This window comes from Fibrobacter sp. UWT3, assembly GCF_900230125.1.
GTDB lineage: Bacteria > Fibrobacterota > Fibrobacteria > Fibrobacterales > Fibrobacteraceae > Fibrobacter.
In genome coordinates this window covers 634,386-865,071 of the sequence record NZ_OCSS01000001.1, presented here as the reverse complement: position 1 = coordinate 865,071, position 230,686 = coordinate 634,386, and the positions used below count along the sequence as shown (strand labels likewise).

At 54.0% G+C, this 230,686-nt stretch carries 192 protein-coding genes, 7 tRNA genes, 1 other RNA gene and 1 pseudogene (2 of these 201 only partly in view); 96 read left to right on the top strand and 105 right to left on the bottom strand.

Annotated elements, in window-relative coordinates:
- Window positions 1-1,986, bottom strand: the 5' portion of a protein-coding gene (locus CRO08_RS03605) for a TIGR02171 family protein (protein ID WP_097035084.1). The gene continues 876 nt to the left of window position 1, outside the view; 1,986 of the gene's 2,862 nt are visible here — the first part of the coding sequence; its start codon is at window positions 1,984-1,986; the stop codon falls past the left edge of the window.
- 119 nt (window positions 1,987-2,105) lie between these two features.
- Between CRO08_RS03605 and CRO08_RS03600 the strand changes: the two genes are divergently transcribed.
- The 5 genes from CRO08_RS03600 to CRO08_RS03580 all read left to right on the top strand — a co-directional run bounded on the left by CRO08_RS03600 (window position 2,106) and on the right by CRO08_RS03580 (window position 5,940).
- On the top strand, window positions 2,106-2,297 hold the full coding sequence (locus CRO08_RS03600; protein ID WP_072809959.1) for a TM2 domain-containing protein: 192 nt from the start codon (window positions 2,106-2,108) through the stop codon (window positions 2,295-2,297).
- Between the two features lie 72 nt (window positions 2,298-2,369).
- Entirely contained in the window at window positions 2,370-3,041 is a 672-nt protein-coding gene (locus CRO08_RS03595; RefSeq protein WP_097035083.1) for a non-canonical purine NTP pyrophosphatase, read from the top strand.
- A 44-nt stretch (window positions 3,042-3,085) separates the two neighbouring features.
- The gene (locus tag CRO08_RS03590; RefSeq protein ID WP_097035082.1) at window positions 3,086-4,051 is read left to right on the top strand and encodes a tRNA-dihydrouridine synthase family protein; all 966 of its coding nucleotides are present in this window, start codon (window positions 3,086-3,088) and stop codon (window positions 4,049-4,051) included.
- Window positions 4,048-4,992: an SPASM domain-containing protein gene (locus CRO08_RS03585; protein WP_097035081.1), complete on the top strand. Its 945-nt coding sequence runs from the start codon at window positions 4,048-4,050 to the stop codon at window positions 4,990-4,992. Before CRO08_RS03590 ends, CRO08_RS03585 begins: the two co-directional genes overlap by 4 nt.
- Window positions 4,993-5,037: 45 nt before the next feature.
- The gene (locus CRO08_RS03580; protein WP_097035080.1) at window positions 5,038-5,940 is read left to right on the top strand and encodes an arginase family protein; all 903 of its coding nucleotides are present in this window, start codon (window positions 5,038-5,040) and stop codon (window positions 5,938-5,940) included.
- Here the strand turns inward: CRO08_RS03580 and CRO08_RS16915 are convergent.
- Window positions 5,933-6,325 (bottom strand): ribonuclease domain-containing protein, encoded by a 393-nt coding sequence (locus tag CRO08_RS16915; RefSeq protein ID WP_176495049.1) that lies wholly within the window; start codon window positions 6,323-6,325, stop codon window positions 5,933-5,935. The genes CRO08_RS03580 and CRO08_RS16915 overlap by 8 nt on opposite strands.
- Window positions 6,326-6,684: 359 nt before the next feature.
- On the opposite strand from CRO08_RS16915, the gene hisC reads away from it, so the two are divergent.
- Both hisC and CRO08_RS03565 read left to right on the top strand, forming a co-directional pair.
- A complete protein-coding gene (gene hisC / locus CRO08_RS03570; RefSeq protein ID WP_097035078.1) occupies window positions 6,685-7,794 on the top strand; it encodes a histidinol-phosphate transaminase in 1,110 nt (369 codons plus the stop codon).
- A complete protein-coding gene (locus CRO08_RS03565) occupies window positions 7,758-8,531 on the top strand; it encodes a pseudouridine synthase (protein ID WP_097035077.1) in 774 nt (257 codons plus the stop codon). The genes hisC and CRO08_RS03565 overlap by 37 nt, the downstream gene beginning before the upstream one ends.
- Before the next feature lie 81 nt (window positions 8,532-8,612).
- Here CRO08_RS03565 and CRO08_RS03560 read toward each other — a convergent pair whose 3' ends face one another.
- Window positions 8,613-8,894, bottom strand: a complete 282-nt coding sequence (locus CRO08_RS03560; protein ID WP_141398219.1) for a hypothetical protein — start codon at window positions 8,892-8,894, stop codon at window positions 8,613-8,615.
- 100 nt (window positions 8,895-8,994) lie between these two features.
- Between CRO08_RS03560 and CRO08_RS03555 the strand changes: the two genes are divergently transcribed.
- Entirely contained in the window at window positions 8,995-10,197 is a 1,203-nt protein-coding gene (locus tag CRO08_RS03555; RefSeq protein ID WP_141398218.1) for a hypothetical protein, read from the top strand.
- Between the two features lie 27 nt (window positions 10,198-10,224).
- Here the strand turns inward: CRO08_RS03555 and CRO08_RS03550 are convergent, their stop codons facing one another.
- The 7 genes from CRO08_RS03550 to CRO08_RS03520 form a co-directional block, all read right to left on the bottom strand.
- Window positions 10,225-10,947: a hypothetical protein gene (locus CRO08_RS03550; RefSeq protein ID WP_141398217.1), complete on the bottom strand. Its 723-nt coding sequence runs from the start codon at window positions 10,945-10,947 to the stop codon at window positions 10,225-10,227.
- Window positions 10,935-11,462 carry a hypothetical protein gene (locus tag CRO08_RS03545; RefSeq protein WP_176495048.1) on the bottom strand — a complete coding sequence of 176 codons (528 nt, stop codon included), beginning with the start codon at window positions 11,460-11,462 and terminating at the stop codon, window positions 10,935-10,937. Before CRO08_RS03545 ends, CRO08_RS03550 begins: the two co-directional genes overlap by 13 nt.
- Before the next feature lie 54 nt (window positions 11,463-11,516).
- Entirely contained in the window at window positions 11,517-13,169 is a 1,653-nt protein-coding gene (locus tag CRO08_RS03540; protein WP_097035072.1) for a glycoside hydrolase family 9 protein, read from the bottom strand.
- A 90-nt stretch (window positions 13,170-13,259) separates the two neighbouring features.
- Window positions 13,260-13,760, bottom strand: coding sequence for a hypothetical protein (locus CRO08_RS03535; RefSeq protein ID WP_097035071.1), 501 nt, complete (start codon window positions 13,758-13,760; stop codon window positions 13,260-13,262).
- An 89-nt stretch (window positions 13,761-13,849) separates the two neighbouring features.
- Window positions 13,850-14,539 carry a cell division ATP-binding protein FtsE gene (locus CRO08_RS03530; RefSeq protein WP_097035070.1) on the bottom strand — a complete coding sequence of 230 codons (690 nt, stop codon included), beginning with the start codon at window positions 14,537-14,539 and terminating at the stop codon, window positions 13,850-13,852.
- Between the two features lie 33 nt (window positions 14,540-14,572).
- On the bottom strand, window positions 14,573-15,859 hold the full coding sequence (locus tag CRO08_RS03525; RefSeq protein ID WP_097035069.1) for a peptidylprolyl isomerase: 1,287 nt from the start codon (window positions 15,857-15,859) through the stop codon (window positions 14,573-14,575).
- Window positions 15,856-16,707 (bottom strand): hypothetical protein, encoded by an 852-nt coding sequence (locus CRO08_RS03520; RefSeq protein ID WP_097035068.1) that lies wholly within the window; start codon window positions 16,705-16,707, stop codon window positions 15,856-15,858. Before CRO08_RS03520 ends, CRO08_RS03525 begins: the two co-directional genes overlap by 4 nt.
- A 293-nt stretch (window positions 16,708-17,000) precedes the next feature.
- Between CRO08_RS03520 and CRO08_RS03510 the strand changes: the two genes are divergently transcribed.
- The 3 genes from CRO08_RS03510 to pheT all read left to right on the top strand — a co-directional run bounded on the left by CRO08_RS03510 (window position 17,001) and on the right by pheT (window position 23,860).
- Window positions 17,001-18,272: an IS256 family transposase gene (locus tag CRO08_RS03510; RefSeq protein ID WP_097034567.1), complete on the top strand. Its 1,272-nt coding sequence runs from the start codon at window positions 17,001-17,003 to the stop codon at window positions 18,270-18,272.
- Between the two features lie 77 nt (window positions 18,273-18,349).
- The gene (locus CRO08_RS03505; protein WP_097035066.1) at window positions 18,350-21,331 is read left to right on the top strand and encodes a TIGR02171 family protein; all 2,982 of its coding nucleotides are present in this window, start codon (window positions 18,350-18,352) and stop codon (window positions 21,329-21,331) included.
- Between the two features lie 93 nt (window positions 21,332-21,424).
- On the top strand, window positions 21,425-23,860 hold the full coding sequence (gene pheT / locus CRO08_RS03500; RefSeq protein WP_097035065.1) for a phenylalanine--tRNA ligase subunit beta: 2,436 nt from the start codon (window positions 21,425-21,427) through the stop codon (window positions 23,858-23,860).
- A 70-nt stretch (window positions 23,861-23,930) separates the two neighbouring features.
- On the opposite strand, the gene CRO08_RS03495 is transcribed toward pheT, so the two are convergent.
- Window positions 23,931-24,308 carry a hypothetical protein gene (locus tag CRO08_RS03495; RefSeq protein ID WP_072809923.1) on the bottom strand — a complete coding sequence of 126 codons (378 nt, stop codon included), beginning with the start codon at window positions 24,306-24,308 and terminating at the stop codon, window positions 23,931-23,933.
- Window positions 24,309-24,469: 161 nt separating this feature from the next.
- Here CRO08_RS03495 and dnaX point away from each other — a divergent pair, with 161 nt between their 5' ends.
- Window positions 24,470-26,185: a DNA polymerase III subunit gamma/tau gene (gene dnaX / locus CRO08_RS03490; protein ID WP_097035064.1), complete on the top strand. Its 1,716-nt coding sequence runs from the start codon at window positions 24,470-24,472 to the stop codon at window positions 26,183-26,185.
- 13 nt (window positions 26,186-26,198) lie between these two features.
- A complete protein-coding gene (locus CRO08_RS03485; protein ID WP_072809918.1) occupies window positions 26,199-26,507 on the top strand; it encodes a YbaB/EbfC family nucleoid-associated protein in 309 nt (102 codons plus the stop codon).
- A 2-nt stretch (window positions 26,508-26,509) separates the two neighbouring features.
- On the opposite strand, the gene CRO08_RS03480 is transcribed toward CRO08_RS03485, so the two are convergent.
- Complete coding sequence (locus tag CRO08_RS03480) at window positions 26,510-27,133, bottom strand: hypothetical protein (RefSeq protein ID WP_141398215.1); 624 nt, start codon at window positions 27,131-27,133, stop codon at window positions 26,510-26,512.
- Window positions 27,134-27,665: 532 nt separating this feature from the next.
- Between CRO08_RS03480 and CRO08_RS03475 the strand changes: the two genes are divergently transcribed.
- The 4 genes from CRO08_RS03475 (at window position 27,666) to CRO08_RS03460 (ending at window position 34,724) form a co-directional block, all read left to right on the top strand.
- Window positions 27,666-29,084 (top strand): TolC family protein, encoded by a 1,419-nt coding sequence (locus CRO08_RS03475; protein WP_097035062.1) that lies wholly within the window; start codon window positions 27,666-27,668, stop codon window positions 29,082-29,084.
- A 13-nt stretch (window positions 29,085-29,097) separates the two neighbouring features.
- Window positions 29,098-30,144 (top strand): efflux RND transporter periplasmic adaptor subunit, encoded by a 1,047-nt coding sequence (locus tag CRO08_RS03470; protein ID WP_097035061.1) that lies wholly within the window; start codon window positions 29,098-29,100, stop codon window positions 30,142-30,144.
- A gap of 14 nt (window positions 30,145-30,158) precedes the next feature.
- Window positions 30,159-33,308 carry an efflux RND transporter permease subunit gene (locus CRO08_RS03465; protein WP_097035060.1) on the top strand — a complete coding sequence of 1,050 codons (3,150 nt, stop codon included), beginning with the start codon at window positions 30,159-30,161 and terminating at the stop codon, window positions 33,306-33,308.
- Between the two features lie 189 nt (window positions 33,309-33,497).
- Window positions 33,498-34,724, top strand: coding sequence for a GspE/PulE family protein (locus CRO08_RS03460; protein WP_255252226.1), 1,227 nt, complete (start codon window positions 33,498-33,500; stop codon window positions 34,722-34,724).
- A gap of 7 nt (window positions 34,725-34,731) precedes the next feature.
- Here the strand turns inward: CRO08_RS03460 and mtgA are convergent, their stop codons facing one another.
- Window positions 34,732-35,475 carry a monofunctional biosynthetic peptidoglycan transglycosylase gene (gene mtgA, locus CRO08_RS03455; RefSeq protein ID WP_097035058.1) on the bottom strand — a complete coding sequence of 248 codons (744 nt, stop codon included), beginning with the start codon at window positions 35,473-35,475 and terminating at the stop codon, window positions 34,732-34,734.
- Between the two features lie 21 nt (window positions 35,476-35,496).
- Window positions 35,497-36,639 carry a toprim domain-containing protein gene (locus CRO08_RS03450; protein ID WP_097035057.1) on the bottom strand — a complete coding sequence of 381 codons (1,143 nt, stop codon included), beginning with the start codon at window positions 36,637-36,639 and terminating at the stop codon, window positions 35,497-35,499.
- A 31-nt stretch (window positions 36,640-36,670) separates the two neighbouring features.
- Between CRO08_RS03450 and murB the strand changes: the two genes are divergently transcribed.
- Both murB and CRO08_RS03440 read left to right on the top strand, forming a co-directional pair.
- Window positions 36,671-37,609 carry a UDP-N-acetylmuramate dehydrogenase gene (gene murB / locus CRO08_RS03445; RefSeq protein WP_097035056.1) on the top strand — a complete coding sequence of 313 codons (939 nt, stop codon included), beginning with the start codon at window positions 36,671-36,673 and terminating at the stop codon, window positions 37,607-37,609.
- A 122-nt stretch (window positions 37,610-37,731) separates the two neighbouring features.
- A tRNA-Ala gene (locus CRO08_RS03440) sits at window positions 37,732-37,804 on the top strand.
- Window positions 37,805-37,917: 113 nt separating this feature from the next.
- Here CRO08_RS03440 and CRO08_RS03435 read toward each other — a convergent pair.
- The 7 genes from CRO08_RS03435 to CRO08_RS03405 form a co-directional block, all read right to left on the bottom strand.
- On the bottom strand, window positions 37,918-39,171 hold the full coding sequence (locus CRO08_RS03435) for a hypothetical protein (RefSeq protein WP_141398214.1): 1,254 nt from the start codon (window positions 39,169-39,171) through the stop codon (window positions 37,918-37,920).
- A 23-nt stretch (window positions 39,172-39,194) separates the two neighbouring features.
- Window positions 39,195-39,635, bottom strand: a complete 441-nt coding sequence (locus tag CRO08_RS03430) for a hypothetical protein (protein ID WP_141398213.1) — start codon at window positions 39,633-39,635, stop codon at window positions 39,195-39,197.
- A gap of 169 nt (window positions 39,636-39,804) precedes the next feature.
- A complete protein-coding gene (locus tag CRO08_RS03425) occupies window positions 39,805-41,259 on the bottom strand; it encodes a sigma-54-dependent Fis family transcriptional regulator (protein WP_097035053.1) in 1,455 nt (484 codons plus the stop codon).
- Window positions 41,260-41,278: 19 nt separating this feature from the next.
- Window positions 41,279-42,454, bottom strand: coding sequence for a protein kinase (locus tag CRO08_RS03420; protein ID WP_097035052.1), 1,176 nt, complete (start codon window positions 42,452-42,454; stop codon window positions 41,279-41,281).
- Complete coding sequence (locus CRO08_RS03415; RefSeq protein WP_255252225.1) at window positions 42,451-43,158, bottom strand: tetratricopeptide repeat protein; 708 nt, start codon at window positions 43,156-43,158, stop codon at window positions 42,451-42,453. Before CRO08_RS03415 ends, CRO08_RS03420 begins: the two co-directional genes overlap by 4 nt.
- Before the next feature lie 297 nt (window positions 43,159-43,455).
- Window positions 43,456-43,893 carry a DUF3332 family protein gene (locus CRO08_RS03410; protein ID WP_072809886.1) on the bottom strand — a complete coding sequence of 146 codons (438 nt, stop codon included), beginning with the start codon at window positions 43,891-43,893 and terminating at the stop codon, window positions 43,456-43,458.
- Between the two features lie 83 nt (window positions 43,894-43,976).
- The gene (locus CRO08_RS03405) at window positions 43,977-44,354 is read right to left on the bottom strand and encodes a hypothetical protein (protein ID WP_141398212.1); all 378 of its coding nucleotides are present in this window, start codon (window positions 44,352-44,354) and stop codon (window positions 43,977-43,979) included.
- Between the two features lie 110 nt (window positions 44,355-44,464).
- Between CRO08_RS03405 and CRO08_RS03400 the strand changes: the two genes are divergently transcribed.
- Together CRO08_RS03400 and CRO08_RS03395 are read left to right on the top strand one after the other, a co-directional pair.
- Window positions 44,465-45,970 carry an extracellular solute-binding protein gene (locus tag CRO08_RS03400; RefSeq protein WP_097035049.1) on the top strand — a complete coding sequence of 502 codons (1,506 nt, stop codon included), beginning with the start codon at window positions 44,465-44,467 and terminating at the stop codon, window positions 45,968-45,970.
- Window positions 45,971-45,979: 9 nt separating this feature from the next.
- On the top strand, window positions 45,980-47,656 hold the full coding sequence (locus CRO08_RS03395) for a diguanylate cyclase (protein WP_097035048.1): 1,677 nt from the start codon (window positions 45,980-45,982) through the stop codon (window positions 47,654-47,656).
- 91 nt (window positions 47,657-47,747) lie between these two features.
- Here CRO08_RS03395 and CRO08_RS03390 read toward each other — a convergent pair.
- The 6 genes from CRO08_RS03390 to CRO08_RS03365 form a co-directional block, all read right to left on the bottom strand.
- Window positions 47,748-47,821 (bottom strand) — tRNA-Pro (locus CRO08_RS03390).
- Window positions 47,822-47,919: 98 nt separating this feature from the next.
- The gene (locus CRO08_RS03385; protein ID WP_097035047.1) at window positions 47,920-48,654 is read right to left on the bottom strand and encodes a hypothetical protein; all 735 of its coding nucleotides are present in this window, start codon (window positions 48,652-48,654) and stop codon (window positions 47,920-47,922) included.
- A gap of 71 nt (window positions 48,655-48,725) precedes the next feature.
- On the bottom strand, window positions 48,726-49,994 hold the full coding sequence (locus CRO08_RS03380; RefSeq protein WP_255252224.1) for a tyrosine-protein phosphatase: 1,269 nt from the start codon (window positions 49,992-49,994) through the stop codon (window positions 48,726-48,728).
- An 86-nt stretch (window positions 49,995-50,080) separates the two neighbouring features.
- Window positions 50,081-50,761: an HAD family hydrolase gene (locus CRO08_RS03375; protein ID WP_097035045.1), complete on the bottom strand. Its 681-nt coding sequence runs from the start codon at window positions 50,759-50,761 to the stop codon at window positions 50,081-50,083.
- A gap of 21 nt (window positions 50,762-50,782) precedes the next feature.
- The gene (locus CRO08_RS03370; protein ID WP_073056062.1) at window positions 50,783-50,977 is read right to left on the bottom strand and encodes a hypothetical protein; all 195 of its coding nucleotides are present in this window, start codon (window positions 50,975-50,977) and stop codon (window positions 50,783-50,785) included.
- A gap of 11 nt (window positions 50,978-50,988) precedes the next feature.
- On the bottom strand, window positions 50,989-52,584 hold the full coding sequence (locus CRO08_RS03365; protein ID WP_176495047.1) for a beta-galactosidase: 1,596 nt from the start codon (window positions 52,582-52,584) through the stop codon (window positions 50,989-50,991).
- A gap of 135 nt (window positions 52,585-52,719) precedes the next feature.
- Between CRO08_RS03365 and CRO08_RS03360 the strand changes: the two genes are divergently transcribed.
- Window positions 52,720-54,075, top strand: coding sequence for an ATP-binding protein (locus CRO08_RS03360; RefSeq protein ID WP_097035043.1), 1,356 nt, complete (start codon window positions 52,720-52,722; stop codon window positions 54,073-54,075).
- Window positions 54,076-54,497: 422 nt separating this feature from the next.
- Window positions 54,498-55,520 carry an ImmA/IrrE family metallo-endopeptidase gene (locus CRO08_RS03355; protein WP_097035042.1) on the top strand — a complete coding sequence of 341 codons (1,023 nt, stop codon included), beginning with the start codon at window positions 54,498-54,500 and terminating at the stop codon, window positions 55,518-55,520.
- A gap of 71 nt (window positions 55,521-55,591) precedes the next feature.
- Here the strand turns inward: CRO08_RS03355 and CRO08_RS03350 are convergent, their stop codons facing one another.
- Both CRO08_RS03350 and CRO08_RS03345 read right to left on the bottom strand, forming a co-directional pair.
- Complete coding sequence (locus tag CRO08_RS03350) at window positions 55,592-55,894, bottom strand: type II toxin-antitoxin system RelE/ParE family toxin (RefSeq protein WP_097035041.1); 303 nt, start codon at window positions 55,892-55,894, stop codon at window positions 55,592-55,594.
- Window positions 55,891-56,193 carry a type II toxin-antitoxin system RelB/DinJ family antitoxin gene (locus tag CRO08_RS03345; protein ID WP_097035040.1) on the bottom strand — a complete coding sequence of 101 codons (303 nt, stop codon included), beginning with the start codon at window positions 56,191-56,193 and terminating at the stop codon, window positions 55,891-55,893. The genes CRO08_RS03350 and CRO08_RS03345 overlap by 4 nt, the downstream gene beginning before the upstream one ends.
- A 46-nt stretch (window positions 56,194-56,239) precedes the next feature.
- Between CRO08_RS03345 and CRO08_RS03340 the strand changes: the two genes are divergently transcribed.
- The 12 genes from CRO08_RS03340 to argS all read left to right on the top strand — a co-directional run bounded on the left by CRO08_RS03340 (window position 56,240) and on the right by argS (window position 66,261).
- On the top strand, window positions 56,240-56,476 hold the full coding sequence (locus tag CRO08_RS03340; RefSeq protein WP_097035712.1) for a Txe/YoeB family addiction module toxin: 237 nt from the start codon (window positions 56,240-56,242) through the stop codon (window positions 56,474-56,476).
- A 644-nt stretch (window positions 56,477-57,120) separates the two neighbouring features.
- Window positions 57,121-57,924, top strand: coding sequence for a restriction endonuclease (locus CRO08_RS03335; RefSeq protein WP_097035711.1), 804 nt, complete (start codon window positions 57,121-57,123; stop codon window positions 57,922-57,924).
- On the top strand, window positions 57,921-58,949 hold the full coding sequence (locus tag CRO08_RS03330; protein ID WP_097035039.1) for a site-specific DNA-methyltransferase: 1,029 nt from the start codon (window positions 57,921-57,923) through the stop codon (window positions 58,947-58,949). The genes CRO08_RS03335 and CRO08_RS03330 overlap by 4 nt, the downstream gene beginning before the upstream one ends.
- Before the next feature lie 284 nt (window positions 58,950-59,233).
- Window positions 59,234-60,556, top strand: coding sequence for a tRNA (N6-isopentenyl adenosine(37)-C2)-methylthiotransferase MiaB (gene miaB, locus CRO08_RS03325; RefSeq protein WP_097035038.1), 1,323 nt, complete (start codon window positions 59,234-59,236; stop codon window positions 60,554-60,556).
- Window positions 60,557-60,659: 103 nt separating this feature from the next.
- Window positions 60,660-61,649, top strand: coding sequence for an SPOR domain-containing protein (locus CRO08_RS03320; RefSeq protein WP_176495046.1), 990 nt, complete (start codon window positions 60,660-60,662; stop codon window positions 61,647-61,649).
- 108 nt (window positions 61,650-61,757) lie between these two features.
- Window positions 61,758-61,840, top strand: a tRNA-Leu gene (locus CRO08_RS03315).
- Window positions 61,841-61,863: 23 nt separating this feature from the next.
- A complete protein-coding gene (locus CRO08_RS03310; RefSeq protein WP_097035036.1) occupies window positions 61,864-62,586 on the top strand; it encodes a hypothetical protein in 723 nt (240 codons plus the stop codon).
- Between the two features lie 7 nt (window positions 62,587-62,593).
- Window positions 62,594-62,941: an aspartate 1-decarboxylase gene (gene panD, locus CRO08_RS03305; protein ID WP_073113702.1), complete on the top strand. Its 348-nt coding sequence runs from the start codon at window positions 62,594-62,596 to the stop codon at window positions 62,939-62,941.
- A gap of 132 nt (window positions 62,942-63,073) precedes the next feature.
- On the top strand, window positions 63,074-63,664 hold the full coding sequence (locus CRO08_RS03300; RefSeq protein WP_097035035.1) for a hypothetical protein: 591 nt from the start codon (window positions 63,074-63,076) through the stop codon (window positions 63,662-63,664).
- Window positions 63,665-63,700: 36 nt separating this feature from the next.
- Window positions 63,701-64,141 (top strand): LytR C-terminal domain-containing protein, encoded by a 441-nt coding sequence (locus CRO08_RS03295; protein WP_254794593.1) that lies wholly within the window; start codon window positions 63,701-63,703, stop codon window positions 64,139-64,141.
- Complete coding sequence (gene rsfS, locus CRO08_RS03290) at window positions 64,131-64,547, top strand: ribosome silencing factor (RefSeq protein ID WP_072809845.1); 417 nt, start codon at window positions 64,131-64,133, stop codon at window positions 64,545-64,547. The genes CRO08_RS03295 and rsfS overlap by 11 nt, the downstream gene beginning before the upstream one ends.
- Window positions 64,534-66,261 (top strand): arginine--tRNA ligase, encoded by a 1,728-nt coding sequence (gene argS, locus CRO08_RS03285; protein ID WP_097035034.1) that lies wholly within the window; start codon window positions 64,534-64,536, stop codon window positions 66,259-66,261. Before rsfS ends, argS begins: the two co-directional genes overlap by 14 nt.
- A gap of 170 nt (window positions 66,262-66,431) precedes the next feature.
- Here the strand turns inward: argS and CRO08_RS03280 are convergent, their stop codons facing one another.
- Entirely contained in the window at window positions 66,432-67,544 is a 1,113-nt protein-coding gene (locus CRO08_RS03280; protein WP_097035033.1) for a fibrobacter succinogenes major paralogous domain-containing protein, read from the bottom strand.
- A 97-nt stretch (window positions 67,545-67,641) separates the two neighbouring features.
- On the opposite strand from CRO08_RS03280, the gene purU reads away from it, so the two are divergent.
- The 11 genes from purU (at window position 67,642) to fusA (ending at window position 78,931) form a co-directional block, all read left to right on the top strand.
- Window positions 67,642-68,487, top strand: a complete 846-nt coding sequence (purU, locus tag CRO08_RS03275) for a formyltetrahydrofolate deformylase (protein ID WP_072809838.1) — start codon at window positions 67,642-67,644, stop codon at window positions 68,485-68,487.
- A 22-nt stretch (window positions 68,488-68,509) separates the two neighbouring features.
- Window positions 68,510-69,049 carry a hypothetical protein gene (locus tag CRO08_RS03270; protein ID WP_097035032.1) on the top strand — a complete coding sequence of 180 codons (540 nt, stop codon included), beginning with the start codon at window positions 68,510-68,512 and terminating at the stop codon, window positions 69,047-69,049.
- Window positions 69,050-69,051: 2 nt separating this feature from the next.
- A complete protein-coding gene (gene pyrE, locus CRO08_RS03265) occupies window positions 69,052-69,723 on the top strand; it encodes an orotate phosphoribosyltransferase (protein ID WP_097035031.1) in 672 nt (223 codons plus the stop codon).
- A gap of 49 nt (window positions 69,724-69,772) precedes the next feature.
- Window positions 69,773-70,435, top strand: coding sequence for a hypothetical protein (locus CRO08_RS03260; RefSeq protein WP_097035030.1), 663 nt, complete (start codon window positions 69,773-69,775; stop codon window positions 70,433-70,435).
- On the top strand, window positions 70,432-71,697 hold the full coding sequence (locus CRO08_RS03255; protein WP_097035029.1) for a hypothetical protein: 1,266 nt from the start codon (window positions 70,432-70,434) through the stop codon (window positions 71,695-71,697). The genes CRO08_RS03260 and CRO08_RS03255 overlap by 4 nt, the downstream gene beginning before the upstream one ends.
- A 169-nt stretch (window positions 71,698-71,866) precedes the next feature.
- A complete protein-coding gene (locus CRO08_RS03250; RefSeq protein ID WP_097035028.1) occupies window positions 71,867-73,261 on the top strand; it encodes a DEAD/DEAH box helicase in 1,395 nt (464 codons plus the stop codon).
- 1 nt (window position 73,262) lies between these two features.
- Window positions 73,263-74,024 carry a type I methionyl aminopeptidase gene (map, locus tag CRO08_RS03245; protein ID WP_072809822.1) on the top strand — a complete coding sequence of 254 codons (762 nt, stop codon included), beginning with the start codon at window positions 73,263-73,265 and terminating at the stop codon, window positions 74,022-74,024.
- Complete coding sequence (locus CRO08_RS03240) at window positions 74,024-74,383, top strand: hypothetical protein (protein WP_072809819.1); 360 nt, start codon at window positions 74,024-74,026, stop codon at window positions 74,381-74,383. Before map ends, CRO08_RS03240 begins: the two co-directional genes overlap by 1 nt.
- Before the next feature lie 104 nt (window positions 74,384-74,487).
- On the top strand, window positions 74,488-75,162 hold the full coding sequence (locus CRO08_RS03235; RefSeq protein WP_097035027.1) for an EcsC family protein: 675 nt from the start codon (window positions 74,488-74,490) through the stop codon (window positions 75,160-75,162).
- A gap of 5 nt (window positions 75,163-75,167) precedes the next feature.
- Window positions 75,168-76,691, top strand: a complete 1,524-nt coding sequence (locus CRO08_RS03230) for a hypothetical protein (protein ID WP_097035026.1) — start codon at window positions 75,168-75,170, stop codon at window positions 76,689-76,691.
- Window positions 76,692-76,801: 110 nt separating this feature from the next.
- A complete protein-coding gene (fusA, locus tag CRO08_RS03225) occupies window positions 76,802-78,931 on the top strand; it encodes an elongation factor G (protein ID WP_097035025.1) in 2,130 nt (709 codons plus the stop codon).
- Between the two features lie 190 nt (window positions 78,932-79,121).
- Here fusA and CRO08_RS03220 read toward each other — a convergent pair whose 3' ends face one another.
- From CRO08_RS03220 to CRO08_RS03210, 3 genes are all read right to left on the bottom strand, one after another.
- A complete protein-coding gene (locus CRO08_RS03220; RefSeq protein WP_176495045.1) occupies window positions 79,122-79,886 on the bottom strand; it encodes a CAP domain-containing protein in 765 nt (254 codons plus the stop codon).
- A 26-nt stretch (window positions 79,887-79,912) separates the two neighbouring features.
- Window positions 79,913-80,914 (bottom strand): FISUMP domain-containing protein, encoded by a 1,002-nt coding sequence (locus tag CRO08_RS03215; protein WP_097035710.1) that lies wholly within the window; start codon window positions 80,912-80,914, stop codon window positions 79,913-79,915.
- Window positions 80,915-81,015: 101 nt separating this feature from the next.
- A complete protein-coding gene (locus tag CRO08_RS03210; RefSeq protein WP_073113687.1) occupies window positions 81,016-81,870 on the bottom strand; it encodes a phosphatase PAP2 family protein in 855 nt (284 codons plus the stop codon).
- A 72-nt stretch (window positions 81,871-81,942) separates the two neighbouring features.
- On the opposite strand from CRO08_RS03210, the gene CRO08_RS03205 reads away from it, so the two are divergent.
- The gene (locus tag CRO08_RS03205) at window positions 81,943-82,875 is read left to right on the top strand and encodes a metalloregulator ArsR/SmtB family transcription factor (protein WP_254794592.1); all 933 of its coding nucleotides are present in this window, start codon (window positions 81,943-81,945) and stop codon (window positions 82,873-82,875) included.
- A gap of 278 nt (window positions 82,876-83,153) precedes the next feature.
- On the top strand, window positions 83,154-85,769 hold the full coding sequence (locus CRO08_RS03200) for a hypothetical protein (RefSeq protein WP_097035022.1): 2,616 nt from the start codon (window positions 83,154-83,156) through the stop codon (window positions 85,767-85,769).
- An 11-nt stretch (window positions 85,770-85,780) separates the two neighbouring features.
- On the opposite strand, the gene CRO08_RS03195 is transcribed toward CRO08_RS03200, so the two are convergent.
- Window positions 85,781-86,578, bottom strand: a complete 798-nt coding sequence (locus CRO08_RS03195) for an HAD-IIA family hydrolase (protein ID WP_097035021.1) — start codon at window positions 86,576-86,578, stop codon at window positions 85,781-85,783.
- Window positions 86,579-86,627: 49 nt separating this feature from the next.
- Between CRO08_RS03195 and CRO08_RS03190 the strand changes: the two genes are divergently transcribed.
- Both CRO08_RS03190 and CRO08_RS03185 read left to right on the top strand, forming a co-directional pair.
- Window positions 86,628-87,329: a 16S rRNA (uracil(1498)-N(3))-methyltransferase gene (locus CRO08_RS03190; RefSeq protein ID WP_097035020.1), complete on the top strand. Its 702-nt coding sequence runs from the start codon at window positions 86,628-86,630 to the stop codon at window positions 87,327-87,329.
- Between the two features lie 158 nt (window positions 87,330-87,487).
- Window positions 87,488-88,030: an LPP20 family lipoprotein gene (locus tag CRO08_RS03185; RefSeq protein ID WP_097035019.1), complete on the top strand. Its 543-nt coding sequence runs from the start codon at window positions 87,488-87,490 to the stop codon at window positions 88,028-88,030.
- Between the two features lie 372 nt (window positions 88,031-88,402).
- Here CRO08_RS03185 and CRO08_RS03180 read toward each other — a convergent pair whose 3' ends face one another.
- The 4 genes from CRO08_RS03180 to CRO08_RS03165 are packed head-to-tail and all read right to left on the bottom strand — an operon-like array spanning window position 88,403 to window position 92,325.
- On the bottom strand, window positions 88,403-89,584 hold the full coding sequence (locus tag CRO08_RS03180) for a hypothetical protein (RefSeq protein ID WP_097035018.1): 1,182 nt from the start codon (window positions 89,582-89,584) through the stop codon (window positions 88,403-88,405).
- An 18-nt stretch (window positions 89,585-89,602) separates the two neighbouring features.
- Window positions 89,603-90,613 (bottom strand): hypothetical protein, encoded by a 1,011-nt coding sequence (locus CRO08_RS03175; protein WP_097035017.1) that lies wholly within the window; start codon window positions 90,611-90,613, stop codon window positions 89,603-89,605.
- 29 nt (window positions 90,614-90,642) lie between these two features.
- Window positions 90,643-92,055, bottom strand: coding sequence for a FecR domain-containing protein (locus tag CRO08_RS03170; RefSeq protein ID WP_097035016.1), 1,413 nt, complete (start codon window positions 92,053-92,055; stop codon window positions 90,643-90,645).
- A 12-nt stretch (window positions 92,056-92,067) separates the two neighbouring features.
- Window positions 92,068-92,325, bottom strand: a complete 258-nt coding sequence (locus CRO08_RS03165) for a hypothetical protein (RefSeq protein ID WP_097035015.1) — start codon at window positions 92,323-92,325, stop codon at window positions 92,068-92,070.
- 155 nt (window positions 92,326-92,480) lie between these two features.
- On the opposite strand from CRO08_RS03165, the gene metF reads away from it, so the two are divergent.
- Window positions 92,481-93,365, top strand: a complete 885-nt coding sequence (gene metF, locus CRO08_RS03160; RefSeq protein ID WP_097035014.1) for a methylenetetrahydrofolate reductase [NAD(P)H] — start codon at window positions 92,481-92,483, stop codon at window positions 93,363-93,365.
- Window positions 93,366-93,824: 459 nt separating this feature from the next.
- Here metF and CRO08_RS03155 read toward each other — a convergent pair whose 3' ends face one another.
- From CRO08_RS03155 to CRO08_RS03090, 14 genes are all read right to left on the bottom strand, one after another.
- The gene (locus CRO08_RS03155) at window positions 93,825-94,232 is read right to left on the bottom strand and encodes a hypothetical protein (RefSeq protein ID WP_141398211.1); all 408 of its coding nucleotides are present in this window, start codon (window positions 94,230-94,232) and stop codon (window positions 93,825-93,827) included.
- A gap of 129 nt (window positions 94,233-94,361) precedes the next feature.
- Window positions 94,362-94,952: an inorganic diphosphatase gene (locus CRO08_RS03150; RefSeq protein WP_097035012.1), complete on the bottom strand. Its 591-nt coding sequence runs from the start codon at window positions 94,950-94,952 to the stop codon at window positions 94,362-94,364.
- A gap of 96 nt (window positions 94,953-95,048) precedes the next feature.
- Window positions 95,049-95,633, bottom strand: a complete 585-nt coding sequence (locus CRO08_RS03145) for a TlpA disulfide reductase family protein (RefSeq protein ID WP_097035011.1) — start codon at window positions 95,631-95,633, stop codon at window positions 95,049-95,051.
- 10 nt (window positions 95,634-95,643) lie between these two features.
- Window positions 95,644-96,153: a hypothetical protein gene (locus CRO08_RS03140; protein WP_097035010.1), complete on the bottom strand. Its 510-nt coding sequence runs from the start codon at window positions 96,151-96,153 to the stop codon at window positions 95,644-95,646.
- Between the two features lie 46 nt (window positions 96,154-96,199).
- Window positions 96,200-98,812 carry a DNA mismatch repair protein MutS gene (gene mutS, locus CRO08_RS03135; protein ID WP_097035009.1) on the bottom strand — a complete coding sequence of 871 codons (2,613 nt, stop codon included), beginning with the start codon at window positions 98,810-98,812 and terminating at the stop codon, window positions 96,200-96,202.
- A complete protein-coding gene (scpB, locus tag CRO08_RS03130) occupies window positions 98,812-99,519 on the bottom strand; it encodes an SMC-Scp complex subunit ScpB (RefSeq protein WP_097035008.1) in 708 nt (235 codons plus the stop codon). The genes mutS and scpB overlap by 1 nt, the downstream gene beginning before the upstream one ends.
- A 539-nt stretch (window positions 99,520-100,058) precedes the next feature.
- Window positions 100,059-101,123, bottom strand: coding sequence for an FISUMP domain-containing protein (locus CRO08_RS03125; protein ID WP_097035007.1), 1,065 nt, complete (start codon window positions 101,121-101,123; stop codon window positions 100,059-100,061).
- Window positions 101,124-101,152: 29 nt separating this feature from the next.
- Window positions 101,153-101,869: a nucleotidyl transferase AbiEii/AbiGii toxin family protein gene (locus CRO08_RS03120; protein ID WP_176495044.1), complete on the bottom strand. Its 717-nt coding sequence runs from the start codon at window positions 101,867-101,869 to the stop codon at window positions 101,153-101,155.
- A 298-nt stretch (window positions 101,870-102,167) separates the two neighbouring features.
- Window positions 102,168-103,667 carry an MBOAT family protein gene (locus CRO08_RS03115; protein WP_255252223.1) on the bottom strand — a complete coding sequence of 500 codons (1,500 nt, stop codon included), beginning with the start codon at window positions 103,665-103,667 and terminating at the stop codon, window positions 102,168-102,170.
- Complete coding sequence (locus tag CRO08_RS03110) at window positions 103,660-104,061, bottom strand: hypothetical protein (RefSeq protein ID WP_097035004.1); 402 nt, start codon at window positions 104,059-104,061, stop codon at window positions 103,660-103,662. The genes CRO08_RS03115 and CRO08_RS03110 overlap by 8 nt, the downstream gene beginning before the upstream one ends.
- Window positions 104,062-104,175: 114 nt before the next feature.
- Window positions 104,176-104,248, bottom strand: a tRNA-Asn gene (locus tag CRO08_RS03105).
- A 67-nt stretch (window positions 104,249-104,315) separates the two neighbouring features.
- Window positions 104,316-105,149, bottom strand: a complete 834-nt coding sequence (locus tag CRO08_RS03100; RefSeq protein ID WP_097035003.1) for a deoxyribonuclease IV — start codon at window positions 105,147-105,149, stop codon at window positions 104,316-104,318.
- Window positions 105,150-105,215: 66 nt separating this feature from the next.
- Complete coding sequence (locus CRO08_RS03095) at window positions 105,216-113,843, bottom strand: cadherin repeat domain-containing protein (protein ID WP_176495043.1); 8,628 nt, start codon at window positions 113,841-113,843, stop codon at window positions 105,216-105,218.
- A gap of 1,254 nt (window positions 113,844-115,097) precedes the next feature.
- Window positions 115,098-120,449 carry a cadherin repeat domain-containing protein gene (locus tag CRO08_RS03090; RefSeq protein ID WP_176495042.1) on the bottom strand — a complete coding sequence of 1,784 codons (5,352 nt, stop codon included), beginning with the start codon at window positions 120,447-120,449 and terminating at the stop codon, window positions 115,098-115,100.
- A 261-nt stretch (window positions 120,450-120,710) separates the two neighbouring features.
- On the opposite strand from CRO08_RS03090, the gene CRO08_RS16910 reads away from it, so the two are divergent.
- The 3 genes from CRO08_RS16910 to CRO08_RS03080 all read left to right on the top strand — a co-directional run bounded on the left by CRO08_RS16910 (window position 120,711) and on the right by CRO08_RS03080 (window position 122,129).
- On the top strand, window positions 120,711-121,166 hold the full coding sequence (locus CRO08_RS16910; protein WP_176495041.1) for a hypothetical protein: 456 nt from the start codon (window positions 120,711-120,713) through the stop codon (window positions 121,164-121,166).
- A 148-nt stretch (window positions 121,167-121,314) separates the two neighbouring features.
- Window positions 121,315-121,411, top strand: an RNA gene (gene ffs / locus CRO08_RS03085) — signal recognition particle sRNA small type.
- A gap of 97 nt (window positions 121,412-121,508) precedes the next feature.
- A complete protein-coding gene (locus tag CRO08_RS03080) occupies window positions 121,509-122,129 on the top strand; it encodes a histidine phosphatase family protein (RefSeq protein ID WP_097035000.1) in 621 nt (206 codons plus the stop codon).
- Window positions 122,130-122,187: 58 nt separating this feature from the next.
- Here the strand turns inward: CRO08_RS03080 and CRO08_RS03075 are convergent, their stop codons facing one another.
- Window positions 122,188-123,264: a DUF5683 domain-containing protein gene (locus CRO08_RS03075; RefSeq protein ID WP_097034999.1), complete on the bottom strand. Its 1,077-nt coding sequence runs from the start codon at window positions 123,262-123,264 to the stop codon at window positions 122,188-122,190.
- A 191-nt stretch (window positions 123,265-123,455) separates the two neighbouring features.
- Here CRO08_RS03075 and CRO08_RS03070 point away from each other — a divergent pair, with 191 nt between their 5' ends.
- The 3 genes from CRO08_RS03070 (at window position 123,456) to CRO08_RS03060 (ending at window position 126,094) form a co-directional block, all read left to right on the top strand.
- Window positions 123,456-124,052 carry a CinA family protein gene (locus tag CRO08_RS03070; RefSeq protein WP_217990562.1) on the top strand — a complete coding sequence of 199 codons (597 nt, stop codon included), beginning with the start codon at window positions 123,456-123,458 and terminating at the stop codon, window positions 124,050-124,052.
- A gap of 41 nt (window positions 124,053-124,093) precedes the next feature.
- Entirely contained in the window at window positions 124,094-125,191 is a 1,098-nt protein-coding gene (recA, locus tag CRO08_RS03065; RefSeq protein WP_097034998.1) for a recombinase RecA, read from the top strand.
- Between the two features lie 180 nt (window positions 125,192-125,371).
- Window positions 125,372-126,094 (top strand): hypothetical protein, encoded by a 723-nt coding sequence (locus tag CRO08_RS03060; protein ID WP_072809746.1) that lies wholly within the window; start codon window positions 125,372-125,374, stop codon window positions 126,092-126,094.
- On the opposite strand, the gene CRO08_RS03055 is transcribed toward CRO08_RS03060, so the two are convergent.
- Entirely contained in the window at window positions 126,058-127,035 is a 978-nt protein-coding gene (locus CRO08_RS03055; RefSeq protein ID WP_097034997.1) for a hypothetical protein, read from the bottom strand. The two genes, CRO08_RS03060 and CRO08_RS03055, sit on opposite strands and share 37 nt — an antisense overlap.
- 83 nt (window positions 127,036-127,118) lie before the next feature.
- On the opposite strand from CRO08_RS03055, the gene CRO08_RS03050 reads away from it, so the two are divergent.
- From CRO08_RS03050 to CRO08_RS03030, 5 genes are all read left to right on the top strand, one after another.
- Window positions 127,119-127,562, top strand: coding sequence for a hypothetical protein (locus CRO08_RS03050; RefSeq protein ID WP_072809742.1), 444 nt, complete (start codon window positions 127,119-127,121; stop codon window positions 127,560-127,562).
- Between the two features lie 98 nt (window positions 127,563-127,660).
- On the top strand, window positions 127,661-128,422 hold the full coding sequence (gene tpiA, locus CRO08_RS03045; protein WP_097034996.1) for a triose-phosphate isomerase: 762 nt from the start codon (window positions 127,661-127,663) through the stop codon (window positions 128,420-128,422).
- Between the two features lie 27 nt (window positions 128,423-128,449).
- Complete coding sequence (secG, locus tag CRO08_RS03040) at window positions 128,450-128,863, top strand: preprotein translocase subunit SecG (protein WP_072809735.1); 414 nt, start codon at window positions 128,450-128,452, stop codon at window positions 128,861-128,863.
- A 251-nt stretch (window positions 128,864-129,114) separates the two neighbouring features.
- Window positions 129,115-130,476: a UDP-N-acetylmuramoyl-L-alanine--D-glutamate ligase gene (gene murD, locus CRO08_RS03035; RefSeq protein ID WP_097034995.1), complete on the top strand. Its 1,362-nt coding sequence runs from the start codon at window positions 129,115-129,117 to the stop codon at window positions 130,474-130,476.
- An 89-nt stretch (window positions 130,477-130,565) separates the two neighbouring features.
- Window positions 130,566-130,649 (top strand) — tRNA-Leu (locus CRO08_RS03030).
- Between the two features lie 52 nt (window positions 130,650-130,701).
- Here the strand turns inward: CRO08_RS03030 and CRO08_RS03025 are convergent.
- A complete protein-coding gene (locus CRO08_RS03025) occupies window positions 130,702-131,718 on the bottom strand; it encodes an acyltransferase family protein (RefSeq protein WP_176495040.1) in 1,017 nt (338 codons plus the stop codon).
- A gap of 211 nt (window positions 131,719-131,929) precedes the next feature.
- Between CRO08_RS03025 and CRO08_RS16905 the strand changes: the two genes are divergently transcribed.
- On the top strand, window positions 131,930-133,456 hold the full coding sequence (locus tag CRO08_RS16905; RefSeq protein ID WP_176495039.1) for a hypothetical protein: 1,527 nt from the start codon (window positions 131,930-131,932) through the stop codon (window positions 133,454-133,456).
- A gap of 99 nt (window positions 133,457-133,555) precedes the next feature.
- Window positions 133,556-134,692, top strand: coding sequence for a tRNA guanosine(34) transglycosylase Tgt (gene tgt, locus CRO08_RS03015; protein ID WP_097034993.1), 1,137 nt, complete (start codon window positions 133,556-133,558; stop codon window positions 134,690-134,692).
- Between the two features lie 1,385 nt (window positions 134,693-136,077).
- Here the strand turns inward: tgt and groL are convergent.
- The 4 genes from groL to CRO08_RS02995 form a co-directional block, all read right to left on the bottom strand.
- The gene (groL, locus tag CRO08_RS03010; RefSeq protein WP_097034992.1) at window positions 136,078-137,712 is read right to left on the bottom strand and encodes a chaperonin GroEL; all 1,635 of its coding nucleotides are present in this window, start codon (window positions 137,710-137,712) and stop codon (window positions 136,078-136,080) included.
- Between the two features lie 32 nt (window positions 137,713-137,744).
- The gene (gene groES, locus CRO08_RS03005) at window positions 137,745-138,026 is read right to left on the bottom strand and encodes a co-chaperone GroES (RefSeq protein ID WP_072809723.1); all 282 of its coding nucleotides are present in this window, start codon (window positions 138,024-138,026) and stop codon (window positions 137,745-137,747) included.
- Between the two features lie 222 nt (window positions 138,027-138,248).
- Window positions 138,249-138,590 (bottom strand): helix-turn-helix transcriptional regulator, encoded by a 342-nt coding sequence (locus tag CRO08_RS03000; protein ID WP_097034991.1) that lies wholly within the window; start codon window positions 138,588-138,590, stop codon window positions 138,249-138,251.
- 173 nt (window positions 138,591-138,763) lie between these two features.
- Window positions 138,764-139,978 carry a pyridoxal phosphate-dependent aminotransferase gene (locus CRO08_RS02995; protein WP_097034990.1) on the bottom strand — a complete coding sequence of 405 codons (1,215 nt, stop codon included), beginning with the start codon at window positions 139,976-139,978 and terminating at the stop codon, window positions 138,764-138,766.
- Between the two features lie 85 nt (window positions 139,979-140,063).
- On the opposite strand from CRO08_RS02995, the gene ffh reads away from it, so the two are divergent.
- Together ffh and CRO08_RS02985 are read left to right on the top strand one after the other, a co-directional pair.
- Window positions 140,064-141,422, top strand: coding sequence for a signal recognition particle protein (ffh, locus tag CRO08_RS02990; RefSeq protein ID WP_072809714.1), 1,359 nt, complete (start codon window positions 140,064-140,066; stop codon window positions 141,420-141,422).
- A gap of 189 nt (window positions 141,423-141,611) precedes the next feature.
- Window positions 141,612-143,111 (top strand): glutamine synthetase family protein, encoded by a 1,500-nt coding sequence (locus CRO08_RS02985; RefSeq protein ID WP_097034989.1) that lies wholly within the window; start codon window positions 141,612-141,614, stop codon window positions 143,109-143,111.
- Window positions 143,112-143,164: 53 nt separating this feature from the next.
- Here CRO08_RS02985 and priA read toward each other — a convergent pair whose 3' ends face one another.
- Window positions 143,165-145,240: a primosomal protein N' gene (gene priA / locus CRO08_RS02980; protein WP_097034988.1), complete on the bottom strand. Its 2,076-nt coding sequence runs from the start codon at window positions 145,238-145,240 to the stop codon at window positions 143,165-143,167.
- A gap of 147 nt (window positions 145,241-145,387) precedes the next feature.
- On the opposite strand from priA, the gene CRO08_RS02975 reads away from it, so the two are divergent.
- From CRO08_RS02975 to CRO08_RS02965, 3 genes are all read left to right on the top strand, one after another.
- Window positions 145,388-148,279 carry a DUF349 domain-containing protein gene (locus CRO08_RS02975; protein ID WP_097034987.1) on the top strand — a complete coding sequence of 964 codons (2,892 nt, stop codon included), beginning with the start codon at window positions 145,388-145,390 and terminating at the stop codon, window positions 148,277-148,279.
- Window positions 148,280-148,367: 88 nt separating this feature from the next.
- On the top strand, window positions 148,368-149,342 hold the full coding sequence (locus CRO08_RS02970) for an L-threonylcarbamoyladenylate synthase (RefSeq protein WP_097034986.1): 975 nt from the start codon (window positions 148,368-148,370) through the stop codon (window positions 149,340-149,342).
- A gap of 115 nt (window positions 149,343-149,457) precedes the next feature.
- Complete coding sequence (locus CRO08_RS02965; protein WP_097034985.1) at window positions 149,458-150,486, top strand: PD-(D/E)XK nuclease family transposase; 1,029 nt, start codon at window positions 149,458-149,460, stop codon at window positions 150,484-150,486.
- Window positions 150,487-150,519: 33 nt separating this feature from the next.
- Here the strand turns inward: CRO08_RS02965 and CRO08_RS02960 are convergent, their stop codons facing one another.
- Together CRO08_RS02960 and CRO08_RS02955 are read right to left on the bottom strand one after the other, a co-directional pair.
- Window positions 150,520-151,302 carry a M15 family metallopeptidase gene (locus CRO08_RS02960; protein ID WP_255252222.1) on the bottom strand — a complete coding sequence of 261 codons (783 nt, stop codon included), beginning with the start codon at window positions 151,300-151,302 and terminating at the stop codon, window positions 150,520-150,522.
- 5 nt (window positions 151,303-151,307) lie between these two features.
- Complete coding sequence (locus CRO08_RS02955) at window positions 151,308-153,656, bottom strand: hypothetical protein (RefSeq protein WP_097034984.1); 2,349 nt, start codon at window positions 153,654-153,656, stop codon at window positions 151,308-151,310.
- 81 nt (window positions 153,657-153,737) lie between these two features.
- Here CRO08_RS02955 and CRO08_RS02950 point away from each other — a divergent pair, with 81 nt between their 5' ends.
- From CRO08_RS02950 to nth, 6 genes are all read left to right on the top strand, one after another.
- Window positions 153,738-154,589: a nitrilase-related carbon-nitrogen hydrolase gene (locus CRO08_RS02950; protein WP_097034983.1), complete on the top strand. Its 852-nt coding sequence runs from the start codon at window positions 153,738-153,740 to the stop codon at window positions 154,587-154,589.
- A gap of 242 nt (window positions 154,590-154,831) precedes the next feature.
- A complete protein-coding gene (locus CRO08_RS16900) occupies window positions 154,832-154,972 on the top strand; it encodes a hypothetical protein (RefSeq protein ID WP_175547209.1) in 141 nt (46 codons plus the stop codon).
- 12 nt (window positions 154,973-154,984) lie between these two features.
- Entirely contained in the window at window positions 154,985-155,344 is a 360-nt protein-coding gene (locus CRO08_RS02945; RefSeq protein ID WP_141398208.1) for a hypothetical protein, read from the top strand.
- A gap of 264 nt (window positions 155,345-155,608) precedes the next feature.
- Entirely contained in the window at window positions 155,609-156,868 is a 1,260-nt protein-coding gene (locus CRO08_RS02940; RefSeq protein ID WP_176495038.1) for a phosphotransferase, read from the top strand.
- A 331-nt stretch (window positions 156,869-157,199) separates the two neighbouring features.
- Window positions 157,200-157,988 carry a serine O-acetyltransferase gene (gene cysE, locus CRO08_RS02930; protein ID WP_097034979.1) on the top strand — a complete coding sequence of 263 codons (789 nt, stop codon included), beginning with the start codon at window positions 157,200-157,202 and terminating at the stop codon, window positions 157,986-157,988.
- A 68-nt stretch (window positions 157,989-158,056) separates the two neighbouring features.
- Complete coding sequence (gene nth / locus CRO08_RS02925; RefSeq protein ID WP_097035708.1) at window positions 158,057-158,680, top strand: endonuclease III; 624 nt, start codon at window positions 158,057-158,059, stop codon at window positions 158,678-158,680.
- Between the two features lie 66 nt (window positions 158,681-158,746).
- On the opposite strand, the gene CRO08_RS02920 is transcribed toward nth, so the two are convergent.
- The 5 genes from CRO08_RS02920 to CRO08_RS02900 form a co-directional block, all read right to left on the bottom strand.
- The gene (locus CRO08_RS02920) at window positions 158,747-159,685 is read right to left on the bottom strand and encodes a UDP-glucuronic acid decarboxylase family protein (RefSeq protein WP_097034978.1); all 939 of its coding nucleotides are present in this window, start codon (window positions 159,683-159,685) and stop codon (window positions 158,747-158,749) included.
- A 41-nt stretch (window positions 159,686-159,726) separates the two neighbouring features.
- Window positions 159,727-160,572, bottom strand: a complete 846-nt coding sequence (locus CRO08_RS02915) for a type III pantothenate kinase (RefSeq protein WP_097034977.1) — start codon at window positions 160,570-160,572, stop codon at window positions 159,727-159,729.
- 15 nt (window positions 160,573-160,587) lie between these two features.
- The gene (gene nadC / locus CRO08_RS02910) at window positions 160,588-161,451 is read right to left on the bottom strand and encodes a carboxylating nicotinate-nucleotide diphosphorylase (RefSeq protein WP_097034976.1); all 864 of its coding nucleotides are present in this window, start codon (window positions 161,449-161,451) and stop codon (window positions 160,588-160,590) included.
- A gap of 64 nt (window positions 161,452-161,515) precedes the next feature.
- Complete coding sequence (locus CRO08_RS02905; protein ID WP_097034975.1) at window positions 161,516-162,967, bottom strand: sugar transferase; 1,452 nt, start codon at window positions 162,965-162,967, stop codon at window positions 161,516-161,518.
- Between the two features lie 41 nt (window positions 162,968-163,008).
- Complete coding sequence (locus CRO08_RS02900; protein ID WP_097034974.1) at window positions 163,009-164,298, bottom strand: homoserine dehydrogenase; 1,290 nt, start codon at window positions 164,296-164,298, stop codon at window positions 163,009-163,011.
- Between the two features lie 120 nt (window positions 164,299-164,418).
- Between CRO08_RS02900 and CRO08_RS02895 the strand changes: the two genes are divergently transcribed.
- Window positions 164,419-165,591 (top strand): sugar transferase, encoded by a 1,173-nt coding sequence (locus tag CRO08_RS02895; RefSeq protein WP_097034973.1) that lies wholly within the window; start codon window positions 164,419-164,421, stop codon window positions 165,589-165,591.
- A gap of 104 nt (window positions 165,592-165,695) precedes the next feature.
- Window positions 165,696-167,846: a glycosyl hydrolase gene (locus CRO08_RS02890; protein ID WP_097034972.1), complete on the top strand. Its 2,151-nt coding sequence runs from the start codon at window positions 165,696-165,698 to the stop codon at window positions 167,844-167,846.
- Window positions 167,847-168,129: 283 nt separating this feature from the next.
- Here the strand turns inward: CRO08_RS02890 and CRO08_RS02885 are convergent, their stop codons facing one another.
- From CRO08_RS02885 to CRO08_RS02865, 5 genes are all read right to left on the bottom strand, one after another.
- The gene (locus tag CRO08_RS02885) at window positions 168,130-168,768 is read right to left on the bottom strand and encodes a hypothetical protein (protein WP_097034971.1); all 639 of its coding nucleotides are present in this window, start codon (window positions 168,766-168,768) and stop codon (window positions 168,130-168,132) included.
- Window positions 168,769-168,850: 82 nt separating this feature from the next.
- Complete coding sequence (gene murI / locus CRO08_RS02880) at window positions 168,851-169,660, bottom strand: glutamate racemase (protein WP_097034970.1); 810 nt, start codon at window positions 169,658-169,660, stop codon at window positions 168,851-168,853.
- Window positions 169,657-171,816: a UvrD-helicase domain-containing protein gene (locus tag CRO08_RS02875; RefSeq protein WP_255252221.1), complete on the bottom strand. Its 2,160-nt coding sequence runs from the start codon at window positions 171,814-171,816 to the stop codon at window positions 169,657-169,659. The genes murI and CRO08_RS02875 overlap by 4 nt, the downstream gene beginning before the upstream one ends.
- A gap of 52 nt (window positions 171,817-171,868) precedes the next feature.
- Window positions 171,869-172,879, bottom strand: coding sequence for a lysylphosphatidylglycerol synthase transmembrane domain-containing protein (locus CRO08_RS02870; protein ID WP_097034969.1), 1,011 nt, complete (start codon window positions 172,877-172,879; stop codon window positions 171,869-171,871).
- Window positions 172,880-172,882: 3 nt separating this feature from the next.
- The gene (locus CRO08_RS02865; RefSeq protein ID WP_097034968.1) at window positions 172,883-173,662 is read right to left on the bottom strand and encodes a class I SAM-dependent methyltransferase; all 780 of its coding nucleotides are present in this window, start codon (window positions 173,660-173,662) and stop codon (window positions 172,883-172,885) included.
- 274 nt (window positions 173,663-173,936) lie between these two features.
- On the opposite strand from CRO08_RS02865, the gene CRO08_RS02860 reads away from it, so the two are divergent.
- Window positions 173,937-174,749, top strand: coding sequence for an RNA polymerase sigma factor RpoD/SigA (locus tag CRO08_RS02860; RefSeq protein ID WP_072813607.1), 813 nt, complete (start codon window positions 173,937-173,939; stop codon window positions 174,747-174,749).
- Window positions 174,750-175,171: 422 nt separating this feature from the next.
- Here the strand turns inward: CRO08_RS02860 and CRO08_RS02855 are convergent, their stop codons facing one another.
- Entirely contained in the window at window positions 175,172-176,467 is a 1,296-nt protein-coding gene (locus tag CRO08_RS02855; protein ID WP_097034967.1) for a hypothetical protein, read from the bottom strand.
- A 99-nt stretch (window positions 176,468-176,566) separates the two neighbouring features.
- On the opposite strand from CRO08_RS02855, the gene mutL reads away from it, so the two are divergent.
- The gene (mutL, locus tag CRO08_RS02850; protein WP_097034966.1) at window positions 176,567-178,438 is read left to right on the top strand and encodes a DNA mismatch repair endonuclease MutL; all 1,872 of its coding nucleotides are present in this window, start codon (window positions 176,567-176,569) and stop codon (window positions 178,436-178,438) included.
- Here mutL and CRO08_RS02845 read toward each other — a convergent pair.
- Together CRO08_RS02845 and CRO08_RS02840 are read right to left on the bottom strand one after the other, a co-directional pair.
- Window positions 178,391-179,608 carry a lipid-A-disaccharide synthase gene (locus CRO08_RS02845; RefSeq protein ID WP_097034965.1) on the bottom strand — a complete coding sequence of 406 codons (1,218 nt, stop codon included), beginning with the start codon at window positions 179,606-179,608 and terminating at the stop codon, window positions 178,391-178,393. The genes mutL and CRO08_RS02845 overlap by 48 nt on opposite strands.
- 1 nt (window position 179,609) lies before the next feature.
- Complete coding sequence (locus tag CRO08_RS02840; RefSeq protein ID WP_097034964.1) at window positions 179,610-183,503, bottom strand: DNA polymerase III subunit alpha; 3,894 nt, start codon at window positions 183,501-183,503, stop codon at window positions 179,610-179,612.
- A 42-nt stretch (window positions 183,504-183,545) separates the two neighbouring features.
- Between CRO08_RS02840 and gmd the strand changes: the two genes are divergently transcribed.
- A complete protein-coding gene (gene gmd / locus CRO08_RS02835) occupies window positions 183,546-184,565 on the top strand; it encodes a GDP-mannose 4,6-dehydratase (RefSeq protein WP_072813590.1) in 1,020 nt (339 codons plus the stop codon).
- Window positions 184,565-185,470, top strand: coding sequence for a GDP-mannose 4,6-dehydratase (locus CRO08_RS02830; protein ID WP_097034963.1), 906 nt, complete (start codon window positions 184,565-184,567; stop codon window positions 185,468-185,470). The genes gmd and CRO08_RS02830 overlap by 1 nt, the downstream gene beginning before the upstream one ends.
- Here the strand turns inward: CRO08_RS02830 and CRO08_RS02825 are convergent.
- Both CRO08_RS02825 and CRO08_RS02820 read right to left on the bottom strand, forming a co-directional pair.
- A complete protein-coding gene (locus tag CRO08_RS02825; protein ID WP_097035707.1) occupies window positions 185,439-186,413 on the bottom strand; it encodes a glycosyltransferase family 2 protein in 975 nt (324 codons plus the stop codon). The genes CRO08_RS02830 and CRO08_RS02825 overlap by 32 nt on opposite strands.
- Before the next feature lie 65 nt (window positions 186,414-186,478).
- On the bottom strand, window positions 186,479-188,419 hold the full coding sequence (locus tag CRO08_RS02820; protein ID WP_097035706.1) for a LamG-like jellyroll fold domain-containing protein: 1,941 nt from the start codon (window positions 188,417-188,419) through the stop codon (window positions 186,479-186,481).
- A gap of 63 nt (window positions 188,420-188,482) precedes the next feature.
- Here CRO08_RS02820 and CRO08_RS02815 point away from each other — a divergent pair, with 63 nt between their 5' ends.
- The 3 genes from CRO08_RS02815 to CRO08_RS02805 all read left to right on the top strand — a co-directional run bounded on the left by CRO08_RS02815 (window position 188,483) and on the right by CRO08_RS02805 (window position 192,876).
- Window positions 188,483-189,430 carry a lysylphosphatidylglycerol synthase transmembrane domain-containing protein gene (locus CRO08_RS02815; protein WP_369684788.1) on the top strand — a complete coding sequence of 316 codons (948 nt, stop codon included), beginning with the start codon at window positions 188,483-188,485 and terminating at the stop codon, window positions 189,428-189,430.
- Window positions 189,431-189,546: 116 nt separating this feature from the next.
- Window positions 189,547-191,445 (top strand): hypothetical protein, encoded by a 1,899-nt coding sequence (locus CRO08_RS02810; protein WP_097034962.1) that lies wholly within the window; start codon window positions 189,547-189,549, stop codon window positions 191,443-191,445.
- A gap of 114 nt (window positions 191,446-191,559) precedes the next feature.
- The gene (locus CRO08_RS02805) at window positions 191,560-192,876 is read left to right on the top strand and encodes a hypothetical protein (protein ID WP_097034961.1); all 1,317 of its coding nucleotides are present in this window, start codon (window positions 191,560-191,562) and stop codon (window positions 192,874-192,876) included.
- A gap of 94 nt (window positions 192,877-192,970) precedes the next feature.
- Here the strand turns inward: CRO08_RS02805 and CRO08_RS02800 are convergent, their stop codons facing one another.
- The 3 genes from CRO08_RS02800 to der form a co-directional block, all read right to left on the bottom strand.
- Window positions 192,971-194,002 carry an NAD(P)H-dependent glycerol-3-phosphate dehydrogenase gene (locus CRO08_RS02800; RefSeq protein ID WP_072813577.1) on the bottom strand — a complete coding sequence of 344 codons (1,032 nt, stop codon included), beginning with the start codon at window positions 194,000-194,002 and terminating at the stop codon, window positions 192,971-192,973.
- A 142-nt stretch (window positions 194,003-194,144) separates the two neighbouring features.
- Window positions 194,145-194,780, bottom strand: a complete 636-nt coding sequence (gene plsY, locus CRO08_RS02795) for a glycerol-3-phosphate 1-O-acyltransferase PlsY (RefSeq protein ID WP_176495037.1) — start codon at window positions 194,778-194,780, stop codon at window positions 194,145-194,147.
- Window positions 194,713-196,155 carry a ribosome biogenesis GTPase Der gene (gene der, locus CRO08_RS02790; protein ID WP_097034959.1) on the bottom strand — a complete coding sequence of 481 codons (1,443 nt, stop codon included), beginning with the start codon at window positions 196,153-196,155 and terminating at the stop codon, window positions 194,713-194,715. Before der ends, plsY begins: the two co-directional genes overlap by 68 nt.
- A 311-nt stretch (window positions 196,156-196,466) precedes the next feature.
- On the opposite strand from der, the gene CRO08_RS02785 reads away from it, so the two are divergent.
- Window positions 196,467-197,456 carry an ORF6N domain-containing protein gene (locus CRO08_RS02785; protein ID WP_097034958.1) on the top strand — a complete coding sequence of 330 codons (990 nt, stop codon included), beginning with the start codon at window positions 196,467-196,469 and terminating at the stop codon, window positions 197,454-197,456.
- On the top strand, window positions 197,440-197,739 hold the full coding sequence (locus tag CRO08_RS02780; RefSeq protein ID WP_097034957.1) for a PD-(D/E)XK nuclease domain-containing protein: 300 nt from the start codon (window positions 197,440-197,442) through the stop codon (window positions 197,737-197,739). Before CRO08_RS02785 ends, CRO08_RS02780 begins: the two co-directional genes overlap by 17 nt.
- A 7-nt stretch (window positions 197,740-197,746) precedes the next feature.
- Here CRO08_RS02780 and CRO08_RS02775 read toward each other — a convergent pair whose 3' ends face one another.
- From CRO08_RS02775 to CRO08_RS02755, 5 genes are all read right to left on the bottom strand, one after another.
- Window positions 197,747-198,571: a hypothetical protein gene (locus CRO08_RS02775; RefSeq protein WP_097034956.1), complete on the bottom strand. Its 825-nt coding sequence runs from the start codon at window positions 198,569-198,571 to the stop codon at window positions 197,747-197,749.
- Between the two features lie 15 nt (window positions 198,572-198,586).
- A complete protein-coding gene (locus tag CRO08_RS02770; RefSeq protein WP_097034955.1) occupies window positions 198,587-201,739 on the bottom strand; it encodes an FISUMP domain-containing protein in 3,153 nt (1,050 codons plus the stop codon).
- A 38-nt stretch (window positions 201,740-201,777) separates the two neighbouring features.
- Window positions 201,778-202,803: an FISUMP domain-containing protein gene (locus CRO08_RS02765; protein WP_097034954.1), complete on the bottom strand. Its 1,026-nt coding sequence runs from the start codon at window positions 202,801-202,803 to the stop codon at window positions 201,778-201,780.
- Between the two features lie 112 nt (window positions 202,804-202,915).
- Window positions 202,916-203,764, bottom strand: a complete 849-nt coding sequence (locus CRO08_RS02760; protein ID WP_176495013.1) for an IS3 family transposase — start codon at window positions 203,762-203,764, stop codon at window positions 202,916-202,918.
- Between the two features lie 17 nt (window positions 203,765-203,781).
- Window positions 203,782-204,111 (bottom strand): transposase, encoded by a 330-nt coding sequence (locus CRO08_RS02755; RefSeq protein WP_097034692.1) that lies wholly within the window; start codon window positions 204,109-204,111, stop codon window positions 203,782-203,784.
- Window positions 204,112-204,260: 149 nt separating this feature from the next.
- Between CRO08_RS02755 and CRO08_RS02750 the strand changes: the two genes are divergently transcribed.
- The gene (locus tag CRO08_RS02750; protein ID WP_097034953.1) at window positions 204,261-205,172 is read left to right on the top strand and encodes a porin family protein; all 912 of its coding nucleotides are present in this window, start codon (window positions 204,261-204,263) and stop codon (window positions 205,170-205,172) included.
- A 137-nt stretch (window positions 205,173-205,309) separates the two neighbouring features.
- Here the strand turns inward: CRO08_RS02750 and CRO08_RS02745 are convergent, their stop codons facing one another.
- From CRO08_RS02745 to CRO08_RS02700, 10 genes are all read right to left on the bottom strand, one after another.
- Window positions 205,310-206,617, bottom strand: coding sequence for a hypothetical protein (locus CRO08_RS02745; protein WP_097034952.1), 1,308 nt, complete (start codon window positions 206,615-206,617; stop codon window positions 205,310-205,312).
- Between the two features lie 118 nt (window positions 206,618-206,735).
- Window positions 206,736-207,524: an ABC transporter ATP-binding protein gene (locus CRO08_RS02740; protein ID WP_072812894.1), complete on the bottom strand. Its 789-nt coding sequence runs from the start codon at window positions 207,522-207,524 to the stop codon at window positions 206,736-206,738.
- Between the two features lie 15 nt (window positions 207,525-207,539).
- Entirely contained in the window at window positions 207,540-208,322 is a 783-nt protein-coding gene (locus tag CRO08_RS02735) for an ABC transporter permease (protein ID WP_072812891.1), read from the bottom strand.
- 2 nt (window positions 208,323-208,324) lie between these two features.
- Complete coding sequence (gene dnaB, locus CRO08_RS02730; RefSeq protein ID WP_072812888.1) at window positions 208,325-209,749, bottom strand: replicative DNA helicase; 1,425 nt, start codon at window positions 209,747-209,749, stop codon at window positions 208,325-208,327.
- A gap of 47 nt (window positions 209,750-209,796) precedes the next feature.
- A complete protein-coding gene (locus tag CRO08_RS02725; RefSeq protein ID WP_097034951.1) occupies window positions 209,797-210,732 on the bottom strand; it encodes a hypothetical protein in 936 nt (311 codons plus the stop codon).
- 6 nt (window positions 210,733-210,738) lie between these two features.
- On the bottom strand, window positions 210,739-212,190 hold the full coding sequence (locus CRO08_RS02720; RefSeq protein ID WP_097034950.1) for a phosphopantothenate--cysteine ligase family flavoprotein: 1,452 nt from the start codon (window positions 212,188-212,190) through the stop codon (window positions 210,739-210,741).
- A gap of 144 nt (window positions 212,191-212,334) precedes the next feature.
- Window positions 212,335-214,125, bottom strand: a complete 1,791-nt coding sequence (rpsA, locus tag CRO08_RS02715; protein ID WP_097034949.1) for a 30S ribosomal protein S1 — start codon at window positions 214,123-214,125, stop codon at window positions 212,335-212,337.
- A 36-nt stretch (window positions 214,126-214,161) separates the two neighbouring features.
- Window positions 214,162-214,830, bottom strand: a complete 669-nt coding sequence (cmk, locus tag CRO08_RS02710; protein ID WP_097034948.1) for a (d)CMP kinase — start codon at window positions 214,828-214,830, stop codon at window positions 214,162-214,164.
- A 29-nt stretch (window positions 214,831-214,859) separates the two neighbouring features.
- Window positions 214,860-215,300, bottom strand: coding sequence for a hypothetical protein (locus tag CRO08_RS02705; RefSeq protein ID WP_072812877.1), 441 nt, complete (start codon window positions 215,298-215,300; stop codon window positions 214,860-214,862).
- A gap of 58 nt (window positions 215,301-215,358) precedes the next feature.
- Complete coding sequence (locus CRO08_RS02700; RefSeq protein ID WP_097034947.1) at window positions 215,359-215,964, bottom strand: hypothetical protein; 606 nt, start codon at window positions 215,962-215,964, stop codon at window positions 215,359-215,361.
- Window positions 215,965-216,120: 156 nt separating this feature from the next.
- Between CRO08_RS02700 and CRO08_RS02695 the strand changes: the two genes are divergently transcribed.
- Window positions 216,121-217,293 (top strand): TraB/GumN family protein, encoded by a 1,173-nt coding sequence (locus CRO08_RS02695; RefSeq protein WP_097034946.1) that lies wholly within the window; start codon window positions 216,121-216,123, stop codon window positions 217,291-217,293.
- Window positions 217,294-217,494: 201 nt separating this feature from the next.
- Here the strand turns inward: CRO08_RS02695 and CRO08_RS02690 are convergent.
- A tRNA-Ser gene (locus CRO08_RS02690) sits at window positions 217,495-217,579 on the bottom strand.
- Between the two features lie 228 nt (window positions 217,580-217,807).
- Between CRO08_RS02690 and CRO08_RS02685 the strand changes: the two genes are divergently transcribed.
- Window positions 217,808-220,228: a DEAD/DEAH box helicase gene (locus CRO08_RS02685; RefSeq protein WP_255252220.1), complete on the top strand. Its 2,421-nt coding sequence runs from the start codon at window positions 217,808-217,810 to the stop codon at window positions 220,226-220,228.
- A gap of 33 nt (window positions 220,229-220,261) precedes the next feature.
- Window positions 220,262-221,533, top strand: coding sequence for a pitrilysin family protein (locus CRO08_RS02680; protein ID WP_097034945.1), 1,272 nt, complete (start codon window positions 220,262-220,264; stop codon window positions 221,531-221,533).
- A gap of 133 nt (window positions 221,534-221,666) precedes the next feature.
- Here CRO08_RS02680 and rplT read toward each other — a convergent pair whose 3' ends face one another.
- The 3 genes from rplT to infC are packed head-to-tail and all read right to left on the bottom strand — an operon-like array spanning window position 221,667 to window position 222,864.
- The gene (gene rplT / locus CRO08_RS02675; protein WP_072812868.1) at window positions 221,667-222,017 is read right to left on the bottom strand and encodes a 50S ribosomal protein L20; all 351 of its coding nucleotides are present in this window, start codon (window positions 222,015-222,017) and stop codon (window positions 221,667-221,669) included.
- Between the two features lie 11 nt (window positions 222,018-222,028).
- Window positions 222,029-222,226: a 50S ribosomal protein L35 gene (rpmI, locus tag CRO08_RS02670; protein WP_072812865.1), complete on the bottom strand. Its 198-nt coding sequence runs from the start codon at window positions 222,224-222,226 to the stop codon at window positions 222,029-222,031.
- Window positions 222,227-222,246: 20 nt separating this feature from the next.
- A complete protein-coding gene (gene infC / locus CRO08_RS02665) occupies window positions 222,247-222,864 on the bottom strand; it encodes a translation initiation factor IF-3 (RefSeq protein WP_254794707.1) in 618 nt (205 codons plus the stop codon).
- Window positions 222,865-222,985: 121 nt separating this feature from the next.
- On the opposite strand from infC, the gene CRO08_RS02660 reads away from it, so the two are divergent.
- Window positions 222,986-223,057: transfer RNA gene (locus CRO08_RS02660), tRNA-Gly, on the top strand.
- A 442-nt stretch (window positions 223,058-223,499) separates the two neighbouring features.
- On the opposite strand, the gene CRO08_RS16635 is transcribed toward CRO08_RS02660, so the two are convergent.
- Entirely contained in the window at window positions 223,500-223,622 is a 123-nt protein-coding gene (locus CRO08_RS16635) for an LEPR-XLL domain-containing protein (protein WP_139258938.1), read from the bottom strand.
- Window positions 223,623-223,737: 115 nt separating this feature from the next.
- Entirely contained in the window at window positions 223,738-224,805 is a 1,068-nt protein-coding gene (locus tag CRO08_RS02655) for an FISUMP domain-containing protein (RefSeq protein ID WP_097034944.1), read from the bottom strand.
- A gap of 75 nt (window positions 224,806-224,880) precedes the next feature.
- Between CRO08_RS02655 and CRO08_RS02650 the strand changes: the two genes are divergently transcribed.
- Entirely contained in the window at window positions 224,881-226,041 is a 1,161-nt protein-coding gene (locus CRO08_RS02650; RefSeq protein WP_097035703.1) for a class I SAM-dependent RNA methyltransferase, read from the top strand.
- 26 nt (window positions 226,042-226,067) lie between these two features.
- Here CRO08_RS02650 and CRO08_RS17550 read toward each other — a convergent pair.
- The 4 genes and pseudogenes from CRO08_RS17550 to CRO08_RS02630 form a co-directional block, all read right to left on the bottom strand.
- Window positions 226,068-226,184: pseudogene (locus CRO08_RS17550) on the bottom strand (topoisomerase DNA-binding C4 zinc finger domain-containing protein); the annotation flags it as partial.
- Window positions 226,185-226,349: 165 nt separating this feature from the next.
- A complete protein-coding gene (locus tag CRO08_RS02640; RefSeq protein ID WP_176495014.1) occupies window positions 226,350-227,198 on the bottom strand; it encodes an IS3 family transposase in 849 nt (282 codons plus the stop codon).
- A gap of 17 nt (window positions 227,199-227,215) precedes the next feature.
- Window positions 227,216-227,545, bottom strand: a complete 330-nt coding sequence (locus CRO08_RS02635; RefSeq protein ID WP_097034692.1) for a transposase — start codon at window positions 227,543-227,545, stop codon at window positions 227,216-227,218.
- A 55-nt stretch (window positions 227,546-227,600) separates the two neighbouring features.
- On the bottom strand, window positions 227,601-228,410 hold the full coding sequence (locus tag CRO08_RS02630; protein WP_097034942.1) for a nuclease-related domain-containing protein: 810 nt from the start codon (window positions 228,408-228,410) through the stop codon (window positions 227,601-227,603).
- Between the two features lie 191 nt (window positions 228,411-228,601).
- Between CRO08_RS02630 and CRO08_RS02625 the strand changes: the two genes are divergently transcribed.
- The 4 genes in view from CRO08_RS02625 to CRO08_RS02610 are tightly spaced (at most 30 nt apart) and all read left to right on the top strand, a layout consistent with a single transcriptional unit that may run on beyond the window.
- Window positions 228,602-228,880 (top strand): type II toxin-antitoxin system RelB/DinJ family antitoxin, encoded by a 279-nt coding sequence (locus CRO08_RS02625; protein WP_097034941.1) that lies wholly within the window; start codon window positions 228,602-228,604, stop codon window positions 228,878-228,880.
- The gene (locus CRO08_RS17545) at window positions 228,880-229,158 is read left to right on the top strand and encodes a type II toxin-antitoxin system YafQ family toxin (RefSeq protein ID WP_176495092.1); all 279 of its coding nucleotides are present in this window, start codon (window positions 228,880-228,882) and stop codon (window positions 229,156-229,158) included. The genes CRO08_RS02625 and CRO08_RS17545 overlap by 1 nt, the downstream gene beginning before the upstream one ends.
- Before the next feature lie 30 nt (window positions 229,159-229,188).
- Window positions 229,189-230,373, top strand: a complete 1,185-nt coding sequence (locus CRO08_RS02615) for an MFS transporter (protein WP_097034939.1) — start codon at window positions 229,189-229,191, stop codon at window positions 230,371-230,373.
- 22 nt (window positions 230,374-230,395) lie between these two features.
- Window positions 230,396-230,686 carry the beginning of an NUDIX hydrolase gene (locus CRO08_RS02610; RefSeq protein ID WP_097034938.1) on the top strand. It continues 342 nt past the right edge of the window, so 291 of the gene's 633 nt are visible here — the first part of the coding sequence; its start codon is at window positions 230,396-230,398; the stop codon falls past the right edge of the window.

Sequence of the window (230,686 nt, the reverse complement as noted above, 5' to 3'; positions counted from 1 at the left end):
GCCAGCGCTATCCGCCGAAACGGAATCCCTCTCCGCATCAGAACTCCCGTACACCCACATATTCGGATGCCAGAGTTCCATTCCCGAGGCAACCTCGAGCAAAGCAGAATCGGCAAGATTAAGGAGAGCAATCTTGGAATGAGCCCCTTCCCCGTTCACGAGCGTCACGACCGCCACGTCAGAGGAAAGCTTCGGCGAATTGTCCGAGCGGGCCACCCATTCTGCATGGTCAAAACTGGTCCCGGCCGGAGCGGGGATTCCCCGAACGAGCGTCCCCGTACTGTCTACGACAAGGAGCATCTCGTGCGTACCGTAATCAGTGCCAGCAAATTCCTTGCCCGTCTTCCCGCCAAAATCAAGGAATAGGGTGCGCTTGGAATTGTCCCGCGAAAGGCTCGCATTGCAGGCCTGTTCCCCGCCGTACCAGACAGTGTCGAGCGCATCGCCGGCATCCGCCGAGCCCGAAGGCACTACCCGCGCACGCAAAAGCCTCGCCCCGGTAACGGCCAGCCGCCCGTCCTTGCTCACGCCATCGTGGTAAGCGCCGTCAAAAAGTTTCTGTGGTGTGCCGAACCTATTGTTCGCAAACTTGACCTGCCACGTACTCTGCGACTTAAACGATGCATCATCCTTGTTGTTGCCCGCACTGGTCACGTAGACAATTACCGTGTCGCCGTTCTCGAGAACGCGCCAACGCGGGATTGCCGCAGATTCCGCGTTCAACTTCACGAGATTAGAACCCGACGGATTCAGGTGACGCACATACACCTGCGACTTCCCATCAATTCCTTCGAGCCCCGTACAGAACGCGACAAGTTTCCCGTTCGGGGAAATTTCCGGATGATAAACCGTCAGCGTATCCCGAATTTCAACCGCAGACGTGCCTCCTATAGCAAAATCGACGTAGGTCAGGTTTCCGGTAAGGTCGTTGCGGAAGGCCAGTTTCGCCTTGCTCGTGCCCAAAACCGTACCGAGCGTAGAAGCCTTCGTGAGCACGTTCACGCGGCTGCTGGTAAGGGAACCGTCTCCATTCACCCACAGCGCATCGGGAATCTTTCCGTACGCAACGCGAAAGCCCACGTAATCGGCCCGGGAACTGCCGGTAACCGTATAGATATCCCCGCGGTTATATATCTTCATGCCCTTCGGCTTGTCGTTATAACTGCCACCCTTCACCACCTTTTCGCCAATCGAACCGCCATCGGTACCCCCGACATAGTTGACCACCACAGAATCCACGAACGCGCCCATCCAGTCGTTCACCCATTCAAGCGCATTGCCTGCCATATCGCAAAAGGCGCTGTCCCGCGCAGCGGAATCCAGTTCGGATACTTCGTCCGCCGTACAAACCACATGCAGTCCGTGCCCAGAATTTTCAGCATTCCAGCCCTTTTCGGGATTCCACCTCCTGCCTGCCACGAGCACCCATTCCGCCTCGGTCGGCAGCCTGTATGCATCCAGTTCCGGATGGAACACGAGTCCTTCAAGACCGGTGCAGTTACCTTCTTCATTGAATGTCGCCGACTTGTAGGTGTAGGCTGTATCGTACTTTTCGAACTTGCTTCTTGCGTTCACATACAACACGGCATCGTAATACGTGATGTTTGTTACCGGATAGTTCAGCGAATCCAGCGTGAACTTTCTTTTCTGGTTCCACTTGGCAGGCACTTCCACCGAATCCATCATCATCTTGTATTCGCGACGGGTAATCTCGGCTTGCCCCATATAGAAATCATAGGTCAGTTCAACCTTCATGGAGGGGCGCTCCTTCGCCGGAGCAAGCGTATCGTTCGTGCCTAAAGCAATACGACCTTCACCGGGCTTTACAATGCGCATCCCGGAGAATTTTTTTGAAGTTGCACTCTGTTGCGGGCGGGTGATGCTATCCGCCCCATGGCTACGCCCCGAAGAATCACAAGAGCACAGGATAGCAAGAAGGCTACCCAGCACAAAAAGCACAATCTTGTGACCCAGAGAAAAAGTCATGAACAGCGAACACTCCTAAATACAGTCAAACCAACAGAAAGAATATAGCAACATAGAAACCGTATTTTTGCTAAATTTTTCCTGTCAGCAAACAAAACTTCAAGAAAAGAGGTACAACTATGCCCGCACAAGGTGAACACAACAAATGGATTGCCCTCGCCCTCTGCATTCTGCTCGGTTATCTGGGCCTGCACCGCTTTTACGAAGGCAAAATCTGGACCGGCATTCTCTGGCTCTGCACCGCAGGCCTCTGCGGGGTGGGCGTCGTCGTTGACGCCATCCTCATCGTCATGAAGCCGGAACACTACTAACTGGTCATTGGTCAATAGTCATTGGTTGCTAGTCATGAGCCAGTGACGAGCAATTAACTACGAACAATCTTTATGAAACACTTATTTGTTATCGCGACGGCGAGCGCCGGCAAGATTAGGGACTTTGCGCACATCCTCGGCACCGACCACTACGAATTCAAGACCCTGAAGGACATCGGATTCGACGAAGAAATCGTGGAAGACGGAAACTCGTTTGCCGAGAACGCCATCATCAAGTCGAACACCACGGCACGCTGGCTTGCAAAGCGCGGTATCGAAGCCACGGTACTTGCCGACGATTCCGGGCTCGAGGTTTTCGCGCTGAACGGGGAACCGGGAATCTACAGTGCACGCTACAGCGGCGACCACGGAAACGACGGCGCGAACAACGACAAACTGATGAAAAAACTTGAAGGCATCGAAGACCGCAGGGCACGCTACTTCTGCGCACTCTCGTACCAGACTGTAAAGCGGGTTGACGCCCCGATCTTAAACGGCGCAACATTAAACGGCGCCGGAACTCGGGTCGGCGACTTCGTCGTGAGCGAGCCGCAGATTTTCGAGGGCGAATGCCGCGGCAACATCAACTACGCTCCCGTAGGCGACATGGGATTCGGCTACGACCCGCTATTCGTCCCTGACGGCGAAACCCGCACCTTCGCGCAGATGGAACTCGAAGAGAAAAAGGCCATCAGCCACCGCGGAAACGCCATCCGCGCCCTGAAAAAAGCGCTCGGGAAATAAAGGCCTCGCCACCTTTTCAAAACGTTCGCAAGAATTGTGCCATAATGAGAGTCTTATTCGCACCGTTACAAGGTTACACAACGGGCATTTACCGTAAAGCCCATGCTGAAATCTTTGGCGGAGTCGATGCATATTACGCGCCCTTCCTGCGCATAGAAAACGGGAAGCCGCGCGAAAAGGACTTGCGGGATTTGGAAGTTTCCAACCCGCAGCATTCCAACCCAGAAAAGCCGGCATGCGCAATTACCGTGCCACAGATTATCGCGAACAGCGTAGATGAATTCAAGGTTCTCACCGAAGTCCTTTTGCAAAAGGGATTCACGCAAATCGACTTCAACATGGGTTGCCCATTCCCCATGCAGGTCAACCGCCATCGCGGTTCTGGTTTGCTAGGCGACACGCAAGCCGTCCAAGCAATTATGGGCGAAATCGCGCGGCAGTCTGCAACAGAGACCGCTAGATTTTCCGTCAAGATGCGACTCGGGCAAAGTTCCCCAGACGAGGCATTCGCGCTCCTCCCGATTTTAAACGATACTCCGCTCACGCAAATCACACTCCACCCGCGGCTCGGCAAACAGCAATACAAGGGCGCAATTGATATCAAGTCATTTGAGAAATTTTACAGCGAATGCCGCCACCCACTCGTCTACAACGGAGACATAACGAGCATTTCGCAAATCTGCGAAATGGAACGCCGCTATCCTAAGCTCGCAGGCATAATGATCGGCCGCGAATTACTTGCGCAGCCAAGCCTTGCGGCGGATTACAAAGCAGGGAATGCGGACATAACAAAAAAAGAATTTACAGACAAGCTTCTCCAAATGCACGAAATCATTTTCGAGAACGCTTGCAAAACATACCAAGGCGACAGCCAAATTCTTTCGCACATTCAAAGTTTCTGGGAATACATCGAGCCCAACATCCCCAAAAAAATCTTCAAGAAAATCAAGAAAGCCGGCAAACTCAACGAATACCAAGAAGCAATTATTGAGATGAGGGCCCTCTCGTGAAAAGCGTTTATATCGAGATAACGGACGCCTGCAACTTGCGTTGCAGTTTTTGCCCCAGCAGTGATTGCGGGCACGAGGCCGGCTCGGGCTCGTCGCACACGTTCATGCCGAGTGCACTCTTCAAGAAGTGTATCGCGGGAGCGGTAGAAGCGGGCATCGAGAACGTATATCTGCACGTTCTGGGCGAACCGACGCTACATCCCGGTTTTGCGCTCTTCCTCAAGGATATAAAGGCCGCGGGCCTTACCGCGACGCTCACCACGAACGGCACGACCATCAGGCGAGTCGCCCACCACATATTGAACTGCCCCGCCGTGCGCCAGGTAAACTTCTCGACGCACGCATATGCGGAACTCCCGCCAAGCGACGCCCGCGAGCACCTCGAAGACGTTCTCGACTTCTGCAGAATCGCGCTTATCGCAAGGCCCGACATGTACATCAATCTGCGGCTCTGGAACATCGGCGCCGCAACCGCCGGAGACTGGAACGAGTTCGCGATTTCTCGCATAAACGAGACATTCAACACGCAGGTCGCTCCGGGGAATTTCTGCAGCAGGCACAAGAGTTTCCCTATCGAGGGCTGGCTCTACCTGCACGAAGATTCAAGATTCGAGTGGCCCGCTCGTCATATCAAAAGCGAAAGAAGCGAGTGTCATCCTGAGCAGAGCACCGACAGGTGCGTCGTCGAAGGATCTACGAACAAACCGGTCGCAGGCACGTGCCACGCCCTCGACACGCACGTAGCAATACTCCACGACGGGCGCGTAGTCGCCTGCTGTCTCGATTACAGCGGGCAAATCACCCTCGGGAACATCGCCGACCAGGGCCTCGCCGAAATTCTCGGCTCGCCCCTCGCCCGCAAACTGCGCGAAGGGTTCGAAAAGCACGAATTGCGCCACCCATTCTGCCAAAAATGCACATTCTGCAAGCGCTTCAAGTAAGAAACACGCCACCAAAAATTTTCCCTTGTTTTGTATATTAGGGACATGCCGCAAACTAATCGCATCATCCAGGACTTCACCGGAGTCTACGCCGAGCAGCCCTTTATGCAGGGGTTGCGAAAAGACGCGGTTCAAAGTTCCGCAGGGCCGGACGCAAAAATCCGCTGGATAGACTGTTCCGATATTCCGGGCACCGACTGCTACTGCGACGACGAGGCAGTCGAAACCATCCGCAAGCGCATTGCAGACGCGGGCATTAAAGATGCGAGCGGCATTCACTTCTTCGACAACGGCAATTACCACTACATGAGCAAAATCTGGACCGACATGGTCCAGGAACCGTTTTCGCTTGTCGTTTTTGACCACCATCCCGACATGCAGGCCCCGCGATTCGGGAATATCCTCAGTTGCGGTGGCTGGGTCAAGAAGGTTCTAGACGAAAACCAGTTTATAAACAACGTTGTCATTATCGGGGTTGCCGACCACCTCGTAGACGAAATTCGCGCAGAACTTTCGCAGGCAGGTGATGCTAATATTTTAGACAAAGTAACATTTATCCGCGAAAGCGAAGTACGTGAAACCGGCACACCCTCGTCATTCTCGCGAACAACCACGTCATTCTCGCGAATGCGAGAATCTTTAAGATCCCCGACCGAGTCGGGGATGACAGAAGGCCGAATCTACATCTCCATCGACAAGGACGCCCTCTCCCCCACATACGCGGCCACGAACTGGGATCAGGGTTCGCTGGACGTAGCATCACTCAAAGAAATCATCGCCGGCCTCGCCACAAGCCACAAAATCATCGGTGTTGACATCTGCGGGGAACGCGCCCGTGACTTTGCTGGCGACGAGTACCACACCGTGCAAGAAGCGGACGCCCTGAACGACCGCATAAACCGCGAATTGTCGGATTTTTTAACTTCCCTCGCGTCGTCCCCTACTTAATTTCCAATTTATAGAAAGTATCGTAGTGGTCTGACGTGTAGTAGATTACGCAGTCCGGCTGATACACGAGCCGCTTGGTTCCGCGATTTGCACCGGAATAATCCACATCGGCTTCGTGGTAAGAACCTTCGGGCAACGTTTCGTGAAAGTTCTCCGGATTCGAGGCTAAATTGTCAAAGTTGTCGCCGCCAATCATCACGCCGATTGTGGTCCACGGGTTGAAATTCCACTTTTCAAAGGTGTTGCCCGTCTTGGATTCGTAAAGCTTTTTGCCTTCGTTCTTGCCGACATAGTTCGCGGGTAACTTGTCAAACTTGCACAGGTATGCCGCAACGGAATCCTTTGTCGTGTACAAGCCAGATTCTTCCACCGCTTCGTAAACCAAAGTTCGTAGAATACTATCTTGAACATGGTGAAGGCTGTCTATTACATCTTGTGAGGCACATGTGGGATTTCCGCATTCATCATTCGGACCATACGCCTCACACATAATGCTCACACGCTCATCGAGACACGTATTTTCTGACGATGATGTCGTCGTACATGCCGCAACGAAAACTGAGACGAAGCCGACCAGGAAAATCTTAAAAAATCCTTTCTTCATGCCAGAAATATACATTTTAAAAGGCAAATGCAAGTCAAACGGCAGGGCCGCCACCGTCAAAAGAACTATATTATGCAAAAACAGGAGATTCCCGCTCGGAGGCGGGAATGACAAATCACTATCAACTGGCAACAAAAAAAATGGACATTAACGAACTCGCACAAAAGCACATCTTGAACCAGCCGCTCTACGTGACCGGCAAGCCCATCGCCTATACCGCCCGCGAATTCGGCCTCGACCCGAAAGACATCGACAAGCTCGCGAGCAACGAGAACCCGTTCGGCCCGAGCCCGAAGGGCATGGCAGAAGCCCGCAAGGCCCTGGAAGAAGTGAACCTCTACCCGGATGGCGGTTCTTACGACCTCATCGGAAAGATTGCTGAGTTCCGCGGCGTGAAGCGCGAACAGATTGCCGTGGGTAACGGCAGCAACGAGCTCCTGGACATGATTGCCCAGGTATTCCTCGGCCCCGGTACCGAAGCCGTGATGGGCAAGCACTCTTTTGCCGTCTACAAGCTCGCCACCATGGCGATGAACGCGAAGATTATTGAAGTCGACATGCCGGCTCCGGCCTACAACTACGACCTCAAGGCCATGCGCGCCGCCGTGAACGAGAAGACCCGCATCGTGTTCCTCGCGAACCCGAACAACCCGACGGGCTCCGACCTCACCGCCAAGGAAATCATCGACTTCGCCGACAGCCTCCCCGAGACCTGCGTGCTCGTGATGGACGAAGCCTACACCGAATTTATCGAAGACACGCCGGAACTCGTTCCGGATTTCAACAGCCGCATCGCCGAAGGCAGGAACATCATCTGCTGCCGTACGTTCAGCAAGATCTACGGTCTCGCCGGGCTGCGCGTGGGCTACTGCATCACCCGCCCCGAAATCGTGAACCTCATCAACCGCGTGCGTGAACCGTTCAACGTGAACAGCATCGCCCAGGCCGCCGCCATCGGCGCCATCGACGACCAGGAATACGTGAACAAGGTCCGCGAACTCAACAAGAAGGGCCTCGACCAGCTCAAGGCCGGTTTCAAGGAACTGGGCCTCGCCTACGTGGACAGCCACGCGAACTTCATCGCCGTCAGCGGTTTCAAGGACCCGATGGACGCGTTCAAGTTCCTGCAGGCCAAAGGCACCATCATCCGCCCGCAGCCTGCAATGGGTGACGTGCTCCGCATTACTGTGGGTACCGAAGCGCAGAACAAGAAATGCCTCGACAACATCAAGGCATACTTGGGCAAGTAAAGGCTCACGGAGTCGCGCGAGTCATCTCCAAGCGCGGGTTCTGTAGCCGTAGCGTCGCAGAAAACCTGGTCCGCGAGGGCCGGGTTTCTTTGCGTGGTAAAATCGTATGCGACCCCGATACTCCCGCTTACAAGAATGACGAAATCGCAGTGGACGGGAAGCCCGTCGAGGCCGCCCAAAAGTTCTACTTCGCGATGAACAAACCCCGCGGCATCGTCACTACCGCAAGCGACGAAAAGGGCCGCAAAACTGTGATGGGCCTGTTCCGCGAGCAGTACGCCAAGCTGTTCCCCGGCAAGTCCGTACCGCACATATCGCCGGTGGGCCGCCTCGATACCGCGAGCGAAGGCCTGCTCCTGTTCACCAACGACACGCAATGGGCCGACGCATTGCTGGACCCGCGCGAACCTAGCAAGCACATCAAAATCTACCGCGTTCAGGTCGCGGGCAAGCCCTCCGCAGCCGACCTTGCGAAAATGGAAGCAGGATTCAACGTCCCGCCCCGCGTCTTCGGCGAGAGCGAGGAATTCATGCACGCCGAGCGCGCGGTTCTCCACAGCGAAGGCGAAAAGAACTGCTGGCTCGAAATTACGTTATCCGAAGGCAAGAACCGCGAAATCCGCCGCATGCTCGCCCACCTCGGCTACGAAGTCATGCGCCTCGTGCGCATCCAGTTCGACAAGTACACGCTCGGTGACCTGAAACCCGGCGAAATCCGCCCCCTGATTCTCCGCTAAAAATCAGATTCCTTACCTTTCAGCATTATTTTATCCTATATTTCCTTCTAGGAGAAAATCTATGGATTTCATCAAGCGGATTTATACAGCATCAATCGTCCTGTCCTTGGCCTTCTTCGCAGCCTGCGGGGATTCCGAATCAACCGACATCACCACCCCTAGCGACCCCTCAGGGACCGACATTGTGGATTCAAGCAGTTCCTCGTCCACCAACAGCACCTCGTCAAGTTCGGGCGCCCGCGACGTATCTTCGTCAAGTGCAAACAACAACGTTTCCTCATCAAGCACGGGCAATAACAACACATCCTCGTCAAGTTCAGGCAACAACAGTACAATTTCATCCAGTTCGGATATAAACTGCACATCTTCATCATCCAGCATCAACGGCAGTGAAATAGCCGAAGGATGCTTCGTAAGCCTAGATCCTGTAGACTGGCGTATCGTAGGTAAAGACACCGTATATATGCGTTACATTATTTCCTGCGACGGAGTCTCCTTGGGCTATATCTATAACGAAACCAATGAAAATCTTCCCATCGCAGCCGGTGGTCAAAAATGCACCTTGGACGACCACCTCGACGGCACTGTCGATGTTACCTGCGGCACAAACACCTATACAGCAAACAAGCCTAGCGACATGGGCGTAGGCCTTTTTTCTGCGCCCGAGCTCGTTTCTTGCAAGGGCACGGATTTATGGTGCTATAGCCCAATTATAGACGGAGCCGACAAGAGCCCCATCACTCAAATGACCTACAGAGAAAACGAAGGCTTTTTCTTCGCCAGCACGGGCACTCACGACCTGACAGACTGGAACGGAATTTGCATCACCTATACATCCGATACTGCAGCATATCTTATCATGGACCTTGGCGAAACAAAGAACCTGGAACTGAACAACAACCTGCCGCAAGTTACGCTCAAGAACAAGGCTCCGCTCCCCACAGAAAGGTGTTTCGGTTGGAAAGCATTCAAGCAGCCTCGCTGGGCTAGCCCCGCCATATCGGGAAATGACGCCGCCAAAACCATCGCCAGTTTCAAAATCGATCAACCATCAGAAAGCAATTTCAACCTCATCCGCATAAGAGCGTATCGGAATGAAGATCATTCCTTTGATCGGACCTGCGGTGATATGTGGTGTGCCGAATATGCAGAAGAAACGGTCATTACCGACTGCGGCAACGATCCTGTTGGAGTTTGGAAATCCACGACAGACGCCACCTCATCCGTGATTTGGCCCGCAAAACTCGGGCACGAGTTTAACCCTATATCTCTACTTCCGGTTATTGAAATTTATAACAGCGTAGCAGGGACTTTCAACTTAGGCAATGGGGAAAATCCATACGCAAAGGTTGGTTTCGACATGAGCTACAATTCCGATCAAAATTTCGACATCACCCAGTGGGGTGGATTCTGCATCACCTATAAATCCAGCCACGACTTCTTTGCAGAATTAACCCCGTCCAACGCCACCGAAGGCCAAAAGATTCCTAGAGTTCTAGTTCCCAGATCGTTGGAATACAAGACCATCGACTTGCCCTGGTCTTCGTTCAGCCCGTCAGACGCAAGTACCGTAAACCTTGTCAACTTCGTGTTCAGCGAGCCCGCCGGAGCTACAGGCTATTTTGCATTCTATACCGTAGGCAAGCCGGGAACCTGCACAAAATAAGGGCAATCAAGCCCCGTTAAAACAGCGCTACTTCCAGGCGGCAGTCAGCGAAATCCCTAGATGGAGGTTATTTATTTCTTCAACAGGGTCGCGTTTCGGGTTCTTCCCTATCCGGAAGTTCTCGTCGCCGTATTCGTAATTCGAGCCAGTCGCGTTTTCATATATTCCCATATTCAGGGTAAAGCCGATGAAGTAATGTTCCGACACCTTCCAGAGTTTGCCTACCTCGAACTTGCCGCCAACCTCAAAACCACAGTATGCCATTCCGTAGTCTTCCCATAGGTTGTCGGTAAACATGAACGAAAGTGTCGCCCCAATAAAAGTCCCATATAAAAATGAAGATTCTGTCTGGAAGGGGTACACCTTTAATCCAAAGCCAAAAATCGGGCGGACCATGACTTCGGTCCTATCGTATTCCTCCTTGTCGCGGGAATAGAACTTGTAGCGAGAATCGCCTATCGATACGGCAAGGCCCAAATCAAAAAGGAAAATAAACCGCTTGGCTAGAGAAAGCCCCGCCTGCACATCGAGTATCGGGCCACCCCCTTCAAACGAGTAAATGTCGTAAGTGAGGTCCCCGTCATAGACCATCTCGTCGCGGTCCTTGTCGTGATACCAGTGGGTAGAGGATTCCGTCTCGTAACTAGATTTCGTATAATGGCCACCCAGGGATACTTCGAAATACGGGAGTACCGAATCGTCCGAAATGGCAAGCGCCGCACAGGCCAAGCACGCTACTAATTGCACCATCCGTTGGAACATTTCAACCTCAGGGCTGCGTAATTCACGAACTTGCCACAGGATGTATCCTCCGGCGGCAGGAACTTATCGAACTCGTAATCTCCGGCGATACTGCGCTCGTCGAATTCCACAAAGCGAAAATTGAGGTCATCCGGTTTCCAGTATTCCGAATGGCTATCAATCTCGTACGTGGGCAGCGCAACAACCTTGTCGCCGCAATAGAAAGAAATATCGACAGAAACTTTATTCTCGCGGCCAAGCGAGAACAAACTATCGCAGAAAGACCTACAAGTAACCCCGATTGAAGAGTCCGACTCTATGGACGTATCCGCCCAGACGATATCTCCGGCCTGGTACGTAATCCGCAATTCCAGGGAATCTACCTTGTCGGGCTTATATGCAGCAATGTCGGTCGAGTATTCAGGGTCAGTTTCCCAATCCGGGTCACAAGCCATGCAACAGAATGCAAGCCACGCCAAAACAAGCGCGTAAAATATCGCAAATCTGGACCTGATAGACATCATCAAGTTCTAATATATAAACAAATTAAATGTTGTGCAACAGGCGCCGGTTAAAAATTAGCAGCAGAAACTGAGTGCAGCAACCAGCGGGGCATTCCAGTTGATGGCGGTCTCGTTACTCGCAAAGGAGCAGCGCTCATCCGTGTACGAGAATCCCGGCTGCGGGCCCGGATAATGCGGGAACCTGTGCATGTCCTGCCTGTCGGCATTGATACCCCCCACGACAAGGCCCGGAATCGGGGCCTCGATACCGTCGGAATGGCAAATGCGGTGGTGCGGGAACTTCGGGGAACTCCACGCGGCACCGGTCACAAAGCAGCGGTTCACCGGATTCTTTCCATAGACAAAGTCAATCATGCGCTTTGCGCAGTCCGCATAAGTAGCCGACGGGAACCATTCATCCACAAGGAACAATGTAAGGGCGTGATTCGCAATCTCGCCGTTCGAGCCCCATACGAACTTGCGGATAGAAAGCCCGTACGGATCCTCGCCCGCAAGTTTCACGATTTCATCGGCAACACCCTTAAGCGTATTGCGGGCACGCACCTGCAAATCCATATCCTGCGACTGCAGGGCAAGCGCTATCCAGCCCAGGTTCTGCGTATCGCGCCAGCTCATGCCCAGATCGGGCGGGCACTTTTCCATATCGCGGAGGAGCAGATCCTTAAGGTCTGCATCGGCGGCCTTCTGCCCTTCGCGGAACAGCGCCGCACGCGCCCAGAAGAACTCGTCATCGTAGCGCTCGTCACCGTAGCCGCCGCTACCCTCGGTATTGTGCGGGTAGGTCACCTCAGGGTTCTCGATGGCCCAGCGGTAAGCGCGGAGGGCTGCATCCAGGCATTTTTGCGCAAATGCCGGGTAGACTTTCGCAAACACGCGATGCGCCTGCGCGAGTGCGCCTGCAAAATTCAGTGTTGATGTGGTCGATTTCCCCAGAATCTGGCGCTTCTGCAGGGCATCGGACTGCGACGGCGAAACAAATCCATCCCAGCGCACCGGCGACACCTTGAAAAACACGCCGCCGTCTTCGTCCTGCATACGCAGGAAAAACTCGAGTTCAAACCGGATTTCCTCGAGCAGGTTCGAGCGGAACGACCCCACATCGAAAAAGTCCGCATTGCTAGAAACCATCGGGCGGTCATCCGCAAATTCCGCCGCCAGCAGGAGCGTCGCCAGCGATACGCCGCCATTCACTATATACTTGCCGTAGTCGCCAGCATCGTACCAGCCGCCATGCGCATTCCAGGTTCCCCCGCGCGCCATGCTCGGGTGAAACTCAATGCAGTCATCCAGGTGCGCGGCAGGCCTAGACCACTTTCCCGCACGATCCGGAGTCAACTCCACACCACAGCGCTGGAAATAGAACGACTTGAGCGTCAGCGAAAGTTGCTCCAGCGCGAGTCTGTCCGACACTTCAAAAAACTTTGATTCGGCAAGGATATTCCCCTTCGCATCCATCACGCAGATGTGGTACTTGCCCGGGGTATCAAGCAGCGAAAAGTCGCCTTCCCATACAAATTCGTCTGTATATGAACAGGCGCCCTTCTCGGCCATCGAGGCACCGAACACGCGTTCTCCCCTCTCGGTATATACCTCAAACCACGGCTGCATTCCCTTCAGGGGATTATCCGCCACATCGCATGCAAGCAGGAAAACCTTCGGCCCCTTGGGGGCATAGCCGACATGGTTATAGCGAATCGAGAATTCCATGCCCTAATTCTAGATTTTTAAGACCGTCAAGGCACGCCTTTTCGCACAATTCCCGTTTACAGGAATAAACGGCCCCGTATACAGTGGGACTCAAGGCATTCCAAAGGAGAAAAACAAGCCGAGATTCAGCATGGAGCCCCGTTTCGCATCGTACGTATTCGTGACCATATAGGAGTACGAAGCAGAAATCAAAGCAAAACCGGCATACACATTCAAACCCACATGCGGCCTGAAATAGAAATTCATATCCGGGCTAAACAGGAACCAGTCCGCCTTATACCCAGCCGCCACAGATACAGGCACAAACTTTTTCCACAGGAAAAACTCCAGAGTCGGGTTCAATGCCGTAAGCAAGCCGAATATAGAATTTGCCTCGTCAAAAAAAATAAACGGGAACGTCGCTATCGACACGAGGCTTGCAAGCCCTGTCACGCGGCTCGTGGAATCAGATTCATCGGAAACCATATGGATATTGAATGCATCGAAATTCAGACGTATCCTGTCCGTCAAGTCAGCACTCATGGAGACTACAAAACTAAAATCAGTCATGTCCAGGAACTGGCCTTCCCACACCGCGACATCGACACCCATACCGAAGCGCTTAATATGTCTGTCCCAATCGGAGTCAGCAAAAGAGAATGACGCCCAGAGCAGCAGGCAAATCAATAATCTGTGGAACACTAGATCAAGTCTCTATTCAGGAGTTCGCCGTGATCAAGCACCAAACGGCGGAAGGGGCTATTCAGGTAAAAGTCCGGGTTATGCGTCGCCATTACGACGGTCGTTCCGCGGGCATTGATTTCCTTGAAAATCTTGAACACCTCGTCAGCGTTTTTCGGGTCAAGGTTACCAGTCGGTTCGTCCGCAAGCAGCAAGTACGGGTTATGCACCATCGCGCGGGCAATAGCCACACGCTGCTGTTCACCACCGGAAAGCGTATAGGGCATCGCAAATCGTTTCTGGCTTATCCCCACCAGGGCAAGCGCGTCAAACACGGCCGCATTTATCTTGCTGCTCGGGGTCCCTACGATGCGCAGTGCCAGCGCCACGTTCTCAAAAACATTCCTGTCGGGCAACAGCTTGAAATCCTGGAAAATTATTCCCATCTTGCGGCGGAACGCCTGTATCCTGTTGTCCGGGGAACTCTTGCTGTCGTAAATGCAGTCGCTGGTGAACTTAACCATCACCTGGCCGCCACGCTCCGTGTCGGGGCGTTCATCCATATAAATTAACTTCAGCACGGTCGACTTACCCGCACCCGAATGCCCCGTCAGGAACACGAACTCACCCTTATTGATACGGAAGGTGACATTGTTCAGCGCCTTCCAGTTATCCTCGTAGGACTTTGTCACGTGGGTGAAGTGAATCATGATGGTCCGTGCTCCTCGCGATAAACCGGAGAACTATTCCGTCATGCGGATTTCGATGTGGACTTCCTCGCGCCACTTCTTGAGGAGGGCGTTCAGTTTCTCGTTTTCCAGGTGGTTTGCCGCCATAGCCTCAATCTTGCCGTAGTCTTCCTCGAGCGTAAGTTCGCGAATCTGGCGAGAATCGTCCAGGCGGAACAGGTGGTACGAACCGTCAATTTCCACAGGCTCTGAGACTTCGCCCACGTTCAGGTTAGAAACGGGGTCAACGTACGCGGGTTCCATCTCGTTCTTCTGGTACCAGCCCAGCAGGCCGCCTGCAAAGTTGCTCGACTTGTCGGTACTGAACTTCTTCGCAGCCGCAGAGAAATCGTCCTTCGTCTTGATGGAGGCACGGAGAGAATCCGCCAGTTGCAGCACGCGTGCATAATCCGCTGCCGTCGGAATCGTGCGGAGCAGAATGTGTGCAGAACGCACGCCGTCTTCCTTACGGCCAATCACACGGACAATGTGCCAGCCGCGGTCCGTCTTGACCGGAGTGGAGGAATACTGCCCATTCTTCAGCAGGTCGAGCGTGCGCTCAAAAGCCGGGTCCAAAAGTCCACGCCTGTAGTAACCGAGGTCACCTCCCTTTTCGGCAGAGGAATCCTGCGAATGGTTCTTCGCAAGCAGTTCGAATTTGATACCCAGGTTCAGGCTATCCACCAAGGCTTCGGCCAGGCGCTTCACGGAATCCACGATGGCGGAATCCGGTTCAATCTTCAACTGGATATGGCTCAGCTGCACGCAGTTGTACTGCCTCGGGAGCGAATCCTTGTACGTCTGGTAGAAAAAGTCCACTTCCTTCTTGGTCGGGCTTACCGCACCCACATGGCGCTGGCGCACGCGCTGCGTTTCCACATGGCTCCTGATTTGTTTCGCAAGCTGTTCGCGATACTGCGCCATGCTCACCCCAAGCTGGGAACGGATGGCCTTCTCGAGCGTCGCCATGTTCACGTTCTGGCTTGCCGCAAGCTGGCTCAGGTGTGCCGTCACGCGCTGGTCGATTTCCGCATCGCTCACCACGATGGAATCGCGGTCAATGCGACTCAGCAAAACCTTTTCTTCAATCAGCTTGTCGAGCACGTACTGCTTCTGCTGTTCCTCGGTCATCGCAGCGCCTTCGGGCGTTTCCTGGAAATGGTACAGGTTGTTCAGGAACTCCGAGCGCATAATCGGCTTCCCGTCAACAATCGCCGCAATCCCTTCCATGAGGACCGGGGCAGAAAAAGCCGACGCGACAAGCCCCGCAAGGGCGACAACAACTAGATAAAACTTCTTCATTCGCTTTCCTTTTCAGAGAACACGGTAGATTTCGAGAAAATCGGCCGCTTCATTTTCCATTCTTTCTTCAGGCGCTCCATGACCGTATTGCGGTGCTCGAGCCAAACCATGTTCGAAACATCCTCGGCAACGTCCTTGTAGGGCCTCACCTCCGCAGAATCGAGCCGTTCCGTAACAATCGCCATCTTCAGGGCGCCACCGCAGTAGCGCATTACCGAGAGCTTGCCTATCGGGAACGTCTCGATTTCCTTGATCATGCACGTATCCGGCGAGGCGGTCACTGTATCAAACTTCACGATTTCGCTTATCAGCGGGTTTTCCGCAGGTACCACGTTCAGGGCCCGCGACTTCATTTCCTTGTAGTACGCATCGGCATTCGCCCACGTCTTAAAGTAGAGAATCGCACCCGAGATGGAGGTCTTGCCACGCAGGTAGTTTTCGCGGTGCTCCTGATAGTAGTTCAGTTTCTCGGCATCGCCAATCAGCATGGTATCGGCAAACGTCTGCAGGTAGTAATCCACCACCAGCTTGCGCACGGTACTCTCAATTTGGCCCGAAAGCACGGAATCCGACATAATCCCGGCATCCATGGCCTCCTGGTAGGCAACCTCCTCGTCTATCCAGTGTTCGAGGAAGGCGAGCCGTGTGCGGTCATCCAGCGAGTTCCAGTTCGGGACCATGCTCAAGAGTTTGGACTGCGTCAGGTTCACCTTGCCCACGGAAACAACGACCGGGTCTTCCTTGCCAAAGGGCAAGTCGAACGGCAACTTGAACGGCAGGTCACAACCCGTCAAGGCAACAAGCGAACACAGGCTCAATGCAAACAATAAGCACTTCACAAATTTCATCGCGCTATAATTTAGAAAATTCACGCCCCGCATATTGCATCGTACACCTCCGTTTTTTCCCTTTTTATCAAAAAGAAAGCCTCATTTAAGCGGTTTTCGGCATTTAATCAGAGCGCGACCCAAATAACACGCCACAATTATACGTACGTTCCCAATTGTAAACAAAAAATGTATATTCAAACACAGAAGATGCCCCAAAGTTAGTTGAAATTTCTGCAACCAAAAAGAAAAAGGTGGTCTCCAACTTGTAAATTTGGTTCAGCAAAAAAACACCAAGCAAGAGGATAACCACCATGATGAAAAGTACAAAAAGAACCCCCAAACTGTCAATCGTCCGCCGCGAAGAAATCGACATTTCGACCAGTGTCGGGGTGGTTCTGGCCGACCTTGCCGAACAGGGGAAAAGCTGCCTTGACGCGCTGTCGAGGGAGATGGGCGCAAGGCTCGTGGAGGCGATACTCCTGGCCGAAAGGGAACAGCTCGGCGGTGCAGCATACCACCCCAGGAAGGGCTTCAAGAAGTGGTCCAGCCAGGGTGGTTCCGTGTACATCGCGGGTGGCAAGGCGAAGGTGCGCGTACCCAGGCTCAGGGACGAAAACGGCGAGGTCAAATCGCGTATCTACGCCCGTCTGAAAGACCCCGACGCGTTCTCCGAGCACCTGCTGCACGCATGCCTCTCAGGCCTGTCCGGGAGGCGTTACGAGGATGTGTTCTCGACTGCCGGGGAGGCGTTCGGCGTAAGCAAGTCGTCGGTGTCGCGCAAGGTCGTTGCCGCATGCACAAGGAAACTGAAGGAACTGAACGAGCGCAGGCTGGAGGACTTCGAGGCGGTTGCCGTCTTCATGGACGCAATGCATCGCTGCGGCGAGGTCGTGATGGCCGCCATAGGCGTTGACGCGGAAGGCTACAAGCGCGTGCTTGGCCTCTGGCAGGGCAGTTCGGAAAACACCGAAATGTGCCGTTCGTTCCTTTCCGACATGGAGAGCAGGGGCCTCGCCCTGCACCCCGACATCATCTTCGTGACCGACGGCGGGACGGGCCTCAACCGCGCCCTCAAGGACCGCTTCGGCAAGGACCTCAAGCACCAGCGCTGCGTGATCCACAAGAGGCGCAACGTCGAGTCCCATCTGCCCGAGATGTACCGGGCCGAGTTCGACAGGCGCTACAACAACGCCATCGGGATGGTGGGCTACGAGGACGCGAGAAGGGAACTTCTCAAGGTCCACGAGTGGCTCGAAGGCATAAACACGAGTGCCGCCAAATCGCTTTCCGAGGGCGGCGAGAGGCTGCTTACGGTCCACCGGCTGGGCATCCCCGCGCTCCTGCGCAAGTCGCTCATAACGACCAACATAATCGAGTCCACCTTCAACGGTCTCGACGCCATCGAGAAGAACGTGAAGCGCTACAGGGACATTGGAATGTTCAAACGCTGGATGGCCGCTGAGGTCCTCCACCGCGAAAAGAACTGGAGACGGTTGGACGGCTATGCGGAAATCCCCGAACTTGTCGAAAAACTTCGGGAAAAGAGCATGAAATTACTTGACAATGAAGCGCTAATAGCCTAGATTTACACCAGTTGGAGACCTGGATTTTCAACTAAAAAAGGGACAAATTCTCAAACACAAGAACAAGCTGGGATATCATGAAGTATCTATTGACAATACTTATATCACTATTCGTCATTTGCTGCAGCAATAGTGAACCAACCCATCCAGCCGAATTATCATCCACCATAGTGGATGAAGTTGGAAATGAAGATGTTTCACAAAAAGACTCTATACCCTCTGTCATTGAAATAAAAGGCATGATTCATCTCAATGGTGAAAGAATCACCATCGGCACGAACAACACGGGCTTTAAAACCAACGAACGCCCCGCCATGGAGGTGATCCTTGATTACAGTTTCTACATGGGAATCCATGAAGTAACATGCGGTGAATATGCCAAAGCCATCAAGAACACCGACCTCAAAGTCCCAGAAAAGTGCGACCAGGATAGCCTCCCCGTTACCGACATTACCTACTACGATGCGGTTCTATACGCAAACGCCAAAAGCAAGCTCGAAGGGTATGATACTGCCTACACCTATCGCAAGGCCGTATTCGATAGCGAAGGACACTGCACCTACCTGGAAGGCTTTTCGTTCCACGCCGACACAAAGGCTTTCAGGCTTCCGACCGAGGCGGAATGGGTCTACGCGGCAACCCGCGCTTGGGATACAAGTAAGAGTTGGAACAACGGCAATTCCGAATACAAACTCCACACCATTTGCAGCAAGGAGGCCGATTCTGCAGGATTCTGCGACATGGCCGGCAACGCCATGGAATGGGTGAACGACTGGATGGGGGCCTTCCACGACACAACCATTACCAACTACGTCGGCGCCCCCGACGGCGGCGACATGGAAGAGAGGGTTGTCAAAGGCGGATGTTACACCTCGTCGGAAATAGAAACCAACCCTTACAGACGCGGTGACGTCTATACGGTCACATCATCCACAAGAGCCGAATATGTCGGATTTAGACTCGCGTTCGGAAACATCCCCAACGCACTTTGGATGGGCGACAACGGGATTTCCCAGACAAGCATTATCACACCTCTCGCAGGGAACGAGACCGTCAAAGGCATCACCGGCTCCTACAACACAAAGTTAGCCTTCCGCAATGATGTTTCCGGGAACATCGCCATCATCGACTACCTGAACGGTGCAACCTCCGTCAAGGAAATCACCAAAGACATTGACGCCTACCATCCCGAAATATCGCCTGACGGGAAGTGGATAGCCTACTGCACCGGTTTTGAAGGCGTATCCGGCAAGTCGACGGTCTATGTCCAGAGCCTCGAAGAAAAATCGACCACTCCAATAAAGCTCGATGTCGAAAAGGCCGCCATACCACGCTGGAGAGTCCTCGAAACGGGCGACACAGTCATCATATTCGTCACCGATGCGGGCAACAACAAAGACGAAGCCTCTTTCAAGGCAACATCGACATGGCAGGTTTCCTTCTCCGGTGGAAAATTCGGCATATCTCAAAAACTGTTCGATGGAGCGTACCACGGCGGAATCAGTGAGGACAACTCACTCGCAGTCACAGGAGCAAGGCTTCTCCGCGCACATGTGGACGGACGCGACACCGTCTGGTACAACGGGGAACAGGCCTGCAACGTATCGCTCGCCATGGACAGAAGCAAGCGCACCGCTTTCCTTGACTTTAGCGGGAAAACCGGAAAGGACTTTGTCGGAAGCAACTACAGCACCCATCAGAGGATTCTAATCGCGGACAGCACCGGAAAACTCATACAGTCTATACAGGCTCCCTCCGGATACACATTTGACCATACGGAATGGACAACGGACAACACCAAGACAAACATTGTCGCCACCCTCACCAACATAAACGGAGCACACACCAAAATCGTTCTCGTCAATCCGCTCGACAGTAGCGTTACGGATCTTGCCGAAGGTGAAGAACTATGGCATCCAAACCTTTGGGTAAAAAAGAAGACGGTGAAGCGGAGCTCGAGCAGCAGCGCGATCAGCAGTAGCAGCAGTTCTTCCATTACTAGTAGCAGCGTCATTTTCAGCAGCAGTTCTTCTGAAATTCCAGTCAGCTCCGGTTCAAGCGACGAAATCAGCAGTTCTTCGGAGATTCTGATCAGTTCCAGTTCAGAAGATGTGATTAGTAGTTCAAGCGAACCCATGGTTCCACCAGAACCTGGCTTCGAGCTTGACCTTGATAGCGCGGGTATATATTACAATATGTCTGGAGGACATAATTATGCAGATGAGTGGCGTTATAAAATGGAATTCTTGTGGCAGTATAAAGATGAAGCAGATGTATTCATCTTGGGTTCATCACGTGCACTGAGGGGGATCAATCCTCTCCTTATCAGTCAACCATTATACGCCATTAATTTAGCAGTATCTGCAAATACAACGGGAGGTGATTACTTTCTTCTGACAAACTACTTACTGCCCCATATGAAAAGCATAAAAGTCATTATAACGTCAATTGATATAGACCGATGGTATATAACGGGGGCGGATATTTTTGAATTCAGATACAAATCCTACCCTGGATACGTTTATGACAGAAACCACAATTTTTGGAAAGACAGCTATCCTGAAGGGCTAGCAGAAGCAACATATGATTCTCCAGGGAGATCTGAAACCGCAGCAAGCCTCCGACCAACACGTGGTTTTTCAACAACATCCCCAATAACTTGGGGTGCCCCCGTCATTGCAGAAGACAGTTCATGGAAAAGCGCTCTGCCACAAAATTACGAAGCAAATTTCAACAATCTTGTTAAAACCATAAGTATTTGTCAGCAAAACGACATTATAATGATAGGCGTGATTACACCACAAAACCCACGTTATAAAGAAACCGGTTCACTAGGAAAATATGGCATTTTGAGAAGCGAGGCCCCAGCACTCATTCAACAAATAGCAGACCTTAGCACAGAATATCCCAATTTCATTTTATTGGACGAAAACAAAATGGGAGACCACGACTATGTAGACAATATGGCATATGACAGAGACCATCTAGCAGCACCAGGGGCAGCACAGCTAACAGCCCGAATAGACTCCCTCATTAAGACCTTGAATATTGAGCCGTAGATTCCATTTGAGCGAACAAAATGCTCAAATTTTTCTAAATTTTCCGCGGAATTTGAAAAATACGGCGCAAATACGCCCTAAAAGGATTGAAAGATGAAAGTTTCTTTGAATTGGCTCAGACGTCACGTTGATCTTCCGGAATCTGCGGAAGAAGTTGCAAAGGCGCTCACCTCTATTGGCCTCGAAGTCGAAGGCATGGAAGAACCGGGCAAGGTCTATGAAAAGCTCGTTGTAGCGAAGGTTCTTACCTGCGAAGCCCACCCGGACAGCGACCACCTGCACATCACCACCGTGAACGACGGCAAGGAAACTCTCCAGGTCGTGTGCGGCGCCCCGAACGTGGCCGCTGGCCAGACCGTGGTTCTCGCCCCGATTGGCGCAGAACTCCCGCTCCCCGACGGCGGCACCCTCAAGATGAAGAAGTCCAAGATCCGCGGCGTTGAAAGTTTCGGCATGATTTGCGCCGAAGACGAAATCGGCCTCAGCGACGACCACGCCGGCATCATGGTGCTGGATGACAGCATTCCGGCAGGTACCCCGTTCGTGAGCCTCGGCATGTACGACGTGTGCTACGAACTGAACGTGACCCCAAACCGCCCGGATGCACTCAGCCACCGTGGCGTGGCACGCGAACTCGCCGCGAAGTTCAACCGCCCGCTCAAGCCGCTCGCCTACGAACTCAAGGAAGATGCCGAACCGGCAAGTTCCGCCATCAGCCTCGAAGTCGTCCCCGGCTGCGGCTGCTCCCGCTACGTGGGCCGCGTCATCAAGGACGTGAAGGTCGAAAAGTCTCCGGCTTGGCTCGCCAAGCTTTTGCACGCCGTGGGCATGAACAGCATCAACAACGTCGTCGACATCACGAACTTTATTTTGATGGACGTGGGCCAGCCGCTCCACAGCTTTGACATGGACCAGCTCCACGGCAACAAGATCAAGGTGCGCCGCGCAGTGAAGGGCGAAAAGATCGAAACGATTGACCACACCGCTCACGAACTCGTCGAAAACGACCTCGTGATTTGCGACGGCGACCGTCCGGCCTGCGTTGCCGGCGTGATGGGCGGCGTGGAATCCGAAATCGTCGATGCTACCAAGAACGTGTTCCTCGAGAGCGCCTGGTTCAACCCGACAGTGGTCCGCAAGCAGGCCAAGCGCCTCTGCATCTCTACCGACTCCAGCTACCGCTTTGAACGCGAAATCGACTTCGCGACCCAGGACGAATACAGCAAGTACGCCTGCGCCCTCATCCAGGAAGTCGCGGGTGGCCGTATTCTCAAGGGCACTGTCGAATACACCGGCGACGACCACAAGAAAGAAAATAATGTCGTCACGCTCCGCATCGCACAGGCTGAGCGCGTTATCGGCATGAAGCTTGAAATGGCCCAGGTGGAAAAGTTCCTCACGGGCATCGCCCTCGAAGTCGTCTCCAAGACGGCAGATTCCATCACGTTCAAGATTCCGAGCTTCCGCCCGGACCTCGAACGCGAAGTGGACCTCATCGAAGAAGTCGCCCGCCTCGTCGGGTTCGACAACATCCCGTACACGCTGCCCTCCTTCAAGATGCAGCCGAACGAGCTCCCGCCGATTGAAGTTCTGAACAGGAAGATCCGCAAGACCCTCTCTGCGATGGGCCTACATGAATGCCTGAGCCTGCGCTTCACGAGCAAGGCCCGCACCGAGGCCCTCTTTGGCCCCGAAAGCGACGACCGCCGCAGCAAGCCCGCACTGCTCCTGAACCCGCTCTCCGAAGAACTCGGTGCAGTCCCGACGAGCCTCCTCCCCAACCTCCTCAAGAGCGTTGCCGAGAACGAGAAGAACCGCCCCGGTTCCGTGCGCCTGTTCGAAGTGGCCAAGGGCCAGTTCAAGCGCGACCGCAAGGACGTCCGCGATCCGGGCTTCGACGAATCGAACCTCGTCGCCCTCACGATTGCAGGCAATTTCGACGTGAACCCGCTCAACGACAAGCCCGCCCAGATTGACTTTGCCTCCTTCAAGGGATTCGTGCAGAGCTTCCTCAAGCGCGTGGGCCTCGTCGTGGAATTCCGCGTGCCTGCCAAGGCTGAAATCTTCCTGCACCCGGGCAAGCAGACCGAAATCCTCGCCGACGGCGTGGTGCTCGGCACCATGGGCGAACTCCACCCCTCCGTGATGGCCGCGAACGACATCAGCTACACCACCTACGTGATGGAGCTGGACATGGACAAGATGGAACACGCCACCCACAAGAAGATCGTGTTCGAAGCCTTCAGCCGCCAGGTGCCGTCTAGCCGCGACATCTCGCTCGAAGTTGCGAAGTCCATGACCCACGAAGACATTGTCGCCCGCATCAAGGGGCTCAACCCCAAGAACCTCGCGAAGATTACCCTCAAGAGCATCTACGAAGGCGACAAGATCGAAGCCGGCAAGAAGAACATGGTCTACAGCCTCACCTACCAGGCCATGGACCGCACACTTACCGACGACGAAGTCAACAAGGCGCACAACAAGCTGCGTGACAAGCTCGTCGCGAACGGCGACATCGCACTCCGCTAAACTGCGCCTATATAAAGATTAAAACCGCTGAGGCATCCTCGGCGGTTTCTTTTTTTACAGGCGTTTTTTTTTATTCCAGCGCTTCCCTAATCTGCTGGATAAAGTCCATTTCCTCGGGCGAAACGTTGGTCTCGTTGTCGTTTTCGCGCGAAGCGTTCGCTACACGGAGCATCGATTCCAGGACCTTGCTACGGAATTCGCCGGACTGCCCCTTGAGGACCTCGACGCAAGCCGCCGCACGCTCCTTCGCCGTCTTGAAACTCGCATACGTGTCGTTAAAATCGTCCCACGAGACATCCGGGGTCACCTCGTCGTGAATGGCATCGAGCGCATCGCTTTCCGCCTCAGTCGCGGAAGTAGAACCAGGCAGCAATTTCTCTGTCTCGGATTCATGGTACAGGCATGCCACCTGCCAAGAAAGAATCAATAACGCCAAATTCGGATTCATCGTGTACCTCGTGGTTTTATTTGAAAAGATACTAATTTAAAAATAGGTCATTAGTCCTTGGTCAATAGTCAATAGTTTTAAAAATAGGTGGCTTTATTTAGCCAATGACTAACGACTATTGACTAATAACCCCTTTAATTATTTTTTCTATATTCAAGCGCATGGCATACGTAGCAATGGCCCGCAAGTGGCGCCCGCAGTCCTTTGACGACATGGTCGGGCAGGAACATATCGCACAGACCCTCAAGAACGCAATCGAAGGGGGCCGTCTCCACCACGCATTCCTGTTTACCGGGACCCGTGGCGTAGGCAAGACCACCAGTGCCAGAATCCTCGCCCGCACGCTCAACTGCACCGGCGGCGACCCGCTGCACCCCTGCGGAAAGTGCGAAAGTTGCAAGGATATCGCGGGCGGCAACCCGATGGATATCTACGAAATAGACGCTGCCTCCAACACCGGCGTCGACAATATCCGCGACGTGATTGACCGCGTGCAGTACCCGCCCGTTATAGGCAAGTACAAGATTTTCATCATCGACGAAGTCCACATGCTCTCTCCGGGAGCGTTCAACGCGCTCCTGAAGACCCTCGAGGAACCCCCTCCGCACGTGATTTTCATCTTCGCGACCACCGAAGTGAACAAGCTGCTGCCGACCATCCTTTCGCGCGTGCAGCGCTTCGACTTCAAGCGCCTGACCATCAACCAGATTGCCTCGCGCCTGCGCTACATCTGCGAGCAGGAACACATCAACGCCTCCGACGAAACCCTCAATATTTTCGCCGAGAAGGCGGATGGCTCCATGCGCGACGGCCTTACCTTCTTTGACCAGGCATACGCGTTTACCGGCAGCGAGATGGACGCCGATTCCGTGCGCTCCGTGCTCGGCATTCCGCCTACGGAACTGTTCTTCGAGCTCATCCAGGCCATCGAGAACCACGACCTCAAGGGTTGCTTCCAGATGGTCGACAAGGCCGTCAACCGCGGTATCGAGTTTGCCCCCCTCCTCGACGGGTTCGGCAAGTTCCTGCGCAACCTCATCTACAGCAGGCTCGACGCCTTCACGCCCGACGAACTGAACATTTCGGCGGAACTCTACGAGAAATTCAAGGAAACCGCAAAGGGCCTCTCGAACGGCGACCTGCTGCGCATATCCAAGATGCTTATCGACCTGCAGGCGCAAATCCGCTACAGCACGAACCCGCGCCTCCTGGTAGAAACGACTTTCGCGCGCATGGCATGGCTAGACCGGCTGACCGATCTACGACGCGCACTAGCCGCCATAAACGACCCCAAATCCGCCGCCGACGAGGCGACAAAAAAAAAAGTAGGTAAAATTCTCGAGGTACTCCCCCAAGAGGAGGAATCCGCTTCATACGAGACGTTCCCCGAATCGCCCGCACCGTACACGCGGTACGAGATTACCAACGCATGGCCCTCCATATCGGCATCGCTCGCGAACTGCGGCGACCTGCAGTTCTCTGCCGCCGTAAACGGTTCCGTTCTTGAATCGGGCGACCAGAAGCTGACCCCGTTCCCGCTGTTCCTTACCTACGTATGCGAAAACGAGCAGAGCGTTCCCTGGGGCTACCAGCAAATACAGGAACAGCCGGAATACCTCGCGCGCCTAAAGACGATCCTCCAGGACAAACTCCAGACCCAGGTCGATCTTAGGCTTCGGCTCAGGACTTTTACCAACGAAGAACTCATCGCCCGTGCAAACGCGCAGAAATCCCCCTTCGAGCGCGACCTGGATAAAGACGCCATCCTCAAGAAGATGGTCGAAATCTTCGGCGGAGAATGTATATTTTCTAAACAGTTAAACAAGCAGATTGACCTCTCGACAAGCGAATCAGGCGAAGAAGTCAACGACAACTAGAAGGAACACCACTATGGACATGAACAAGATGCTCAGGGACCTCCAGAAAATGCAGAGCAAGATGCTCAGGGCCCAGAACGATCTTAAGACGCAGAGTTTTGACGCCGAAGCCGGTGGCGGCATGGTGAAGGTGGCAATAAACGGCCAGGGAATCCTCACCATGATAAAGATCAACCCCGATGCAGTCGACAAGGACGACGTGGAAGCCCTCGAAGACCTCGTCATGGCTGCCATCAACGCGGCCATCAAGAAGAAGGACGAAGCGGCCCAGTCGAGCCTCAACGACATCACCGGCGGCATGAAAATTCCGGGCCTGATGTAGTTTTAGGGAACCTCCGTAAAGTTTTTGTCATCAATATAATAATTCAGGTCGCCCGCATCGCCCTTATATTTTGCTGTATAGTAATAAATGGTATCGCCAATATCATTTGAATAAACTGGCTGGACTTTTGTCCAGTCAATATTATATTTTTTTCTTTCCCTATACGAATCAATTCGGGAACCAACAAATATTTGAGTGACTAATATCGTACTTGGAAATGCATTCATATCTATCATTTTTTCCCCGACGCAGAAAATTTTCCCAGTTTTATTATTCTTCAAATACACATCAACGCTTATCACGTCCCTCAGAGGACGTCCACAATTAAAAAAAGATTGCTTCATATAAACATTACAAAAGCCATCCGTAAAGGCTTTTAGATATCCGTTTTTATTCCATCGAATTTCAGAATTATAATATTCAACTTTAGAAATAACAGTTGTATCACCATTAAAAATATAGAGCAAATCATAATCCTCAACATTTTTTCCGTCAACAAGCCCCATTACAAGCATTTTCTCGGCACTTTGATAATAAAAACATGAAGATAACAAAGCCGATGTTACAAGCAAAAAAATTTTTCTTCTCATAAATACCCCCAATAATAAACATATCTGTTTCGCCATGGAATAAAAATGTTTGGCGCACCACCTTTATAAGCAGGATTAAGTGTATGGACCGATTGAATAATTTAGCGAAAACGAGGTTGAAACGCTCCCTGCCGATAAAGTCGCAATCGCGACGCTAAAACTTACTGTTCCTGACAGCGGGTTAATCCCGGCATCCGGTGACATATACTTATTGAATGCGCTACCCGATTCTACAGATTGCGAAAATGCAGTCGAACACGCAACAAGCAGCGTTATTATGAGGGAGCGGAACATAAAATAAATATAATCATGCATAACCAAAAGAGACCGTAAAAATAGCGTAACACATTTCACAAAACATCAATAGCAGTCCTTTTTCACAATTTTGCTCAAGCGAGCACCATTTTTTATCAAAATGTACCCTTTGAGGGGCATGTTTGCACCTCAAAGGGTGCATTCCTTTCATCGCCATAATTGGTCATTTTATCTAGAAATACGACCTTGCTCCCTTATTATATAGTGCGGTTTTTGCTAAATTTGGCGTAACCTTGTAGTATAGGAGTACTAGATGTCAAGGAATTTCGCCCTTTTATCGGCACTTGCCCTGAGCCTCGCGATACCCTCGTGGGCGGGCAAGACGTACACCCGCGAAGAAGCGATCAATATTGCTCTTGAAAAATCTTCGGACGTCAAGTCTGCCGAAGAAGACCTGAAAAGCGCCAACTCCCAGGTAACCGCCGGCTACGCCAACGCCTACCCCACAATCGACCTGAGTGCAACTGTTACCCGTATTTTCGGCCTGGACGATGTCGAAAAAAGCACCGACCTTACCGATGCCGCCGCCCAGATGGCAGCAGGTACCGACGAGAACGGCAACCCCATGGCAAACGCCTACGACCAGCAGGTTATCGGCCCCGCCATGGACGGGCTCATTTACGGCATGAAGTCACAGGGCTACCGCTGGCAATCCAGCGTAGGCATCACGGCCACGCAGATTCTCTACGCCCAGGGCAAGGTGGGTACTGGCATCGAGATTGCAAAGGCATACAAGCGCGTAAGCGAAGTGAATCTCGAAAACAAGAAGGCCCAGGTCCGCTACGATGTCGCGAACGCATTTGACCAGCTCATCTATCTCGATTCCGCAATCAGCATCATGTACGCCTCCAAGGACATGCTCCAGGAAAACCTGAACTTCGTGGAACAGTCCCTCAAGAGCGGGCTCGCCACGGAACTTGACCTTATCCGCGTGCAGCTCTCGATGGACCAGCTGAACTCCAAGATTGCAAGCACCGAAAAGAAGCGCATCCTCGCCCGCAACGCCCTCCTGAACACCATGGGCCTTGAATGGGAAAGCGACGTGCAGTTCCAAGGCGACCTGCGCGACCCCGCGGCAGGCTACACCTACCCCGATACCAGCATGGCGAACGTGAAGAAGCGCCGCAGGGAACTCGTGATGCTCGAAGAAACCGAGAACATGAAGACCCTGAACATCGAAATCGAGGAAGGCGGCTACAAGCCGACAGTCGTGCTCCTTGGCGGCATCAAGTATGCGAACAACAAGAACGACTTCTTTGACTGGGACGCCCCCAAGTGGGATAAACTCAACAAGTACGTGGCACTTAACGTCACGATGAACCTCTTCAACGGCATGAAGACCCGCGAGAGCGTCACGCAGGCCAAATCGAGCCTCCGCAGCACGCAAATCCAGAAGGAAACCGCCGAGCGCGGGTTCCGCATGCAGATTGAATCCTGCGCGAACACGCTCGAAGACGCGAACAGCCAGATTGAAATTGCAAAGCGCCAGGTTGACTTGGCGCAGAAGAATTACGACCTCACGAACGACGCCTACAAGCTCGGGCGCGAAACGCAGTTGAACCTCCTGACGGCAGAAAACAGCCTGCGCACCGCAAAGCTCGACTACATGAATTCCATCGTCGAATGGAACAAGGCATACAACGCCCTCCTGCAGGCCACCGGAGAATATTAATAGGAAGCAGAATATGAACAAGATCACGAAAACAGTCATCACCCTTTCAGCCATTTCGCTTCTTCTTGTCGGCTGCGATCTCAAGAAAGACGAAAAAGCCGAAGCAAAGCCCACTACCATCGAGGAAATCCAGAAGGAAAAGGGCAAGCCCGCACGCGTCGTGAAGGCGACCGCGGCAAAACTCAGCGATGTCCGCAAGTTCAGCGGTTCTATCGAAGGCATGCAGCAGTCCTACGCCATCTCCAAGATGAGCGACCCGCTCGCAAAGATTAACGTGCAGGTCGGTTCCTCCGTGCAAAAAGACCAGGTGCTCGCCGAATACATCTTTACCGGCGACAACACGCAGTACCAGCAGGCGCAAGAACAGGTGGCCCTCCTCGAGAAGGCGACCGAGCGCATGCGTGAACTCCATGCCAAGGGCGGCATCAGCCAGCAGGACATGGACACGCAAGAGATGCAGCTGAAGATTGCCAAGATGAACCTCGAGACCGCCCGCCGCGCCACAAAGATTCTCGCACCGGCTGCAGGCGTGGTGACCGAGCTCAACTACAAGGTGGGCCAGACTCCGGGACTTGGTGGCGTGTTCTGCACCATCGCGAAGCTCAACCAGGTTATCCTCAAGCTGAACGTCACGAGTAACGACATCGGTTACTTCAAGAAGGGCGCTACCGCAACGGTCACCGTCGCCGGCGAAAAGATCAAGGGCAAGGTGACGCTTATCCCGCTCGCCGCGAACCCGCAGACCCGATTCTTCCCGGTGGAAGTCACCTTCGACAACAAGCACAAGAAGCTCCTCCCCGGCATGTACGTGACCGCGGAACTCGATGCCCGCGAAGTGAGCGGCATCGTTATCCCGAACGAGGCGATTGTCTACCGCAATGGCGTGAACGCCGTGTGGACCGTCGACAACGAAGGCAAGGCCCGCCGCAAGATTGTGAAACTCGGCGTGCAGACCAAGGACGACATCCAGATTACCGAAGGCCTGGAAGACAACGAGACCGTCATGGTGGAAGGCCAGAACCGCATGAGCGACGGCGACAAGGTCCTGATTGTCGAATAAGGGAGTTTTGCTGAATGATTAAGGCCAGTATCTACAAACCGATTACCATGCTCATGGTCATCTTGACCGTGGTGGTTTTCGGTCTCTACACCTACAGCATGATGGTGGTCGACCTGATGCCGAAATTCGACGTCCCCGTGGTCACCGCAACCATCATCTACCAGGGCGCAAACCCCGAAGAAATCGAGTCCACCATCATCAAGCCCATCGAAGACCAGGTGGAACTTGTTGACGGTATCGACTACGTGCAGTCCATATGCCTTGAGAACTACGGCATTCTCGTCGCCATGTTCAACATGGGCATCAACGTGGACGTGGCCGCAAACGACGTGCGTTCCAAGATTGACCTTGCATCGGTGAACTTCCCCGATGCCGTGCAGGCCCCGATTATCGCGAAGGTCGATATCAACGGCGCCGCAATCATGTCCATCTCTTTCACCGGACCGCTCAACTCCACGGAACTCCGCCAGAAGGTGGAAGACGATATTGAGCCGCTCTTTACCGCAGTTTCCGGCGTGGCTAGCGTCGATGTGTTCGGTGGTACTACTCGCCAGATTTCCATCGAGATTGACAAGGACAAGATGCTCGACCGCAATGTCGATATTGCGACCATCATGGGGCTCTTCGGGCAGTCGAACGTCAACTTCCCTATCGGTGAAGTTATCGGCAAGCACAAGAACACGAGCGTGCGTACTTCGGGCAAGTTCCGGACCCTCGACGAAATCCGCAACATGGATATCCCGACGGCGAAGGGCGTCATCAAGCTCTCCGAAATCGCAGTCGTGAAGGATACCATCGAGACCATCACTTCCGCATCGCGCTTCAACGGACACAACTCCGTATCGCTCGATATCAAGAAGCGTTCCGACGCGAACGTGGTGAAGGTTTCCGAAGGCGTCATCAAGCGCATGAACGAAATCCAGAAGACCCTCCCCGAAGGATTCGAACTGCACCTGGTGTACGACAAGTCCGAAGCCGTGAGCGAATCTATCGACAACGTTATCCAGAACATCATCATCGCCATCGCGCTTACCGCAGGCCTCCTGCTTCTGTTCCTCGGCAAGTTCTCGACGATGATTATCGCTGCCCTCACGATGCCTATCTCCGTGATCGGTGCTTTTACCCTCATGTACTTCGCGGGCTTCGGCATCAACATGATGTCCCTGATGGCCCTCTCTTCATCGGTGGGCCTGCTTGTCACGAACTCCATCGTGGTGCTTGAAAACATTAACGAAAAACTGAAACTCGGGCTTGAACCTAAGGAAGCCGCCTACAAGGGTACCTCCGAAATCATGGTCGCCATTATGGCATCGACACTCACCAACGTTTGCGTGTTCGTGCCTATCGCATTCATGAAGTCCATCGCCGGTATCTTCTTCCGTACCTTCGGCCTTACCATGGTGTTCGCCACGTTCGTGTCGCTCCTCGTGACCTTCACGCTGACACCGCTCATGGCCGCCTACCTGTTCAAGGGCAAGAAGAAGGATGAATTCGGGAACATCATCGAAGAAAAGCCCGGCATTATCGCAAGTGCGTTGGGCATCTTCCCGAAGGTCCTGAACGGCGTCCGCTTCATCTACCTCAAGACGCTTTCGTTCTGTCTCTCCATTCCGGGCGTGATTTTCCAGGTCCTCGCTCTCATGGGCACAATCGCTGTCGTCGGCTTCCTTGCCAAGAACGCCCTCACGGTCGAAATTATGCCGAAGCAGGACCAGGGCATGATCAGCGTCAAGCTCGAAATGCCCGTGGGTACCAACATCGAAACGACCGACAGCATTGCTCAAATCATCGAAAGCCGCATCAAGGGCGTCCCCGAAATTGTGCACTACAGCATGAACGTCGGTGGTTCCAACGGCATGACGACGGTCAACCAGGCAACGATGCGCGTGAAACTCTTGAAGGACTGGGAAGGCCGTACCCGCAGCACCGACCAGATTGTCGATTCCCTGCGCCCCTACCTCGCCGACATCCCCGACGCCTACATTTCCATCAAGTCTGCTTCCGCTTCCGAAATGAACAATAACTCCGCGGGCGACGTGGTGCTCGAAGTGAACGGCCTGCATGCGGATTCCGTCGTGAAGGCGTCCAACCTGATTATGGACCGCATCAAGGATTCCATCAGCGGCATTGTTGACCTCAAGACGAGTTACGAAGCGGGTAAGCCCGAAATTCGCCTCATTCCGAACCGCCAGGCACTCGCCGACTACGGCGTTACGCTCCAGACCGTCGCCACCTACAACTACATCGCGGTGAGCGGCTACGAAGCGGGGCAATATACCGAAGATGGTGAAGAATACGACGTGTACGTGCGCATGATGGAAAAGGACCGCCAGAGCCATACCGACATCGAAAACCTGCCGATTATGACCCCGAAGGGTTACCTGAACGCAAGCGAACTCTTCTACATCGAAGACGGTGCGGGCCCGACCCGAATCGACCGCAAGCGCAAGCGTACCCGTGTCGACGTTTCCATGAACCTCTTGCCCGGCCACACTACCGGTGAAATCATGGGCAAGGTGGGGGCGCTCGCCGAAAGCATGAAGAGCGAACTTCCCGAAGGCATTACCTTCAGTTTCGGTGCACAGGCCGACATGCAGAACGACATGGTGGCGGAATTCAAGGTGGCTATCGTTATGGCTATCCTCCTCACCTACATCCTGCTTATCGCGCTCCTCGAAAGTTTCGCACAGCCGTTCATTATCATGATGACCATCCCGATGGGCGCCATCGGCGTGCTCCTCGCCCTCGTGTTTACCGGCAAGGCGCTCTCGATGATTGCCCTCATGGCCATAGTGATGCTTATCGGTGTGGTGGTGAACAACGCTATTCTATTGCTTGACGAATCGAACAGGCTGCTGCGAAGCGGTGCCATGGGAAGGCGTTCGGCAATGATGACTGCCGCAAAGAACAAGTTCCAGCCGATTGTGCTTGCAACGTTTGCGTCCATCGTGGCACAGCTCCCGCTCGCATTCGCGCTCGGTGGTAACGTGGCCGCCATGACGCAGCCGATGGGTATCGCATCCGTGGGTGGCCTCCTCGTGTCGGCAATCCTCACGATGTACCTCGTGCCCACGTTCTTCTGGCTCCCGAACGCCATCTTCCACAAGGCGAAGAAAGGCGCGAACAAGATCAAGAAAAAGATGAACAAGCACGCGACGGCATAAGGCTTTCATCTCCTTGTTATAATTCCCCTGCCTTTAGGCGGGGGATTTTTTTATTCGCTACACCGTCACACCGCAATAGCGTAACGACAAAAACGTCCATAGATGCCCTTGCGCCTTTGGCGCTGCGGCATGACGCAAGGCAAAACGTATTATTGGTCTTTCGCAGTATATTTTTGTACATTCTCCCCCATGACACCACTTATTTATTGGGGAGTGTCACGCGAGGCAGGCATATATCGCGTGGCGGTTCCAGACATATACGATGAACTTGCGCTCGAGCGCATCCGCATAGAATCGGGGTGCCGGGTTATACCCGAACAGCACAGCGAAAAGGAAATCCGCCAGATGATCAAGCAGGCGGCATGCGGGGCCGCGGACTGCATAAGCATTCCCGAGGCACCAAAACCCGGAGGCATCAAGAGCAATAGTTGGGAATCGGAGCCCATCATCAACCTGGTGGATTCGCTTATCGAGAAGGCGCAGGAACTGAAGGCGTCGGACATCCACCTGGAACCCGGTGAAAATACGTTCCGCGTGCGGTTCCGCATCGACGGAATGCTCGAGGACTACCGCGAACTGCCGGGATGGCTCGCCGAACCCGTGCTTATCCGGCTCAAGCTACTCGCAAACGTAGACATTACCGAAAGGCGGCTCCCCCACGACGGGAGCTTCACATTCCAGGGAATCTACCAGAACGTGAATATACGACTGAGCACGCTCCCCATACAGGCGGGCGAAAAATGTGTACTCCGCCTGCTGCAATCGCAGGATAGCGGGCAGACGCTCGACAACCTCGATTTTACAGGCGAAATCCTGCACGCCTTCCGCGAGATATTCAACAAGCCGCAGGGACTATTCCTGATTACCGGGCCCACGGGAAGCGGGAAAACCACCACGCTCTACGCAGGGCTCCGCGAGATACTGCACCGGCAGGTGAACGTGACGACCATCGAGGACCCGGTAGAATACCCACTGAAGGGGGCGAACCAGGTGCAGGTGAACGCGAAGTGCGGTTTCACATTCGCGACCGCCATGCGGTCGATACTGCGCCAGGACCCGGACGTTATCCTCATCGGGGAAATCCGTGACGAGGAAACCGCGCGAATCGCCATACAGGCAGCGGAGACGGGCCACCTCGTGCTTTCTACGCTCCATACGAATAGCGCGAAGGCGGCTATCGACAGGCTACGCGACTTGGGCGTATTGCCCGAAGCCATCCGGGAATCCGTTCTCGGGATTGCCGCCCAGAGGCTGTTGCGCAAGAAGTCGCCCGGCGGATACAAAGGGCGAATCGCCGCAGTCGAATTGCTCCGGCCCGACGGAACGTTCGTGCAGGGTTCATTGCACGAATATGCAGACAAACTAGCGGAAAGGGGATTTACCGACGAGGCTGAAATCCGGCGGGTACTCGGTTAAGCAACCGTTACCGCTTTTCGGTTTCGGGTTCCTTCACGTAGCGGATATTCTGGTGGATGACGCTACGCCTGCGGACCATCGTGGAATCTTCCGATTCGGGCTTGTACTTGCAGGGCGCTACAAGCATTGCCGCGAGGTTCAGCGCCTGCGTGCTATCGAGTTGCGAGCAGTGCACGCCGTAATAAGCCTCGCTCGCCGCCTCGCACCCGAAAATATCCTTGCCCCACTGGGCGTAATTCAGGTACAGTTCCAGAATGCGCTTTTTCCCGAGATCGTATTCCATCAGGAACGCGTACCCCAGTTCGCGCACCTTGCGTTCCCACGTGCGTTCGCCCGTAAGGAAGAGGTTCTTCGCGAGCTGCTGCGTGATGGTCGAGCCCCCGTAGCGCAACTTGCCCGAAGTTACATTCGCGTCGACTGCGGTAACGATGCTCCGGATATCGATTCCCGGATGGTAGTAGAAACTCGGGTCCTCTACGGCAATGACCGCATGCTGCAACTTTTTGCTGATGGAATCCAGCGGGACAAAGCTGTGCTTGATTTGCACCTTCGGGTTCGAATCCACAAGGTCGAGCATGAACTTGCTCATCTGCGGTTCAGACTCGCGCATCGCATGGATTTCGTCTATCGCCCCGAATATATAGGAATGCGCCTTGATGACGAATACCGTCCCCACAATCGAGAACAGTACCGAATAGATAAACAATACAACAACAAATATACGGGCGACAATCGAAATCTTCTGGAGCATGGTCTTTACAATATAGATAAATTACTTTTTCCCGCCGAACCACTCATTCACATCTTCGCCTTCTTTCATGTTCGCAGGAATGTTCTCGAGTCCATCGCCCAGGATAATCGTGCGGATTCCCGCATTCCCAAACACCTGCTGCAGGTATTCCATGCCCTTGCGGCCCGCTTCGTCGTGATCGAGACACAGCACCACGTTCTTTTCCTTGAACAGCGGGAGCCACTGCACCTTGAAACTGCGGACGCCGGGAATGCCTACCGCCTGCAGACCCTGCTGCAGCATCGTGAGCGTGTCGATAACGCCCTCGCACAGGTAAATCCAGCCACGCTTCTGGTCGAGCGCAGACATGTTGTACGGGAACGGGATTGAGCCTTTCAGGTGAAGTTCCTTGGGCTCGACGCTCGAATCGACGGCGCGCGCCTGGAAATGCGAAGCCCTACGGAGCGTATCGAGGTACGGGAAAATCAGCGGATGCTTGTAATAGCGCAGGTTACCCTTCTCATTGAACAGCCCTACGTACTGGAGCACTTCCAGACTGTAGGTTTCCTTGAGCTGACGGTTCAGCGCATTGTAGTCGGTAATGGTCCGGAGGAGCATCCTATCCCACACAGGCTTGTATATGCGACGCTTCATGAGGTAGGCCGCCGCGGGCGTACCGTCCACCGGCGCAAGCATCTTTAAAAACGAGAGCACCACCTTCTTGCGTTCGTCCTCGGGAATGAGTTCCTTGGGCTTTTCTTCCAGGAGCGGCTGCAAGTCTTCTTCGCGAGATTCCTGCCCACGGGATTCCTGAACGCGGGAACTGCGCTCTACCGCATTCGCCGCCTGCACCGTGCGTTTTTTCGGGGAACCTTCCTGTGCCCTTTTTCCACCGGGCAACAGGAACGGGTAGGTTTCCTTGAGCCAGTCGAGCGCCTCCATAAAGGAGCAGCCCCTGTACAGTTGCACCAGGTCAAACACGTCGCCACGGATATCATCGCACACCCAGCAACGGAACAGCCCGCGGTCCTCGGATATCGAGACCGAAGGCGTACGGTCGCCGTTCGCATGCCGTTGCGGGCAAAAGCAGTGGAACCTGCCCCGCTCGACATCGATGCCCAGAGCCCCGGCAACCGAGGTAATGGAAAGCGACGCCTTGAATTGTTTCAGTTCTTCGCTGGTCATTTGCAGGAATAATAGTAACTATATTTACGGCATGCACGTTCTTGAAAACGAACCGATGAGCAAACACACCTCATTCCGCGTGGGCGGGCCCGCTCGTTACTACGTGAAGGCGGAATGTGTAGCCGACCTGCAAGAGGCGCTCGCGCTTGCCCGCAGGGGCAATATGCCCCACTTTATTCTCGGGAACGGCACGAACGTCCTCGTAAGTGACGAGGGATATGCCGGCGTTATAATAACGCTTGCGGGGGAATTTTCGGCCATCGATTCGCCAGACGGCAGAACCTACCGGGTCGGTGCAGGGTGCCCGCTCGGGAAATTCGCCCGCGCGACTCTCAAGCAGGGGCTTTCCGGTATCCACAAGCTCGCGGGAATCCCCGGGACCCTCGGGGGCGCCATCTACATGAACGCGGGCGCATACGGGCAAGAAATCGGGACTTGTTGCACGCAGGTCACAAGCCTCGATACCGCAGGCAACACGCGCGTGCGTACCGCAGGCGAATGCGCCTTCGGGTACAGGCACAGTTTATTCCAGGAACTTGCCGGGAACGGTTCTGCAGAAACAATCCTTTCGGCGACGTTCGCGTTCGACCCCGCCACCGCGGGCGACAATCCCACAGGTGAATCGCAGGAGCAAACCGTCGCGCGCCTCGAGGCCGAGCTTGCCGAATGCATGGCAAAACGCAAGGCGACACAGCCTCTCAACATGCCCAACGCGGGTTCCACCTTCAAGAGGCTCGCGCAAGGCGCCGCAGACACGCCTACACAAATCGCCCCCGGCTACTACATCGAGGCGGCAGGCCTCAAGGGCACACGCATCGGCGGCGCCGAAGTCAGCACGCTACACGCGAACTTCATCGTGAACGCAGGCGGAGCAACCGCAAAGGATATTTCCGCACTTGCAGAACTCATGCAGCGGGCTGTCCGCGACAAGTTCGGGATTACCCTCGAACGCGAAATAGTCCTGCTGTAACGCACTAGAAGGCGACTGAACCTCCACGCAAGGTCGAGCCTCCCCCAGGGCAAAAAATTTGTGCTTTATCCCCGTTTTCGCTTGACGAATCAGGCAAGAAAAAATATATTTGGCACACAATCGGGGATATAGCTCAGTTGGTAGAGCGACAGGTTCGCAATCTGTAGGTCATGGGTTCGACTCCCACTATCTCCACGCAAAAGAGGCCGGTATAAACCGGCCTCTTTTCGTCCCTCACTTTCCTGCATCTATAACCGCATACGCTTGCGTATGCGCGAGGCAAACTCCGTTTGCCGAAGTTTATTCTCTTAGAACTCTACTTTTACTCCCGCCTTAAGCGAGGTCAGCAGGCAAGTCTCGGGGAAATAGTCCTTGAGCGAATTCGGCAACACGTACCGCAAGTACGTCTGCTCCGCCCCCAAATAAAGCGTGAGCCAGTTCGGGTTCCAGTTGAACACGAGCCCCCACTTCCCCGAGAACTTCCCCATCTTTTCGTATTCCGCAGAGGCTCCATCCACCAGGAACGCATAGAACAAGTCAAACTTCGTCTCTACGGAAATCTTCGTCTTGAACACGTACGAAAGCCTCAACTGAAACGATGGGCCTATCCAGCGGCTCCAGTACCTGTCAAAAGACAAGTCTTCCGTTTGGTCCAGTTCGGCATACGCTGCATCGATATACGGCTGGAAAACGTTCGGATCCCAGCAAAGCGAATCCCCGTTTTCGGCCACGCACTTCGCCACGACCTCTTCAAAATTTATTGTCGGGAAAGTCTGGTCGATGCAGTTGCCCCACGCATCGCGTTCACAATCTTCTTGCGAGCTACCGACATAGTCCAGAATGTCGAGAAGGTAGTCGGCCTCGTATTTCGCCCCTAGGTAGGCAGAGCCGTTCAGCCCCTGGTTTCCGGAACGGTGCCAGGAACCAAACAATCCCGCAGTCGCCGGGCCATCCTTCCTGTAGTAAATGGATCCCGCTACACCAAAGCGTTGCGACGAATACCGTGCGATGTCAAATTCCACCCAGCCGTAACCCGCCGGATTGAAATCCCCTTCGCTCGTAATATTGAAATCCACCCCGATATCCAGGAGCAGGCGCAGCCCGACAAGCGAATACTCCAGCCCCGGAGCCATCGTCCAGTCGTTTGTATCGAGCACGGGCATGTCTTCGTTCGTCACAAACCAATCCGAAACAAACGCAACGCCAATGGAATGAATCCAGTTGCCCGTAGAAAAATCCAGGTACCCGCTCACCGAGGCGAACAAGTCGCCGCCATTTTCGGAAACGTCTTTTGTAGAACCATATTCGGCATAGTGCAGACCGTAAAAGCCCAAGTTGCCCAAGAAACGGAAAGACACCTCCGAAGTATCCGCATCGCCCCCCAGGGCCTCGTAGTATTCTGCCAGAATCTCGTTGATTTCTTCGGTGTACTCGCCACCCGCATCGCGGGCCTTCTCAAACAATTCAATAGACTTGGAAACGTCCCCCGCCTCTTCGGCTTCAAGTGCCTGCCTATAAATGTCTTGTTGCGTCTGCGCAAAGAGCGCAGACGCTAACAACACGAGGAATAATGTCAGGGACCGCATTACGGCTGAGGTGGAACCGGCTGAGGCTGCCACCACCAGGGGGGCGGCAGTACAGGCGGAGTGTTACCTCGCATCGGATTCATATTCGGAGAATCGGGTCTATCGTAAAACGGTTGACGCTCGCGAGGTTCATTCTTTTGCGGTTTTCCCTCAAAGCGAGATTTTTCGTTCCGTTTTTTCGAAACGTCTTGGCGAATGCCCTGTTTTTCGACATTGGACCTTTCCTTCAGCTTGGAAAGGATCTGTTCGCGGGCCTGTTTGCGTTCTGCACGCATCTTTTGCCATTCTGCGCTTTCTTTAGCGCCTAAGTCCGGAGTCTGATTAGAAATTTCCGCACTTTCGGCAGGGGTCGGAACACTGGATTCCGGCGCTGCAAAGCCCTGGGCGAACGACAGCGTCGCCATGAGGCCTATAATCGATATGAAAGTTGCGAATTTCATACTCATTACTCTGCAAAAACCGTGCCAGTTTTCCTTCGGGCTTTGTTTCCGGCTCGTTTCGAGCCTTCTAGCAATTAATATACATAAAAATCGCTTTCGCCCAAAGTAAAATTTCGAGACTTTTTGCTCCTATAGTACTTTTTGTTCCGTTTTTTAGTTTTTAAGGCCCTTAATTCTTGAAATCTTCCTTTTTTATACCCAGGCGTTCCATGATTTCGCGCAAAACCTTGCGGTCGATGCCCAAAATCGTGGCTGCCAGCGTGAGGTTCGCACCGCTATCCTGGAGAGCGCGGCCAATGACCTCGCGCTCCACCGCCTCGCGGGCTTCCTTGAGCGTGCGGGGGCTATCCTTCGCCTCCTTCTGCACCTCGTCGAGCCCGATATCCTTGGGCTGTATAACGCCGTGAACCGCCTGCACCAGGCCCTTCTGGATGCGGTTCTCGAGTTCGCGCACGTTGCCCGGCCAGTGGTAACCGAGCAGCGCCTTTTCGGTATTGCGGCTCATCTTGAACCTGCCACGACCATACTCGGCACCGTAGCGCTTGATAAATTCTTCTGCAAGCAAAATAACGTCCTGTCCGCGTTCACGCAGAGGCGGCAACTGCAGCGGCATCACCTGGATGCGGAAGTACAGGTCCTCGCGGAAACGTTTTTCACGCACGGCCTCTTCCAAGTCCACATGCGTCGCAGATATCACGCGCACGTTCACCGGAATCTCGCGGTTATCGCCCACGCGGGTAATGTGCTTCTCCTGCAATACGCGCAGGAGCTTCACCTGCATGTTCATCGGCAGTTCGCCAATCTCGTCCAGGAAAATCGTGCCGCCGTCGGCCTCCTCGAAAAATCCCTTGCGGGTATCAATCGCCCCGGTGAACGAGCCCTTCGCATGCCCGAACAGCAGGGACTCGATCAGGTTCTCGGGAATGGCCCCGCAGTTTACCGCAATAAACGGGCGTTCCGCACGCGGGCTGTGGTTATGGATAAAGCGTGCAAACACTTCCTTGCCCGTACCGGTTTCGCCACGGATAATCACGGGTAGCGGAAGCGTGGAAAGCTTTTCGGCCAGGGCGACAAGGTCTGCCATGGCCTTGCTCGAATAGACAATCCCGTCCTTACGTACAACGTTCTTCAAAACGTCAAGCGATTCCTTGTCGCGCAGGCGGTCGTAGGCGGCAAAGGCAAACTTTTCGCATACTGCCACGAACGAATCGAACAGGGCGCTATCTTCTTCGGTAAAGGGTTCCTCGCGTGCGGCGCGCTGCAGGTACAGGTAGCCGGATTCGCTATCGGGAGTGCGGAACGGGGAAACCATGATGCTCGTGAGCTGGTTCTGCACAATAGACTTCGAAAGGTCTGCGGTATCGTCGTCGAGCTGGTTCCACACCACCGCCCGCCGTTCGCTCTTCGCCTGCCTTACCGCCGAAATAGAAATGCTCACCTGCTCCGGGTTCGAAAAGTGGAGGGGCGTCTCGCCCGAAATATCCAGCACAGCGGCATCCGCACGGAGCACGCTTTTCGCCACTTCAAGAATCTTCGAGAAAAGACTTTCGGGCTGTTCCTCGTCAAGGAGGGTCTTCACCACGTCCAGCATCTTTTCCGTTGCAAGCATCGTTTCTGTCTTCATACCTAATTACTCCATTACGTCATTCGGTCTGTTCCGGCACAGGCAGGGATTCCAGCACCTCGCCCGAAATCCGGCCCGCATCGCCCGAAGAATCCGCGACCAGTCCGGTAGCGCCTTCGAGAGACCTCGAGTTGGAAAGTATCTTCGCGCCCGTTTCATCGATAGACGGTTGCCTGGGAGCAAGCGCGAAAAACAATACCAACACAAACAATATAAATCCTAACACCCCCGCAAAAACAGCGTATTTGCGGTGACCTGTGGGCTTCGTCACTGCAAATTCGGGAGGCAAGCCGCATTCCGCACCCGCGTCGCGACAATTCGTTCCGATTTTCGCGGCAATGTTCTTGGTAAAGGCATCACGAATGGTTTCCCAAGTGACCGACCCGCGGGAGGCGGCGTCAAAGGCAATCTCAAGCAGTTCGTCGAGTTCCTCGAAATCTTCGGCACGTTCGGCAGGGTCGGCACGTAGCGTCGCCTTCCACAAGGGAGCTAGTGTGGAAAGGATTTCCGCATCCATTCCCTTGCCGTAGAGGAGCGCGGTCACATCCACCGCATCTATTTCCGCCGCGGCCTGCGCAAAGCCATCGAAGCAGTCGCAGTGCAGCAGGTCCTCGCCTGCTACAAGCCGGTAGAGCAATAGCCCCAGGCTGTACATGTCGCTCTTTACCGTGGCGGGCTTGCCCTGGATGCGTTCGGGCGCGGCATACGCGAGGGCACCCGGGCCCACTATCCCGCAGTCGATAAGCACCGGAGCAGCGTCCGCCGTCACGAGCACGTTGGAGGGGCTCAGGTCCCCGTGGTGAACGTCGTTTCTTGAAAGTTGCGCGAGCGACTGCGCCAGGTTACGTACAAGCGAAATTGCTACCGGCGCGGGAACGCAACCATCCTTTGCTGCGAAGGCGCCCGCAGGGAGATTGCCCGCAGGTGCATTGCTCGCGAGATCCGCAACCGAAACGCCTTCGATAAACTCGTACACCAGGTAGTGGCGGCCCGCCTTCTTCCCCGCTTCCATCAGGCGGTAGACGCCCGGAATGCGTTCGCGCAGGAGAACTTCTACCACACGGGAATCAATCTGAACGCCATCGGCATACCACTTGAGCGCATACTTCTTGCCATCCGATTCAAGCGCGTAGACCTGAGCCTCGCCGCCCTCGTGCAACAATGCACAACGGTTCACTCCGGCAAGCACGCTCATAGTTCACCCGCAATGGCAAGAGCCTTGAGTGAATCTTCTGCAACAGTCGTCCAGTGCGCAAGTCCAGCATTTTCGGGCAGCGCCTCGTGCCCCATCGACCATATATCCCACGCGGATTCTATGTCGCCCTCGGTCCAGTAGATATTGCCCAGGTTCAAGTAGGCCGAGGCGAACTTCGGGTTCTTCGTCACAATAAAGACGAAAATCTTCTTTGCTTCCTCGGTGCGCCCGAGATTCCCGAGCACAAGCGCCTTCAGGTTGTAACTGAAGTAGTTCGCGCTATCGAGGGCAATAGACTTGTCGAGTAGCGGGAGCACATCGGCATGCCCGTTGCTTGCAAGCGTCGCGCGCGCCAGGTAGAACAGGCTCGTGGAATACGTTCCGGAGATTCGCCCGCTGGAATCCACGCGCGAAAGGATGCGGAATTCGTTCACGGTGCGCTGCCAGGTTTCAAGAACAGGGACCTTCAGGCGTTCGTTCTCTTCGGCAATGGAATAGTAGGCCAGCGCAAGGCCGTAACGTGCGTCGCGATTCGCCGGCTGCATGTCGAGCGCCTTCGAGAAGTTCGCCACGGCACGGTCGTAGTCGCCAATGCGGAGCGCCTCGTTCCCGCGATTCACGTCATCTTCGACGCACGCGCAGAAACAGATTGCAGTAAGCAATACCGCAACCAAGCGTCCAACTTTTGCAAAACGCCTTGCCATACCCCCAAAATACATTAAAATTCAAGAAAAAAGCGGTTTACAACGCAAAAATTGCACTTTTTATTAAAAAACAGGCCAATAAGCGGTATAATGTGAGCCATAAGCGGCACGGCGCAAGCGTGCCGTGTTGGCGACCTTTGACCACTTGGCACTTCAGTGCCTATGTGGGCATGGCCACCTTTAGGTGGGAGCGAGTGAGGAACCGGAGGTTCTCAACCCAAGACGACGAACGAGCGGTTATAAAAAAGAATCCCCGCCGCAAAGGGCAGGGATTCCAAAACATTTCCGAAGTAGAAATTACTTGGCGATGTCGTACTGAGCAACGAGGTTGCCTTCGGCGTCGAGAGCGCGGACAACGTTTTCGTCGCGCTGGAGCGTGAGGCTAGCCTTTTCGCCAGCAGCAGAGGTGAGTTCAACGCTCATGGAGCCATCGGCGTTCTTCACGGCAGCGATGGAGTTGCCCTGGGCATCCTGTTCGAAGTAGGAGTCACCAGCAGCGAGCGGGTTGGAGCCAGTCCAGAATTCGATGGTGTTGAGCACGAGGCCGTCGATGAGGCCAAGGCAAATCCAGTACACACCGAAGATCTGCAGGAAGAAGTGAACGATGGAGTTGAGCCACTTGTTGCCAAGCGTGCCGTTCCACTTGTGAAGCTTTTCGAAGCAAGCGTTGCTGCCATAGCAGCCCGTGAGGGTGATCATGCCAGCGCAAACGAGAGCAGCGATACCTTTTTTCATTTTTTTACTCCTTAAGGATTTGGTTTTATCGTAATTACGACTGAGCAGAAATATAAATAAAAAATATGTTTCTGCACGAATTTTCACGAAAAATTTTCAATTTCTTTGACTATTGTCACACTGTCGGGGTGCAGCCGAAGCCTACAAAGTTTCTCTTTTCGCACCCAACGGGCATCTTCGTAGCCATTTAGGCTCATTTTTGTTTCAAAAAAGTTTACCTTGAATGTAAAAAGCCGGCACCCGGACACACACGCAGAATCGAACGCGAAAATGGCACGATTCTCTGCCAAAACAGCCGAAATACGGTCAAAAAACGCCGTTTTTACGCAATTTTCAAGAGTTTCCCCTTCCGCGAGTTCCTCGGAAGGGAACTCCCAGGCACCCGCGTAAGGCACGCCCGAAGGCCTTTTGCACACAAGCAACTTCCCTTCCCGTTCAGCAATCCCGCAAGCAACAAGCATAAACGCTCCCCTTTTTACGAATTTTTTGCGAAGAAAGTACAAAATTTTATTTAATTTGAACAAGGGTACACGCATTTATCGGGGCATTCCCGAAAAAAAAGGATAGGAGTATGAATTTTTCCCTTAAAGGTACGGCTCTCGCACTTGCCTTATCGCTCTCGCCGGCCATCGCCGCCGATACGCTCAGCATCTGGATTATGCCCAACGGCGCCACCCCGCAAGAGAAACTGGAACAACAGCTCGAAAAGTTCACGCAAAAGACTCGTATCCCGACAAAGGTGACCGTGCTCGACTGGGGAGAAGCCTGGAACCGCATTTCTACCATGCTCGAAACCGGGAACGGCACACCCGACGTACTGCAGCTCGGGTCCACGTGGGTCCCGTACTTTGCCGCACGCGGCGAAATCAAGCCCCTGAACGCCTACCTCGACAAGATTGATTCAAATCGGTTCTTGCCCGTCTCGTGGTACACGTCGCACATCGATTCCGACACGAACATCTATTCCGTTCCGTGGTTCATAGACATCCGCCCCGTGCTCGGCAACAAGCGCATCATGGAAAAGTACGGCATTTCGCCCGCCGACATCGAGAGCTACAAGGGTTTCACGAACGCCATCCGCAAGGTGAACGAGGGCAAGGAAATCCTCGAAGACGGTGCAAAGATTCGCGGTTACGCGCTCCCCGGCAAGAGCGACTGGAACATTCCCCACAACTTCGCCCCCTGGGTGTGGAGTTACGGCGGCTCCTTTGTCAAGAAGGACAACAACGGCAAGTGGTGCTCGAACATCCTTGCACCGCAAACGCTCGAAGGGATAGCCAAGTACATATCGTTCGTCATCGACTCGCTGGTCTCTACCGACGCGCTGCAGGCGAACTCCGCGCAAATCGCGCAGCAGTTCAACAACGGCGAGCTTGCATTCATCGTGAGTACGGCAGAAGTCATGATGCAGACGCGCATCCACAGTTCGCAGGGCGGGCTTTCGAATTCGCGTATCGGGGCGGACGGCGTAATCGCGCTGCCTTTCCCGAAGGGAAGTGCGGGCAGCGTGAGCTTTATCGGAGGATCAAACCTCGCCATTCCCACAAAAAGCACGAACAAGGAAGCAGCCAAGCTGTTGCTCTACCTGACCGAAGACAACAGCCTGGACGACTACACTAAGCAAATCGGGTTCCTACCCACATCCAAGGCGGTTCTTGCATCCTGGGCCGAAGACGAAGCGTACAAGAGCCTCGTAACGCAGCTGGAAACCGGCAAGACCTATCCGGCACTCCCCGAATGGGGCGAAGTCGAGCAGTCGCTCGTCTGCATGTTCAGCGCCGTATGGGACCACCTGGAACTCCCCGTCCCCTACTCCGAGGAGAAGCTCTACCAGATATTCAAGAGCTACTCGGATACCATCAACAACCAGCTCGGCTATACGCCTACAAGCACGACGACCTACGCCGAATTCCAGGAAATCTGGGCAAAGGCAATGAACAAGGGCGCCCCAAGGGACACCTCCGACAAAAAGGCCGAGCAGGCCGAAGGGAACGGAGTCAACCCGACCTTCTTTATATTCTTCTTTGTACTAGTCCTGAGTTTCCTTTTTTCGTACACGCGCAAGAGAAAAAGTTAAACTAGAACCATGAGCGAAAAGAAAATCCTAAAACTCTCCAAGAGCATCATCGTCAAGAGCCTGCTGCTCCTGGTAAGCACAATGGCGGTCGTCACCATCGGCGGCACGTACTATTTCGCGAAGCGACAGACCCAGATGACGCTCGAGTCCGCCGACGAGACCAACATCATCCACCTGCAGCAGATGTCGTCGACCCTCCACAACGAGCTGTTCCAGTTCGGCAACCAGCTTACCCTGCTCGCCAAGGCATCCGAAATCAAGAGCATGGACCCGGCCATATCAACCAGCTACCTCAAGAGCTACAACATTTCCCCGCTATTCATATCGGGCGAAAAAGTTTCTCTGTTCGACCGCAACGACAGCCTCATCTGCGACAACGCGATGATTGCGTCCGCCCCCACCAAGTATCCCGTAGACTTCAGCAAGATTACACCGCACAGGCCGTTTATTTCGGGCTGGTACCGTGACTCGGACAACATGCGGCCCAAGCGCGCTTTCGCGACAGTCGTCTCGGACAACGCGAAGGGCAACGGGAGTCTCGTGGCCAGTTTCTCGGCGCAGAGGCTCTGGAGAATCCTTTCCGAAAGCAAGGTGGGCAAGAAGGGGTACTACATCGTCATCAATTCCGAAGGCGAAATACTGTTCCACCCCGACCTGGAAACCTGGCTTACCGAGCCTCACAAGATTGCAGAAATCGGAATCAAGGGGTTCGACCCGAAGGCAGACGAGACAAAGGGAATCAAGTTCTACATGCTCTCCGATAACCGGGCCTACCTTGCAAACTACGTGTACGACGCCTCGTACGATTTCGGCCTGCTGTCGCTGCAGCCCAAGTCCGAAATCGACGAACAGGTGGCTTCGCTCCTGCTCGTGAGCAAGGTCATGCTTGCCACGGCGCTTATCGCGATACTGCTCATTTCTTTCTGGCTCTACCGCAAACTAGTGCTCCCGATGGGGCGATTCGTCCAGCACACCATCGAGATTTCGGAAGGCGACATGGAGGCTCCGGATATCGACGTGGGCAACAGGCAAGACGAAATAGGAATCCTCGCGAAGCACTTCAACATAATGCACCACACCATCAAGCGCCAGATTGCGGAACTGAACGCGCACCGAGAAATGCTTGAACAGGAAGTGCAGGAACGCACGAAGGAACTCGAGGAAGCGAACAAGAAACTCGACCTGATTTCGCGGACCGACGAACTCACCGGACTTCCGAACCGGCGCGACATGTTGCGGACCATCGACAACGAGATACAGCGCGTGACCCGCTCCAAGAAACCTTTCTGCTTCATATTCATTGATATAGACCATTTCAAGAACGTGAACGACACCTACGGGCATGCCTGCGGCGACGAGGTTCTCAAGCACGTCTCGGCCACAATCCGCAACCTGCTACGCAAGTACGACGTGCTCGCGCGTTACGGCGGGGAGGAATTCCTCACGCTGCTCCCGGAAACCGACCTCGAAGGAGCGAAGATTGTCGCCGAGCGTTTCCGCAAGACAATTGAGGACACGACCGTCATATTCGGAAAAATTTCCATCAAGGTGACCATCACGCTCGGCGTCGCGCGATACGACCACGCGCTCGGGGCGGACAAGAGCATCCAGATGGCGGACCGCGCGCTCTATGAAGGCAAGGAAACCGGGCGCAACAAGGTGATTGTCTGGAAACCGGAGTCGTAGGGCCGCGGTTGAACTGCTGGTCGAACTGCTGGTTAAAGAACCGCGCGGATCAGTAAAAAGAAAAGCGCCGCTGAAACAGCGGCGTTTTCTATCGGGATGACTGAATTCGAATCAGCGACCTCTTGAACCCCATTCAAGCGCTCTACCAGGCTGAGCTACATCCCGAGGTCTCTCGTAAGAGTATGCCAAAGTTAGTTAAACTCGGGGCATTTTTCAAGGCAAAAGCCCGAAAAAGGCAAAATTTTCGCCATTTCGGGGCCGGACTACTCGTTCCAGTAGCCGACGATGAGCACTTCCGGAGTCGCCTTCGGGTACTTCTTGCTCTTGAAGGAGACTATCTTCCGGATGCTCTTCTGCTTTAATTCCCAGCCCTCGCGGGTAAGCCCCTTCGTCGAGAGAGTCACCTTGATTCCGGGAACCTTACCGCCTTCCTTGATCTTGTCGAGCTTGTCGACATTGAGCATCACGGGTTTTGACTTCATCGCGAACTGCTTCGCCGATTCGGGCGAAAGTTCAATGTCGGGGCGAGCCTTCTTGTCGGTCTCCCACACGTAGAACGTCCATTCGCGCTTTTCGCCCGCCTTGTAGAAACCAGCATCGAACAGTTTCTCGCCGAAAAACACGGGAGCCTTCACCACGCCCGAAAGGTTCGCCGTATAGGGCTTACCGCCGGCGGCAACAAGCACGACCGTCGGGTCAATTTTCCCTTCCATGCCAGCGAAGTCCATATCGAACTCGATGGTGACGGTCGCATTCGGGGCAATTTTCTGCGGGAACTTGAAATTCGACATGCCGATGCCCTGCCCGAACACGTTTTCGAGCACGATCTCTGCACCTGTGGTGTTCGCGCCCTGCAGCACGTAGTGTTTCTGGTCGCCCTGAGCAACCTCGCCCATCGGGAAAACCTCGGGAACAAAGCGGATGGCCTCGTCGGCAAAGGAGGCCGCGGCAAAAGCAAGCGCCGCGATGAATGCCGGTTTAAAAAATCTTGAAATCATAGGCAAGAATATAGCAAAACACAATCTATGCGGGCCATTGTCTGCGAAGGAATTCCATCCCGAAAACATTCTTATTTCAGTCGCGCCCTGAGCGAATCAATTTCATGCTGTTCCAAGCCAAGCGAGAGCAGGTACTTCTCGGTGGCGGCCGCCAAATCAGCATTCTCGAAATCCGAGATGTCGACTCCCTCCACCTTATACGCATTCCGCATGAGCCTCACGATTATCGCCTGAATGAGTTCCGCCTGCTTCGCGGTCAAGGCGACCTGCCTGCCGCCACTCACGCTGTAGAAATTCTTGTGCGTCGCAGCGTAATCCGCCTTAATTTCTTCGGCGGTCGCTCCCATCAGGGCCTCTAGCACGGCAATCGTGTACCCGGTGCGGTCCATGCCGTACGTGCAGTGCCATAGGTACGGGCCATCATGTTCTACCATGTAGCGGAGCCCCTTCACGAAGCCCTCCTTGAACGGCGTGTTCGCAAAGCCCGGCAGCACATCAAGGTAAACAACGTTCTGCGTCGCATAATAGGACTGCGCAAAGCCGTTGTACGATTCCGCATATTCCTCGCTATTAGCAAGATTCACGAAGGTCTTGACTCCCGCGACCGCCGCAAGTGAATCCGCATACTTGTTGCGCCCAATCGAGGGGTCCACCGGGCTCGACGAGCGGTAAAGCCGACCCTCGCCCATTCCCGTCGTACGCACCATCCTGAAATTCGCAAAGTCCGCGACGGAAAGCTCCGGATACGCCTCAACGGAATAGGAAATTGCAAGTGAGTTCAAGTTTCCCAGATGTTCCGCATATCCGCCCTTCTCCTTCATCCGGATGGTAACTTCTATCGGGAATTCTGCACCACGCCCGAGACCAATGACCTCCGCCATCTGTCCATAACGGGCTTCAAGCTTGAGATAATTCAATCCCGAGGTAACATACAAAAAGAATTCGCCCGGAAACACATCGCCATAGCTCGCAACCACGGGAACGTCCAGCGTATCGTAACCAGGCACCATCACCGAAACAACATCGCCGTAATCGAACTTGGTCAAGAACGAATCCGCGACAATATCGATATTCAACGACCCAAAGGCAAACACCTCGAAGGTATCCGTCACAAGCACCGTAACTGAGACAATTCCTGAGGAATCTAAGGAACTTGAGGAACTGGAAGATGTCACCCTGGAGTCGTCAGACGATAGGGTCCACGACGAACTTGACGAGGCTGCAATCGATGAACTCGAAAAGGTTTCTGACGAGGAATTTTCTTCCGAAACATCCGCAAAGAAACTATAAGAATTGCTACAGGCGACAAGGCCGAGAGCCATCACCAATACGAATGTCATGAGGCGTAAAAACTTATAAAGCATACCAAGCACAACTATACAATTTTTTACAAGGCTGTGCGAAGGCGCGCCCCAAAACAAGAGCGTCAGCGCGTTAAAGAACAAAGTAATTCGCACATTTCGGCGTAGCTTTCGACCACATTCTCCGGGGCAAGCGGGAGCAGGTTCACCGGCTTTCCGAACCCGCAGAGGAGCGTAATGCAGTCGACTCCGGCGTTGCGGGCAGCCAGGATGTCGGGCTGGTCGTCACCCACCATCACGGTTTCGGCGGGAGAAACCCCTGCGGATTCCATAATTTTCAACAAGCCCGCGGGGCTGGGTTTGCGTTCGGGCGTAGTGTCACCGCAGAGCACGAATTCAAAGCGGTCGCGAAGGTGGAAATGTTCCAGCAGCTTGAATGTCGGGCGCTCCGGCTTGTTGGTAAGCATGGCCACGCGGGCAGTCGTATTACGCAGGAATTCGACAACGCCCGGATTCGGAAGCGTGCGCTCGGTGCAGTGTTCCCAGTAAAAATCCGAATAGACCTTGTGAACCATTTCGACTGTAACGCCCGTGCGAGCAACATTTTCAGGGAGAGCGGCCTCCCTCATACTACGCTCGATCAACTTCATAGAGCCGTTCCCGATAAAAGTCCGCACCCGCTGTTCGTCATGTTCCGGCAAGCCAAAGTGGTGCAGTGCAAAATTCACCGCCACGGCAAGGTCGCCGAGGGTATTGAACAGCGTGCCGTCCAGGTCAAACACGATCAGGGATTTCTTTTGGAGCATAGCGCGCCCAAATGTAGAAATTTACCGCAAGAATTCCATTTCCACAAGGAATCGGTAAAAGCAAAGCGCTGACACGCCCAAAATGAACACAAGCACGATTACGAACTGCACCGGATGCTCGCGGAAACTGTAATCCGCCTTGCCGTAAGAGAACTGCCCACGGACAATCGCACTGATGAAAAGCGCCAGGAATATTAATGCTAGCAGAAGAGACATAGAAGCGTGCGTTATCGGGATTTCAATAGTAGCTTATTATTTTCCTGAAGGCCTTCGTTATCGAAGCGAACAGTCGGATTCTCGCCGTTCTTGAAAGCATCTTCACTTTCGTAGAGGGAAAGTGCCACGGAAACGCCCGGCTGGGTTACAACATTCGCCACACCAGGTGTCTTAAAGAAGAAAATCTGCGAACTACCGTCCTTGAAGGTCCCCTTGGGAATGAGGAGGGGCACGCCAATTTGTGCGAGGGCCTTGCCCGTACTATCGACAAATTCCGCCACCATGTAGATATCGAAGAAACAGGGCGCCACGCCGGTGTTCTTAACGGTAACGTTCAGCATACTTGTGATATCGGTGGCGTTTCCGGAGGCAGGTGTCGCGACAGTCACCAGTTCCGCTTGCGTCACGGTAAAGTTGTAGCCGATGACCTTGCTCATGGAATCCGCCAGCGCCTTGTTGTCCTTGTAGAAATAGTAACCGCAGTCGTTATCCTGGTCCAGAACGTAGTAAGTCAGGTGCGCCGTGGTAATCGCATCCACCCAGCGTTCCGCAGTCCACTTCTGGGTGCCTCCGGGAATCAGGTCGTCATTGGCCAGCATCGTCCTGTAACCGGCGATATTCTCGGCGATGGTCGGGAGGTTCGCATTGTACGCCCGCAGCAAGGTATCGGGCCTGCCGGGAATGCCGATGAACCCGTCGTCGCGCTTGGTAATGCCGAGGTCGAGTGCATGCGTATAGACATCGCCAAAACCGTTAGAAGGCAGCACCAGCTGGGTCTTCTTGAACACGGACGCATAATAGTCCAGCATGTCCTTCAGCACCGAGTCGGCGGGCATCACGCTCCCCAACATGTGCGAGGTGTGCCATTCGCCCCATTCGCCAAAGGTGCGGACATCGATGTATTCGATACGCGGGTCGCCGTCGTATTTTTCGGCCAGGGCCTTCGCGAAATCCTTCGCCGCTTGCAAATAAATCGGGTCATCCCAGACGGGAGCATACGCATGGAAATCCGTCCCCCGCAAGTCAATCTGGATTTTTTTCGCGCCCATCTCATAGACAAAGGGCGGAGTCCAGTCGTAATCCTCTTGGGGCGGGAAGTCGCTCTTGATAAACGAAGGCGTGTACGGCAGCACGCGCAGGGCGTAAGTCATATTGTGCTCGGCAAGTGCGTTCAGCAGTTTTTCCAGTTCCGTCCAGTCATAAACGCCCTTTGCGGGGTTCAGCTTGTTCCACTGCTGGTAGCCGGAACCATACGAGACCAGGTCCCACGCCCTGTTGTTCAGGGAACCGTAAGGACCGTATTCAAATTCCGGGACAAAAGTCCACGCGCCACCCGTCGGCACCGTGAAGCCCTTGTGCGGGTTAGAAAGCGGCCCAGCGAAAGGCCTGAGCGCGTAGGTGATTTTGGTAGTGTCTGCAGAAGGAACCGAGAATGTGTCTTTCTCGTCATTGCGAGAACTCGAAGAGTTCGTGGCAATCCATGACGAACTACTTGAAAAAATGTCTGCCGACGAACTCGACTCTTCAACGGCGCTGCTTTCTGTATTCTCGGGTCCGGAGCCGCTCGAATCATCGCCACAGGCGACAAACAGTGCCACTGCAGCCATCAGAGCAATTTTTCCAAGGTATTTGCTGAAGGGTTTCGCCATATTTTAAGTATAATAAAAAAAAGTCAATTTTTTTAATAATTTTTATTGGAAAAGGTAAATTTTTTGATTATTTTTTATAGAAAAAGGTAACAAATGCTATACCGTAAGAATGAAATTTTGATTAAAAATTGGCTAAAAAGCGATAAAAAAGCCATTTTACTGACGGGAGCCCGCCAGACGGGGAAAACATTCCTTATAAGGCATGTTCTTGAGTCAAATAGTCAAAATTTCGTCGAAATCAACTTCTTGAAGAGTCCCGAACTGCTGGGGGTACTCGAATCCGCCAAGAACAAGGATTTTTCGGCATTCTTTACACGACTCCAGTTTGCCACGCGGAAGGAACTCACCAAGGGGAATACAATCATCTTTCTGGACGAGGTGCAAGAATACAAGGAAATCCTGACCGCCATAAAATTTCTTGTGGAGGATGGCTCGTTCCGGTATGTCCTCAGCGGCTCGCTCCTGGGCGTAGAACTATCAGACCTTCGTTCGGCTCCGGTGGGCTACTTGCCAATCGTCGAGATGTGCCCGATGGATTTCGAGGAATTCCTTATTGCACAGAAGATTCCTGCTGACGCTTTGGCTCGGCTGCGAGAAAACTTTACCGCCAAGACCCCAGTTGATGAATTTGTCCACAACAAATTTTTAGACGCCTTCTATACCTACCTGATTGTCGGGGGTATGCCAGCCGCCGTGCAGAAGTTCGTTGATTCGAACGACCTGAACGCAGTCACGCGAATCCACAAGGACATTCTCAAACAGTACAAGTGGGATTTTTCAAAATACGAGAAGGAACGCAAACTTCACCTGATAAACACTTACGACTTGATTCCTTCCGAATTGAACTCCAAGAACAAGCGTTACATGTTCGCCGACCTGGGAGCCAAGCAGAAGTTCGGCCGTTACGAGAACAGTTTCAACTGGCTCATTGACGCGGGCGTCGCAATACCGACTTTCAATACGACAGAACCCGTAGTCCCTTTAAAGATCAACAAGCAGAACAATTTGTTCAAGCTGTTCCTTTCGGATGTGGGGCTATTGACAACAAGCTACGGGCGGGCTTCGCAGATGCAGCTGCTACAGGGCGGACACGATATGAACTGCGGTGCCATTTTCGAAAATGCGGTCGCCCAGGAACTGCACACCCATGGTTACGACGGCTATTATTTCAACAGCAAGAAACTCGGTGAACTCGACTTTATCATCGAATACGAGGGCAAGTGCCTCCCCATCGAAGTCAAGAGCGGCAAGGACTACACCAAGCATTCCGCCTTGAATAACGTGCTGCAAATAAAAAATTACGACATTCCTCAGGCTTTCGTATTCGCAAACACAAACGTCTCTGTCCGGGGAAACATCACCTATTTCCCCATCTACATGATTATGTTCTTAAACGAAACCGCCACGCCATTGCCGACAATGCCGCGACTGGACTTGTCAGATTTGTAAAACTAGAAGGCTCATGCCGAAGGCCGAGCCCTTGTTCGCGTGCGGTGCAGGCAGAGCCGTGGCTGAAGCGACCTTTGGACACTTGGCCTTTAGGCCTTAGTGTACATTCCCCCCTTTAGGTGGTGCGGGACCCCTCCCCCTTCAGTTATCAATAAAATCGACCCTATTTTTGTAAAAATAAGAAACCCCTTGCGTTTCTTAAAAATTTTTATTATATTAAAAAATAGGATTTTTGATTAACGGCGGAGGTTTCTTGAAAGTTGACTTGTGGGCAACCGAAAAGGACAATGGGCATGCGACCTTGATCAGCCATACCGATTGATTATTTGGGGCGCAGAACCGAACAAGGTTGTTATTTGGGCGGAAGTTACCGAAGCCGAAGTCGTAGAAATTGTAGATTATCATAAATAGAGAGGAATAACATGGCCGAAGAAAAAGAACTCATTTTGTGGGGGGCAACGTCCCCTGGAGAAATTCTTGAAGAAAAACTTCAAGAAATGAATGTGGATGTTAACGATTTCGCCGCCCGAATCGGCTACACCCCCAAGACGGTGAACGAATTGCTCAAAGCCAAGTGCAGGGTGACGGTAGAAATGGCCTACAGCCTTGAATTTGGGACAGGAATTCCGCAGTATTTTTGGCTAGAAGCACAAAAGCAGTACGAACGGGATCTCTGGCGAGAAAAAATCAAGAAATCCCTCAAGAAAAGTGTTGTTTGGCGCAAGTTCTTCCCTATCGCTGAACTCAATCCGCGCACATGGATAAAGGACTTCAACAACAAAGAAGACGGCGTGACGCCCATCCTCAAGTTCTTCGGGGTGGCTAGCCCCAAGGCGTGGGAAAATTACTATTACAAAAACCGCCTGAAGGTGGCCTTCCGCATTTCGCTAGCCGAAACTGAAGACCCGTATGCGGCCTCCGTGTGGATGCGCCGTGGCGAAATCCTCGCCGACGAAATCAAGATGGAAAAGCAGAACGACAAGAAAGTGCGTTCCGCCATCAAGAAGGCGATGCCGCAATTTGTGGAACTGGCCAAAAACGATGTTGCCGCGTGGGAAGATTTACGCCACAAGAAGGCCTTGCCCAAGCCGAAGGTGGGCGAAGATTTCATTGACGACGGCATGCACAAGTTGCAGGAACTGGGAGCAAAGCTCGGAATCAAGGTGCTCTACGCGCAGAACTTCAAGTCGGCGCCGATTCATGGCATGGCCCGCTGGTACAAGGACATCCCCGTCATCCAGCTGCACGACCGTTTCAAGGACCGCAACGCGTTCTGGTTCACGTTCTTCCATGAGCTCGGGCACATCGTGCTCCACGGCAAGAAGGACATCTTCATCAAGAACGTCTATTACGGCAACAAGAACCAGCAAAAGGACGACGAGGCAAACGCATTCGCACAAAAATACATGGTGCAGGCAGGGCTGGAAGATTCACGGATTCCTTAAAAACCCGCCTATTTTATTAGATGTGAGCAATCATAGATGTGAGCAATCATATCTATTGGTAACGTTGAAGGCTATTTTGTTTCCTGTCTGCAATAAAAGACGCGCAATATAACGACGATTCGTTTGTTATGGTCGACATGGTAAAACAGTCGGTAATTGTCCACTGACATCGATCGAACTTCACGTAAAATCCAGGGTTCGTCTTGACATAAGGCGAAAGCTTCTGGAAAATCGGACAATGTATTCACCGATTCCTGAATTTTTCCCATTAGATTCTTTGCCGCGATAGGCGAACAAAGTGCTACGCTGATATAGTCAAAGATTTGATCGATATCATCCTGTGCTGCGGAAGAAAAATGGACTTCGAAATTCATACCTTGTATTTTTTCTTGACATCGGAAAGGACCATCGCGGCTGGGCGGGTGCGACCTTTCAGCATGTCATTGTAGCCTTTCTCGAGTTCCGCATCGAGGCGCTCTTTAGACCATTTGGCGGAGTTTTCGGGAGCCTTGGGTATTTTCACGTCAAAGGGAATACCCTGTTGCAGAATAATCTGTTTATAGAACATGTTGATGGCGCTGGAAACGGATATGCCGAGGGTTTCCAGGACGTTTTCGGCTTGTTCCTTGACGTCGGGCTCTATGCGAGCGTATAAATTTGCAGTCTTGTTCATGCCACCCAATATACATTTTTGTGCGTACAAAAGCAATACATTTTTTTTGATAAAAATTGAAACTTGGCAACTTCAGGACAAAAAGACTCTAAAAAAAGTTAATCAACTATTAAAAAATATCGAGCGCAGCAATTTTGAAGGTCTTGGTAAACCCGAGGCGCTTAAAGGCAACTTGAGCGGATTTTGGAGCCGCAGAATCGACGACGCAAACCGTCTGATTTATCGAATCAACGACGAATTTATCGACATTCTCTCGTGCAAAGGCCATTACGAGAACGTCTGACTAGGAAGGACGGAGCCTTTAAGTCAGATTGTTGCTTTTTTGTCATGCCCGTGCAAGCGGGCTTTCTTTTCCCCAAAAAAATTATATATTTATTCTTGAAAATAGAGTTTTCTCTTATTCTCAGCTAGAAATCTCGACAGTTTCCAGATATAGAGGATAGGACGAACGCTCACGTCTGCGGCAATTCTGTTGCCGTATCGTTTTGCTATAGGCAAATTGTATTTGCCTTTTAGTTACGCGACCTTTATTGGGGCGTGAGTTGTTTGTGTTTATTTGTATCGGGCAGTCGAGAGCCTCTAGCTGGTAAATACATTCAACTCCACGCCTTTTTTATTCAAAAAAATTGGGTTGATTGCTGAATAAGGGTGAACTCGTACCGGAGTTTAACTCTTGTTCTTAGCTAGAAATCTCGACAATTTCTGATACAAAGAATAAGACTTATACTCGCCAACGCCTATGTAATACATGGGTGAAGTGTATCCTGAGTGAATAATATTCGCTCGGGTTATATTGGTCATACCGTTGCAAACCTGTAAAGGCGAAGCAATCTCTTGACTCATATTGCGAGTTTTGTTCTTTGAAATGTCGTGCGTTTTGGCACTTGCGAGAGTGACTCGTTCACTTTCAGTAAGGAGTCAAATAAAATGCCCGCCATTTTACGAGCAGCCAATCCATGGACACAAAAAAGCATCGACTACGCAGCAAACCGCCCCTATCTAGATGATTTGTACACAGTCTATCCTGTGGTACACGAAAATGTACGCAAAATAGACGAAAGAATCATGTATCGCGTTGAAATGTACTTTAACGAGAGAGATAATTTCAATCTAATAGCCTCTCTGTTGGATTTAGACCTGTTTCCTGTAAAAGACAGTTATATTCCCTTCTTACGAAAATCAAAAGACGCCATTAGAAGAAATCCGCAAATAATCAACCGCATCTGCGGGGATCTCTATGAAATGGGATTCAGGGAGCTCTATAAAAGATGCACCGAACCCAAAGAAGCCAATCGCCAAATGGGTCCCATGTTTCGCAATTGGCTTAATTCTGGGGCTTTAGGAATTAGACCTGTTCCTGAATCAGTTTTTGTTCGTAGTACAGGAAATGCAATTCTTGATGGATCCGACAGTTCAATGATGGATTTTGCTAGACGGAATTTCGGATACAACCGAGAAAAAGGGCTTGATTTCATAGCTCGATATAACGGCCGTTATGTTATTGGCGAAGCAAAATTCATTTCTGATTTTGGTGGTCATCAAAATGACCAGTTTGTGGATGCTATTGCGACAATTGAATCTCCCCTTAGAAATAACGATGTCGTAAAAATCGGCATAATTGATGGTGTTCCTTATATACGGAATAACGGGAAACTTTTCCTTAATTTGATCAGGACAGAATACAACATCATGTCGGCTCTTGTACTTCGTGATTTTCTGGAGTCGCTATGAAAAACACTCTCATAAAAGGCGACAACATAGATTCACTGGTGTATATCCGTGATAAGATGAAATTACGCGAATCTATTGATTTGGTCTATATTGATCCTCCTTTTGCAACGGGAGGTGAGTTTAAAACAGATTCTAATGGACGTGTAGCTACAATTAGTAGTTCGTCATCCGGTAAAATAGCGTATTCTGATAAATTAACTGGTTCGGCTTTTATTGAATTTTTGCGCGAGAGGGTTCAAATTATATACGATCTTCTTTCTTCGCAAGGTTCATTCTATTTACACATAGACTATAAAATTGGTCATTATGTAAAGTGCATGCTTGATGAAATTTTTGGAATTGAAAATTTCAGGAATGATATAACAAGAATAAAATGCAATCCGAAAAATTTTTCAAGAATTGGCTATGGCAACATAAAGGATATGATTCTATTCTACACAAAAGGAAAGAATCCTATCTGGCACGAGCCAAGAATTCCTATGTCAGAAGAGGAAATTGCAAAGTTGTATGCAAAAGTTGACAAAAACGGAAGACGCTATACAACTGTTCCAATCCACGCTCCTGGCGAAACAAAAGATGGAAAATCTTCGCAAAAATTCAAAGGGATTTTACCCCCTCCAGGAAGGCATTGGAGATGTAGTGTGGAAGAACTAGAACAATTAGATAAAGATGGTTTAATTGAATGGTCTGCATCGGGAAATCCGCGTAAAATCAACTACGCCGATGAACATCTGACCAAGAAGTTGCAAGATATTTGGACTTTCAAGGATTCTCCTAATCCTATTTATCCGACAGAGAAAAATCACGAAATGTTGCAAACAATTATTAAGGCGTCCTCCAATGAGGATTCCATCGTGATGGATTGCTTTGCCGGCTCGGGAGGCACTTTGGTTGAAGCAAGCAGGTTGGGACGCAAATGGATTGGCGTCGATAAATCGGATATAGCAATTGAAACCATTAAAAAGAATCTTGAGAATAATGGTTTCTTTGCTAATGAATCAATGTATAAATACATCGAAATTTAGCTTGTAAGTTGTTAGATAATTCGTGGGCATTGCAAAAATCCCTGTGGCTCTGCCATGACAATTCGCGCAAGCACGATTGTCACGGCATTCGCCTTCGGGGTTTTAGGGGCGGAGCCTCCTAGGAGAGAGGGTAGCGGCCCTTCGACAGGCTCAGGGACCTTTGTCACTGGGACTAGCGATGGAAGCGAGGGGGACACCTCCCCCTTCTTAGCACTCTTGCTTTTTTGAAGCAATCTTTCGTCTTTCGTCTTTCGTCTCTCGTCTAAAAAGTTATCTTTACCCGCATGAAAAAATACCACTTGGCCACATACGGCTGCCAGATGAACGAGTATGACTCGGCGATGATTGCCCAGGAGCTCGACATGTGCGGTTGCGTCGAGACGAGCAACCAGGAAGATGCCGACTTTATCATCGTGAACACCTGCAGCGTGCGCGAGAAGGCCGAGGAAACCGCCATCGTCAACATCAGCAAGCTCAAGTACTTGCGCAAAAAGAATCCCGATGTGAAAGTCGTGGTATGCGGTTGCATGGCGAAGAATCGCGGGCCGGAACTTTTGAAGAGGCTCCCGAACGTGAGCTACATCGTGGGGCCGGACCAGTACAAGAAAATTCCGGAGCTGTTGCTGGGCGATGCCAAAAGTCCGCTGCACCTGACGCACCACAAGATGTTTATCGACGAGGACCTGAGCGAGAACTACCTGGGCGAATACGCGAAACTCCAGAACGACTTCACCACCTTCGTCGCCATCCAGCGCGGTTGCAACAAGCGCTGTAGTTACTGTATTGTGCCGTATCTGCGCGGGCCGGAAAAGTACCGCGACATGGAAGATGTTCTTGCCGAAGTCCGCAAGGCGGCCGACAAGGGCATTTCCGAGGTGACGCTCCTTGGCCAGACGGTGAACGCCTACAAGACGGAAGGCGGCAATTTTGCCGACCTGCTCACGAAGGTTTCTGAAATCGGTGGCATCCGCCGCATCCGCTTTACGAGCCCGCACCCGAGGCATTACACGAACGAGCTCATCGACGTGCTGCTGAACAACCCGAAGGTCTGCCATTACGCGCACATCCCTATCCAGAGCGGCTCCGACGCCATGCTCAAGAAGATGCGCCGCCAACACAACATGGAGCAATACCTCTCGATTATCGAGCTGCTGCGTAGCAAGGACCCGTTCTACGGGATTTCAACGGACGTAATCTGCGGATTCGTGGGCGAAACGGAAGAGGATTTCGAGCAGACGCTCAAGGCTTTTGAAACCTGCCAGTTCGACTCCGCCTTTATGTTCATCTACAGCCCGCGCAAGGGCACGGAATCGTACAAGGAAGCGGAGACGCTCACCGAGGCCGAAAAGAACGAGCGTCACACGCGCCTGGTGGAACTGCAGAATGCCATTACCCTCAAGCGTAACCAGATGATGCTCGGCCGCACCGAGGAACTCCTGGTGGAAAAGAATTCCGCTCGCGACGAGACGGAACTGCGAGGCCGCACCGACAACTTCAAGAAGGTGGTGTTCAAGCCCGAAGATGGCCGCATCGTGAAGCCCGGCGACTACGTGAAGGTGAAGCTGGACGACATTCGCGGGTGGACGATTCGCGGGACGCTGGTGTAAGATGTGGGGTGTGAGGTGTGGGGTCGCGCCTTCGGCGCTTTGAGGTGTGAGGTGTAAGATGTGGGGTGTGAGATGTGGAATGTGGAATGAAAGGTTTAAGGTAATGAAGATGAAGTTTTGGAATGTTCGCGGGATTGCCGCTATTTTGTTCTTGATTTGCGGCACAAGCGCTTTTGCGCAGACGATTGCCGATGCGCAGAAGGCCTATGTAGCCGGCAAGTGGAAAGAAGCCGCGCGACTCTTTGAGCAGGCATGCCCGAACGAGCCCGACTCCGTGCGCACGGAATGCTACCTGTGGAACGTTCTCGCGCTCTCGCAGATTGGCGCCGCAAAGGAATTCAGCACCGCGGGCAAGAGACTCGACAGTCTCATCAAGAAGACGAACCCGCAAAAGGCCGTATACGCCGACCTCATGATGACGAAAGCGCAGTTCCAGCTGTACATGGGCCGTAACGAGAAGGCCGCCGAGGCCCTGATCCACGCCATCGAGACTTCCCAGCCGCACCAGGCCATAGTTCTGCAGAAGGTTTGTGCCGTAGTGCAGTCGAAGGTGAAGAACCCGACCCTCGACGAAACCTGCAAGCGCCTGAGCGAGCCCGCCGTGGATGCTTCGACACCCACGCCGGATCCGACCCCTTCGACCGGCTCAGCAACCGAACAACCTGCCGCAGTTCAGTCTGTAACCGAGCAACCCGCAACTGAACCGAAGGCAGCAGCACAACCGGCCAACGACGCAACCACGGCACCCGCGGCAGAACCCGCGAAAACTGCCCCCGCCGACACTGCCGCAAAGGCGACACCGGCACCGGCGGTCCAACCTGAAAAGCCCGTTCCCGCAGCCGCACCCGCCCCGGAAAAAGAATACTGGATTCTGCAACTCGGTGCGTTCGGCGTGAAGAGCAACGCGGAGCTCCTGGTCAACAACCTCAAAAAACAGGGCATCAAAGGAACCATCGAAGAACGCGTAGGCGAAACCAAGACGCTCTACCTGGTGCAGACCGGCAAGTTCGAGACCAAGGAAAAGGCAGTTGACTTCGGAGCGAGCAAACTCACGCCGCTCAATGTCGAATTCAGGCCCATTTTGAAAAAATAATGCAGCGCATCGGCACGTTTTCGCCTGAAAATTCGCTTATTTTGAGCAAATATCGCCTTTTTCCCTACAAAAAAGGCAAAAACTGTGCTATATTTGTGTTACCCCTAAGCCGGGGTGGTGAAATTGGTAGACGCGCCGGACTCAAAATCCGGTACTCGCGAGAGTGTGAGGGTTCGATTCCCTCCCCGGCATTACGGATAGGAGTAGGTAAAACATGTCTATTTGGAGCAAGATTGTTCTAGCAGTGTTCTTTGTCGGTGCGATGGCTTTCGCACAGTTCGACGATGAACCGTCAAATGACGATTCTACCGAGCAGTCCTACTCATACGGGGACGACGAATCTGCAAGCGACGAACCCGCTGGCGAGGCCAAGGCCTCCGGTGACCAGTGGGAAGGTTTCCGTTACGAAGACCTCGGACTGACCCAATGGGAATTCCAGCAGGCCAAGGAAGAGGGCATCACCCGCGACAAGCTTACCCGTCTCGTTGAACTCGGCGTCCGCATATCCGAATACCTCCAGAAGCCCTGGAACAAGCTCGGCGTAAGCGAAGAGGACTGGCTCGCCCAGCGCTCTCAAGGTATGGAAGATGCCGACATCGACCGTTCCTACCGCCACCGTTCCGGCAACCAGAGCCTTGCATACGTATCCCTGCTCCTCCCCAGTTACTACCAGTGGAAATCCAGCCAGGCCACGAAGGCTATCTGGATGGACGCCCTGTGGGTAACGAGCGTCGGTGTCACCACCTACCTCTTTATTGACGGCAGCTCCGCCTGGTGGTACGGCCTCCTCGGTGTCGCAGCAGCGCACATCTGGTCGTTCGCCGACGCATTCTTCGGCACGCAGTGGGATAGCAACCCCGACGCAAACCGCTTCAGTTTCGGAATCATCCCGACCCCCGAAAAGGGCGTGCTCGGAGCATTCCAGGTCAAGTTCTAAGCGCATCATGCAGCTGGAATTACTCAAAAGCAAAATTCATAGAGCCACGGTTACCGATGCGAACCTCAATTACGAGGGTTCCATCACTATCGCCCGTGACCTGATGGATGCCGCGCACATCCTCCCCTTCGAGAAGGTGGGCGTGCTCGACGTGAACAACGGGAACCGCCTCGACACATACGTTATCGAAGGCCCTGCTGGTTCCGGCGTCATCTGCCTGAACGGTGCCGCAGCTCGCCTCGTGCAGCCCGGCGACCTCGTGATTATCGTTGCCTACGCGACCATGAGCGAAGACGAAGCCAAGACGTGGAAGCCCACTGTTATCCACGTGAACGCCAAGAACGAAATCGTCTAGTCATTAGTTTTTAGTTATTAGTCATTAGTTTTAAAATCGTGGCTTCGCCACCCGGTTGTTTTATTTCAAAAAGCCTTTTCTAAAGACCATTGACCAATGACTAGTGACTGTCCTAAATGCTATATTCATTGTATGCGGTTGATATTCGCACTCATATTTGCACTAGCAGTTTTATCTTTTGCAGAGACTCCTGCAAAGGCTGATTCCGCCGTAGCCGAGCGCGACACTACTGCGAAATTAGCAGGCACCGCCAGCGATTCGATTATCGACACCGTTTACCTGATTCCCGATGACGGCATTCCCTGGAACCGCTCGTACTTCCCGCGAGAACGCCTGCTGCGCAAATCCTCGATAGACCAGGCCCTGAGCGTAGGGTTCACCTATTCTGCAAGCTTTACCAGCGGGCCATTCGGCAGTTTTGCCCAGCAGAGCTACCTCGCCCACCTCGCCTACGAATTCACACCCGACCTTCACCTGTATGCCGATCTCGGGTTATGGATGCCACTGTACGCGAATTTCAGTTCCGGAGCGCCCATCGCAAAAGAAGACGTGCGCCAAGGCAAGGTGGAATTCGTGCTCCCCGCAATAGCGCTGGAATACAAGCCCACGGAGAATTCCTACATCCAGTTGATGCTCGTGAACGAGAACGACGCCCGGAAGGCGTACGGCCCGCTCCGTTACTACTACGGATGCCCGTGGAGAACGGGTTATTATTGCAGGTAGAAGGTTCGCCCTATTGAAAATTTCTATCTTTGACGCGTGCATTTACCACGTCACGACATCTTTAGAAAGGGATTGCGCCCGCTCGTTTTTGCCGCGCTGGCAATAAGCGTTTTGCTGCTTTCGGGCTGCGAAGAAAAGAAGGTCGTCGTGAAGGAAAAACGCACCTACAAGGGCGATGTCGAAGTCCTGAACAGTTGCGGGATACCGGGTGCCGCCGTAAAGATGCGCACCTTCTTGCGCGAGAACGGCTTCGACGTGGTAAGTTTCGGCAACGACCGCCTGCAGAATAACGACGAGACCATCATCGTGCTCCGCAACCCAGAATGGGAAGGCGCACAGGCGCTGGCACAGACCCTCAAGACAAAGAACGTGCTTACCGTCGTGAGCAAGAGGGCGGTAGTCGACGTGGCCGTTTACATCGGCAAGGATTTTGAACAAATAATAAAACCCGAACAGGAAGAAACAGATGACAACTAAGAAGCAAGAACTTCCCCAGTCCGTACAAGTCGGCGCAAGCATTTTGTTTGAACTTCGCGCCCAGAACGTGCAGCTGATGGACCTCCGCGGAGTCAAGGACGTGACCGACTACTTCCTTGTGGCGACCTGCGAGAGCGAAGCCCAGATGCAGGCCATTCTGAACGAACTGCGCAAGGAATTCAAGGCGAACAAGCTCCCTTCTGTAGGCGTGGAATACAAGGAAGGCGTGCGCTGGGCAGTGTTCGACGCGGGCCTCGACCTGATGGTCCACCTGTTCGAAGAAGAAAAGAGGAGCGAGATTTCGCTTGACCGCCTGTACGCCGACGGCAAGATTGAAACCCTCGACGAAAACGACTTTGTGAAGAAGACCACCAAGAAGAAGAGCAGTGAAGATGAACTCGTTTGAGCAAGAAATCGCAGAAGCGCTCGCCGCCACCGGTTCCTTCGAGAAGGAAGCCGCACTCAAGCTTATCTCCGTGCCGCCTGACACCAGCCACGGCAACTTTACCATCCCGTGTTTTTCGCTCGCGAAGGTGATGCGCAAGGCCCCGAAGATGATTGCGGAAGATTTGGCCGCACAGGTGAAACTCCCCGCAGGCCTTTCGAAGGTGGAAGCCGTGAACGGCTACCTGAACTTCTTCATCGACCGCGGATTCCTCGCGAAGTCGACTCTCGAAGAAATTGCCGCGAAGGGCTTGGAATACGGGCACGCCGCCCCGAACGGGAAGGTCGTGTGCATCGACTTCAGTTCCCCGAACATCGGCAAGGAACTTGCCTTCCACCACCTGCGCTCCACGATGATCGGGAACTCGCTTTCCCGCATCTACAAGGCAGCGGGCTACAAGGTGGAACGCATCAACCATCTCGGCGACTGGGGTACCGCTTTCGGCAAGCTCATCGTGATGTACCTGCGCGAAAATCGCCCGACGGACGACGCCACGCTCGATAGCCTCACCGTGAAGGAACTGAACATCCTTTATGCAGCCTTCTCCAAGGCCAGCAAGCAAGAGCCTGGTCTCGAAGACGAAGCGCGCGCCGCATTCACCAAGCTCGAACAGGGTGACGAATTCTACCGCAAGCTCTGGACCGCCTTCCGCGCCGCAACGCTGAAGGAACTCATGCGCATCTACGACATGATGGGCGTGGGCTTTGACCACTACACCGGCGAATCCTTCTTCGAAGACAAGATTCCCGCCATTCTCGACGAACTCCGCGAAAAGAACCTGATGGTCAAGAGCCAGGATTTGGACGTGGTGATGCTCGACGAATTCGACCTGAACCCCTGCCTTATCCGCAAGAGCGACGGTTCTACGCTGTACGCGACCCGCGACCTCGCCGCCGCCTGCTACCGCAAAAAAGAATACAACTTCGACAAGTGCCTCTACGTGGTGGACCTCGGACAGGCGCTCCACTTCAAGCAGGTGTTCCATGTGCTGAAGAAGATGGGACGCGAATGGTACAAGGACATGTACCACATTCCGTTCGGCGTGATTCTGCAGCTGGTAGACGGCAAGTGGGAAAAGGGCAAGACCCGCACGGGTACCGCAAGCCTGCTTCGCGACGTGATTGAAGCCGCCCAGAAGAAGATTCTTGAATTCATCGACGAGAAGAATCCGAATCTTGAAAACAAGGAACTCATCGCCCGCCAGATCGGTATTTCTGCACTCACCTTCAACGACCTCAAGAACAGCCGCCTGAAGGATGTGCGCTTTGACTGGGATGCCGTGATGAGCTTCGAAGGCGATACCGGTCCGTATGTGCAGAACGCCCACGTGCGCCTGTGCAGCATTATGCGCAAGGCCGGCATTGAACGCGCGGACCTCGCCGCCGCAATCAAGGACGTGAACTTTGCCGAACTCGGCGACGATGCCGCTTACAGCCTCATCAATATTCTGTCGAAGAAGGGCAAGAAGATTCTGGATGCTGTCGCCGGTGACGAACCGAGCGTTCTCGCCCAGTACGCCCTCGAAATCGCAGAAGCCGCCCACAAGTTCATCCACGAAGACCGCGTGCTCGGTTCTGCCGAAGAAAAGTCCCGCCTGTTCCTGGTTCAGGCCACGCAGATTGTGCTCGAAAATGTGCTTGACCTGCTCGGACTCTTCCCGATCAGGCAAATGTAATATACGCCCCGCCCTACGGCGCGACGCATTTTGATACATACAAGAAGAGAGCCTTTTTAGGCTCTCTTTTTTAGATCCTGCTCCTTCGAACCTAACTCAACTAAGGAAACAAGTTTCCTAGTTTCGTATATCGACTCCGCTTGCGCTTCGCTCAGGATGACACTAAAGTGTCAATTTCCGTTGATGCAGCGGACGGAGTAGGCGTTGTTCTTCGAATTGTTCGGCACGAGCTGGCGCACCATCTGGTCGCTCATGCGGCCCATGGACCAGAGCCAGATTGTTTCGTTGCGGCCGTTCTGCGCGCTCCAGAAACCGGCATACTCGCCCATCTCTTCATAGCGCACGATAGACTTGCCAATCACCTTGCGGTAACCCGAAGAATATACGGAGAAACCGTATTCATCCGTACCGCCACCACCGTGCCAGCCGGTAGTCGCCTTCATTTTTTCCGCAAACTTTCCGCACTTGTCCACGCCCTCGTAGCACTTGGTAAGCCCAACGAGCATATCCATCCATTCGCGGTCTCGCGGCAGGTGCCAGCCTTCGGGGCATGCCTTGCGGGCGCCTTCCAGGTCGTAAAGTTTTCCGCTGCGGGTGCAGTAATTTTCCTTGTCCTCGTAGCACCAGGAATGGCCCGGCACTTCGTAGTTCACGTTCTGCGCAAACCATTCACGGCCTTCCACCTTGATGGTGCGGTAGGTCTGGCCGTCGCGCGGGTCGGTAAACGAGCCCGACATGCTGCGGATATCGGCGTGGTGCTGCTGTTCGGCACGGCGGAGTTCCGCCACCTGTTCGCGCTTGTACTTCTCGTACTTTTCCATGTTCGCGGCCCAGTATTCCTGAGCCTTCGGGTTCGTGAACTTTATACGTAAGTCGCTCAGTGCATATGCATCGTCACCGCAGGCTAGGTCAACGCCCGCGATATGCACAATCTGTTCTTCCTTGCCGAATGTCATCGGCTTGTTGAAGTAAGAGACCCAGGCTTCCTTCGACTTGTCGCACTGCTGGTAGAAGTTTTCCTTCTCAATCTTGTTTGCGGGCACCACCATGTTGCCCGAAGCCGAGAACGAGAACATGCCGTCTTCGACCTTGAACGACACGGGCTGAATTTCCTTGTAGTTGGTGTACTTGCCCATGCGGATATTGCCCACAATCTTTACCGCGGTGTAGTCACCCTCGCCTTCCGCCTTGTAGATTGCATCCCATGCCTTGGGAGGAGCCGCAAACGCCATTCCTGCAAGGACGGCGAAACATACAAAAAACTTTGTTTTGGAACAGAACATTCTCTGCCTGCTTTTAAATGGTTGATATCGCAAACAATGTTAGCATTTTTTAGACAAATGCACGGGCGATTCAGGCACAATTATCTACATTTTAGGCATGGCTACAACCCGTTATATACTGCAAATTCACTGCCCCGACCAAAAGGGGCTTATCGCCGGCACCACGCAAGTCCTCGCGAAGGCGGGTGCAAACATTATCGACCTCCAGCAACATACCGCAAAAGATATCGAGACGTTTTTCCTGCGCGCCGTATTCGACATGGATTCTGCGGATATCCAGGAAGTGTACAAGCACCTGGAAACGCTCGCCCCGCGCCTGGAACTCAACTGGAAACTCTTCGACACCTCCAAGACGGAGCGCGTGGCCATTTTCGTGTCCAAGACGGACCACTGCCTGTACGACCTGCTTTTAAAGCACCGCGACGGCGACCTCCCCTGCGAATTCAGTTGCATTGTCGGTAACCACCCCGACCTCGGTCCCGTCGGGGGCACGTTCGGCGTGCCGTTCTACTACGTGCCGAGCAATCCGGACAAGAGCATTCCCGAGAACCGCTTCCGCGAAATCATCGCCGAAACCAAGACAGACACGGTCGTTCTCGCCCGCTACATGCAGATTCTGAGCGAAGCCTTCACCGAGGAATTCAAGTACCGCATCATCAACATCCACCACGGGTTCCTACCCGCATTCAAGGGAGCAAAGCCCTACCACCAGGCGTGGCACAAGGGCGTGAAGATTATCGGTGCAACGGCCCACTTCGCGACCGAAGACCTGGACCAGGGCCCCATCATTTGCCAGGATATCCAGCGCGTGCCCGAAACGGCCAGCATCGATGAACTGGTGGAACTCGGCAAGGATATTGAAAAACGCACGCTTTCTGCAGCCCTCAAACTCTGGCTCGAACACCGCGTATTCGTGTATGCCGGCCGCACGTTCATTCTATAAGTTTTAAACCTAGGAGACAACCATGTCCGAAGAACTCAATAACGAAAACGTTGAAAACGCTGCCGTCGATGCTTCGACTGATTCGGCAAGCTCATCAACCGGCTCTGCAACCGCTCCCGTCCAGGAATCCGCTCCGGTTGAACAGGCCGCACCTGTCGAAGAAGCCGCAGCTCCGGCCGATTCGACAGGCACCGAAGCCCCCTCCGTCACCCAGACCCAGGTTATCGTGCAGCGTGAACGCGGCTTTGCCCACTACGTTGGCTTCGCGCTGCTCTGCGTGCTGTACATCTGCTTCTTCTTTATGCCGGGCATCGCCCTCACCTTCGGCGTGAGCAGGCTCGTTTCCCTGAACGGCGCTGCCGCATGGATTTTCAGCGCCATCCTGAGCTTTGTCATCTGGCTCATCTTCAAGCTCAAGATCAAGGGTTTCAAGAAGTCGTTCTATTTCTACATCGGACTCTGCGTGGTGGTTCTCGCCGCCCTTATCGCAATCGAAGTCCTGACAGAAAATCTGAACGTGTTCTCCAGCATCTTCGCGCTCCTGACCGGGGCAGCAGGGTAACCATGAATATCAAAGACCAGTTTGTCCATTTTCTCGTTGAAGCCGGCGCCCTCAAGTTCGGCAACTTCGTGACCAAGAGCGGTCGCGAGACCCCGTATTTCATCAATACCGGAGAGTTCCGCACTGGGGCCACACTCTCGAAACTCGCCGAATACTACGCGAGCACCTACATGGTCCACTTCGACGGCAAGGCACAGAACCTCTACGGCCCAGCATACAAGGGCATCCCGCTCTGTGCCGCCACTGCCATGAAGCTCAGTGACGTGTATGGCCAGAACCTCACGTTCACCTACAACCGCAAGGAAGTCAAGGACCACGGTGAAGGCGGTTCGCTCGTCGGCTACAAGTACGCCGAAAAGACGAACGTCGTGATTATCGAGGACGTGATTACCGCGGGAACCAGCGTGAACGAAACGATGCAGGCGCTTTCCCAGATTGAAAACGCAAACGTCATCGGGCTCCTCATTTCTGTCGACCGCAAGGAAAAACTCGAGAACGGCAAGTCCGCACTCCAGACCGTGCAAGACGAATACGGCATCGAGGCACACTCCATCATCGACATAAACGACATCATCGCATTCCTCGAAAAAGAAGAGAACCGCAAGGCGATTAACGCACCCGAGGGCATTCTCGAACGCGTGCACGCCTACCGCGAAAAATGGGGTGCGAAGTAGCCCCACAGGCAATAGGTGAGCGTTGTTTAGGGGTATTGCTTTAGTTTGTATGGTAGCCTGCATCCTTACCGGGTGCGGGCCATCTTACCATTGGAGCAAGGCCCACCCGCTCTACCGGCAGGTGCCGTACAGCACGCTTTCCATTACCGGAACGAGCAACGCGTTTATCCTCACGCGTTCGAAGTGGTTTGCGAAAAAACTGGAAGTCGCTCCCGAAAGCGCGCAGGTGCAGTTGACATCGTTCTCCAGGCAGGCGTTCCTCGACGAGATGAAGCGCGCCTACCCCGCACTCCAGGAGATTCCCGACACAGCCGTCTTGAAGTTCCCCGAAGAAAGCCAGAAACTCGACGACAAGATATTCATCAAGGGGCATTTTCCGGAACAGGGCGTGAGCGTCAAGGATGCGCAGGGCAACATTCCGCCATACATCCTGATTGTACACGAATTCATCATCGGGACCGACATCAACCGCGAAGTCTTCTACGACTACGACCTCATCCGGCAGGAAAGCGCCGAGAAGAAGACGTCGAAGAACCTGAGCGTCATACTTTCGTACACGCTCTGGGATAACGAGAATCAGCGCCCGCTGTTCAGCGCCGTGGACGAAATCCAGCGCCCCATCGTGAAACTCACGAAGGAAGACCTGCGCGCAGCGGCTGCCGAAGCCGCAAAGAAAATTCGCATTAATTTGTATGAGGGAGTCCAGAAATGAAGAAGTTCTCTCTCGTCATAGCGTGCATTTTCGCGATTGCAGCCACGAGCTTTGCGGGCAATATCTATTTCAATAAGCGCCCGACCCTGTGGCAGAACCCAGACATCCTGATATGGACTCCGGAAAGCGAGAGCCCCGTTGACCCGAAAGAACTCTGCCTTTCGCTCAAGCGCAACAACCCGAGCATCGGGGAACCCAAGTGCCGCCTGTTCGGTGAATGGGAACGCGATTCCATCGCCATGCACTATGCGGTCTGGCTCAAGAAGAATATCGACCCCAAGCTGAACGAGGAATACCTGCATATCCGGCACCCCGCCCTCATGGCAAAAGTGCAATCCATCGAAGACAACATCGTGCTGTACCTTGCCGACAACGGGAACACGATTAGCGTTGCCATTTTTGACGAGACCTCGACAAACCCGAAGGTCGCAGGGAGCGTCAACAAGACGAACGACAAGATTGCGCTCGGCGACGAGATTGCATCCACCTTCTTTGGCGGCAAGACAAAACGCAGGCTATCGAAGGAAGAACGCCAGAAGATGCTCGAGGAGCCCGACGACTTCTACAAGGAAGTCCCCAACTTCCGTGCATGGGCGGGCATTTCCATTGGCTACTCGCAGGCACACATCCCGCTCACTCCCGACGACTGGACCGAAAGCCACACCAAGAGCCAGGTGCGCAACTACCGCATTACCAAGGACTCGGTAAGCCTCTGGAACTTTATCGAAGATGATGACCCGCTGCTTTCGGCATACGTGGGTGGCATCTGGTACGGGTTCATCGGGCTTGAACTCATCTACCGCTTCGCCAAGCATAGCGTCAAGACCGACCCGCGCGACACCGTGTACGAAGAACTCGACTACTGGGACTTCTACCAGCACGAAATCGGGCTCAATGCGATGTTCGCGAGGTCCTACAACATCAAGAAATGGCTCGACATCGACCTGTTCGCCTTCCTCGGGTTCCAATACAGTTTCTTTGTGGAAGACATCGCCCTCAAGGATGATGTCGACAAGCCCTCGAAGGCATACAATGTCCGCATCAAGTTTGAAGAGGCCTACAAGGGCGGGCTTATCGGTGGCGGAGCACAATTCGTATTCTTTGGCCACTATGGCGTAGGTATCCGCACGGGTATAGCAAGCCGCGGACGCGACATGTACGTAGACCCGACCCCCGATGCGGCCGCAGCCCCCACAGTCATCGGCGGCTCTACCATAGACTGGTTCATAAGTCTCGGGCTCGAGTACCACTGGAGCTTATAGCGACACAAACTTCGACGAACATAGTTCGCCTCGCGCACACGCCTTGGCGTATGCGGTAAAAAATTGCTAAATTTGCACTCCTTTGGAGTGCATTTAGCTAGGCTCGGCCATGATAAAACAATAAATTGTTTTATCGCGGCGCTCGCCATTTACTAAATTTGTGTCCACTATGAGCGATATTATAGCAGAAGAAAAGAAAGAAGAAGTCAATCCGTTCCTTACCCCGGTCAACATCATCGAACCGGAACACAAGCTCCCCGACTACACATTTGACATGCTCCCCGAAGAACAGAAGATGGTTCTCGCGGAACACGGCTGGACGCAGCTCATGCCGGTCCAGAGGAAGACAATCCCCTACATGCTCGCCGCCCGCGATATGCTGGTGCAGTCCAAGACAGGCTCGGGCAAGACAGGCGCCTACGTGCTCCCGCTTTTGCAGGTCATCGTTCGTGACCACATATTCCCGCAGGCCCTGATTCTCGTGCCGACGCGCGAGCTCTGCATCCAGGTGCAGGACGAAATCGAGAAACTTGCGAAGGGTACGGGTATCCGCTCGGTCGCCATCTTCGGCGGCGTGAGTTACGAACCGCAGCTCAGGGCCCTCAAGAACGGCGTGCATATCATCGTCGCCACCCCGGGCCGCCTCATGGACCACGTGCAGCGCGGGAACGTCGACTTCCTCGACATCCGCGACCTGGTGCTCGACGAAGCCGACGAAATGCTCTCGATGGGTTTCTACCCCGACATGCAGAAAATCCGCAAGTACCTGCCCAAGATGATTTCTTGCACCATGTTCAGTGCCACCATCCCGCAGACGGTGAAGAGCCTCGCCCGCGAGTTCCAGCGCCCGAGCGCCGAATTCCTTTCGCTCAGCTACGACAAGGTGATTGCGAACAACCTGGAGCACCGCTGGTACCCCTGCGACGTGATGGACAAGGATTCCATGACCATCAAGGTGCTGGAATACTACAACCCCGATAGTTGCATGATTTTCTGCAACAAGAAGAGCGACGTGAGCTACCTGGAACAGGTACTTTCGGGCTACGGATTCAAGGTGGGCGCCCTCAGTGGCGACGTGGCGCAGGCCATGCGCGAAAAGACGCTGAACGCCTTCCGCGACAAGAAGCTCCGCATTCTCATCTGCACCGACGTTGCCGCCCGCGGTATCGACGTGGACCACGTGACCCACGTGATTGTCTATGACCACCCGGCCGACCACGAGGTGTACGTGCACCGCAGCGGGCGCACCGCCCGTGCCGGCCGTAGCGGGCTCTGCATTTCGCTCATCACTCCGGTCGAAGAAATCGAAATCAAGCAGACCGCGGCGGACTTCGGCATCAACTTCATCAAGATGGAACCGCTCACGAACGAGGAAATCGCGAAGAAGGTGAGCGACCGCACCCGCGTGAGTCTCGAACAGAAAAAGAACCACTTCGGAGGCCAGAAGGCTACCGAACGCATCAGCCGCATGCTCCCGCTCGTGAAGGAACTCGCGAACGGCCCCGTAGAAGACCAGATGCTGCTCGCATACCTCGTCGACCGATTTGCATGGAAGAAGGCATAAAATGGCAAAAATCAAGGTTAAATCCGCAAAGGAAATCGAACTCATCCGCGATGCCGGCGCACTTGCCGCCGAAACGCTTATCCGCGCGGGCGAAATGTGCAAGCCGGGTGTTTCCACACTCGAAATCGACGAGTTCATCGGCGACTACACCCGCCAACACAAGGGTATTTCGGCCTGCATGGGCTACCACGGCTACCCGCGCTACGCCTGCATCAGCATCAACGAGGTCGTTTGCCACGGCATCCCGAACGCGCAGACCATCCTCAAGGACGGCGACATCGTGAACATCGACATCACGACCATCCTTTCGGGCTACCACGGCGATACATCCGCCATGTTCTGCGTCGGCAAGGTTTCTAGCCTCGCGCAGGAACTCGTCGATACGGCAAAGTTCTGCATGGAAGAAGGCATCCGCGCGGCAGGCGAACCGGGTGCGCGATTCTCCGACATCGGTTGCGCCATCCAGGACATCGCCGACGAGCACGACTTCAGCGTGGTAGAAGACTACTGCGGGCACGGTATCGGGCGCGGTTTCCACGAGGAACCGACCGTTCTCCATTTCCGCAATTCCGAGCGCACGCCCTACATCGAGGTGGGCAACGTGTTCACGGTGGAACCCATGATTAACGTGGGCCGTCCGGGCACCAAGACCCTCAAGGATGGCTGGACGGCAGTCACCCGCGACGGCAGCCTCAGCGCCCAGTGGGAACATACCATCGTCAGAACAAAAGAAGGCATCGAGATTCTCACGCTTCCGCGCTAATGTCCATCCTCAGTAACATACGCGACAGGGCCGTTGAATCGTTCATCCGCAAGAACGAGACGGTCCAGCGTTTCGGTGAAGTCGACGAAGTCTCCATCGACGCAGAATCGCGTATCGCTACAGTAAGGATTACCCTCCGCGGAGAATCGCAGACAACGTTGTTCAGGGGCTACTACGGATTTGACGAAGGCGAAAAGGGCACCGAGCTCGTGTTCGAGAAAATCACCTGCGAACGCGCCTGGATAAACGAGATGATCAAGTACGCCCTGGGCAACAAGGTGCTCCGCTTCCCCATCGCCGACTACAGCGGCGAAAAACTTGCAGGCATCACCGGCAGGTTCGCGAAAATACTGTTCTAGAGTGCGTTTTCGCCTTTACGAACTGTTCTTTGCCGCATTTTATGCGGCATTTTTTTGCCATAATCCAAAAGATTTGTTAAAATTCCAAGAAACAGGAGTACCGTATGTCCGAAAGCAAGAACGAGACCATGGATAAACTGAAGGAAAAGGCCATCAATATCATTTTTGACCTGATTACAAACATTCCGGACTCCCTGCACGTTTCGGCAATCGACCCCGAGAACCGCGCGAACATGCTCACCCAGCAGGCGGCGTTCAAGGCAGCGACCGTCAGCGCGACGCTCTCTATCCCGGCAGGCTTCACGGGCATCCTCACAGCCATTCCCGACATTGCCGCCATCTGGCGCATACAGGCGCAGCTCGTTGCAGATATCGCCGCAAGCTACGGGAAAATTGCCCTCCTGACCCGAGAGGCGATGGTCTGGTGCCTGTTCCGGCACAGTGCGGCACAGCTCCTGCGCGATATCGCTGTCCGTACCGGAAGCCGCATCGTGGTACAGAAGCTTTCCACCACCGCCCTCAAGAAGATTGTCGAAAAAATCGGCATCAAGATTTCTTCCAAGTTCGTAAGCAAGTCGCTCCTGCGGGCAATCCCCGCGTTAGGCGCCATCGGGAACGGTGCGTACGCGTACTTAGACACGAAGGAAGTCGGCAAGACCGCCATCGCCTATTTCAAGGCGCTCGCCGACCAGGACGGCAAGGACATCGCCGATGCCGAAGTCGTTGACGCCGATAGCACCGCAGGACAAGGCTCCAAAGAACAGGGCGCAGACTCCTAATAGTCGTGAAAGAATCCGCGAAAAAGAACCTCGCAGCAAAGGCGACCCTCGCCCTCCTGACGATAGCCCTTCTGGTCCTCGTTGCGATTTCCGTATTCGGGGAGACCATCCCGGTTAACGACGGCGCGGGGTTCGACGGGGAATTCTACCGCGAGGTTTTCCGGGACTTCACGGGCACGTTCTTCACTGCGGGCTACGACAGTTTCCGCATCCAGCGCATTTTCCCCTTCTGCCTGATGAACGTTGTCTACAATCTGGCAGGCATTCCGCTCGACAATGCGCACATGATTGTCGGAATGTACGTGCTGCTCTTCGTGAATCTCGCGTTCCAGCTGTTCCTGTTCTTCAAGTTCGCGCAGTTCCTGAAATGGAAACCCATCACTACGGTCATCCTGTTCGCGCTTTTCTTCCTGAACTTCGCGACCCTCAAGGGCTACGGCTACGAGCCCTTCCAGACTGACCCCTATGCCATCACCATCGCGTTTGCCAGCTACTACCTGTTTATAAAGGGGAACAAGCGGGGCGCCTTCGCCGTTTCGCTTATCGGGCTTGTCACCTGGCCCACCATTACCTACGTGATGGCGCTCCTCCTGCTGTTTTCGCACCGGCTGGGCACATCTACCGCGACACCGCCTGCAAGCAAGGCATTCCTCCCGAGGTTCCTCGATACTCCGTTCCCCAAGGTTTTCCAGATTCTCCCGATTGCCTACGGGCTTGTTGCCGGAGCGCTGGTGCTGCTGTTCTATGCATTCCACAAGCAGGCAAACCTGGAGGGGCTCCTGCTCACCGCGCCTAGCCCGCGGAACATCGCCATAAGCCTGATTCTGTTTACCCTGATTTCAACCCTCTTTGCAGTTTGCCTCAAGATTCCGACCCTACCCTATCCGGCGCGTTCCTACATGAAGGCGTTCAGCCCGAAGGCTTTTGCCGGCGTGGCAATCAGTATCATCGCGGTATCCCTGCTGCTCCGTATGTTCACGAACAACGAGTTCTTTTTCGACAGCAAGCTATTCCTGCTCCAGATAATTGCCCGCCCGCTAAAGTACCCGCTCATAAGCCTCGCGGGCCATGTCGTGTACTGGGGGGCACTCATTCCGGTCATTCTCGCCCTCGCGAAAGGCTTTACCCGGAATTTCGCCGAAAAATCACCCGGGCATGCGCTCGTGCTGCTCGCTTTCGTGTTTTTTGCCCTCGATAGCGAGGCAAGGCACATCGCCACGTTTGTCCCGCTGCTCCTCCCGGCCCTCGGGAAGGCGCTTGACGACGCGAACCTCACGGTGAAGCCAGCCGTCTATATCGTGATTTTGCAGTTGCTCCTCGCCCATTTCTATATTACTATAAACGTACCCGGCCTAGCCGAAAGCCTCGAATCTGCAAAATTCACCACCCGGGCTGCCCAGCGCTACCTTATGAATTACGGTCCCTGGATGACTCACAGGAATTACATGGACTGGCTTGCGATCGCATTTTGCACCTTTGCAAGCATAAATGAAGTTTTTAAGCGCAACAAACTCCCGCAAAAGCCGTAAATAGCCCCCTGTAAAGCCCTGAACACCCCCCGCACCCTTGAGAACGGGGGTATTTTTTTCTATCTTTGGGCGCAAACTTTAAAACATCAACTCCATTAGTGGAATAAAATATGAAAAACATAGAAAAGCACAGAAATATTGGTATTTCTGCCCACATCGACTCCGGTAAGACTACCCTTACCGAACGTATCCTCTACTTCACAAAGCGTATCCACGCTATCCACGAAGTTCGTGGTAAAGACGGCGTCGGTGCCACGATGGACTCCATGGAACTTGAACGCGAACGCGGTATCACGATTCAGTCTGCCGCTACGTTCGCAAACTGGACCCACACCAAGAGCGGTGAACAGGACTCCATCAACATCATCGATACCCCGGGGCACGTGGACTTCACGATCGAAGTGGAACGTTCTCTCCGCGTGTTGGACGGTGCAATCCTCGTTCTGACCGGCGTCGAAGGCGTCCAGTCCCAGTCTATTACCGTTGACCGCCAGATGAAGCGCTACCATGTGCCGCGCGTCGTGTTCGTCAACAAGTGCGACCGCTCCGGTGCAAACCCGCTCCGCGTGGCCGTCATGCTCAAGGAAAAACTCAACCACAAGCCCTGCGTGATGCAGATTCCTATCGGTCTCGAAGACCAACTGAAGGGCGTGGTCGACCTCGTCGAAATGAAGGCCTACTACTTCGAAGGCGCCAACGGCGACGACATGATCGAAAAGGAAATCCCGGCCGAACTTGTCGACCAGGCTAACGAATACCGCGAAAAGCTCATCGACTGCTGCGCCGACTACAGCGACGAAATCATGGAAAAGGCCATGGAAGGCCAGTACGGTGTGGACCAGATCGACAAGGCCCTCATCAAGAAGACCATCCGCGAAGCCACCATCCGCCTCGACATCACCCCGGTGTTCATGGGTTCCGCCCACAAGAACATTGGCGTGCAGAAGCTCCTCGACGGTGTTATCGACTACCTCCCGAACCCGAAGGAAGTCGAAAACAAGGCCCTCGACCTCGACAACAACGAAGCCGAAGTCGTGCTCAAGAGCGAAGACAACGAACCGCTCGTCTGCTACGCGTTCAAGCTCGTGAACGACCGCTACGGCCAGCTCACCTACGTCCGCGTGTACCAGGGCACCCTCAAGAAGGGCGACATGATCACCAACATGGCCACCACCAAGAAGGTGTCCGTGGGCCGTCTCGTGCGTATGCACGCTGACGAAATGGTGGACATCACCGAAGCCGGCGCCGGCGACATCGTTGCACTGTTCGGTATCGACTGTGCTTCCGGTACGACCTTCACCGACGGCAAGAACCACTACAACATGACTTCCATGCACGTGCCGAACCCCGTGATCGAGCTCGTGATCGAAGCCAAGAACCGCGACGACCTGGACAACATGTCCAAGGCCCTCAACCGCTTCACCAAGGAAGACCCGACGTTCCAGGTCGAAGTCAACAAGGAATCCGGCGAAACCATCATCAAGGGCATGGGCGAACTTCACCTCGACGTGTACATCGAACGTATGCGCCGCGAATACAAGGTCGACGTCCAGACCGGTGCTCCGCAGGTGGCCTACCGCGAAACCATTACCCGCGAAGCCAAGTTCGAATACACCCACAAGAAGCAGACCGGTGGTTCGGGTCAGTTCGCTAAGATGTCCGGCGTGATGCGCCCGATGCCTGTCGAAGGCGACTCCGAAAAGGTCTACAACTTCGTGAACTCCGTCGTCGGCGGCCGTATTCCTAAGGAATACATCCCGTCTTGCGACAAGGGCTTCCAGAGCTGCATGCAGGCCGGTTCCCTCATCGGCTTCCCGGTCGTGGGTATCGAAATGGAAGTTCAGGACGGCGCGTTCCACCCGGTGGACTCCTCTGACATGGCGTTCCAGATTTGTGCCCGTATGGCCTTCCGCGAAGCTTTCGCCAAGGCTGGCGCCCAGATTCTCGAACCGATCATGAAGGTCGAAATCGCCACCCCGACCGAGTTCCAGGGCAACGTTGTGGGTAACGTCTCCCAGCGTCGCGGTACCATTACCGGTACGAGCGAAGAAATGGGCACGACGACCATCACCGCCGAAGTCCCGCTTTCCGAAATGTTCGGTTACGCCACGGACCTCCGCTCCATGACTCAGGGCAAGGCCGAGTTCACCATGGAATTTGCAAAGTACGCTCCGGTGCCGCGCAACATCCAGGAAGAACTCATCAAGAAGTACGGCGACAAGGTTAACCAGAGAGGTTAACAACCGCTCGCGGTTACTCCCTAAGCCCCAAAAACTTAAAAGGCTCCGGCAATCGCCGGGGCCTTTTTGTCATTCATAGTAGTCGCGCTTGGGCATCACCGTGAGCAAAAAGCGACCGGTATTAACCGGTCGCGATTGCGAGAGCGAGCGCATTCCGGAGAAGTTATCCCCGAGTCTAGCGCGAGCGGTCTCAATAGAAGTTCATGTTGAACCACGCCTTCTTGCCGTCCGTACTGTAGGCAATCCCGCAGGCGAGCGACTTGTAGCTCGTGTTCTTCATGTTCAGGTAGTGCCCGATGTAGGGGTAGTCGTCCTTGCTATCCGGGTCGCGTTCCCCGCTGGTCACGAGCTTCTTCTCGTCGTCCCACATCATGTTCACGTAGGTATCGACAATTTTCTTCTCGGTACCATACCATTGCGTATTGATGTCGGGGCCGGTATTCTGCGCAAACTCACCGCAGTCCCCGAAATTCGCGTGGCCCTTGCCGGCCGCCATGTCGTCCATCGCCTGCGTCACCACACACTTTTCGCGTTCTTCCGTCGCGCGCACCAGGGGCGGCAAGTCTTCCGTCGCGCGCTTTGCGTTCACCACCTCCAGGCAGTAGTCACGCCAGTCTTCCGATGCAGTCTCGGAACTTGCGGGTTTGCTATCGCTCGAAGCCGGCTCTGCTGCACTTGATACAGGTTCTGCGGTGCTCGATGCCGCAGGCGACTCACCGGCAGATGAACTTTCGGGAGCCGTTTCGCCCGCACTGCTCGCAGGCGTCTTGACACTCGAACTCGATTTCGCCTCGGTCGATTCGGAACCGTCGCCGGTACCGCCCTCGGTATCACCACCCGGAATGGGAATATCTATGGTATCGCCGCTATCGACGCAACTCCCGGCACAGCTCGCCGAGGAATCGTCGGAACAGCCCGCCGTAAAGAAAGCCGCGACCGCAATCGCAGCGCACATTTTAAACAAACTAGTTTTTTTGTTCATCAGTTTAGCTCCGTTACGCATCTAACATAAAGACCTTTCTGCACATTCTGGTCGGTACGGTCAATGCTCTTGGCCTGCCGCCTGAATTCCCAGGAACGTCCGGTGTTCTTCATAATGGAAGTCGAGGACCAGTAGTGCCCGGTCAGTTCGCTGTTGCAGTAACCGTCCCAGTCCTTGCAACCGCCGCGACCGATGGTTTCCCAGTTGAGCTTTTCACGGTCCTTCTGAAAGTCGCGCCACTCGCCGTCATCGGGCAGGTGCCAGCCCGCGGGGCATGCCTTCTTGGCGTCGTTGTAGTTGTAGAAACGTCCGAACTTCTTGCAGAACGTGGTGTCCTCGAGCAGGCACTGCCTTGCGCTCGTAAGGCTGAACTTGAGGTTCGTCACCATCCAGAGCCTGTTGTCGCGGAGTTCCACCTTGTAGTTCTTGCCGTCACGCGGGTCGGTAAGAATCATCTTCTTCTCGTCCACGTTCTTTTCGGCGTAGAAGTTTCTCTCGCTCACGCAACGCACCGTAGTGATTGCACCCGCCGGGAGTTCCACCATTTTCGCATTACCGCGCTTCACGTCGAGCATCATCGCGCGCACGCCGTTGGGGTCACTCACCGCAAAGTAGGCGGCATCCTTACCCTGAATCTTCTTTGCATCTTCGCTGCCATAAAAACCGCGAGTCTTGCCCGCAAAGGACTTCACGTTCGAAAGTTTGCGGGGGCCGGTAAAGCGATCCTTCGCAAAAAGGGTCCATTCCTGAATATCGGGCACGTGGGTCCCGACCGGGCATGCAGCTTTCCAGGTCGACTGCTTGTAATACGGCGCTCCGCCTTTATCAGTAAACGAGGCCAGTTTTCTGTAAGAGAGATTGTCGGTAAACCAGTTCAAATTGCCCGACGCAAGAGTCTTGTACATTTTGCCATCGCGGTTATCCTTGATTACGGTATCCGCAAGCGAAAATTCTGCAACAATAAGCAAGGCCACAGCCACACGGCCAACAAGTCTAAACATCAATACACCTCTGAGGGTAACAAACCTTTTTCCATAATATATATAAGCAAATGAAAAAAGGAACGTTTTTGAAAAAAAATGTGTTTTTTTTAAAGAATGCGCTAAAACGCGAAGGCGGCGCCGGCGGAGGCGGGCCCGGCCCAGAGCCCGGAGAGAGCGACCGGGCCAAATCGTACCGATTTTTTGTGTAGCCTTATGACAGCAAGGCTTATCCCGGTACCCGCAAGCGCTCCCACAACCACGTCACTCGGGTAGTGCTTGCCTGCCGCGATACGGAGCGCGCCCACAAAGCCCGCCAGCGAGAGCGTTCCCGCCCACACAAGCGGCCTGTAGGCTGAATTCGGGTACATTTCCGAGAACCACTCGCCCGTAAACACGGCCACTGTAAACGCCGCCGAGGCATGCCCGCTAAAAAAGCTCCCGTAGGCCTCGCCCTCGGCACTTTCCGCGGCCCGCGCCCCCGCCCCATCCTCGGCGTAAATGTAGGGACGCGGCCAGAACTTCATGGACCGAAACGTAAGGTTGAGCGCACTCTGCAAGGCAAGCGCCTGCGCAAACATAAGGGAATATACGGCAAGGTCGCGCCCGCAGGCATCGCCCCGGTACCACGACGCTGCCCCCAGGGCTAGCGGCATCGCCCCGAGTACGGCAAACCAGTCGCTCACGTCATCGACCGTCTTGTTGTAACGGCCCATAACGGCGCGGTCCCAGGGCAAAAGATCTTCACGCGCCGGCAAGTCCTCGCGGGCCGTCACCGACATGTGCGAAAGCCTGTAATTACCGTAGATGCTCCCGAAGGCGGCAAAGAACGTGAGCGGCAGGTCTTTTTCGAGCGTAAGCACGTAGTGGCGGGTCCCGGCGCCACCCTTATCAGCAGGCATCGGGGCAGGTTCACCCGAAGGCATCGGCGCAAGTTCACCCGAAGGAGCGGCCACGCCAGCCACAGCCAGCGCCACCAACGCAAAAAAAATGATTTTCGAAATCCGAACCGGCACAATCCAAAGTTAAATAATTATATTGCATAGCGTATGCAACGCGAACCGATTACCCCGACGATGGATTTGTTCGGCGCCATTTCCGACGAAATGCGCCTCAAGATTCTGATGCTCCTCGACATTGCGGAATTTACCGTCAACGAAATCAAGGATATTCTCGACATCCACCAGAGCAACGCGAGCCGCCACCTCTCGAAGCTTTCCGCCTGCGGCCTCCTCAAGGACAGGCGCGATGGCATCAAGGCCTACTACCGCCTGAGCGAAGAACTCCTGCTCAGCAACCGCGTGCTTTCCGTAATCCGCGACGCCTACGGCGAACTTCCCGACAAAGATATCCTGCGTTGCCGTGCCGAACAGGTGCTCGAAGAACGCACCGACCAGACCAAGGGGCAAATCCACAAGCTGAACCAGGCGGGCGGAAGCCTCAAGGCGCAAATCAGCCTGTTCAGCAAGCTCATGATACCTTTTGAGAACGCGGTCGATATCGGCTGCGGCGAAGGCGGCGACCTCTCGCTCATGCTCGCAAGCCGCTGCAAGAACGTCACCTCGCTCGACTACGACCCGAAGGTCATCAGCGGGCTTACGAAAATCCTGAAGCAGAAGGGCATCAAGAACATCACGCCGAAAGTCGCCGACATGACAAAGACAGGGCTCCCCGACGACTACGCCGACCTCGTGCTCATGAGCCAGGTGCTCCATCACGCGACAGACCCGCGACTCGCCCTCAAGGAGGCTGTGCGCATTCTCAAGCCGGGCGGAACGCTCGCTTTCCTCGACCTCGCACAGCACAAGGAAGAATCGTTCCGCACTACGCACGGCCACATCTGGCTGGGCTTTGACCGCGGCCAGCTCGAGTTCTTCATGAAGGAATTCAACTGCAAGATTCTCGAGAGCGAAATCATCCCGAGCGAGAACGAGGTGGACAAGAAACTCCCCGTCATCTGCATGATTTTGACGAAGGATTAAACATTTTTTGAAAAAACAGTTGCTTTTTACCTAAAAAAAGGTATTTTAGAATAGGAATTAAACAGGAAGTCATTATGGGAAAAATCATCAAGATTGTCGTGTTCGTCGCCGTATGCGTGATTTCCGCATTCGGTATCTACAGCCTCATCAAGTACAACAAGGTCGACGAAAACACCGCCGACTAGCCAAGATGTACATAGCGCAGTCGAACCGCAGGTTCGACGTTTTTCGCCATACCGCAAAGCATACACGCCTGCGGTATTTTTATATTTCCACGCATGAATTTCCTGAACAAGAAGCCCGTTTTCTTTGCGGCGATGGCCGCGCTTTTCTTCGCAATTCTCCTCATCGTTTTCCGCGGTTTCGCTTTTGACGACAGCCAGCTGATGCTCAACAGCGACCAGCTGAACGGCATCGGCAGCCGCATACTGCGTGCCGAGAACGCCATCGTCACCGAATGGGACGATAGCCGCCTAGGAGGAGTCCCCACCATCGACGCCCTGTTCGCCGATGCCTACCACCCGCTCGTGTGGACGCAGTTCCTGATGGACCCGGCACGTGCGGTGGGCTTCAAGTTCATACTCACCGTGTGGGTCGCCTTCATGAGCGCCATGCTTTTGGCCTGGAACCTCACGGGCAACCGCTGGTGGGGCGCCCTCCTCGGGTTCCTCTACGCATTCTCTCCGGAATATTTCACGTATATCTACGGCGGTCACGACGGCAAGATGATGGTTTTCGCCATCGCGCCGCTCGCCCTCCTCGCCATCAGGAAGGTGGTCCGCTGCGGGAGCCTCCCCTACCTCATCGTGCTTGCGGCAAGCATCGCGTGGATGATTCTCGGAAGCCACCTGCAGCTCACGTACCTGTTCCTGTGGGGCGCCGGTTTCTACACGCTGTACGAGGCGTTCTTCCACTGCGATTCGTTCAAGACCCGCGGTAAGCGCATCGGGCTCGCCGCCGCCGGCCTCGCCTTCGGGCTTGCGCTCAGTTGCTTCCAGCTGGTACCGCCCTACCTGTACACTACCACGCAGTCCGTGCGCGGCGAAGGCGACCATACCAATATCGGACACGCCGCCAGCTGGTCACTCCACCAGGAAGAACTCGCGCAGATGGTCCTTCCCGGATTCATCGGGGTAGACGTCTACGAGCAAAACCCGCAGAGCGGAGATCTCGAGGGCAGTTCCTTCGTGAACGTTTCCATGCAGGATTACCGCAAGATGGCGGAAATGGGAAGCCACGGAAGCCCGTTCTACTGGGGCCACAACAGCTTCAAACTTGACCACAACAACGCGGGCGCACTTCTCACCTTCCTCGGGTTCCTCTGCCTCTTCCTGCCGGGCAAACGCCGCTGGGCCGCGTTCTGGCTTACGGGCGCAGTCGTCGCCCTCAGTTACGGCATGGGGGCGCATTCCCCGCTGTTCAAGCTCTGGTACGCGATTCTCCCGGGTGTCAAGAATTTCCGCGCGCCGGGCATGGCAATGTTCTGGCTCCCGCTCCTGCTCGTGATGATGGCGGGCCCCGTGCTCAAGGCAATCTCCGACGACGCGGCCGACCGTGCACGCAACATGCGCGCCCTCCTGCACGGCTCCGCCATGTTCGCAATTCTCCTCGTGATTTTCGTGTTCGCCCGCTACAACTGGACGCTCTTCATCGGGCCGTTCGGACTCGTCGCAAGCGTGCTCTACGCCATCGCATGCCTCGGAATCATGAGCATCGACGACCAGGGCAAGGAATTTTCGTTCGACAACTTCATCGGTGCCTTTAAGGACAAGCTTCCCGGTACACCGCGCATAGTGCAGGCAAGCCTCCTCGTATGCTCTGTACTTGTGGGGCTATTCTTCGCAAGCGCGCAGAACCTGCTCAACGATCCGGTCATTGCACCCTACTTCAAGCCGCTGAACGAAATCGTGATGAACGCTACCGCAGGTACCGTGATTCCGGGATTCATCCTGATTCTCGTGATTGCAGGTGCAACGCTCGCCGTATTCAAGTGGAACGGTTCCATCGTGTACAAGGCTGGCATTCTCGCTGTCGCCGCCGCGGTAGACCTATTCTTCATCAACGCGGCGTTCATCCAGAACGTGCCCGCGGGCGAATACCTGCAGCCGAACAACGCTATCGTTGCCGCCATCAAGGCCCCCTACAAGGCCGATACCCTCAATGTTCCGCGCGTACTTTCGCTCTCGCGCGACAAGGCTGTCGGCGGCAACATCTTCCCGCAATACCACATGCGCAATGCCGACGGTTTCCACGATAACGAACTTGCATCCTATCGCGAGTTCCGCGGCGGCCAGCAGAACGCAAACTACCTCCTGAACATCAACAATCCCGATGCGGCCCACCCGTTCCTCGACCTCATGAACGTGGGCGCAATCATCTTCGACAGCCGCCAGGGTACCACGTACATGCCCATCAAGACGGCCATGGGAGAAGCCTACATCTACGGGCAGTCCGAAACGATGGACGACGCGAAGGCAATCGAATCCCTCCGGAACGGATATGCCTACCGCGAAAAGGTCATCCTCTCCGAAACGCCCGAACATGCAGGCGAAGGCGGACTTGCGAACGGGTACGCGAAGCTTGTCGCTAGCCCCAAGATGGACACGCAGGTATTCCAGGTAGAAAGCGACCGCGCTGGCTTCATGGTCGTCGCGGGCAACTACCACCCCTACTGGAACGCGACCGTGAACGGCAAGCCCGCGAAGGTCTACAAGGCATTCGGCACGCTACGCGCCGTCGAAATCCCGAAGGGCAAATCCGAAGTGCGCATGGAATACCGGAGCAAGCCGTTCCACGCCTGCATCAAGGTAAGCCTGCTCGCGGCAATACTGCTTGCGGGGCTCGGTGCATTCGCTTTCGTAAAGAGCAAGAAGGCGGGCAGCCAGAAGGCCTAACAAGAACAGGCCTAGACGCGGCCGTCAAGAAAGGCGTCAAAATCGATATCGCGGACGCTTTCCACAACAAACTCGGGCTTGGTCTCGAGTTTTTCTACATCTTCGCGCTTGGTTTCGCCACATAGCGGGAGCACGAACCGGCAACCGCTGCGCTTCGCCAGTTCAAAATCCGTATAGAGCCTATCGCCCACGAAGAGGATTTCTTCAGGTTCGAACTGCTTGAACACGCCCGCAAGCATCGCGGGGTTGGGCTTTCCGAAACTGCGCTCCGGTTCTACACCGTATGCCGTTTTTAAAAGCGCCATAAAGCTTCCGATATCGGGCACGGGGCCGTTCGCATCGGGGCACACGAAATCGGTGTGCGTCACCCAGAACGGGATTCCGCGCTGTACGCGGAAACTGAGTTCGCACAGTTCGCGGTAATCAAAACTGTTGTGGTAGGCAACAAGAACGAGTTCCGTATCTTCTACCGACGGGCGCAGGTTCAGGCTCGGGTCCTGAGCCGCAAACCACTCGTAGACTTCGGGGTTCGCAAAAAAATACACGTTCCTGATACCCTTCTCGTGAATCGCGTCGAGCGAGAGGTACAGCGCCGAGATGATGGAATCGTCGCGAAGCGGGAGCCCCATCACGTTCAGGCGGTTCTCGTAAAAAACGGGCGACTTGCTCGTGTTGTTGCTCAGGTAATAAACCGGCACGCGGGCGGCCACGCGTTTTACCGCATCGACAGCACCCGGGTACGGGCGTCCGCTCAGGTAGAGCGTGCCATCCAGATCAAATACGACTGCCTTTACCGGTTTGTGTTTCACGATGCGATAAATGTAGCAAACACCCGCAAAAAGTTTTATATTCTATGCCATGAGAACCCCAGACAGCCGTTTTTACTGCCCGCAAATAGGTGAAGGCACATTCACGCTCGACGAAAACGAGAGCAGCCACGCCGTCAGGGTATGCCGTGCCACCGCAGGCGACACGCTCGAACTCTGCGATGGGCTCGGACACTTTGCCGACGCGATCATCGTGAAAGCCGACCCGAAAGCCTGCGAAGTCCGCATCGACAAGTTCGACACCGTATCCACGGAACGCCCGAAACTGAACCTCGCCATCGCATGCCTCAAGGACGACGCCCTCGAAGAAGTCGTGTTCCATGCAGCACAGACAGAAATTGACACCATTTATTTTCTGCGCACGGACTTTTCGCAGGAGCCCAAGAACTCCGACCTGCACAAGCTTGTCCGGCGGGCCGAACTCAAGAGCCTAGTCAGCCTCAAGCAATCCAAAAAGCCCTGGCTGACTCGCATCGAAGGTCCCATCGAATTCGACCGCTGGCTCGACACCTACGAAGGCAACCTGGTGCTCTGCGATATAAACGGAGCAAAAAGCGTTCCCGCCCTCGAGCAAAGGACCACCCTGCTGGTCGGACCCGAAGGCGGCTTTTCAGACAAAGAAATTTCACGAATAAAGTCATACCAGCGGGGGAAAACCACACTCATCAATCTCGGAAACACTCGTCTGCGCGCCAGGACTGCGGCAATTATCGCCCTTGGAAAGTTCGTTTAAACGCAAATTTCGCCAATTTAACCCCCAGAATTTGATTTTCATCATATTTTTGTAAGAAATCTTTTTTTCATCTTGACTTTATCCGTTCTTTAAGATATTTTTGTTACAGACTTCAATTCAACCCCAATAACGGGGACAACTTAAACAAGGAGTTTATTATGAAGAAGTTGATCGTCGCCGCTCTTGCCGCGTTCCTCATGATCGGTTGTAGCTCGACCCCGCAGGAAAAGTCTGCAAGCGCCCTCGTCGAAATGCAGATGAAGAAGAAAGCCTACTTGAAGGACCACGTTCCTGCCGGTATGGGTATCGGTGTTTCTACCGATGAACAGATTGCCATGGAAAAGGCCGACCAGAATGCTCGTGTTGACCTCGCCAAGGAAATCGACGCCCAGACCAAGGCTCTCATCAAGAACTTCAAGGAAGACGTGAACGACCAGGTTGTTGAACACTTCCAGTCCACCTCCAAGACTGTCGTGAACACCCACATGAGCGGCGCTACCCTCGTCGACGTGAAGGTTGAAACCACCGAAGACGGTCACTTCAAGATTTACGGCATCATGACTCTCGACGCCAACCTCGTCGAAGAACTCATCAAGAGCCTCCAGGCTGCCGGCCAGTACGACGACGCTGTCGCCAACAAGATCCGCGCTGCCGCCAACAAGGCCTACGCCGAACTCGACGCCGAAATCGAAAAGCAGTAATCTCTGCCCAAGCGGTTTTAACGCAAAAGAGACCCGGTCGCATGACCGGGTCTTTTCATACCGTTCGCTCGTCGTTTTGGGTACGGAACATCCTGTGTCTCGCTCACTCTCGCAAACACCCCAGCTTAACGCTTGGGGCTTGCTGCTCACGGTCATACCGTTCGCTCATCGTCTCAGGAGCTAAACCTCCGGTCCCTCGCTCACTATCGCAACCGCCCCAGCTTAACGCTTGGGGCTTGTTGCTCACGGTCACACCGTTTGTTCGTCGTCTTAGGTATTATAAAATAAACGGCGCCGGAAGGCGCCCACGAAAATAAACCGCTCGAACCTGAGAACTGGGACCAGATGTAGCGGTTTATTGAGTGTTAGGTACTACTTGCAGGCCTTCCCGAACGTGTCGTGCAGGCGGGTCGCATTTACCTTCTTCACGGCAGTCGCCTGGGCGATGCCCTCGTCGCGGCCAACGCCCTGAGCCTGCTCGGAGATGGACTGCTTGCCCGCCTCAATCGCAAGCGTAATGCGCGACGTGCAGAGGGTCTTGCTCGAGTTCATCTTGTCGGCAGAGGTAATCGTAGCCTTCATCTTCGGGAGATTCGCCTTGTCCGAAATCGAGATGCCAGATGCAATCAAATGTCCACGCAGCGCACCGCAGGCCTCGGTCGGGCCAACGCATTCCAGCGTGTAGGCACAGGCAGCCACGTCGGAGGTGTAATGCACCGACTTGGAAATCACCGCGGACTTACGCACGTACTTGAACGAGAGGTCTGCATGCACGGTCACATCGCCGCTCGGGTGGAGTTTCTTCACCTGGGCGAGCGAGAACACGGCCTCGCCTTCCTCGTTCGTTTTCTCGTGAGCGATATCACGGCTATCCTGCGTAAGGGCGAGCGGGAACCCGATTACCGGGCCGTTGAAGTCCGTCACCGTCACAATCAGGGCTTCGCTCGTGAGGTCCGTTTCCATCTTGAGGCTTTCCATACCCGAGATGAGGTATTCCGTCAGTTCGCCAATCGTGCTTTCGAGCCGGAGGTTATCGGGAATCTTCTGCACGCAGCTCAAGTCCTCGAGGTTCTCGTTGTAGCGGTCAGCCAGCTTTTCGAGCGCGAGCATATCGACGCCCATCTTGCGGTAGTCGCCGTCCACCATGTCCAAGCGGATTATGGAATCCTTCGCGTGCATCTCCTTGCGGATAGATTCGATATCCACAAGAATCTTCGATGCCATCTGTTCGGTATCCATCGTCGCAGTGGACTGGAACTTGCCACCCGACTTGGGGCCCGGAGTCACTTTCGCGCCCTTGAGCACCATGTTGGTCGAAGTGTTCTTGGAACTCTTGGCGGTCGACGTCACGTTGCCTTTCGCATCTTCCTTCACTTCGGTCGCGAACTCGCTCGAAACCTTCGTGCGCAGCTGCTTCGCAAGCCCTTCGAGTGCAAGCGCATCCGCTTCCTTCTGGGACTTCTTGGACGTAGCCGTGTATGTCAGGATTTCAGCATTCGCATAAGAGGCAAACACTGCAAGCGACAACAGCGACGCGGTAAATAGTTTATTCATAATTCCGCTCCCGCGTGGTTACTGGATTTCGAGAATAATGAGCTTCTTGGTGATGTTCTGCTTACGAACCTTGGCCAGGCCTTCGAGGCTTTCCACAAACTCGCCGTAAACCATCTGGGCGTCCTCGTACTTGTTCGGGTCCACGTAGATGAGCAAATCGTAAGTGTTGCGGCTCATAGAAATCACCTGCATCTTGTTGAACTTCTTCCTCATCTTGATGGAGACCATGTTCGAGATTTCTTCGGCCTGGTCGTCGGTAAAGTCGCCCGTCAGGTGGGCAACCACCTTATAGAGAGCGCCCTTTTCCTGCTCTTCGGCAAGGCGGCCACGCACCTTGTTCTCGAGTTTCTTGATGGCAAGCTGGATAGCCTTCTGCACGAGCACGCGCTGGCTTTCGCCGTTATCCTTGAGGCGAATCGATTCGCTCGCCAGGAGGTTTGCGGTAGAGGCCTCGCTTGCGTTCAGGTCGATTACGATGTAGTCTTCCTGGATGCTGCCCGCATAGGTGATGTTGATGTCTGCACCCACAGAGAGGCCCGCCACGTAGGCCAGGTCTTCGCTGTTGCCCGCGATATCGGACTGGAGCTGCACCACCTCGTCGAGCTGGGACTGGCTTTCGAGCCCGATGACCGTATAGTCACGGCTGGTGAGGTAGGCGTTGATGACTTCCATCGCAGTCTTCGCAAGCGGATTCCTGCGAATCACGTCGATGCTGCCCGCCATCTTCGCGCCCATCGCCGGGGCAACAAGCACCGTCGGACGGGTCTTGAAATTCACGGTCGAAACAATGATTCCGTCGTCTTCGGCAGCAGAAGCAGCCGCACCGGCAGATGCAGTCGCCGCAGGAGCATCTTCTGCAACGGTTTCACCCGTCTCGCGCGAAATTTCACGCTGGGCGGCATCGGCGCGGGCACGAATCTCGTCCGAGTTGTCTTCCTTGGCAGGCGGGTTCGAGGCACAGGCGGCAAGCATGCATGCGCACGCGAAAACGCCCATCAGTCCTTTCAGTTGAATCATGTTCTTTTTCATGGTTATCCCTTTGTATAAATTTTTCTTGGCTAATCTTCCTTCAAGATGCCATTATCCTTGACATACTGGTATTCTTCGGCATGGCTTTCATCACAGCCACCGCCATCGACCTTGTCGTACTGCACGCAGTTACGCGCCTTGCCCATGTGGTTGCGGCGGAAGCAGAACACCTCGTAGGTCTTGGTCATACGAATCTTCTTGCCGCTCTTCAAGGCAATTTCGATATCGAACTTCGCAATCGTGTTCAGGTCGATAGAGACGGGGACTTCGTAGTTAAGTCCACTTATATTGTTAAACGACTGGACCACCTCGCCCTTGCGCTTCACGGTAACGCTAGCAATCTCGCTTATATCCGCATCCGTGATGCCGGCAAGCGAGAACTTGAGGTTCGTCTTGTACTCGGTCGCAGGCGGGTCAAGATGCTTCCTCTCGGTCTTCCCGCCGACAAGTTTCAGCGACACGTTCACGCTCTTGGTGGTCTTCTTTTCGTTTGCGGCCGAAGCATCGGCCTGGTCGGCCTTCTTGCCGGCAGCATTCTTGCCCGCGGCCTTTTCCGCAGCAGCCTTATCCGCGGCGGCTTTTTCGGCAGCAGCCTTTTCAGCAGCGGCGGCCTCGGCGGCAGCGGCTTCTGCTGCAGCGATGGAATCAGCCCTGGCGGCAGAATCCGCAGAAGCATCTTCACCCGCAGGCTTGCTTGCAGGCGTGTAGTTGGACTTCCACGTGAAGCACTCAATTTCGATATCGCCTTCGCTACAGGTAACCGAGAAACGCTTGGGGCCGTAAGAATCGTCAGCCCATTCCACCGTACGCTGGTAGATACCGCTTTCGGGCACCGTATCGGATTCGCCCATCACGGTAACGACGATACCCGGGTTCACGCGGGCCTGCAACGTCACGCTCGGAAGCATGAGGGTGTCGGGAAGCGGGTTCGCCCTGAAGTTCACCTTCTTCGCGAACTCTTCCCTGCGCTTTTCGTAATCGTTGTCGAAGTCGGTAAGAGCCTTCTCAAACTCTTCCGATTCAGGGCCCATGCCCCAGATGTTCACGTTGGCAAGCTCAATGGAGAGCGCCTTCGTACCCGAGCTCTTCAGGTTCAAATTCTTGATGACACCGTTCTTGCCGACAATGAGCGTCTGGTTCTGGACGACCTCGCCCGTATTGCCCGCGATACTGTTCACGCTGACCAGGCCCTGCTTAAGCGATGTGACCATCTGGCCGTTGACGCTTGCGACAAAGCCCGCCGTACCACGGATGGCAGCCGTCGCCACGCCGGTAGTGAAGTTGACCGTACGGCCAGTAGGCTGCTTCTGCACATCAAAGAGCACCGCACCGTTATTCACGCGAACAGATACCTGATGATTGAGCGAGTCAAAAATCTCTGCATCGAGAACTACGTCCGAAAGTTCCGTAATCCACAGCGAGGAACCGTCGTTGATAGCCATGACAGCCTCGGATTATGCGCCGGTACGGATACGATCCTTTTCCGCAACCGTCTGGCCAAACCGGAGTTTGCTCCATTTCTCGGTATTCTTGCGCTGCAGGTCCGTTTCGCCAAGAACCTTGCGCACCTTCGCCTTGATTTTACTTGTATCGACCGCTTCGGACTTATTGTCGGCAACCGTGCGGGGGTCGGGTTCATCCTTGCAGGCCCAGAAAACCGTGGCAGACAGGGCTGCCACAAGACAGAGAGAGAGTTTGTGTGATTTAATCATGCCTAAAATATAAGTTTGTAATAATCTTATATGTAAGTTTTTTAAAAATTATTCGCACAATTTATGACACTTTATCTATATTTGCATATATTCAAATATCCGCATAGACTACGCATGGTGGTCCGGACAAGAAGAGTTTAAAAATGTGAGGTTATATGAAGATTATCGACATCCTCAAGCTAGACAAGATGAGCCTTTCGTTTGAAGTGTTCCCGCCCAAGAAGGAAACGAGCTTCGAAAACGTGAAGGCGGCAACAGAATCCATCGCGGCCCTCGGCCCCGCATTCATGAGCGTCACCTACGGTGCAGGCGGCGGCGTGAGCCACTTCACCCTCGATATCGCGAAAAACCTCAAGGAAAAGTTCAACATCCCGATGCTCGCCCACCTCACGTGCGTCTCGAGCAGCAAGGAGACGGTGCACCAGCGCATCGATGACATGAAGGCGGCGGGCATCAAGAACGTGATGGCGCTCCGCGGCGACCTCACCCCGGAACTCATCGAGAAGGGCCGCGACAACTGCGACTACCACTACGCCGTAGAACTCATCCGCGAACTCAAGGCTGCCGACGCTGACTTCTGCATCGGCGCGGCCTGCTACCCCGAAAAGCACCCCGAAAGCGCGAACCAGGCCGAAGACATCAAGCACCTCAAGGAAAAGGTCGACGCGGGAGCGGACTTCCTCACCACGCAGATGGTATTCGACAACAACCTGTTCTTCAGTTTCCTCTACAAGCTGCGCGATGCGGGCGTGAACTGCCCCGTGCTCCCCGGCATTATGCCCATCACGAACGCGAACCAGGTGGAACGCGCCATCAAGCTTTCGGGCTCGTTCATGCCGCAGCGTTTCAAGTCGCTGGTCGACAAGTTCGGGAGCGATCCCGAGGCCATGAAGCAGGCGGGCATCATCTACGCGAGCGACCAGATTATCGACCTGTATGCGAACGGGATTACAAACGTGCACGTGTACTCGATGAACAAGCCCGACGTGGCGGAAGGCATCTTAAAGAACGTCTCTGCTATACTCGGGAAAAGCTTTTGAGATTAGGGAGGGGCTCGCACGGCGGCCCCTCCCTAAGACCCTCCCGACACGCTCAAACACACATCGCCTATGTTAAACTACGTGTCAGTGTGTTAGAGCATGCGCACCTTCGGTGCGTGAAAATTAGGGCAAGGCTCGCACGGCGGCCCCTCCCTAAGACCCTCCCGACACGCTCAAACACACAGTGCTTATATTAAACTACGTGTCAGTGTGTTAGAGCATGCGCACCTTCGGTGCGTGAAAATTAGGGCAAGGCTCGCACGGCGGCCCCTCCCTAAGACCCTCCCGGCACGCTCAAACACACATTGCCTGTGTTAAACTACGTGTCAGTGTGTTAGAGCATGTGCACCTTCGGTGCGTGAAAATTAGGGCAAGGCTCGCACGGCGGCCCCTGCCGGTACATAGAAAAACCTTCCCGCGGGGGAAGGTTTTTCGTTTGTCCAAAAATTTTAGACTAGACTAGCGGTCGTGGATACGGACGCATTCACGCACGTCGCGGGCATCGAAGAAACGGCCACGGCGCGGGTCAAGGCAATCCACGCGACCCGGGCGGTTGCGACGGAAGTCAATAGACATCCAGCGGGTACCGTCGTTGCAGTAGTAGTCCCAACGGCCGTCGGCATCGCCGCGGTAGCATTCACCTTCAACCATCGGGCGACGGTTGCGGTAGTCCACACGGTAGTGGCGGTCACGCGGGCGGCAATCCGGCTTCTCGAAGCGGCATTCCAGGCGTTCACGCGGAGGAGGAGGCGGATCATTACGACGTTCGCTCTTCTTGTTGTTATCTACATGGATGGAAAAACCAGCCCATGCGCCAGAAGAAAGCATGAGAGTCGCAGCGAGGGCGGCTAAAACGATTCTCTTCATTTGTTCTCCTTTCTAAAAGGTTCGGATTTATTGTTTAACTAAAATATATTCTTTTTTACACAAGCGCAAACGCCATCCACGCGAAAAAACGGATAAAATTCCGTCTTACGCCGACAAACGGCACAATGGCTAAATCAGTTCCTCGGGAGGCAGATGCTCGGCGCTTTCCGGTTCCTGGTAGAAGGTTTCCGGGACCTGCACCTGGTTCTGGAAGTAGGCCCTGTGGGCGGCAATCACGCGCTCGCGGGCAAACGAGGCATCCTGCCAGTCGCCAATCTGCACGTCCTTGCCTTCCAGTTCCTTGTAGTTCTGGAAAAAGTTCTTCGTGATGCGCAGGAACATCTGGTCAACGTCGCCGATGTCCTTGATGGGGCGCGGGTTGAACACCGGCACGCCCAGCACCTTGTAGTCCTTCTTGCCACCGTCGGTCATGTCGAGCGCGCCAATCACGCGGCAGGTGCAGACCGTACCCGTCATCATCGAGGCGGGGCTGTAGATAAGCATGTCGAGCGCGTCGCCATCGTCGGCCTTCGTGCTCGGGATAAAACCGTACGTACAGGGGTAGCTCATCGAGCTGAGCAGGCAGCGGTCCAAGCGGAACACGTGCAGGCGTTCGTCATATTCGTACTTGAGGTTGGTGTCCTTGCCGATTTCCACAACGCAGTCGACCTCGTAGGGGTACTTGCGTCCGATAGGGAGATCCAGGTAGTTAATTGCCATTTATGCTCCAGAGGGCCCACCTTGAGCCCATTGCATTCATATGTTTTTCGTGGAGGTAAATTTAGAATTTACAAGCGATTTTTCAAGCCCCGGGGCTTATTTTGTCCAGAGAACAGACGGCCAGTCCGAGCCTTCCTGCCCCACCATAAACACGGGCTTTGCTGCATTGTCCACGACAAGCGTCATGGGAAGCGCGATATTTTCGCCCTCCTTTATGAGCCCGATACCTTCCGAAAGGCGCTTGTAGGGGTCGAGCACCACAGGGAAAACCGTAGCCCCAAGAGTCTCGACCATCTTCTTGATTTTGGCCTCTTCGCGTTCACCCGCATTCACGAGGATAACCTTCACCCCGTTCTGTTCGAGTTCCTGCCGAGATTCTACAAGCTTTTTCATGCCGGCGCGGCACGGCACGCACCACGTGGCAAAGTACACGAGCGCCACGCGGTTACTCCCGGCAGCAACCTTCGCAAGGTGCGCACGCGTAAACGGCATGTTGGCCCCGCCCATCTCGCGGGCGGCAAACCAGTTGAGCGAATCGGCCACAGCCGGGGGGAGCGGCTTGATTTCGGAAGGTGCTGCCACCTTACCAGTCTGGGCCTTTGCCGTAGTCTTGGCCGAAGGGGCGGCAAACGAACTTGCAAAAAGGGCAAGCAGAAGGCAGGCAATAACTTTCAAACGCATATTATTCCTCTCAGGGCAATTTTAAATTTTTTATCCACTCGCGCATGGCAAATACCGACACGCGTTCTTTCAAAGACTGTTTCGCAATCCTGCTCCCGAAACCGGTCGCCATCTTTTCGGGATCGAGCGGGATCCCTACCCTGCCCAGGTCGAGCCTGTCGGCATCGTAGCAGCAGTCTATGGTCGGGTCTCCGTTTTTCGGTTCGTGCGTGTGGAACTTGCAGGCATGGTAAAGCTTGTCGAAGCGCTCGTCGTCAATCTCGAAGAGCTTAGCCTCGCGGCATTCCTTCGCGAATTCGGCACCGCGTGCGCCGTGCTCAGGGTCGTGACCATCGTCAAAGCGCTTGCTGTCGTGGAATATGGCAAACAGGCGAACGACATCGACATCCACGCCGACAACGCGGCCAGCAAGCAGGAGCCCGTTGGCCTCCACCTGATGCCAATGCTCGATGCCGTGAACGTCCGAAAGGTACGGACGGTTCGCGAAGGCATGTTCCATTATGGCAGCAAAGTCTATCATACTACATCGTCATCCCCGCGAAGGCGGGGATCTCCTTGCACGGCAGTTATTTCCCGTAATTCTCCTTCAGTTCCATCAAGCGCTGGAGCGCCTGCATCGGGGTCATTTCCTCGGGCTTGAGCCTGCGGATTTCGTCCTTCAACAACTGCGTGTTCTCGTCGGGCGGCGCAAACATGTCCAGCTGTGGGTGTTCCTTCTGCTTCTTCTTCACGGCGCCGTCGCTCGGGTCAATCTTTTCCTTCTCAAGCCGGAGAAGAATCTTCCTCGCCCTGCGGACAACGTTGTTCGGGAGGCCCGCCATCTCGGCCACATGAATGCCGTAGCTCGAGTCGCAGGCGCCCGCGAGAATCTTGTGGAGGAACACCAGCTTGTCGCCTTTCTCCTGCACGGCCACCTGGAAGTTGCCCGCATGCTCGAGGCTTTCCACGAGCCCGGTGAGTTCGTGGTAGTGCGTCGCAAAGAGGGTCAGCGCCTGCCGTGCGGGCTCGTCGTGGAGGGTCTCCACAATCGCCCAAGCGATGGAAAGCCCGTCGAAGGTGCTCGTGCCGCGCCCGATTTCATCGAGCAGCACAAGGCTGTGCGGAGTCGCGTTCCGCAATATATTTGCGGTCTCTATCATCTCGACCATGAAGGTACTGAGCCCGCGACTCAGGCGGTCACTCGCCCCCACGCGGGTAAATATGCGGTCCACTACCCCAATGCGGGCAGATTCCGCAGGCACGAAGCTTCCGATTTGCGCCATCAGAACGATGAGTCCGGTCTGGCGCAGGTAAGTCGACTTACCCGCCATGTTCGGGCCCGTGATGAGCATCAGGCGCGTGCCATCGGGCGAAAGCGAAACATCGTTCGGGATAAAGTCCAAATCCGGGTTCACGGCGACAATCACCGGATGGAAACCGCCGCGGATTTCTATACCCGAGCCCTCGAAAACCTCGGGGCAGGCATAGTTGTACTTGCGGGCCGCCCGCGCGAAACTGTAGAGCGTATCGACCTTCGCCACCGCGTCGGCAATCTCCTGGAGTTCGGCGCGCCAGCCGTCCACGCGGTCGCGCAGGCTACAGAATATGCGGTATTCCAGCTCGTGGATATTCACCTCGGCGTTGCTGATGATGGATTCGCATTCCTTCATCTCGGGCGTAATGTAGCGTTCGCCGTTCACCGTCGTCTGCTTGCGGATATATTCCTCAGGGATCGGGCCTGTCGCCTTCGCCATCTGGGCCTTGGTAATCTCGATGTAGTAGCCGAACACGCGGTTGTAACCGACCTTCAGACTCGGGATTCCGAGGCGTTCGCGCTCGCGGCCTTCCAGCGAGGCAATCCATTCGCGCTTTTCCTTGATGTCGGCGTTCATTGCGTCGAGTTCCGCATTCGCGCCCGGGCGAATCATCCCGCCCTCGCGCACCGTGAGCGGCAAGTCCTCGTTGAACTGCGCCAACAGTTCCTCGCCACGCCCGCGCGCATTTTCCAGCGTATTGCGGAGCCCTTCGAATATGGAGGAGCGCAGGCCCTCGAGCACGTCGGCCACTTTCGATGCCTGCGAAAGCGAACGGCCCATACCCGCGAGGTCGCGCGCGTTGGCACGCCCACTCCCCACACGCCCCATCAGGCGTTCCATGTCGAGGATGCTCGTGAGCGATTCCTTCAGTTCGTCAAGCGCCACCGGGTTCTGTACCAGTTCGGCGACAGCCTCCTCGCGTTCCTGGATGCGCGAAACAGAAATCAGCGGGTGGCTCACCCAGTCCTTGAGCGTGCGCCCGCCCATCGCGGTCACCGTATGGTCCAGCACCGAGCAGAGCGTGCTCGAGTAGTCGTCCGCATTCAGCGGGCGCGTAAGTTCCAGGTTCCTGAGCGTACTCGGGTCAAGCGTCATGTAGTCGTCGAGATTCAAGATCTCGAGACCCGTAAAGTGCGAAAGTTCGGACTTCTTCTGGTCCATCAGGTAGGCCATCAGGGCACCCGCGACCTTCGTTTCCGCATCGCGGCCATCGAGCCCGAGGCCCACCAGCGATTCCACCTTGAAGTGGCTAAACAGGACGTCGCGGCTCTGCTCCTCCCCGAACATGAATTCGGGAATCTGCGTCACCAGCACGTTATCCGCCTTGACCATGTCCATGATGCTCGAGGGAATCTCCGCCCCCTCGGGCACCACGATTTCCTTGGGCATGCGGCGGCTGAACTCGCACTCGAAAGCCTGCACGCTGCTCCTGCACACGGCGAGGTAGCCCGTCGTCACGTCGGCGACGGCAAACGCGGCCTCCTTCTCGGCAGGCACGTAGGCAAACAAGTAGTTCGCCTCCTTCGCGTTCAGGTTCGATTCGTCCATCGCGGTGCCGGCGCTGATAATCTCCACGATATCGCGCTTCACGATACCCTTCGCGAGCTTCGGGTCTTCCACCTGTTCGCAAATCGCGATGCGGTAGCCCGCCGCCACCATCTTCGGCACGTAGCGGTCGGCGGCATGGTGCGGGAACCCACAAAGCGGGGTTGCTCCCGAGGCGCCATTGTTGCGGCTTGTGAGCGTAAGTCCAAGAATCTTGGATGCTATGACGGCGTCGTCCTCGAACAGTTCGAAGAAGTCGCCCATGCGGAAAAATAAAATGCAGCCCGGGTTCTGTTTCTTGATCTCGTAATACTGCTGCATCAACGGGGTGACAGCCATTACAGGTCTCCCATCGACAGTTCAATCTGCTCCGGATTCTCCTCGGGGGGCGTCAGCTCCGTCGGGGCGGTCTCGGGCTTCGCGTACTGCGGCACGAGCGTACCCGCTTCCAGGAGTTCGCTGAACTCGCGCAGGCGCGGCAGGTCCTCGGGAATGCGGTTGATGCCGAAATACTTCATGAATTCCTGCGTCGTCACGTAGGTGTAGGGGTTGCCGACCGTCTCGGCGCGCGCGCCCAATGCAATAAAGCCCTTGTCGAGCAAGTTCCTGATAGGGCCATCCACAGAAGACACTCCGCGCACCTGCTCGATGGCTGCCTTCGTGATGGGCTGCTGGTAGGCAATCACCGCGAGGGTCTCGAGTGCGGCCTGGCTCAGGCGGCGTGCGTTCGCCTCGGGGAACAGCTTGCGGACCCACGGGTAGTACTTCGCACGCGTGCGGAAACGGTAGCCGCCCGCCTGTTCCACAATCTCGAACGGCGAGTTGATCTTGTTCAAGGAATCATTCGCGGCGATAAGCGCATCCGATACGGTACGGGCATCCAGAAAGTCGCCCAGAATCTCGCGCAACTTCTTCAAGGTCACGATGTCGGGCGATGCAAATACGATAGCCTGTATAATGCGGGCAAGGTCCTCGCTGCTTTCCACTTTCGGGAGTTCTTCTTCGACTTCCTCGGCCTCTTCTACATTCTGCGGGTTTTCACTCATATTCGGTAAGATAGTAAAAAAAAGGCCGGATTTTCATTTTCTTGGGCGTTCCCGCCCATATATGTGCGGTCGGGCTATATTTTAGGGGCAATCCGTGGCGTTCCGTCCCCGGCTCGCCTCCTAAAACGGTGCCACAGCACCGCCCCAAGGGGTCACTATCCCTAACGCATTGTTTACTTTATCTGTAAACGCAGGTTTCCATCTCAAAACGTCATCCTGAGCGTAGCGAAGGATCCAGCCCCCAATTGTCATCACCGGCTTGACCGGGGATCTCCAATTCTTATCTGAACATTCTTCTTGATAGTTAGTTTGCTTCGAGGGACATTTCGCACGCAAACACATTCACTTCGTTCGAGTGTTTGCTTAGCAAAACGCCCTCTCTCCGCAAAGAAACACGAGAGTGTCTCCGGAGCAAGACTGTTTATCGCAGGAACGTTTCGAAGCGGGTACTGCGAAAGCCTCGTGGCTGTTAGACACTTCGGCCTTCGCGAATTGCGGGTCCGCATTAAACTGCAGGAAGGTGTTTTGAAAATTTGTGGTTATTCTTCTAGCTTAACACAACGGACAGAACTTCCTGAAATTTTCGATTGAAAACCAGAAGGATCTTTTCTAGTGTCAGAACTAGTCATTCCCACAGCGGATGCTCTATATTCTTTACCCTCTTGTTCTGTAGGATAAAACCACCCCGTATATTCATTCAGCATATCAAAACTGCCCTCACTATCACGCACTCCAGCACCGACAAGGCTGAAACCAGTATCATTACTACCACCGAACCCAAATGTAGAACGAGTTCCCTTTACGCCATCCTTATTTCCATTACTGTTTATGATAAATTTGAAATCATCGGCAGTCATCAAGCGCCAGCCATCCGGGCAGATTCCCTGGTGATTCGGCTTAATCTGATCGGCGCAGCTCTTGGTGTTGCATTCGCTAGGCAGCTGCATCATCTCGGCCCACTGGTACAGGGCTCCGTAATAATAGCAGTTGAGCGTATCGTCATCATAGCAATAACGCTCGATCTTAGAGTCATCTTTCTGGTCTTTAAAACCCCAAACCATTTCACCGATGTTAAGGTTTTCGACCATTGCATAGATAAAAGTCGAAGAATTGTTATTTTCAAATTTTAAGTACTTATACGTCCGATTATTGCGAGTGTCGGTAAATTCAAGACATCCACCATGAGCGTTACAACTAAAAGGCCACCATTCCTCATCAGTTCCCCACGGATTTTCAATACTGCTACTGGACTCACTCGAGCTCAATTTCGCAGAACTGCTCGAAGCAATGCTGCTACTTGATTTCACCGAGCTGCTACTGGACTTTGCAGAACTGCTCGATGCCACGCTACTGCTCGATTTCACCGAGCTGCTACTGGACACACTTGTCTCGCTATCGCTCGACTGCGGCGTGACGCTCGACGAGGATTTCGCAGAGCTGCTGCTGGCATCGTCGCAGTCTTCGCAAATGGACGAAGATGAATCCTCGTCACGCGGGGCGAAACTGCTGTCGTCATCGCCGCATGCCGCGAGGAATATGCCGAGAACAATCGACATGGAGACATTTCGGCTCCACTTCGCTACGTTCATGACACGTTCATTCATTTTCTCACTCCTTGTCTTTTCGGATGGAACTACCCAACCAGGCTATTGAGTTTCATGCTAAGCATGTCACTTGCAATTATGTCAATATCGCGCTTAAAATCGGCATATGTCAGTTTGCATTTCCATTTGATATTATCAAATGCAGTCTGCGTTATCCCCTGCATTATTTGAGAGACGTCCAACGGCTCTACACCTAATTCCTTTTCACGGACTTCTTCAAAAATTTGACTCCATTCAAATTTTTCATTCAAGCATATTCGATGGATATCCACGATGTCTTTTGCCGACATCCTAAAAATTGCAGTAACTTTGTTCGATAGTATATTCCGGACGGAATCAGTTCTATAGAACAGCGCAGTATCGCATATTTCGCCATAGTGGGCAGCAACGTCATTTACAAAATCAAGTTTCAACCCCATCTGATAATCAGGATGTTTCAGAACGAGAGTCCTGAAATCCGGCGACTTGACAAAACCCGTTTCAGTACTCCAACTATACCCTTCTTCTTTAAGGGCTTTCAAAACAATATCAACATATTGATTAAAAGCGCTGTCGCTGTTGACAAAGAAATCCAAATCATCCGAATAACGGTGGTGATAATATGCCCGGCTAAGGGCGGTTCCACCGGTCAGATACAAAGGTACGTCTGAGTTTTTCACAATACTCAGAACCCCATCTTGGAGCTTGTACAGGTTCTCCTCGTAGAATTCCGAATGCGAAATCGTATTTTTGTCTGAAGTCGCCATTGCGAAGCCCCCTTCGTACCTTTTCCGTATAAAGTTTGGCACAATTTTCAGCCCCATTCCACAACACAATCAGGTTGTGCCAAGGCACGCGTTCAAGAGTCCTCAAAAACAGGGATTCTCGCGAAAAATCACCAACCGAGGAAACGTCTCCTTCCACCAAAGGGAGGAGTTCTTCGGCCTTCACGCTGGAATCCCAGCAGAGGGGTTCAAGAATGCTGATTTTCGATACAGGCTGAACCATGACGATAATATAATATTTTTTTTCGGACATCAATCCGACAAAGCACAAAACATCCCGCTAGAACTGGAAATACAGGAACGGGTTGTAGCTCTGGGTAAAGAGCGCAAGTGTCGCGAGCACAAAGAGCCCGAGCGCGACCGCGGCCTTCCAGGGTTTCACCTCGTTACACCAGTCGAAACTGCGGAATTTCCAGAACGAAAGCAGGGCCGCCACCGCCATGAACACGATGCACGTGGGCGTAAAGATTTCGGCCGTAAGGATGGCGTCGGCAGCACTCACCGGCATGAGTCCGAGCATAGCCTTCCACATGCGCCACGCCTCACTGATGTTATCGGCACGGAACAGCACCCAGCCGAACAACACGAGCACCTGCGTAATCAGGATTTGCACCACGCGGGGCGCCTTGTAGTAAAGTGCGTTCTTGTTGTTCGCACGTTCCACGATCATGAAGAAGGCATGGTACAGGCCCCAGCAAACGAACGTCCAGTTCGCACCGTGCCACACGCCGCTCAGGAACATGACCATGAACAAATTAAAATACAGGCGCTTCTTGCCCACGCGGTTTCCACCGAGGGCGATGTAGAGGTAATCGCGGAACCAGCTCGTGAGAGAAATATGCCAGCGCTTCCAGAATTCGGTAATGCTCCCCGAGCGGTACGGGCCGTTGAAGTTGCGCGGGAAATGGAACCCGAGCATCAGGCCGAGGCCAATCGCCATGTTGCTGTACGCCGAGAAGTCGAAGTAAATCTGGAACATGTAGGCAAGGCTACCCCACCACGTATTGAGTACGCCCGGAGCGTCTGCCGCAAACACGCGGTCGGCGATGATGCCCACCTGGTTCGCAAGGAAAATCTTCTCCGCAAAACCGAAACTGAAGAACATGATGCCGCGGACGAAATTCTCGAGCGTATGCGTGCGGGTCGCAAGTTCTTCTGCGACCGTATTGTAACGCACAATCGGGCCCGCCACGAGCTGCGGGAACAGCGCCACGTAACAGGCGAACGTCACGAAGTCCTTGACCGGAGGGGCCGTGCCACGCCACACATCAATCGCGTAGCTCATGGACTGGAACGTATAGAACGAAATGCCCACCGGCAACAATACCGTCATCACCGAGAACGGCTCGCAGCCAAGCTTCGCCACCACATCGTTGATGACGCCCATGCCGAACATGTAGTACTTGAAGAACCCGAGCGCGCCGAGATTCACGACAATCGCTGCGAGGAGCGCCAGGTTACGCTGCCGCTTGCTCGCACCAGGCGCGGATATAAAGCGCCCGCTCACGTACACGACGAGCGTCGAGCCGAACATCAGGAATACGAGCCACGGTTCGAGCCAACCGTAAAAGATGTAACTGAAAATCGTGATGAAAAAGTTCAGGCCGGAATGCTTGACCCCGGCACGGAACAGCACAAAGTAGCCGACCAAGAACGTCGGCAAAAAGTAGAACAGAAAAATCTGGGAAGAGAAGACCATTTTAGACGAAAGACGAAAGACGATAGACGATAGCCGATAGACGATAGACGAAGCCGTTCTCTCGTCTAAAAAATCACTCATTCACCTCGATGGCCAGGTAGCGCGGGGATTCGTCGTCAAAATACTCGTCTTCCACGGCGCCGTCCCAGTTGCCCTCGAGCGGCACAATCTTAAGTGTGTGCTTGGCCTTCGCCTTGAACTCGCCCACGTTGCCCTTGCTCTTGTCGGCCATCTTGTCCTTGACCTTGCCGCGAGCGATAAGCGGGTTGTACACGCCCACCAGGATTTCCTTCGCGTCAAGCTTGCCGGAGATAACCTTCTGCACCTTGTACTTGAACACGTACACGTAGCTGTAGAGGTCGTTGCTCGGCATCTTGCCCGGGATTTCGGTAAGGCGGCCTTCAATCGTGATAGGGTCTGCCGCAAACGTAAAAGCCGCAGCAGCGAGAATAGCGATAAGCAAGTTCTTTATCATAGGATGAAATATACAAAAAGGAGGACCGCGACTAAACCGGGGAAGACAAGAATGATAGCGGGGATGACAAGAAAAGAAAACAAAGAACCCCGCTCTTTCGAACGGGGTTCTAAGCTGCTTCACTTGGACTCGAACCAAGGACAACGCGATTAACAGTCGCGGGCTCTACCAACTGAGCTATGAAGCATCGTCTGTTAGACGCCCCCAAATATAGATTTTACTCGTCCGTTGTCAAGGGGCTTTTTTGGAAAAAATCATAAATTTTTGCGTTTTTTACGCATAAGGGCGATTTCAGCAGCGTATCCGGGGAGTTCGTTCGGGGTTTCGAGGTAGAACGGCAGGTCGCGGAGCGCCGGATGGTTCACCACCCGCACCAGGGCTTCTTGCCCGATGAAACCCGCACCGATGACCTCGTGACGGTCCTTGTGGCTTGCTAGCGGGTTCTTGCTGTCGTTCAGGTGCACCGCGCGCAGCCTCCCTAGCCCGACAACCTTGTCGAACTGTTCCAGCACCCAGTCCAGGCGGTTCACGATGTCGTAGCCGCCATCATGCACGTGGCAGGTATCGAGACATACCCCGACCTTGTCCGAAAGTTCCACACGGTCTATAATCGCACGCAATTCCTCGAAGGTACGGCCAACCTCGCTTCCCTTCCCCGCCATCGTCTCGAGGAGCACAAGCGTCTTCAGGTCCGGGCGCAGTATCGCGTTCAGGTGCTCCGCAATCAGTTCGATGCCCCTTTCGGCCCCCTGCTTCACGTGGCTCCCGGGGTGGAAGTTGTACATCGCCCCCGGAAAATGGTCCATGCGCCACAGGTCATCCTTCATCACGTCGCGGGCATAGTCGCGCAACCCCGGGTCCGCCGCACACGGGTTCAGCGTGTAGGGAGCATGCGCAAGCGCGGGCCCAAACTTGTTTTCGCGCATCAACTGCACCAGCGCGTCGGCATCGGCCTTGTCAAAGGGTTTTGCACTCCCGCCGCGCGGGTTGCGGGTAAAGAACTGGAATACGTTGGCCCCTATGGAGAGGGCGTCCTCGCCCATCGCCTTGAAGCCAGCAGCACTAGAAAGATGGCAACCTATAAGCATATTTCCAATAATAAAAAATCCCCGCGCATGGCGGGGAGAAATATTGAAGGTCAGCGATTGCTGCGGTTACTTCTTTTCGGGGCGCTTGTAACCGAAGTTCTTCAGCATGTCTTCCTTGACAGAGCGTGCCGAGCCCACCTTGTTGGACGGCTTTTCCGGTTCCCAGCCACCCTTTGCGTTCTGCGTGAACGGAGGCACGGAGCAGCGCAGCGTGGACTTCATTTCGACCTCGGTGCGGTAGACATACGCGCCCGTACCCAGGAGTCGGCCCGAAGCCGTGCGAACGTTGCCATCCCTATCCGGTTTCATTTCGAAGTACAGCGTCAAGAGGCCTGCATCGCTCATGTAGTCCGGATCGTCGAGTTCCTGAGTGAACGTATAGTAGTCCACAAAGTCGCCCAGGGTCGTGTAGATCCAGATCTTCACATACATCTTGGTCTTGTAGAGGTTCACGCGAGAAAGGTCAGAGCCAACATTCTCAGCGAACTCGTCAGTACAGTAGTCGCGAACATATTCCTCAACACTGACCTTCTTACTGGAGTTGGCTTCAACACCTTCGAGCGGAACAAGACCATCCTTGCCGATGATGTCGTCGAGCGTGGCAAGGCCACCCACAGCATTCACGGTAGGCACCTTCGTCTCGATTCCGAGAGTCGGGCCAAGGTGGCCCGTGAGGCCCGGATACGGTTCATCGCCGGTACCCGGCTTGTTATCGAACCCACCACCGATAACGGTTTCGACTTCCTTGTCCGTCTTCGGGTTGTAGATGGTTACAGCGAAGGTCTGGTTGTCTTCCGGCTCGTGAGTAGCGTAGTACTCGGCCACAAGATCCTGCGTAACTTCGGTAACCGGCTTCTCGATAGCGATATCCACATCCTTCGCATTCTTCATGATAACGCGGATGGTATCGCTAGCTTCGTTGCCAGCCTTGTCGCGGTAGAAGCGAACGATTACATTTCCACCCTTGTTAAGGCTCTGCGTAATGAGGGTATCCTGAACAATCGGGCCCTTGCCGTCGCCAATATCCACGGTCCACTTCACGTCAACAAAGTTCGAGTAGATGACCTCGCCTTCGGTCGGATAGAGAATCTTGACCTTCGGCGGCACCTGGTCGAGCACGATGAACAGCGACTGCGTACCGGTATTGCCGAACTTGTTCTTGTAGGTGTAGGTCAGCAGGTAACCGATGTTGCCGTCTTCGTTACGGACGATGTTGCCTTCGGCATCCACGCCGTAAGAAACAGTCATCGCATTGCCAGCCTCGTCAACCGTCTCGTAAGACACGGTGTAAACCACCTCGTTTTCGAACTTCTTGTCGCCGCCCTTCGAAGAGCTGGACTTGTCATCCTTGCCCGAAGAAGAGGAGCCGTCCTTGCCCGAACTGCTGCTTTCGATAGCAGAATCTTCCGGCTTGGCGTAGCCGCCAGAAGTCTTGATAACAGCGCCCGTAACAGCGTCGGCCTGGTAAGAAATCGTCACCTCGTGGCCACCGATAGTATCCTTGTAAGCAACCGTCATCTCGACAACGCCATCGGCATTGGCAATCATCTCGCCCTTGTCGTCGGTGTAGTAGGTCACGGTCACCGTGTGGCCGTTCACCACTTCGGTGTAAGAGACGGCAACCTTCTCGCCGTTCACGGGCGTGCGGCTCGTGCCCGAAGACGGATTGTCGGTAAGCGCAAGGCTAAAGTCGGTAATCTCGGACATCGTGCCCGTAAAGGTCTTCTTCGGCACGCTCACGGTATCGAGTTCAATCTTCGTCGTGAAGGATTCCTTAGAGCCAGACTCCGGATCCGTCACCGTCACGATGATTTCGTTCTTGCGTTCGTTCACATAGAACGCCGTATCGGCCTGCGCGGATTCCTCCACCACCGTGAAGATGTTCGGCACGCTGGCATCGTCTTCCGCCTTGCGGATAGAGACAACCGGAGTAGCCTTGCTCACGTAGACCACGAGCGTATCGTAGCCCGGGAAGTCCATCGACGGGTCTTCGAACTTCTTAACAATAATGTTCTCGCCCTCTTCGAGCAGCATGCATTCGGTAGTATCCTTCAGCGTAGCGCCGCTCTTCTTGTTACGGGCTTCCCATTCGACGCAAAGGTCGGTTGTATTGATGTAGAGCGTATCCGGGCTCTTCCAGGTCGAATCCACCGTCTCGGCAATCGTAATCTCGACTTCAGGCGTTTCGATGACGTTGCCAATCTTGATAGTGACAGTCGCCGTATCCGAAAGTTCGCCGTCGGTCACACGCACCTTGATGGTGTAGATAGAATCCTTCTCGTAGTCAAGAGAATCCTTGAGGATAATCGTACCGTCTTCCTTGACCTCGAACGTCTCGCTTTCTTCCACGAGCTCGTAGGTCAGAGTACCGTAGGCCTTCGAGGTATCCGGATCCGTCGCCTCGATTTCGCCCACCTCGGTACCAATCTTCGCATCTTCCGAAACCGTGATGGTCTGGTCCGGGATATCCGGCTTCTCGTTCACGTCGGTAATCTTCACGATAATCGTCTTGGTATCGGACAAGGTATTATCGCCTTCGCCGTCGGTACCGTTGTCGGTCACCTTCACCGTAATCGGGAGTTCATGGTTCTTCTCGTAATCCAGAGCCGGGCAGTTGTCCACCTTGACCGTAATTACGCCACGTTCGGAGACCTCGAAGCAGCCGCTCTTGTCTTCGACCAGAGTGTAGGTCAGCACAGTGTCGTACACATCGGGGTCAGTAGCCTTGATGGTATCAACAACGGTGCCCTTCTCCACATTTTCCTTGACATCCACAGAATCCGTGGTGATCTTCGGCTTCTCGTTCACGTCGATAAGCTTGATAGGCACATCCCTCGTCATCTTGATGGTCGTATCGTTCTTGTCGAAGTAATCAATCACTACGTGGAATGCGCTATCCAGGCCGCACTTGTCCTTGTACGGTTCAGATTCGCAGTCGAACACGACCTTAGCCACAAGCGTGATGTTCGGGCGGCCGTCAATCGGCTCGTCGTACCTCAGGTCGAACAGGGCCGTATCGCCACCGACCAGCTTGAAGCGGTTGTCGTAGTAGTCGACAATCCTGGACATCGAGTCGATATCGCTCGGGTGTTCAACACGGCCAAGAGAATCGCCAATCTGGTTGTTCTCGGCAATTTCACATGTTTCCACAGTGAAGAGCGGAGATTCGTTCATATCGCGGATTTCAATGACGCGGATAATCGTATCCTTGAGCTCAGCCTTATGGCCATCCGGTTCCGACACAATCACAGCCACAGTGTACTGCGGTTCAGGATCGCTGCTGGACTGCGCGGCACGGAGTTCTTCGTAGTTGAGAAGGTCGGAATCCTTGACCGTCACGACAATCTTCCAACGGTCACCATCCTTCACCTTGTTGATTTCAAAGATGTCGTCAACAGTCACGCCAGTCGTCACATTGGTACCAATCAGGCCCAGCGACGGGACAAGCGAATCAACATCGTCGGCATCTTCGTCGTACACGAAGTATTCCATAACAACCGTACCCGTCGGGGAATTTTCATTGACGCCCACGGTCAAGATATTCTTGCCGTGTTCGTCGCCCGAGCCGCGGTTGGTCGTATCGCAATGAGCAATGCAGAGCGTATCGGTATCGTCGTCGCCATCGTCATCGTCATCAACGATAATCTTCGGCGTTTCGTCAGTATCCTTGAGCTTGATAGTCACAAGGGCCGTATCGGAAAGGGTGCTGTCCGTAACGCGGACCTTCACGTAGAACACGGAATCCTGTTCGTAGTTGAGACCGGCATTTTCGGCAACCGTAATCTTTCCGGTGTTATCGATATTGAACTTGCTTGCCGCGCCCACGGTGGAATCGAGCAGCGAGTAGTAGAGCGTACCGAAGGCCGGGTTCAGCACATCCGGGTCGCTAGCCACAACGACACCGACAGAGTCGCCCTTCTTGGAATTTTCTTCCACGGCAAACACGGCATCTTCAACAGTCGGAGCCTCGTTCACGTCGATAACCTGGATTCTGCGGACAATAGAATCCTGCAGGCTATCCGGGTCGGTAACATACACAGTCACCTCGTGCAGCGGCTTGACCTTTTCAAAGTCAAGCTTCGAGCCATCGGGCACAATAACGGCCAACTTGGTCTTGCCGCCTTCAACCACCATCACGGCCTTGAAGAGGCTATCCGCGCCAGTCCCGTTATTATCCTTCAGGCTCGGCGTGAGGTTAGCCAAATCACCTGCGTCTTCGTCAGAAACCACGTAGGCAAACACCTTAGCGCCGTCTGCACTGTTCTCGTTGATAAATACGGTAAGGGTGCTATCATCGGTGTGGCCACGGCTGGTCGTATCGCAGAACGCGACACAGAGAGAATCGGTATCGTCGTCACCGTCGTCATCGTCATCAATGATAATCTTCGGATTTTCATCAACGTCATTGAGCTTGACGGTAACAAGTGCCGTGTCGGAAAGTTCATTATCCGTCACGCGAACCTTCACGTAGATGACCGGAGTTTCTTCGTAATTGAGCGTTGCATTTTCGGCAACCGTAATCTTACCTGTGCTATCGATATCAAACAGGCTTGCCGCACCCACGGTGGAATCAAGCAGCGAGTAGTAGAGCGTACCGAAGTTCGGGTTGAACTTATCCGGATCGCTGGCCTCAACCACGCCAACGGAATCTCCCTTCTTGGAGTTTTCGTCAACAGCGAATTCGGCATCCTTAACATCCGGCTTTTCATTCACGTCGCTGACGTAAATCTTCTTCTCGAGCGTAACCTCGTTGCAACCAGCGGCTCCGTTCTGGTCCTTCAAGGTAAGCGTCACGTTGAACAGCGTATCACCGTTAGCTTCCTTAATCGCTTCAAAGTCCGGAACACTGGCAACGCGAATCACCGCGAAGGTAGAGTCGTTTCTCGTTTCGACCTTGATGTTGAACAAGTTCTGTGCCAGGATGGCGTTCTGCGTATTGTTGTCCACAAGGGAAACCTTCAAGCTTGTCGCAAAGTTGGCGTCAACCGCATCCGGATCCTTGATCTGGTAACGGGCAACTTCCGTGCCAGCGGCAGTATTTTCTGCCACCGTATAACCAGGCTTGCCATCGTCAATGAACTCAGGAGGTTCGTTCACGTCGGAAACCTTGATGGTCACAACAGCCGTATCATAAAGGTCTTCGAATCCCCTAGAGGAACCGTTATCCTTCACAACGACCAGCACCTGGTACTCGTTACGGTCTTCGTAATCGAGCGTGCTATCCTTCGCGACCTTGACGACGCCATTACTATCGACAGTGAACAGCTTTGCCACCTGGTCAGTCGTGTTCACGTCGGCAAGGCTGTAAGCAAGCTTGGACCACGTATCTTCATCCGTTGCAGGAACCTTACCGACAACCGTACCGGCCGTCGAGTTTTCGGGAACCGTCAGAGTCTTGTTCTTGATTACCGGCCTATCGTTCGCATCCTTGATATTGATGGTCACGCGGGCCGTATCCTTCAATGTATTTACATCGGACGGATCGCCATCATAAACAACCACGAGAGCGTAGTAGACCTTTTTCTCTTCGTAGTTCAGCGTACTGTCCTTAGCAACCGTAATCTTGCCCGTGGAAGGATCAATCTTGAATTCCTTATAGTCGTTTGCGTTTGCGGCAACCGTATCGGCAATGAGCATGTAGGTCAGAGCTGCGCAAGTGTTATCCTTGCAGTCGTCGTCGGTCGCAGTCACCGTGCCGACATTCGTACCGGCCTTGGAATTCTCGTACACGGAGAATGTCGGGTACTTGTCGTCAAAGCCCGGCTTTTCGTCTTCGTCGGTTACCTGGATAGTAATGATAACGGAATCGGAAAGATCCGTGAATCCCTTCGAAGAGCCGTTGTCCGTCACGACAACCTTTACCCTGTATTCGTTCTTGGTCTCGTAGTCAAGATTGGCGTTCGCAGCGACGGTAATATTGCCGTTGTTATCAATCTTGAAGAGGCTTGCCACATCGCCTTCGCCCTGGATGTTCACCAGTTTGAAGGTCAATGCAGACCAAGTATCTTCATCGTAGGCATCAACCTTGCCGACAGAAGTTCCCGCAGCGGAATTTTCCTTGACCGTGTAAATCGGGGTTTCAAGAATCACAGGCGCTTCGTTGATGTCACGTACCGTAATCTTCTTCGGGAGAGTTACCGACAAGCTTCCATCAGCACCCTGACGGTCCTTCAAGGTAATGGTCACATTGAACAAGGAATCCAAATTCTTGTTGAGAATATCTTCAAAGTTCGGTTCACTCTTGACCTGAAGCACGGCGTAGGTCTTGCCGCCTTCAGTCTTGACAACAGTCTCAAACAGGTCCTGAGCCTTAACAGTGTGCGAAGCGTTATCCGTCAAGAAAACCACCAGAGACGTTGCAAAGTTTGCATCGATGGCATCCACATCCTTGATTTCGTAGCGGGCAATTTCTGTACCAGGAGCAGTATTTTCAACCACCTCGTAGTCCAGGCCGTCATCAATGATGATAGGCGGTTCGTTCACATCGGTGAGGGTCACCACAACCGTTGCAGTTTCTGTATAGTGCTTGTCGGTCACGTCCACATGCAGCGTAATCTTGTGGTTCGGAGTCGTTTCGTAGTCAAGTACGGCACCAGACTTCACGCGGATTTCACCCGTAGCCTGGTCGATAACGAACTGATCCGTCGTTTCCACAAAGCTGTAGTAGAGCGTTCCGAAATCGGCATTGGCCGTATCCGGATCAGAGGCTTCAACCGTACCCACGACCGTCCCTGCCGGGGAATTTTCAGCAATGGTGAAGTTTCCGTCCTTGGCAGTCGGCTTTTCGTTTTCGTCATCAACGCGAATTATCGTTTCCACAGAAACTTCGTTCTGCCCACCATTACCGTCATGGTCCGTAATCGTAAGGCGAACCGGGTACTTCACATCCGAGGCGCCATTCTTGAGCAGGGCTTCGTAGTCAAGCTTTTCGCTATCATTGACCGAAATAACGATTCTCAGGGAGTGATCATCGTTTTCCACAATGGTCGCTTTGAAGAGCTGGGTTGCAGCAACGCTAGAAGCCGTGGACAAGTCCGTCAAAGTCACCGTCAAGGCATCCTTGTCATCAGCGGCATCTTGGTCAGTAATCTTGATAGATGCGAACACGACGTTATTCGCTGTATTTTCGACAACGTTGTATTCGTCTTCAGGGTCTTCAATAACAGGAGGTTCGTTCAGGTCGTTGAGGTTGATGGTAACCTTAACCGTTTCCGTGTACGTACCATCCGTAACTTTCACATTGATTACCCAAGTGGGCTTCGTTTCGAAATCAAGCGCGTCATCGACAGAAACCGTAATGGTTCCATCGGGTGCGATAGAGAACGGAACATCGTCTGCATTGCTGCTATTCGTATTTTCAACAATGGTGAAGCTCAGCGTACCGAAATGCGGGTTCCTGATATCCGGATCAAACGCTTGCAGTGTACCAACTTCAGTACCAGCAGGAGAGTTTTCATCCACAGTGAAGGTCGTGTCACGAACAACCGGAGCCTCATTCACATCGACAACCTTGATGGTCACATCGGAAGTATCGGCAAGTTTGCCCGAACCACTGGTCGTGATTGCTGCATCAGTCACAATGACCTTGATTACCATCGTGGTATCGGCGTTCAGAGCTTCGTAGTCCAGGCCTGCGTTCTTTACGGTAATTGCACCAGTAGTTGCATCAATAGCGAATATGCTGTTGACGGTGGTGTACTTCGGATCGTTCGTATCAAAGGCATAAGTGAACTTCGTATCGTCCACGTCTTCCATGCGAATCTTGCCTGCAGCAGCCGTACCTGCAGCGACATTTTCGTTAATCGTGTAAACTGTATCGTGAGCAATCGGTTTGTCGTTCACCGGATTTACCTTAACCGTAACGGTGTAAGGCTTTTCAGACACGACATTATCCGCATCCTTCATTTTGAAGGTAAAGGAAGTATAAGCCGGAGAAACTCCATATTCATCCTTTGCAGCAATGAATTGCAAATCTATGTTTGTCGTTTCATTAATCGGAATAAACTTATCCAAGTCAGAGCTTGTAAGCGTGTCGCCATTACTCAGCAAGAACCCCTTTTCGGGAAGCGACGTAATCACGACGCCCTGTTCGACCTTATCAAAGGCAGATTCATACTTGAACATGGAAGAATCAAATATAAAGACTTCATCTTCCGTTGCAATGATTTCAAAGTCTTCGCTAGTCGGTTCAACATTCGCATCGACAATAATCAAGTCGAAATAACCATCCAACTTATTACCCGGCAACACTGCACCAGAAATATTCGTGATTTTCAAGCGAAGAGTTTCATTCGGCCTTTCAACCAATTCGTCCTTAGCGACATTAATCCACACGCTAACATCAGGAGCATCTGCAGGAGTTTTTGCATCTTTAAGGATTGTCACCTTGCCCATGTTCTGCCCACATATGGGGAACAGATGGCCCTTCGATTTGGGATACGAATATCCATCTTCCAGCTTAAAGTCACTTTCCTTCGCCGACGAATTCTGCAAATCAAAGCAGTAGTCAATGAACACATCTGCTGGAGCAGGGGTATCAAGCGCAATGGGAACCTTTACCAGCAAATCGTTTTCAGGGAATTCAAGCGGAGTATCGGCCTGAGGCTTCAAGTCCAAGACCGGCGGATCAATCGGAACAAAAACAAAGCTTCGGCCATCAAATTCGTTACCAACTACCAGTTCATTAGCAATCAACTGTCCAGCAAAGTTAATGTTACTCTGCAAGTAAATCCTTCCGGTAGAAACATATGTTCCCAGAAGGATACTGTTGTCCGTATTTTTAATGTTTATGTCATGATCTGTATAGAACAACAGATTACCCACATACTTTTCAGCAGGAACTTCAACAACAGAACCATCTTCTTGCGGAGTCCTATAAACGATTTGAATAACAGTATGGTTTCCCAACTGTATCTGATGTACAAAGATACGTGTCACACGACCACCTGCAGGCATACTCACTGTAATTTTAGCACCATCTGTACCGCCAATACCCGTAAGGATACTATCCATATATATGTCATAAGGAGCCTTGCTCCCATCTACGGGATCAGGCACAACGATTCTTTGTTCACCGTTATTCGCACTAATTTTAATATCAGCCACAGTCGGAGAAGCCGGCCACTCAAGAAGAGGTATGCTTACAGCCGTATTAGGAGACGGTTGATCAGGACAGTTACTAATTGGTTGTGCCTGGAATCCAGCCGTTCCACCACCAGTAACCGATGTGTTATCCAAGCATATAGGAGCAGCATAATAACAATTATTACAGTTCTGACCAGACTGAAAAGAACCACCACGAATAGGACCCGTCGTAAACTTATAACCATCTCCGGTCGTTATTTGCCCCGCAACGACAATGGGACCACCTAACTGAGTTCCAACCGACGCTCCCTGCCCATCCGGTTGTTCAGCTTTAAAATAACCATTGGATCCGGTCCAGCCCGATTCATCGTGAATGATAACGCGGTTTCCGGTCTTTACAAAATCGTTCCCGAACAGTTTATACTTGACGAGATAATTCCAGTATTCCTGCTGCAGGTTTGCCGCAATACGGTTCCCTTGGGCATCAACGAAGTAAAGCGGAGCCACATCCATTGCAAATGAAGCGCCTATTCCAATTAGGAATATTACAAGACCAAGTATTTTCTTCTTCATATTATCCACCACAGGATAAGGTTACACCAAATCCCCACACAAGAGTAAAAATACTAAAAAATCCTTACATTCAAAGAGCGAATGCAAAAAAATTGGAACATTTCGAACCGATTTTCGGGACGCCGCATCCCGAATGTGACACAACTCACATATTTTTGTAAAATTTTCATTTACAAACATAAACTTTTACATTTTTTTGCGGGACGAGGCCTCTATATAATAAAAGATCCCCGCCTGCGCGGGGATGACATTTGGCTATAGCGGGGATGACTTTACGCCCTCCCTAATCTTTTACTTCATGTTGGGGCGCTTGTAGCCGAAGCTCTTAAGCATGTCTTCCTTGACGGAACGAGCCGAGCCGACCTTGTTCGTGGGCTTCTCGGGTTCCATGCCGCCAGACGTCTTCACGAACGGAGGCAGCGAGCAGCGGAGCGTCGACTTCATCTCGACTTCCGTGCGGAACACGTACGCACCCGTCGCATAGAGCCTACCCGACTCGGAACGCACGTTGCCATCCTTGTCCGGTTTCATCTCGAAGTAGAGCGTCAGGAGGCCAGCGTCGTTCACGTACTCCGGATTGTTCAGGTCCTGGGTAAACGCGTAGTAGTCCGCGAACTGCCCGAGGCTCGTGTAAATCCAGATCTTCACGTACATCTTTGTCGAGTACAGGTTCGCCTTCGAGAGGTCGGCACCCACATTCTCCGCGAATTCCGTCGAGCAGTACTGCTGCACGTACTCTTCCACAGTCACCTTCTCGCTCTCTTCGGCATCGACGCCCTCAAGCGGCACAAGGCCGTCAGAACCTACGATGTCGTCGAGGGTCGCAAGGCCACCCACCGCATTTATCGTAGGCACCTTCGTCTCGATTCCGAGAGTCGGGCCCAGGTGTCCCGGGAGTCCCGGGTACGGTTCTTCGCCGCTGCCGGCCTTGGTCTTGTATCCACCACCCACGAGGGTTTCCACTTCCTTCTCGGTCTTGGAATTGTAGATGGTAACGGCGTAGGTCTCGCCTTCCGCGGGTTCGTGGGTCGCGTAGTACTCAGCCACCTTGTCCTTGGTGATTTCGGTTACCGCCTGCTCGATAGCGATATCCACGTCCTTCGCGTTCTTCATGATAACGCGCACCGTATCGCTCGCCTCGTTGCCCGCCTTGTCGCGGTAGAAGCGCACGATGGCGTTGCCGCCCTTCACGAGGCCCTGAGTGATGAGGGTATCCTGCACCACGGCGCCACGGCCGTCGCCGATATCCACGGTCCACTTCACGTCCACGAAGTTCGAGTAGATCACGTCGCCTTCGAGCGGGAAGAGGATTTCCACCTTGGGCGGGACCTGGTCGAGCACGATGAACACGGACTGCGTGGCAGAGTTGCCGTACTTGTTCGTGTAGGTGTAGCTCACTTCGTAACCGAGGTTGCCGACCTCGTTCTTCACGAGATTGCCCTCGGCATCCACGCCATACGCAACGGTAACCGTGTTGCCGGCTTCGTCCACGTAGTCGTAGGTAACGGTGAACACCACCGCGTTCTCGAACGTAGCGGACTTGCCCTCATCCTTGTCACCGGACTTGCCCGAGCTGCTGGACTTGTCGCCAGACTTGCCCGAACCGCTGGAAGAACTTTCCTGCTTCGCGTAGCCGCCGGAAGTCTTCACGACCTCGCCCGTCACGGCATCCACGTTGTACGAAATCACGACCTTCTGGCCCTTGACTTCGGTCACGTAGGCAACGGTCATCACCTTCACGCCGTCGGCACTTTCGATGATGTTCCCATCCTTGTCGGTGTAGTAGGTCACAGTAAGTTCCTGGCCGTTCACAACCTCTGTGTAGCTTACCGCCACCTTGTCGTCGTTGACAGGCGTGTGCGATGCGCCGGAAGCGGGATTCTCGTTCAGGGTAAGGCCTGCACCGGTAAAGCCCTCGAGCGTACTCGTGAAGGTCTTCGCCGGGATATTCATCGTATCGAGGTCAAGTTTCACCACGAACGAATCCTTCGCGCCGGACACGGGGTCCTTCACCTTCACCAGAATGTCGTTCTTCTTGGAATTCACGTAGAACGCCGTATCGGCTGTCTGCTGTTCTTCCACAATAGTGAAGATGTTCGGCTTCTTGCCGTCGTCGACAACCGCCGTCACCGTCACGACAGGGCTCTGCTTGCTCACGAACACGACAAGCGTATCCACACCCGGCACATCCTTGCCCGGAGTCTTGTATTCCTTCACGATGACGTTCTCGCCCTCATGGAGATCGAGGTTGCAATCGGGGCCCATGAGCTTGCCATCGGCCTTCCACTCGATGCAGAGGTCTGTCGTATTGATGAACAGCGTATCGGGATTGAGCCACACGGAATCCTTCGTCTCGGCACGGGTGATTTCCAGTTCGGTCTTCTCGACAACGTTGCCCACCTTCACCGTCACGAGGGCGGTATCGGCAAGGTCTCCGTCGGTCACGCGCACCTTGATCACGTACACGGAATCCGTCTCGTAGTCGAGTTCCTTCTTGAGCACGACCGTACCGTCTTCCTTCACGCTAAACTGTTCGCTATCTTCCACCAGTTCGTAGGTCAGCGTGCTGAACGCCTTCGCGGTATCCGGGTCGGAAGCCGCAATCTTGCCCACGTCGCTGCCCACAACGGCATCTTCCTTCACCGTGATGGTCTGGTCCGGAACATCCGGGGCCTCGTTCACGTCGTTCACCTTGATGGTCACCGTCGCCGTATCGGTATAGCCGTACTTGTCGGTCACCACCACGGTCACCGTGTACTCGTTCTTCGTCTCGTAATCGATGGTGCTGTCGGCCTTCACCGTAATCTCGCCGGTAACTTCGTCGATAATGAAGGTATCGGTCGGGTCCCCGATGCTGTAGGTGAGCGTATCGTCGTCATCCACGTCAGATGCGGTCACGACACCCACAAATGTACCTGCAGGAACATTCTCGTCAACAGCGAACGTGGGAGTCTTGTCGTCAAACTTCGGCGGTTCCGGCGTATCGTTGAGGTTCACCGTAATGGTGGCGGTATCAGAGAGACCGTCCTGGTCGGTAACGACCACATGGAACGTAAACACGGAATCCGTCTCGTAATCCAGCGTGCCGGATTCCTTCACCCTGATGATGTTAGAATCCAGTTCAAACGGCACATCCGTCTCTATAATCGCGTAAGTGAGGATGCGGAACTGCGATGCAGTATCAAGGTCAGACGCGGTGACAGCACCCGCGGAATCGCCCTTATGGGAATTTTCGTCAATCGCGAACACGGCATCCTCGATAGAAGGCGCCTCGTTCACGTCGTTCACCTTGATGGTCACGGTAGCCGTATCGGTAAGGCCATCCTTGTCCGTCACCACCACCTTCACCGTGTACGTGGCCTTGGTTTCGTAATCGATGGTGCTATCGGCAATGACCTTGATTTCGCCCGTAGAAGGAACGATCTTGAACGTACCCGTTTCATCGATAATGGAATACGTCAGGTTTTCCGTACCATCCACGTCACTTGCAGTCACTACGCCAACATGAGTGTCGGCAGGAGCGTTTTCGTCCACCGTGAGCACAGGAATGTTGTCCCCAAAGTGAGGAGGTTCGTTCACGTCGGTGAGTTTCACCGTCACGACCGCAGTATCGGTGTACTGACCGTCGTTCACCACCACATGGAACGTGAGCACGGAATCCGTCTCATAATCCAGCTTGCTCGGATCCTTCACCTTGACGATGTTCGAATCCATCACGAACGGCACGCCGCTCTCGACAATCGTGTAAGTAAGTTTCGTGAACGCAGCAGCCGTATCACGTTCCGTAGCGACAACCGGACCGACAACCGTACCGGAATCGCAGATTTCAGGAACCTTGAGGTTCGCATCCACAATGGTAGGCTTTTCGTTCACGTCCGTCACGCGAATCGTCACAGCGACATTGTACGAAAGCGTATCGGCAAGCGTCGTCGTTGAAGCCATGTCACGCACATGCACCGTCACCGTGTATGTCGATTTTGTTTCGTGGTCAAGAACGGCCTTCTTGACGGTAATCTCGCCCGTAGAAGAGTTTATCTGGAATATGTCGGTAGCACCGCCCACCAGGGTATAGACAAACGCATTGTCATCCACATCCTTCACGACGAGCGACCCGGTCGCTTTTGCACCGACTGCAGAATTTTCGGCAACCGTAAATTCGCTCGCCGTAGCACTCGGAGGATCGTTGACCGCAGCAAGATTTACCGTCATGATAGCGGCACCCGAGGTGGAGTTCATCACGTCACGAACCTTGAACTGGAACGTGGTAGCAGGAGTCCCGAAATCATCCTTCTTGCCCGTGTACTTGAGGTCGCCGATGGAATCCACCGGAATGAACTGGCCCGCGGTAACATTGCCGCCCTTGTAAGTCAAAGTACCCTTGTTCGGGAGCGTCGCTACTACCACACCCGTTTCCGCATAGCCCTTGCTCGAAGAGTACGCGAAGTCGCTCTTCTTGAAGGTGTATGCCACGTCTTCGGTACCCGTCACGCTAGAAGCACCAGCAACCGGCGGGTTGTTCGAATCCACTATTTTCAGCGTGAAGTGACCTTCAAGCAAGTTGCCCGGGAGCACTGCTCCCGCGAGGTTGAATATTTTCATGTGCAGATATTCTTCACCTTCGTCAAGTCCATCAATGAGCACGTGCAAGTACGCCTTATACGCATCGGCAGGGACCAAATCGCCAGCCGCGATTTCTACATAGCCGGAATCCTTAGTCACGGTAACATTAGCCGTACTATCCGTCTTCGTCACGCCGTCTTCTTCATACTCATAGGTCCAGGTTGTATCGCGCCATTCGCAAATCGGGAATTTCGACTTCGTAGTCTTCTGGAAGTCGGCTGCACCCGCAGTCGAAAGCGACGGATTCAAGTCAAAGCAGTAATTGAATTTGACTGTCGTGAGCGAAACCGTATCTAGCGATATCGGGATTACAGCATCGTCATTGTTTTCGGGGAAAGCGCCATTCTGGAGCACTTCCGGGTCAATATTCAGTATGGGTGGGTCAAACGGCACGTAACGGAAATCGCCCGTAATATCAGCGTCAAATTTCAAATTGTTCGCAATGACCTGACCGGCCAGCTTGAAGTGACCACCCACCTTGATTGTACCCTTAGAAATCCAGGAGCCCTGGAAACTAGCACTCACCCAATAGTTCCAATCAATACTTTCTTTTGTATAGAACAGAAGATTACCCGCATACTCCTTATTTGAAAGCACATGGATTTTCGCATCATCCAGGAATTCCCAATAAGAACCATTCGCAGGTTGATCCGGATAACCCGTCTTAGAGGCAGGTTCAGCGACATCCCACTTCATCGTAGTGCGATCAAAGGTCAATCCAGGTTCTACATACGCCACGACGATTTTCATATCATTCGCGGAATTGCTGAAATTGTAGCCGTTTTGGGAATAAATACGCGTCAACTTGCCTCCCGGAGGCATCAAGATATAAAGAACCTTTCCGGTGCTTCCACCTATTGTGAAATTGGTGATGTACTTATCATAGGTTCCATATTCATTCGTTTCAACAGTATCAGGAGGAACGTGAATAAAGGCAACTTCCTTCGGATAGTTACTGTTCATCGCTATTGCATCAAGCCCCTCCAACGTGGCAGGCTCCGGCCATTCGGGAACAGCCATCATTGTTTCCAACTCAGGAACAGACGACGGACATTTGCTATACACAGCGTTGGCATCCTCCCCTGCAAGCCCATCGTTGTAAACGTTTCCCGTAACGAGATTTAACCATTTGCCAACATTAGTCTGTGCCGGATTGGGATTATTCGGACTGTATTGGTCAAAAATGCTTCCGCCTACACACCAATCTCCTTGCATAACATTTTCTGTTTGCGTAGAAAGTTGAAGGTCACCAAGAACACGCACCGGTCCTGCGGAAAGCGTATCATGATCGGAATTCACAAACGTAAAATTTCCACCGACCAAAGTCGGGCCACCAATGTGATGCCTATTATAATACATCAACAAATTGCCATCAGCAGTTCCATTATAGCCCACATCATCGGCAATCGAAACCGTATTGTTCGAAAAATCAAGGCTATGCGTTCCCCACAACTTATATTTCATCAAAGCTTCCCAGCGCTCTTGCTGGGCAGCAGAATCTTCCGAAGTTTCATTTCCGAGATTTTCGAAATACAGCGGGGCAACCTTGGCGGCAAAAGCACCGCCAAACAGGCCGAGCACAGCCACGGCCAAGTATATCTTATTTATCATCCCTTTCAACATAATCGCCTCCTGGAAAACAGGGTTCGTTACATCAAAAATCTTTTCCAAATACGCCAAGAAACGAATTTTTTACAATTCGCTATAAGTAATATATACAAAATTTTACACAACAGGTAACGATATTTTTACCAACCGGCTTTATCTGTTGTCTAAATCGCATCATTTTGCAAATTCGGGGCAAAAAACGCCCCCTTTCGGGCTTTTTTCATTCCAAATTGGACTATCCCGGCTTCCAAAAAATGGCTTATTTTACTATATTTTAGGGTCCTAGGCCCTGCGCAATGACTATTTGCGGGCAACTCGCCAGGGCGAAAGCAGCAACGGACTTGTGAATTTTTATGTGCTCAGGTCGCCTAGGATTTCTTTTTTTGCAACCCTCGGGTTGCACTTTTTTTAACTAAAGATCCCCGCCTTGGTTCGGCGACGCTCACCACAGGTCGCGGGGATGACGAAGCAGCAATGATTCTTTGGACTTTTCGACACACCAAGCCCTACAACCCGAAAGACGTCTGCTACGGGCGACTCGACTTTGACGTATCCCCCTCATTCGAAGACGAGGCAAAAAGCGCCATCGATGACTACCTGAAGGCTGGCGCCCACCCGACCCGACTCTTCAGCAGCCCGCTCCTGCGGTGCATGCGACTCGCCGAGAAGGTTTCGGGGGCCACCGGGCTTGACATCGAGAAAGACGACAGGCTCATGGAGATAAACTTCGGCACGTGGGAAGGCCAGAAACTCACGGCGGTTCCCCGCAACGAAATGGCCGCATGGAAAAGTGACTGGCGCGGATTCCGGTTCCCCACGGGCGAAAGCTTCCACGACGTGGACAAGCGCGTAGAGTCACTTCTTGACACGCTCGACGACAACGGAGAATACCTGTGGGTAAGCCACGCGGGCGTAATCGCAGCCCTCCAGCACTTCGCGTGCGGACTTCCGGACGAGGTCTTTGTCGAAGGGATGTTCAGCTATGCGATGGTCACGCGATTCGAATTCACGCGCAACAGCGAAGGGCATTTCCGCGGGAAGTTCACGACCGTGCACGAAGGCATCAAGATGCCCGCACTCGTGATGGGTGATTGATAATTGATAATTGTCGCTCCGCGACTGCGGTGTGACGAAGTCACGACGAGGGCGACAATTAGAAATCTAGCGTAAAGAGGGCCTGCGCGCCACCGGTAAGGGTCGGCAACAGCGCAAAATGCGTCGGGTTATCGAAGTCACTCAGCAGGGCATCGACAACCGCATCGCCCAAAGAATACAGGTAGATAAGCGCTACACCCCAGATATACTGGTTCCTGTTCTTGCGGTAATACGTAACGCGCTCGGTCACGCGGTCAAGTTCCTCAGAAGAGGAATTCTCTTTTTCCAGAAAGTGCTTGCGGTCGAGGTAGTACTCCACCATGTTCTGCGAGGTGCGGATGCTCGCCGCCGCGCCGATGAGTCCCATATAAAGTAACCCCGCCTTGCCGAACTCGCCATTGTACATCTGGCCGAGCCCCGGGATAAGCCCGAGCAGCAGGGCAGTTTTCATATCGCGGAGTTCCACGCTCCGGTAATTGTTGTTGTACCAGATGCCGAACGCATCCATCATTCCGTACAAGTGAAGGCCGAACAGCCACGCATTCTCGGCGTAGCGCAGGTCTTCCTGTTCCATTTTCTTGTCGCTCTTTTCACGCACGCGGTTCGCATACTCGTTTCGCTTGCCCTGATAGTAGGCAATGCTGTCGCGGTCCTGCGTTTCGCGGATAAGCTTGGAATACATCGACACGGTATCGCGGAAAGGCTGCGCCTGCTCCAGCACGCGGTCCTTCTGCCACGACTTGTTGAAATAGACCTCGTAAACCAGGAGGAGTTCGATACCCGTAATGAACCCGCCGCGCACGTAGTGTTCCGTATAGTACTGCCCGCCACCCGGGAAAAGGCTCAGGAGCATGGTAAGCCCGAGCGAGTTGCGCTTTGTCGGGATGTCCCATTCGTTCACGGGGAGCGTGTCGATGGAGCGTATGCCCGTCTTGCCCTTTACCAGCGGGTCGCCCTGGAACGCCGTATCGGCAGGCACTTCTTCTGCCTCCTCGCCAGGATCCGCCTCCGCCGATTCAGCAGCCGACGTATCTGCGGGGACAGTTGCCGCAACCGTCGAATCGGCCTGCGCCACGGCCACGCCCGCAAAGGCGAGGCACGCAAACAGGAATATGGCAAGCAGACGGTTTAACATTTGTTTGAAATATAGTAATTAGTTGATTGATAATTGATAATTGATAATTGATAATTGATGATTGATGATTGACGATGGTTCGCGGGAAGGGGCATGCACTGGAGCTTCATGATAATTATATTTTGCAAAAAAATTTCACTTTTCTTTTGCAATGTCATTTTTTGACACAAATAAATTCTATATTACGGAGTATGAAAATGAAGAGCGTACAGACCATCAACGAAGCGAACATCGAAGGTATGGAAATCGACAAGAACCTTCTTGAAGAGGCTATAGCCGAGCTGGTCCACGCCATCAAGGAAAAGCTTATCGCCCGCGGCGAGATGATGGCTACCGCGGAATCCTGCACGGGCGGGCTTGTCGCAAGCAGCATCGTGAACGAGGCGGGCTCATCTGCAGTACTTGCAGGCGGAATCGTCGCCTACCAGAACGAGGTCAAGGAAGCGCTCCTCGGGGTAAGCCACGAAACCCTCGAGCAGTTCGGGGCAGTGAGCGAGCAGACCGTAAGGGAGATGTCCGCGGGTGCGCTCGAAAAATTCGGCTGCCAGTGGGCAGTTTCCACCTCGGGCATCGCGGGCCCCGGCGGGGCAGAACCCGGCAAGCCCGTCGGCACCGTCTGGATGTCAATTTCGTGGAAAAATGGTAACAACTCGGTGCAAAACGAGGCTTTTTGTAAAATTTTCGCAGGGGATAGGCTCAAAATAAGGCTCAAATCCGTTTATATGGTGTTGTGCAGGCTATTTGTTTTGTTAAATAAACAAAAAAGCACTTGCACAAGTGAACACTAAATAGTATATTTAGACAAGAAAAACAAAAAATGGAGTCCAATATGGCAAAGAAGAACACGACACCCACCAGCAACCTTTCCGCCGACAAGGCAAAAGCGGTCGAGGCAGCAATCGCCCAGATCGAGAAGAATTATGGTAAAGGTTCCATCATGGCTCTCGGCAGCCAGCCCGTCGAAGAAATCCCGGTAATCCCGTCCGGCTGCATCCAGCTCGACATGGCGCTCGGCGTGGGAGGTTTCCCCCGCGGTCGCATCATCGAAATCTACGGACCCGAATCCTCCGGCAAGACGACCCTCACCCTGCACGCCATCGCCGAAGCCCAGAAGCTTGGCGGCGTTGCGGCCTTCATCGACGCTGAACACGCCTTCGACGCGGTCTACGCCCGCAAGCTCGGTGTCGACATCGAATCCCTCCTCGTTTCCCAGCCCGATACGGGCGAGCAGGCCCTCGACATCGCCGAGACCCTCGTGCGTTCCGGCGCCATCGACATCATCGTGATTGACTCCGTGGCAGCACTTGTCCCGCAGGCCGAAATCAACGGCGAAATGGGCGACAACCACGTTGGCCTGCAGGCCCGCCTCATGAGCCAGGCCCTCCGCAAGCTCACCGGCATCCTCTCGAAGTCCAACACCTGCATGCTGTTCATCAACCAGCTCCGCATGAAGATCGGCGTGATGTTCGGCAACCCCGAAACTACTACCGGCGGTAACGCCCTCAAGTTCTACGCCACCCAGCGTATCGACATCCGCCGCATCGCCGCCATCAAGGACGGCGAGGAGGTCATCGGCAACCGCACCCGCGTGAAGGTCGTGAAGAACAAGGTCGCGGCCCCGTTCACCCAGTGCGAATTCGACATCCTCTACGGTTGCGGCATCTCCCGCGAGGCATCCATCCTCGACCTCGCCTGCGAACTCGACATTATCCAGAAGAGTGGCGCGTGGTTCAGCTACAACAACGAACGCATCGGCCAGGGCCGCGAAAACGCCCGCCTCTTCCTGAAGGACAATCCGGAACTCTGCAACGAGATTGAGCAGAAGATCCGCGAAAGCATGAAGGACGTTGAACTCTTCAAGCTCGGCGAAAACGAAGCCCTCGAAGCCGAAGACGACGGCGAAATCAGCGCCGTCGAAGAAGGCTAGCAGAATGCGGGCCCTCGCCCGCTGCAGAAATTCTTCCTGTTGAGAAACAAACTCCGTGTCCTCCTTCAGCCATTGTGAGGGTACGGAGTTTTTTTTTCGCACGGAGTTTTTTTTTATTGCAAACCGCCTGCAAAAAATTTGCGACCATACTACGCTCAAAAATTTTGTTATTTTAGACGCATGAACTTATCCTTCGCGCATATCCTGACAGCGCTTACGACCCTCGTGCTGGCCGTAGCACCACACGCGCAGGATTTGTGCCCTCACAAGCTTCTCGACAAAGACATGATTGTGAACCTGGAGGGCTGGTTCATCAACCCGGAACATTCCCGCGCGAGGATAGACCTGGAGTGGCGCCACCACGAGACAAAGGAACTGGACACGTTCTTCGTGCATATCCCGAACAGGCCCTCCTTCAAGTACATCACGAGCAAGACCGGCAGGTATCTTGAATTCTCGGAACCCAAGATTAAACGGCAGATGGCGATGCACCACCTGAAAGAAGACATCGCGAACACGCCCGTCAAGTACGATGACCTTGAACTCCTTGCCCACGGGTACTTCATGTGCAAGGACTCGAGCATCCAGAAGCCGAATATTCTTTCGCCCGCATACTCGAACATGTGGTGGAGCGTCACGCTGGACTCGCTTGCAAGCCCGCACCTGATTACCATGCGGGGGGCAGCAAAAGAGAAGCGCGAACTGCGCATTGACGATTGGAAGGACTATTCGGGAATCACGCTTCCCTCGCTCATCACGGTCGCGGGCCTCAACTACCGCGGCAAACTCTGGGTGCGCTCCGTCTACCCGGTCGAAGAAATCGACACGGACCCCCTGCGCGAAAGTATCTTGAAATCAGGCCACGACTACCGCACGTTCTGGTGGATCGGGAACGAGAAGTAGCCCTGATACTTCAGCTGAGCAATGAATTCCTGCCCCAGGTTGCCGTCGTAGAAACGGTCTTCCTTGCGTTTCCAGAAACCGAGTTCGAACGTCAGGCTCCGCATACCGTCTTTCCACGAAAAAAGCGGGCCAATCTTCGCCATCATGTAGCTCAGCGCTTCTTTTTCCACGGTATTCCCGTTGCGTAGCGTGCCCGTCCGGTAGTACGAAGTCTCAAACAGGGCCGCAATATTCTTGTTGAAACTGAACATCCCGTACAGTTCAAAGTCCAGCACGAAATCGCGGCTGAACACAGGCATATTTATCTTGTAGTCGTAACTCTTGCCTTCGAAATCGGTACTTATATCAGAAAGGATATAGTGCATATTGAACCCGATAAACGAATTCTTGGGCAGGAAATACTCGATTTTCACATAGAAATCAAACAGCTGCGCGTAGTCGAACTCGTCATCTTCGCCCCAAATGTTATCGACAATGTAATCGGCATTCCAGGTTTCAGCGATTCTACCACCCTCTACGGCATCGACGGTCACCATTTCCTGGTTACTCAGCAGATAAAGGTAGCTGCGGTAAATTGTCCCGACCTCCACCTGTGGGTTGGTCTTGAAGGGGCGTAACCCGAGGCCGGCCTCGTAGCCCGCAAAGAACGGGGAAAGTTCAAGGGCGCCTTCCATCCTGAGGAATGTAGGCGACTTTTCCATCGGCGCACCGTAGTCGAGCAGCCCGATTGGCTCCAGCCACGTGTAGCGGAGCGACCCTTCCAATTGCGGGAGCCACTGCCCCCACACGAAGGGGGTATTCCCCATCACGCTCCAGGAAAGGTTCGGGCCATAGCGGAAGCCCTGCTTGACACTCGCGTCGAACCCGAGAGAGAACGAAAACGAGACCGCAGAAAGCAGCAAAAGGGCAAAAACCCTCGTATGGCGGCCAAAAAAATTCATTTCATTGTAAAATCTAAAAAATATTTCATCTATTTGCCCGATAAATTCTTATTTTGTGGACACAAAATCTTATAGGAGTCCCTATGAAACTTTCTCATCTGTGTGCACTCGCCCTCTGTGGCCTGCTGTTTTGGGGTTGCGCAAACAAGACTTCGTCCCCCATCCTTATCGAACGTGGCGTAGGCCAGAACGAATACGAACGCGAATACTTCGTCACGAAGGAAAGCATGGGTATCGACAAGCGCCTCAAGGACGTGTTCAAGCAAGGCTATATCGAAGAAGGCATGACCAACGACATGGTGAACCTGCTCTGGGGCCCTCCTGACCACGAAGTCGAGACCGACACCAGCAGCGTGTGGGAATACTACACCGCCGAAGGCAAGCTCATCACGCGCCTCATCTGGAAGCACCCCGACCAGGCACGTTTGAAGGGCTACGAGAACGAATGGATCTTGGAAAAGATCGAAGGTGACCGCTATGGTGGCTCTCCGGCCCCGACTTCCAGCCGTTCCAGCAACTACAACTAGCCTAAATCTGGGTTAGACAAGCAAAAGCCACCTTCCCAAAGGCGGCTTTTTTGCTATATTTACGCCCGTTAAATTTTAAACCTCTCAAGGAGTTAATTATGCGTCAGTATATCATTGCTGGTAACTGGAAGATGAACAAGACCGTTAGCGAATCCATTCAGCTCGCTAAGGATATCGTGGAAGCCGTCAAGGACGTGAAGAAGACCGAAGTGGTCATCGCCCCGACTTACCTCGCTGCCGCCAAGGTCGCCGACGTCATCAAGGGTACCAACGTGAAGCTCGCCATCCAGGACATCCACTGGAAGGACCAGGGCGCATTCACCGGTAAGGTCTCCGTTGACATGGTCAAGGAAATCGGCGCCGAATACATCATCATCGGCCACTCCGAACAGCGCCAGTACTTCCACGAAACCGACGAAACGGTGAACCTCAAGGTCAAGAAGACCCTCGAAGCCGGTCTGAAGCCGATCATCTGCATTGGCGAAACCCTCGACGAACGCAACGGCGGCAAGCTCGAAGCCGTGCTCAGCACCCAGGTCAAGGGCGCTTTCGCTGGCGTTTCTGCCGAAGACGCTGCCAAGTGCGTGCTCGCTTACGAACCGGTCTGGGCAATTGGTACCGGCGTTACCGCTACCGATCAGCAGGCTCAGGACACGCAGGCTTTCGTCCGCTCCGTCGTTAAGGAAATCTACGGCGAAGCCGTTGCCGAAGGCATGCGCATCCAGTACGGTGGCTCCATGAAGGGCGCCAACGCTGCCGGCCTCCTCGCTCAGAAGGACATCGACGGCGGTCTCATTGGTGGTGCAGGCCTCAAGGCTAACACCTTCAAGGAAATCATCGACGCTGCCGAAGCCAAGTAATTTTCAACCAACCAAGGAATCGTCACCATGACAACACTCTTTTGGGTTCTCATCGTCATCCACGTGTTCCTCTGCCTGTTCCTCTCCCTCCTCGTTCTCGTGCAGAACGACAAGATGGGTGGCCTCGCAGGGCTCGGCGGCATGACCTCCCAGTCGGCATTCTCTACAGCAGGTGCTGCCACCTTCATCCAGAAGCTGACCCGTGTCGTAGCTGTCATCTTCTTCATCGTCGTGTTCGCTCTCGGCCTCATCACCGCGAAGAAGAACGTTACGGTCGAAGAATCTGCCATGCAGAAGGCGACTCGCGAAAACGCAGCCCAACAGCAGGCTCCGGTCCCGGCTCTCCCGGGTGACTTCGCCGCTCCGGCAGTCGATGCACCTGCAGCCCCCGCTGCTGACGCCGCACCGGCCACCGAAGTCCCGGCTCCGGCTGCTGAATAAGTTTGGCAGGCAGGCCCCAGTGCCTAGCCAGCCTGACCGCATATTGAAGTCCGCCCTGCATTTTTGCGGGGTGGATTTTTCATTGCGCCGAAGGCGTAATGAAAATGTGGAGTGCGAGATGAGAGATGTAGAATTTGGAATTAGTCATTACACATTCCACATTTCATATTAAACAACTCTCATTACACACCTCACACCACACATTTCAAATTACACACCCTTTTCTACCTTTTTCTCCAGAGGTATCTAATATGCAGAACACATTGGTCGCACCCGTAGGCGTTCTCGGCTTTGGAGTCGAGGGCCAGAGCACTTTCAATTACCTGGTTCGCAGTGGCGTCAAAGACATTGTCGTAATGGACAAGAACCCGGTGAGCTTGCCAGAAGTTCCCGCGGGAGTGAACGTAAAAACATTCAGCGGCGAAGGCTACCTGGACGGACTCAAGGACTGCGTGACCGTAGTGCGTTCGGCGGGCGTTTACCCCATGAGCCAGGACCTGTTCAAGTTTCAGATGAACGGCGGCATCATGACGAGCCAGATCCAGCTGTTTTTAGAACAAACTAAATCCAAGAAGGTCGTAGGCGTAACGGGAACGCTCGGAAAGGGCTCGACCGTGAGCATGATTAGCCACATCTTGACGAAATGCGGCGTAGAGAACGAAATTGGCGGAAACTTCGGCGTGCCCGCACTTGACCTGCTCGAGACAGAGACGCCCGACCGCATTAGCATTCTCGAACTTTCGAGTTTCCAGCTGATGACTCTCTCGCTTTCGCCCGATGTGGGCGTTGTGCTGCGCGTTTCGACCGAGCACCTGGACTGGCACAAGAGCGTGGAAGAATACCGGGACGCGAAGGCCAACCTGGTGCGTTGGCAGAAGCGTGCCGGGACCTGCGTGTACTTGAAGGACGCTGCACCCTCGGCAAAAATTGCGGGGGAAAGCCCTGCCAGCACAAAGTATGCCGTATGCCACGCCGATGGCGACGGTGCCGGTGACGGGGACGCCGTGATTGAAGGCGCCACCCTCGCCATCGACAGCGAGAAGCTGTACCTTGCGGACTGCAAGGTGCGCGGCATCTACCAGCTGGAAAACATGGCGGCGGCGACCCTCGCGTGCAAGGCACTCGGGATTCGGGTGGTCGACGCGTTCCAGGCGCTCAAGACCTACGAAACCCTCCCCTTCCGTATGGAATTCAAGGGCGAAAAGAACGGGATTGAATTCTTCAACGACAGTTACGCCACCCGCCCCGACGCGACGATCGCCGCGACTGCCAGCATGAACCGCCCCTTCGCGCTTATCCTCGGCGGCTCCGAGAAGAACGCGGACTTCACCGAACTTTCGAACATCCTCGTGAAGGAGCGCCCGAACCTCAAGCGTATCGCCCTCATCGGCGCCACCGCCGAACGCATGCTCGAATCCCTGAAGCAGGCCGGGCTCGATTCCGCGGGTATCACGGCAAAAATCTTCCCCACCCTCGAGGAAGCCTTTGCCGACAGCCTAGCCATAGGCAAGGGCGGAACCGTCATCATGAGCCCCGCCTGCGCAAGCTTTGGCCTGTTCAAGAACTACAAGGTACGCGGTCAGGTGTTCGACAAGCTGGTCGCGGGCGTTTAATTTTTGATTTTTTTCAAAAATTTTCACCCCTACCCCTTTACAAACGGCACAAATCAATCTAAATTTGTTGCCGTTCCGCTAAGGACCACGCGGTCGTGGTGGAATTGGTAGACACGCTAGCTTGAGGTGCTAGTGGGAGCGATCCCATGACAGTTCAAGTCTGTCCGACCGCAGAAAGAAACCCAGTCGAAAGACTGGGTTTTCTTTTTACCTGAACAATTGCGTTTAGCGGCCCGCAGTACCGCGCTTTGCGGCAACACGCGCCGACAGCCACTTCCACAACTTGAATATTGCAAACGGCCCGAAGAATCCGGTCACCATGGCGAGCGCAGACCCGACCCCCCAGTGCGCCCCCGTAACCGAAAGAAACACCTGCTGGCTTGCCACCTGGAAAAACCACGAGAACAGGTATATCGCATACGTTGAACCGTAGAAAGGCCTAAAGAACCGCAGCCCCATCTGGCAGTAAAGCCCCGCGAGGCACAGGCTCATTATGATTCCCGTAAACCCGTAGAACGGATGGTTCCAGTCATGCCCGGGATACACGTAGAACGCCATGCTCATCACTACGCCGAAGGCCATTGCAGGGACAGGCTTCACACGGTTATCCTTCAGCAGCTGGGCACGAACAAACTCCACATCAAACGCGTAACCCAACACGAAATAGAACAGGAAGGCGATAACTCCGGGATAGTTCAGGATTTCTAAAGAATATCTCGGAAAAAAAATCGCCAGAAAATACGACGCCACCAGCACCGGCAGAATCCAGTAGCGCGACTTCAGCACCAGCGAAACCTTCCCGCCCACATACGCAATGCAGAACACGAGGAACAAGGTCGGCAGGAACCAGTATATGGAAATGACGTTGTCGTTCGGGTAGAAGAGCATGTGCGCGTACCCCGCCCACGAAAAATCGACCTCACGACCCGCGAAATTCCCGAGAAACGCCTTCGGGACAAATACGAGCGAACTGATGAGCCAGTAGGGCAACAGCAACCGCCTCGCCTTTTTTGCAAGGGCGCGCAGCCCAAAGTACTGGCCCAAGGGCTTGCCGGAACGCTTTACCGAAACGTGCAGAAGGTGGCCCGAAATAAAGAAGAAAAGCGGCATGTGGAACGAGTATATCCACCCGTACACGATGTTATCCTCGTGATGGTAAAAAGAGTGCCCGATTACCACCAGGATGATGGCAAAAACCTGCAAAAAAGAAATCCACTCCAGCCTGTCGGAAGATTCACGCATCTCTAACCTACTCAACGAGTTACGAGCAAATATACATATTGTAAAAAACGGTTTTTGCGGCTTTCCGTGACATAAAACACGCGATAACCGCAAAATACTACAAAAAAGATACATAACATCATTTTTTTGAGAAAAATTGTGCCAAATGGGGGTAAACCTAACTAAATTTACACCCGTTAACACAAAACCAATCTCTTCCAAGGAGACACAAATGAAGAAGATGACGCTCTCCGCAATCGTGCTCGGCCTCGCTGCCGCTGGCGCGTTTGCCCAGGCTCCTGCCGCCGCTCCGGCTGCGGCTCCCGCAGAACAGGCTGCCGCCCCGGCTGATTCCGTGAAGGCTGCCGAAGAAGCCAAGAAGGCTGAAGAGGCCAAGGCCGCTGAAGAAGCTAAGGCTGCCGAAGAGGCCAAGGCTGCTGAAGAAGCCAAGAAGGCAGAAGAAGCCAAGGCTGCCGAAGAGGCCAAGAAGGCCGAAGAAGCTAAGGCTGCTGAAGAAGCCAAGAAGGCCGAAGAGGCCAAGGCTGCTGAAGAAGCCAAGAAGGCAGAAGAAGCTAAGGCTGCTGAAGAAGCCAAGACCGAAGATGCCAAGCCGGCCGAAAACACCAATCCGGGTGAAGTTGCTAACGCTGCCGGCAACGCTTTCGCGATGCTCAAGGCCAGCATGAACGAAGAAACCTCCGCTGCCCAGATGGAAGTGAAGTTCTCCGGTTCTGCCGAATTTGATATTTACTCTGGCGACGTCCTCAACGACGACGACTTCAACCACAGCTACTGGACCACCTTCGACTTCAATATCGACGTGAAGTTCAACGACAAGTGGTCTGCACACGTCGGTCTCGAAGCTGACGGCCCGATTAACAATCCGGGCGTCGGCTACAACGGCGCATTCGTCCAGTACAAGCCCGCCGACTTCTTTGCTGTGAAGTTCGGTGACCTCACCTTCACGGAAGGTGCATTCAAGGCCTACTACGGCTACGATGACCCGCAGTACAATGCCGCCGGCATGAAGGAACACGACATTCGCGGTCTGCAGATTGACCTCGCCGGTCTCGAACTCGGCTTCGGCTTTGGCCGTGGCGCGAACGACCGCCGCGCTTGGGCCGACCCGGCCGAAGATGACAGTTGCAAGGTCTACAACGCTCACGTCGCTTACGAATTCGACTACGCCGGTCAGCACCTGCGTCCGTTCTTCGATTACAAGAGCTACCAGGAAGAACAGCACAACGAACTGCATGCCGGTATCGACGCTGGCATCAACATCGGTGGCTTCAGCTTCCGCGCTGTGTACGGCTTCCATGCTGACTACCTCCTGGATGACGAAGACATCGTCGACGGTCAGGACTGGACCTCTACCGCCCACGCTATCTTGGCTGAACCCAGCTTCGACGTGGCCATGTTCCAGATCAAGACCACCTTCTTCTACGCATTCATCAGCGACACCGACGCTCCGGCTAGCGATGCTTGGTCTACCGAAATTCCTGAATACTTCTTCGTGTATGCAGAACCCGCCCTCAAGGTCGGTGGCTTCATGAAGTTCGGTATCCCGGTTGAATTCCACACCAACACCCTCGACGACGATCGCGACGACACCAAGACGATCGACGTCGGTGGCCGTCTCTACCTGACTCCGGTCGAGAACCTCGACATCACCGCCTTCGGCATGGTTGACATTCCTATAGGCGACAACGATGACGACACCGCTCTCCGCTTCGGCGTTGAAACCGTGTTCAACTTCTAATCGAAAGGTTACAAGTCTTAAAAACCGTCGGGTACAAGCCCGGCGGTTTTTATTTTGCCCCGCAGGCGGCCCGCAAAAATCTATCTTTACGTACAAACCATGAACCGTTTCGAACTCCTGAAAACTTCCAAGAAATCGAAGGCACGCCTCGGCGTGGTCCACACCGACCACGGCGACGTGACGACCCCCATCTTTATGCCCGTGGGCACCGAGGCGACCGTCAAGGCGGTCACGCCCGCCCAGCTCAAGGACATCAAGGCGGAAATCATCCTCGCGAACACCTACCACCTGTACCTGCGCCCCACCACGCCCCGCATCGCGAAGGCGGGCGGCATCCACAAGTTCATGGCTTGGGATGGCCCGGTGCTCACGGACAGCGGCGGATTCCAGGTATGGAGCCTGAAGGATTTGCGCAAGATTACACCGGAGGGCGTCGAGTTTAGGAGCATACTTGACGGTTCAAAACACTTCTTTAGCCCCGCAAGCGTCATGAACGCCCAGCGCGAAATAGGCGCAGACATCATAATGGCGCTCGACGAGTGCACGCCCTTCCCGAGTACGGCGAAGGAGGCGGAACACAGCCTCAAGTTCACCCTCAAGTGGACCGCGGAAGCCATGCAATGGCTCAAGGAGCACCCGCCCATCCACGGATACGACCAGCAGTTCTTCGGGATTATCCAGGGCGGCATGCACAAGAACTTGCGCAAGCAGGCGATTGAACGCATTGCGGAACTCGGGCCCGACGGTTTTGCGATGGGTGGCCTCTCCGTAGGCGAGCCCACCGAGACGATGTACGAGATTGCGGATTTTTGCACCGACATTCTGCCGCAGGACCACGCCCGCTACGTGATGGGCGTGGGCACGCCGTGGAACCTGCTGGAGCTCATCGAGCGCGGCGTGGACATGTGTGACTGCGTGATGCCAACCCGTAACGCGCGCAACGGCATGCTGTTTACGAGCGAAGGCGTGCTGCGCTACAAGGCGGCGCGCCATGCCGAGGAATTCGACAAGCCGGTGGACCCGAATTGCGACTGCTACTGCTGCCGTAATTTTAGCCGCGCGTACCTGCGCCACCTGCACCACGCCGGAGAATCGCTCGGGTTCACGCTGGCGAGCATTCACAACCTGCATTTTTACCTGCACCTGATGCGGGAGGCCAAGCAGCATATCGCCGACGATGATTTCGAAACTTGGAAAAAAGCCAAGTGCGAAATACTCCAAAGAGACCTACAGTAGTCTTTAGCTTTAGGGAAGGGAGGGTGTTAGGGAGGGCGGAGCCTTCCCTTGTCTAAGATGCCTTGCGATAAGCAAGGCATCAAACAGGAAGCGCGAGAAGAGCGAAGTGCTGCAGCGCGATTTACAGTAAAAAGAAGATCTCACCAAGTGTAAATTCCACTTTCAGCAGACCAAATGAAGGTGTGCGTCCGTTTTGGTCTGTCCAAAACACAAAAACGCATACTTTTACCACAAGCAAAAGCTATTTCAGCAGACCAAACGAAGGTGTGCGTCCGTTTTGGTCTGCTCAACAATTACAAAACCAATGCTTTTGTTACAGACAAATGAAATTTCAGCAGACCAAATTACAAACTGCAACCAGTTTGGTCTGCCAAACGGCGCAACGCATTCCCCCGGAGGACCGGAGCCCTCGCTTATTCTTGGCGAAGGAATATGGCTCGCTAAGCGAACACTTAAACGAAGTGTGCGTGTGAGCGTGCAAGCCATATCCGAAGCCAAGTATATATCAGCGCTACAACAAAATATAAACCTCGTTCAAGCATCCCTCCCCCTAAATAGAGAACTGCAGTTTAAAGGAAAGCCGCAGGGACTAACAGTCACAAGGTTTTCCTCCCGGTATACACATCCCGTTTTTTGCGTCATAGCAATAAACAAATTTCTGCCGGAGCCCTCGCTTATTCTTGGCGAAGGAATATGGCTCGCTAAGCGAACACTTAAACGAAGTGATCGTGTGAGCGTGCAAGCCATATCCGGAGCCAAGTATATATCAGCGCTACAACAAAATATAAACCTCGTTCAAGCATCCCTCCCCCTAAATAGAGAACTGCAGTTTAAAGGAAAGCCGCAGGGACTAACAGTCACAAGGTTTTCCTCCCGGTATACACATCCCGTTTTTTGCGTCATAGCAATAAACAAATTTCTGCCGGAGCCCTCGCTTATTCTTGGCGAAGGAATATGGCTCGCTAAGCGAACACTTAAACGAAGTGTGCGTGTGAGCGTGCAAGCCATATCCGGAGCCAAGTATATATCAGCGCTGCAACAAAATATAAACCTCGTTCAAGCATCCCTCCCCCTAAATAGAGAACTGCAGTTTAAAGGAAAGCCGCAGGGACTAACAGTCACAAAGTTTTCCTCCCGGTATACACATCCCGTTTTTTGCGTCATAGCAATAAACAAATTTCTGCCGGAGCCCTCGCATATTTTTGGCGGAGGAATATGGCTTGCTAAGCGAGCACTTAAACGAAGTGATCGTGTGAGCGTGCAAGCTATATCCGAAGCCAAGTATATATCAGCGCTACAAAAAAAACACCCGGCTCTTTCGAACCGAGTGCTTTTTGTTAGGAGGAGAATCTTTATCGGCGCTTCGACAAGCTCAGCGACCTTTATTACATCATGCCGCCCATGCCACCCATGCCCGGGTCCATGGCCGGAGCAGCCGGCTTGGGTTCCTTCTTCTCGGTAATCACGCAGTCTGTCGTGAGGATCATCGAGGCGATGGAGGAGGCGTTCTTGAGGGCCGTGCGGGTCACCTTGGCCGGGTCGATGACGCCAGCCTTGATGAGGTCTTCGTAGGTGTCGGTCTTCGCGTTGTAACCGAAAGCGTCCTTGCCTTCCTTGACCTTGTTCACGACCACAGAACCTTCGAGGCCTGCGTTCTGGACAATCTGGCGGAGAGGTTCTTCGATAGCGCGGCGAATGATGGCAGCACCGGTCTTCTGGTCGGCGTTATCGAACTTGAGGGCGTCAATAGCCTTTTCGGCGCGGATGAGGGCAACGCCACCACCCGGAACGATACCTTCTTCGACGGCAGCGCGGGTTGCGTGCATGGCGTCGTCGACGCGGTCCTTCTTTTCCTTCATTTCGACTTCGGTAGCGGCACCGACCTTGATGACGGCCACACCGCCGGCAAGCTTGGCCAGGCGTTCCTGGAGCTTTTCGCGGTCGTAATCGCTGGTGGTGGCTTCAATCTGCTTCTTGATCTGGGCGATACGGCCCTTGATAGAAGCGGCGTCGCCGGCACCTTCCACAATCGTGGTGTTGTCCTTCGTGATGGTGATGGACTTGGCCTGGCCAAGAACGGTGACCGGAGCATCTTCGAGCTTGGCGCCCGTGTCTTCGGAAACCAGCATACCGCCAGTGAGGATAGCGATGTCTTCGAGCATGGCCTTGCGACGGTCACCGAAGCCCGGGGCCTTGACGGCGGCGACCTTCAGGGTGCCACGCATCTTGTTCACGACGAGCGTTGCGAGAGCTTCGCCATCGACGTCTTCGGCGATGATGAGGAGAGACTTGCCCTGCTTTGCCACGTGTTCGAGCATCGGGAGCAAATCCTTCATGGTAGAAATCTTCTTGTCGTACAACAGGATGTACGGATTCTCGAGGGAGACTTCCATGCTGTCGGTGTTGGTGACAAAGTAAGGAGAGAGATAGCCGCGGTCGAACTGCATACCTTCGACAACGTCAAGGATGGTGTCGGCGGTCTTGGATTCTTCGATGGTGATGACACCGTCGTTGCCGACCTTTTCCATAGCGTTGGCCAGGAGGTCACCGATTTCGGGGTCGTTGTTGGCGGAGATGGTAGCGACCTGGGCAATGTGTTCCTTGCCGTTGATCTTCACGGCCATCTTGCCGATTTCCTTGATGACGGCGTCAACCGCAGCGTCCATGCCGCGCTTGATGTCCATCGGGTTTGCACCGGCGGCCACGTTCTTGAGGCCTTCGCGGGTGATAGCCTGGGCCAGCACCGTAGCGGTGGTGGTACCGTCACCGGCGGCGTCGCTCGTCTTGTTCGCGACTTCCTTGGCCATCTGGGCGCCGAGATTTTCGTAGGCGTCTTCCAGTTCCACTTCCTTAGCGACAGTCACGCCGTCCTTCGTCACGTTCGGGGCACCGAAGGAGCGGGCGATCATCACGTTGCGGCCCTTGGGGCCGAGAGTTACCTTGACAGCGTTGGCGAGCTTGTCCACGCCCTTCATGAGGGATTCGCGAGCCGCCACATCAAACTTGAGTTGCTTTGCCATTTTGTTTTTCCTTTTTTATAAACTTTTTTTGATTAGAGCGTCGCGATGACGTCCGGTTCCTTCACGATGAGATAGTTTTCGCCATCAACGGTGACTTCAGTGCCGCTGTACTTGCCGTAGAGCACCACGTCGCCCACCTTGACTTCCATCGGGACGATTTCGCCCTTGTCGTTCTTGCGGCCCGGGCCCACGGCCACGACCTTGCCCTGCATGGGCTTTTCCTTGGCGTTATCCGGAATGAAGAGACCCGAGGAGGTCTTCTGTTCGGCTTCTGCCGGCTTGACAACGATTCGATCTGCTAAAGGCTTGATCATTTTACTTTTCCTTTTTTGCGGACGGCCGCTTTCGCGGGGCCCTTTGTTTAAACCTTGGTCCAAACTGGACTATTTTTGTTCGCCCAATTATTAGCAAAAGGTGTGCCAAACCTAGTTTTAGGCACAATGTTTGCATTTATATGGTAAAAAGGCGCCTCAAATCGCCAAAAAGCAGGCAAAAGAGTGTTTAAAAATAAAACATTCTGTAGCAACGTTTCAAAATTATACGCATTTTGCCGAGTTTGCGCTCTCTTTCGCGTTTTTCACATACTCCAAAGCCATATTTATATTCCTGACATCTGGCCTTGCAGCATTGGATTCCACCTCGCAAATCCGTTCCAGCCAGTTCATGAGTTGAGCCGGAGTCAGCCCCACCCCCTGGGCAAGTTCACAAAAGCCTTGCAACGAAGGCAACCGCTTGCCGCATTCCATCATCGATATCGCCTGCCGCGTAACACCTACACATTTCGAAAGGGCCGTCTGCGAGCACAGCATGTTCTTACGCAATTCAAGCATCAATTTCCGGAACGCACGGTTGAAAACTTCTTCATTCTTGTAATTCATGGTCCAAAAATAGGAAATTAACGTAAGATTGCACACTCATACGTTTTCATTATTTTTATTTGCTTATATTTTTCGTACACAAAATGTCAATAAAAGTTACTTTACCTACCCTTTGAAATTTTTGTATACCGGTTATTTTTTTAGCGGTTCCCTGGGGCAAACCGCCCAAGCAATCACCGCTTCAGATTTTTAAGATTTTCAAGACGGTTCAGCGCCTCATAAAGGGTTTCGTCCTTCTTGGCAAAGTGGAGGCGCACCAGGTGGTCCACGGGTTCCCTGAAGAAGCTAGAGCCAGGCACCGCGGCAACGCCCACCTTCTGCGCCATGTCGATGCAGAACTGTTCGTCGGGCAACTTGCCGCCATCAAGAAGAACGTTTGACCCAGCACGGGAATTGCGCGTGCCATATCCAAATTCAGAAATATCAATTAGGACAAAGTAAGCACCCTGCGGTTCGGAGAAGCGGAGCCCCAGGTTCCGCAAACCATCCGTAAACAGCCGCTTCATGTGCGTATAGTGCGCCTGCAGGCCCGCGTAGTACGAATCATCGAAGCGGAGTGCTGTCACGGCGGCCTCCATGAGCGGGGCGGCGGCGCCGACCGTCAAAAAGTCGTGGACTTTCTTGACGCGGTCCATCACGGGGGCCGCGGCAAGCACGTATCCGAGACGCCAGCCGGTAATCGAGTACGTCTTGCTCAGGCTACTGCACTCGATGGTGCGTTCGAACATTCCCGGAAGCGTCGAGATATACGTGTGACGGTGAGGCGCGTAGATGATATGCTCGTACACTTCATCCGTAATCACGTACAGGTCATACTTCACTGCCAGGGAGGCGATTACCGAAAGTTCCTCGCGGGTAAAGACCTTCCCGCTCGGGTTCGCCGGATTGCACAGCACGAGAGCCTTCACGCCCGGCTGTTTCATGGCGCTTTCCAGGACGTCGGCATCGAAGCTCAGATCCACCGGGGAAAGCGGCACATATACGGGAGTCGCCCCGCAGAGGATCGTGTCGGCAGAATAGTTCTCATAAAAAGGCGAGAACAGCACGACCTTGTCACCGGGGTTGCAGACCGACATCATCGAGGCCATCATCGCCTCGGTGCTGCCGCAGGTAATGACGATTTCCGTTTGCGGGTCGTAACGCAATCCGCTAAAATGGAACTGCTTGTCGCTCAGCGCCTCGCGAAAATTCTGAGCACCGAAGGTGATTGCATACTGGTGCGGGCCCACAGGGGCAATTTCGGCCAAGCGCCTCGTCAGCGCCTCCGGCGGGTCGAAATCCGGGAAACCCTGCGAAAGGTTTATCGCCCCGCAAGCGTTCGCGATGCGGGTCATTCTGCGGATAACGGAATCGGTAAAGGTCTCTGTGCGCTCACTTAACGGCTTCATGGCTGGCAAATCTAGCATTTATACCGGCAACTCTATCGTCTTTCGTCTATAGTCTTTCGTCTAATATTCTATATTTGCGCTCACTATGTTTTCACAGCTGACCGACTCTCTAGAATCTACCCTCAAGAACCTGCGCGGGCAGGGCAAGCTCACCGAAGAAAACGTCGCCGAATCGCTGCGCGAAGTGCGCCGCGCCTTCCTCGAAGCCGACGTGAACTTCAACGTGACCCGCGACTTCGTGAAGGCCGTCAAGGAAAAGGCCCTCGGGAGCGAAGTCCTGAACTCGGTGACCCCCGGTCAGCAGATTGTGAAAATCATCCACGACGAACTCGTCGCCGTGATGGGCGGAGAAACGAAGGAAATCAACCTCTCCGGTCCCGCTCCGGTGGGTATCATGATGGCGGGCCTCCAGGGTTCCGGCAAGACGACCTTCGCAGGCAAGATTGCCCTCTGGATGCGCAGCAAGAAGAAGAGGAAACCGCTCCTCGTGGCAGCGGACGTGTACCGCCCTGCAGCCATCAAGCAGTTGCAGGTGCTCGGCAAGTCCATCGGCATCCCGGTCTATGAAGAAGGCCAAGGCGACCCGGTGGAAATCATCAAGCACGGTTACCAGTACGCAAAGGACAACGGCTTCGACCTCGTGATTTACGATACCGCAGGCCGCCTGCAAATTGACGAAGAGTTGATGCAGGAACTCGAGAAGGCGAAGGAAGCCGTCCACCCCGACGAAATCCTGTTCGTGGCCGACGCGATGATCGGTCAGGAAGCGGTGAACGTGGCCGAGACCTTCTGGCAGCGCCTCTCGTTTACGGGCGTGTGCCTCTCGAAGATGGACGGCGACACCCGCGGCGGTGCGGCACTCAGCATCAAGAAGATGACGGGCGTGCCCATATGCTTTATCGGCGTGGGCGAAAAGCTCCCCGATATCGAGCTGTTCCACCCCGACCGCATGGCGAGCCGCATTCTCGGCATGGGCGACGTGGTGAGCCTCGTGGAAAAGGCGCAGCAGGTCATCGACGAAAAGGATGCGAAGGACCTCAAGAAGAAGATTCTCAACAACACGTTCGACCTGAACGACTTCCTGAACCAGCTCCGCACCATCAAGAAGCTCGGCCGCATCAAGGATATCCTCGGGCTCATCCCGGGTTTGAACAAACTACCGCTCGACCAGATTGACGAGAAGCAGTTAGTTTATGTGGAAGCCATCCTCAGTTCCATGACCCCGAAGGAAAGGAAGAAACCGCAGATTCTGGACGGGAGCCGCAAGAACCGCATCGCGAAGGGCTCGGGTACCGAAATTTCGCGCGTGAACGCCGTGCTCAAGCAATACGACGACATGAAGGAAATGTTCAAGAAGGTGGGCGACATGGCCCGCAAGCAGAACAACGGCGGCCAGATTGGCAGCAACTACACGCCGCCCAAAGTCAAAAAGAAAAGAAAATAAAGACTAGGGAGGGGTTCTCCCTCGTAGGCACCTATGGTGCTGTTTTACGAAAATAATTACAAAATGACGTAATTTTACACTATATGAAAAAATTTTTCGTATAATGCTTTCTTTTTTGTAAGAAAAATGGTAGATTGTAGACAGTATTATTTCCAAAAAGTGAAAAAACAACAAAAAAAAGGAAAATAAATGGCATCTACCTCCTATTCCGCTAACGCGCTCGTCACGGCCCTCAAGAAACCCCGCGACAAATTCACCAAGGAAGATATCAAGAAGTACATCTTCGACAACGGCATCCGCCACCTGAACTTCATGTATGCAGGCGGAGATGGCCGCCTGAAGACCCTCAACTTCGTCATCAACGATGCCGACTACCTGGACGAAATCCTCAGCTGCGGCGAACGCGTGGACGGTTCATCGCTGTTCAGCTACATCGAAGCCTCTTCTTCCGACCTCTACGTGGTGCCGAAATTCTCCTCCGCATTCATGGACCCGTTTGCAGAACTCCCGACTCTCTGCCTGCTCTGCAGTTTCTTCAACAAGGATGGACAGCCGCTCGAATCCTCCCCGGAATACACGCTCCACAAGGCATGCGAAGCCTTCAAGAAGGAGACCGGCATGGAATTCCAGGCCATGGGCGAACTGGAATACTACGTGATTGCCGACGACATGGGCGAATTCCCGGCCGTTGACCAGAGGGGTTACCACGAATCTGCACCGTTCGCGAAGTTCAACGAGTTCCGCCAGCAGTGCATGCTCTACATCGCACAGGCCGGTGGCCAGATCAAGTACGGCCACAGCGAAGTGGGCAACTTCACGCAAGACGGCAAGCTCTACGAGCAGAACGAAATCGAGTTCCTCCCCTGCCCAGCAGAAGACGCGGCCAACCAGCTCACCATCGCCAAGTGGATTATCCGTAACCTCGGCGCACAGCTCGGCCTCGACGTGACGTTCGCCCCGAAGATTACCGTGGGCAAGGCGGGCTCGGGCCTGCATATCCACATGCGCATCATGAAGGACGGCAACAACCAGATGCTCAAGAACGGCGTCATCAGCGAAACCGCCCGCCGCGCCATCGCCGGCATGATGAAGCTCGCCCCGTCCATCACCGCGTTCGGCAACCAGAACCCGACATCTTACCTGCGCCTGGTGCCCCACCAGGAAGCCCCGACCAACGTGTGCTGGGGTGACCGCAACCGCTCCGTGCTCGTGCGCGTACCGCTCGGCTGGGCTTCGAAGACCGACCTCTGCAAGATTGCGAACCCGAACGAGAAGGGCACGAGCAACGACACGCACCAGAAGCAGACCGTGGAAATGCGTTCCCCGGATGCCAGTGCCAACGTGTACCTGCTCATGGCCGGTCTCTGCGTCGCCTGCCGCTACGGCCTCTCCCTCAAGGACGGCCTGAAGGTGGCCGAACAGACCTACGTGAACGTGAACATCCACAAGAAGGAAAACGCGAAGCTTTTGAGCAAGCTCGACACGCTGCCCGACAGCTGTTCCGCATCCGCCGACTGCCTTGCCAAGCAGCGCAAGGTGTACGAGGAATTCGGCGTGTTCAGCCCGGCGATGATCGATGGCATCATGGCACAGCTCAAGGCCTTCAAGGACAAGACGCTCCGCGCCCAGGTCACGAAGTCCAAGACCGCCATGCAGAAGCTCGTGAAGACGTACTTCTACTGCGGCTAACACATCGTGCGCAATTTCAAAACAGGGTTCCGGTTTTTACCGGGACCCTTTCTTTATTCGATTTCCACCTTGATATCTACGCCGGGGAACACGGGTTTCGGCGCGTTCACGACAGGCGAAAGAATACGGCGCACCGCCGAGAGGTCGTTCGACTTCAGGTACAGTTTTACCCAGCGAACGTTCTGCACCACGGGGATAAACGCATCCACCGGGCCCATGACCATCAGGCTCTTTTCGGCACGGCAAAGCGCTTCCACGCGGGCGACAGCATCGCGCAGGGCGCCCTCGTCACGGCTCCCGAAGGAGACCTCCACCATCTTGCAGAACGGCGGGTAAAAGGCGTCCTTACGGTCGCGGGTTTCCATCTCGGCAAAGCCCGTAAAATCGTGGTGGAGCGCGAAGTTCATCACCGGCTCGTTCGGGTTCTGCGTCTGGATTAGCACGCGGCCCGTCCCCCCGGCACGGCCCGCTCGCCCCGCCGTCTGGCTCAGCAACTGGAACAGCCTCTCCGTACTGCGGAAATCGGGCATCCCGAAACCGCTGTCGGCACCCACGACGCCCACGAGCTTCACGCCCGGAAAATCGTGGCCCTTCGCGACCATCTGCGTGCCGAGCAGGATGTTGTATTCGCCCTTCCGGAACGATTCCAGAATCTTCTCGACCGAGCCCACGTTCTGCGTGGTATCGCGGTCCATGCGCACAATCTTTGCATCCGGCACCCACTCCAGGATTTCTTCCTCGAGCTTTTCGATGGCACCGCCAACGAACTCGTATGTTTCGGCCCCGCAGGCACGGCACGGCGTGTTCACCGGGTAAAGCAGCCCGCAGTAGTGGCACAGCAGGGAATTGTACTGCCTGTGGTAAACGAGCGGCACATGGCAGTTCTTGCAGTAGAGCGTCTCGCCGCATTCCCCGCAAATGCGGACCTTGGAATACCCGCGGCGGTTCATGAGCACAATCGCCTGGTCGCCATCCGCAACGCACTTCACGAGGGCGTCGCGCAAATCGGGCGACATGAGGATTCCCTTCTGCTGGCGCACCTTCCCCATATCGACGATGTTCACCTCGGGCAGGCTCGCCGACGTCGCGCGCTTCTGCAACTTGAGGTATTTTAATTTATCTGTACTTGCGTTATGGAAAGTTTCGATGCAGGGGGTCGCGCTCCCGAGTACCACGAGCGCCCCGTACTTGTAGGCCAGGTGGAACGCGAGTTCGCGGGTATGGTAGCGCGGGGCGGGGTCCTGCTGCTTGAACGAGGAATCGTGTTCCTCGTCGAGAATCACGACATCGAAATCGAACGGTGCAAGTATCGCGCTCCGGGTCCCGAGAACCACACGCGCGCTCCCTTCCAGAATCGAGACGAAGGATTCGCGCCGCTTCGGGGCAGAAAGCGCCGAGTGCAGCACGTGCACGGGCACCTGTAAAAAGTCCTCGAACCGGCCCGCCGTCTGCGGGGTCAACCCGATTTCGGGAACGAGAATCAAGACGCGCAACCCGCGGCTCAACGCCTCGTAGGCAAGTTCCTGGTACACGCGCGTCTTGCCGGAACCGGTCACGCCATGCAAGAGCGAGCCCCGGAAGCCCGTACCCGAAAGGTCGGACACGAGCGAGTCGAGCGCTACCCGCTGTTCGTCGGTAAGCGGAGGCACGTCGGGGCGCGCGGGCATCTGGGCAGCCGCACCTTCCTCGCCCGAAACTTCGCCCGCCTCCGCTTGCCTTGCCGCAAGCGCATCGAGATACTTCCCGAAATCGGCAGGCCAGAACACGTCCAGCGCCTTCATCGGCGTGCTTATGTAGTAACGCGCCACCCATTCGAGCGATTCCATGTACCGCTCGTTAAAAACGTAGCCCGACGCATGCGGGTAGGCGCACCGCACGTTGAACGCGGGGCGCTCAGAATGCACCTTCGCGACAACCGCAAGCGATGGCACCTTGCGTGTGGCAAACTGCACCCAGACCACGCTCCCCCGCCGGATTTCAGGGCCGGCAAACAGCCCGGAAGGAACCCCGTAAGTGTAGACGGAGGGCGCCTGCGGGATATACACCTCGCAGAACCGCTCCAGCGTTTCCGGGGCGTGTTTCACCCGAATTTGCTCGGGCGCTTCCGTTTTGGGTATGCGTTTTGCCATTTTACCCCCAAAGATAGGTAAACTGCACCCCGTTTCTACCCGTTTATTTGCCAAAAAAACAAGATTTTCTTAAACCACTTGTAATCTTTTTATTTAGATTATGATACACGGACCTTATCAAGGCCCGCCAACTTACTGGAGATTCCTATGAGCTTATTGGATGCATTGAGACCGAAATGGCAGAATTCCAACCCTGAAAAGCGACTCGAAGCTGTCGAAGACATGGACGTTCGCGAACAGAGCACCTTGGAACGCATTGCCCTTTCGGATGAAGATAGTAGCGTTAGAACCGCAGCCGTTAAAAAACTTACCCTGATTCCGTCCCTTTCGGCAATTTCGAAGAAGGACAGCGAGGCAGGTGTACGTCGCTTGGCTGAATCGCGTTATTTTGAAGAAGTCACCAAGATGCTCAAGGACTATCGTGAACCGGCAAACGAGGAAGTACTCAAGTACGTAGACGACATCAAGGACACCCGCTATGCCGAAGAACTTGCAAAATCCATGCCCAACTCCGAGCTCCGCCTGGAACTCATCAAGAAGACGGGCAAGGTCAACGTGCTCACGTACGCCGCCAATAAGGATGCCAAGGAAGAAATTGCAAAGACCGCAGTGGACCGCATTGAATCGGAATCCTCGCTCACGGATATTTCGAAGAGCTCGAAGCACTCCTCTGTAAGGAAAATCGCCATCGAAAAGATCCGCGCCAAGAAGGAAGTCGAAGACGGCGGCAAGAGGGCCGAAGCCCTGCTCAACGGCAAGAGGAACGCGCTTATCCAGCAGGCGCACTCGCTCGCCGGCAAAAAGAACCCGCAAGAGGTCAAGGACCAGTTCGAAGCCCTGATGAACGAGGCGAAAACCCTCGGCATGGGCGACAAGCAGGCAACCCTTGACGAAATCTACGCAAGCTACAAGAAGTTCCTCGCCGAAGCCGATGCCGAACGCGCTGCCGCCGAAAAGGCGAATGCCGAGAAGGAGGCGAGCAAACAGCAGCTTTCTGCCCTCCTTGAAGAATTCGAGGGCATCATCGCCTCTGACAATGCAAGCGAAAAGGCAGACCGCATCGCCGAAATCGTTGCCGAGTGGAACGAGAAGAAGTCCATCATGGATGCAGAATCGGTAAAGCGCTTCAATCTCGCACTCCTCAAGAGCCAGGAACTCAAGAAGGCCGACACCGCAGTTACCGAAACGGAAGTTGACACTGCCGACGAGGACAAGGCCCGCAAGCAGTTGCTTGACATGTTGCAGGCCATCGCCGATTCCGAAGTTTCGGAAACGACCCAGAAGCACGTGCACTCCATCGTGCGCGAATGGGAAAAGCTCCCGCTCCTCGAAGGTTCCGACCTGAACCTCCAGAGTTACAACGCCCTGCGCAACAAGCTCAAGGAAAAGATTGCGGCCTTCGAAGAGACCGCCCAGAAGCGCTACGAAGAAAACGCCGAAAAGCTCCGCAAGCTTATCGAGCGCGTAAAGGGCTTCGACGAGAACGAAGACTTCAAGAACCTGAGCCAGAAGCTCCGCGACACGTTCGCCGAATGGAAGAACATCGTGGGCGAACAGAAGTTCAAGTACCACGACCTGTGGCTCGAGTACAAGAGCGCTACCGAGCGCTTCCAGGAAATGCGCCAGTGGGAATCCTGGCACAACGAGAAGGACCGTGCAGGCATCCTCGAAGAGATGGAAATGCTCGCCAAGGAACCCGGTAGCCAGGACGTGCTCAACAAGCTGCGCGAATTCAGCAACAAGTGGAAGAACATCGGCCCCGTCTCCCCTGCGAAGTTCGCGGAATTCCGCGACAAGTTCCAGGCCCTGTTTACCCAGATTCGCGACAACTGCTCGCAGTTTATCGAAGAACGTGAAGTCGAACGCCAGAAGAACCTCGAAAGCAAGCAGGAACTCTGCAAGAAGATCGAGGACCTGGTCGCCGACACCACAATCTTCTGGAAGGACAAGTACAAGGCCATGCAGGAAATCCAGGAAAACTGGAAGAACATCGGCATGGTGCCCAAGGAAAGCCTGAACGCGCTTATCGAAAGGTTCAAGGCCGCATCGAACGCATTCTTTGCCCAGTACAAGGAAAGCATCAAGCAAGAAGACCAGAACCGCGAGACGAACCTCGAGAAGAAGATGAAACTCATCGAGGAAGCCGAAGCGCTCAAGGAATCTACCGACTGGAACGCGACATCCAACAAGCTCAAGCAGTTGCAGGATGCCTGGAAGTCCACCGGCCCCGTGCCCAAGAGCAAGTCCGAAGAAATCTGGACCCGCTTCCGCAGTGCGTGTGACGCATTCTTCGACAAGAAGCGCAGCCACTTCGAGGAGATGGACAACGAGAAGCAGGCCAACCTCGCGAAGAAGGTCGCCCTTTGCGACAAGCTCGACGCGATGGATACAAACAACGTAACTGCAGAAGCGACCGAAGCCATCAAGGCCATCCGCGAGGAATGGAAGGCCATCGGCATGGTGCCGAAGGAATCCGTCGAGGCTATCAACGAGCGGTACAATTCCAAGATGAACCTGTTCATTACCGCCATGGCAGCAAGCGACGAAGGCCTCAAGAAGCAACTCGAAAAAGTCAAGGCCCGCAAGCTGGAACTGATTGGCAAGGTGAAGCAGTTCGCCGAAAGCGCAGGTTCTAACCAGCTCGCCGATGCCGTCCGCGACATTCAGAAGGAATGGCGCGAGCTCGGATCTTGCGGCGTCGAGGATTCCGAAATCCACAAGGAATTCCGTAGCGCCTGCGACGACTTCTTTACCCGCCGTCGTGACCAGCTCGACATCCAGGAACAGGCCCGCGAGAACAACCTCCAGAAGAAGCAGCTCCTGTGCGAACAGGCCGAAGACCTGCTCACCGACCTGAGCGAGGCCACCGTCGCCGCCGCGATGAACAAGGTGAAGCACCTGCGCAGGCTGTGGAAGGAAGTCGGTGCGGTTCCCCGCGAACAGTCCGACAAGATCTGGAAGCGCTTTAACGGAGCATGCGACAAGGTGTTTGCGTTCGGCCGCAAGGACGAACCTGCAGCACCGAGCAACCCGGCATAACGCCCTAGGGCTCGCGCCCGGCAAACATCACTACAATATTTAATGGATGGTAGAAACTTACCATCCATTTTCTATTTTTGGGAATGCAATGAAATTCCCTCCTTGGACAAGCGTTTCGGAAGCAGCCGACCTGCTAAAGGCCGGCGAGGTCGTCGCCATCCCGACAGAGACCGTCTATGGGCTTGCGGGGAACGCATACAACCCCGAAGCGCTAGCGAAGATTTTTGCCGCCAAGGAGCGCCCGACGTTTGACCCGCTTATCGTGCATATTGCCGACATCGCGGAACTGGAGAACGTCGCCCGCGACATTCCCAAAAGCGCATACCGGCTGGCGGAAGCCTTCTGGCCAGGCCCGATGACCATCATCCTCCCGAAGAAGGACTGCATCCCCGACCTGTGCACGAGCGGGCTGCCCTCGGTGGCGGTAAGGTTCCCGAGCCACCCCGTAGCGCAGGCGATTATCAAGGAATCGGGACTTCCGCTTGCAGCCCCGAGCGCAAACCTGTTCAAGCACGTGAGCCCCACCACCGCAGAGCACGTGGCCGCACAGCTTGCGGACCGCATCGCGGGAATCGTCGATGGCGGGCCGTGCTCCGTAGGGGTCGAAAGCGCCATCATCTCGCTTGCAGGGGACATGCCGACAGTGCTCCGCCCGGGGGCGATTACGCCCGAGATGTTCAAGGCGGTGCTCGGCGAAGTCGCCGTCAAGGAATCCACAAGCAAGCCCGGGCAGGCCATGCAGGCGCCGGGCCAGTGCGATACGCATTACCGCCCGCAGGTGCCGCTGTACTTCGGCGAAGTACCCGCAGGTTACAAACTGCCGGAGCATACCGCACGCATCGCGTTCGGGAACCAGGCCGGAGCGATTCCTGCCACAGTGAACTTGTCTGCAACGGGTGACATGACCGAGGCGACCGCAAGGCTATACGCCTACATGCACGACCTGGATACGCCCGATTACGATTTGATTCTTGTGGACCCGATACCCAACAAGGGAATCGGCATCGCCCTGAACGACCGCCTCAAGCGCGCCAGCATCAAGACATTGCCCCTTACTGATTAAAATCCATAAATCAGTGATTTAAGCGATTAATCAGCAGGTCGCACTTCCTGAGAATGCCGTTTTTCGCACAAATTCGCCATTTCTTGATTGGCACGCTTCTTGCAATTATAGGGGCATGGAAAAGACTCGCCAACAGAAAATTAGGGAGAAGGAAGCGGAGATTCGCAAGCAAAAGTTCTTCGACCCGACATACGACCCTGTATTCAAGAAAATCTTCAAGAACAAGAAGAACCTCATCCACTTCTTGAATGCGGTCTTGCACCTTGAAGGGGATAGCAGGATAAAGTCCGTAGACCACCTCAAGCCGACAGTCAAGTTGCGGAACCAGGCTGGCAACGAGAAATCGGGCAGTTTCGACATACACGCAAGGACAATGTGCGGGAAGTTCATCGACGTAGAGATGCAACGTGCAATTCAAGAGGATTTCCTAGATCGCATCGAACTATACTCCATGCTGCTTTCTGCCAACGCAAAAATTGCGATGGATGCCGAGGCAACCGCGAAACAGCGGGAAGAACATCCCTACCTCATGCCGACGGTGTATTCCATATGGATCTGTAACTTCAGGGTGCCGTTCTGCAGGCATTTTCGCGAAGAACTGGCGCTTTTCCGCACTGCCGACGTGGGAAAGCCCCACCCCTTGACGGTCTATCCTAAGAAAAAGTATATTATCATAGACTTGACCCGGTATGTCCCACAGGAGGGCGAATCACTGGAAAACCAGTGGATAGAACTCTTCAGGAACATGCCGACAGCAAATGCCATGCCGCACGGCGTAGACAAGGTCGTGAGGGCAGTCTACAGGCAGTTACTGGTCAGCAAGGCGAAGGCAAGGTTTATTACGGAGGTCGCGACGGGTATGATTGACAGGGATGAATACAACGCATGCATGAGCTACGCACGCAACAAGGGCCGCGCAGAAGGACTAGAGAAAGGTCTTGCAGAAGGGCGTGCCAAGGGCCGCGCAGAAGGACTAGAGAAAGGTCTTGCAGAAGGGCGTGCCAAAGGACGCGCTGAAGGAGAAAAGCGCGGAGAAGCACGAGCAAACAGGAAATTTGCGACCGAAAAGAAAAAAATTGCCCAGTTTCTCCGGTCAAAAGGCGTTTCCGTCAAGTTGCTAAACGCGGCAATGGCGATAAAGTAACCCGTATTATAGGCGAACCATTCAATAGCCGGTTTACATCGGGAACAGCGGGTAGTGTTCCTTGGTATAGGCCCGCGTGTAGGCGTTAAAGTGCCACCATTCGCTTGAAAGCGAAACCCAGCCGGCACGCTTCATGATGCTGCGCAAGAGTTTGCGGTTTTCGACCTGCTGCTGCGTGAGTCGCCCGCTATTGAGGGCATCGGCCTCGCCCACCTCGCCCGCACAGCGCTCGAACGAATCGAAATCTGTCCCCATGTCGAGCAAAGCGCCCGTGGAATCAGCCAGCGAAAGGTCCAGCGCGAGGCCGTAATTGTGGAGCCCGCCCGTCTTTCCCGACGATACATAATTCGTGTAAGGCGTGCCCACGACCGCCTGCTTGAGCACGGATTGCGCGTACATCGGGCGCGCCGCATCGAATATCACGAGCGTGTAACCGGGCAGTTCCTTCGCGATAAGTGAAAGCGAACGCTTCAACTTCGGCAAGGCATCGCGGTGCACAAACGCCCGCTGGATTCCGCAGTACATGTCATGCCCCGTTACGTTGTTAAAAGTCCCGTAACGCAGGTCCATGCGCAGCCCCTTCATGTTCGTGATTTCTACCAGGTTCGTATCCTTGCTCGCGTATTCTACCCACTGCTTGGCTGCGGTACAGAACCGCAAGGGTTTCTCGGGTTTCTTGGGTTCAAACGGGATGTCCGTCTCGTAGGCAAAGCAAAAGGCAGCCCCCCATAAAACTGCAATTAAAAGAAACGCAATAGATGTCCTTGCCGAACAAGTGCGGCTGCGACATGACGACACCGAAAAAACACTTTTCATTGCCGCTAAATTCCCAGCTGGACTTCGACGCCAAACTGGAAGTAGAGTCCCATGCCCTTCGCCATGAAGGGTTCTAGCCTGAAGCCGTTCTCCGAGTTCTTGTCGTTATCTTGCGTGACCCACGAGCGTTCACGCGCATTCTCGGAACCGAGGAACTTCAGCGCACTCACATCGAGTTCCGAGAACAGGTTGTCCAGTTCCAGGTAGAAACGCGACTTGCGGAAGAAACCCTTCTCGCGAATGATGTCAAGATTCACGCGGATGTCCGTCCTGAACATGTCAGTAAATTCGTTCAGGTCACGAAGCATGCGGGTTCCGTTCTCGCGTGTCATCGGGTCTGACGGCGTTATCCGGTAATAGTACAGCGGGCGGTGCAACGCGGCATGGTGCGTGAGGATAATCGAGAACAGCGAATCCTTGCGCGGGTAGAACCTGAAGTGCGAAATGATATCCAGCCTGGAGTTCGCTTCCCACGGGAGCGAGCCCTCGTCCAGTTCGTATTCTCCGTAGACGGAACTCACGTTCGTCGCCATCGAGAAGTGGTGCGAGGTCTTCCATTCCATACGGGCATTCGCGCCGAGCACCCAGGCATAATTCACCGGCGTAATATCCTTATACTGCGCATAAGCCTTGGGCAGAGGCATCACCGGGTCGAAGTAGTAACGGCCAAAGCCGCTCGCCTGCGCAATCAAGTACTTGGAGTTGTAGCCCATTCCAAGCTTTGCAGACGCACCCGTCTCAAGGCGCCCCGTAAGGTCACCGTCATCGTAAAGGTGCTTCCAGTCGCTACGGTACGCGGCATTACCGAACACGCGCCAGTACGTGGTATCCTTTTCGGTCAGGTTCTTCTCGAAATCAACAGACGCCGTCGGGCGTGCATTGTGGTCCATCGCATCAGCTACCGCACCAAGCGAGAATATCGTCTGCGAGTAGTCGCCCTTCCAATCAAAACGGCTCACTCCCGAAAGTATGCCCGTCTGGTAGTCATCGGGCTGCGACCCGCCAAAATCAATGTAGCTGCGGTCAAGGAGATGATGTTCGTAAAGCAGCGCCCCGCTCACGGCAGAACCGAGCAACTTGGTCTTAAACTGCTTGTCGGCGCCCACGCTGAAGGTCGTATGCGTTTGCTCGTAGGCATCAATAAACGCGGCCATCTCCTTCGTCGAGGCGTTGCTCCTGAAACCCGTAGTGTCTTGGATTGTATCGCTCAGGTACTCGCGCACAACACCCGCATGCAGGCTCGTGCCGAACTTGGAGGCGTATTCCGCACCCACGACAAGGTAGGTCTGTTCGCCCCTGATAATATCGACCGAATTCACCTCATCGTACGCTGTCGAGGTATCCTGGCTTATGGAATATTCGTCCATGCTGTAGAGGGCTCGCAGCGCCCACGTGTTGCCCATGGAATCAGAACCGTTCAACTGCGTGTAGAAATCCATCGCCGTAAGGTCGAACGGGTCCGACGACTTCACGCGGCAATCGCTCGCGCAGTCACCATCGCGCTTCTTGAATTCGGTAAAGAACTTCTCGCCCAGGTTCTTGAGCATGTCGCCATCGAGCCTGCGGAAGGCGAAGCGGAAACTGTCCCAGAACAGGAACGGGGAATCGAACTGGATTTCCTGGAGCGTAAGGCCCGCAGAGCCCTTGAGCCCCCACTCGCCCTTCGTCTGCTCGGGAATGTACTGCACCGAGGTCGCAAGTCCCTGACCAATCGGGCCGCTACCGTAGTGGTCGTGAATTTCGATGCCGCTCAGTATGTGCGGGTTCACAACCGAAAGGTTGCCCGGGAAACCGATATCTAGGTGACGCATGTTGGGTATGCGAAGCCGCCCGAGGTGGTACGCCACGTCACCCGCGCGGGAACCCTCGTAATAGAGAGCGCTGCTGAAATCCTTCTGGCCCGAAATACCGGGCATCTGGCTCAGGTGTTCCGTAATATCAAAACGCATGCCTGCCGCATCCTCGAGCTTGTCGAGCGACACCTTGCGTTCCGGTTCCCACTTCACTGGTTCACCGCCACCGACAATCGTACTCGAGCCCAAGTCGCGCAAGTCGCTCGAAAGCGTCACGACCATATCGAGCAAATCCGCATAATCCTGCAGGTCCACGTACACACTGTCGTAACCCTCTTTCTGGAACACGAGGGAAGCGTTCTTGGAATCTACGGTAAACTCGAAACGGCCATCCGAAGAAGTCTTTGCAAGTTTCTTGCCCGAACGGTAGGTAATCTGCACGCCATCAAGCGGGAGGTCGGACCCCATCTCGAGCACAACACCCACGACAGGCGTAGGCGTCGCCGCAAAAAGGGATGTCACCAGGAACAGTGCAATAAGGAGCAGGGAGCGGAATCTCATGTGTACTAAATTAGAATTTTATAGGGTGGTGCGACCACCGGAAACACGCTGCAGTTCGGGAAAATTTATATTTCTCGCGGTATGCTTGAGATTTTTCTAGTGCAAATGGAAGTCGCGCCGAACGACAAGGCGAAAAACTTCGCCAAGGTCGAGGCGCTCACGCAAGGGATCCGCATGGAGGCCGGCTCTTTGGAAGGCAAAGCCAATGCGGGACTCATCGTGCTGCCCGAGATGTTCGCCACAGGCTACCTTCCGCTGCACCCGGAAAGCGCCGCCGAGGATTTTTCATGCGATAGCGCAGGCGAAACCGCACATTTTTTGCACAAACTAGCAAACAGGACTGGATGTGCCGTCATGGGTGCAGGGATTTCTGGTGCGGATGCAGCTTGTGTAGATGCCAAATCTGGTGTTAGGACGGTGCCGCATTGCGATGTTAGGACGGCACCTCTCACGAATCACGCGAGTATATATATGCCCGGCAACGCCACGGAATACGCGGGCTACGACAAACGCCGTCCCTTCTTTATGGAACAGGGAAAGTTCCGCGCAGGCGACAATATTAATTTATTCAAAATCAACGAATGGACCATCGCGCCGACAATATGCTTCGACCTGCGCTTCCCGGAACTCTACCGCGATGCCGTAAAGGCAGGCGCGAACCTCTTCACCGTGCAAGCCGCTTGGCCCGAAGCAAGAATCAATCACTGGAACACTTTGCTCAAGGCTCGCGCCATCGAAAATCAGGCGTATGTCGCCGCAGTGAACTGCGTTTCGCCGGATGGAAAGTACACAGGAAATTCACAAATTATCAACCCGCAAGGTGAAGTTATCGCGCAAGCGGAAGCGGGTAAAGAATGTGTAATTTCGGCGTCGTTCGACATGGAATCCCTGCTAAAATATCGCAAGGTTTTTCCAGTGCTCAAAGAGATTTAGACGACACCGAAACAAATCGGCGTGACAAAAATCACGAAAGTTTGAATGAGGCTAAATTCCGCAAAAAAACGCAATTTTTTGTAACTCATTATCGCACAATTAATTACAAAAATGCTACAAAAAAGTGTAATGTGAGCAAACATACACTCGCAAAAAACCTGCTCAAAACACTCTTCTTTTTTTGAAAAAATAAACTATTTTCTGACTAGAAAATAAGTTCCACAATCAATTTCGAGGTTCCTATGACTTCTCCCGATATGAACAAGCTGAATTACGCTAGGGCCCTCATCCGTGCAGGACTCGCGCGGGATTTGATTCTCAAAATCACATCCATTTCTGGCTACCAGTATTCCCAGATCCAGCGTGAAGTTCTCGCCGCATAACGCCTGCGCCGAATGCAACTCGTTCTGACTATTCCTGCGCAGCCCGCCACTCAGATGAAAGAGAGGCGGGCTGCGCTTCTTGCATGTTATAAGGACGGCTCGCTCCTGCTAGACGCCCGCGATTTCGAGAAGCCCGCACGCTTCTACCTTGCCCCTGCCGACGTTTTCCCGTGGGACGAATTCGTCGGGAAACTGCTTTGCGCATGGCAACTGTGCGACTACAGCGATGTGCCCCCGCAGTTCAAGCCGCTCAAGCGGATTCCGCAGTACGTTATTGACGGGTTGCCCGCAGAAACGACTGCAAACAAACTAAAAGTTCTCGCAACTCTCCGTTCGCAGGGGTACTTTAGCGCATTGACCGCACGGAAATAGGCTGGCGGGCATATAAATCGCAAAAAAAGTGCATTTATACGCCCCTGTTGGCTGAAGAAAAAAGCGCGGGGCATATAAAAACAAGGATTATCCCCTTCTTATATGCCCCCGAATGCAAAAACAATCCAGATGAAGCCTCTTTGCTCTTAAATAGCAACTGAAGGGGCGTATAAAACAAAAGATTCAAGCGCATTTATATGCCCCGCAGTCGAATTCGGGGCTTTTTTCAGGCGCGGTTTCGCGATTATTGCTATTTTCATGCACATGGATAGCATGCAAGATATCGCAAGCAAGCGCTGGTTCATGGGCAAGGGCCGCAAGATCGAATCCATCGAGACCGAGGACCGCGTCGCCATCGGGGAAACGTTTCTCTCCATCGTCCGCGTGAACTTTGCCGCAAGCGAAAACTGCGAGCCCGACCTCTACGCCATCATTGAAGACGAGACCCGCACTGCCGACTTTTTTTACGACGTGTTTTCTTGCGAGAAGGCAAGATACGGAGGAACGTCCGGCGAGTTCATGTTCATGCAGACAGAGAATTTTCCCGTAGATGTTTCCCTGCACGAGCTTTTCGATATAGCCCCGCTCGATGCCGAGCAGAGCAATTCTGCATTCGCTTCCGAACACTTTTTCTTCAAGCTGTACCGCAGGCTTTTACCGGGCATTCACCCCGAAGTCGAAATCATGGAGCAACTCGACCGCAAGCGCTCCGGCGTGAGCCCGCAGCTCTACGGCACATGCTACTACGCAGATGCCACGGGAAAACGCTACACCCTCGGGATTCTCGAAGAACGTGCAACCGGCATGCAGGATGCGTGGGCGTATTTCAACGGCGTGATGGACGCGCCGTGCGCCGAGGCTCTCGGGACAGCGACCGCGAAGATGCACCGCGCCCTTAGGGGACTCCCGGGCACGCCCGCGCAGAATCCCGAAATTCCATTTGACAAGCTGGAACATCTTTTGAACTGCGCAACGGGCAGTGAAATGCGCGAACTCGCCGAAAGGGTGAAAGCCACTTTGCCGAAACTCAAACGCATGGCGAAAGATGCGTTCGGAGCGCCAACCGGCAGCGAGTTGTCCGCACCGCAGCGCATCCACGGGGATTACCACCTGGGGCAAGTGCTGGTTGCCGCCGCAACGACCGCGCAGTCTTTAGCCAAGCAGGCATCAAGCGCGCCGGCCTTCAAGATTCTCGATTTTGAAGGCGAACCTACCCGCAGTCTCGAATACCGCAGGGCACTGCGCTCCCCGCTTGTCGATGTCGCCGGCATGCTGCGCAGTTTCCAGTATGCGGGAACTACATCCGGGTTCGACAGCACCGCGTGCGAAAAGGCCTTCCTCGAAGGCTACGCGCAAGCCGCGCACGTAGATGCAGGCAACGCGCAAATCGACCTCGACACCCTCGAGCGCGCAGTCACCCCGTATATTCTAGCGAAGGCCGTTTACGAGGCCTGCTACGAACTCGAGTTCAGGCCCGGATGGTTCCACATCCCAGCCCGCGCGCTCATTAAACTCGCCGACTAGCCCGCCTTCCCGTTTTAAATGTTCTTTCCCACAAAAACAATTGCAGATAAGTATCTTTAGCAGATATAAATTTTTCCTGCTTTTAGAAATTCTTTATAAGAAACAAACAGTCTTATAAATGGAAGGCGTCGGCCACAACCGATCAAGGCGAGTGCCGCGGCCATACTTGTATGGCCATGGCTGAGCCGTAAGGTTGGCGCTTGCGCCAGGATGGGGAGGGTGCAGGGAGGGGCCCGTGCGGCCTTCGCAACTCTGAGCTGGGGCCCCTCCCGCATCATTTTAAACCGGATTAACATAATACGGCACGCAAATTTCTATATTTGCTTTCGCTATGACAGTCGAAGAAATGGAAAAGCGCCTCCGCGACGAGGCCTCGGAACTAGCCGCCAACGAACCGCTCTCGAAGCTCATGCTCGAAGAGCAGGTGTTGAACCGCAAGAACTTTGCCGACATGCTATCCGTAACGCTCGCCTGTCAACTCGCGGGCGAAGTCATCGACCGTGCGGAACTCGAGAAGATGTTCAACGCGCTGTACATCAAGTACCCCGAACTGCTCGTTTCCGCCTGCAAGGACTTGAACGCGACCGTACTCCGCGACCCCGCCTGCACCAGCTACCTCGAACCGCTCCTGCTGTTCAAGGGGTTCCAGGGCCTGCAGGCCTACCGCGTGGCACACGCCCTCTGGACAGAGAACCGCCCGTTCCCCGCAAAAATGCTCCAGAACATCATCAGCCGCAAGTTCGGCATGGACATCCACCCGGCCGCAAAAATCGGGCACGGCCTCCTGATTGACCACGCGACAAACATCGTCATCGGCGAGACGGCAATTGTCGGGAACAACGTGAGTTTCTTGCACGGTGTGACGCTTGGCGGTACCGGCAACGAGACCGGCGACCGTCACCCAAAAATCGGAAACGGCGTGATGCTCGGTGCACACGCCCAGCTGCTCGGCAACATCCACATCGGCGACTGCGCGAAGATTGGTGCGGGCGCGGTGGTGCTCTGCGACGTTCCTCCGCACACGACATACGCAGGCGTCCCCGCCGTCGAAGTCGGCCACCCGACCGACGACATGCCCAGCTTCAACATGCAACAAGACTTCACGCGCGATTGCGACTAAACTAGACGAAAGTACGCTGCGCCGCAATGCGGCTCGCTACAGACGAAAGACGAAAGGAGGCGCAGGACATGAAAAAAACGGACAAGATCAAGTTCATCGGCGAAAAGCTGGACGAACTCTTCCCGAACCCGCCGATTCCGCTGGACTACTCAAACGCCTACACGATGCTTGTCGCGGTCGTATTGAGTGCGCAATGCACCGACATCCGCGTGAACCAGGTAACGAAGGTGTTGTTCAAGAAAGCGAAAACGCCCGCCGCCATGGTCAAGCTCGGCATTGACGCGATTGCAGAAATCATCAAGCCGTGCGGATTCTTCAACACGAAAAGCAAGAACATTTACAACCTGTCAAAAACGCTCGTCGAGAAATACGGCGGCGAAGTCCCCCGCACCTTCGAAGAACTTGAATCACTCCCCGGCGTAGGCCACAAGACAGCAAGCGTCGTGATGAGCCACATCTTCAAGATTCCCGCCTTCCCCGTCGATACGCACATCCACCGCCTAGCCAAGCGCTGGGGACTATCGGACGGCAGTAGCGTGGAACAGACCGAGGCCGACCTCAAGAAGATTTTCCCGAAGGATGAATGGGAAAAGCGCCACCTGCAGATTATCTACTTCGGGCGCACGTACTGCAAGGCAATGGGTCACAAGCCCGAAAACTGCCCTATCTGCAAAGTAGTAGGCTGTAAGTAATCCTATTAAAAGAAATAAAGTTGCCCGGTCAAGCCGGGCATGACAAGTCCTAGTATCTGCAAACTGCTAGCGTTCGCACTTGAGCAGTTCCTCGAAGTAGACAATTGTCTTCTCGAGACCCTGGCGCAGCGGGATTTTCGGTTCCCAACCGAGGGCAGACTTCGCAAGATCAATGTTCGGACGACGCATCTTCGGGTCGTCACCCGGGAGAGGCTTGTACACAATCTTGCTCTTGGAGCCGGTGAGGTCAAGCACTTCCTTCGCAAGTTCAAGCATCGTGAATTCACCGGGGTTCCCGATGTTCACGGGTCCAATAATCTTGTCCTGATTCATCATGCGCACAAAACCTTCGATGAGGTCATCCACATAGCAAAAACTGCGGGTCTGGCTGCCGTCGCCGTAAATCGTGAGATCTTCGCCCTTGAGCGCCTGCACAATAAAGTTTGACACCACGCGACCATCGTTCATAAGCATGCGCGGGCCGTACGTGTTGAAAATACGCACGATGCGGATGTCCACGTTATTTTGTCTGTGGTAATCCATAAAGAGCGTTTCAGCAACGCGCTTGCCTTCGTCGTAGCAGCTGCGGATACCGATGGGGTTCACGTTGCCCCAGTAGTCTTCGGTCTGCGGGTGCACCGCCGGGTCGCCGTAGACTTCGCTAGTGCTCGCCTGCAAAATACGCGCCTTCACGCGCTTCGCCATGCCAAGCATATTGATAGCGCCCATCACGCTCGTCTTGATGGTCTTTACCGGGTTGAACTGGTAATGAATGGGGCTCGCGGGGCACGCGAGATTAAAGATGCGGTCCACTTCCAGCAAAATCGGTTCCGTCACGTCGTGGCGAATGAGCTCGAAGTTCCGGTTATCGCGCAGGTGAGCGACGTTCACCATACGGCCCGTAAAGTAGTTGTCAAGGCAAATCACCTCATGACCGTCATTCAGCAGACGTTCACACAAGTGACTACCCAGGAATCCTGCACCACCGGTAACTAAGCAACGCATTGATGCCTCCTAGACGAAAGACGAAAGACGAAAGATTGATTTTATTCATCAGAATCCTTCTCCAGTTCTGCGGCAGAATTGCCATGGAGCGCCACCAGGCGCACACCGTTCAGAGTCAAATACGGGTCGTAGGTATCGATAACCTTGCTGTGCCCCATCACCATGCGGCCCCAGCCACCCGTCGCAAACACGGGTACCTTCTTCTTGCCCATCTCGGCCTTGATTTTTTCGACAAGCGTCTCGAGTTCCGCCATAAAGCCATACAGGAGGCCCGCGCGGATGGCATCGTCAGTATTGTTTGCAATAACGTGTTCCGGCCACTCGATGCTTACCGGCAACAGGCGCGCCGCCTTCTCGGTCAAGACATCGAGGCTTGCGCTAATGCCCGGAATAATTATACCGCCAGCGAAGCCGCCGTCCTTCATCACGTCAAATGTCGTTGCCGTGCCCATATCCACCACGATGGCATCCTTGTAGCCACGGTCACGGAGTGCGATAATGTTGCACAAGCGGTCGGCACCGAGCGACGCCGGGTTCGGGTAGGCAATCGGGCAACCGAGGCAGTTCTTGGAACTTACCACCTGCACCGGGCGCTTGAGGAGCGTCTGCAGGGCCTTGATCCAAGGGCGCTCATGCGCGGGCACCACCGTCGACAGGCCCACGTGCGTAATTTCTGCCGGCTTGATTTTCGAAAAGCGCACAAGTCCGCCAATGCGGTTCATCACTTCGTCGCTAGTCGTTTCCTTGCGGGTAGTAAGCCTCCAGTGGTCCACCACCTTGTCGCCCTTGAAAATACCCAAAACCGTGTGGGAGTTGCCCACATCCACGACGAAGCTAAAAGTTTCGCGATTCGACTTCCGTACAGGTTTATCCAAATTCTTTTTCATGTGCAAATCAAAAAACTAAATGCGCATCGAGATGTCGAGAGCCTTCACGCTATGCGTTAGCGCACCGACAGAGATGTAATCGAGGCCGAGTGTCGCGATTTCCTTCGCACGTTCGAGCGTCATATTGCCCGAGCCTTCCACCAGGCACTTGTCACCGCTTTCCTTGATAATCTTCAGGGCCTCGGCCATCATCTCGTTGCTCATGTTGTCAAGCATGATGACGTCTACGCCCTTGTTCAAAAGAGCGCGCAGCTGGTCGAAGTTTTCCACTTCCATCTCGACCATCAGGCCCTGCGTGTTGTTCTTCTTCACCACTTCGAGTGCTTCGAGAACGCCACCTGCAGCAGCGATGTGGTTGTCCTTCACCAGCACCATGTCAAAGAGGCCCATGCGGTGGTTGGAACCGCCACCGACGCGCACGGCGTACTTCTGCAACGTGCGGAAACCGGGAACCGTCTTGCGGGTATCGAGCACCTTGGTTTTCCCGCCCTTCAAGGCTTCCTGGAAGGTATGCGCGACTGTCGCCACGCCGGAAAGTTGCTGGATAAAGTTCAGGAGCGTACGCTCGCCCGTCAGGAGTTCATGCGTCGTGCCGTCCATTTCGGCAATCAGGTCGCCTTTCTTCACCACGTCGCCATCTTTCTTGTGGAGCGTTACCTTCACATTTGCCTTGAGTTCCTGGAACACGAGTTCAATCACCGGGAGGCCCGCAAGCACGCCATCTTCTTTTGCAATCAGGCGGGCATGCTGCTTCTGGTCGGCAGGGATAGTCCATTCGCTGGTCACGTCGCCCGTGCGCACGTCTTCGGCAAGCGCGAGGCGAATCATCGTGAGAGCATCGTCGGTAGGGAAAACAGGTGTTGAGCAATCTCCATACATAATTATACCGCTTTTTTTCTTTCGTCTTTCGTCTATAGCAAGCACCGCGAGCGTTCTTTCGTCTCTATTGCGCTCCTTTACCGGTCAACACAACGTAGACCGTCCGCACGAGAATCTGGAAATCCAAGAGCAGGCTCATGTTCTCGTAGTAATACATGTCGTACTGTAGTTTAATCTGCACGTCCTCGATGCTCGTATCGTAATGGTGACGCACCTGCGCCCAGCCCGTAAGGCCCGGCTTCATCTTGAGGCGGCTGATGTAGAACGGAATCTGTTCGCGAAGTTTGCTGATAAACACGGCACGTTCAGGGCGCGGGCCCACCATGCTCATGTCGCCCTTCAATACACAAAGAATCTGCGGGAGCTCGTCGATGCGGGTCTTGCGCAGGAACTTACCCACCTTCGTAATGCGCGGGTCGTCCTTCGTTGCCCACTGGGCGCCGAACTTTTCGGCATCGGTACGCATGGTGCGGAACTTGTAGACCGTAAAGGGCTTGCCATACAGGCCGATGCGTTCCTGCGAATAGAATACCGGCCCGCGGTCCTCGAGCTTGATGGCAATAGCCGCTAGCAGGCAAACCGGCAGGGAGCAAAAACCCAGAAACGCGCCAAACAGCACGTCGATAATGCGCTTCACCCGCACCTGCCAGGGCGGCATGGTAAACGCGAAAAGTTCCTGCAGTTCAAACCCATAGACGAGGTTACCCTTGAACTGCCCGTTCACCACCGGGTAGAGTTCCGGTACAATATAGATATGCAAGGGAAGTTCACAAATCCACACCAGCACGCGCATGATTTCTTGCGGGGAGGAACTTTCGTGCGCAATCACGATACCCGTAACCTTGTACTTCTTTACAAGTGCAGCGAGGTCGGAATACTTGCCCAAGACCGGGAAGCCTGCAAAGTCGTGCGATATGACCTGGTAGCGTTCATCCACAAAGCCCACCACCCGCTGGCCACGCGCCGGAGTGTTCTTAAGGTCTTCGGCCACCTTGCGGCCCGCCTCAGTCGCGCCGAGCACCAGTATGTTGTTCGCGCCATAACCCAAGCGGAGCAAGCCACGCAAGCAGAAGTAAATAAACATGCGGAAACCGGCCACAAGCACCATCGCAAGCCCGCCGTAGATAAATATCCACGGGAATCGGGAGCCATACAGGTAGCCTTCGTTCAGAGGCTGGTTCGTGAAAACCTTCCCCAGGAACTCCGTACCGAAAAGCCCGATAATGATAAGCACCACACCGATGACTACGGCACGAAGTACACGCAGAATCTGGTGAGTTCTCGAAAGGAGCAACCATGAACGGTACAGGCCCGCGCAGGTAAACAGCACGAGCCAACCGATATTGAGGGCAAGCCCCATGGTCCAGTACTGGTCGAATGTCTTAGTCGGGTCGAACTTGTCGACAATCCAACCACTATGGAACTGCACCCAGAACGCGCCAAGGAAGCAAATCGACACGGCGACAAAATCCGAAAGGACTAGGAGGATGCGCTCCAATGTAGTTGCACGGAACATACGCCAATAAACTACAAAATTCAGGTTTCAGAAACCACGCCTTAGGCGAGGAAGCGGATAACCTGGCTCTTTTCGACGATTTCGGGCAGGGCGTCGATGGCGTCCACCGCCTTCGAGGCCTTGCAGTCCTGCGTCTTTTCGGTGATGACCACGATAGAGACCTTGCCCGGGTCCTTCACGTTCTTCTGGATAATCGTCTCGATGGAGATGCTATTTTCGGCCAAGACGCTCGTAATCTTCGCGAGCACGCCGCAGGCGTCACGGGAAGTGAAGCGCAGGTAGTAGCGGGCGCTCGTCTCGGAGATAGGCACGAGAGTTGCCGAATTGTCGACGTTGAACCAGCCCATCGGGAGCGCCTTGCGGCTACCCGTATCCACAGAGCGGGCCAGGGAAACGAGGTCGGCCACGACGGCGGATGCGGTCGGGAGGCGGCCTGCACCGGCGCCAGTCTGGACCGTTTCGCCCAGGTTGTCGCACTTGAGGTAAACCGCGTTGATTACGCCGTTCACGTTCGAAAGCAGGTTCTCGTTAGAGACGAAGCACGGATGCACGCGGGCATCCACGCGGTCGCCGTCGCGGTGGTAGATGCCGAGGAGCTTCACGCAGCAGCCAAGTTCCTTGGCGAACGCGATATCCTGGGCGGTAATCTTCGAAATGCCGGTCACGTGAATCTTTTCGAAGTCCACACGCTTGCCGCTGCAGAGGCTAGCGAGCAAGGCAGTCTTGTGGGCGGAGTCGATGCCTTCGATATCGAAGGTCGGGTCGGCTTCGGCAAAGCCGAGCTTCTGGGCATCCTTCAAAACCACATCAAAGTCGAGGCCTTCGTCGGCCATGCGGCTCAGGATGTAGTTGCAGGTACCATTGATGATGCAGCTCAGGTGTTCCACCGTAGAGCCGAGCAGGCCTTCCTGGAGGCTGCGGATGATAGGAATGCCACCGCCCACGGCTGCTTCGAACAGCACGTGCAGGCCCTTTTCGGCAGCGAGCGGGAAAATCTCGTGGCCGTACTTGGCAAGGAGGGCCTTGTTCGCGGTCACCACGTGCTTGCCCGAATTGAGGGCAGCGAGAATCCACTTGCGCGGCATGTTGTAGCCACCGGCAAGTTCCACAAGCACGTCAATACCGTCACCGGCAATCATCTCGTCGGCGTTTGTGGAAACCTTGTAGCCCTTCGCCTTGTACGGGGCAACTTCTTCCTCGGACTTCGCGCAGATGCAGGCGAGTTCGAGTTCGACACCGAGCTTTTCCTTGTACTCGGCAATCTTCTGTTCCAGAATCTGAATGACACCGCCACCGACGGTTCCAGTACCAATTAAGCCAATACGCAACATAAGGCGTCTCCATTTTTTGATTTTTTCGGAGACACAATATAGAATTTTACGCTAGTAGCCTACAGCCACCTTGCGGATTCCATACCCTATCCAGAGCACAAAATAACTATATTTTTTTACATGGAACAGGAAATATCCAATCCGGCGATAAGCGACATTCTTAACGAGCAAAGGCTCAAGAACATTGTCTATCCGGCACGTCTCTTCAGGACGCGCCTCAACGAGGAATTTCTGAGGGCGAACCGCACCCGCAGGCCGTTCCTGTTCATCAAGGTTTACTCGCACCAGTACGACTTCTTTGGCTGGGGCCGCCCCTCGCGCATTGTGGAAAAGACTTGGCGCATCAGCGTGCTCACCATGTTCTCGCACCTCCGCTTCATCGACGTGCTCGGGTACCTGACCGACGAGAGCGGTATCGGGATTATCCTCCTGAATTCCGACATGAACACGCTGGAATCCATCCGCAAGGAAATCCTCCACAAGCTGAACGACGCGGGCCTTATCCAGGCTCTCCGCCACAAGCCCAAGAGCCCCATATTCCAGGCATACATCTACACCGGGCTCCAGGAAAAAGACAACCTGGAAATGGACGAAGCCCTCAAGAAGTTCAACAGCACCAACGGAAGTTTCTTCTCGCTCGAGCGCCTGAACCTCGACCATATCTGGCAGCACCCGCACAAGATTAAGTACCGGCACGCCATCAAGCGCCTTGTCGATGTCAGTTGTTCGAGTCTAGCCCTGATAGTCCTTTCCCCCATTCTCCTGTTCTGTGCCGCAGCAGTCAAGATTAGCGACCACAAGGGGCCGGTCATTTTCAAGCAGACCCGCGTGGGGCGTAACGGCAAACTGTTTACCATGTACAAGTTCCGAAGCATGTACGTGGATGCAGAAGAGCGCAAAAAGGAACTGATGGCCCAGAACGAGACTGGCGGCAAGACGTTCAAGATGAAGAACGACCCGCGCATTTACCCGTTCGGGCACGTGCTGCGCAAGTTCAGCCTTGACGAACTCCCGCAGCTCATCAACATTATCAAGGGCGACATGTCTATCGTGGGGCCGCGCCCGCCGATTCCTTCCGAGGTGGCGGAATACGAACCCTGGCACCGCATGCGCCTGTCCGTGACCCCTGGACTCACCTGTATTTGGCAGGTAAGCGGTCGAAGCAACATCTCGTTCGAAGGGCAGATGCGACTCGACAACGACTACATCCGTCGCGACGGCAAGCTCGGAGACGATTTCAAGCTTATCCTCAAGACGTTCAAGGTCGTGTTCAAGGGCGAAGGAGCTTACTAGTTAATTGATAATTGATGATTGATGATTGATGATTGATGATTGATGATTGATAATTGATGATTAATGGGTTTTGGGGTTGGGGAGTAAAAAAAAAGGATGTGTGTATGTTTAAGAAATCCCTGACAGCGGCCTCGGTCGCCCTTGCTGCGGCATCGCTTGCGACAGCCGCAAATATCACGGTAGATCCCGCCAGCACGGCACAAAAGATTGTCGGATTTGGTGCGGGTGCAGCCTACTACCAAAGCTGGATTACCGCCATGAGTTCTTCGATGCAGAAGGACTTCTACGACACGGCATTTAACGGACTCAACCTCTCGCTGCTCCGCATCGGCAACTGGAAGCAAGAAGACTCCAAGAGCATTGCAGACGATGCCGCCATCGTGAAGGCCGGCAAGGAGCGCCTCGGCAACCGCCTCAAGATCGAGATGTCCAGCTGGTCCGCTCCGGGCAACCTCAAACCGAGCGGCAGCGTGAACGGAAGCGATAACGGGCAGAAGCATTCCAAAAGCGAAAACACGCTCAAGACTTCGAGCAGCGACCCGTACGGCAAGTTCGTCTACAGCGAATTCGCCGGCTGGTGGAAGAAGAGCCTGCAGGCCTACGCTGCCGCAGGCATCACTCCTGACTATATCAGCCTGCAGAATGAACCCGACATGGAAGCCGAATACGAAGAGACCCTCTTCGAGCCTACCGAAAGCAACGGGATTGCCGGTTACAAGCAGGCACTCCAGGCCGTACGCGATTCCATCAGCACGCTTGCAAACCCGCCGAAGATTATCGGTCCCGAACCGCTCGGCATCGGCTATAGCAACTTTGAAAAGTACGCGAAGGCGCTCGACGACAAGAACCTCGACGGTTACGCCTACCACCTGTACCATGCGGGTGACGGCAACGACAACTCCGGCACAAACTACCTGAATCCGGAGAACTTCCGCAAGGCGATGACCGCTATCGGCAAGAACTACGGCAGCGACAACAAGCCCATCATCATGACGGAATTCTGCACCATGGAAAACGCCGTGCGCGAGCAGGACATGCTCGGCCTCGCCCATATTATGCAGGTCGGCTTTACGAGCGGCAAGCTGAACGCCTACATCGCCTGGGAACTCTTCTGGGGTGAACAGAACGGCCAGCTCATCGGCGTTTGCCCGGGCGAAGGCTGGAGCAGCTGCACCGAGGCAAAGCTCTATATCAACCCCGAATACCACGCCATGCGCCACTACTCGAAGTTCGTGAACCCGGGCTGGCGCGTCGTGAGCAGCACCGCCGACGGTAGCGACATCTATGCAGTCGCCTTCCGTAGCGCCGACTGCGATTCCATCTCCGTCATCGCCATCAACAAGGGTTCCGCACAGAACCTGAACTTCTCCGTGAACGGTTACAACCCGGTTTACGCCGTGCAGTCTACCGAAAGCGGCGAAAAGAGCAAGACCGTCACCGCAGGCGCCATCATCGACGCCCCGGCAAAGTCCATCACCACGGTTGTATTCACCACGAGCAACACGGCAGCGCTCCAGTGCGAAGACTCCCCCATCGACGACCCGTACATTGACCCCAACCAGAACTTCGGTGATTCTCTCGTGATTGTGGACTACGCGAACGAAACTTCCGCAGCGGGCTGGAAGAGCGACGAGACCCTCGGCAAGGTCACCTTCGAGACGACCGCGCTCGACGGAATTTCCAAGTACGTGAAGGTTCCGCTCGCAGGCTGCGCGCAGGATGACTGCGGCTACCAGCACGCCCTCTTCACCATTCCCGATGCAGCAGCAGTGAAGGAACCGCTCACCAAGTGCACGGACCTCGTGTTCACCATGCGTAGCATCGACGCCGAAGACGCCTCCGTGAACATCGGCGGCGCGGGCGGCAGCACCTGGAGCAACTACCAGTACGGCAACTCTGCCCCCGCGGGCTCCTGGGCCGAAGTATCCGTCCCGCTCGCAAACGAAATTGACTCGACCGGAGCCCCCTTCGGCTCCACGCAGCTCTCGTTCAACAGCGACAACGCCGGCATCTACATTGCAAAGATTGTGGCTACCGGATGTGGAGGCAGTTCCACCATCAAGGGCATGCGCACGAACTTCGCCGCAAGCGACCTGAACAAGGAAGCGAAGGTGTTCGACCTGAACGGCAACCTCCTCTGGAGCGGGATCAAGGGTCAGGCCCTCAATGCCGACGGCACGCTCCGCCTCGACCTCAAGAAGGGCATGTATATCGTGAAGACGAAAGCCACGACCGTGAAAATCGTGAGAAAGTAGAAGCAGCAAGCCTGTAGTTTAACCCCCACCCAGCATTTCATAAAAGCCCATAGTGACTAACAGTCGCATGGGCTTTTATAGTTCCAGTTTTTTTACACACCCCAGCAACAAACATCTCGAACTCAAGCACACTCCGTTTTTTTTTTGCGTAGAGCGGCGTTTCGCAAAGCGAACACTGGAACGAAGTGATTGTGTGAGCGTGCAAAGCGTCGCTTGTAGCAAACATTATAAATACGAAAACACCGGCTTAAAAGCCGGTGTTTTTGATGCATCAGTGACGCAATTACCCTTCTGCGAGGGCTTCCTTGAATTCGTCGACGATGGCGATATATTCGTCAATCTTGTCTTCCTTGGAATCCAGGAACGAGAGAATCTGGTCCAGGTGTTCCTTCTGGAACACGGCCTTGAGCTGGCGGCTCGCATGGCCCTTGTAGCCCCATTCCTTCAGAATTTCGTCGGTCACAAGGAAGGAATCGTCCATCGAGACGAAATGCATCGGGCCGTAGACTGCCCAGTTGTGTTCCATCTGCATGCATTCCGGTTCCTGAAGTTCCGGGTTAGACATGAAGCGCTGGATATGGCGGGTACGCACGTCCTTGATCTTGTCGATGCGCATGTAACCCATAATGAGGTACTTGTTGCGCTTTTCGGAATCGCTAAGGCCTTCGTAGCGGGTGCCGAAAAGGATGTAGCGGCTCTTGGCACGCACAATGGCGTTGATGTTCTTCACATTGTAGCAGCTCATGAGGCCATAAGTGCTGGTTTCGTAGTTCGGCTCGTAAAGAAAACCCTTTTCATTTTCGTTGAGCTGGTCGCGCACCGGCATTTCGGACTGACGGCTGGTTTCCACGTAAAGCAGGCTTCCGGCGGCATTGCCACGGTAGTCCTGCCAACCTTCGAGATTGATCTGTGTCTTCGGCATGTTACTACTCACTATGATAAAAAAAACACAAGCGGACCTAAATAGGTTCGTTAGTTACATTTGCAATGTACATTTTTATAAGTTACAGGACTACTGATTCTGCCGAAATTCTGTCAATTCCGAACAAAAACGCCCCTTTTTCGAAAAATTCGGCAGTATCCGAGGTCAGATACGTCGTTTTTCCGCCCTTCGTGAGTCTGGATTCCATCTCCGGGTGGCGCCTGAGGTAGTCTAGCGTCTTGCCCGCGACAATATCGCCCTGGAAAACGAGCCGAACCTGCGGTGGCAGTGCGGCACGAATTTCTCGTTCCAAAAGCGGGTAGTGCGTGCAGGCCAAAAGCACCGTATCGATTTCAGGGTCCTGTGCCAGCAGGGCGTCGACATCCTTCTTCACGAAGAATGCCGCCCCCTCGGTACCTGCCTCCCCGCATTCCACCAGCGGCACCCACATGGGGCAGGCATGCTGTGTCACCTTCATGTCCGGGAAGAAGTGGCTTATCTCTATCCCGTAACTGTTCGAGGAAACCGTACCCGCGGTAGCAAAAATCCCGATATGGCCCGTCTTGGTGAACTTACCAATCTCTTCGGTCGTGGGCCTGATAATGCCCAGCACCCGCCTGTCCGGGAACTCGAACGGCAGCACCTGCTGCTGGATGCTCCGGAGCGCCCGCGCCGACGCCGTATTGCAGGCAAGTATCACCAGCGGGCAACCGCGGGCAAAGAGCGTGCGGACCGATTCCAGCGTATAGCGGTAAATCGTCTCGAAACTGCGCGACCCGTAAGGCGCCCGCGCGTTATCGCCCAGGTACAGAAAGTCATAATCCGGCAAGGCCTTCTTCAGGTCGCGGAGTATGGTAAGCCCGCCAAATCCCGAATCGAAAACGCCTATCATACCGCCGCTTCCATCCGTTCGCGAACAATGCGCATCAAGTCCTTGCGGGCATCAAGTTTTGCGTTTTCGGCAAGCATCGCCTTCACGTCGAGCGGCTCGAGCACCTTCACCGAAACCTTCTTGCGCTTTGCATCCTTGCGGTGTTCCCACGCAAATCCGGAGCCCTTGATGAACACAGGCAAAATCGTCGCTTCCGCCTCGAGCGCCAGCCTGAAGCCGCCGCTCTTGAACGGCACCATGTTTTCGTCCTTGCCACGCGTTCCTTCGGGGAATATAAAGAGCCTCGGGGCACGGCCATGTGCCATAGCCTCGCGGATAAGCGCAGCACCGCCACCCTTCTCGCGGTTCACGAACACGCAGCCGATTTCCTTCATCCAGAAGTTGAGGAAGGGAATCATGTGCAGTTCCGTCTTCGCGATAAACCCGATGGTGCGTTCAATTGCGAGGAAGATAATCGGGATATCCGCATACGAATTGTGGTTTCCCATCACAAAGACAGGGCGGGTCCAGTCCACCTTTGAAAGGATTGCCTGGTCCTCGATGGAAAGGTCGATGCGGAGTACCTTCATGCAGAACCTGCCGAAGCTCTGGATTTTCTTGTCTATCCAGAGGCCAATCTGACCCCGATGGGCAATGCGCACGAACGGCAGAGCCAAGATGTGGATAAACATGTACGAAAGCACCACAACGACAACGTATATTTTGAACAAAATAACAGGCATTTTCAATTCCGGAATAAGGGTGTCTTTTCGGGGCAGGAACCGGGACTTTCTGTAGTTACGGAGTCTGCCCTTCCAAAACCGCTGTTTGCAATATAACAAAATCAGGTATGCTTCGGCACGGGTAACGCCCACATAATAGAGCCTGCGTTCTTCGTCCAACTGCTTTTTGCGCTGTTTTGCACTGCCAGTACATTCCCCCGGAGTAAGCCCCTCGGCAATGCCCGCGTAGAACACCACGGCGTACTGCAAACCCTTGGATGCATGAACGGTCTCTATATGGATACCGTCTTCCACCTCCTCCCCATCGCTGGTTTCGTCCCCCGCCACCGGGAGTTCCGCATCGCGCAGAACTTCCTCGTAATAGGCACGCTGGCGGTTATAACGCACGAGAATCGCGAAGTTTTTCCAAGCGAAATCGTACGCTTCACGCAGTTCCTTGATTTTGCAGATAATCTTCATCATTTCCTCGATGGGGTTTTCCGACACCCACACCTCGGGTTCACGGTTTTCCCTGAACAGCGGGTTTCCGCCCGAGCCGTTCGGGTTGCCCGCGCGCAAGACCTTCCGCAGCCGGAGAGGCTTGTTCTCGAATATCGCGTTCGCAAGGTGCAATATGTTCGAGGTCGAGCGGTAGTTCCACTCCAGGCGAATCAAGGTACTCTCCTTGAAGTCGTCGCAGAAGCGGTTGATGTTCCCGATATCCGCGCCGCGGAACCCGTATATCGCCTGGTCGTCATCGCCCACCACGAACAGGCTTTTCCTGTCACCCAGGAGCGCCTTCACCATGCGGTACTGCGAGGGGTTTATGTCCTGGTATTCGTCGACAAGGATTTCGGTCCACTGCCTGTGGAAATATGCACGGGCCTCTTCATGATTTTCAAGCAGGCGAATCGCAAGGTAAATGAGGTCCTCGAATACGACCTGCCCGGTTTCGAGTACGGAGGCACGCAGTTTGTCGAGCCTAGAACTGAGCGACGACGGGAACGCATCGTCAAAGAGGCGCTCCCGGTCGAGTTCCTTCGCCGGAATTTTCTGTCGCACCAGGTTTTCCACAAAGTCTTCCGCGGGGCTATCCTGCGGTACGGGAGGTTTCTTAAGCCCCACCATCTCGTAGGCGAACTTGCCTCCGATGTTTTGCTTGAGCATGTAGAGAGCAAGCGAATGGAACGTACACAGCCGCACAGGCGCCCCCGGAAAAAGTTTCTGCACGCGCTCCCGCATTTCAGACGCCGCCTTTGCGGTAAACGTGAGCGCGAGGATGTTTTCCGGATTCACGCCCATCGCAATGCGGTACTGGATTCGCTTGGTAAGCACGGAAGTCTTACCCGACCCCGCCCCCGCAAGTATCAAAAGTTGTGCATTTTTTTCGTGGTCGTGCAATACGGCCGCGCGCTGGTCTGCATTCAGGCCACGCAAGATGCCTTCGGCATCCATAATTACCTCGATGGATTGGGTGCTATTTCCCCTGCACCCTACCTAAATCAAATCAGGATTGTTTGTCCTGACAGCCTGCACTATTCGCATTTCCTCCCAACAGGAACACGAACGCGCCAAATAAACTCAAGACCAGGCTCACGAAATATGCGAGCAACTGGATGACAACCGATTCAAGACTCGCCACCCCGGCACGGGCAAACAGGGACTGCGCCAGGAGTTCACGCGGGCCGAACCCGCCAATCGATATCGGGAGAGCGCTCACGATGGCAACCAGCGGAATGTAGTAGAAATACCACGAAACCGAAAGTTCCACGCCCACGGCGATACCGCAAAAGAAATGCACCAGAATGCGGAGCGACTGCGTCGCAAAGGACAATGCAGAAATCTGCGCCCAAAGTTTTACCGAACGGAAATGCCGGAACCTCTCGAACATGCGCACCAGCCTCTCACCCACGCTCTTGGGCAAAAAGCGCGACATGAGGTTGGTCGCAATGCGCCCGAGCCGCTTGCTGCAAAGGCCCGCAAACATGGCGCAGAACCCGAGGAAAATCCAGATGGACGGCCACACGAAGGCTCGTTGCGCATCGTCGTGCACAAAGAACAGCGCCCCCATCGCAAGCGCGAACAACGTCACAAAGAACAATCCGAACAACCTATCAAAGAATGTCGCCGTAAGGCCCGCACCCACAGTGTCTTGACCACCCTGCATGCGGATATCGTAGACCTTTTTCACGTCGCCGCCAACATTCCCCGGCATAAAATTGTTGAAGAACAAGCCTACGTAGTAGAGCTTGAGCAGGCGGGCATAGCCCAGGTGAACTCCCTGACGCTCGAGCAAAAGTTTCCACTGCAAGCACGCCGTGAAATTCGAAACCGCAAGGCACACCAACGCCACCACGAACGGCAGAACGCTCTTGGCCGAGAACAACCGGTACAAGTCACCGCTGTCCCAATCCGGCGAACCGACGATGTTCCGGTACACAAAGTACGCAGGGACAAGCGTCACCGTGAGCTTGAGCGCAAAAATGAGCGCCGACTTTATTTTAGGGTTGAGCGCCATAAATTAGGGTTTGCGGCCAATGACTCCAATAGAGAGCTGCGTGTAATGCATTACCGGCACAGACTTCAGCGCATCAAGGATAGCATCCTTCGCCTTCTGGTACGCGGTGCCGTTGAGCGGGTACTTCGGGAGTTCTACCCCGAGCTTGAACCCGAGTTCGCGAAGCATGCGGTAGAACAGGTTCGGGCGCATCCAGTCGCCGTAGGCATATTCGCACTTGAACCCGGCATCGACCATGAGCTTTTTCAACTGTCCCATGGTAAACTGCTTTTCCCAGCCGGCAAACCACTTGTCCATCGCAATCAGGATATGCTTGATGACCGTGTAGGGGTGCACCGTCTGCGGCACATCGCAAAGGCAGCACCCGCCATGTTTCAATATACGGTAGTTTTCCTTGATGAGCGGGAGCGAATCCTTGAAGTGTTCGGCCAGCCCTTGATGGAATACCAAATCAAACGTGTTGTCCGGGAAGGGCGCCTTGAACGCATCGCCACGGACGAGTTTCAAGTTATCGTAAAGGTTTTCACGCGCACGAAGCGCATCGACAATCTTGAGGCTGTTTTCAGCAAAGTCGAGAACGTAGACATCCGCCCCCAGCTTCGCAAGTTCCGCACTGTCTCGACCCGTACCCGCACCCACCTCCAGGATTTTTAGCCCCTGGAGCTTAAAGTTCTTCTTAATAGCATTCAGCACCGACGGAGACGAGGGATACACCTTGTCCATGTCGTTTTTACGCTGCCAAAAACGGTTCCATACGGATTGATCGGGTTCTTTAATTGACATAACGGGCAAAATATACGAAAATAGAACAGAAGGAGAGTATTGTATGAGATAGATTCTGCTCTATTTACCGCCATCCCTATTTACAAAATTCGTGACATTTGTTACATTTTGTAACCAAATTCTAGAAAACAGGACAAGAAATAGTCAAAAACAGGTCCCTAAACCGTCTTTTTTCGCGCCAAATAAACATTTTTTTAAAACCCACGAAAATTTTACACTTTTGGCACGTTACTTGCTAATAAAAAAAGCGATATTTAAGGGGCAAGGAAATAAAATGCATATAGATTCCACCGATACCACACTCAAGCGTTACCTTGAAGATATTAGAAGGACCGCTCCCCTTTCCCGTGAAGAAGAGCAGATTCTTTTCCAGAAAGCAAAAGAAGGTGACAAGATAGCCCGCAAGAAACTTATCTCCGCGAACATGCGTTTCGTGCTGAAGGTCGCCATCCAGTACCGCGGCTGCCCCATTCCGCTCCCGGACCTGGTGAGCGAAGGCGCCATGGGCCTCGTGCGCGCCATCGAGTCGTTCGAACACACCCGCGGTCTCAAGTTCATCAGTTACGGCGTGTGGTGGATCAAGGCTTACATTACCCGCGCCATCAACGAGCAGGGTAACCTCATCCGCCTGCCGGCAAACCAGCACCTCCGCGTGCGCAAGGCTTTGCACGAGCAGTCCCGCGGTAAAGAGATTAACGAAGAAATTCGCGAACTCATCCAGATTGGCCAGCGCGGCGTTTCCTTCGATAGCCCGCTGAAGGCCGACTCCAAGGCGACGTACGCCGAAGTTCTGCCCGATACCGGAGCATCGAACCCGGAAGCGGATTCCGAAATCCAGAGCGTCGAAATGCTCGCCCGCGACTTGATGGAACAGTTGCCCGAACGCGAAGCGAAGGTCATCACCGGCATCTTCGGTATCAACCAGGAAGCCCCGCAGACCTTGCGCGAAGTGGGCGAATCCATGAACATCTCGCACGAACGTGTTCGTCAGTTGCGTGACCAGGCCCTCCGCCGCATCCGCAAGTACAACAGCAAGGAATTCCTCCAAGAAAAGAAGGACGCGTTTTTGGCTGCGATAAATAAATAATTGCTCGCACTTGGAATAAAACGTTTATAGCCCGCATCGCTGCGGGCTATTTTTTTGAGTTTAGCGGACTTCGCAGTAGTGCGCAAACGAGGGTCGCGACGGTCTGCTTGCAGGCCGGCATGACCGAGTGCAGCCACGGACGCCGTAGGCGTCCACTCCGAGCTGGGGCCCCTCCCAGCAGCAGTTTATACAAGCATTTCAAAACTTGTTTCACGGGCTTTTCTTTTTTCGTTTTACGAAAAAAAGAAAGAGCCCCGTGAGGGGCCCTTTCCTAAGAAGGAGAAAAAATTGAGCGGTTTCCGGAACCTTAATCCCATCAGGAGGGGAGCTATGATGGAAATAGATAGGATTTACCTTTCAACCATCCCAACATTTACAAATATAACTAAAGTTCAGCGCGATTTCAAAACTTTTTTGTAAAATTATTCTTCGCGGAACACTATCTTGCACTTCGGGAGGAACCTGAACCCACCACGGCGGTGACGTTCAATTTCGAAGTACTTCTTGACGCCTTCGCTGTTGCCGTCCTTCTCGTCGGTGCCGTTGATATGCGCAATCACGCGGTTCAGGCGGCTTTCGAAGTTCGGGCGGAGCGGGTCCATGCAAATCGACGGATCGCGCTTGAATTCGCGGTTTTCGTATTCTTCGCAGCCGGTCGCGGTGTATTCGCGGAGCAAGTTGCGCAGGATCCTCGCGGGCACATTGCGCATCAGGTGCTTGCGGTTCACCGAAATGGAGTCGTCGCTCTTGTAGTAAACCACTTCCACGGAATCGTTCATGGCTCCAAGCAGCTGTTCCTGGGCCTTCTGCACCGGCTTCCAGGCATCAAATTCCTGCTTCACCACAGAGCTCATCAACTTGAGGAACGGTTCCGAGGTAATCACGTTCGCCTTGAACCGCACATCGAGGATGTTGCTCGGTGTACCATAGTAGCAGCCCTTACGGAGCAGTACGGAATTCGTCTTTTCGTCACGCAGGTCTTCAAGAGCCAGCACACAGCCCACATCGCGTTCAGGCGTATTTTCCCACTCAAATCCAAGCTTGTCGAGGCACTCACCGAAGGTGGCGGTCCGACCCACAAGTTTGTTTCCAATGTAGACGTTGCCATCCTTCATTTCTGCTTCGACGCGGCCTTCAAGGGCCTCGATAAACGAAGTCTGGGTAGCCTCGTATTCCATGTATTCGTATGCAGGCGTGTTCAGGAGGAGCGGGCCTACACGGAACATGCCGAGAATCCAGCGCATGGGGTTCGAGACTAGCGCACCCGGAGTTTCAAACCGGAAGGCGAGGAACATATTCCTCATGTCGTTTTCGGTTGAATCCTTGAGAATAGAGGCGTGCGTGAGGAACGGGTAACGCTTCGGAATAGTTTCCAGGCAAAGCGCACGGACGTCCTGGGTCTGGTAGAACTGCGACACGAACGGCAGGTAGGTGCGCAACACGCTACGGGCCGGAACAGCCTCAAAATCAGCACAGCGCTTTACAATCCGCTCAATAAACTCATCCGGATTTTCGCCACGCTCATACAGCCACGAAACGATATTATCGGCAATAAAGCGGTGCGAATTTTCATCGATAAGGGAACCTTCAAAAAACAGGTCGTTCACCAACTTGACATCGAACCTCGGGTCACGTCGCATAAGCGTGAGCAAATCCTTCACAGAATATGAAGTCAACAGTTCGATGTGAATCAGTTGCATGAAGAAATTCGAAATCACTATTCTAACCTCGCTTTTTGTTAGACCCTCTAACCGGAATCCAATGACAATTTAACAAAAAAACAAGCACTAAATAATGGTTTTGGCTATATTTGTGCCATGAAACCCGCTGAAATACACCTTTTACCGGATGAAATAATCAATAAAATCGCTGCGGGCGAAGTTATTGAGCGTCCGGCGTCGGCTGTAAAGGAACTTATAGAGAATTCCATCGACGCAGGGGCCACCCGTATACAGGTGCAAATCGAAGAAGGCGGCAAAAAAAAGATTCTCGTTGTAGATAACGGCAAAGGCATGGGCAAGAAAGACCTTGACCTGTGCTACCTGAGGCACACGACTTCCAAACTGTATACGGCGGACGACCTGTTCCACCTGCAAACAAATGGATTCCGCGGGGAAGCCGTCGCATCGATTGCCGCCATCTCGAAAATGACCATTTCGACCTCTACCGAAGACGGCGACGGAGGAAGGCTTATACTCAAGGGCGGGCAAGTCGAAAGCGAAGAACCCTACGCCGCAGGCCATGGCACCACATTCCTTATCGAAGACCTGTTTTTCAATACGCCTGTGCGCCGGACCTTCCTCGGGAGCGAAACCTCCGAGGGAACAAAGATTCTCGATGTAATCATAAAAACATCCATCTCACACCCCGAGATACGTTTTGATTACAAGGTGGGCGAAAAGAGCGTGTTCATAGGCGTCCCCGGAGAACTGCGTTCGAGACTTGCCGAGGCAATAGGCTCCGGGATTGCAAAGAGCCTATTGCCGGTCGACTATACCGAGGCGGGCATCCATGTTACGGGATATATCTCCCCCACGACCGAAACCAAGGGGAAACGCCACCACCAGTTTTTGTTCATGCGAAACCGCCCGATTGAAAACAAGATGATTGGGAAAGCGGTCTCGCAGGCTTACGAACCCTACGGTGCGCAGTGCAAGCCGGTAACGGTCTTGTTCCTCGACATGCCCGATACCGAATTCGACGTGAACGTCCACCCAGCAAAGCGCGAAGTGCGATTCGCGAACCAGAACCTCGTATTCCTGGTGGTGAACCACGCCATTCGCGATACGTTCCAGAAGGACTTGGAGGCAAATTCCCCGTTTATTGACCTGAGCGGAGAATTTGACACCCCAAGTACAAACAACGTAAGCGCAACCACGCCTCCCGGTTCGGCGGGCGATACACAAAATTTGCCGGACAATTCGTTCGCGCAACCTCTCTACAAGCCAGTCGCTCCGAATTACAAGCAAGGCATACAGGAGACCCGCAAGGCAACCCGCTACGATGTTTCGGATGACGTGCAGGACCTGTTCTCGCAACCCGAGGCGGGGAAAATCATTTCGCTGGAACCAAGTGAAGGGAACGTCCCTGCTCCGGAACCAGAACCGCAACCGTGGAAGGCTCCTACCCTGTTCCAGATTGCGGACACCTACATTGCGGGCGAAGACGCGGAAGGCCTGCTGATTATAGACCAGCATGCGGCGCACTCGCGCATCTTGTACGAGAAGGCGCTCAATATTCTACAAAAGGGCGCAGACCTTGATTGCCAGGAACTGCTTTTCCCCGAACTGATTGAATTCAGCAAGATCGAAAAGCAAATCTTTGCCAGCGTCGACGAGCAATTGCGCAAGTTGGGATTCTTCGTAGAGCCTTTCGGCGGTGACACCTTCCAGATTCGAGCTATCCCGAGCGCACTCAAGTTATCTAGAGCCGTAAAGGCGGTTCACGAATTTCTGGACAGTTGCGCCGAAAGCGGCGACAAGGGCGACGCTTCGGTGGTACAGGATACTCTTGCAAAGGCCTGGTCCAAGACGAACGCGTACCAGGCGGGCGACAAACTCAAACCCGAAGAAATGGCGATGCTTGTGGGGCAGTTGATGGCGACCGAAAATCCGCTGAAGTCGCCTTACGGCGCTCCTACGCTAATGCGTATCACGCTCGACGAACTCGCAAAGAAATTCCGTCATTAACGATTCGGCGCTCGTTGAAGCGGCGAAGGTCTTTACCAGGTCTGCTACCGTCGAGCGTGGCGGATTTTCGAGTGCCTTCCGGAGAGTTTCCGCAACACGTTCGGCACTATCTTTTTTGCGGGATGCACCCCGCGTGAAAAAAAATTCCGGATATGCGGAACGCCCGAGCAGCACGTTCGGTAGGGCAAAATAATCCGTTTTCACGAAATGTTTCCCGATGAAATACGTGAGCGGGTCAAGCACATCGGCAACTACGAGCGGTACGCCCGAAAGTGCAAGTTCCAGCGTGGCGGAACCCGGCATGCAGAGCGCTGCCGCATGGCGGGCATAGAAGGTAGCGCGTTCGCGGGCTTCTTGCGGGGCAACATCAATGCGCAACCAGGCAGGGACACTCCCTGCAGGGGACAATTTTGCCGCCGCACATTCAAACTGCATTTTGAGCGATTCGCGGGATGCGACAAGCACGAAGTTCCTTTCGGGGTGAAGCGCGTGTACCCGCGATACAACCTCCATAAAGAAGGGCAAGTTGCGGAGAGCCTGCGACTCGCGGCTACCGGGCAATACGACTACGTCTTGGTTCGGGCGGGCTTCGCGCGCGTCCGTGCCATTCAAGCGGGTTTCGCGCACATCCGGGCTGATTGCCTGCGAATTCGGGCTGATTGCACGCGCGCCCACCGCCCGCAAGAAGGGGTGCTCCAGAATCTCGGCACCCAGCCCGAGGGATTCATAAACATGCCGTTCAAAATTAAAGAGCACCGCGAGTTTCGCTCCCCTCAAGCGGCGGGCGCGGTGCTTTTTCCAGGCCCAGACCTGCGGGGGCGCCACATACAAGACCGGCTTTTTTAAAGCGAGTGCCCTGCGGCACAACTTCATGTTGAACCCGGGATAATCAATGCAGACCAGCGCTACGCAGGAATCTTCCCGCAGAAGCGATTCCAAATGCGAGAATATTTTCTTCAAGCGAAAGACCCGCGGGAGCACGTCACCGAAACCCGATACGGGCAAGGTTTCGTAGTCCCCTACCGGCACAAGGCCCGCACGCTGCATGCGCGGGCCACCTACTCCAAGAACGTTCATTCCGCTTTCTACTGCGGGGCGGACAAGGGTTTCGCCTAGCACGTCGCCGGAATCTTCACCCGCGCAAAAGAGAACGAACGGTCTGGCCTGCATTTTACCGATTCTCTTTCGGAGATGCCCAAATCTTCGTGAGTCCCATATCTTGGCGGAGCCAATTCAGCAGTTCCACCGTATAGTAGACCTTGTACTTGTTCAACTTTATTATGTGTTCAAAGCCCGATGGCGTTTCCACATGGCATACCAGGCGGCACCCGTGCTCTGTTTCTTCAAAGACTTCAAAACCGGCCAGGCCTTCTTCCAATTTCTGGAGGAATTCCTCCGTTATCATTCCGGATTCCATGCTTATATGGACAAAATTTACCATGCTTTTGCGCACGGTGTCGAACTGGATCGCCTCTTCCACAGTAATCTGCAGTTCCTCGGTAGGCTTGCGCTCCTTGTCACGCTTGAATTCAAGTTCACCCTTCACCAAAATGCGATCGCCTTCGGAAATCTTGTCGCGGAAACGTTCCCAGTCATCTTTCTTGAAGAAGAGTTCCACATCCCCATGGAAATCACACATCATGCCGATTCCAATCGTATCGCCACGTTTTGTCTCGATAGAGCGCATCTGCGTGACAACGCCGCCGACCGCCACGCGCGACCCGACCTTTTTCCGCAGGTCATCGTAATTCAGCGAAACAGTCGTAAATCCCTTCAGTTCGGGGCGGAATTCATCCAGCGGATGCCCCGAGAGGCACATGCCCAGCACGTTGCGTTCCTTGTCGAGCATTTCCATATCGCCCCAAGGTTCCGCTTCTTCAAGGACTTCTGCAGTATTTTCCAATCCCGCACCGCCAGCGCCCCCCAAGTCAAACAAGGACATCTGCCCCATCGACTTGTCTTCCTGATGCTTGGCGGCCACTTCGATGGCACGGTCGACGGTAGCCATTAACGCAGCACGGCTACCCGGCAACGAATCAAGTGCACCCGCCATGATAAGGCATTCCAGCACCTTCTTGCTCAAAGGCGGATGCTTTTCGCTGAACGAACCCTGGTATTCCGCGACACGTTTGCAGAAATCAAAAATATCCTTATAGGGGCCATGTTTATCGCGCTCGGCAACAACATCTTCAACTACGGCAAGCCCAACGTTACGGATACCCGCGAGCCCGTACAGAATCTGGCCTTCGGGATTCGCCGTAAACACACCGTACGACGTATTGATATCGGGAGTCAGCACCTTGATTCCGAGGCGCTTGCTTTCCTGAATAATCGTCACGATATCTTCGGTCTTGCCCATTTTTGAGGTCATCGATGCAGCCATGTATTCCGCACCGTAATGAGCCTTGAGGTATGCCGTCTGGTAAGCCACGTAGGCGTACGCTGCGGCATGGCTCTTGTTGAACGCGTATCCGCAGAACGGGAGCACCGCCTTCCAAATCTTATCGATAACCGCATGGTCGTAACCACGTTCTTCACACTTCCTGAAGAACTCCGGCTCGAGTTTCGCCATCTTTTCGGGCATCTTCTTCGCCATGATACGGCGAATATTGTCAGCACCACCCAGGGTATAGCCGCCCAAAATCTGGGCAAGTTTCATCACCTGTTCCTGGTACACAATCACGCCGTAAGTTTCACCAAGAACTTGTTCCAAATCCGGGTGATAGCAGTCAATTTCTTCCCTGCCGTTCTTACGTGCAATAAAGTGCGGAATCTGGTCGATAGGCCCCGGGCGGTACAGGGCGTTCATAGCGATCAAGTCAAAAATTCGCGTCGGCTTCAGTTCGCGCAGGTATTTCTGCATACCCGGAGATTCAAACTGGAACACCGTTGTCGTCATGCCCTTGCCGAGCAGGTCAAACGTATCCTTGTCATCCAGTGGAATATGGCCCATATCAAGGTCTATCCCACGGTTTTTCTTGACCATGCTCACCGTGTCCTGAATGATGGACAAGTTAATCAGGCCAAGGAAGTCCATCTTCAAAAGCCCGATGTCTTCGGCGTAGTGCTTGTCGTACATCACCACAGGCGTATCGGCAGGGGCGGCACGGTAAAGCGGAGCCAGGTTGTAAATCGGAGTCGGCGTAATCACCACACCACAGGCATGCACGCCCGTCTGGCGCGGTAAATCCTCCAACTTTTTCGCAATTTCCCAGAGGTTCTGGTAACTGGCGCGGCTGTTGACGAGCGCCTGCAGGGGTTCCGAGCTATAGCCATCTTCAAGAGGATCCTCTCCCCCCTTCTTATTTTTCTTTTTACCCGTCCAGGCCTGTTCAAGGCTAAAGTTCAGCGTTCTCTGCGGGAACAGTTTTGTAATCTGCTTTGCCTCGGCAGGCGGGAGCCCCAAGACGCGGGCAACGTCAGTAATCACCGCCTTCGACTTGAGCATACCGTAGGTAATAATCTGTCCCACGCAATCGTAGCCATACTTGTCGGTCACGTACTGGATAACGCGCCCGCGGTCCCTATCCGCAAAGTCCGTATCGATATCAGGCATGCTCACGCGTTCCGGATTCAGGAATCGTTCAAAGAGCAAATCAAACTTGAGCGGGTCAATATCCGTAATGCCGATGATGTAGGTAACAAGCGAGCCTGCAGCGGAACCACGTCCCGGGCCTACGGGAATTCCGTTATCACGCGACCAGTTGATGAAGTCCCACACAATAAGCAGGTAGCCCGCCACGTTCATGTTGCGGATACAGTTCAATTCCTTGTACATGCGCTTGGCCACATCGGTCTCGCGCGCGGGGAACTTGAAGTTTTCGTCGGGGAATCGCCATTTGAGGCGTTCGTTACACAGGTGCGTGATGTAGATATCGGCGTCGCCACCCGGTTTACACCAGCGATGCGTATTCTTTTCCCAAGCCTTGTTGTCTTCGTCAGTAAAGGGTTCCTGCGAAGCCTGGTTCTGGAATTCGGCCTTTTCCTCATCGGTCAAGGATTTCTCGTCGACGCCCTTTTCGGCGCAATAGGCGGCTATCAATTTTTTCGCCTTATCCTTGATTATCCCCAACCGTTCACGTTCATGAATTTCCGGGTACTCCGCATCGTATTCGGCCTTCATGATTGCTTTAATATTTTGGTATTCCTCGGACGCAAGGAAATCTTCCGGTATCTTGAACCTGGGCCAGAACTCATCGCCAATACCGGTTTTGACAGTAAAGTTGCAGCGCTCGGCAATCTTGACCGTATTCTCAATAGCCCCTGGGATATGCCCGAAGAGTTTGACCATTTCTTCTTCGGTACGGAAATAGAACTGGTCGGTCGGGAAGCGCGCATCCGTAAAGTCATTCAACGTGCACTTGAGCGAAATGCAGCGCAGCACCTTGTGCGCGGTGGCATCTTCGGGCTTAATATAGTGCACGTCGGCAACCGCCACAACCTCGCGGCCCATCTCCTGCGCCAACTTCACATTGAATTCATTCACACCACGCTGTTGCTGGATTCCGTTATCGCAAACCGAAAGATACAGGTGTTCGCGGTCAAAAATCTTGTCAAGATTGTCCATGTACTCGCGAGCCTGGGCTTCGCGACCCGATGCCACGTTCTGTCCATAACGGCTAAAGTAATCGCCCGCAACGGCAATCAGGCCTTCCTTGTGCTGGTTCACTACATCCAGCGGGACCGAGGGAATTTCCGCCCAGCGGTCGCTTTCCTCATAGCGGTAGCTCACAATACGGAGCAGGTTGTAATAACCCTTCTCGTTTTCGACAAGCAGGGTCAGGCGTTCATAAGTGGTCGGGTCCTTCGCACTTGCACTCGGGGAATCCACGTACACGTGGCAGCCGTAAATAGTCTTTACCGGAGGGAGGCCCTTCTCCTTGCGAGCCTTGTTCATGTCCTTCCCGCGCGTCTGTATTTCAAGAATGCCGAACATGGCGCCGTGGTCTGTAAGGGCTACGGCGGGGGCATTTTCGGCTGCGGCCGCAGCCAAAATGCCATCAAGGCGAGCAGAAGACTTCAATACGGAAAATTCGGAATGAACTTGCAAATGAACAAAAGCCATACCTGCAATTTAGTAATTTCATATTTATTTATATTTAACCATATGAAACGCGCACTTATTACAGGCATTACCGGTCAGGACGGTTCGTACCTGGCTGAATTCCTTCTCGAGAAGGGTTACGAAGTTTACGGACTTGTCCGCCGCAAGAGCAAGCTCGACTTTAACAACGCTGAGCACCTCAAGGGCAAGGTTACATTCATTTTTGGTGACATGACCGATTCCGCATCGCTCCTGCGCGCCATGGAAATCGCGAAACCCGACGAGATTTACAATCTTGCCGCTCAATCGTTCGTGACTACATCGTGGGAAACGCCGCTTTCTACCGCCGACATCAACGCCATCGGCGTCACCAAGCTCCTGGAAGCGGTTCGCCTCTGCAAGCCTGACACGCGCGTATACCAAGCATCCACCAGCGAAATGTTCGGTAAAGTGCAGGCCGTTCCGCAAAACGAAACGACACCGTTCTACCCGCGCAGCCCCTACGGGGTTTCCAAACTCTACGGGCACTGGATTATCAAGAACTACCGCGAAAGTTACGGTATGTTTGCCTGCTCCGGCATCCTCTTCAACCACGAATCCGAACGCCGCGGCGCCGAATTCGTGACCCGAAAGATTACCATCGCCGTTGCAAAGATCAAGGCAGGCAAGCAGGACGTGCTTGAACTCGGCAACATGGATGCCAGCCGCGACTGGGGCCATAGCGCCGACTACGTACGCGCCATGTGGCTCATGCTTCAACAGGAACAGGCCGACGATTATGTAGTTGCCACAGGCGTAACCCACAAGGTTCGCGAATTTGTACAACTCGCCTTCAAGGCCGCCGGAATGGAAATTGAGTTCCACGGCGAAGGCGAAAACGAATACGCCACACTTAAGGGCACCGACAAGGTTGTCGTGAAGGTGAACCCGCAATTCTTCCGCCCTGCCGAAGTAGACCTACTTATCGGTGATGCAAGCAAGGCAAAGAAGGTTCTCGGCTGGAAACCCGAAATCAGCTACGAGCAGCTGGTCAAGCGCATGGTGGATAGCGACATCAAGCTCCTTGCCGAAGGAAAGATTTGATGAAGGTCGTCATCGTCGGGGCATCGGGATTCGTCGGCAGGTACTTAGCCCGCGAACTTGAATCCGCAGGGCATTCCACCGTGAAGGTGGACCTTCCCGAAGTGAACCTGCAGAACGTAGGCCAGGTGGAAGCGCTTATTGAAAGCGCCAAGCCCGACGCCGTCGTGAATCTCGCCGCCATAAGTTCGGTGGGAGCCTCGTGGAAAAGCCCCACCGATACAATCAACGTGAACGTGAACGGAACACTCAACCTGCTGGAAGCAATCCGCAAGCATGCTCCGCAGGCAAAGACTCTTTTAATCGGGAGCGCCGAGGAATACGCCATTCCCGAAGGCAGATCCCCGCTCAAGGAAACAGACCCACTCGAAGCGAGCAACCCCTACGGCATCTCGAAGATTGCGCAAGAAAACTTCGCGCAGCTCTACCGCAAGAAATACGGGATGAAAATAGTGTGCACGCGCTCATTCAACCACACCGGAGTCGGGCAGACAACTACGTTTGCGCTCCCGAGTTTCGTGAAGCAGGTCGCCGCAATCGACAAGTCGGGCAAGCCCGGCAAGATTTTCGTGGGCAACCTGAGCGCCTGGCGCGATTTCTCCGACGTGGAAGACGTCGTGCATGTCTACCGCATGCTGCTCGAGAACGAGAACGAGTTCGACATCTACAACGTGGGTTCCGGCATCGCGAATAAAATCGAGGACCTACTGAAAAACGTGATTCTAAAATTCACGCCCGTCGAAATCGAAATCGTCGTGGATCCCGAGAAGGTTCGTCCGGTAGAAACACCATACCTCTGCGCAGACAACTCCCGCGTGAAAAAGTACTGGAAAGGCACCGACATCCGCACGACACTCAAGAAGATGTTCGACCACTTCAGAGCCGAATCGGGTACATCTCAAGAATAGCGCGCACCTTCGCGCCGACATCGCCGAACTGTTTGCGGTATTTCCTGCGAATACAAAGTTCCTGCGGGAGCATTGCCAATGCCTGCAACCAAGCCTTCAGTAGCGCCCCGCAAATGGCAACCTTCGAGAGTTTTTTCCCGTCACCCGATTGCCCGGGAACGCCGCCCTTCGCCATGTTCAGGTAACGCACGAACCCGCGGAACGGCAACTTCACGATATCTGCAAATGGCAGCAAGCGAATCGCAGTACGCAAGCGGTTCCTCTCGGAATAGAACAGCTTGCGCGGGGAATAGCGCACCGTCGTCATCGAGCGTTCATGATAGACATTTGCCTCGGGGCAAAAGACCGTCTTGTACCCCGCGAGGTTATGCCGGAAATACCATTCCGTTTCCTCAAAGAACAGGAAGAAGCTTGCATCCATCTTGCCGGCCGCTTCGGCGGCGGCCCTGCGGAAACTCATCACTGCGCCGTAGCAGCCAAAGACTTCCTTCTCGCGCACATCGGCATCTCCAATGTTCAATCCGCTCGCCTCGTTTTTCGCAAACAAGTCCGCGCCGAACTGCACGCCAACCGCATTCACTACCCCGCTCTTTTCCATCACGAGGCTTGCAACCGAGCCCGCTTCCGGGTGGCGTTCAAAACACGCAAGCAAGTTTTTTGCCCAAGCCGGGTCGAATTCCAGGTCCATATTGCAAAGCACCTGGATGTCGGCATTCATCTTTTCGAGCAGTCCATTACAGGCTCCCGCATATCCAAGATTCTTGGGGCATTCAATTACGGTGCAGTCTAAGTTTTGTTCCTTCAAAATACGTATGGAATCGTCCGCAGAAGCATTATCAAAAACAAGCACACGCACAGGTTCAGATTGCGCAAGCAAGCTCCTTACACATTCCAGAAGTTCCGTGCCACCATTATAGTTGATAATACCTACGTCGATTTTCATATTCACCCAAAAAGGAAAGGGACCAACAGGTCCCTTCAAATATAGATTAAACGTCTAACAAGGTATTACAGCCCGTAGTAGCGGATGAAGTCGATTTCGCCCACAAAGAAGCGGTCGTGTTTCGCCTGCATCATGGCATCGAAACCGATACCGATGTCGTAACCGAGCTGCGAGATATCACCCGTCGTCTCAGCTTCAGCCGTCAGTTCGCCATTCTGGAACACCTTGATGGATTCGGCACCACGTTCCACGCGAATGTCGGTCCATTCATCCAGGGCAAGCTTTTCACCCTTGAGAATATTCCAGGTAATGCCGTCAGTATCCTCGTCGCGGAAATGCACCGTCAGCACGCCATTGTCGAGGCGGACAATCCAGCCGTCGCCATAGCGTCCAGGAGGCTCGGCAACAATGATATTCTGCATTTCACCAAACTGGGTCGGCTTTACGCGGGTTTCAATCGCAAACGTATTGCGCTGGAATACCTTCGAGAGGCCAACTTCCAAGCCAGACCTGCCATCAAGCGCAACCGTCGTATCGGCAACCTTCGGGCTACCCACCAAATCGTGCGTAGAGTTGTTTGCCATGCGGTCAAGGCCAATAAACGTAGGTTCATTGAATTCCCAAGCAACAAGAAGCCTCTTGGACTTCACCGGCAACACGCCTGCGCTAAAGCCGTTAAAGGCTCCAAAGCGGACATAGTCCATTTCGCCGATGAAGTAGCGGTTGTGGAAAGCCTGCTGCATACCATCGAAACCGATGCTCCAGTTGTAGCGCATCTGAGTCAGATCACCCGTATAGGCGGCAGCAACGGTAAGTTCGCCATTCTGGAAAAGCTTGACACTATCGGCACTGCGTTCCATACGAATGACATTCCATTCGCCAAGAGTCATACGCTTGCCCGGGAAGATATTCCAGTCGTCACCGTTGAGATCGTCATCACGCAGGTGAACTGTCAGCACACCCTCGTCAATGCGGAGCTGCCAGCCATCCACACCACGTCCGGGGGGCTCGGCCACAATGATGTTCTGCATGGTACCGAACTGAGTCGGCTTCACGCGAGCCTCGACAACAAACTCGTTAATCTTGATATCGTCAGCCAAGGCCACGGTAAAGCCAGACTTGCCGTCAAAAGCGGCAATTCCATCTGTGGAAGCCACCGAACCTTCACCGATGGTCGCGTTGTGGCCGTTACCAGTCACGTCGAGGCCGACATTCTCGGCATCATTGAAGTCCCATTCGGCAATCCAGACCGTCTCGGGAACAGGGTCGCTCCCGTCGGCGATAGTATCGATAGGCGTTTCAACCGGTTCAACCACTTCGATAGAATCAATCGGGGTATCCTCAATCTCGTTGACCGTTTCCACATCGACCTGTTCCACATGGCCGTTATGGCAATGGCACTTTCCCATATCGAATTTGTCGAAACCAACCGTGAACAAGCCTTCCATCGTGAAGGAGCCGAACTTTTCGTTGCGGAAGGCGCCTTCGATTTTGCCGTTCACAAAAATGACAACGACCTTACCCGCAAGTTCGACGCGGACATTGTTCTTTTCGAGTTTTTCAATGCGCTTTTCGGTCTTGAACTTCTGCCATTCGCTTTCGGCATTTTCGCGCCAGGAATAAACGACGGCACCGTTTTCAACCTGGACCATCCAGGCAAAACCCTTGCCGTCGACACCGGCAGAAGCAACCGTATAGACAGAATCGTCTTCGACCGTCACATCAGCATCAACTGCGAAGTTCGTGTTCTGGAGAACAGAATCGACTCCCGTAGAAGCGCTATCGGATTCAGTAGATTCAAACTGCCAGGAATCCACAACAGAACGCCTGAACATAGCCATGTGAGCCTTCGCATCCGAAGCACTCACAAGAGTAATCTCGCCGGACGCCCCTTCCACGCCCTCTATTGCAACCGGAGATTTAGAGTCCGTCGAATCCGACGAACATCCAAACATCCCAACCATCGCCATCGAAGCCACGGCAGGAACCATAATCCATTTTTTCATTATTTCCTCCTTTCCCTTCATGGGAAAATCCTACAACTGAATATAATATTTTATATTAGGCTTATGCAACCCGACAATCGAAAAAAATTGACAAAAATGCTTTTTACGGCGATAAAAGTCATCGTTACCGTCGGGGGATTGGCGTATATCCTGAACAAAATCCCGTTTTTTGACGCAATTTCGAACTGGAAGCCGTCGGCTCTCCCCTGGTTGCTCTTTATTTTGTTCTTAACCGTCGTTCTCATGGCAATCCAGGCAAACCGATGGCGCGGTTTATTGCTTGAGGACGGGAAAAAAGTCAAATTTCGCACTTTTTACGCCTACATTGCGCTAGGTTACTTTTTCAACAACCTGCTCCCCAGCGGTTTCGGTGGAGATGCCGTCAAGACGGTCGCATTCGGGCGCAAATTCGGGAACACGGCGAACTCCGTTGCGGCAATTGCGATATCACGTGTCATGGGGCTTATCGCGATGTTCCTCAGTTTTTTCATCGCAATCCCGTTCGTCTTGATTCGCTACCAGGTTCCAGCCCATTACACCATCACCGTAAGCGCAGTTGCCATATTAGCCCTGGTTATCATTGTCGGTAGCCTATTTCTGGATAAAATCAAGATTCCAGACAAACTTGTTCAAAAAGTTCCGTTCCTGCTGAAGTTGCAACAGGCTTTCGCCATCTACCGTAGCCACCCGAAGGCGTTCTGGTTATCGGGACTGGATTCCGTATGGTTGCAGATTGTGACCATCATTATCCACTACGCCTACTTCCGTGCCGTAGGAATTGATGTCGATATCGCCGTCATAACGGTATTCACCACCATTATGGTTACATTTACCATGCTCCCGATATCCATAAACGGAATCGGTATCCGCGAAAACGTGCAGGTCAGCCTTTACACGGGGCTTCTCGGAATCCCTGCCGACGTAGTACTTGCATCCACCCTGCTCAGTTACCTGCCACTGCTATTCCAGGCAGCCCAGGGAGCAATCGTGCTCCTAAAAATCCGTAAGTAACCACATTATCGCCTTGAACGCGCCGTCAATCGGCAATTTTTTACGTCACATAAAAAAATAGTGGCACATTCTATTCTTTTTTTATATTTTCATGGAAACAAGGAGAACCTTTTTTTATGAACAAAGTCAAATTACTCTCAATCCTTACACTTGGCTGCCTATCAATTCTCGCCGGATGCGGCGACGACTCTAGCAGCAGTCCCGAAAGCAAGGACATATCCAGCGACCCCATCGAAACCAAGGTCGAAGTCACCGCCGGCTGCCAAGAAATTACGGACGAAGCGGACAAGGCGACAATTGAGAAAATCAAGAGCGACCTCACCGACGTCTATTCCACCTTCGGGGATGGCGACCTGAGCAAGGCGCAAGAAATGAGCGCTTCTACAAAGTCCTCCGTCGAGGCAATCCTCAAGAAGTATCCCGGCAACTGCGAAGCGCAGCTCGCCTACACGGCATCCATCATCTCGGATATCGCGAACAACAAGAAAATCAACAACCTGGTCGATACGCTGCTTGCCCGCACGGGTAAGCCCGGTGCATCACTCTTCTCGCGCGACATGATGGGTTCTTCCGAGGTTTCCTTCAACCTCGCCTTCCATTCCACCGACGAACTCCGTGGCATCTTGGTGAGCGACGCGCAGGCCGCCATCGCAACCGCTATCCCTTCGCTGGATTCCGCCATCAGCTACATGACGAACATCGCGAACGACGACGCGTTCACCTGCACCTACAACATCGACGAACGCAATGTTGAACTCGACCGCGGTGAATTTGCCCCGGTACTTGCCGCATTGTACGCCGCCAAGGCGACACTCACGGCAGTTGCCAGCATTAACCTCAACATTGACGAGAACGGCAAATACGACTGGATTGACTCCCTTTTGGACTTAGAAGCCAAGGTTAACTACTATGACAACCATGGTTTCGAGCACCTGTTCAAGTTTATCGGGAAAGAGAGCAAGTTTACAAGCATCCATGATTCCTGGAAAAGCGAATACAAGAACATCCCGAACATGATAGACAGCGCAATTAGCTACGTGCAGTTCGGCCTGCAGTACGGGCTCGAAGAAGCAAAGAACGGCCTCAAGACCCAGGAGAACGACCTCTACATCGTGGGGGACGACGAAGAAGCCGACCTGAGTACCGCCGACGCCCAGAAAATCATCGATTCCCTGAGCACCATCAAGACGCAGCTCCGTACCGGCTTCGACATTCACTACGGCAAAGACAAGACCATCAAGTTCGTGCCTTACAAGTGGTTCGAGAATACCGACGGCATCCAGAAGTTCCTGCCGTACCACGTGGTGAACGACAAGTCCGAATGGGTGAACCCGGACGGCGGTTTCTACTGGTCCGAAAACTTGGAAGAAGAAGCATATGCCCAGAGATTCATGCAAGGGTATGTGGCACAGGAATACTACAAGTTCAACCCCGACATTGAAAGCAATCAAATCTACGGATGGGATGACGACGAGACCTCGGGAACAATCTTCATGGACATCTACGAACCTGAACGTATCGAAGCAGAAATCGGCTACGTTGCTGACGGTTGCAAGATCAAGTTCGTCGTCAACAGCTACGTGGAAGGCGACCCCTGGGCCATGCTCAACAGTGAAGAGCCCACAATCCAAACCGAATGGAAGATTCCTGACGTGACGCTCCCCGCAGGAATGTGCAAGGACGACAAGGGCACCATCAAGTACGCCGTCGCCTTCTACGAGAACGAGGTTCCCAACTTCGGTTACTTTACCGACAAGGACGGCAACAAGACCGAGACTATCCAGGGCCTCCTCAACGGCAAGATGGTCGATTCCGAAATCGAGAAGTACACCTTCGAAGACCTCCGCAAGATTATCATCTTCCCCGATGTCACGTTCGGCGGCATCTTCCCCGACATGACCGTAGACTCCTTCTGGGATGAATTCATCAAGGGCGCCATCGACGACGATTTCGATGAATACTACGAAGATGAAGAAGACTGGGACGAACAAGAAAACGAATTCGCCATTGATTAATCAGCAGTGAATGCTTTCTTTAAATCGCTATGCGCCATAGGCTTGACAAGTCTCCTTGCAACGCCATTGGCGTATGGTGAAACAAAAGGCCTCGCCCATTGTGGCGGGCTTTTTTTGCTGGATGCCGATACCAAAGAACTGAGCGGTTCTTTCTGCAATGTCGCGGACACGGCGCATGCCGACAAGTATTCCGTTTTCGCCTCGTTTTCGCATTACCACATAGACGGGCTCTGGAAAGACGGCTGGGAACTTTCTTTAAGCAGCAACCGTACAATCGGTTCAGCGGGCATCCAGGCCAACTTCCGGAACATTACTTTCTCCGTAGCGGCAAGCGGCCTGCCGGCGCTAAAATCAAGCGTCACCATACACACAGCGGATTCTTCGCTGTACGCGGCAGCACTTGTCGAGCGTGGGGCTCCGGAACTTGCAACCATCCGCTGGGAATCCGAAAACGAAAACGACGAGGTCCACCTTATCGAAGGCGACTGGAATTCGCAATACCTGCGCAAGGGATTTACTGCCGGAGCAAGGTTTGCAGGCAACGAACTTGCCGCAGGCCTGCAGCACATCGGCACGACTCCGTACAACGCAAAGCGGGAATACTTTATCAAGGATTCCTCGCGCATCTGGCTCTGGGATGCACAATACGCGCACCATTTCGAAACGAGCAAGCTCGATTTCTACTATGCGGGAGCCTCTGCCGACGTGAACATTTTCGGGAACACCTGGCGCGACAACAGCACCAAGCGTTTCATGTTCGTCCCGCTAGACGCAAGCCTGCATTACGGCAGTATTCAGTGGGAAAAGGAGACCTTCGGGCTCGATGCACGCGGCATCAAGGCCGATATTCACATGGAGCGGAACAAGAAGCGGTTCTTCGAGACGTTCGCCCCGAACCGCCTGCTGCCCGTGTCCATCATGCAGACGCTTTCGTTCTCGTTCTTGCAGAAGAACTTCCTGGTGGATGCGGACGTCGACCTTTCTGCCGTCACGCTGGGAGGGCACGTTAACCCGAGTTTCAACATCACGACGCACACGAAGGTTTCCCCGCGCATCGACTTGCACGGATACTACACCCACGACGAAATCGAAGTTGACAGGACATCTTCAACGACATCGTTCATAGGCTACAGCGCGCAAAATGATTCCATGTCGTGGATGCTCGAGAGCTACGGGCTCGTCGCCGGGCTCGGGATTACGCTGGAGCGCGAAACCCAGGGAATTCTCCGCAATCTTTCGCTTTTCGCCAGCGCGACGCAAATCGTCCCATTCAAGACGGATTATACCGAGCGCACGGAAACTCCGGAAAGCGCCAGCACGGTATCGCCGGAAGGGGCTTCGCCCACCAAAAACAAAAACGCCGGACTTGAATCCGGCGGAATATTCAGAAGCGGGTTTGCCGCCCACTTCGGCGCATCAATCCGTTTCTAGTCTCGCGAAAAACTTTCGTCTGCAGGAGCGAAGCTCCGTTCTTTAGTCTATCGTCTTTCGTCTATAGGAGCGAAGCTCCGTTCTTTCGTCTAAACTAGCCCCAGACTTCTTCCTTGAGCTCGCGGCCCCACATGTCCTTGATGACATCGTCGACCTTCTTGCCTTCGAAGAGGAGCGCATGCACGGAGTTCACGATGGGCATCTCGACACCGAGCTTGTCGGCGAGCGCCTTGGTGCTCTTGCAAGTGGGCACGCCTTCGGCCACCATTTTCATGCCGGCAAGCACCTGCTCGATGGTTTCGCCACGCCCGATGTGTTCACCCACATAGCGGTTGCGGCTGTGCTGCGAAAGGCAGGTCACGATAAGGTCGCCCATGCCGGCGAGGCCCGCAAACGTTTCGGACTTTGCACCGAGAGCCTTGCCCAGGCGGCACATTTCGGCCTGGCCACGGGTAAGGAGGGCTGCACGCGTGTTGTCGCCAATCTTGTACTTGCCGCTCGCCTCGAGCCCGTAGAGCACGCCAGAGGCAATTGCAATCACGTTCTTCACAGAACCGCAGAGTTCCACGCCCACGATGTCGGTAGAGCTGTACACGCGCAGGTAAGAACAGCTCATCACCTTCTGCACGAGCTTCGCGGATTCCTCGTTCACGCAGGCGGCCACAATCGCGGTAAGGATATGGCGGCTAACCTCTTCGGCATGCGAAGGCCCGCTGAAGGCGACCATCTTGTCGTCGGTAAGCCACGGCACGTTCGAGAGCAGCACTTCGCTCATCAGCTGGTTCGTACCTTCGAGAATGCCCTTGGTAGCGCAGACCACAATGGGTTCCTTGCCCTTCGCCGGAGTCCACTTGCCCAGGTTCTTCGCGACTCCACCCATGAACTGCGACGGCACCACGATAAGCACCATGTCACAGCCGTCGAGGGCTGCATTCATGTCGGTCGTGTACTTGAAATCCGCCGGGAAGATTACGCCGGGGAGCTTGTCCTTGTACTGATGTTCCGTCGAAAGCAGATCAACTTCGGCCTGCGAGTTTGTCCAGAACGAAACTTCGCACTTATTTTCATAGACCACCTGACCGAGAGTCAGGCCCCAACCACCAGTACCTAAAACTGTAACCTTCATATTATCTTTCCTAATCTCTTGCGTGTCACCCTGAGCGAAGTCACTTCGTGGCGAAGTCGAATGGGTCTTTTTAGATTCTTCGACTCCGCTTCGCTGCGCTCAGAATGACACTGACAATCATTCTTACAACAATCTACAATATTTATGCCTTCGGAGTCTTGCGCTTGCTGCCAAAACCGTTCTCGGTGCCGTTCAAAAGGCGCTTGATGTTGGATTTATGCTTCACAATCACGAAAACCGCTACCAGAAGGCAGGTAATCATGAGCCCGAGGTTGATATCGTCGGGCGGGAAGGGCAACTTGAGGTACCCCATCACGCCCAGGGCGCCGAGGGCAACGCAGGCACCGATGCTACCTACCGAAACGTACTTGGTCGAAGCCGTGAGGACAATCCACACGCCAAAAGCCGAGAGAGCGGTAATCGGGCAGAGCGCGAGGAACACGCCAAGCGCAGCAAGCACGCCCTTGCCACCGCGGAAACCCGCGAAACAGGTAAAGCTGTGCCCGAGAATCACGAGGATACCCGCGACAAGCGGAACCCAGTGGGAATAGTCCGCACCGCCGGCAGCGACCTGGGATTCGCACATGCGCATGGCAATCCACGGGCCAAAGAAGCCCTTGAGCAAGTCCATGAATACCACGGGGAGCGCCGGTTTCCAGCCGAGCACTCGGAACGTGTTGGTGAGGCCCGCATTCTTGGAGCCGTAATCCCTAATGTCGAACGACTTTCCCTTTGCGAGTTTTGCGATCCAGATCGCGCTGGGGATCGACCCCAGCAAGTACGCTATTGGAAGACTCAGTAAACTGTTCAAGTTCTTCATCCTTTCTGAGGGTTAACTTCTGATCGAAATTCAGGCGCAGGGGCGCACCCTGCAACTGGAATTCCTCATAAAACTTCTTGAGCAGGTAGCGCTTGTATGACTCGTCCACGAGTTCGGGCGTGCGCGTCTCGATAGCGATGACGGGCGGTTCCACCATCACCTGGCAGGCACGGGTAAGCGACACCACGCGGGCATTGTGGCTCGGGGGCGCCTTCTCTTGCAAGAAGTTCGCAAAACTTTCGGCGACGCGGTCACGGCCAAGCACGCGGCGGCAGTTGGCATACACCGTCTGGATGGCCTGCACAATGCGGTTCACGCGCTGGCCTTCCTTGGCGCTTGCAGAAATAATCGGCACGTACTCGAGCATCGGCTCGCGTTCGAGCATTTCCTTCACCATGCGGTCGAAGGACTTTTCCGTCTTGTCCGGATAGATATCCCACTTGTTGAGCACGAGCACCAGACCCTTACCCGCCTTGCGGATTTCGGTAATGATGCGGAAGTCCTGCACTTCGAGCCCGCGGGTGCAATCGACCATCAATACCGAGAGGTCGGAGCGGCGGATGCTTTCGAGCGTGCGCATGTTACTAAAGATTTCGACTTCGTCCTCGACCTTCGCCTTCTTGCGGAGGCCCGCAGTATCGGTCACCACAAACTTCTGACCATCGACAATGAAGTCGCAGTCGATGGAATCGCGGGTCGTACCCGGAATGTCAGAGACCACCGCGCGGTCTTCGTTCAGCAGGCGGTTCAACAGCGTGCTCTTGCCCGCGTTCGGGCGGCCGAGAATCGCGAAACGGATGGGGCGTTCTTCCTTGCGTTCGCCACGCACCGGCGTCGGGAGAATCGAGACAACCTCGTCCAGGAGCGAGAGGCAGGCATAGCCCGTAAGCGCACTGATGGTGCGGGGCTGACCAAAACCGAGCTTGAGGAACTCGTAGCTTTCCTGGCGGTCGCCCTGCTGCTCGCTCTTGTTCGCCACAAGAATCACCTTCTTGTCGAGCTTGCGGATAAGGCGCGCGAACTGCTGGTCGAGCTTGGTAATGCCCACGCGGACATCCACCATGAAGAGCACGAGGTCGGATTCCTCGACCGCATTGAAAATCTGCGCACGGACGCTATCGGCCAGCACGTCGATGGAATCGTCGGGCAAGAATCCGCCCGTATCGACCACCGTAAACTCGTGGCCCTTGTAGTTCGCCGTCTGGTAATGCCTATCGCGGGTAACGCCGTCACGGTCAGAAACGACAGCGGCACGCCGCCCCAGGATGCGGTTGAAAAGCGAGGACTTGCCCACGTTCGGGCGCCCGATAATGCATACGACAGGTAATTTCATTAGGCGAAAATATAGAAAAACATTAGGCGAACGCCTAGAGCGTAAAGCCGCGCCTGCTGAATCTTTGCAATCTCGTTTTTAAATTTAGCAAGCAATGATTGCTGAATTATTTGCCGCACGAAAAATCATTTTCCGCTCAATCAATTCTCCCCCATGTCCACCCCTTGTCTTCTTGCACATCTTTTTTGTATATTCTACCCTGCAAACATAGTGGGCGGGCAATCCCTGCCAACGACCGTATTCATATAATCATCAATTCTCGTATTTGAGGATTATATGGATGCGGTCTTTTTTTGTTTAAACGAGGAAATATGGACAAAAACAAAGAAAAAATGGGAATTGCAACGGCAAACCCGCTCGTGGAGTCAGGCGTAGGAAAGATGATTCAAGTCATTCGGGGCAAGCAGGTGCTGCTTGACCGCGATTTGGCGACGCTTTACGGGGTGGAAACGAAGCGTATAAATGAGCAGGTAAAGCGCAATATCGAGCGTTTTCCTGAGGATTTCTGCATACAACTCTCTTTAGAGGAATCGCAACTTCTAAGGTCGCAAAATGCGACCATAGAGAAAAAGGGGCAAAATTTAAAGGGAAAACACACAAAATACCGTTCTTTAGCCTTCACCGAACAGGGCGTAGCGATGCTATCTTCAGTCCTAAAAAGCGAGTCCGCAATCAGGGTCAACATCGCCATCATGCGGGCGTCCGTACAATTGCGGCATATTATGATGGGTAACGGAGGTCTCGTCAACCGGCTTTCAAACGTGGAAGCGAAACTACTCGACCAAGATCGTAAAAACGTTGAATATGACCGCAAGTTCGACGAAGTTTTTGAAGCAATGGACCGCGGTGAACTCAAGTCCAAGGGCCTTTACTACAACAATCAAGAGTTTGACGCCTATGTTTTCGTGTGCGCATTAATACGACAGGCTAAAAAGCGAATCGTCCTTGTCGATAGGTATGTGACCGAGAAGACTCTGACCATGATGCTCAAGCGGGAAAAAGGCGTTTCCGTGACTATTTACACCTATGACAAGAGCAAGGTTCTTGATGTAGACTTGGCAACTTACAACGAGCAATATCCCGACAGCCCGATGCAAGTTTTGCCTAGTTACGGAATGCACGACCGATTCCTTTTTATCGACGATACGGCCTACCACTTCGGAGCCTCGCTCAAAGACTTGGGCAAGAACACCTTTTTCTTTACGCAGGAAGATTTTACGTTGGACGAGGTGTTGAAGGAATCGCAGAAAATTCGGGCAGAAAAAGAAAGCCAAACACTACAGAGTGACAACGCAGATTAGAGTTCTGCGGTGTTATTCCAGCGTAAATCCCCGCCGGAAATTCTCTAAGGGCAACAGCGACGCCGTTGTCGAGACTGCCGATGCGGTCTATATGTTCGAGTTCAAATTAAACAAGAACGGCACCGCAGATGACGCTTTGAAACAGATTGATGATAAAGGATATTTAATCCCCTATACCGCAAACCAAGCCTTGGACGGAATGCCGAAAAGGCTCTTCAAGATTGGCGTGAGCTTTGACGCCGAAAGGCGCACCCTCGGCGAATGGAAAGTTGCGGAAGAGTAAAATCGGGCTAGCAGCAGCCAAAAATTTGCTTGAGCATGTCGCCGGAAGGGGAAATGCTTACTTTAAAGGCCCCTGCGGTTATGAGCATGGCTAGCAGGAAAATGCCGCCGACTTTCATGTACTTGCGTGAAGTGGCCCAACAGCGTGATTTTAGTTTATTCGATTCGCTGTTGACAAGCGAGCGAGCGGCACTTTCGGCAATGAGCCTGTATTTGATTTCGGATGCAAGGTCATGGCTTTCGGAATCGGGAATTTTTCGACCATCGGCATCCTTGCCCTGCAACAGAAACCTTACGCCGTCATCGGCGGAATCGGGAATCTTGTATGTAAGCTTGAACGATTCCAGCAAGAAGGTCGAAGATACGACAATGCAGAACAGCGCAGGTAACGCAACCGAAAGGAACAGCACAAAGAACCCAATGCAATCCATATACATCAGTTGCTTTGCGAGGTAGATAAATGCCGACACCATGCCCAAGAAAACCGCCGTCATCGAGAAAACGGACTGGTTTTCCTGACCTCGAAGGTCGAACGAGTTCTTCAGGTTTTCGCGGGCTTCCGAAAGGAGCGTATCCGTAGGCGACTGCCCTCCCTTGGAAAATCGCCAACCGAAGAAGTTCCGTTCCTTTGGAACTTTCGCATCGGCATCGCGCATAATCTGCACGAACTCGTCATTCCGCTTGCGGGCACTTTCAAGCCTTCCGTCGAAGTCGTCGTGGCGGATATCTGAAAGCAGCTTGAAATCCATGGAGACACCGTCCTTCCCGTAAACAAGAAGAATGAGAATGCCGGCCCATGCCACAGCAACGAGAATGACGAATAGCGGTGTCATGATTTACTCCTTTTGTTAGGGTTCTGTGGGGTAGTCTTCGACGCAACGGACAGGGTATGCATTGTTGTAGATTTTCCTCGTATAACCGAATGTCGAGGTATCCGCTTGCAAATACCAACGGCCTATATCATCGCCGTTGATTTCAGAAGAACTCCAGAACATGCCCCAAAAAATCGGCAAAGCAGAAAAGCCAGAGGCATCAGTCGCCCCATCCCAAACGTCGCCGTATGATTCACTTTTCCAGACGCCCAAAGCAGCCTGTAGCGATGTCGCAGCGTTAGATTTGCCAAGGTTTATCCATTCAGTGCTGTCAGGAACATGCCATCCTACAGGGCAAATTCCCCTATGCGGATGTTTAACAACAGAACCTGCGTGAGCGTCTCCACGGACCCATTTCGAATCAATATCCATTGCTGCAGTCCAAACGTAACCTACACCACCAATTTCACAATTATATTTAATACCAGTATAGAGACCGCCAGAACAAGAGACTCCGCCTTTTAGATTTACCGAGTGCAAGCTATCTACATAACGCAGATTTTCCGCCATCCAGCGTTTGCCGTCAATTATCACCGTCTTATAGACTTTACCATCGCGGTCATCAATCAGGTCTTCACCATAGACGGCATCTGGATGCTTTTCCGACGTGTAATACAAGGCCTTCTTTTTATTCCATTGTTCAAGAGTATAGTCATAAGGACTTTCCACAGGGTGCCATCTATCGCCCTTACACACATAATCTATTTCAATGTTTCCAACACTTTCGCAATTCCATACAACAGAATCTTGCAACACTTGATAGTATCCTTCAAGTATATAAGAATTATAATCAAAACACGCAATTCCTACTTTTTTCTCGGCACAATTTGTCTCAAGCCAATCATAATCAGCACATACATAGATAATTCCATCTCGTTCATCAAAAATTCCGCTCTTTTCATATGTACAGTAATTTTCAGCTTGACAAGTACCATTCGTTCTGCAATTCGTTTCTTCTTCAATTGTCGCCTCGCGCCATACATTAAGTTCACACACAAAATAAGCGTCATGCACCAAGCCGGCTTTAATTTCACCGTCATTGCTATCCAGGCAATCCCAGCCATTGGTATTGAGCAAAATGCGGTCCTTCACCTTTGTCCATGTTTTATTCGCACAGTTGTAGTAGTCCCCCGTTTCCGGCGACTTGAGCATACGCCCCGCACGACCGTCAGTGCACCCAAGCAAGCCAAGAGAACAGTCGTTATTCGTTCCCGCGCGCCAACCTCTATATGCCGCACTCGTATCATAGACATAGCAATTCTTGCTACCAGGTGTCACCACGCCGATGGAATCCCCCCACTTGGCATAGCCGTCCTCGCCTTCGCTCCACAACTGCGTATCAATCATGATGTCGTTCTTGAACAGCACCCAGTCGTGCGCCTGTTCCTGACACTGGTAATAGCCGCCCTGCTTATTGTCATAGCGGAATGCTCCATACAACTTCTTGTTGCAGCCGCCATATAAGCCTTCAAGGTAGGCAGCATCGCGCCAGCCCTTCACGCCGCCGTTGCGCACTCCGGTCGAGTCGAACACGTAAGTCTTCCCCGTAATCGCACCCGCCTTGAGCGCGCCGTCGGTAGAGTCCTTCCACTGGTAGGTATCCTTCTCGAAGTCGCTAGCCACATGCCACAAGCTATCCGCGCGGCAAATGTATCGGCGGGTCGCAATACCCTTGTTGGCGGCAACCACCTTGCCGATGTTCTCGTCGTTGCATTCGCCCATGCCGAATTCGGTCGTCCAGAACTTGCGCACATGCTTCTCGAAGTTCGGCACGATGCTCGAAAGTCCCCAGCCTTCCACGTTTGTGCGTATTCTCTGAATGCGGTCGCTGCTGTCGATGGCGGCGGCAAAGTCGGCCAGTTCGCTACGCCGGGTTTCATCGTCCCAAACGCCGTCCGTCTCCATGTCGGTTGCAATCTTCTGCAAAAGTTCAGAAAGTTGCGACACGCTGCGGTCGCCCTGCAATATGATGGAGAATGCAAGCAGGGCAGCGTCTTCGTCGCTTGCCCCTGCAATATTCAGGTCTTCGGAGTTGCTGAAGTCCGTCGCGTCAATGTTCAAGAGACCGAATACTTCCTTTTGCGCCTGTTTCTTGGCGGCACGGACCTTCATCTTCTTCTGCGTCACCAGGTAAATCACGCGTTCGTATTCCAAGTGCGTCAGCAGGTTCACGTTCACGATGTTTCGGTCGTTCACGTCCGTTATCGCAAACAACGTAAGTTCCGAGTTCGAGTTTTCACCGGTCACTTCGTTGCGGTAGTAGCCCGACGCCTCAAGCATCACGTACTGGCTCACGAGCATGCGGGCGTTAATTTTAAATTCGCCATTGTCGTTCAAAATCTTGCCGTTAAAGCTGTTACCCGTCTGCGTCAGGGTGCGTCCGTCTTCCATTTCGCGCACGAGCACCTTTGAACCGCTCAGGAACGGGCCCTTCTGCGTTACGCCGGAAACTTCGTCCAAAGAAATTGCAATCTTTTCAGAGTCAAGGACAACCTCGCCCTGCCCCGTGGTATCGGGCAATTCGCCGACATAAAGGACAGTCGATTCCGTGCCACAGGTTACGCGGACAGACAACTCGTCAATCTTTTCCATTGAGCAGCCCGCACCTGGAGCGCCATCGTTACCATCTGCACCATCTTCGCCGTCCTTGCCATCGGCACCCGGCGCACCATCAGCACCATCCTTACCGGCAACACCCTGCTTGCCTTGAACGCCCGGCTTCCCCTGGATGCCTTGCGCACCATCCTTGCCGTTGAGCACAACGCCAATGGAATCGCCGCCACAAAGGATCTTCACGCCGCCACCATCGAGCAACGGCTGAGTAGAGCAAGTCGCAGCCACGCTCCCTTCGGCAATGGCATACCACAAGCCAGCAGAACACATGCGCGGAGTAGCCTCATTCCTGACCCACACCAGTTCGCCCTCGTTAGTCGCAGAACAGGGCGGCAGCAGCGACACATCCGTCACGACTTCAACGCCAGAGCCCGCGACTTCGACAATTTTTTCGGTCGTGGTATTCTCGCCGCAAGCGGAGAGAAGGAATGCAACGGATGCTATCGCCACTATCATTTTGGACTCTATCGCCTTACGGCTCCAGAGTGACATAAGGGTGTTTTTTATGGGGTTCATGGTGGTGTTCCTTGTTTATTAAGGTGAGTGGAAGAGTGTTAAGGTTCTACGGGGTAGTCTTGGATGCAGCGGATTGGCAAAAGGTCTCCCTTGCCCCATTCATAAAATGCTGCTGTTTCGTTTTCTATCTTCCAGATGTAGACATTTACGTTTTCATTTTCGGAAATACTCCAATAGGAACTCGAGCAATCACTATAGTAACAAGACGGCAGAGCAGAAAAGCCGCTTGCATCCGTAGCATTATTCCAATAGCGGAAGCCCCTCATCTGCAAAGCAACAGCGTCGATGTCCCCTAATATTTTCCATTCCGTAGTATCAGGAACATGCCAGCCTTCCGGGCAAATTCCACGATGCGGAGCCTGCATCAGAGACGAAGGGGTGTGTTCTGGAAGTGTGGGCGAATCTATCCATTGCCATTTAGAATCAATGTCCAATGCTGCGGTCCAGCTGTATTTGCATCCTTGATTATCTTGATTATCGCAAGAGAATTGTTTGACATCATCAGAATACCAGCTACTTCTGTGTATAGACTTCATATTCGGCGTTTCGACACTATCGGCATACCGCAAGTTCTCTGCCATCCAGCGCTTACCGCCAATAAAGACTGTCTTATAGACATTTCCATCGCGAGCATCAACTAAATCATCACCATACACGGCATCGGGGTGCATTTCTTGCGTGTAGTACTCCGCCCTTTTCTTGCTCCAATTTGCAGGGGTATAAGCATCAGGATTAGATACAGGAATCCATTCACCCGCACAGAAATAGTCAATCAGGAAACTGCCATAATCCTCGCAAGCCCAGACCAAATCGTCATTCACACACTTTTTTTGACCAGTCTTTATCTCAGCACAGTTGGCAACTTTCCACCCATACTCATTTGCGTCCAAATAACTGCACACCTGTTGTTTTCCATCGATTTCCTTGAACTTGCCTTCCTTTCTCTGTGTACATCTGGATATATTGCAGACGCCATTTTCGCGACATTCGCGTTCTTCGTCCGTTGTCGCCTCACGCCATGCATTATCTTCGCACACAAAGTAAACATCTGTCTTTTTACCCAAACGGACTTTGGATTTGTAGTTTTTTTAATAGTGGGTTCATGAACGACCATATTCATTACCGGTTAAGTTAAAATATATCCTTTTTTCTTGTTAAGTGGTATACCCTTGTGGTCTAGGCAGCCTGTTTTGACAGCCTATATTCCACCGGTGTCATGTAACCGAGCGAACTATGGAGCCGTTTCCGGTTGTAGAACAGCTCGATGTACCTGAAAACGGCCTCCCGCACGTCTTCGATGTCCTTGAAGTCACGCCTGTAGGCCATCTCCTTCTTGAAGCTAGCGAAGAAGCTTTCCATGCAGGCGTTGTCGTAGGGGCAGCCCGGTGCGCTCATCGAGGGCGTTATCCCGTTCTCCGAGAGCATCGTGCGGTAACCCATGCTACTGTACTGCACGCCGCGGTCGGAATGGAAGATTAGTCCGTCGTGATGGCCGCGTTGCATGATGGCATTGGACAACGCGCGCTTGACAAGTTCCGTGTCGATGTTCTTGCTCACGGCATAACCCACCGCCTCCTTGTTGCATAGGTCAAGTACCACGGCAAGGTACACCCAGCCAAGCGTAGTCTTGACGTAGGTGATGTCGCCGGCCCAGACGGCGTTCAGACTGTCGGGATCGAACTTCCGCTGCACCAGGTTCTCGCTGTACATGGAGTCACATTTGCCCTTGCGGTAGGGTTTCCATTTCTTGAGCGTGACCGGATAGAGACCGTTCTCGCGCATGATGCGGCGCAGTTTCCACACCTTTACCTCGTCACCCTTGTCATGGAGTGCCGCCTGCATCTTCGGGCAACCGTACACGCGGTGGTTTTCTTCGAAGGTGTCGCGGACCTTCTGGACAAGCCGTTCTTCGCGGGCCTTCTTCTCGGCACGTTTTTCCTGCTGGCGCGACCACTGGTAGTAGGAACACTGCGGTATTCCTAGGGCTCTGCACATCTTCCTGACTGAGTATTTCTTGCGGTTCACGTGTATCGCCTCGCATTTCAGTCGTGTGGTCGCATAAAGATGTGCAGGGATTTTTTTAGGATCTCTACCGTCTCCTTCTCGTCCGCAAGCTCCTTTTCACGCTTCTTCAGGAGTTTTTCCAGTTCCCTGTTCTTGGCGGCGAGTTCCTCGACGGACACCTTGCGGATTCGCCGTTCCTCGCGGTAGCTCGGCAGGTTGTGTTCCTTGCGGTACTCGTTTACCCACCGACCGACTGTATTGGGCCCGATTCCGAGTTCCTTGGCTATTTGGTTTGCTGACTTTTCGCCTTTCAGGACCAGCTTGATGACCTGTTCCCTTGTCTCGGAGCTATAGTTGATTTTTGCCATTGTTTTACCTTTTGGGGGTTGCGCAATGAATATAGTAGCTTATGCTACCCTCTTATTAAACTCCTGCATGGTCCACAACGACTTTTTTTAAAGACCCGCCCATTTTCTGCCGAAATTATTACATTTACCGCAAAATAACGGAGGAATCCATGAATATATCCAAGATTATCGCGGCAGCCGCCCTCGCCACCTCGCTCGCAGTCGCACAGGAAGACGCCTGGCCCGCAGACGAGCAGACCGATGCTTCGACAAGCTCAGCAACCGAAGCTGAGGAAGCCGAGCCCGCAGAGGAAGCTGCCGAACAGTCCAGCGAGGCCGCAGAACCACAGAGCGAAACTACCGCCCAGACGGCCAGCGAACCCGCCCCCGCAGCCAGCGAACAGGCCGACACCCGCACCGCATACGACTCAGGCGACAATGCCTACGCAGAAAACACGGCAAGCGCCCCGCAAAAAACAAACACGCTCAACTCCAAGATGGGTGTCGGCGCGCACATCGACTTCAACTACAGTTTCTTGAACGGACTCGCCCAGGACTGGAACATGGGTGACGAGACGGACGCCCCGGCCGGCTTCGGCTTCGATGCGGGTATCCGCGGACGCATCCCCATGGTGGACTACCTCCAGTTCGTGCCCGAGCTGAACTTCCACTTTGCGGCCCTCACCCAAAGCGACGAGGCCGCCGAGCGCGTGTTCAAGCAGATGGACCTTGAAATCCCGCTCACGATGCGCGCAACTATTCTGGACATGCTCTACATCGCGGCTGGCGTGCAGCTCACCCTGAACCTCAGTTCCAAGGTCACCTTGGAAGAGGACATCGATATGGGTGGCGGACTTGGCACCACGAGCATGGAATTCAACGAGAAAATCGAACAGGCCGGGTTCACGTTCGGGCTCCTCTTCGGGGCAGGCTTCTTTATTATGGAACGCCTCTCCATCGACGCAGCCTTCATGCTCGGACTCAGCGACATGTACCCCGATTGCGAAAGCGACCTGATTGAATCGATGGACGGCGGCAAGCAGATGACCTTCAAGGTCGGCGTCGGCTACTGGTTCATGTAAGCCAATATCGACCCGTGACCCTTCGTCATACCGAAGCACCGAAGCTGCAAGTGTATCCATAGACACACTCTTGCCAACGGAATGATACAGAAAAACCCGCTCGAATGAGCGGGTTTTGTTTTCAAGTAAAACTAGTATTAGCCCTGCGTTCCCAAGCCACACTTGGCAGATTCAGCGCCGGAAAGCGTAATGCAAACATTGTTGTATTCGATTGCGCCAGCCTGTGCCTTACCCAAAGGCATGGTGATGTTGTTGACGCCATAGGCTCCAGTTCCCGTAACAGGAGTTGCAGAACCATAGGTAATCTTCAGGGACACATTGCTACCGCTTGCATCACAGACAACCGTTATGGTCGGTGTGTAGTACTGGTTGTCCCACGTACCCTTGACCGTAATGCAGCCTTCATTCAGGACTTCAATCTTATCCTGCGAAATCTGACCACCAGTCACTTCCAACAGATAGTCCGGAGAGGTGATGTCAATAGCCTTGGCATCTTCACACGCGACAGTCACCTTAGTATTGTCGTCATTCGCCACCGTGAAAGAAACACCAGTAACAACATCGCCCTTAGCCGTAACAGGTGCTGTTGCGACAAGACCCGAAGCATCGGCAGTTGCGCCCTTCCATGTGTAACCGGTAATATTAGCCGTTGTCGTGCATCCCGAAGCAGTCCACGTAGCAGATTCGCCCTGCGACACATCAGGCTGTATGTTCGTAGGCATGCACTTGCAACCCGTAATCGGGGCTCCGTTTACGTTCAAAGGTGAGCAAGAGACTTCCTGCGTAGCTCCACCAGCCGTTACAGAAACAGTCGTGGTTTTAGGTCCCGATACAGCATATTTCGTCTTAGCACTCTTCTGACCCGTAGCCGATTCCGGTGTTCCGTCAGGCATAGCCCAGGCAAAGCTCGCATTCATAATATCCGTAGGCTGCAACCCGGAGCCCTGCGTATTGAACGTAAATGTCCAAGTCACTTCTTCATTCAGTTCGGCAGTCGCCTTACTTGGAGCACACGTACCATACTGTCCCGCCGGCACTTTCACTTCCGACGACGAAGACTCGACTACGACCGGAGCTACGGACGACGAGCTCTGCTGGCCGATGGGGCCCCTTGAGGAGAAGTTATTGAAAAAATCCCTTGAAGAAGACGAAGATACCGGCTGAGGGATTCCGTCCGAAGATTCGGGGGTCGGGGCGGCAGACGACTCAATCAGGATAGCCGAACCCTGCGCCTTCGCCATCTCGTTTTCGCAAATGACATCCGCGGCACAGTTCTTCTTGGCATCGGCAACCTGGCTAGCGAAGTCGATAGACTGCGTTTCGAGCATTGCCCTGACATATCCGTCAGTTTCTTCGTTCAGGGGTTCCACGGTACCATCACCGCAGGCCCAAAATCCGGCCACCAAGCCGAACGACGATAAACTTATCAAAAGTTTCTTCTTCATAAAAAACCTCTTTTTCTACCTAGAAAATTACATTATTATTTGCAAAAGGGGTAACGGAAATCCTTTTTTTGTGAACGAAAACACGCAAAAAAGCCCATTTTTTCCCCAAAAACACGCACTACTGCTCCTCGTCCACCGAAATCTTGCGCTGGCCGGTAATAAACTGGTGCACATAGGGGTTGCTCGTGTTCTTGATTTCGTCCACCGTACCCACCTCGATAATGCGCCCGTTCAGGAGCATCGCGATGCGGTCGGCCACCTTGAAGGCGCTCACCATGTCGTGGGTCACCACCACCGAGGTCACGCCGAGCTTGCTCTGCATGTCGAGGATGAGGTCGTTAATCACGTCGCTCGTGATGGGGTCAAGGCCGGTCGTCGGTTCGTCGTACAGGAGGATTTCCGGGTTCAAGGCAATCGCGCGGGCAAGCGCCACGCGCTTGCGCATACCGCCCGAAAGTTCACTCGGCATCTTGGTGCGGAACTCGGGCACGAGGTTGATCATCTGGAGTTTCTCGGTCACCACGTCCTGGATTTGCTTCTCGGAAAGTTCCGGGTGGTGCTCGCGCAACGCGAACGCGATGTTCTCGCCGGTGTTCATGGAATCGAAGAGCGCGCCCATCTGGAAGAGCATGCCCATCTTGCGGCGAATCGTATGCGTGTCGAAGAACTTCGGGGTACTGATGGTCACACCGTCGACGGACACTTCGCCACCATCGGGCTGCAAGAGGCCAATCATGTGCTTAAGAATAACCGACTTTCCACCACCGGACTTTCCGATGATGACCATCGTCTCGCCGCGCCGGATATCGAGGTTCACGTCCTCGAGAACGGTCTGCGGGCCGAAGGATTTCTTGAGTCCCTTGAGCCTGATGGCAATGTCGTTCGGGTCAATCTTTACGTTTGGCATATATCACCTGCAAAACTAGAAGAACATGATGGCATCGAGAATGAAGTCAGAAATCAGAATCATGAGGCAGCTCGAGACCACGACGTTCATGGTCGCAAGCCCCACACCGCGGGCGCCGGCCTGGGCGTTAATCCCGTGGTAGTAGCCCAGCACAAAAATAATCACGCCGAACACGAGCGACTTTATCATGCCCGACCAAAGGTCCATGGAATCGAACAGGTACTGCATGCCGGTAGTGTAAGTGTACGTAGTAATATCTAGGCCAAGCACGCACACGATCCAGCCACCGATAAGCGCGAGAGCATTCGAAATCGCGGTAAGGCACGGGATCATCGTCATGAAGGCGACAAAGCGCGGGAGGGCGAGGTAGCGGTAGGGCTCAAGACCGAGCACCGTGTAGGCCGCGAGTTCCTCCTTCTCCTTCATGCTGCCAAGTTCGGCGGCAACGGCACTGCCCACGCGGCCCGAAAGCACGATAGCCGTAAGCAGGGGTCCAAGTTCGATAAGCACCATCTTGCAGGCGGCAGTACCCACAAACTTGTCGGCCACCAGGTTCTGGAACTCGAACTCGGCGCAAACGGTCGCCACCATGCCGGTAAAGATGGACGTCACAAACAAAAGCGGAAGGCTAGACACGCCGATGGAAACCATCTGCTTCACGACAAGGTCGGGGTTCTTGAACACGTGAGGCATCTGCTTGAGCGTCAACAGCAATATGCACAGCACCTCGCCAATGCTCGAGATGCCGTCCACGATGACGCGACCTATCCACGCAATGGGCCTGAGCAGCAAGGGCATCGCTAATACCCTCCAAAGTCAGAGGGGCCCGAGAACGAGGCGTCGTCGCCGTAACTGTAATCCTGTTCCTCTCCGCCAACCATCCCGGAATCGTCGAAGCCGTCCTTGAACGTAGTGCATTCGGGAATGAACGTGAGCGGGATATCCCTCACCGAACCGTTACGGTGCTTCGCCACGATGAGTTCCGCCTTGTTCTTTTCTTCTTCCTTGTGGGTGCGCACGTAGGGGCGTTCCACGAACCACACCATATCGGCATCCTGTTCGATAGAGCCCGATTCGCGAAGGTCACTGAGCTGGGGCCTGTCGCGGCCCTTCTCTTCGACCTTACGGCTCAACTGGGCAAGCGCGATGACCGGAATCTGCAGTTCCTTCGCCAAAATCTTGAGGCCGCGCGAAATTGCACCGATGGCGACGGCACGGTTTTCCTCGTTGCCCGTCTTCATCAGCTGCAGGTAGTCGATAATCAGCATATCGAGTTCGCCCTTGCGCTTGAGGTCTCGGGCCTTGCTCATGAGTTCCATAATGCCGAGGTCGGCATTGTCATCCACGAACAGCGGAGCCTGGTTGATCGGCCCCACGTGTGCCACCAGCTGGTTCATCTCGTCCGAGTTCAACTTGTTGTTGCGGAGCTTACTCTGGTCCACGCCGGAACGGGAACACAGCAAGCGCTGGGCCAGCTGCACGCCATCCATTTCGAGGCTGAAGAACGCCACGTGCTTGCCGTAATCGATAGCGGCGTTCGCGGCAATCGTGAGCGCGAACGACGTCTTGCCCACACCGGGGCGCGCCGCCAGGATAATCAGGTCCGAATTCTGCAGGCCGTTCGTGAGTTCGTCCAGGTCCTTGAGGCCCGTGGGCACGCCGGTCATGCCGTCCCTACGGGTAGTGAGGCGCTCCAGGAGCGGGCTCATGAACTTCTCGATGGGGCGGAGCGTGTTCTTCACCTGCTTTTCGGCAATCGCGAACACGGAACGTTCGGCAGATTGCAGGACCTCGTCCGGCGACGATGTCGCATCCATCGCCTGCTTTATGGTTTCGGACGACATCTTGATGAGCTTGCGGAGCACGTGCTTGTTGCGCAGGTGCTCGAGGTTCCACTCCACGTTCGCCGCAGAAGCGACGCTTTCCATCAGGTCAAAAATGTATTCGCGGTTACCCGCCTCGCGGAGCTTGCCCATCGACTCGAGTTCGGCCGGGAGCGTGAGCATGTCGATAGCCGTACCGCGACTATAAAGGTTCTTCATGGCACGCCAAATCAACTGGTGGCGTTCCAGGTAAAAGAAGTCGTCTTCCGCAATCATCTCGATGGCGGGCGAAATCGTATTCGGGTCGCGGAGAATGCCACCAAGCAAGTAACGCTCGGCATCGGTATCCATCGGGACCTGGCGACCTTCGTAAGTATTATTTTCCTTTGCAAATTCTGGCATAACAATCAACAGGAAATATAATTTTTATCGGGCTTGCGGTATGCGGGCTACGCCTTGAAGTAACTGCTCTTCGGGATATGGACCTTCCAGGTAACCCACTTGAGCTGCTTATCCTGCGACATGGCGTAGGCATCGACCAGCGAGCACGTCTTGACGCCCGAAAATTCCATATCGGTACCGGCGTGCTCCTCGAAATTCTTCCCCTTGCCGAATACCTGGTGAAAGAGTGGTTCCCCGAACGTGACCATGACCGAGGGGGCGATGAACGAGAGTTCCTTCGCAAGCATCTTCTTGAGTGTCGCCTCGAGCAGGGCGGGAATGTTACGCGCGGTTCTGCCCTTGTAGAAGAACGTGACCCCGATCGATTCTGCCGGGATGGAGAGGCTACCGAAGAGACGCACGAGCATCTCGCCCGCGGGGGTAGCAAAGAACGGGCCGCCTTGTGCCGGAGGAGCGGGCAGCAGGAGCAGGATCTTCGGGTTCGCGGGGCCCTCGTAGAGCGCGAGGTCGCCGACATTCGCGTAGACCACGTCGGACTTGATGGCCGCATAGAAGGCGTCGAGCGATTCCGCAGATTCGAACGCGGAGGCTGTCTTCTTCACGGCCGGGCGGGCGGCCGGAGCCGCAAGGCCGCCCGTCGGGGCGAACAGCGAAGCGGCGGGAGATTCGCCTGCCAGCGAAGCGCTTGCGGAAGGCGCGCTTGTCGCAGACGTGTTTATCGCGGAAGGCGCGCTTGTCGCAGCGAAAGAAACGTTTGCCGCGGGATTGTTTGTCACGGGAGAGAACTGCGCAGATGCGGGCACGGAGGGCGCCACGTTTCTCGCGGGCACGGAAGGCGCGGTGTTTATTGCCGGCCTGGACGGTGCCGGGGCGGCCCGCTTCACGAGGGTCCACGGTTCATCGAGGAACACCTCGGAATCCCCCATGTCAATCTGCCCACGGAGATACTTGCGAAGTTCAGCAAAGTCAAATTCTTCCGGCATTTTCCCTCACCGCGATACTCTTAGTTTATCAATAACAAATGCGACGATTTCCTGGGCCAGGTCGACCTTGCCGCCCATCTTCATTTCGGGCACATCCATGCCGGGGCGCACCAGCGTGTAGCGCACGCAATCGTGCCCGAATCCGGAATCGCTTGCGACCGGGGCGTTCAACAGGAGGGCGTCGGCGCCGCTCTTCGCGAGTTTTTCGGCGGCATGCTCTTCGAAGTGGTCAGTCTCGAGCGCGAACCCCACGATGACCTGTTGTTTATTGCAGGGCGCTTCTTTGCCGGTATGGGATGCGCCGGCATTCTGGCTGCAAGATGCGTTTTGGTCGCAAGATGAATTTTGGTTGCGAGATGCGCGGGCGGCGGTGCAGTCGCGCAGAATGTTTGGGTTCGGCACGAGCTCTATGGTAAGCTGGCTCCGGCTGTCCTTGATTTTCGCATCGGCGGCGTGGGCGGGGCGGTAGTCTGCTACCGCCGCGCAATGCACGACGGCGTCGGCCTGGTCGAGTCGTTCCATCACGGCGTCGTGCATCTCCCGGGCGCTCTGCACGCGGGTCACCTGGACTCCGCCCGGGAACGCCGCCTCCATCGGACCCGCAACGACTTCAACCTGAAAGCCGTTCGCGTAGAACACGGAAGCAAGCGCCACTGCAGTCTTCCCGCTGCTGCGGTTGCTGATGTAGCGCACCGGGTCAATCGCCTCTTCGGTGCGGCCCGCGGTCAATAGCACCTTCTTGCCATGACCGGGGAGTGTTGCATCCAGAGTCGGGTCGATATCCTGCGCGACAGGGAACGCGGGCGGTTCGGAGGCGTTGCGGGGGTGTCCCCCGCTAGAAGGGGTAGCGGAAGACGCGCGAGCGGCTGCAGAGAGGGGAAGGCCTTCCCCTTCAATATCTTTCGTCTTTCGTCTTTCGTCTTTCGTCTCTAAAAACGCAACAATCTCCGCCGGTTCCATAAGCCTTCCCTGCCCCACCTCGCCGCAGGCAAGTTCACCCGCGGGCGATTCGAGCACGGTCGTATTTTCGAACCCACGCAATACCTCGAGGTTGCGTTTTACCGCGGGGCTGTTGTACATCGCGACGTTCATCGCGGGCGCCACGACGCGCGGGCACGTGCAACTCATGAAGCAGAGGCTCACCGGGTCGTCGGCGATACCGCAGGCGAATTTCCCGATAACGTTCGCGGTTGCGGGCACCACCAGGTAGAGGTCCGCCCACCGCGGGAAATCAATATGCTGGAAAGGCCGCGCCTCCACGGCACCGTTCTTCAGGTACACGGGGCACTTGCTGAGGCTTGCAAACGTGAGCGGCGCCACGAACTCCGTCGCGGCCTCCGTCATGCACACGCGCACCTCGGCGCCCTTCTTCTGCAACAGGCGCAAAAGTTCGCAGCTCTTGTAGACCGCGATACCGCCCGAAACACCCAGAAGGATTTTCTTTCCAGCAAGGTTCATGCCCCCTAAGATAGAAATTTCATTCCGTGAGCAAAAAGCGACCGATATTAATCGGTCGCGGTTGCACCCGAGACGACGAACGAGCGGTCATAAAAAAATCCCGCAGGCTAATGCCCGCGGGACTTTCAATACGAGTAAGAGATCTTACTTGGCTTCTTCAGCAGGAGCGGCGTCTTCGGCCGGCTTTTCTGCCTTCTTCTTGGTAGCCTTCTTCTTCGGAGCGGCAGCTTCGCCAATCGTCGTACCCGATTCACCCGGCTTGTGGGAATCCATCCAAGCCTTGAGTTCTGCGGATTCGCGGTTCTTGAAGTAGTCCACCACGGAGAGGTAGATCTTGCGGTTGTTCTGGTCGATCTCGGTCACAACAGCCGGGACTTCGTCGCCAACCTTGAATGCATCGGCCGGAACCTTGATGTATTCAGCGGTGAGCTTGGAGACCGGGATGAAGCCTTCGATACCGTCGTTGAGTTCAACCACGACACCGCGGTCGAGCATACGGACAATCTTGCCCTTCACTTCGGAATCCACCGGGAACGTGGTTTCGATAGAATCCCACGGGTCTTCGGTGAGGTGCTTCATGGACAGAGAAATGCGGCGCTTTTCCTTATCGACAGCGAGCACGACGCATTCGACCTTGTCGCCCTTCTTGACCATTTCGTTCGGGTGAGTGATCTTCTTGGTCCAGGACATGTCGGACACGTGAATGAGGCCATCCACACCTTCCTTGATTTCGACGAATGCGCCGAAGGAAGCGATGTTGCGGATTTCGCCAACCACGCGTGCGCCCGGAGGAAGTTCGGTCTCGATGGAATCCCACGGATCGCTTTCGAGCTGCTTCATGCCGAGAGAGATGCGTTCGGCATCTTCTTCAACCTTGAGCACAACGGCTTCCACTTCCTGACCCACGGAGAGGATCTTGGAGGGGTGCTTGCCGTGCTGGGTCCAGGACATTTCGGAAACGTGGATGAGGCCTTCGACGCCAGAATCCAGTTCGACGAATGCACCGTAATCGGTGATGGAAACGACCTTGCCCTTGACGATAGCGCCTTCGGGGTAGCGTTCGGCGATGTCCTTCCACGGATGCGGCTTGAGCTGCTTCATGCCGAGAGAAATGCGTTCCTTCTTGTCGTTGAAGTCGAGCACCATGACTTCGACTTCCTGGCCGAGCTGGACCATTTCGGTCGGGTGGTTGATGCGCTTGTAGCTCATGTCGGTGATGTGGAGGAGGCCGTCTACGCCGCCGAGGTCAATGAACGCACCGAAGTCGGTGATGTTCTTGACGAGGCCCTTGCGGACCTGGCCCTTCTCGAGAGTCTCGAGAACGTCGCCACGCTGCTTGTTGCGTTCTTCTTCGAGAACCACGCGGCGGGACACGACGATGTTGCGACGAGCCTTGTTGACCTTGATAACCTTGAGGTCGAATTCCTGGCCGATGAGAGCGTTGATGTCCGGGATCTGACGGAGGTCGATCTGGGAACCCGGGAGGAAGGCGTCGATGCCGAACAGGTCGACAACCACACCGCCCTTGATACGCTTGGTGAGCGTACCGCGCACGACTTCGTTGTTTTCGAATGCCGCATGGATGCGATCCCACACGCGCACGAAGTCGGCCTTCTGCTTCGAAAGGATGAGACGGCCGTCTTCATCTTCGAGCTTCTCGACAAACACTTCGATTTCGGAACCGATTTCGAGGGAGTCCGTGTCCTTGAATTCAGCACGATCAATGACACCTTCGGACTTGTAGTTCACGTCGATGAGCACTTCCTGGTCGTTGACCTGGCTGATCTTGCCCATGACGAGTTTGCCCTGTTCGAGGCAGCCCATGCCGGCATAGATATCGGCGTTAGCCTTGCGGAAGTCCTGGCTGCATTCGCCCTGAGCGGCGAGGATTTCGGCGAGATCTTCCTGAGTTCCGAATTTGAGATTTTGAGACATATTGTTAATTGGGGTTGCGGATCAAAGGACTCGGGACTACGCCACTACACCTACGTAGTCGAGAATCTTTTGAACCTGTTGTTGGATTGAGATGTGTGTAGTGTCAATTTCGATTGCGTCGTCCGCCTTCTTGAGGGGGGCGTTCGCGCGAGAGGAATCCAGGCGGTCGCGTTCGACCAGGTTCTGGAGAACCTCTTCAAGAGTTACCTTCTCGCCTTTTTCAAGGAGTTCCTTGTAGCGGCGTTCGGCGCGGACCTTCACGTCCGTCACCATGAAAAACTTGTACTTCGCGTCGGGGAATACCACCGTGCCGATGTCGCGGCCATCCAGGATGCAGCTCTGCTTCTTGCCGATGTCGCGCTGCTGCTTGGTCATCGCGGCGCGGACAGACGGGAGGGCGCAGTAGATGCTCACGTTGCTCGAGACCTTCATCCCGCGGATTTCGCTTTCGCGGCAAACGCCGTTGATGAGGATATGGTTTTCGGAGTCGAACCCGAGGGTGAGGTTAGAGAGCAGTTCGTCCATCGCGGGGCCTTCCTCGGCCGGCAGTCCCTTGTCGAGGGCGGCAAGCGTCACCGCGCGGTACATGGCACCCGTATCCAGGTAGGTGATACCGAGGGTCTTGGCCACAATCTTGGCCGTGGTGCTCTTCCCGGTACCCGAGCCGCCGTCGAGGGCGATGACAAAATTTTCAGAACTACTCATGAGTGGAGGCAAAGATAGAAAATATCTGCCTAGTACTCAAGGTCGTAGAGGTAGACCGTGGCCGTATTTTCGCGCGTATCCCAGAAAATCAGCTGCGAACCGTTCTTGTACAGCGAAAGCTCGTAGTCGTCCTCGTAAAAGTAGTAGTACGAGCCGTCGTCGTCGTGGCCCGAGCCGTACTGCCTTTCCGTGTAGTAGAAGTTGTTGCGCCCGTCCAGGTTGAGCGAGGCGAACCCGTCGGAATCAATCCGAAGCGAAGCCGTGTAGGCGGGGCTCACCGGCTCCTCGTAACTGCAGTCGTACAGCCCGAAACTGTCGTAGCGGCAGTCCATCACGTAGTAATAGCGGAAAGACCTGTTGAACAGGGCCCCGTCCGCATCCGGCGAACCCGCGGTCCAGTCCCCGCCACAGGCGGCAAGGAGCAGGGGCAAGAGCGCCACCAGGAAAATCTTTCTAAAGAATAAAGCCATGCTTACCTAAAAAAATACCCCGACCGGAGCCGGGGAACAAAAGATTACAGACAACTTATCAGTCAGACTCGTAGTCGCCGTTGAAAATCTTCTCTTCGGCTTCCTCGGTGTTCTCGTCGTGGAACTCTTCCGGAGCCTGGAGGTCGCGGGTACTGCCGTACTTGCGCTTTTCTTCGTCGGTCAGCTTGTTGGTGAACACTTCAACCTGCTGTTCCTGCTCGGCTTCCTGTTCTTCTTCCTGCAGAATCTTCTGGCCTTCCTCAAGACGGCGCTGGATGCGCTTCTTTTCCATCTCTTCGAGGTTCGTGCCGACCTTGGCCTGTTCCTCGGAAACGACGTAGCGTTCATTGGCTTCGTCCATGGCGGCCTTGATACCCACGAGGCGGCCCTTGCCATCGACCTGGAGACCGGCCTTGCGGAGGGTGGAAAGCGGCAGGCGGCGAGCGGCCACCTGGTATTCCGGCTTGAAATCGTAACCGTCGGGGCTAATCTGGTTAGCCTCGTCATCTGTCACATAGGCCAGTGCTTCCTGCCAGCGGGAACTCTGTACACAGGACGTAAAACCGACAAGGGCGTTGTCCAGCGCTTCGGGATCGTCCGAAGTGCCTGCGCAACCGACCAGTGCCAAGGCCATAAATGCTATACCCATCAATATCTTTTTCATAGGGAGAAACCTCCGTAAAAAAATTATCCCACACATAATATATAACAATTTTTTCGGCAAAATATCCAAAAAAAGACAAAAAAATTCATAACTTCGTGCTATAAAAGCACCTACGACCCCTAAAAACAGGTCAGATTTGCTATTTTCTGGCCCAATATGAGTGAAAACGCAGATATTTACCGCATCAAGACCTCCGATGACCGCGAAATAGTCCTTATTGGCACGGCCCACATCTCGAAAGTATCGAAGGAACTTGTGCGCGAGACCATCGAGAACGAAAAACCCGACACCATCTGCGTCGAGCTCGACGAAGGGCGCGCGAAGTCCATCCAGGACCCCGAACGCTGGAAAAAGACCGACCTGAAGGAGGTCATCAAGAAGAAGCAGCTCGCGACCCTCATCGCGAACCTCGTGCTCGGGTCTTACCAGAAGAGGATGGGCGAACAGACCGGGGTGAAACCCGGGTCCGAACTCAAGGAGGCGGTCGACCTCGCAAGCGAAAAGGAAATCCCCGTGGTTCTCGCCGATCGCGACATCAAGATTACGCTCCGCCGCACATGGGCCTGCACGCCCTGGTACCGCAAGTTCAGTTTGCTGGGCGGGCTTTTCGCAAGCATCTTCGACAAGACGGAAATCAGCGAGGAGGAACTCGCGAAAATCAAGGAGCAGGACGCCCTCAACTCCATGATGCAGGAATTCGGCAAGAGCTTCCCCGAAGTGAAGCAGGTGCTTATCGACGAGCGCGACCAGTTCCTCGCGAGCAAAATCAAGAACGCTCTGGGCCAGAAGGTCGTCGCCGTCGTGGGTGCGGGCCACATGAAGGGTATCGCGGGCATCATTGAAGGCGACAAGGAACTCCCGAGCGAGGAATCCATCAGCGTTATCCCGAAGGGCGCTCCCATCTGGAAGATTATCGGGTGGGCCATCCCGCTCGCGATTGTCGCAAGCATCATTTTCGTGGGGTACAAGGCGGGCGTCGAGAAGGCGGGCGAACTGAGCCTGCAGTGGGCGATGCTTACGGGCGGCGGCGCCATGCTCGGCACGATTATCGCGGGCGGGCACCCGCTCACAATCCTGGTGGCGCTGGTCGCCGCACCGTTCACGGGGCTCACGCCGCTTATCGGCGTCGGGTTCTTTACCGCGCTTACGCAAGTGTACATGAGGCCGCCGCGCGTGTCCGAGATGGAGACGCTCTCCGACGACATCTGGCAGGTGAAGCGCTGGTGGAAAAACCGCGTGACCCGCGTAATCCTGTGCTTCCTGTGTCCGGGCATTCCGGCGATTATCGGGAAGATTCTCGCGATATTCCAGATATACCAGGCATTCTAGAGCGCACTCTCTTCGAGAGAGGGATAGGACAACAAACTCATTACATTCGTTTGTTGCCCTATGGGTTACGGCCCATGGCCGTAATCCTTGACTGCGTCTGGTTCGCTTCGCTCACCCGCAGTCAATCGAACCCTCTGCGAGGGTTCGACCCATTGCCCTATTGAAACAAAAACGAGGCCATTAGGCCTCGTTTTCGTTTCAAGGAGAGAGAGGGATTCGAACCCTCGGACCTGTGACAGTCTCCGGATTTCGAGACCGGCCCAATCGACCACTCTGGCATCTCTCCAAGGTTCGCATAATGTAGTAAAGTTTTAATCTTTTGTCTACCCTTTGAAACAACCAGCCTTATTTCTACATTTGGCCCCGAATCCATAAAAGGATCCAACAGACTTCAGGTTTATGAGCGCGAGTGCGCTTCGGGGCTTTTCAAGGTTCAGCCGGGTAACCGGCACAAGAACCAATCGATAGTGCGGCATGAGCCGCAGATGAAGTTTACGGGTCCTGAAGGCGCATCATGACTAAGAATACCGAAGAACGTATTCCCGAAGAAGATATTAACCCGAATTCCAAAATAGCACGTGAAGCGGACGCTTTCCTAAGCGCCCTTGCTGGCGGTGCGGACGAAGACGAAGCCGACGAGGCAGCATTCCTCGCACTGAACCCGAACGGCGTAGTCGTCGATGAAGAAGGCGACGTGCTGAAGAAGGGTCCCAAATCCGCCATCGATGTCGGCACGAAAGTCGAAATCGAGGAAGGTGAAGTCGAACAGGAACTGGACGAAGACTGTTCGGCAAGTTCACCAGCATCGGACGAAGAATACGCCGTGTCGAAGAAGGACTGCGCGGATCAGACTGTTGAAAAGGAGATGTCCGGTCAAGCCGGACATGACAACGCTACTGCCGAGGAAGACAACACGGATATCGAACAATCTTCCGACGATGATCTGAGCGACGAAGCACTCGTAACCTTCGAAGATCTCGGACTTGCCGACGAAGTTCTCGAAGCCATCAAGGCGATGAACTACGAGACTCCCTCCCCCATCCAGGCGAAGGCGATTCCGGCACTGTTGCAGGGAGCAAACCTGCTCGGTACGGCTCAGACCGGCACCGGCAAGACGGCAGCGTTCTCGCTCCCGCTGCTTTCCAGGCTCAACTTCAACGGGCACGAAACATCGATGCTCGTACTCACGCCGACGCGCGAACTTGCCATCCAGGTGGCGGAAACTATCCAGCAGTATGCGGTGAAGATGCCGAAAGTACACGTGGTTCCCGTCTACGGCGGGCAGGATATCGCAGTGCAGTTGCGCGCCCTCAAGCGCCAGGCGAACATCGTGGTCGCAACACCGGGCCGCCTCATCGACCATATCAAGCGCGGTTCCATCGTGCTTTCGAGCGTGAAGGCCATCGTGCTCGACGAGGCCGACGAAATGCTTGACATGGGATTTATGGAAGATGTGGAAACCATCCTGAAGGAAATCCCGGCCGACGCACAGCGCGCACTCTTCAGCGCCACGATGCCTGCAGACGTGAAGAAGATTATCGACCAGCATTTGGGCGAATACGAGGAAGCCCGCATCGAGGGCAAGACGACGACCGTCGAGAACATCCGCCAGCGTTACCTGCTGGTGAAGAACGAGCACAAGATTGAGGCGCTTGCCCGCGTGCTCGAAGGCGAAGACTTTGACGGCGTTTTGATTTTCGTACGCACCAAGCAAAACACGACCGAAGTTGCCGAGAAGCTTGAAAGTCGCGGGTTCAACGTGGCCCCGCTCAACGGCGACCTGGCGCAGTCCATGCGCGAGCGCACCATCAACCGCCTCAAGATGGGCAAGCTCGATATTGTCGTCGCCACCGACGTGGCCGCCCGTGGCATCGACGTGGACCGCATCTCGCTCGTGGTAAACTACGACATTCCCTACGACACGGAATCTTACGTGCACCGCATTGGCCGTACCGGCCGCGCCGGGCGAAGCGGGAACGCAATCCTCTTTATCACCCCGCGCGAAAAGCGCATGCTCAAGACCATCGAGAAGGCCACCCGCCAGCCCATCGAAGTGATGGAAATGCCTACGGCAGAAGTCATCAGCGCCAAGCGCGTCACCGCCTTCAAGGAAAAGATCAGGAGCGTGATTGCCACTGGTGAACTGGACAAGTTCAAGGAACTCGTGGAAAGCATGGTTGCGGACGGTTCGACAAGCTCACCGACCGAGGTCTCTGAGCCCATCTCCGCCATCGACATCGCCGCCGCCGTCATCAAAATCTGGCAGAAGAAGCAGCCGCTGTTCCCGGAACTCAAGCCGCTTGACGCCCCGCGCGAAAAGAACCGTGGCGGCAGGGATTTCCTCGGGCGAGATTCCGATAAATCCGCCGGCGACTTTACGAACGAAGAAAAGAGCCGCCTGCGTAAGGAACGCAAGGAAGGCAGCAACGGCGTGGAAGAAGGCTTCCTGCGCTACTACATGGGCGTGGGCCGCATGGACCGCGTGACCCCGAAGGATATTGTGGGCGCCATCGCCGGCGAAGGCAACATCAGCAGCAGCAACATCGGGCGCATCAAGCTCTTCGACAGGTTCAGTACCGTCGAACTGCCCGAGACGCTCCCGCAGGAAGTTCTTGATATTTTGTCTGGAATGACAATCCGCGGGAACGATTCCAAGTTCCGTCTCATGACTGACGAACCGCCCGCAGGCCCGCGCGAAAGCAGGGAAAGCCGTCGCGGGTTCCATCGCGGTGGTCACGACTTTGGCCGCGGCGAGCGCCATGGAAAAAAATTCGGCGAAGACCGTCCGTTCGAAAACCGCAGGGCGCGCCGCGAGAAGATGTTCGCCGACCGCAAGCCGGGCAAATTCGAAGACCGCCCGTTCCGCAAGGATCACGACGAGCGCAGCTTCGGCGACAGGCCTTTCCGCAAGACAAGGCGATTCGGACGCGTATAAGTTTTTCGAAAAAGAATTATATTAGTCTCGCAAATGAAGCAAATCGTTAAAAAGACCGTTCTCGATAACGGTATCATCGTTCTGACAGACTACATGCCGCACGCTTACTCGGTTGCGGTTGGTGTTTGGGTGCCGCGCGGATCGCGACACGAAGCAAAAGACGAATACGGGCTGAGCCACTTTTACGAACATCTGGTATTCAAGGGAACCGAAAAGCGAAGCGCCCTCGAAATTGCGCACGCCATCGAGGACAAGGGCGGGAACCTGGAGGCCTACACCACAAGGCAAGAGACCGGGTTCTACGCACAGATTGAACGCAGCCACCTTCCGCTCGCCGTCGACGTGATTGCCGACATGCTCATGCACCCGCGCATGGACAAGAAGGAGATGGAAAAGGAACGCCGCGTCATCATCGAGGAAATCCACAGCTACGACGACATTCCCGAAGAAATCGTGGGCGACGTGTTCAATGCAATCCACTTCAAGGGTTGCGGCATCGCGCATTCCATCACGGGCACCGTCAAGCAGGTGAAGGCGCTCACGCACAGGCAGATGCTCAAGTATAGGGAGCAGGTCATAAGCGAGATTCCGCTCCTAATTTGCGCTTCGGGCAAGGTGGACCACGAGGAACTCGTACAACTTTGTGCGGAAAAGTTCGCGCAGAAGAAATGCTCCGGCGTGTTGCCCGCGGATGTCTACCGGGCACACAACAGCGTGAAGGTCGTGCAGAAGCAGGACATCGCGCAGTCGAACCTCTTCTGGGGCTTGAGCTTTGACCGCAACCTGATGGACGAGCGCGGGCGTTGCGCCCTCTCGCTTTTCAACGTCGCGATGGGTGCGGGCATGGCAAGCCGCCTGTTCCAGAAGATTCGCGAAGACAAGGGACTCGCCTACTCCGTGTATTCTACCGCAGATATCTACTGCGACTGCACCGACTGGGGCGTATCGCTTGCGACCGAGCCGCACCAGCTCAAGACTGCCCTCGAACTTTCGCTGAACGAGACCCGCAACTTCTTGAAGCGCGGGTTCAGCAAAGGCGAGTTCGAGCGCACCAAGACGAACATTCTGGGAGGCATGTACCTCGGTGCCGACAGCCCGGAGAAGCGCGTCGTCCGCATGGCGGAACAGGTGCTGCACCTCGGGGAATTCCACACGATGGAACACTCCGAGAAAATCATCAAGTCCATGACCGAAGATGAAGTCGTCGTTACGGTGAACCGCCTGTTCGGTGCTGCAAAGTTCTCCGCCGCGGTCATCGAGCCCGCCGGCCGCAAGAAGACCGTACTGGACGTCGACTTCTTTTAAGACGGTTTGCGCCTCCGCGCATTTTCTAACAAGCGATATACAGCAACTGAATCAAGACGTTGCGCATTCAAACAAAAACGCCCCACTCGCAAGGAGCAGGGCGAATTTCTCGCGTTTTCGCTAAGTCAGCTAATTAGGCAGCCTTCACGACTTCGACGACCTTGGCAAATGCTTCCGGATCGGCGACGGCCATATCGGCGAGAACCTTGCGGTTCATCTGGATGTTGGCCTTGGAAAGCTTGTAAATGAACTGGCTGTAGCTGATGCCGTGTTCACGGACGGCGGCATTGAGGCGGACGATCCACAGGGAGCGGAACGTGCCCTTCTTGTCGCGGCGGTGAGCGTAGGCATACTGACCGGCGTGAGCAACTGCGTCGATGGCAAGGCGAAGGTTCGACTTGCGACGGCCGTAGAAGCCCTTGGCGGCCTTGAGGATTTTTTTGCGGCGTTCGCGGGAAGGAACTCTGGTTTTAGCGCGTGGCATTCTTACTCTCCTTATGCTACTACAAGCAGACGCTTGACGTGATAGGTATCGACCTTCTTGACGAGTGCACCCTTACGAAGGTTGCGCTTACGCTTAGTGGTCATCTTGGCTTGAATGTGGCGCATACCAGCGCGCTTGAACTTGACGTGGCCGGAACCCGTCACGCGGAAGCGCTTCTTAGCACCGCTGTGTGTTTTCATTTTAGGCATTTGTACCTCGTAGGTTAATGTTAAGCCTCACCTGCTGCCTTTGGCTCGGTTGCGGGCTTCGGTGCCTGGTCCTGCTTTTTGGCAGAACCCGCACCTCGTTTAGGACCGTAGATAGAAAGCATTGTGTTGCCTTCCACCCTGGAGTCCATTTCCAAATCGCCGAATGGTGCCAGGTCTTCCTTGGCGCGTTCCATCAGGCGTTTGCCGTAGTCCATGTGCGCCATCTCGCGCCCACGGAACTGCATGATAAGCTTCACCTTCATACCGTCCTGCAAGAACTCGGCCGCCTGCTTGATCCTGTACTGGTAGTCGTTCTCGGCAGTCTTCGGGTGCATCTTGATTTCTTTCAGCTTCACCACGTGCTGCTTGGCCTTAGCGGCCTTGGCCTTCTTGACCTGCTCGAACTTGTACTTGCCGTAGTTGATGATGCGGCATACGGGCGGTTTTGCATTCGGAGACACTTCCACCAGGTCCAGTCCGGCGTCCTTTGCCATCTGCAATGCCTTGCTCGTCTCGATGATGATGGCCTCGCCATCTTCCTTCACAAGACGAATCGGGGAGATATGGATATCTTCGTTGGTACGGGTCCCATCGCTGGGACGGTTGGGCATGCGGCGATCGCGCGGATTAGGGAACAAGTATACTCCTTGGGTATGATTGTTAATGTGGGCGAAAATTTAGCAAGTTTTATGTAAATTTCAAATATCTTTCGACAAAACCCTTTAAAAAATGCCCGATTTTTGTATAATTGGGCTTGTTGCGGCGGTAGCTCAATGGTAGAGCCTTAGCCTTCCAAGCTAATGGTTGCCGGTTCGATCCCGGTCCGCCGCTCTAGGACCCCTCGTTCGAGGGGTCTTTTTTTTGTGCTTTTTCATCTTGGTGGGGGAAGCCTCCCCCTGGCTTCCATCGCCAGTCCCAGTGACAAAGGTCCCTGAGCCTGCCGAAGGGCCGCCACCCCCTCGCCTAGGTGGCTCTGCCCCCTAAAACCCCCGAATGTCATCCCCGCGCAGGCGGGGATCTTTTCAAGCAGGTCCAGACCTGCTTTTCGTTAAAGAGTTTGCTCCGAGGTCCATTTCGCACGCAAACAAAATCACTTCGTTCCATTGTTTGCTTAGCAAAATGCCCCTCTCCGCAAAGAAACACGAGAAGGCCTCCGGACTAAGACTGTTTATCGCGGGAACGTTCCGAAGCTGGTACTGCGAAAGCCTCGTGACGATTTGTCCCTTCGGCCTTCGCGAACCGCGCGCACGCATTAAACTGCAAGGAGATGTTTCTAGGCATCCATCATCAAGCGAGGCTCGAGAGATTCGATCTTGTAATTGTTGCGGGTGGACTTTTTAGCCTTGAAAGCAGACTTATTGGTGTTCTTGTTGTTGGACTTGACGTTCTTGGACATGTTTTTTGCCTTTTTAGTTAAAACTTTTCGTGTGGAATTTGTGAAAAATTCCGTTTAGGGTAAAACAACTACAGCGCACCTCGAGGTGCGTTGTAATTATTTTCAAAAATTTCGATTATTCTTCTAGTTTAGTACAGCGGACGGAGAGTCCTAGCTTTTTTAAATCCCTCAGATCCCTAGATGGAGCATCATTATCCGAACCAGAAACATATCCTGTATAGATATACAAATTTTTATCGGACTCATGTTCTTCAGGATAAGCCCATTGAATAATTTTTTTCAATTGAGTAAACCCACCCTTTTTTGTTCTAACTCCCGCTCCGGTCAGGGAGAATCCGCTGCTATTCGTTCCGCTAAAACCATATGTAGAGCGCAACCCCTTTACGCCGTCATTATTGATATCCTCATACCCCATCACAACACAATAATCATCATACGTGAACAGCCTCCAACCATCGGGGCAGATTCCCTGGTGGTTCGGCTGAATCAAATCAGTACAACTTTCAGTATTGCAGCGACTCGGCAGCTGCATCATCTCGGCCCACTGGTAGAGGCCACCGAATTCGTCGCACTTGGTGGTATCATTGTTGTAGCAGTAGCGTTCGATTTTGGAATCGTCGTTCTGGTCATTTTCGCCGAGCACCATCTCACCGACATTCAAATTTTCCGCCATCACGGTAACAGAATATCCCTTATATTCCGAATAAATCGTTATGTAGTAATAACTGCGGCCATTACGCGGATCCGTGAAAGTTTTGTATCTATCCTCACCTATACGCCAAGCACCAGCCAATGTTTGGGAATGATCGAATGGCACATATTCGCTGCTGCTCGACTTCGGTGTAACGCTAGAGGAAGACTTCGCACTGCTGCTGGATTTCGCAGAACTGCTAGATTTTGCAGAGCTACTCGACTTCGCCGAACTGCTACTCGACAGATCCTCGACCGGAGCCGAGGATGACGAACGCACGGAACTGCTCGAAGCGACGCTGGATGACGAACGCACGCTGCTGCTTGACACACTTGTCTCGCTTTCGCTCGACTTCGGTGTGACGCTCTCACTGCTCGACGAGGTGGGTTCATCGTCACGCGGGGCGAAACTGCTCTCGTCGTCACAAGCGGAAAGCGCCAACAGGGACGTGACAGAAAGAGCCAAGAGTTTCGCGTGTAAATTGAAAATCATGATTGTCCTCCTTTCGTCTAAATATAAATAATTTCTAAATTTGCCTCTGTAAAAACGGCCGACATGGAGGCAATCATGTTTTTCGAACAAGCCATCGCACACCAAATTCCGGGCTACACCAAGGAGGCTGACTCACTCCACGGCGAATCGCTCGCCATGCTTGACTACAAGGACGAACTGAAGGTCAAGAACGACGCCATCCAGGAATTCTGGGACGTGAACCGCCTTGCCGGCAACCCGCAGAAGGTTATCGCGAGCCCCATGCCCCGTGGGTACCGCACCACGAGCAAGCGCCGTGTGTACATGCAGCCGGGCAACCTGCAGTTCGACCGCCAGGAATCCATGCTCGAACCCGAAGAGCACAACAAGATTTACGACTTCCTGTTCGAAAAACTCATTACGCCCGCGTACAAGCCGCTCGCCTACGCGCTCAACTGGATTATCATCCGCGGCACGTACCAGTACCGCGTGGTGATTTTCAACATCAAGAAGATTGACGCGAGCATCGTACGTAAACTCAAGTTGATTTCGGACGCACTGAAGGAATCTCCGCTCCACGTGACCGCGGCGCACGCCTACGTGGACACGACCGAATCGGACTACTACCTGGAATCGAAGCGCCCCGCCGAAGGCCTGAACTTCAAGCAGCTTTACGGCCCGCGCGAACTCAGCCTGAATCTCGGGCACTTCAGCCTGCGCTACCCCGTCACGGGATTCAGCCAAATTAACGAGAGCCAGATTCACAACCTCATCAAGGCGGCGAGCCGCATGCTCAGCCTCGGCAAGGAAGACCACTTCCTGGACCTGTACTGCGGTTACGGCCTGTTCAGCTTTGCGCTCGGCGAAGCCGCCAAGGACGTTCTGGGCGTGGAATGGGAAGGCCCGTCCATCGACTGCGCGAAGGCTTCTGCAAAGCACCTGAAGAAAAACTACCGCTTTATCGCGGGCAAGATCGACGAAATGTTCGTGCAGACGCGCCTCCCGAAGCCGGTACTGAACGAGCCCGAAAAAATCCTGCTCGACCCGCCCCGCAAGGGCTGCGAACCCGGCGTGATTCATGCGCTCGCGATGAGGAAACCCATCCGCGTGTGCCACATTTTCTGCGGCACCGACGAGATTCCCGCATCGCTCAAGGAATGGGAACGTTACGGCTACCGCGTGCGCGAAGTGCAGCCGCTCGATTTGTTCCCCGGCACCCCGCACCTCGAAACCATCGTGATGCTCGAGAGGAAGTGACGCAAAGCGCCATCCTGAGGCGTGAATCACGCTTTTTCAATAAACCTGCATTTTGGATAACCGCTGCATCCCCAGAATTGGTTGCCAGCGTTCTCCCCTTTTTTAGCAATCCGCAAAACCAAGGCTTTTCCACAACGAGGACAAGTCTTTGACGTCCCATCTTTTTCGGCAGATTCAGTTTTCTTTTCTAGAACGCGCTTTGCCTTGGATTTGTAGTTTTTTTAATAGTGGGTTCATGAACAACCATATTCATTACCGGTTAAGTTAAATATATCCTTTTTTCTTGTTAAGTGGTATACCCTTGTGGTCTAGGCAGCCTGTTTTGACAGCCTATATTCAACCGGAGTCATGTATCCCAGCGAACTATGGAGCCGTTTCCGGTTGTAGAACAGCTCGATATACCTGAAAGCGGCCTCCCGCACGTCTTCGATGTCCTTGAAGTCACGCCTGTAGGCCATCTCCTTCTTGAAGCTTGCGAAGAAGCTTTCCATGCAGGCGTTGTCGTAGGGGCAGCCCGGTGCGCTCATCGAGGGCGTTATCCCGTTCTCCGAGAGCATCGTGCGGTAACCCATGCTACTGTACTGCACGCCGCGGTCGGAATGGAAGATGAGCCCGTCGTGATGGCCGCGTTGCATGATGGCATTGGACAACGCGCGCTTGACAAGTTCCGTGTCGATGTTCTTGCTTACGGCGTAGCCCACCGCCTCCTTGTTACACAGGTCCAACACCACGGCAAGGTACACCCAGCCAAGCGTAGTCTTGACGTAGGTGATGTCGCCGGCCCAGACGGCGTTCAGGCTGTCGGGATCGAACTTACGCTGCACCAGGTTCTCGCTGTACATGGCGTCGCATTTGCCCTTGCGGTAGGGTTTCCACTTCCTGAGTGTGACTGGATAGAGCCCGTTCTCGCGCATGATGCGGCGCAGTTTCCACACCTTTACCTCGACACCCTTGTCTTGGAGTGCCGCCAGCATCTTCGGGCAACCGTACACGCGGTGGTTTTCTTCGAAGGTGTCGCGGACCTTCTGGACAAGCCGTTCTTCGCGGGCCTTCTTCTCGGCACGTTTTTCCTGCTGGCGCGACCACTGGTAGTAGGAACACTGCGGTATTCCTAGGGCTCTGCACATCTTCCTGACTGAGTATTTCTTGCGGTTCACGTGTATCGCCTCGCATTTCAGTCGTGTGGTCGCATAAAGATGTGCAGGGATTTTTTTAGGATCTCTACCGTCTCCTTCTCGTCCGCAAGCTCCTTTTCACGCTTCTTCAGGAGTTTTTCCAGTTCCCTGTTCTTGGCGGCGAGTTCCTCGACGGACACCTTGCGGATTCGCCGTTCCTCGCGGTAGCTCGGCAGGTTGTGTTCCTTGCGGTACTCGTTTACCCACCGACCGACTGTATTGGGCCCGATTCCGAGTTCCTTGGCTATTTGGTTTGCTGACTTTTCGCCTTTCAGGACCAGCTTGATGACCTGTTCCCTTGTCTCGGAGCTATAGTTGATTTTTGCCATTGTTTTACCTTTTGGGGGTTGCGCAATGAATATAGTAGCTTATGCTACCCTCTTATTAAACTCCTGCATGGTCCACCTCTTGAGTTTTGCATTCAGCAAGCATCTCTTCGTACTTTTTCGAATAATCCGATTTATTGGGAAGGCTCTTGTCAAGGAAATACTGAATCGTTTCACGCATATCAGCATCAGTCCAACAAACATCCTTCGAAGTGTCATCTTTCGCTTTGATAAAAGCTACTAGCTGATCGGCACGAATAACCCTGCTCTTAATTTCTTTGGGTGCGTTCTTATTGTTCAACACCGTCTTAGGATTCGCAAGGACAACAATTGACTGATAATTTTCTGCAAAAGTATTATCAAATATTTTTTCAGATAAGCCCAAAAAACTACCAGTTTTCACCTCTCGACGGACTTCTTTCAAAACATTCAAGTGGCGCTGATTTTGCGTAATTGGCGAATAAAGTCCTTCCTTCTTGTAGGCCTTGCCAAAATTCATATGTCGGATAAAATTACCTTTTGCATCAATTTCAATATTTCCAAATAGATTCTTACATTCTATAACATAGAGATGCCGTCTTGTAATCAGCAAAAAATCAATCTGCGCCGACAAATCACCCTTTTCAAGATAGATATCGTGAAGAACATACATGTCTATTCCACTGTTCTTCAACTCAAAAACAATCTGCTTTTCACCAAGCAAACCAGCTTCGGCATATTTTATTTGTTCTTCAATTTTTTCTTTAATACTACCGGTAGCATTTGTCAGTAAAGAATTCATTTTCACAATGAAATTTTCAGAGTCACTTGATTCTTTTAAGAATACCGGTCCAATACGCTTATTTAAGAACGAATCTAAAAGTCCCATAAAATACCTCTAATCTGAATATAACCTTTTTCCTCAAAAAAATGCTCAAACCTATTGACAATCCCCTTTTCTAAAGCTATATTGTAGTGCACAAATGTGTAATAACTAACTCTCAAGGAGCACAATTTTAAAAGTATTTGCAAGAATATACAACCAAACACTTGCATTTGCAATTAAAATGAGGTATATTTATGTTCATGGGCACCATAGCTAAAAATTTCCGCATCGACTCCGAGCTGAGCAGCCAGGCCAACAAGCTCCTTGAGGGGCTTGGGCTTTCTATGTCTCAGGCAATTTCTATGTTCCTGCGGCAGGTGGTGCTACAGCAAGGCCTCCCCTTTGAAGTGAAATACCCGAAACGTTCCGGCGAACTCCTAGACGCAATCGAAGAAGCAAAGCGACTAGAAGCCGACCCGAAGACCAAGCGCTATACGGATATGAACGAGATGTGGGCGGACCTTGACAAATGATTTACGAAGTAATCTGGACCAGCCGTTTTAAGAAAGGCTACAAACGTTGCCAAAAGCGTGGACTTCCTCTGGAAGAACTCAAGTCTGTCGTCGAGATGCTTCGGACGGATCAAGTTCTTGACGAAAAATTTCATGACCACGAACTGTCGGGAGCATTCGCAGGAACGAGAGAACTCCATATTCGCCCAGACTGGCTTTTATGCTACCGAAAGAACAACGGCGTTCTGACACTTACCCTTGTGGACACAGGGACTCATTCTGATTTATTCGGGAAGTAATTTCTATCTTTGGCCTCCGGGATATTCAATATGACGGATACAACTCAAAAGCCTGCCCTCTGGACGCGGAACTTCACGACCTGCGCGGCGGCGAACTTCTTGCTGTTCTTCAGTTTCTACCAGCTGTTGCCGATTCTGCCACTCTACATTATCGAGAAGTTCCAGACCGACAACGCAACTGCAGGGTTCATCATCTCGCTCTACACCATCGGGGCGCTCGCCTGCAGGCCCTTCGCGGGTTTCCTCGTGGATACGCTTTCCCGCAAGCCGCTGTACTTCTGGACGTTCTTCGCGTTTACCGCATGCTTCTTGGGCTACAAGACGGTGGCCTTCCTGCCGATACTTGCCGCAGTGCGCTTTGCCCACGGCCTCTTCTTCGGGATTTCGAGTACCGCGAGCAACACGGTGGCCATCGACGCGCTCCCCGCAAGCCGCCGCGGGGAAGGCATCGGTTATTTCGGGATTAGCGTGAATCTCGCGTTCGCGACCGGCCCGATGACGGGTATGTTCCTGTACGAGGCCTTCGGCGACACCATCGTGTTTATCATTTCCATCGCGCTCTGCATCATCGGGCTCGTTCTCGTGCAGACCCTGAACGTTCCCCGCAAGGAGAAAAAGCCGCACGCACCGCTTTCGCTCGACCGGTTCTTCCTCACCCGCGCCATCCCGCAGTTCGTGAACTTCATCTTCGTGGGGTTCGCCTACGGGCCCGTCACGAACTACATCGCGCTCTACGCGAAGGAACTGGGCATCGGAGGTTCCGGCTGGTTCTATGCGCTCATCGCGGCAGGGCTCATCTTGAACCGCGTAATGACCGGGCGCCTGATTGACCGCGGCTACCTGATTCACCTGGTGGGCACCGGCATGACGCTCAACATCGTCGCGTACTTCCTGCTCGCCTTCAGCCACTCGTCCGTCACCTTCTTCGCATCGGCATTCCTGATTGGCACGAGCCTCGGGCTCATTTTCCCCGGCTACCAGACCATGTGCGTGAACCTCGCCCGCCACGACCAGCGCGGCACCGCGAACAGCACGTACCTGAGCGGCTGGGACATCGGTATCGGTGCGGGAATCCTCGCTGGCGGTTCGATGGCGGGGCATTTCGGCATGCACCAGCAGGTATTTTTCACCTGCGCCGTGGCACTCATTGTCGCAGACATTTTATATTTCACGTGGACCGCAAGGCATTACCTGAAGAATAAGCTTGAAGGATAATCCCGGCGGAAAGCATCATGATATGAAACCCTGGAAACTGCTCAAGACGGAATACCTGGTAGACGCCCCCTGGCTCAAGGTCGCGAAGGAAACCTGCGAACTTCCGAACGGCAAGGTCATCGACGACTTCTACACGCTATGGCAACCCGACTGGGTGCTGATTCTCGCGCGTACCGCAGAAGGCAAGTGGGTCATGACGGAACAATACCGCCACGGCACCGGGAAAATTGCGCTCGAATTCCCCGCAGGCATCATCGACAAGGGCGAAACGCCGGAACAGGCCGCGCTCCGCGAACTGCAGGAGGAATGCGGG

What these genes read in the sequence shown, in the direction of transcription:
- CRO08_RS03100 (WP_097035003.1), bottom strand. Translation starts at nt 105,149, where the DNA reads ATGCTTATAGGTTGCCATCTTTCTAGTGCTGCTGGCTTCAAGGCGATG.
- dnaB (WP_072812888.1), bottom strand. Translation starts at nt 209,749, where the DNA reads ATGCCAGAATTTGCAAAGGAAAATAATACTTACGAAGGTCGCCAGGTC.
- CRO08_RS03150 (WP_097035012.1), bottom strand. Translation starts at nt 94,952, where the DNA reads ATGGCAATTAACTACCTGGATCTCCCTATCGGACGCAAGTACCCCTAC.
- CRO08_RS03395 (WP_097035048.1), top strand. Translation starts at nt 45,980, where the DNA reads ATGAGCGAAAAGAAAATCCTAAAACTCTCCAAGAGCATCATCGTCAAG.
- CRO08_RS02630 (WP_097034942.1), bottom strand. Translation starts at nt 228,410, where the DNA reads ATGGGACTTTTAGATTCGTTCTTAAATAAGCGTATTGGACCGGTATTC.
- CRO08_RS03365 (WP_176495047.1), bottom strand. Translation starts at nt 52,584, where the DNA reads ATGGCTGCAGTGGCACTGTTTGTCGCCTGTGGCGATGATTCGAGCGGC.
- CRO08_RS03165 (WP_097035015.1), bottom strand. Translation starts at nt 92,325, where the DNA reads ATGATTAAATCACACAAACTCTCTCTCTGTCTTGTGGCAGCCCTGTCT.
- CRO08_RS02685 (WP_255252220.1), top strand. Translation starts at nt 217,808, where the DNA reads ATGACTAAGAATACCGAAGAACGTATTCCCGAAGAAGATATTAACCCG.
- argS (WP_097035034.1), top strand. Translation starts at nt 64,534, where the DNA reads ATGAACTCGTTTGAGCAAGAAATCGCAGAAGCGCTCGCCGCCACCGGT.
- map (WP_072809822.1), top strand. Translation starts at nt 73,263, where the DNA reads ATGGCAAAAATCAAGGTTAAATCCGCAAAGGAAATCGAACTCATCCGC.
- nadC (WP_097034976.1), bottom strand. Translation starts at nt 161,451, where the DNA reads ATGTATGGAGATTGCTCAACACCTGTTTTCCCTACCGACGATGCTCTC.
- CRO08_RS02700 (WP_097034947.1), bottom strand. Translation starts at nt 215,964, where the DNA reads ATGAAAAAGATATTGATGGGTATAGCATTTATGGCCTTGGCACTGGTC.
- CRO08_RS03470 (WP_097035061.1), top strand. Translation starts at nt 29,098, where the DNA reads ATGAACAAGATCACGAAAACAGTCATCACCCTTTCAGCCATTTCGCTT.
- CRO08_RS02940 (WP_176495038.1), top strand. Translation starts at nt 155,609, where the DNA reads ATGGATAGCATGCAAGATATCGCAAGCAAGCGCTGGTTCATGGGCAAG.
- CRO08_RS03025 (WP_176495040.1), bottom strand. Translation starts at nt 131,718, where the DNA reads ATGCGTGAATCTTCCGACAGGCTGGAGTGGATTTCTTTTTTGCAGGTT.
- CRO08_RS03360 (WP_097035043.1), top strand. Translation starts at nt 52,720, where the DNA reads ATGCTATACCGTAAGAATGAAATTTTGATTAAAAATTGGCTAAAAAGC.
- tpiA (WP_097034996.1), top strand. Translation starts at nt 127,661, where the DNA reads ATGCGTCAGTATATCATTGCTGGTAACTGGAAGATGAACAAGACCGTT.
- CRO08_RS02825 (WP_097035707.1), bottom strand. Translation starts at nt 186,413, where the DNA reads ATGAAAATCGACGTAGGTATTATCAACTATAATGGTGGCACGGAACTT.
- mutL (WP_097034966.1), top strand. Translation starts at nt 176,567, where the DNA reads ATGAAACCCGCTGAAATACACCTTTTACCGGATGAAATAATCAATAAA.
- CRO08_RS03075 (WP_097034999.1), bottom strand. Translation starts at nt 123,264, where the DNA reads ATGTTAAACCGTCTGCTTGCCATATTCCTGTTTGCGTGCCTCGCCTTT.
- CRO08_RS03425 (WP_097035053.1), bottom strand. Translation starts at nt 41,259, where the DNA reads ATGAAGACAGAAACGATGCTTGCAACGGAAAAGATGCTGGACGTGGTG.
- CRO08_RS03220 (WP_176495045.1), bottom strand. Translation starts at nt 79,886, where the DNA reads ATGTGCGCTGCGATTGCGGTCGCGGCTTTCTTTACGGCGGGCTGTTCC.
- CRO08_RS03465 (WP_097035060.1), top strand. Translation starts at nt 30,159, where the DNA reads ATGATTAAGGCCAGTATCTACAAACCGATTACCATGCTCATGGTCATC.
- CRO08_RS02725 (WP_097034951.1), bottom strand. Translation starts at nt 210,732, where the DNA reads ATGCCGGAAGAATTTGACTTTGCTGAACTTCGCAAGTATCTCCGTGGG.
- CRO08_RS02900 (WP_097034974.1), bottom strand. Translation starts at nt 164,298, where the DNA reads ATGTTGCGTATTGGCTTAATTGGTACTGGAACCGTCGGTGGCGGTGTC.
- CRO08_RS03420 (WP_097035052.1), bottom strand. Translation starts at nt 42,454, where the DNA reads ATGAGCGTGCTTGCCGGAGTGAACCGTTGTGCATTGTTGCACGAGGGC.
- CRO08_RS02955 (WP_097034984.1), bottom strand. Translation starts at nt 153,656, where the DNA reads ATGAGATTCCGCTCCCTGCTCCTTATTGCACTGTTCCTGGTGACATCC.
- cysE (WP_097034979.1), top strand. Translation starts at nt 157,200, where the DNA reads ATGACAGTCGAAGAAATGGAAAAGCGCCTCCGCGACGAGGCCTCGGAA.
- CRO08_RS03405 (WP_141398212.1), bottom strand. Translation starts at nt 44,354, where the DNA reads ATGCTTGTTGCTTGCGGGATTGCTGAACGGGAAGGGAAGTTGCTTGTG.
- rpsA (WP_097034949.1), bottom strand. Translation starts at nt 214,125, where the DNA reads ATGTCTCAAAATCTCAAATTCGGAACTCAGGAAGATCTCGCCGAAATC.
- CRO08_RS02995 (WP_097034990.1), bottom strand. Translation starts at nt 139,978, where the DNA reads ATGAAGCCGTTAAGTGAGCGCACAGAGACCTTTACCGATTCCGTTATC.
- CRO08_RS03270 (WP_097035032.1), top strand. Translation starts at nt 68,510, where the DNA reads ATGTCCGAAGAACTCAATAACGAAAACGTTGAAAACGCTGCCGTCGAT.
- CRO08_RS02865 (WP_097034968.1), bottom strand. Translation starts at nt 173,662, where the DNA reads ATGTCAATTAAAGAACCCGATCAATCCGTATGGAACCGTTTTTGGCAG.
- CRO08_RS02840 (WP_097034964.1), bottom strand. Translation starts at nt 183,503, where the DNA reads ATGGCTTTTGTTCATTTGCAAGTTCATTCCGAATTTTCCGTATTGAAG.
- CRO08_RS03375 (WP_097035045.1), bottom strand. Translation starts at nt 50,761, where the DNA reads ATGCTCCAAAAGAAATCCCTGATCGTGTTTGACCTGGACGGCACGCTG.
- CRO08_RS03400 (WP_097035049.1), top strand. Translation starts at nt 44,465, where the DNA reads ATGAATTTTTCCCTTAAAGGTACGGCTCTCGCACTTGCCTTATCGCTC.
- murB (WP_097035056.1), top strand. Translation starts at nt 36,671, where the DNA reads ATGCACGTTCTTGAAAACGAACCGATGAGCAAACACACCTCATTCCGC.
- CRO08_RS03060 (WP_072809746.1), top strand. Translation starts at nt 125,372, where the DNA reads ATGAACTTATCCTTCGCGCATATCCTGACAGCGCTTACGACCCTCGTG.
- CRO08_RS02615 (WP_097034939.1), top strand. Translation starts at nt 229,189, where the DNA reads ATGACGGATACAACTCAAAAGCCTGCCCTCTGGACGCGGAACTTCACG.
- CRO08_RS03050 (WP_072809742.1), top strand. Translation starts at nt 127,119, where the DNA reads ATGAAACTTTCTCATCTGTGTGCACTCGCCCTCTGTGGCCTGCTGTTT.
- CRO08_RS02800 (WP_072813577.1), bottom strand. Translation starts at nt 194,002, where the DNA reads ATGAAGGTTACAGTTTTAGGTACTGGTGGTTGGGGCCTGACTCTCGGT.
- CRO08_RS02650 (WP_097035703.1), top strand. Translation starts at nt 224,881, where the DNA reads ATGTTTTTCGAACAAGCCATCGCACACCAAATTCCGGGCTACACCAAG.
- CRO08_RS03450 (WP_097035057.1), bottom strand. Translation starts at nt 36,639, where the DNA reads ATGACCAGCGAAGAACTGAAACAATTCAAGGCGTCGCTTTCCATTACC.
- fusA (WP_097035025.1), top strand. Translation starts at nt 76,802, where the DNA reads ATGAAAAACATAGAAAAGCACAGAAATATTGGTATTTCTGCCCACATC.
- CRO08_RS03250 (WP_097035028.1), top strand. Translation starts at nt 71,867, where the DNA reads ATGAGCGATATTATAGCAGAAGAAAAGAAAGAAGAAGTCAATCCGTTC.
- CRO08_RS02905 (WP_097034975.1), bottom strand. Translation starts at nt 162,967, where the DNA reads ATGTTCCGTGCAACTACATTGGAGCGCATCCTCCTAGTCCTTTCGGAT.
- CRO08_RS03155 (WP_141398211.1), bottom strand. Translation starts at nt 94,232, where the DNA reads ATGAAGAGAATCGTTTTAGCCGCCCTCGCTGCGACTCTCATGCTTTCT.
- rplT (WP_072812868.1), bottom strand. Translation starts at nt 222,017, where the DNA reads ATGCCACGCGCTAAAACCAGAGTTCCTTCCCGCGAACGCCGCAAAAAA.
- CRO08_RS02970 (WP_097034986.1), top strand. Translation starts at nt 148,368, where the DNA reads ATGAAATTCCCTCCTTGGACAAGCGTTTCGGAAGCAGCCGACCTGCTA.
- CRO08_RS03310 (WP_097035036.1), top strand. Translation starts at nt 61,864, where the DNA reads ATGTCTATTTGGAGCAAGATTGTTCTAGCAGTGTTCTTTGTCGGTGCG.
- CRO08_RS03510 (WP_097034567.1), top strand. Translation starts at nt 17,001, where the DNA reads ATGATGAAAAGTACAAAAAGAACCCCCAAACTGTCAATCGTCCGCCGC.
- CRO08_RS03415 (WP_255252225.1), bottom strand. Translation starts at nt 43,158, where the DNA reads ATGGCAAGGCGTTTTGCAAAAGTTGGACGCTTGGTTGCGGTATTGCTT.
- CRO08_RS03055 (WP_097034997.1), bottom strand. Translation starts at nt 127,035, where the DNA reads ATGAATTTTTTTGGCCGCCATACGAGGGTTTTTGCCCTTTTGCTGCTT.
- hisC (WP_097035078.1), top strand. Translation starts at nt 6,685, where the DNA reads ATGGACATTAACGAACTCGCACAAAAGCACATCTTGAACCAGCCGCTC.
- CRO08_RS03590 (WP_097035082.1), top strand. Translation starts at nt 3,086, where the DNA reads ATGAGAGTCTTATTCGCACCGTTACAAGGTTACACAACGGGCATTTAC.
- CRO08_RS03530 (WP_097035070.1), bottom strand. Translation starts at nt 14,539, where the DNA reads ATGATTCACTTCACCCACGTGACAAAGTCCTACGAGGATAACTGGAAG.
- CRO08_RS03600 (WP_072809959.1), top strand. Translation starts at nt 2,106, where the DNA reads ATGCCCGCACAAGGTGAACACAACAAATGGATTGCCCTCGCCCTCTGC.
- recA (WP_097034998.1), top strand. Translation starts at nt 124,094, where the DNA reads ATGGCAAAGAAGAACACGACACCCACCAGCAACCTTTCCGCCGACAAG.
- CRO08_RS02985 (WP_097034989.1), top strand. Translation starts at nt 141,612, where the DNA reads ATGGCATCTACCTCCTATTCCGCTAACGCGCTCGTCACGGCCCTCAAG.
- groES (WP_072809723.1), bottom strand. Translation starts at nt 138,026, where the DNA reads ATGATCAAGCCTTTAGCAGATCGAATCGTTGTCAAGCCGGCAGAAGCC.
- der (WP_097034959.1), bottom strand. Translation starts at nt 196,155, where the DNA reads ATGAAATTACCTGTCGTATGCATTATCGGGCGCCCGAACGTGGGCAAG.
- metF (WP_097035014.1), top strand. Translation starts at nt 92,481, where the DNA reads ATGAAGATTATCGACATCCTCAAGCTAGACAAGATGAGCCTTTCGTTT.
- CRO08_RS03495 (WP_072809923.1), bottom strand. Translation starts at nt 24,308, where the DNA reads ATGAATCCGAATTTGGCGTTATTGATTCTTTCTTGGCAGGTGGCATGC.
- nth (WP_097035708.1), top strand. Translation starts at nt 158,057, where the DNA reads ATGAAAAAAACGGACAAGATCAAGTTCATCGGCGAAAAGCTGGACGAA.
- CRO08_RS02775 (WP_097034956.1), bottom strand. Translation starts at nt 198,571, where the DNA reads ATGACACCGCTATTCGTCATTCTCGTTGCTGTGGCATGGGCCGGCATT.
- CRO08_RS03125 (WP_097035007.1), bottom strand. Translation starts at nt 101,123, where the DNA reads ATGAATGAACGTGTCATGAACGTAGCGAAGTGGAGCCGAAATGTCTCC.
- CRO08_RS03485 (WP_072809918.1), top strand. Translation starts at nt 26,199, where the DNA reads ATGGACATGAACAAGATGCTCAGGGACCTCCAGAAAATGCAGAGCAAG.
- secG (WP_072809735.1), top strand. Translation starts at nt 128,450, where the DNA reads ATGACAACACTCTTTTGGGTTCTCATCGTCATCCACGTGTTCCTCTGC.
- CRO08_RS02625 (WP_097034941.1), top strand. Translation starts at nt 228,602, where the DNA reads ATGTTCATGGGCACCATAGCTAAAAATTTCCGCATCGACTCCGAGCTG.
- CRO08_RS03260 (WP_097035030.1), top strand. Translation starts at nt 69,773, where the DNA reads ATGGTAGCCTGCATCCTTACCGGGTGCGGGCCATCTTACCATTGGAGC.
- CRO08_RS03145 (WP_097035011.1), bottom strand. Translation starts at nt 95,633, where the DNA reads ATGCGTTTGAAAGTTATTGCCTGCCTTCTGCTTGCCCTTTTTGCAAGT.
- scpB (WP_097035008.1), bottom strand. Translation starts at nt 99,519, where the DNA reads ATGAGTGAAAACCCGCAGAATGTAGAAGAGGCCGAGGAAGTCGAAGAA.
- CRO08_RS02890 (WP_097034972.1), top strand. Translation starts at nt 165,696, where the DNA reads ATGTTTAAGAAATCCCTGACAGCGGCCTCGGTCGCCCTTGCTGCGGCA.
- CRO08_RS03185 (WP_097035019.1), top strand. Translation starts at nt 87,488, where the DNA reads ATGAAGAAGTTGATCGTCGCCGCTCTTGCCGCGTTCCTCATGATCGGT.
- murI (WP_097034970.1), bottom strand. Translation starts at nt 169,660, where the DNA reads ATGATAGGCGTTTTCGATTCGGGATTTGGCGGGCTTACCATACTCCGC.
- tgt (WP_097034993.1), top strand. Translation starts at nt 133,556, where the DNA reads ATGAACCGTTTCGAACTCCTGAAAACTTCCAAGAAATCGAAGGCACGC.
- CRO08_RS03330 (WP_097035039.1), top strand. Translation starts at nt 57,921, where the DNA reads ATGAAAAACACTCTCATAAAAGGCGACAACATAGATTCACTGGTGTAT.
- CRO08_RS03190 (WP_097035020.1), top strand. Translation starts at nt 86,628, where the DNA reads ATGAGAACCCCAGACAGCCGTTTTTACTGCCCGCAAATAGGTGAAGGC.
- CRO08_RS02950 (WP_097034983.1), top strand. Translation starts at nt 153,738, where the DNA reads ATGCTTGAGATTTTTCTAGTGCAAATGGAAGTCGCGCCGAACGACAAG.
- ffh (WP_072809714.1), top strand. Translation starts at nt 140,064, where the DNA reads ATGTTTTCACAGCTGACCGACTCTCTAGAATCTACCCTCAAGAACCTG.
- CRO08_RS03555 (WP_141398218.1), top strand. Translation starts at nt 8,995, where the DNA reads ATGCGTTACATTATTTCCTGCGACGGAGTCTCCTTGGGCTATATCTAT.
- CRO08_RS03255 (WP_097035029.1), top strand. Translation starts at nt 70,432, where the DNA reads ATGAAGAAGTTCTCTCTCGTCATAGCGTGCATTTTCGCGATTGCAGCC.
- CRO08_RS03180 (WP_097035018.1), bottom strand. Translation starts at nt 89,584, where the DNA reads ATGAATAAACTATTTACCGCGTCGCTGTTGTCGCTTGCAGTGTTTGCC.
- CRO08_RS03410 (WP_072809886.1), bottom strand. Translation starts at nt 43,893, where the DNA reads ATGAAAAAAGGTATCGCTGCTCTCGTTTGCGCTGGCATGATCACCCTC.
- CRO08_RS03535 (WP_097035071.1), bottom strand. Translation starts at nt 13,760, where the DNA reads ATGGGTGTCGATGTCGCGGTGTGGGAAGGCCAGTTCCTGGACATGACT.
- CRO08_RS03505 (WP_097035066.1), top strand. Translation starts at nt 18,350, where the DNA reads ATGAAGTATCTATTGACAATACTTATATCACTATTCGTCATTTGCTGC.
- CRO08_RS03430 (WP_141398213.1), bottom strand. Translation starts at nt 39,635, where the DNA reads ATGAAATTCGCAACTTTCATATCGATTATAGGCCTCATGGCGACGCTG.
- CRO08_RS02770 (WP_097034955.1), bottom strand. Translation starts at nt 201,739, where the DNA reads ATGAACCCCATAAAAAACACCCTTATGTCACTCTGGAGCCGTAAGGCG.
- CRO08_RS03545 (WP_176495048.1), bottom strand. Translation starts at nt 11,462, where the DNA reads ATGATGTCTATCAGGTCCAGATTTGCGATATTTTACGCGCTTGTTTTG.
- gmd (WP_072813590.1), top strand. Translation starts at nt 183,546, where the DNA reads ATGAAACGCGCACTTATTACAGGCATTACCGGTCAGGACGGTTCGTAC.
- CRO08_RS02750 (WP_097034953.1), top strand. Translation starts at nt 204,261, where the DNA reads ATGAATATATCCAAGATTATCGCGGCAGCCGCCCTCGCCACCTCGCTC.
- panD (WP_073113702.1), top strand. Translation starts at nt 62,594, where the DNA reads ATGCAGCTGGAATTACTCAAAAGCAAAATTCATAGAGCCACGGTTACC.
- CRO08_RS02810 (WP_097034962.1), top strand. Translation starts at nt 189,547, where the DNA reads ATGAACAAAGTCAAATTACTCTCAATCCTTACACTTGGCTGCCTATCA.
- CRO08_RS03280 (WP_097035033.1), bottom strand. Translation starts at nt 67,544, where the DNA reads ATGTTCTGTTCCAAAACAAAGTTTTTTGTATGTTTCGCCGTCCTTGCA.
- mutS (WP_097035009.1), bottom strand. Translation starts at nt 98,812, where the DNA reads ATGGCTGTCACCCCGTTGATGCAGCAGTATTACGAGATCAAGAAACAG.
- CRO08_RS16910 (WP_176495041.1), top strand. Translation starts at nt 120,711, where the DNA reads ATGATCGGAATTCACAAACGTAAAATTTCCACCGACCAAAGTCGGGCC.
- CRO08_RS03595 (WP_097035083.1), top strand. Translation starts at nt 2,370, where the DNA reads ATGAAACACTTATTTGTTATCGCGACGGCGAGCGCCGGCAAGATTAGG.
- CRO08_RS02885 (WP_097034971.1), bottom strand. Translation starts at nt 168,768, where the DNA reads ATGCCGAAGACACAGATCAATCTCGAAGGTTGGCAGGACTACCGTGGC.
- CRO08_RS03090 (WP_176495042.1), bottom strand. Translation starts at nt 120,449, where the DNA reads ATGATGGCTGTTCCCGAATGGCCGGAGCCTGCCACGTTGGAGGGGCTT.
- miaB (WP_097035038.1), top strand. Translation starts at nt 59,234, where the DNA reads ATGAAAAAATACCACTTGGCCACATACGGCTGCCAGATGAACGAGTAT.
- CRO08_RS16905 (WP_176495039.1), top strand. Translation starts at nt 131,930, where the DNA reads ATGAAGAAGATGACGCTCTCCGCAATCGTGCTCGGCCTCGCTGCCGCT.
- CRO08_RS03550 (WP_141398217.1), bottom strand. Translation starts at nt 10,947, where the DNA reads ATGGTGCAATTAGTAGCGTGCTTGGCCTGTGCGGCGCTTGCCATTTCG.
- CRO08_RS02895 (WP_097034973.1), top strand. Translation starts at nt 164,419, where the DNA reads ATGGAACAGGAAATATCCAATCCGGCGATAAGCGACATTCTTAACGAG.
- CRO08_RS03385 (WP_097035047.1), bottom strand. Translation starts at nt 48,654, where the DNA reads ATGATTTCAAGATTTTTTAAACCGGCATTCATCGCGGCGCTTGCTTTT.
- pyrE (WP_097035031.1), top strand. Translation starts at nt 69,052, where the DNA reads ATGAATATCAAAGACCAGTTTGTCCATTTTCTCGTTGAAGCCGGCGCC.
- CRO08_RS03080 (WP_097035000.1), top strand. Translation starts at nt 121,509, where the DNA reads ATGATTCTTTGGACTTTTCGACACACCAAGCCCTACAACCCGAAAGAC.
- CRO08_RS16635 (WP_139258938.1), bottom strand. Translation starts at nt 223,622, where the DNA reads ATGTCCAAGAACGTCAAGTCCAACAACAAGAACACCAATAAGTCTGCT.
- CRO08_RS03110 (WP_097035004.1), bottom strand. Translation starts at nt 104,061, where the DNA reads ATGATAAAGAACTTGCTTATCGCTATTCTCGCTGCTGCGGCTTTTACG.
- CRO08_RS02720 (WP_097034950.1), bottom strand. Translation starts at nt 212,190, where the DNA reads ATGAACCTTGCTGGAAAGAAAATCCTTCTGGGTGTTTCGGGCGGTATC.
- CRO08_RS03380 (WP_255252224.1), bottom strand. Translation starts at nt 49,994, where the DNA reads ATGACATTCGTATTGGTGATGGCTCTCGGCCTTGTCGCCTGTAGCAAT.
- dnaX (WP_097035064.1), top strand. Translation starts at nt 24,470, where the DNA reads ATGGCATACGTAGCAATGGCCCGCAAGTGGCGCCCGCAGTCCTTTGAC.
- CRO08_RS03580 (WP_097035080.1), top strand. Translation starts at nt 5,038, where the DNA reads ATGCCGCAAACTAATCGCATCATCCAGGACTTCACCGGAGTCTACGCC.
- CRO08_RS03345 (WP_097035040.1), bottom strand. Translation starts at nt 56,193, where the DNA reads ATGAACAAGACTGCAAATTTATACGCTCGCATAGAGCCCGACGTCAAG.
- CRO08_RS03475 (WP_097035062.1), top strand. Translation starts at nt 27,666, where the DNA reads ATGTCAAGGAATTTCGCCCTTTTATCGGCACTTGCCCTGAGCCTCGCG.
- pheT (WP_097035065.1), top strand. Translation starts at nt 21,425, where the DNA reads ATGAAAGTTTCTTTGAATTGGCTCAGACGTCACGTTGATCTTCCGGAA.
- CRO08_RS03520 (WP_097035068.1), bottom strand. Translation starts at nt 16,707, where the DNA reads ATGAAATTTGTGAAGTGCTTATTGTTTGCATTGAGCCTGTGTTCGCTT.
- CRO08_RS02860 (WP_072813607.1), top strand. Translation starts at nt 173,937, where the DNA reads ATGCATATAGATTCCACCGATACCACACTCAAGCGTTACCTTGAAGAT.
- CRO08_RS03370 (WP_073056062.1), bottom strand. Translation starts at nt 50,977, where the DNA reads ATGTCTCTTCTGCTAGCATTAATATTCCTGGCGCTTTTCATCAGTGCG.
- CRO08_RS02830 (WP_097034963.1), top strand. Translation starts at nt 184,565, where the DNA reads ATGAAGGTCGTCATCGTCGGGGCATCGGGATTCGTCGGCAGGTACTTA.
- CRO08_RS02745 (WP_097034952.1), bottom strand. Translation starts at nt 206,617, where the DNA reads ATGAAGAAGAAACTTTTGATAAGTTTATCGTCGTTCGGCTTGGTGGCC.
- CRO08_RS02740 (WP_072812894.1), bottom strand. Translation starts at nt 207,524, where the DNA reads ATGCCAAACGTAAAGATTGACCCGAACGACATTGCCATCAGGCTCAAG.
- CRO08_RS03300 (WP_097035035.1), top strand. Translation starts at nt 63,074, where the DNA reads ATGCGGTTGATATTCGCACTCATATTTGCACTAGCAGTTTTATCTTTT.
- CRO08_RS02680 (WP_097034945.1), top strand. Translation starts at nt 220,262, where the DNA reads ATGAAGCAAATCGTTAAAAAGACCGTTCTCGATAACGGTATCATCGTT.
- CRO08_RS03460 (WP_255252226.1), top strand. Translation starts at nt 33,498, where the DNA reads ATGACACCACTTATTTATTGGGGAGTGTCACGCGAGGCAGGCATATAT.
- CRO08_RS03240 (WP_072809819.1), top strand. Translation starts at nt 74,024, where the DNA reads ATGTCCATCCTCAGTAACATACGCGACAGGGCCGTTGAATCGTTCATC.
- CRO08_RS03235 (WP_097035027.1), top strand. Translation starts at nt 74,488, where the DNA reads ATGTCCGAAAGCAAGAACGAGACCATGGATAAACTGAAGGAAAAGGCC.
- CRO08_RS03565 (WP_097035077.1), top strand. Translation starts at nt 7,758, where the DNA reads ATGCCTCGACAACATCAAGGCATACTTGGGCAAGTAAAGGCTCACGGA.
- CRO08_RS03335 (WP_097035711.1), top strand. Translation starts at nt 57,121, where the DNA reads ATGCCCGCCATTTTACGAGCAGCCAATCCATGGACACAAAAAAGCATC.
- CRO08_RS03070 (WP_217990562.1), top strand. Translation starts at nt 123,456, where the DNA reads ATGAAAATGAAGAGCGTACAGACCATCAACGAAGCGAACATCGAAGGT.
- CRO08_RS03205 (WP_254794592.1), top strand. Translation starts at nt 81,943, where the DNA reads ATGCAACGCGAACCGATTACCCCGACGATGGATTTGTTCGGCGCCATT.
- murD (WP_097034995.1), top strand. Translation starts at nt 129,115, where the DNA reads ATGCAGAACACATTGGTCGCACCCGTAGGCGTTCTCGGCTTTGGAGTC.
- CRO08_RS03320 (WP_176495046.1), top strand. Translation starts at nt 60,660, where the DNA reads ATGAAGATGAAGTTTTGGAATGTTCGCGGGATTGCCGCTATTTTGTTC.
- CRO08_RS02785 (WP_097034958.1), top strand. Translation starts at nt 196,467, where the DNA reads ATGGACAAAAACAAAGAAAAAATGGGAATTGCAACGGCAAACCCGCTC.
- purU (WP_072809838.1), top strand. Translation starts at nt 67,642, where the DNA reads ATGGCTACAACCCGTTATATACTGCAAATTCACTGCCCCGACCAAAAG.
- CRO08_RS02845 (WP_097034965.1), bottom strand. Translation starts at nt 179,608, where the DNA reads ATGCAGGCCAGACCGTTCGTTCTCTTTTGCGCGGGTGAAGATTCCGGC.
- CRO08_RS03200 (WP_097035022.1), top strand. Translation starts at nt 83,154, where the DNA reads ATGAATTTCCTGAACAAGAAGCCCGTTTTCTTTGCGGCGATGGCCGCG.
- rsfS (WP_072809845.1), top strand. Translation starts at nt 64,131, where the DNA reads ATGACAACTAAGAAGCAAGAACTTCCCCAGTCCGTACAAGTCGGCGCA.
- CRO08_RS03175 (WP_097035017.1), bottom strand. Translation starts at nt 90,613, where the DNA reads ATGAAAAAGAACATGATTCAACTGAAAGGACTGATGGGCGTTTTCGCG.
- CRO08_RS03355 (WP_097035042.1), top strand. Translation starts at nt 54,498, where the DNA reads ATGGCCGAAGAAAAAGAACTCATTTTGTGGGGGGCAACGTCCCCTGGA.
- groL (WP_097034992.1), bottom strand. Translation starts at nt 137,712, where the DNA reads ATGGCAAAGCAACTCAAGTTTGATGTGGCGGCTCGCGAATCCCTCATG.
- CRO08_RS02975 (WP_097034987.1), top strand. Translation starts at nt 145,388, where the DNA reads ATGAGCTTATTGGATGCATTGAGACCGAAATGGCAGAATTCCAACCCT.
- CRO08_RS02695 (WP_097034946.1), top strand. Translation starts at nt 216,121, where the DNA reads ATGAGTGAAAACGCAGATATTTACCGCATCAAGACCTCCGATGACCGC.
- CRO08_RS02875 (WP_255252221.1), bottom strand. Translation starts at nt 171,816, where the DNA reads ATGGATGCCGAAGGCATCTTGCGTGGCCTGAATGCAGACCAGCGCGCG.
- priA (WP_097034988.1), bottom strand. Translation starts at nt 145,240, where the DNA reads ATGGCAAAACGCATACCCAAAACGGAAGCGCCCGAGCAAATTCGGGTG.
- CRO08_RS02920 (WP_097034978.1), bottom strand. Translation starts at nt 159,685, where the DNA reads ATGCGTTGCTTAGTTACCGGTGGTGCAGGATTCCTGGGTAGTCACTTG.
- rpmI (WP_072812865.1), bottom strand. Translation starts at nt 222,226, where the DNA reads ATGCCTAAAATGAAAACACACAGCGGTGCTAAGAAGCGCTTCCGCGTG.
- CRO08_RS03140 (WP_097035010.1), bottom strand. Translation starts at nt 96,153, where the DNA reads ATGATAGACTTTGCTGCCATAATGGAACATGCCTTCGCGAACCGTCCG.
- CRO08_RS03540 (WP_097035072.1), bottom strand. Translation starts at nt 13,169, where the DNA reads ATGGAATTCTCGATTCGCTATAACCATGTCGGCTATGCCCCCAAGGGG.
- CRO08_RS16900 (WP_175547209.1), top strand. Translation starts at nt 154,832, where the DNA reads ATGACTTCTCCCGATATGAACAAGCTGAATTACGCTAGGGCCCTCATC.
- CRO08_RS02705 (WP_072812877.1), bottom strand. Translation starts at nt 215,300, where the DNA reads ATGGCTTTATTCTTTAGAAAGATTTTCCTGGTGGCGCTCTTGCCCCTG.
- CRO08_RS03525 (WP_097035069.1), bottom strand. Translation starts at nt 15,859, where the DNA reads ATGAAGAAGTTTTATCTAGTTGTTGTCGCCCTTGCGGGGCTTGTCGCG.
- mtgA (WP_097035058.1), bottom strand. Translation starts at nt 35,475, where the DNA reads ATGCTCCAGAAGATTTCGATTGTCGCCCGTATATTTGTTGTTGTATTG.
- CRO08_RS03120 (WP_176495044.1), bottom strand. Translation starts at nt 101,869, where the DNA reads ATGGCGACTTCAGACAAAAATACGATTTCGCATTCGGAATTCTACGAG.
- CRO08_RS03480 (WP_141398215.1), bottom strand. Translation starts at nt 27,133, where the DNA reads ATGGCGAAACAGATATGTTTATTATTGGGGGTATTTATGAGAAGAAAA.
- CRO08_RS02735 (WP_072812891.1), bottom strand. Translation starts at nt 208,322, where the DNA reads ATGCCCTTGCTGCTCAGGCCCATTGCGTGGATAGGTCGCGTCATCGTG.
- CRO08_RS02960 (WP_255252222.1), bottom strand. Translation starts at nt 151,302, where the DNA reads ATGAAAAGTGTTTTTTCGGTGTCGTCATGTCGCAGCCGCACTTGTTCG.
- CRO08_RS02915 (WP_097034977.1), bottom strand. Translation starts at nt 160,572, where the DNA reads ATGAAAAAGAATTTGGATAAACCTGTACGGAAGTCGAATCGCGAAACT.
- CRO08_RS02755 (WP_097034692.1), bottom strand. Translation starts at nt 204,111, where the DNA reads ATGGCAAAAATCAACTATAGCTCCGAGACAAGGGAACAGGTCATCAAG.
- CRO08_RS03170 (WP_097035016.1), bottom strand. Translation starts at nt 92,055, where the DNA reads ATGGCTATCAACGACGGTTCCTCGCTGTGGATTACGGAACTTTCGGAC.
- cmk (WP_097034948.1), bottom strand. Translation starts at nt 214,830, where the DNA reads ATGAGTAGTTCTGAAAATTTTGTCATCGCCCTCGACGGCGGCTCGGGT.
- CRO08_RS03115 (WP_255252223.1), bottom strand. Translation starts at nt 103,667, where the DNA reads ATGAGTGATTTTTTAGACGAGAGAACGGCTTCGTCTATCGTCTATCGG.
- CRO08_RS03215 (WP_097035710.1), bottom strand. Translation starts at nt 80,914, where the DNA reads ATGTTTAGACTTGTTGGCCGTGTGGCTGTGGCCTTGCTTATTGTTGCA.
- CRO08_RS02945 (WP_141398208.1), top strand. Translation starts at nt 154,985, where the DNA reads ATGCAACTCGTTCTGACTATTCCTGCGCAGCCCGCCACTCAGATGAAA.
- CRO08_RS02870 (WP_097034969.1), bottom strand. Translation starts at nt 172,879, where the DNA reads ATGGCGCTCAACCCTAAAATAAAGTCGGCGCTCATTTTTGCGCTCAAG.
- CRO08_RS02965 (WP_097034985.1), top strand. Translation starts at nt 149,458, where the DNA reads ATGGAAAAGACTCGCCAACAGAAAATTAGGGAGAAGGAAGCGGAGATT.
- CRO08_RS02655 (WP_097034944.1), bottom strand. Translation starts at nt 224,805, where the DNA reads ATGATTTTCAATTTACACGCGAAACTCTTGGCTCTTTCTGTCACGTCC.
- CRO08_RS03000 (WP_097034991.1), bottom strand. Translation starts at nt 138,590, where the DNA reads ATGAATTACAAGAATGAAGAAGTTTTCAACCGTGCGTTCCGGAAATTG.
- CRO08_RS03350 (WP_097035041.1), bottom strand. Translation starts at nt 55,894, where the DNA reads ATGAATTTCGAAGTCCATTTTTCTTCCGCAGCACAGGATGATATCGAT.
- CRO08_RS02815 (WP_369684788.1), top strand. Translation starts at nt 188,483, where the DNA reads ATGCAACCCGACAATCGAAAAAAATTGACAAAAATGCTTTTTACGGCG.
- CRO08_RS02635 (WP_097034692.1), bottom strand. Translation starts at nt 227,545, where the DNA reads ATGGCAAAAATCAACTATAGCTCCGAGACAAGGGAACAGGTCATCAAG.
- CRO08_RS02820 (WP_097035706.1), bottom strand. Translation starts at nt 188,419, where the DNA reads ATGAAAAAATGGATTATGGTTCCTGCCGTGGCTTCGATGGCGATGGTT.